239 protein-coding genes, 1 tRNA gene and 4 pseudogenes (2 of these 244 running past the window's edge) are annotated in these 223,433 nt (G+C 58.8%); 156 read left to right on the forward strand and 88 right to left on the reverse strand.

The annotated features are described in order from the left end of the window. The 3 genes from HWY45_RS04045 to HWY45_RS04055 all read left to right on the forward strand — a co-directional run. On the forward strand, positions 1–436 hold the 3' portion of the coding sequence (locus HWY45_RS04045; RefSeq protein WP_059801982.1) for an LOG family protein. Its footprint begins 146 nt before the window's first position; 436 of the gene's 582 nt are visible here — the last part of the coding sequence; its start codon lies beyond the left edge, outside the window; it ends in the stop codon at positions 434–436. Between the two features lie 40 nt (positions 437–476). Then, on the forward strand, positions 477–1,238 hold the full coding sequence (locus HWY45_RS04050) for an SDR family oxidoreductase (RefSeq protein ID WP_059801980.1): 762 nt from the start codon (positions 477–479) through the stop codon (positions 1,236–1,238). A 222-nt stretch (positions 1,239–1,460) separates the two neighbouring features. After that, positions 1,461–3,353 (forward strand): ArnT family glycosyltransferase, encoded by a 1,893-nt coding sequence (locus HWY45_RS04055; protein WP_059883908.1) that lies wholly within the window; start codon positions 1,461–1,463, stop codon positions 3,351–3,353. Between the two features lie 94 nt (positions 3,354–3,447). Here HWY45_RS04055 and HWY45_RS04060 read toward each other — a convergent pair whose 3' ends face one another. The 16 genes from HWY45_RS04060 to HWY45_RS04135 all read right to left on the reverse strand — a co-directional run bounded on the left by HWY45_RS04060 (position 3,448) and on the right by HWY45_RS04135 (position 20,537). Further along, a complete protein-coding gene (locus tag HWY45_RS04060; protein ID WP_059801975.1) occupies positions 3,448–4,065 on the reverse strand; it encodes a DUF924 family protein in 618 nt (205 codons plus the stop codon). Next, a complete protein-coding gene (locus HWY45_RS04065) occupies positions 4,062–4,793 on the reverse strand; it encodes an alanyl-tRNA editing protein (RefSeq protein ID WP_059883909.1) in 732 nt (243 codons plus the stop codon). Before HWY45_RS04065 ends, HWY45_RS04060 begins: the two co-directional genes overlap by 4 nt. A gap of 101 nt (positions 4,794–4,894) precedes the next feature. Then, on the reverse strand, positions 4,895–5,305 hold the full coding sequence (locus HWY45_RS04070) for a group II truncated hemoglobin (RefSeq protein ID WP_017331548.1): 411 nt from the start codon (positions 5,303–5,305) through the stop codon (positions 4,895–4,897). Positions 5,306–5,346: 41 nt separating this feature from the next. Then, on the reverse strand, positions 5,347–7,944 hold the full coding sequence (locus HWY45_RS04075; RefSeq protein ID WP_059883910.1) for an ABC transporter permease: 2,598 nt from the start codon (positions 7,942–7,944) through the stop codon (positions 5,347–5,349). Continuing rightward, entirely contained in the window at positions 7,941–8,555 is a 615-nt protein-coding gene (locus HWY45_RS04080; RefSeq protein ID WP_059802021.1) for a DUF4126 domain-containing protein, read from the reverse strand. The genes HWY45_RS04075 and HWY45_RS04080 overlap by 4 nt, the downstream gene beginning before the upstream one ends. Before the next feature lie 194 nt (positions 8,556–8,749). Then, positions 8,750–9,070, reverse strand: coding sequence for a quaternary ammonium compound efflux SMR transporter SugE (gene sugE / locus HWY45_RS04085; RefSeq protein WP_059884020.1), 321 nt, complete (start codon positions 9,068–9,070; stop codon positions 8,750–8,752). Positions 9,071–9,178: 108 nt separating this feature from the next. Next, entirely contained in the window at positions 9,179–9,460 is a 282-nt protein-coding gene (locus HWY45_RS04090) for a putative hemolysin (protein ID WP_059566282.1), read from the reverse strand. A 104-nt stretch (positions 9,461–9,564) separates the two neighbouring features. Continuing rightward, positions 9,565–10,263, reverse strand: coding sequence for a two-component system response regulator KdpE (kdpE, locus tag HWY45_RS04095; RefSeq protein ID WP_059566283.1), 699 nt, complete (start codon positions 10,261–10,263; stop codon positions 9,565–9,567). Next, entirely contained in the window at positions 10,256–13,096 is a 2,841-nt protein-coding gene (locus HWY45_RS04100) for a DUF4118 domain-containing protein (RefSeq protein WP_059883911.1), read from the reverse strand. Before HWY45_RS04100 ends, kdpE begins: the two co-directional genes overlap by 8 nt. A gap of 166 nt (positions 13,097–13,262) precedes the next feature. Continuing rightward, entirely contained in the window at positions 13,263–13,844 is a 582-nt protein-coding gene (kdpC, locus tag HWY45_RS04105; protein ID WP_059883912.1) for a potassium-transporting ATPase subunit KdpC, read from the reverse strand. 18 nt (positions 13,845–13,862) lie between these two features. Continuing rightward, entirely contained in the window at positions 13,863–15,947 is a 2,085-nt protein-coding gene (gene kdpB, locus HWY45_RS04110) for a potassium-transporting ATPase subunit KdpB (RefSeq protein ID WP_059883913.1), read from the reverse strand. A gap of 39 nt (positions 15,948–15,986) precedes the next feature. After that, positions 15,987–17,792, reverse strand: coding sequence for a potassium-transporting ATPase subunit KdpA (kdpA, locus tag HWY45_RS04115; RefSeq protein ID WP_059801964.1), 1,806 nt, complete (start codon positions 17,790–17,792; stop codon positions 15,987–15,989). Continuing rightward, a complete protein-coding gene (gene kdpF, locus HWY45_RS04120; RefSeq protein ID WP_017331558.1) occupies positions 17,789–17,881 on the reverse strand; it encodes a K(+)-transporting ATPase subunit F in 93 nt (30 codons plus the stop codon). Before kdpF ends, kdpA begins: the two co-directional genes overlap by 4 nt. A gap of 271 nt (positions 17,882–18,152) precedes the next feature. Continuing rightward, positions 18,153–19,127, reverse strand: coding sequence for a quinone oxidoreductase family protein (locus tag HWY45_RS04125; protein ID WP_059566289.1), 975 nt, complete (start codon positions 19,125–19,127; stop codon positions 18,153–18,155). 184 nt (positions 19,128–19,311) lie between these two features. Next, on the reverse strand, positions 19,312–19,698 hold the full coding sequence (locus HWY45_RS04130; protein ID WP_059883914.1) for a methylglyoxal synthase: 387 nt from the start codon (positions 19,696–19,698) through the stop codon (positions 19,312–19,314). A 59-nt stretch (positions 19,699–19,757) separates the two neighbouring features. Next, a complete protein-coding gene (locus HWY45_RS04135; protein WP_059883915.1) occupies positions 19,758–20,537 on the reverse strand; it encodes an SDR family oxidoreductase in 780 nt (259 codons plus the stop codon). A gap of 172 nt (positions 20,538–20,709) precedes the next feature. On the opposite strand from HWY45_RS04135, the gene upp reads away from it, so the two are divergent. The 14 genes from upp (at position 20,710) to HWY45_RS04205 (ending at position 32,557) form a co-directional block, all read left to right on the forward strand. Further along, positions 20,710–21,360 (forward strand): uracil phosphoribosyltransferase, encoded by a 651-nt coding sequence (gene upp, locus HWY45_RS04140; protein WP_010091140.1) that lies wholly within the window; start codon positions 20,710–20,712, stop codon positions 21,358–21,360. Between the two features lie 239 nt (positions 21,361–21,599). Further along, complete coding sequence (locus HWY45_RS04145; RefSeq protein WP_059883916.1) at positions 21,600–22,328, forward strand: YebC/PmpR family DNA-binding transcriptional regulator; 729 nt, start codon at positions 21,600–21,602, stop codon at positions 22,326–22,328. Positions 22,329–22,432: 104 nt separating this feature from the next. Continuing rightward, positions 22,433–23,710, forward strand: coding sequence for a phosphoribosylamine--glycine ligase (gene purD / locus HWY45_RS04150; protein ID WP_059883917.1), 1,278 nt, complete (start codon positions 22,433–22,435; stop codon positions 23,708–23,710). A 116-nt stretch (positions 23,711–23,826) separates the two neighbouring features. Then, positions 23,827–24,750: an oxygen-dependent coproporphyrinogen oxidase gene (gene hemF / locus HWY45_RS04155; protein WP_059883918.1), complete on the forward strand. Its 924-nt coding sequence runs from the start codon at positions 23,827–23,829 to the stop codon at positions 24,748–24,750. Beyond that, positions 24,716–25,483 (forward strand): nicotinate-nucleotide adenylyltransferase, encoded by a 768-nt coding sequence (locus tag HWY45_RS04160; protein WP_124490112.1) that lies wholly within the window; start codon positions 24,716–24,718, stop codon positions 25,481–25,483. Before hemF ends, HWY45_RS04160 begins: the two co-directional genes overlap by 35 nt. Before the next feature lie 4 nt (positions 25,484–25,487). Then, entirely contained in the window at positions 25,488–25,937 is a 450-nt protein-coding gene (gene rsfS, locus HWY45_RS04165; RefSeq protein WP_059566295.1) for a ribosome silencing factor, read from the forward strand. Positions 25,938–25,956: 19 nt separating this feature from the next. After that, positions 25,957–26,427 (forward strand): 23S rRNA (pseudouridine(1915)-N(3))-methyltransferase RlmH, encoded by a 471-nt coding sequence (gene rlmH, locus HWY45_RS04170; protein ID WP_059566296.1) that lies wholly within the window; start codon positions 25,957–25,959, stop codon positions 26,425–26,427. A 51-nt stretch (positions 26,428–26,478) separates the two neighbouring features. After that, the gene (locus tag HWY45_RS04175; protein WP_059883920.1) at positions 26,479–27,111 is read left to right on the forward strand and encodes a Maf family protein; all 633 of its coding nucleotides are present in this window, start codon (positions 26,479–26,481) and stop codon (positions 27,109–27,111) included. An 8-nt stretch (positions 27,112–27,119) separates the two neighbouring features. Beyond that, positions 27,120–28,589 (forward strand): ribonuclease G, encoded by a 1,470-nt coding sequence (gene rng, locus HWY45_RS04180; protein WP_059566298.1) that lies wholly within the window; start codon positions 27,120–27,122, stop codon positions 28,587–28,589. Between the two features lie 85 nt (positions 28,590–28,674). Next, entirely contained in the window at positions 28,675–29,070 is a 396-nt protein-coding gene (locus tag HWY45_RS04185; protein WP_059883921.1) for a hypothetical protein, read from the forward strand. A gap of 55 nt (positions 29,071–29,125) precedes the next feature. Continuing rightward, positions 29,126–29,461: a YggL 50S ribosome-binding family protein gene (locus HWY45_RS04190; RefSeq protein ID WP_059566300.1), complete on the forward strand. Its 336-nt coding sequence runs from the start codon at positions 29,126–29,128 to the stop codon at positions 29,459–29,461. Between the two features lie 280 nt (positions 29,462–29,741). Further along, a complete protein-coding gene (locus HWY45_RS04195) occupies positions 29,742–30,701 on the forward strand; it encodes a PRC-barrel domain-containing protein (RefSeq protein WP_059883922.1) in 960 nt (319 codons plus the stop codon). Further along, a complete protein-coding gene (locus tag HWY45_RS04200) occupies positions 30,698–31,957 on the forward strand; it encodes an MFS transporter (RefSeq protein WP_059566302.1) in 1,260 nt (419 codons plus the stop codon). The genes HWY45_RS04195 and HWY45_RS04200 overlap by 4 nt, the downstream gene beginning before the upstream one ends. A 42-nt stretch (positions 31,958–31,999) precedes the next feature. After that, the gene (locus tag HWY45_RS04205) at positions 32,000–32,557 is read left to right on the forward strand and encodes an FUSC family protein (RefSeq protein WP_059566303.1); all 558 of its coding nucleotides are present in this window, start codon (positions 32,000–32,002) and stop codon (positions 32,555–32,557) included. Between the two features lie 86 nt (positions 32,558–32,643). On the opposite strand, the gene HWY45_RS04210 is transcribed toward HWY45_RS04205, so the two are convergent. Beyond that, positions 32,644–33,021, reverse strand: a complete 378-nt coding sequence (locus tag HWY45_RS04210) for an RcnB family protein (RefSeq protein ID WP_059883923.1) — start codon at positions 33,019–33,021, stop codon at positions 32,644–32,646. Between the two features lie 145 nt (positions 33,022–33,166). On the opposite strand from HWY45_RS04210, the gene HWY45_RS04215 reads away from it, so the two are divergent. Further along, complete coding sequence (locus tag HWY45_RS04215; RefSeq protein WP_059883924.1) at positions 33,167–33,925, forward strand: glycosyltransferase family 2 protein; 759 nt, start codon at positions 33,167–33,169, stop codon at positions 33,923–33,925. A 39-nt stretch (positions 33,926–33,964) separates the two neighbouring features. Here HWY45_RS04215 and HWY45_RS04220 read toward each other — a convergent pair whose 3' ends face one another. The 7 genes from HWY45_RS04220 to dnaE form a co-directional block, all read right to left on the reverse strand. Continuing rightward, positions 33,965–35,179 (reverse strand): glycosyltransferase family 9 protein, encoded by a 1,215-nt coding sequence (locus HWY45_RS04220; protein ID WP_059883925.1) that lies wholly within the window; start codon positions 35,177–35,179, stop codon positions 33,965–33,967. Between the two features lie 37 nt (positions 35,180–35,216). Further along, a complete protein-coding gene (locus HWY45_RS04225) occupies positions 35,217–36,458 on the reverse strand; it encodes a glycosyltransferase (RefSeq protein WP_059883926.1) in 1,242 nt (413 codons plus the stop codon). 1 nt (position 36,459) lies between these two features. Next, positions 36,460–37,743, reverse strand: a complete 1,284-nt coding sequence (locus tag HWY45_RS04230) for an O-antigen ligase family protein (RefSeq protein WP_059883927.1) — start codon at positions 37,741–37,743, stop codon at positions 36,460–36,462. Continuing rightward, positions 37,740–38,870: a glycosyltransferase family 9 protein gene (locus tag HWY45_RS04235; RefSeq protein WP_059801937.1), complete on the reverse strand. Its 1,131-nt coding sequence runs from the start codon at positions 38,868–38,870 to the stop codon at positions 37,740–37,742. The genes HWY45_RS04230 and HWY45_RS04235 overlap by 4 nt, the downstream gene beginning before the upstream one ends. Before the next feature lie 288 nt (positions 38,871–39,158). Then, positions 39,159–40,241, reverse strand: a complete 1,083-nt coding sequence (locus HWY45_RS04240; RefSeq protein WP_059884021.1) for a glycosyltransferase family 4 protein — start codon at positions 40,239–40,241, stop codon at positions 39,159–39,161. 40 nt (positions 40,242–40,281) lie between these two features. Beyond that, positions 40,282–42,069 (reverse strand): lipid A export permease/ATP-binding protein MsbA, encoded by a 1,788-nt coding sequence (gene msbA, locus HWY45_RS04245; RefSeq protein WP_059883928.1) that lies wholly within the window; start codon positions 42,067–42,069, stop codon positions 40,282–40,284. A gap of 30 nt (positions 42,070–42,099) precedes the next feature. Then, complete coding sequence (gene dnaE / locus HWY45_RS04250; RefSeq protein WP_059883929.1) at positions 42,100–45,633, reverse strand: DNA polymerase III subunit alpha; 3,534 nt, start codon at positions 45,631–45,633, stop codon at positions 42,100–42,102. A gap of 234 nt (positions 45,634–45,867) precedes the next feature. Here dnaE and HWY45_RS04255 point away from each other — a divergent pair, with 234 nt between their 5' ends. Both HWY45_RS04255 and gluQRS read left to right on the forward strand, forming a co-directional pair. Continuing rightward, a complete protein-coding gene (locus HWY45_RS04255) occupies positions 45,868–46,722 on the forward strand; it encodes a sulfurtransferase (protein ID WP_059566312.1) in 855 nt (284 codons plus the stop codon). A 19-nt stretch (positions 46,723–46,741) separates the two neighbouring features. Continuing rightward, entirely contained in the window at positions 46,742–47,638 is an 897-nt protein-coding gene (gene gluQRS, locus HWY45_RS04260; protein ID WP_059883930.1) for a tRNA glutamyl-Q(34) synthetase GluQRS, read from the forward strand. A gap of 83 nt (positions 47,639–47,721) precedes the next feature. On the opposite strand, the gene HWY45_RS04265 is transcribed toward gluQRS, so the two are convergent. From HWY45_RS04265 to purT, 3 genes are all read right to left on the reverse strand, one after another. Next, positions 47,722–49,197 (reverse strand): DEAD/DEAH box helicase, encoded by a 1,476-nt coding sequence (locus tag HWY45_RS04265; RefSeq protein WP_059883931.1) that lies wholly within the window; start codon positions 49,195–49,197, stop codon positions 47,722–47,724. A gap of 354 nt (positions 49,198–49,551) precedes the next feature. Further along, entirely contained in the window at positions 49,552–49,935 is a 384-nt protein-coding gene (locus tag HWY45_RS04270) for an MliC family protein (RefSeq protein WP_059566315.1), read from the reverse strand. Positions 49,936–50,076: 141 nt separating this feature from the next. Beyond that, positions 50,077–51,291, reverse strand: a complete 1,215-nt coding sequence (purT, locus tag HWY45_RS04275) for a formate-dependent phosphoribosylglycinamide formyltransferase (RefSeq protein WP_059883932.1) — start codon at positions 51,289–51,291, stop codon at positions 50,077–50,079. A 181-nt stretch (positions 51,292–51,472) separates the two neighbouring features. On the opposite strand from purT, the gene HWY45_RS04280 reads away from it, so the two are divergent. From HWY45_RS04280 to HWY45_RS37555, 3 genes and pseudogenes are all read left to right on the forward strand, one after another. Continuing rightward, positions 51,473–52,018: an META domain-containing protein gene (locus HWY45_RS04280; protein ID WP_059883933.1), complete on the forward strand. Its 546-nt coding sequence runs from the start codon at positions 51,473–51,475 to the stop codon at positions 52,016–52,018. A gap of 158 nt (positions 52,019–52,176) precedes the next feature. Then, positions 52,177–56,680 (forward strand): annotated as a pseudogene (locus tag HWY45_RS04285) (FtsK/SpoIIIE family DNA translocase); the annotation flags it as partial. 71 nt (positions 56,681–56,751) lie between these two features. Continuing rightward, positions 56,752–56,940 carry a DNA translocase FtsK gene (locus HWY45_RS37555; RefSeq protein WP_414143466.1) on the forward strand — a complete coding sequence of 63 codons (189 nt, stop codon included), beginning with the start codon at positions 56,752–56,754 and terminating at the stop codon, positions 56,938–56,940. Between the two features lie 89 nt (positions 56,941–57,029). On the opposite strand, the gene HWY45_RS04290 is transcribed toward HWY45_RS37555, so the two are convergent. Beyond that, positions 57,030–58,205, reverse strand: a complete 1,176-nt coding sequence (locus tag HWY45_RS04290; RefSeq protein WP_059906420.1) for a lactonase family protein — start codon at positions 58,203–58,205, stop codon at positions 57,030–57,032. A gap of 232 nt (positions 58,206–58,437) precedes the next feature. On the opposite strand from HWY45_RS04290, the gene HWY45_RS04295 reads away from it, so the two are divergent. Continuing rightward, positions 58,438–60,267, forward strand: coding sequence for a glycoside hydrolase family 15 protein (locus tag HWY45_RS04295; protein WP_059883936.1), 1,830 nt, complete (start codon positions 58,438–58,440; stop codon positions 60,265–60,267). 227 nt (positions 60,268–60,494) lie between these two features. Continuing rightward, positions 60,495–61,964 carry a polyhydroxyalkanoate depolymerase gene (locus HWY45_RS04300; protein ID WP_059883937.1) on the forward strand — a complete coding sequence of 490 codons (1,470 nt, stop codon included), beginning with the start codon at positions 60,495–60,497 and terminating at the stop codon, positions 61,962–61,964. A gap of 81 nt (positions 61,965–62,045) precedes the next feature. Here HWY45_RS04300 and HWY45_RS04305 read toward each other — a convergent pair whose 3' ends face one another. Next, complete coding sequence (locus HWY45_RS04305) at positions 62,046–62,678, reverse strand: TetR/AcrR family transcriptional regulator (protein ID WP_059566322.1); 633 nt, start codon at positions 62,676–62,678, stop codon at positions 62,046–62,048. A 157-nt stretch (positions 62,679–62,835) separates the two neighbouring features. Between HWY45_RS04305 and rsxB the strand changes: the two genes are divergently transcribed. Both rsxB and nth read left to right on the forward strand, forming a co-directional pair. After that, the gene (gene rsxB, locus HWY45_RS04310) at positions 62,836–63,789 is read left to right on the forward strand and encodes an electron transport complex subunit RsxB (protein ID WP_059883938.1); all 954 of its coding nucleotides are present in this window, start codon (positions 62,836–62,838) and stop codon (positions 63,787–63,789) included. Next, a complete protein-coding gene (gene nth / locus HWY45_RS04315) occupies positions 63,786–64,430 on the forward strand; it encodes an endonuclease III (RefSeq protein ID WP_059566324.1) in 645 nt (214 codons plus the stop codon). The genes rsxB and nth overlap by 4 nt, the downstream gene beginning before the upstream one ends. Positions 64,431–64,464: 34 nt before the next feature. Here the strand turns inward: nth and HWY45_RS04320 are convergent, their stop codons facing one another. Beyond that, positions 64,465–65,394, reverse strand: a complete 930-nt coding sequence (locus tag HWY45_RS04320; protein WP_059801913.1) for a DMT family transporter — start codon at positions 65,392–65,394, stop codon at positions 64,465–64,467. 188 nt (positions 65,395–65,582) lie between these two features. On the opposite strand from HWY45_RS04320, the gene HWY45_RS04325 reads away from it, so the two are divergent. After that, positions 65,583–66,017, forward strand: a complete 435-nt coding sequence (locus tag HWY45_RS04325) for a DUF1841 family protein (RefSeq protein ID WP_059566326.1) — start codon at positions 65,583–65,585, stop codon at positions 66,015–66,017. A gap of 87 nt (positions 66,018–66,104) precedes the next feature. Here HWY45_RS04325 and HWY45_RS04330 read toward each other — a convergent pair whose 3' ends face one another. Together HWY45_RS04330 and HWY45_RS04335 are read right to left on the reverse strand one after the other, a co-directional pair. Next, positions 66,105–66,464, reverse strand: a complete 360-nt coding sequence (locus HWY45_RS04330; RefSeq protein ID WP_059566327.1) for a c-type cytochrome — start codon at positions 66,462–66,464, stop codon at positions 66,105–66,107. Between the two features lie 39 nt (positions 66,465–66,503). Beyond that, positions 66,504–66,863: a c-type cytochrome gene (locus HWY45_RS04335; protein ID WP_059566328.1), complete on the reverse strand. Its 360-nt coding sequence runs from the start codon at positions 66,861–66,863 to the stop codon at positions 66,504–66,506. Between the two features lie 244 nt (positions 66,864–67,107). Between HWY45_RS04335 and HWY45_RS04340 the strand changes: the two genes are divergently transcribed. The 5 genes from HWY45_RS04340 to HWY45_RS04360 all read left to right on the forward strand — a co-directional run bounded on the left by HWY45_RS04340 (position 67,108) and on the right by HWY45_RS04360 (position 72,193). Further along, entirely contained in the window at positions 67,108–67,950 is an 843-nt protein-coding gene (locus HWY45_RS04340) for an AAA family ATPase (RefSeq protein WP_059883939.1), read from the forward strand. A gap of 25 nt (positions 67,951–67,975) precedes the next feature. Beyond that, positions 67,976–69,151: a vWA domain-containing protein gene (locus HWY45_RS04345; protein WP_059883940.1), complete on the forward strand. Its 1,176-nt coding sequence runs from the start codon at positions 67,976–67,978 to the stop codon at positions 69,149–69,151. Positions 69,152–69,200: 49 nt separating this feature from the next. Continuing rightward, on the forward strand, positions 69,201–70,409 hold the full coding sequence (locus tag HWY45_RS04350) for a benzoate/H(+) symporter BenE family transporter (protein ID WP_059883941.1): 1,209 nt from the start codon (positions 69,201–69,203) through the stop codon (positions 70,407–70,409). A 193-nt stretch (positions 70,410–70,602) separates the two neighbouring features. After that, a complete protein-coding gene (tal, locus tag HWY45_RS04355) occupies positions 70,603–71,556 on the forward strand; it encodes a transaldolase (protein ID WP_059801907.1) in 954 nt (317 codons plus the stop codon). Positions 71,557–71,740: 184 nt separating this feature from the next. Further along, the gene (locus HWY45_RS04360) at positions 71,741–72,193 is read left to right on the forward strand and encodes a VOC family protein (RefSeq protein WP_059566333.1); all 453 of its coding nucleotides are present in this window, start codon (positions 71,741–71,743) and stop codon (positions 72,191–72,193) included. 63 nt (positions 72,194–72,256) lie between these two features. On the opposite strand, the gene mctP is transcribed toward HWY45_RS04360, so the two are convergent. The 3 genes from mctP to HWY45_RS04375 all read right to left on the reverse strand — a co-directional run bounded on the left by mctP (position 72,257) and on the right by HWY45_RS04375 (position 75,162). Further along, positions 72,257–73,807 (reverse strand): monocarboxylate uptake permease MctP, encoded by a 1,551-nt coding sequence (gene mctP, locus HWY45_RS04365; RefSeq protein WP_059883942.1) that lies wholly within the window; start codon positions 73,805–73,807, stop codon positions 72,257–72,259. Beyond that, complete coding sequence (locus tag HWY45_RS04370; RefSeq protein ID WP_059566335.1) at positions 73,804–74,046, reverse strand: DUF3311 domain-containing protein; 243 nt, start codon at positions 74,044–74,046, stop codon at positions 73,804–73,806. Before HWY45_RS04370 ends, mctP begins: the two co-directional genes overlap by 4 nt. Positions 74,047–74,244: 198 nt before the next feature. Beyond that, complete coding sequence (locus HWY45_RS04375; protein ID WP_059883943.1) at positions 74,245–75,162, reverse strand: class I SAM-dependent methyltransferase; 918 nt, start codon at positions 75,160–75,162, stop codon at positions 74,245–74,247. Between HWY45_RS04375 and HWY45_RS36715 the strand changes: the two genes are divergently transcribed. From HWY45_RS36715 to HWY45_RS04395, 4 genes are all read left to right on the forward strand, one after another. Beyond that, positions 75,161–75,427 (forward strand): hypothetical protein, encoded by a 267-nt coding sequence (locus HWY45_RS36715; RefSeq protein WP_081063217.1) that lies wholly within the window; start codon positions 75,161–75,163, stop codon positions 75,425–75,427. The genes HWY45_RS04375 and HWY45_RS36715 overlap by 2 nt on opposite strands. A 15-nt stretch (positions 75,428–75,442) precedes the next feature. Next, positions 75,443–75,703 (forward strand): hypothetical protein, encoded by a 261-nt coding sequence (locus tag HWY45_RS04385; protein WP_059883944.1) that lies wholly within the window; start codon positions 75,443–75,445, stop codon positions 75,701–75,703. Between the two features lie 183 nt (positions 75,704–75,886). Then, the gene (locus HWY45_RS04390) at positions 75,887–76,447 is read left to right on the forward strand and encodes a hypothetical protein (RefSeq protein ID WP_059883945.1); all 561 of its coding nucleotides are present in this window, start codon (positions 75,887–75,889) and stop codon (positions 76,445–76,447) included. Positions 76,448–76,480: 33 nt separating this feature from the next. Next, positions 76,481–77,068: a hypothetical protein gene (locus HWY45_RS04395; RefSeq protein ID WP_059883946.1), complete on the forward strand. Its 588-nt coding sequence runs from the start codon at positions 76,481–76,483 to the stop codon at positions 77,066–77,068. A 51-nt stretch (positions 77,069–77,119) separates the two neighbouring features. On the opposite strand, the gene HWY45_RS04400 is transcribed toward HWY45_RS04395, so the two are convergent. From HWY45_RS04400 to HWY45_RS04415, 4 genes are all read right to left on the reverse strand, one after another. Then, positions 77,120–77,596, reverse strand: coding sequence for a DNA-deoxyinosine glycosylase (locus HWY45_RS04400; protein WP_059883947.1), 477 nt, complete (start codon positions 77,594–77,596; stop codon positions 77,120–77,122). Further along, positions 77,596–78,192, reverse strand: coding sequence for a chorismate--pyruvate lyase family protein (locus HWY45_RS04405; protein WP_059883948.1), 597 nt, complete (start codon positions 78,190–78,192; stop codon positions 77,596–77,598). The genes HWY45_RS04400 and HWY45_RS04405 overlap by 1 nt, the downstream gene beginning before the upstream one ends. A gap of 8 nt (positions 78,193–78,200) precedes the next feature. After that, on the reverse strand, positions 78,201–80,099 hold the full coding sequence (htpG, locus tag HWY45_RS04410; protein ID WP_059566340.1) for a molecular chaperone HtpG: 1,899 nt from the start codon (positions 80,097–80,099) through the stop codon (positions 78,201–78,203). Between the two features lie 132 nt (positions 80,100–80,231). Beyond that, a complete protein-coding gene (locus HWY45_RS04415; RefSeq protein ID WP_059566341.1) occupies positions 80,232–81,689 on the reverse strand; it encodes an aminotransferase-like domain-containing protein in 1,458 nt (485 codons plus the stop codon). 300 nt (positions 81,690–81,989) lie between these two features. Between HWY45_RS04415 and HWY45_RS04420 the strand changes: the two genes are divergently transcribed. From HWY45_RS04420 to HWY45_RS04445, 6 genes are all read left to right on the forward strand, one after another. After that, complete coding sequence (locus HWY45_RS04420; protein WP_059883949.1) at positions 81,990–82,898, forward strand: DMT family transporter; 909 nt, start codon at positions 81,990–81,992, stop codon at positions 82,896–82,898. Positions 82,899–83,035: 137 nt separating this feature from the next. Then, complete coding sequence (locus HWY45_RS04425; protein WP_059801900.1) at positions 83,036–84,217, forward strand: aminotransferase-like domain-containing protein; 1,182 nt, start codon at positions 83,036–83,038, stop codon at positions 84,215–84,217. Between the two features lie 34 nt (positions 84,218–84,251). Then, entirely contained in the window at positions 84,252–84,719 is a 468-nt protein-coding gene (locus HWY45_RS04430; RefSeq protein ID WP_375782225.1) for a RidA family protein, read from the forward strand. Between the two features lie 13 nt (positions 84,720–84,732). Then, positions 84,733–85,632 carry a PhzF family phenazine biosynthesis protein gene (locus HWY45_RS04435; protein ID WP_059566344.1) on the forward strand — a complete coding sequence of 300 codons (900 nt, stop codon included), beginning with the start codon at positions 84,733–84,735 and terminating at the stop codon, positions 85,630–85,632. 211 nt (positions 85,633–85,843) lie between these two features. Beyond that, positions 85,844–88,183: a bifunctional diguanylate cyclase/phosphodiesterase gene (locus HWY45_RS04440; RefSeq protein WP_059883950.1), complete on the forward strand. Its 2,340-nt coding sequence runs from the start codon at positions 85,844–85,846 to the stop codon at positions 88,181–88,183. Positions 88,184–88,359: 176 nt separating this feature from the next. Then, the gene (locus HWY45_RS04445) at positions 88,360–89,559 is read left to right on the forward strand and encodes a chromate transporter (RefSeq protein ID WP_059883951.1); all 1,200 of its coding nucleotides are present in this window, start codon (positions 88,360–88,362) and stop codon (positions 89,557–89,559) included. 9 nt (positions 89,560–89,568) lie between these two features. Here HWY45_RS04445 and HWY45_RS04450 read toward each other — a convergent pair whose 3' ends face one another. Beyond that, positions 89,569–90,006 (reverse strand): multidrug/biocide efflux PACE transporter, encoded by a 438-nt coding sequence (locus HWY45_RS04450; protein WP_059566347.1) that lies wholly within the window; start codon positions 90,004–90,006, stop codon positions 89,569–89,571. A gap of 111 nt (positions 90,007–90,117) precedes the next feature. On the opposite strand from HWY45_RS04450, the gene HWY45_RS04455 reads away from it, so the two are divergent. Further along, a complete protein-coding gene (locus tag HWY45_RS04455) occupies positions 90,118–91,011 on the forward strand; it encodes a LysR family transcriptional regulator (RefSeq protein WP_059883952.1) in 894 nt (297 codons plus the stop codon). Positions 91,012–91,060: 49 nt separating this feature from the next. On the opposite strand, the gene HWY45_RS04460 is transcribed toward HWY45_RS04455, so the two are convergent. The 5 genes from HWY45_RS04460 to HWY45_RS04480 form a co-directional block, all read right to left on the reverse strand. Further along, complete coding sequence (locus HWY45_RS04460; RefSeq protein WP_017331527.1) at positions 91,061–91,519, reverse strand: CopD family protein; 459 nt, start codon at positions 91,517–91,519, stop codon at positions 91,061–91,063. A 228-nt stretch (positions 91,520–91,747) separates the two neighbouring features. Continuing rightward, the gene (gene parC / locus HWY45_RS04465; protein ID WP_059883953.1) at positions 91,748–94,069 is read right to left on the reverse strand and encodes a DNA topoisomerase IV subunit A; all 2,322 of its coding nucleotides are present in this window, start codon (positions 94,067–94,069) and stop codon (positions 91,748–91,750) included. A 58-nt stretch (positions 94,070–94,127) separates the two neighbouring features. After that, positions 94,128–96,110, reverse strand: coding sequence for a DNA topoisomerase IV subunit B (parE, locus tag HWY45_RS04470; protein ID WP_059883954.1), 1,983 nt, complete (start codon positions 96,108–96,110; stop codon positions 94,128–94,130). A 259-nt stretch (positions 96,111–96,369) separates the two neighbouring features. Then, positions 96,370–98,313, reverse strand: coding sequence for an ATP-binding cassette domain-containing protein (locus HWY45_RS04475; RefSeq protein ID WP_059883955.1), 1,944 nt, complete (start codon positions 98,311–98,313; stop codon positions 96,370–96,372). Positions 98,314–98,522: 209 nt separating this feature from the next. Then, positions 98,523–98,927, reverse strand: coding sequence for a DUF4399 domain-containing protein (locus HWY45_RS04480; protein ID WP_059883956.1), 405 nt, complete (start codon positions 98,925–98,927; stop codon positions 98,523–98,525). A gap of 199 nt (positions 98,928–99,126) precedes the next feature. Here HWY45_RS04480 and HWY45_RS04485 point away from each other — a divergent pair, with 199 nt between their 5' ends. From HWY45_RS04485 to HWY45_RS04510, 6 genes are all read left to right on the forward strand, one after another. Then, a complete protein-coding gene (locus tag HWY45_RS04485; protein ID WP_017331532.1) occupies positions 99,127–99,309 on the forward strand; it encodes a rubredoxin in 183 nt (60 codons plus the stop codon). A 756-nt stretch (positions 99,310–100,065) separates the two neighbouring features. Next, the gene (locus HWY45_RS04490; RefSeq protein WP_150998560.1) at positions 100,066–100,557 is read left to right on the forward strand and encodes a hypothetical protein; all 492 of its coding nucleotides are present in this window, start codon (positions 100,066–100,068) and stop codon (positions 100,555–100,557) included. Between the two features lie 17 nt (positions 100,558–100,574). Beyond that, positions 100,575–101,375 carry a hypothetical protein gene (locus HWY45_RS04495; RefSeq protein ID WP_150998557.1) on the forward strand — a complete coding sequence of 267 codons (801 nt, stop codon included), beginning with the start codon at positions 100,575–100,577 and terminating at the stop codon, positions 101,373–101,375. A 373-nt stretch (positions 101,376–101,748) separates the two neighbouring features. Continuing rightward, positions 101,749–102,315, forward strand: coding sequence for an H-NS histone family protein (locus tag HWY45_RS04500; RefSeq protein WP_150998554.1), 567 nt, complete (start codon positions 101,749–101,751; stop codon positions 102,313–102,315). A 70-nt stretch (positions 102,316–102,385) separates the two neighbouring features. Continuing rightward, a complete protein-coding gene (locus HWY45_RS04505) occupies positions 102,386–102,919 on the forward strand; it encodes a hypothetical protein (protein ID WP_150998551.1) in 534 nt (177 codons plus the stop codon). A gap of 133 nt (positions 102,920–103,052) precedes the next feature. Further along, positions 103,053–103,589, forward strand: a complete 537-nt coding sequence (locus tag HWY45_RS04510; protein WP_150998548.1) for a hypothetical protein — start codon at positions 103,053–103,055, stop codon at positions 103,587–103,589. A gap of 89 nt (positions 103,590–103,678) precedes the next feature. On the opposite strand, the gene HWY45_RS04515 is transcribed toward HWY45_RS04510, so the two are convergent. The 3 genes from HWY45_RS04515 to HWY45_RS04525 form a co-directional block, all read right to left on the reverse strand. After that, positions 103,679–104,149, reverse strand: coding sequence for a hypothetical protein (locus HWY45_RS04515; RefSeq protein WP_150998545.1), 471 nt, complete (start codon positions 104,147–104,149; stop codon positions 103,679–103,681). A 103-nt stretch (positions 104,150–104,252) separates the two neighbouring features. Continuing rightward, positions 104,253–107,018, reverse strand: coding sequence for a DotA/TraY family protein (locus HWY45_RS04520; protein WP_150998542.1), 2,766 nt, complete (start codon positions 107,016–107,018; stop codon positions 104,253–104,255). 458 nt (positions 107,019–107,476) lie between these two features. Continuing rightward, positions 107,477–108,394: a hypothetical protein gene (locus tag HWY45_RS04525; protein ID WP_150998539.1), complete on the reverse strand. Its 918-nt coding sequence runs from the start codon at positions 108,392–108,394 to the stop codon at positions 107,477–107,479. A 115-nt stretch (positions 108,395–108,509) separates the two neighbouring features. On the opposite strand from HWY45_RS04525, the gene HWY45_RS04530 reads away from it, so the two are divergent. The 13 genes from HWY45_RS04530 (at position 108,510) to HWY45_RS04590 (ending at position 116,431) form a co-directional block, all read left to right on the forward strand. Beyond that, positions 108,510–109,784 carry a DNA-methyltransferase gene (locus HWY45_RS04530; RefSeq protein ID WP_150998536.1) on the forward strand — a complete coding sequence of 425 codons (1,275 nt, stop codon included), beginning with the start codon at positions 108,510–108,512 and terminating at the stop codon, positions 109,782–109,784. A 27-nt stretch (positions 109,785–109,811) separates the two neighbouring features. Further along, a complete protein-coding gene (locus HWY45_RS04535) occupies positions 109,812–110,180 on the forward strand; it encodes a hypothetical protein (RefSeq protein ID WP_150998533.1) in 369 nt (122 codons plus the stop codon). 17 nt (positions 110,181–110,197) lie between these two features. After that, positions 110,198–110,416: a hypothetical protein gene (locus tag HWY45_RS04540; protein WP_150998531.1), complete on the forward strand. Its 219-nt coding sequence runs from the start codon at positions 110,198–110,200 to the stop codon at positions 110,414–110,416. Beyond that, positions 110,413–110,649 carry a hypothetical protein gene (locus tag HWY45_RS04545; protein WP_150998528.1) on the forward strand — a complete coding sequence of 79 codons (237 nt, stop codon included), beginning with the start codon at positions 110,413–110,415 and terminating at the stop codon, positions 110,647–110,649. The genes HWY45_RS04540 and HWY45_RS04545 overlap by 4 nt, the downstream gene beginning before the upstream one ends. Next, positions 110,646–110,852, forward strand: coding sequence for a hypothetical protein (locus HWY45_RS04550; RefSeq protein ID WP_150998525.1), 207 nt, complete (start codon positions 110,646–110,648; stop codon positions 110,850–110,852). The genes HWY45_RS04545 and HWY45_RS04550 overlap by 4 nt, the downstream gene beginning before the upstream one ends. Then, positions 110,833–111,477: a F0F1 ATP synthase subunit delta gene (locus tag HWY45_RS04555; protein ID WP_150998522.1), complete on the forward strand. Its 645-nt coding sequence runs from the start codon at positions 110,833–110,835 to the stop codon at positions 111,475–111,477. The genes HWY45_RS04550 and HWY45_RS04555 overlap by 20 nt, the downstream gene beginning before the upstream one ends. 123 nt (positions 111,478–111,600) lie before the next feature. Next, positions 111,601–111,786 (forward strand): hypothetical protein, encoded by a 186-nt coding sequence (locus HWY45_RS04560; protein WP_150998519.1) that lies wholly within the window; start codon positions 111,601–111,603, stop codon positions 111,784–111,786. 110 nt (positions 111,787–111,896) lie between these two features. Continuing rightward, positions 111,897–113,483 carry a DNA primase family protein gene (locus HWY45_RS04565; RefSeq protein WP_150998516.1) on the forward strand — a complete coding sequence of 529 codons (1,587 nt, stop codon included), beginning with the start codon at positions 111,897–111,899 and terminating at the stop codon, positions 113,481–113,483. A gap of 13 nt (positions 113,484–113,496) precedes the next feature. Beyond that, a complete protein-coding gene (locus tag HWY45_RS04570; protein WP_150998513.1) occupies positions 113,497–114,168 on the forward strand; it encodes an ankyrin repeat domain-containing protein in 672 nt (223 codons plus the stop codon). An 824-nt stretch (positions 114,169–114,992) separates the two neighbouring features. Then, a complete protein-coding gene (locus tag HWY45_RS04575; RefSeq protein WP_150998510.1) occupies positions 114,993–115,268 on the forward strand; it encodes an HAD family hydrolase in 276 nt (91 codons plus the stop codon). Positions 115,269–115,328: 60 nt separating this feature from the next. Beyond that, on the forward strand, positions 115,329–115,529 hold the full coding sequence (locus tag HWY45_RS04580) for a hypothetical protein (RefSeq protein ID WP_150998507.1): 201 nt from the start codon (positions 115,329–115,331) through the stop codon (positions 115,527–115,529). Then, positions 115,526–115,882, forward strand: coding sequence for a hypothetical protein (locus tag HWY45_RS04585; protein WP_150998504.1), 357 nt, complete (start codon positions 115,526–115,528; stop codon positions 115,880–115,882). Before HWY45_RS04580 ends, HWY45_RS04585 begins: the two co-directional genes overlap by 4 nt. A gap of 21 nt (positions 115,883–115,903) precedes the next feature. Further along, positions 115,904–116,431 (forward strand): SGNH/GDSL hydrolase family protein, encoded by a 528-nt coding sequence (locus HWY45_RS04590; protein WP_150998501.1) that lies wholly within the window; start codon positions 115,904–115,906, stop codon positions 116,429–116,431. Positions 116,432–116,473: 42 nt separating this feature from the next. Here the strand turns inward: HWY45_RS04590 and HWY45_RS37125 are convergent, their stop codons facing one another. Then, the gene (locus HWY45_RS37125) at positions 116,474–116,944 is read right to left on the reverse strand and encodes a pilin (RefSeq protein ID WP_150998498.1); all 471 of its coding nucleotides are present in this window, start codon (positions 116,942–116,944) and stop codon (positions 116,474–116,476) included. Positions 116,945–116,964: 20 nt separating this feature from the next. After that, positions 116,965–117,429, reverse strand: a complete 465-nt coding sequence (locus tag HWY45_RS04600; RefSeq protein ID WP_150998495.1) for a pilin — start codon at positions 117,427–117,429, stop codon at positions 116,965–116,967. A gap of 152 nt (positions 117,430–117,581) precedes the next feature. On the opposite strand from HWY45_RS04600, the gene HWY45_RS04605 reads away from it, so the two are divergent. The 7 genes from HWY45_RS04605 to HWY45_RS04635 all read left to right on the forward strand — a co-directional run bounded on the left by HWY45_RS04605 (position 117,582) and on the right by HWY45_RS04635 (position 121,100). Continuing rightward, positions 117,582–117,989, forward strand: a complete 408-nt coding sequence (locus HWY45_RS04605) for a hypothetical protein (RefSeq protein WP_150998492.1) — start codon at positions 117,582–117,584, stop codon at positions 117,987–117,989. A gap of 9 nt (positions 117,990–117,998) precedes the next feature. Continuing rightward, positions 117,999–118,190 carry a hypothetical protein gene (locus HWY45_RS04610; RefSeq protein WP_150998489.1) on the forward strand — a complete coding sequence of 64 codons (192 nt, stop codon included), beginning with the start codon at positions 117,999–118,001 and terminating at the stop codon, positions 118,188–118,190. 217 nt (positions 118,191–118,407) lie between these two features. Then, positions 118,408–119,016, forward strand: a complete 609-nt coding sequence (locus HWY45_RS04615) for a hypothetical protein (protein ID WP_150998486.1) — start codon at positions 118,408–118,410, stop codon at positions 119,014–119,016. After that, positions 119,013–119,228 carry a hypothetical protein gene (locus HWY45_RS04620; RefSeq protein WP_150998483.1) on the forward strand — a complete coding sequence of 72 codons (216 nt, stop codon included), beginning with the start codon at positions 119,013–119,015 and terminating at the stop codon, positions 119,226–119,228. Before HWY45_RS04615 ends, HWY45_RS04620 begins: the two co-directional genes overlap by 4 nt. Before the next feature lie 58 nt (positions 119,229–119,286). Beyond that, positions 119,287–119,781: an ankyrin repeat domain-containing protein gene (locus HWY45_RS04625; protein ID WP_150998480.1), complete on the forward strand. Its 495-nt coding sequence runs from the start codon at positions 119,287–119,289 to the stop codon at positions 119,779–119,781. A 32-nt stretch (positions 119,782–119,813) separates the two neighbouring features. Next, positions 119,814–120,323, forward strand: coding sequence for a hypothetical protein (locus HWY45_RS04630; protein WP_150998477.1), 510 nt, complete (start codon positions 119,814–119,816; stop codon positions 120,321–120,323). A gap of 33 nt (positions 120,324–120,356) precedes the next feature. Beyond that, entirely contained in the window at positions 120,357–121,100 is a 744-nt protein-coding gene (locus tag HWY45_RS04635) for a hypothetical protein (RefSeq protein WP_150998474.1), read from the forward strand. A gap of 141 nt (positions 121,101–121,241) precedes the next feature. On the opposite strand, the gene HWY45_RS04640 is transcribed toward HWY45_RS04635, so the two are convergent. Beyond that, the gene (locus HWY45_RS04640) at positions 121,242–121,400 is read right to left on the reverse strand and encodes a hypothetical protein (RefSeq protein ID WP_170304020.1); all 159 of its coding nucleotides are present in this window, start codon (positions 121,398–121,400) and stop codon (positions 121,242–121,244) included. Positions 121,401–121,765: 365 nt separating this feature from the next. On the opposite strand from HWY45_RS04640, the gene HWY45_RS04645 reads away from it, so the two are divergent. The 4 genes from HWY45_RS04645 (at position 121,766) to HWY45_RS04660 (ending at position 124,721) form a co-directional block, all read left to right on the forward strand. Then, positions 121,766–122,185, forward strand: a complete 420-nt coding sequence (locus tag HWY45_RS04645; protein WP_150998470.1) for a hypothetical protein — start codon at positions 121,766–121,768, stop codon at positions 122,183–122,185. A gap of 14 nt (positions 122,186–122,199) precedes the next feature. After that, complete coding sequence (locus tag HWY45_RS04650) at positions 122,200–122,394, forward strand: hypothetical protein (protein WP_150998468.1); 195 nt, start codon at positions 122,200–122,202, stop codon at positions 122,392–122,394. A gap of 133 nt (positions 122,395–122,527) precedes the next feature. Next, entirely contained in the window at positions 122,528–124,426 is a 1,899-nt protein-coding gene (locus HWY45_RS04655; protein ID WP_150998465.1) for an AAA family ATPase, read from the forward strand. A 22-nt stretch (positions 124,427–124,448) separates the two neighbouring features. Beyond that, a complete protein-coding gene (locus HWY45_RS04660; protein ID WP_150998462.1) occupies positions 124,449–124,721 on the forward strand; it encodes an ankyrin repeat domain-containing protein in 273 nt (90 codons plus the stop codon). A 118-nt stretch (positions 124,722–124,839) separates the two neighbouring features. Here the strand turns inward: HWY45_RS04660 and HWY45_RS04665 are convergent, their stop codons facing one another. After that, positions 124,840–125,082: a helix-turn-helix domain-containing protein gene (locus HWY45_RS04665; protein ID WP_150998459.1), complete on the reverse strand. Its 243-nt coding sequence runs from the start codon at positions 125,080–125,082 to the stop codon at positions 124,840–124,842. 152 nt (positions 125,083–125,234) lie between these two features. On the opposite strand from HWY45_RS04665, the gene HWY45_RS04670 reads away from it, so the two are divergent. From HWY45_RS04670 to HWY45_RS04720, 12 genes are all read left to right on the forward strand, one after another. Next, the gene (locus tag HWY45_RS04670; RefSeq protein WP_150998456.1) at positions 125,235–126,119 is read left to right on the forward strand and encodes a hypothetical protein; all 885 of its coding nucleotides are present in this window, start codon (positions 125,235–125,237) and stop codon (positions 126,117–126,119) included. 25 nt (positions 126,120–126,144) lie between these two features. Beyond that, complete coding sequence (locus HWY45_RS04675; protein WP_150998453.1) at positions 126,145–127,290, forward strand: hypothetical protein; 1,146 nt, start codon at positions 126,145–126,147, stop codon at positions 127,288–127,290. 253 nt (positions 127,291–127,543) lie between these two features. Beyond that, complete coding sequence (locus tag HWY45_RS37130) at positions 127,544–127,666, forward strand: hypothetical protein (RefSeq protein ID WP_279607659.1); 123 nt, start codon at positions 127,544–127,546, stop codon at positions 127,664–127,666. A gap of 171 nt (positions 127,667–127,837) precedes the next feature. Beyond that, complete coding sequence (locus tag HWY45_RS04680; protein ID WP_150998450.1) at positions 127,838–128,089, forward strand: hypothetical protein; 252 nt, start codon at positions 127,838–127,840, stop codon at positions 128,087–128,089. A 27-nt stretch (positions 128,090–128,116) separates the two neighbouring features. Further along, entirely contained in the window at positions 128,117–128,407 is a 291-nt protein-coding gene (locus HWY45_RS04685; protein WP_150998447.1) for a hypothetical protein, read from the forward strand. 60 nt (positions 128,408–128,467) lie between these two features. Next, positions 128,468–128,887, forward strand: a complete 420-nt coding sequence (locus tag HWY45_RS04690) for a hypothetical protein (RefSeq protein ID WP_150998444.1) — start codon at positions 128,468–128,470, stop codon at positions 128,885–128,887. Then, positions 128,880–129,269 (forward strand): hypothetical protein, encoded by a 390-nt coding sequence (locus tag HWY45_RS04695; protein ID WP_150998442.1) that lies wholly within the window; start codon positions 128,880–128,882, stop codon positions 129,267–129,269. The genes HWY45_RS04690 and HWY45_RS04695 overlap by 8 nt, the downstream gene beginning before the upstream one ends. A gap of 8 nt (positions 129,270–129,277) precedes the next feature. After that, on the forward strand, positions 129,278–130,576 hold the full coding sequence (locus tag HWY45_RS04700) for a hypothetical protein (RefSeq protein ID WP_150998439.1): 1,299 nt from the start codon (positions 129,278–129,280) through the stop codon (positions 130,574–130,576). A 33-nt stretch (positions 130,577–130,609) separates the two neighbouring features. Beyond that, on the forward strand, positions 130,610–131,779 hold the full coding sequence (locus HWY45_RS04705) for a hypothetical protein (protein WP_150998436.1): 1,170 nt from the start codon (positions 130,610–130,612) through the stop codon (positions 131,777–131,779). A 165-nt stretch (positions 131,780–131,944) separates the two neighbouring features. Further along, positions 131,945–132,091 (forward strand): hypothetical protein, encoded by a 147-nt coding sequence (locus HWY45_RS04710; RefSeq protein WP_170304015.1) that lies wholly within the window; start codon positions 131,945–131,947, stop codon positions 132,089–132,091. 15 nt (positions 132,092–132,106) lie between these two features. Beyond that, positions 132,107–132,379, forward strand: coding sequence for a type II toxin-antitoxin system Phd/YefM family antitoxin (locus tag HWY45_RS04715; RefSeq protein ID WP_064804253.1), 273 nt, complete (start codon positions 132,107–132,109; stop codon positions 132,377–132,379). Continuing rightward, positions 132,376–132,705 carry a type II toxin-antitoxin system RelE/ParE family toxin gene (locus HWY45_RS04720; RefSeq protein WP_150998433.1) on the forward strand — a complete coding sequence of 110 codons (330 nt, stop codon included), beginning with the start codon at positions 132,376–132,378 and terminating at the stop codon, positions 132,703–132,705. The genes HWY45_RS04715 and HWY45_RS04720 overlap by 4 nt, the downstream gene beginning before the upstream one ends. A gap of 114 nt (positions 132,706–132,819) precedes the next feature. Here HWY45_RS04720 and HWY45_RS04725 read toward each other — a convergent pair whose 3' ends face one another. The 5 genes from HWY45_RS04725 to HWY45_RS04745 form a co-directional block, all read right to left on the reverse strand. After that, positions 132,820–133,470, reverse strand: a complete 651-nt coding sequence (locus tag HWY45_RS04725; RefSeq protein WP_150998431.1) for a hypothetical protein — start codon at positions 133,468–133,470, stop codon at positions 132,820–132,822. Further along, entirely contained in the window at positions 133,463–134,152 is a 690-nt protein-coding gene (locus HWY45_RS04730; RefSeq protein ID WP_150998428.1) for a hypothetical protein, read from the reverse strand. Before HWY45_RS04730 ends, HWY45_RS04725 begins: the two co-directional genes overlap by 8 nt. A 7-nt stretch (positions 134,153–134,159) precedes the next feature. Beyond that, complete coding sequence (locus tag HWY45_RS04735; protein WP_150998425.1) at positions 134,160–135,062, reverse strand: glycine zipper family protein; 903 nt, start codon at positions 135,060–135,062, stop codon at positions 134,160–134,162. Further along, entirely contained in the window at positions 135,059–135,610 is a 552-nt protein-coding gene (locus HWY45_RS04740; RefSeq protein WP_150998422.1) for a PAAR domain-containing protein, read from the reverse strand. Before HWY45_RS04740 ends, HWY45_RS04735 begins: the two co-directional genes overlap by 4 nt. A gap of 156 nt (positions 135,611–135,766) precedes the next feature. Continuing rightward, positions 135,767–135,970 (reverse strand): hypothetical protein, encoded by a 204-nt coding sequence (locus HWY45_RS04745; RefSeq protein WP_150998419.1) that lies wholly within the window; start codon positions 135,968–135,970, stop codon positions 135,767–135,769. Between the two features lie 105 nt (positions 135,971–136,075). Between HWY45_RS04745 and HWY45_RS04750 the strand changes: the two genes are divergently transcribed. Continuing rightward, complete coding sequence (locus HWY45_RS04750; RefSeq protein WP_150998417.1) at positions 136,076–136,453, forward strand: hypothetical protein; 378 nt, start codon at positions 136,076–136,078, stop codon at positions 136,451–136,453. 41 nt (positions 136,454–136,494) lie between these two features. Here the strand turns inward: HWY45_RS04750 and HWY45_RS04755 are convergent, their stop codons facing one another. Next, entirely contained in the window at positions 136,495–136,983 is a 489-nt protein-coding gene (locus HWY45_RS04755; protein ID WP_150998414.1) for a hypothetical protein, read from the reverse strand. Positions 136,984–137,138: 155 nt separating this feature from the next. On the opposite strand from HWY45_RS04755, the gene HWY45_RS04760 reads away from it, so the two are divergent. The 22 genes from HWY45_RS04760 to HWY45_RS04870 all read left to right on the forward strand — a co-directional run bounded on the left by HWY45_RS04760 (position 137,139) and on the right by HWY45_RS04870 (position 149,844). Continuing rightward, positions 137,139–137,471, forward strand: coding sequence for a hypothetical protein (locus HWY45_RS04760; RefSeq protein WP_150998411.1), 333 nt, complete (start codon positions 137,139–137,141; stop codon positions 137,469–137,471). Positions 137,472–137,737: 266 nt separating this feature from the next. After that, on the forward strand, positions 137,738–137,971 hold the full coding sequence (locus tag HWY45_RS04765; RefSeq protein ID WP_150998408.1) for a hypothetical protein: 234 nt from the start codon (positions 137,738–137,740) through the stop codon (positions 137,969–137,971). Between the two features lie 149 nt (positions 137,972–138,120). After that, on the forward strand, positions 138,121–138,408 hold the full coding sequence (locus HWY45_RS04770) for a hypothetical protein (RefSeq protein WP_150998405.1): 288 nt from the start codon (positions 138,121–138,123) through the stop codon (positions 138,406–138,408). A gap of 63 nt (positions 138,409–138,471) precedes the next feature. Then, on the forward strand, positions 138,472–138,903 hold the full coding sequence (locus HWY45_RS04775) for a hypothetical protein (RefSeq protein ID WP_150998403.1): 432 nt from the start codon (positions 138,472–138,474) through the stop codon (positions 138,901–138,903). A gap of 67 nt (positions 138,904–138,970) precedes the next feature. Further along, positions 138,971–139,504, forward strand: a complete 534-nt coding sequence (locus tag HWY45_RS04780) for a 3'-5' exonuclease (protein WP_150998400.1) — start codon at positions 138,971–138,973, stop codon at positions 139,502–139,504. A gap of 139 nt (positions 139,505–139,643) precedes the next feature. Next, complete coding sequence (locus HWY45_RS04785) at positions 139,644–140,063, forward strand: hypothetical protein (RefSeq protein WP_150998397.1); 420 nt, start codon at positions 139,644–139,646, stop codon at positions 140,061–140,063. A gap of 70 nt (positions 140,064–140,133) precedes the next feature. Further along, positions 140,134–140,322: a hypothetical protein gene (locus HWY45_RS04790; protein ID WP_150998394.1), complete on the forward strand. Its 189-nt coding sequence runs from the start codon at positions 140,134–140,136 to the stop codon at positions 140,320–140,322. A 305-nt stretch (positions 140,323–140,627) separates the two neighbouring features. Beyond that, positions 140,628–141,329: a hypothetical protein gene (locus tag HWY45_RS04795; protein WP_150998391.1), complete on the forward strand. Its 702-nt coding sequence runs from the start codon at positions 140,628–140,630 to the stop codon at positions 141,327–141,329. Positions 141,330–141,388: 59 nt separating this feature from the next. After that, positions 141,389–141,619 carry a hypothetical protein gene (locus HWY45_RS04800; protein ID WP_150998388.1) on the forward strand — a complete coding sequence of 77 codons (231 nt, stop codon included), beginning with the start codon at positions 141,389–141,391 and terminating at the stop codon, positions 141,617–141,619. A 51-nt stretch (positions 141,620–141,670) separates the two neighbouring features. Continuing rightward, positions 141,671–142,165, forward strand: a complete 495-nt coding sequence (locus HWY45_RS04805; protein ID WP_150998386.1) for a type II secretion system protein — start codon at positions 141,671–141,673, stop codon at positions 142,163–142,165. Positions 142,166–142,271: 106 nt separating this feature from the next. After that, positions 142,272–142,724: a pilin gene (locus HWY45_RS04810; RefSeq protein WP_279607660.1), complete on the forward strand. Its 453-nt coding sequence runs from the start codon at positions 142,272–142,274 to the stop codon at positions 142,722–142,724. A gap of 108 nt (positions 142,725–142,832) precedes the next feature. Then, positions 142,833–143,261 (forward strand): pilin, encoded by a 429-nt coding sequence (locus HWY45_RS04815; RefSeq protein WP_150998383.1) that lies wholly within the window; start codon positions 142,833–142,835, stop codon positions 143,259–143,261. 714 nt (positions 143,262–143,975) lie between these two features. Further along, positions 143,976–144,119: a hypothetical protein gene (locus HWY45_RS04820; protein WP_170304019.1), complete on the forward strand. Its 144-nt coding sequence runs from the start codon at positions 143,976–143,978 to the stop codon at positions 144,117–144,119. 136 nt (positions 144,120–144,255) lie between these two features. Beyond that, entirely contained in the window at positions 144,256–144,516 is a 261-nt protein-coding gene (locus HWY45_RS04825; protein WP_150998380.1) for a hypothetical protein, read from the forward strand. 64 nt (positions 144,517–144,580) lie between these two features. Beyond that, on the forward strand, positions 144,581–144,973 hold the full coding sequence (locus tag HWY45_RS04830; protein WP_150998376.1) for a hypothetical protein: 393 nt from the start codon (positions 144,581–144,583) through the stop codon (positions 144,971–144,973). Next, positions 144,970–145,893, forward strand: a complete 924-nt coding sequence (locus tag HWY45_RS04835; protein ID WP_150998371.1) for a hypothetical protein — start codon at positions 144,970–144,972, stop codon at positions 145,891–145,893. The genes HWY45_RS04830 and HWY45_RS04835 overlap by 4 nt, the downstream gene beginning before the upstream one ends. An 814-nt stretch (positions 145,894–146,707) precedes the next feature. Further along, positions 146,708–147,007, forward strand: a complete 300-nt coding sequence (locus HWY45_RS04840) for a hypothetical protein (protein WP_150998368.1) — start codon at positions 146,708–146,710, stop codon at positions 147,005–147,007. Positions 147,008–147,489: 482 nt separating this feature from the next. Further along, positions 147,490–147,948, forward strand: a complete 459-nt coding sequence (locus tag HWY45_RS04850) for a hypothetical protein (protein ID WP_150998364.1) — start codon at positions 147,490–147,492, stop codon at positions 147,946–147,948. A gap of 200 nt (positions 147,949–148,148) precedes the next feature. Further along, entirely contained in the window at positions 148,149–148,298 is a 150-nt protein-coding gene (locus HWY45_RS04855) for a hypothetical protein (RefSeq protein WP_170304018.1), read from the forward strand. A 25-nt stretch (positions 148,299–148,323) separates the two neighbouring features. Beyond that, positions 148,324–148,575, forward strand: coding sequence for a hypothetical protein (locus HWY45_RS04860; protein WP_150998360.1), 252 nt, complete (start codon positions 148,324–148,326; stop codon positions 148,573–148,575). 188 nt (positions 148,576–148,763) lie between these two features. Continuing rightward, positions 148,764–148,988, forward strand: a complete 225-nt coding sequence (locus tag HWY45_RS04865; protein ID WP_150998357.1) for a hypothetical protein — start codon at positions 148,764–148,766, stop codon at positions 148,986–148,988. Beyond that, complete coding sequence (locus tag HWY45_RS04870; RefSeq protein WP_150998354.1) at positions 148,981–149,844, forward strand: hypothetical protein; 864 nt, start codon at positions 148,981–148,983, stop codon at positions 149,842–149,844. Before HWY45_RS04865 ends, HWY45_RS04870 begins: the two co-directional genes overlap by 8 nt. A gap of 37 nt (positions 149,845–149,881) precedes the next feature. Here HWY45_RS04870 and HWY45_RS04875 read toward each other — a convergent pair whose 3' ends face one another. Both HWY45_RS04875 and HWY45_RS04880 read right to left on the reverse strand, forming a co-directional pair. Continuing rightward, entirely contained in the window at positions 149,882–150,526 is a 645-nt protein-coding gene (locus tag HWY45_RS04875; RefSeq protein WP_150998351.1) for a hypothetical protein, read from the reverse strand. Further along, the gene (locus tag HWY45_RS04880) at positions 150,519–150,857 is read right to left on the reverse strand and encodes a hypothetical protein (RefSeq protein ID WP_150998348.1); all 339 of its coding nucleotides are present in this window, start codon (positions 150,855–150,857) and stop codon (positions 150,519–150,521) included. Before HWY45_RS04880 ends, HWY45_RS04875 begins: the two co-directional genes overlap by 8 nt. Positions 150,858–151,219: 362 nt before the next feature. Here HWY45_RS04880 and HWY45_RS04885 point away from each other — a divergent pair, with 362 nt between their 5' ends. The 8 genes from HWY45_RS04885 to HWY45_RS04920 all read left to right on the forward strand — a co-directional run bounded on the left by HWY45_RS04885 (position 151,220) and on the right by HWY45_RS04920 (position 162,976). Further along, entirely contained in the window at positions 151,220–151,459 is a 240-nt protein-coding gene (locus HWY45_RS04885) for a hypothetical protein (protein ID WP_150998346.1), read from the forward strand. A gap of 291 nt (positions 151,460–151,750) precedes the next feature. After that, a complete protein-coding gene (locus HWY45_RS04890) occupies positions 151,751–152,029 on the forward strand; it encodes a hypothetical protein (protein WP_150998343.1) in 279 nt (92 codons plus the stop codon). Then, positions 152,026–152,541 carry a hypothetical protein gene (locus tag HWY45_RS04895; RefSeq protein WP_150998340.1) on the forward strand — a complete coding sequence of 172 codons (516 nt, stop codon included), beginning with the start codon at positions 152,026–152,028 and terminating at the stop codon, positions 152,539–152,541. Before HWY45_RS04890 ends, HWY45_RS04895 begins: the two co-directional genes overlap by 4 nt. Continuing rightward, the gene (locus HWY45_RS04900; RefSeq protein WP_150998337.1) at positions 152,538–156,032 is read left to right on the forward strand and encodes an AAA family ATPase; all 3,495 of its coding nucleotides are present in this window, start codon (positions 152,538–152,540) and stop codon (positions 156,030–156,032) included. The genes HWY45_RS04895 and HWY45_RS04900 overlap by 4 nt, the downstream gene beginning before the upstream one ends. Before the next feature lie 54 nt (positions 156,033–156,086). After that, positions 156,087–156,299 carry a hypothetical protein gene (locus tag HWY45_RS04905; RefSeq protein ID WP_150998332.1) on the forward strand — a complete coding sequence of 71 codons (213 nt, stop codon included), beginning with the start codon at positions 156,087–156,089 and terminating at the stop codon, positions 156,297–156,299. A gap of 70 nt (positions 156,300–156,369) precedes the next feature. Continuing rightward, the gene (locus HWY45_RS04910) at positions 156,370–159,507 is read left to right on the forward strand and encodes a type IV secretion system DNA-binding domain-containing protein (protein ID WP_150998329.1); all 3,138 of its coding nucleotides are present in this window, start codon (positions 156,370–156,372) and stop codon (positions 159,505–159,507) included. 75 nt (positions 159,508–159,582) lie between these two features. Further along, a complete protein-coding gene (locus HWY45_RS04915) occupies positions 159,583–159,924 on the forward strand; it encodes a hypothetical protein (protein ID WP_150998326.1) in 342 nt (113 codons plus the stop codon). Positions 159,925–160,702: 778 nt separating this feature from the next. Continuing rightward, on the forward strand, positions 160,703–162,976 hold the full coding sequence (locus HWY45_RS04920) for a hypothetical protein (protein ID WP_150998322.1): 2,274 nt from the start codon (positions 160,703–160,705) through the stop codon (positions 162,974–162,976). A 45-nt stretch (positions 162,977–163,021) separates the two neighbouring features. Here the strand turns inward: HWY45_RS04920 and HWY45_RS04925 are convergent, their stop codons facing one another. After that, the gene (locus HWY45_RS04925) at positions 163,022–163,786 is read right to left on the reverse strand and encodes a hypothetical protein (protein ID WP_150998319.1); all 765 of its coding nucleotides are present in this window, start codon (positions 163,784–163,786) and stop codon (positions 163,022–163,024) included. Between the two features lie 105 nt (positions 163,787–163,891). Here HWY45_RS04925 and HWY45_RS04930 point away from each other — a divergent pair, with 105 nt between their 5' ends. The 9 genes from HWY45_RS04930 to HWY45_RS04970 all read left to right on the forward strand — a co-directional run bounded on the left by HWY45_RS04930 (position 163,892) and on the right by HWY45_RS04970 (position 171,686). Further along, on the forward strand, positions 163,892–164,368 hold the full coding sequence (locus HWY45_RS04930; protein ID WP_150998316.1) for a hypothetical protein: 477 nt from the start codon (positions 163,892–163,894) through the stop codon (positions 164,366–164,368). Between the two features lie 34 nt (positions 164,369–164,402). Then, the gene (locus HWY45_RS04935) at positions 164,403–164,945 is read left to right on the forward strand and encodes a hypothetical protein (protein WP_150998314.1); all 543 of its coding nucleotides are present in this window, start codon (positions 164,403–164,405) and stop codon (positions 164,943–164,945) included. An 11-nt stretch (positions 164,946–164,956) separates the two neighbouring features. Further along, the gene (locus HWY45_RS04940; RefSeq protein ID WP_150998311.1) at positions 164,957–166,045 is read left to right on the forward strand and encodes a hypothetical protein; all 1,089 of its coding nucleotides are present in this window, start codon (positions 164,957–164,959) and stop codon (positions 166,043–166,045) included. 22 nt (positions 166,046–166,067) lie between these two features. Then, on the forward strand, positions 166,068–167,678 hold the full coding sequence (locus HWY45_RS04945) for a TraM recognition domain-containing protein (protein WP_170304017.1): 1,611 nt from the start codon (positions 166,068–166,070) through the stop codon (positions 167,676–167,678). Between the two features lie 161 nt (positions 167,679–167,839). Beyond that, positions 167,840–168,481 (forward strand): hypothetical protein, encoded by a 642-nt coding sequence (locus HWY45_RS04950; RefSeq protein WP_150998306.1) that lies wholly within the window; start codon positions 167,840–167,842, stop codon positions 168,479–168,481. Between the two features lie 10 nt (positions 168,482–168,491). Continuing rightward, entirely contained in the window at positions 168,492–169,631 is a 1,140-nt protein-coding gene (locus HWY45_RS04955) for a hypothetical protein (protein WP_150998303.1), read from the forward strand. Between the two features lie 91 nt (positions 169,632–169,722). Beyond that, entirely contained in the window at positions 169,723–169,992 is a 270-nt protein-coding gene (locus HWY45_RS04960; RefSeq protein ID WP_150998299.1) for a hypothetical protein, read from the forward strand. Between the two features lie 124 nt (positions 169,993–170,116). Beyond that, positions 170,117–171,076, forward strand: a complete 960-nt coding sequence (locus HWY45_RS04965; protein ID WP_150998296.1) for a hypothetical protein — start codon at positions 170,117–170,119, stop codon at positions 171,074–171,076. Positions 171,077–171,218: 142 nt separating this feature from the next. Then, entirely contained in the window at positions 171,219–171,686 is a 468-nt protein-coding gene (locus HWY45_RS04970; RefSeq protein ID WP_150998293.1) for an outer membrane lipoprotein, read from the forward strand. Positions 171,687–171,773: 87 nt separating this feature from the next. Here the strand turns inward: HWY45_RS04970 and HWY45_RS04975 are convergent, their stop codons facing one another. Then, positions 171,774–172,838 (reverse strand): ArdC family protein, encoded by a 1,065-nt coding sequence (locus HWY45_RS04975; protein WP_150998290.1) that lies wholly within the window; start codon positions 172,836–172,838, stop codon positions 171,774–171,776. A gap of 500 nt (positions 172,839–173,338) precedes the next feature. Here HWY45_RS04975 and HWY45_RS04980 point away from each other — a divergent pair, with 500 nt between their 5' ends. From HWY45_RS04980 to HWY45_RS05035, 12 genes are all read left to right on the forward strand, one after another. Continuing rightward, positions 173,339–173,578: a hypothetical protein gene (locus HWY45_RS04980; RefSeq protein WP_150998287.1), complete on the forward strand. Its 240-nt coding sequence runs from the start codon at positions 173,339–173,341 to the stop codon at positions 173,576–173,578. Next, positions 173,575–173,973, forward strand: coding sequence for a hypothetical protein (locus HWY45_RS04985; protein WP_150998284.1), 399 nt, complete (start codon positions 173,575–173,577; stop codon positions 173,971–173,973). Before HWY45_RS04980 ends, HWY45_RS04985 begins: the two co-directional genes overlap by 4 nt. 143 nt (positions 173,974–174,116) lie before the next feature. Beyond that, positions 174,117–174,374 carry a hypothetical protein gene (locus tag HWY45_RS04990; protein WP_150998281.1) on the forward strand — a complete coding sequence of 86 codons (258 nt, stop codon included), beginning with the start codon at positions 174,117–174,119 and terminating at the stop codon, positions 174,372–174,374. Between the two features lie 28 nt (positions 174,375–174,402). Next, on the forward strand, positions 174,403–175,245 hold the full coding sequence (locus HWY45_RS04995; RefSeq protein WP_150998278.1) for a transporter substrate-binding domain-containing protein: 843 nt from the start codon (positions 174,403–174,405) through the stop codon (positions 175,243–175,245). Positions 175,246–175,406: 161 nt separating this feature from the next. Further along, on the forward strand, positions 175,407–176,135 hold the full coding sequence (locus tag HWY45_RS05000) for an amino acid ABC transporter permease (RefSeq protein ID WP_170304016.1): 729 nt from the start codon (positions 175,407–175,409) through the stop codon (positions 176,133–176,135). Continuing rightward, complete coding sequence (locus tag HWY45_RS05005; RefSeq protein ID WP_150998273.1) at positions 176,132–176,785, forward strand: amino acid ABC transporter permease; 654 nt, start codon at positions 176,132–176,134, stop codon at positions 176,783–176,785. Before HWY45_RS05000 ends, HWY45_RS05005 begins: the two co-directional genes overlap by 4 nt. Then, positions 176,782–177,501, forward strand: coding sequence for an amino acid ABC transporter ATP-binding protein (locus HWY45_RS05010; protein WP_150998271.1), 720 nt, complete (start codon positions 176,782–176,784; stop codon positions 177,499–177,501). The genes HWY45_RS05005 and HWY45_RS05010 overlap by 4 nt, the downstream gene beginning before the upstream one ends. 156 nt (positions 177,502–177,657) lie before the next feature. Next, a complete protein-coding gene (locus tag HWY45_RS05015; RefSeq protein WP_150998268.1) occupies positions 177,658–177,990 on the forward strand; it encodes a hypothetical protein in 333 nt (110 codons plus the stop codon). Positions 177,991–178,017: 27 nt separating this feature from the next. Continuing rightward, complete coding sequence (locus tag HWY45_RS05020; RefSeq protein WP_150998264.1) at positions 178,018–178,911, forward strand: amino acid ABC transporter substrate-binding protein; 894 nt, start codon at positions 178,018–178,020, stop codon at positions 178,909–178,911. A gap of 132 nt (positions 178,912–179,043) precedes the next feature. Next, the gene (locus tag HWY45_RS05025) at positions 179,044–180,033 is read left to right on the forward strand and encodes a YadA family autotransporter adhesin (RefSeq protein ID WP_150998262.1); all 990 of its coding nucleotides are present in this window, start codon (positions 179,044–179,046) and stop codon (positions 180,031–180,033) included. A 233-nt stretch (positions 180,034–180,266) separates the two neighbouring features. Further along, the gene (locus tag HWY45_RS05030) at positions 180,267–180,674 is read left to right on the forward strand and encodes a hypothetical protein (protein WP_150998259.1); all 408 of its coding nucleotides are present in this window, start codon (positions 180,267–180,269) and stop codon (positions 180,672–180,674) included. A gap of 104 nt (positions 180,675–180,778) precedes the next feature. Further along, entirely contained in the window at positions 180,779–182,350 is a 1,572-nt protein-coding gene (locus HWY45_RS05035) for a DUF5906 domain-containing protein (RefSeq protein ID WP_150998257.1), read from the forward strand. A 187-nt stretch (positions 182,351–182,537) separates the two neighbouring features. On the opposite strand, the gene HWY45_RS05040 is transcribed toward HWY45_RS05035, so the two are convergent. After that, positions 182,538–183,776: a site-specific integrase gene (locus HWY45_RS05040; RefSeq protein ID WP_150998254.1), complete on the reverse strand. Its 1,239-nt coding sequence runs from the start codon at positions 183,774–183,776 to the stop codon at positions 182,538–182,540. Between the two features lie 117 nt (positions 183,777–183,893). Between HWY45_RS05040 and HWY45_RS05045 the strand changes: the two genes are divergently transcribed. Then, positions 183,894–183,963, forward strand: a tRNA-Arg gene (locus HWY45_RS05045). Positions 183,964–184,101: 138 nt separating this feature from the next. Here the strand turns inward: HWY45_RS05045 and eco are convergent. Then, on the reverse strand, positions 184,102–184,602 hold the full coding sequence (gene eco, locus HWY45_RS05050; RefSeq protein ID WP_059883957.1) for a serine protease inhibitor ecotin: 501 nt from the start codon (positions 184,600–184,602) through the stop codon (positions 184,102–184,104). A 139-nt stretch (positions 184,603–184,741) separates the two neighbouring features. On the opposite strand from eco, the pseudogene HWY45_RS05055 reads away from it, so the two are divergent. Beyond that, positions 184,742–185,116, forward strand: a pseudogene (locus HWY45_RS05055) (hypothetical protein); the annotation flags it as partial. A gap of 275 nt (positions 185,117–185,391) precedes the next feature. On the opposite strand, the gene HWY45_RS05060 reads toward HWY45_RS05055, so the two are convergent. After that, positions 185,392–185,817, reverse strand: coding sequence for a hypothetical protein (locus HWY45_RS05060; protein WP_063894170.1), 426 nt, complete (start codon positions 185,815–185,817; stop codon positions 185,392–185,394). 124 nt (positions 185,818–185,941) lie between these two features. Between HWY45_RS05060 and HWY45_RS05065 the strand changes: the two genes are divergently transcribed. Beyond that, positions 185,942–186,322, forward strand: a complete 381-nt coding sequence (locus HWY45_RS05065) for a DUF5594 family protein (protein ID WP_059564496.1) — start codon at positions 185,942–185,944, stop codon at positions 186,320–186,322. A 166-nt stretch (positions 186,323–186,488) separates the two neighbouring features. After that, the gene (locus HWY45_RS05070) at positions 186,489–187,856 is read left to right on the forward strand and encodes an MFS transporter (RefSeq protein ID WP_059883959.1); all 1,368 of its coding nucleotides are present in this window, start codon (positions 186,489–186,491) and stop codon (positions 187,854–187,856) included. A 27-nt stretch (positions 187,857–187,883) separates the two neighbouring features. On the opposite strand, the gene HWY45_RS05075 is transcribed toward HWY45_RS05070, so the two are convergent. The 3 genes from HWY45_RS05075 to HWY45_RS05085 all read right to left on the reverse strand — a co-directional run bounded on the left by HWY45_RS05075 (position 187,884) and on the right by HWY45_RS05085 (position 190,231). Continuing rightward, the gene (locus tag HWY45_RS05075) at positions 187,884–188,480 is read right to left on the reverse strand and encodes an AAA family ATPase (RefSeq protein WP_059810754.1); all 597 of its coding nucleotides are present in this window, start codon (positions 188,478–188,480) and stop codon (positions 187,884–187,886) included. Beyond that, the gene (otsA, locus tag HWY45_RS05080) at positions 188,473–189,891 is read right to left on the reverse strand and encodes an alpha,alpha-trehalose-phosphate synthase (UDP-forming) (protein ID WP_059883960.1); all 1,419 of its coding nucleotides are present in this window, start codon (positions 189,889–189,891) and stop codon (positions 188,473–188,475) included. The genes HWY45_RS05075 and otsA overlap by 8 nt, the downstream gene beginning before the upstream one ends. A gap of 142 nt (positions 189,892–190,033) precedes the next feature. Beyond that, on the reverse strand, positions 190,034–190,231 hold the full coding sequence (locus HWY45_RS05085) for a hypothetical protein (RefSeq protein ID WP_059883961.1): 198 nt from the start codon (positions 190,229–190,231) through the stop codon (positions 190,034–190,036). A gap of 286 nt (positions 190,232–190,517) precedes the next feature. Here HWY45_RS05085 and HWY45_RS05090 point away from each other — a divergent pair, with 286 nt between their 5' ends. Then, a complete protein-coding gene (locus HWY45_RS05090) occupies positions 190,518–191,069 on the forward strand; it encodes a hypothetical protein (RefSeq protein WP_059883962.1) in 552 nt (183 codons plus the stop codon). After that, complete coding sequence (locus HWY45_RS05095; RefSeq protein WP_059564490.1) at positions 191,066–191,560, forward strand: hypothetical protein; 495 nt, start codon at positions 191,066–191,068, stop codon at positions 191,558–191,560. The genes HWY45_RS05090 and HWY45_RS05095 overlap by 4 nt, the downstream gene beginning before the upstream one ends. A 279-nt stretch (positions 191,561–191,839) precedes the next feature. On the opposite strand, the gene HWY45_RS05100 is transcribed toward HWY45_RS05095, so the two are convergent. The 10 genes from HWY45_RS05100 to HWY45_RS05145 form a co-directional block, all read right to left on the reverse strand. Continuing rightward, positions 191,840–192,025, reverse strand: coding sequence for a rubredoxin (locus tag HWY45_RS05100; RefSeq protein ID WP_059564489.1), 186 nt, complete (start codon positions 192,023–192,025; stop codon positions 191,840–191,842). After that, positions 192,022–192,942, reverse strand: coding sequence for an alpha/beta fold hydrolase (locus HWY45_RS05105; RefSeq protein WP_059564488.1), 921 nt, complete (start codon positions 192,940–192,942; stop codon positions 192,022–192,024). Before HWY45_RS05105 ends, HWY45_RS05100 begins: the two co-directional genes overlap by 4 nt. Continuing rightward, complete coding sequence (locus tag HWY45_RS05110) at positions 192,942–194,048, reverse strand: fatty acid desaturase (RefSeq protein ID WP_059810749.1); 1,107 nt, start codon at positions 194,046–194,048, stop codon at positions 192,942–192,944. Before HWY45_RS05110 ends, HWY45_RS05105 begins: the two co-directional genes overlap by 1 nt. 13 nt (positions 194,049–194,061) lie before the next feature. After that, positions 194,062–194,382: an acyl carrier protein gene (locus HWY45_RS05115; RefSeq protein WP_059564486.1), complete on the reverse strand. Its 321-nt coding sequence runs from the start codon at positions 194,380–194,382 to the stop codon at positions 194,062–194,064. A gap of 51 nt (positions 194,383–194,433) precedes the next feature. Further along, complete coding sequence (locus HWY45_RS05120) at positions 194,434–195,417, reverse strand: acyl-CoA desaturase (RefSeq protein WP_059883963.1); 984 nt, start codon at positions 195,415–195,417, stop codon at positions 194,434–194,436. Positions 195,418–195,444: 27 nt separating this feature from the next. Then, positions 195,445–196,404 carry an acyl-CoA desaturase gene (locus tag HWY45_RS05125; RefSeq protein ID WP_059883964.1) on the reverse strand — a complete coding sequence of 320 codons (960 nt, stop codon included), beginning with the start codon at positions 196,402–196,404 and terminating at the stop codon, positions 195,445–195,447. 57 nt (positions 196,405–196,461) lie between these two features. Beyond that, a complete protein-coding gene (locus tag HWY45_RS05130; protein WP_059883965.1) occupies positions 196,462–198,249 on the reverse strand; it encodes a fatty acyl-AMP ligase in 1,788 nt (595 codons plus the stop codon). A 459-nt stretch (positions 198,250–198,708) separates the two neighbouring features. Then, on the reverse strand, positions 198,709–199,755 hold the full coding sequence (locus HWY45_RS05135; RefSeq protein ID WP_081059778.1) for an aromatic ring-hydroxylating dioxygenase subunit alpha: 1,047 nt from the start codon (positions 199,753–199,755) through the stop codon (positions 198,709–198,711). A gap of 242 nt (positions 199,756–199,997) precedes the next feature. Then, positions 199,998–201,233, reverse strand: coding sequence for an acetyl-CoA C-acetyltransferase (locus HWY45_RS05140; RefSeq protein WP_059884022.1), 1,236 nt, complete (start codon positions 201,231–201,233; stop codon positions 199,998–200,000). 15 nt (positions 201,234–201,248) lie between these two features. After that, positions 201,249–202,061 (reverse strand): acyl-CoA thioesterase domain-containing protein, encoded by an 813-nt coding sequence (locus HWY45_RS05145; RefSeq protein ID WP_081069855.1) that lies wholly within the window; start codon positions 202,059–202,061, stop codon positions 201,249–201,251. 269 nt (positions 202,062–202,330) lie between these two features. Here HWY45_RS05145 and HWY45_RS36740 point away from each other — a divergent pair. Beyond that, positions 202,331–202,702: pseudogene (locus tag HWY45_RS36740) on the forward strand (helix-turn-helix domain-containing protein); the annotation flags it as partial. A gap of 744 nt (positions 202,703–203,446) precedes the next feature. Further along, positions 203,447–203,974 carry a PAS and helix-turn-helix domain-containing protein gene (locus HWY45_RS36745; protein WP_059810763.1) on the forward strand — a complete coding sequence of 176 codons (528 nt, stop codon included), beginning with the start codon at positions 203,447–203,449 and terminating at the stop codon, positions 203,972–203,974. Between the two features lie 66 nt (positions 203,975–204,040). Here the strand turns inward: HWY45_RS36745 and HWY45_RS05155 are convergent. The 3 genes and pseudogenes from HWY45_RS05155 to HWY45_RS05165 form a co-directional block, all read right to left on the reverse strand. After that, positions 204,041–204,235 (reverse strand): annotated as a pseudogene (locus tag HWY45_RS05155) (transposase); the annotation flags it as partial. 203 nt (positions 204,236–204,438) lie between these two features. Further along, positions 204,439–205,779 (reverse strand): ABC transporter ATP-binding protein, encoded by a 1,341-nt coding sequence (locus HWY45_RS05160; RefSeq protein ID WP_059564481.1) that lies wholly within the window; start codon positions 205,777–205,779, stop codon positions 204,439–204,441. A gap of 22 nt (positions 205,780–205,801) precedes the next feature. Continuing rightward, a complete protein-coding gene (locus tag HWY45_RS05165; protein WP_059564480.1) occupies positions 205,802–207,559 on the reverse strand; it encodes an ABC transporter permease in 1,758 nt (585 codons plus the stop codon). Between the two features lie 487 nt (positions 207,560–208,046). On the opposite strand from HWY45_RS05165, the gene HWY45_RS05170 reads away from it, so the two are divergent. Next, a complete protein-coding gene (locus HWY45_RS05170; protein WP_014896379.1) occupies positions 208,047–208,313 on the forward strand; it encodes a double-stranded DNA-specific endonuclease in 267 nt (88 codons plus the stop codon). 43 nt (positions 208,314–208,356) lie between these two features. On the opposite strand, the gene HWY45_RS05175 is transcribed toward HWY45_RS05170, so the two are convergent. Next, positions 208,357–209,670 (reverse strand): ATP-binding protein, encoded by a 1,314-nt coding sequence (locus HWY45_RS05175; RefSeq protein WP_059564479.1) that lies wholly within the window; start codon positions 209,668–209,670, stop codon positions 208,357–208,359. Further along, the gene (locus tag HWY45_RS05180) at positions 209,654–210,379 is read right to left on the reverse strand and encodes a response regulator (protein ID WP_059564478.1); all 726 of its coding nucleotides are present in this window, start codon (positions 210,377–210,379) and stop codon (positions 209,654–209,656) included. Before HWY45_RS05180 ends, HWY45_RS05175 begins: the two co-directional genes overlap by 17 nt. Before the next feature lie 224 nt (positions 210,380–210,603). Here HWY45_RS05180 and HWY45_RS05185 point away from each other — a divergent pair, with 224 nt between their 5' ends. Then, the gene (locus HWY45_RS05185; protein ID WP_059564477.1) at positions 210,604–211,155 is read left to right on the forward strand and encodes a Spy/CpxP family protein refolding chaperone; all 552 of its coding nucleotides are present in this window, start codon (positions 210,604–210,606) and stop codon (positions 211,153–211,155) included. Between the two features lie 141 nt (positions 211,156–211,296). Here the strand turns inward: HWY45_RS05185 and HWY45_RS05190 are convergent, their stop codons facing one another. Next, the gene (locus HWY45_RS05190) at positions 211,297–211,995 is read right to left on the reverse strand and encodes a pirin family protein (protein ID WP_059883968.1); all 699 of its coding nucleotides are present in this window, start codon (positions 211,993–211,995) and stop codon (positions 211,297–211,299) included. A 381-nt stretch (positions 211,996–212,376) separates the two neighbouring features. Here HWY45_RS05190 and HWY45_RS05195 point away from each other — a divergent pair, with 381 nt between their 5' ends. From HWY45_RS05195 to HWY45_RS05210, 4 genes are all read left to right on the forward strand, one after another. Continuing rightward, positions 212,377–213,153, forward strand: a complete 777-nt coding sequence (locus HWY45_RS05195; RefSeq protein WP_059884023.1) for an ABC transporter substrate-binding protein — start codon at positions 212,377–212,379, stop codon at positions 213,151–213,153. A gap of 180 nt (positions 213,154–213,333) precedes the next feature. Next, the gene (locus HWY45_RS05200) at positions 213,334–214,023 is read left to right on the forward strand and encodes an ABC transporter permease (protein WP_017333842.1); all 690 of its coding nucleotides are present in this window, start codon (positions 213,334–213,336) and stop codon (positions 214,021–214,023) included. Then, complete coding sequence (locus tag HWY45_RS05205; RefSeq protein WP_059564475.1) at positions 214,020–214,733, forward strand: ABC transporter permease; 714 nt, start codon at positions 214,020–214,022, stop codon at positions 214,731–214,733. Before HWY45_RS05200 ends, HWY45_RS05205 begins: the two co-directional genes overlap by 4 nt. Before the next feature lie 18 nt (positions 214,734–214,751). Further along, positions 214,752–215,531 (forward strand): ABC transporter ATP-binding protein, encoded by a 780-nt coding sequence (locus tag HWY45_RS05210; protein WP_017333844.1) that lies wholly within the window; start codon positions 214,752–214,754, stop codon positions 215,529–215,531. A gap of 60 nt (positions 215,532–215,591) precedes the next feature. On the opposite strand, the gene HWY45_RS05215 is transcribed toward HWY45_RS05210, so the two are convergent. Next, complete coding sequence (locus HWY45_RS05215; RefSeq protein ID WP_059883969.1) at positions 215,592–216,104, reverse strand: GNAT family N-acetyltransferase; 513 nt, start codon at positions 216,102–216,104, stop codon at positions 215,592–215,594. Positions 216,105–216,255: 151 nt separating this feature from the next. Between HWY45_RS05215 and HWY45_RS05220 the strand changes: the two genes are divergently transcribed. Next, on the forward strand, positions 216,256–217,182 hold the full coding sequence (locus HWY45_RS05220) for a LysR family transcriptional regulator (RefSeq protein WP_059884024.1): 927 nt from the start codon (positions 216,256–216,258) through the stop codon (positions 217,180–217,182). A 521-nt stretch (positions 217,183–217,703) separates the two neighbouring features. Further along, positions 217,704–218,786, forward strand: coding sequence for a porin (locus HWY45_RS05225; RefSeq protein ID WP_059564503.1), 1,083 nt, complete (start codon positions 217,704–217,706; stop codon positions 218,784–218,786). Positions 218,787–218,911: 125 nt separating this feature from the next. Here the strand turns inward: HWY45_RS05225 and HWY45_RS05230 are convergent, their stop codons facing one another. Both HWY45_RS05230 and HWY45_RS05235 read right to left on the reverse strand, forming a co-directional pair. After that, positions 218,912–219,250 (reverse strand): P-II family nitrogen regulator, encoded by a 339-nt coding sequence (locus HWY45_RS05230; protein WP_017333848.1) that lies wholly within the window; start codon positions 219,248–219,250, stop codon positions 218,912–218,914. Positions 219,251–219,315: 65 nt separating this feature from the next. After that, positions 219,316–221,016 carry an NAD+ synthase gene (locus HWY45_RS05235; RefSeq protein ID WP_059564473.1) on the reverse strand — a complete coding sequence of 567 codons (1,701 nt, stop codon included), beginning with the start codon at positions 221,014–221,016 and terminating at the stop codon, positions 219,316–219,318. Positions 221,017–221,131: 115 nt separating this feature from the next. On the opposite strand from HWY45_RS05235, the gene HWY45_RS05240 reads away from it, so the two are divergent. Both HWY45_RS05240 and HWY45_RS05245 read left to right on the forward strand, forming a co-directional pair. Then, the gene (locus tag HWY45_RS05240; RefSeq protein WP_059564472.1) at positions 221,132–222,310 is read left to right on the forward strand and encodes a GNAT family N-acetyltransferase; all 1,179 of its coding nucleotides are present in this window, start codon (positions 221,132–221,134) and stop codon (positions 222,308–222,310) included. Positions 222,311–222,369: 59 nt separating this feature from the next. Further along, entirely contained in the window at positions 222,370–223,140 is a 771-nt protein-coding gene (locus HWY45_RS05245) for a GIY-YIG nuclease family protein (protein ID WP_059883970.1), read from the forward strand. Positions 223,141–223,195: 55 nt separating this feature from the next. On the opposite strand, the gene ppa is transcribed toward HWY45_RS05245, so the two are convergent. After that, positions 223,196–223,433 carry the final stretch of an inorganic diphosphatase gene (gene ppa, locus HWY45_RS05250; RefSeq protein ID WP_010091037.1) on the reverse strand. The gene runs 290 nt beyond the window's last position, so 238 of the gene's 528 nt are visible here — the last part of the coding sequence; its start codon lies beyond the right edge, outside the window; its stop codon occupies positions 223,196–223,198.

The raw sequence follows: 223,433 nt of genomic DNA on the forward strand, positions 1-223,433 counted from the left end.
CGCCGATGAAGTGATGGCGGCCGGCGGCCGCGCGGTCGGCGTGATTCCCGAGCTGCTCGTCGACAAGGAAGTCGGCCACACGGGCCTGTCGGAGCTGCATGTCGTGCCCGACATGCACCACCGCAAGAAGATGATGGCCGACCTCGCCGACGCGTTCGTCGCGATGCCCGGCGGCGCCGGCACGCTCGAGGAATTCTTCGAGGTCTACACGTGGGCGCAGCTCGGCTACCACCGCAAGCCCGTCGCGCTCTACAACATCGATTCGTTCTACGATCCGCTGATCACGCTGCTCCAGCATACGGTCGACGAGGGCTTCATGCGCCCCGCGTACTTCGACGCGCTGTGCATCGATGCCGACCCGGCCGCGCTGATCGAGCGGCTGCGCCGCTACCAGCCGCCCGCGCGCGACAAGTGGGCACCCGACGAAACGGAATGACCCGCGGCACGGCCCGCGGAACGACCGGAAACCCCGCACGATGACCGCACCGTCCGAACGCAAAGTCGTCCTCATCACCGGCGCGAGCCGCGGCATCGGCCGCGCGAGCGCCGTGCTCGCGGCCGCACGCGGCTGGGATGTCGGCATCAACTACGCGCGCGACGCGGCCGCGGCCGAGGTGACCGCCGCCGCCGTGCGCGATGCCGGCGGCCGCGCGTGCGTCGTGGCGGGCGACGTGTCGAGCGAAGCGGACGTCGTCGCGATGTTCGACACGGTCGCCGCCGCGTTCGGCCGGCTCGACGCGCTCGTCAACAACGCGGGTATCGTCGCGCCATCCCTACCGCTCGCCGACATGCCGGTCGACCGGCTGCGGCGGGTGTTCGACATCAACGTGCTCGGCGCGTACCTGTGCGCGCGCGAGGCCGCGCGCCGGCTGTCGACCGATCGCGGCGGCCGCGGCGGCGCGATCGTCAACGTGTCGTCGATCGCGTCGCGGCTCGGCTCGCCGAACGAATACGTCGACTATGCGGGCTCGAAGGGCGCGGTCGATTCGCTGACGATCGGCCTCGCGAAGGAACTGGGCCCGCACGGCGTGCGGGTGAACGCCGTGCGGCCGGGCCTGATCGAGACCGACATCCACGCAAGCGGCGGCCAGCCGGGACGGGCCGCCCGGCTCGGCGCGCAGACCCCGATCGGCCGGGCGGGCGACGCGCAGGAAGTCGCCGAGGCGATCGTCTGGCTGCTCGGCGATGCCGCGTCGTACACGACGGGCGCCCTGCTCGACGTCGGCGGCGGCCGGTAACCCGCCCGCGCGGCGCGCGGCTGTTGCATTTTCGCGACACCACCCAAACGCGCCACAAATCTCCACACTGCGTCCACATTTTTCGTAAACGACCGTAACAAATTCGTGATCTACTAGCGGCCGTGCAGACAGTCGGCGCCGCCGGCTGTCCGTTGCCGCCCGCGTGCGGCGCCTATCGGCCGGGCCCATGTCGCCCGGCCGGCCCGAACAGAGATCTTTTCCATGCAGGGAACCGCAGCGCCCCGCCGGCGACGCACGTCCGCGTCCGCCCCGGCCCAGCACGTCCATCCGTCCGGCGACACCGAGCGCTCCCCCGCCCTTCAGGCCAGCGGCGCACCCGCCGCGACCGGCGCCGGCACCCGCGCGCCCGCACGGGGCAGGGTTGCCCGGACCGGCTGGCGCGCGTGGCTGCTGGTCGCCGCCGTGTTCTGCGCGTACCTGCTGCCCGGCGTGCTCGGCCACGATCCGTGGAAACAGGACGAAACCTATACGTTCGGCATCATCCAGCACATGCTCGAAACCGGCGACTGGGTCGTACCGACCAACGCCGGCGCGCCGTTCATGGAAAAGCCGCCGCTCTATGCGTGGGTCGCGACGAGCCTCGCGTGGCTGCTGCAGCGGGTGATGCCGCTGCACGACGCGGCCCGGCTCGCGAGCGCGCTGTTCGCGGCGCTCGGTTTCGCGTTCACCGCGCGCGCGGCACGCGTCGCGAGCGGCGCGGCCAGCTGGTTCGATGCGCGCGTCATCGGGCCCGTCGCGCTGTGCGCGAGCACCCTCGTGGTGGTCAAGCACGTGCACGACATGATGACCGACGTCGCGCTGTTCGCCGGCGCGGCGATCGCGTTCTGCGGCCTGCTCGAACTCGTCATCCAGCACCTCGAGCGCGCTCGGCGTGCGCAGCTCGGCCTGCCGGACCAGCCGCAGCACCGCCTCGCCGCGCCGATGTTCGGCGCCGGCGTCGGCATCGCGCTGATGACGAAGGGTCTGTTCGTGCCGCTCGTGTTCGCGGCCACGCTCGTCGCCGTGCTGGTGCTCTACCCCGCGTGCCGCACCCGTGCGTTCGCGCGCTCGCTCGGCATCGCCGCGCTCGTGTTCGCGCCGTTCGCGATCATCTGGCCGACCGCGCTGTTCCTGCGCTCGGAGACGCTGTTCCTCGCGTGGTTCTGGGACAACAACGTCGGCCGCTTCTTCGGCTTCTCGGTGCCGCAGCTCGGCGCCGAAAACGACAAGCCGCTGTTCATCCTGCGCGCGTTCCTGACGGTCGGATTCCCGGTCGTGCCGCTCGCGATCGTCGCGCTCGCGCGCGGCGCATGGCGCGACTGGCGCACGCCGCGCGTCGCGCTGCCGGTCGTGTTCGCCACGGTCGGGCTGACGGTGCTGCAGGTATCCGCGACGTCGCGCCAGCTCTACATCCTGCCGTTCATCGCGCCGCTCGCGCTGGTCGCCGCGCAGGCGATCTGCCGCCTGCCGCGCGCGCTGCACGTCGGCTGGGATTACCTGGCCCGCGCGCTGTTCGGCAGCGTCGCGGTGCTCGCGTGGGCGATCTGGTCGGTGATGGCCGATCCGGCCGCGTCGCGCGCGCGCCTCGCGCCGCTCGGCCGCTGGCTGCCGCTCGACTGGACGATGCCGCTCGAGCCGGGCCTCGTGCTCGGCGCGCTCGCGCTGACGATCGGCTGGCTGTGGCTGCTGCCGACGCTGCGCACGACGGGCCGCTGGCGCGGCGCGCTGTCGTGGGCCGCGGGCGCGATCGTCGCGTGGGGCCTCGTCTACACGCTGCTGCTGCCGTGGCTCGACGTCGCGAAGAGCTACCGCTCGGTGTACGAGGACCTGAACGCGCATCTCGCGGCGGAGTGGAACGCGGGCGACTGCATGGCGAGCCTGCCCGGCTTCGGCGAATCGGAAGCGCCGATGCTGTACTACTTCTCGCGCATCCTGCATGAACCCGTCGAAGAGCCGCAGCAGACGCGCTGCACGTGGATGATCGTCCAGGGCGTGCGCTCCGTCGAGCAGTCGCCGGGCGCCGAATGGAAGCTGTTCTGGTCGGGCGCCCGCCCGGGCGACGACGGCGAGATGCTGCGCGTCTACGTGCGTACGCCCGAGCAGCACTTGCAGTAACCGACAGCGGCATGGCGCGCCGTCGGCCGACGCGCGCGCCCCGCCCGCCCCTGCCTTGCGCCGGCCGGAACGGCCGACACACGCTTCCCGACGCTCAGAACGACGAACCCGGCTCGCGCAGGAACGCGGCCTCGTCGTCGGTCGACACGCGCCCGAGAATCGCGTTCCGGTGCGGGAACCGGCCGAAGCGCTCGATCACGGCCGCGTGCCGCAGCGCGAAATCGTGATACCCGGCGCACCCCGCCTCCGCCCGGATGCCTTCGCAAAGACGCACGGCCTCGCGCTGGCTGTCCGGCGACTCGTCGTGCTCGAACGGCAAATATGCAAAGACGCGGTGATGGCCGCTCGGCAGCAGCGCATCCCCGCCCGACGCGACGAGGTCACGGGCGACCGCGAGCGCCTTCGGATCGGCGGCGAACGCGCGCGGCGTGCCGCGATGGATGTTGCGCGAGAACTGGTCGAGCACGACGATCAGCGCGAGCGCGCCCTGCGCGGAGCTCGCCCAGTGGTCGCAGCCGCCGTCGCACGCCGCATCGAGCAGCGCGCTGTAGCGCTCGCGCAGCTGCGCATCGAGCGCCGCGCCGCCGTTGAACCACATCTTGCGCGCGTGGCCGAACTCGGCCGAGCCGGGCGCACCGAACCAGAATTCCAGCACGTCGCGGGCGCGCGGATCGAGCGCCGTACGATCGTTGTCGGGGGGATTCACCGTCATGCAAGCTCCAGGACGACGCGCCGCGTGCGCGCGCTTTTCTTCTCAAGTTTCGCGACCCGCAGGCCGCCGATTTCCGACGTGTTGCGCACGTGCGTGCCGCCGCACGGCTGCAGGTCGACGCCGTCGATCCGCAGCAGCCGCACGCGGCCGAGGCCCATCGGCGGCTTCACGCTCATCGTGCGCACGAGCTCGGGCCGCTCGGCCATCTCGTCGTCGGTGATCCATTCGGTCGTGACGGGGTGCGCGCCGGCGATCAGCGCCGCGAGCCGCCGCTCGACGTCGTCGCGGTCGATCGGCTCGGCCGTCGCGAAATCCAGCCGCACGTAATCGGCCGTCACGCTGCAGCCGTCGACCGGATACGGCAGCACCGCGCACATCAGGTGCGCCGCCGTATGCAGGCGCATGTGCCGGTAGCGGCGCGTCCAGTCGATCTCGGCAAGCACGCGCGCGCCGGGCGCGAGCGCCGCGAGCCCGGCCTCCTGCCCCGGCGCCGGCAGGTGCGCCGCGTCGTCGGGCGTCGCGCCGTCGAACTTCGCCTTGCGGGTATCGGCGATCGCGATCGCCGTGCCGTCCGGCAGCGTCAGCGCGCCGCAGTCGCCGGCCTGGCCGCCGCCGAGCGGATAGAACACCGTGCGGTCGAGCCGGATGCCGTCGTCGCCGACCGCAGTGACGACCGCTTCACAACGGATCAGGTAGGCGTCGTCCCGAAACAGCGCATGGGTTGTCATGAGCAGGCCTCGTCGTGATGGGGATCGATCAGTGTCGCGCGATGCGCCGCACCGGCCCAGACGCACTTCGGCGCGCATCCGGGCGGCGGCGTACCGGCCGATCAACCGGGCCGGTTGCGCATCCAGTCGGCGGTGTCGTAGAACGAGTGCATCAGCCGCTCGCGCAGCGGCTCCGGCAGGCCGACGTCCTCCATCGCCCACGCCATGCAGCGCAGCCACTGGTCGCGCTCGACCGACGCGATCGGGAACGGCAGGTGCCGCGCGCGCAGGCGCGGATGGCCGAAGCGGTCGATATAGTGATCGGGCCCGCCGAGCCAGCCGCACAGAAACCAGAACAGCTTGTCGCGCGAACCGTCGAGCGAGGCCGGGTGCAGCGCGCGGATCTGCGCGAATTCCGGCTCGAGGTCCATCAGGTCGTAGAAGCGGTCCACCATCTCGCGCACGCGGGCTTCGCCGCCCACGAGCTCGAACGCCGTCGGCTGGGACGGCGCGTCGTCATTCACATCGGTCATACGGATAATCGGGAATCAGGATATTCAGGGCCGGGCGACGCTCACGCGTCGCGCAGCGACTGCAGCGCGGGGCGCCGCAGCACATTATGCAGGCTGAGCCAGCCGGCCGCACCCGCGCATGCGACGCCGGCCGCGATGCCGGCCGGCACGAGCCACGGGTCGACCGCCAGCTTGAAATCGAACACGCGCGCCGCGAGCACCCAGCCGACCGCGATCGCGCCCGCCGCCGCGAGCCCGCCGGCCAGCACGCCCACCACGAGGAATTCGGCGCGCTGCACCGCGCCCACCTGTGCGCGCGACGCGCCGAGCGCGCGCAGCAGCGCGGCCTCCCGCACGCGCTCGTCGCGCGACCCGGCGAGCGCCGTGTACAGCACCAGCACGCCGGCCGCGAGCGTGAACGCGAACAGGAACTGCACCGCGCCGATCACCTGCACCATCATCCGCTGCAGTTGCGCGAGGATCGGCGCGACGTCGATCGCGGTCAGGTTCGGATAGCGCGCGATCAGCGGATCGAGCAGCGCCGCGCGCTCGGCCGGCAGGTGGAAGCTCGTCAGGTAGATCGCGGGGAAATCCTTCAGCGCCGCGGGCGGCATCAGCACGAAGAAGTTGACGCGGAACGTGCCCCAGTCGAGCTTGCGCACGCTCGTGACCGGCGCCTCCACCGACAGGCCCGTCACGTCGAAACGCAGCACGTCGCCGGGCTTCACGTTCAGCAACTGCGCCAGGCCCGATTCGATCGAGATCTGCGGCGCGCTCGCCGTGCCGAACCAGTCGCCGGCCGTGATCCGGTTGTCGGGCGGCAGCTCGGTCGTATAGGACAGGTTGAACTCGCGATCGACCAGCCGTCGCGCGTCGTCGTTCTGGTACGCGTCCGGATTCACCGGCTTGCCGTTGATCGCGACGAGGCGGCCGCGCACCATCGGCGCGGGCACCGCGTCGCGCACGCCGTGCGCGGCGAGATACGCGGCGACGTCCGCGCGCTGGTCCGGCTGGATGTCGATCAGGAACTGGTTCGGCGCGTCGGGCGGCGTCGACTGCCGCCAGCCGGCAACGAGATCGTTGCGGGTGATCGCGATCAGCAGCAGGCACATCAGGCCGAGCGCGAGCGCGGTGATCTGCAGCGCGCTCGCGGTGCCGCGCCGGTGCAGCGACGCGAGCGCGTAGCGCCAGCCGAGGCCCGCCGCGACCCGCCCGTTGCGCACCGCGCGCGCCGCCGCGAACAGCGCGAGCCGGGCGATCAGCGCGAAACCGAGCAGCGCGCCCGCGAAGCCGCCCGCAACGATCAGCCCGAGTCTCAGGTTGCCCGCGGCCGCGACCAGCAGCCCCGCGAACAGCACGATGCCGCCCGCGTACGCGGCCCACGCGATGCGCGCCGCGTCGCCCCACTCGCGCCGCAGCACGCGCACCGGCGGCACGCGCGTGAGCGGCGCGAGCGGCGGCAGCGCGAAGCCGAGCAGCAGCACCAGCGCCGCGCCGACGCCGATGGCGGCCGGCCACAGCGTCGGCGGCGGCAGCGCGACCTCGATCAGGCTGCCGAGCGCCGCGAGCAGCACCCAGTGGCCGGCGTAGCCGAGCGCCGCGCCCGCCACGCCGCCCGCCATGCCGATCCCGATGAATTCGAGCGCGAACAGCGCGCCGAGCGTGCGGCGGCTGACACCGAGGCAGCGCATCGTCGCGCAGCCGTCGAGATGGCGCCGCATGTAGCGCTGCGCGGCCATCGCGATCGCGACCGCCGCGAGCAGCGCAGTCAGCAGCGCGACCAGCGTGAGGAAATGACGCGCGCGGTCGAGCGTCTGCCGCACCTGCGGCTGGCCCTCCTGCAGCGATTCGAGGCCGACGCCGCGCAGCTTGCCGCCGTCGACGCGCGCGTGCGCATACGCCTCGAACCGCGCGACCGCCGGCTCGCTGCCGGCCACCAGCAGCCGGTACGTGACGCGGCTGCCGTAGCCGGTCAGCCCGGTCGCCGCCAGCTCGTCGGCGCGCATCATCAGCCGCGGCGAGAAATTGACGAACGAGAAGCCGCGATCGAGCTCGCGCACGATCGACGCCGCGACCGTGAACGTGCGCAGCCCGACGCGCACGGTGTCACCGGCCTTCAGGTGCAATGCATCGAGCAGCGCCGGATCGGCCCAGACCGTGCCGGGCGCCGGAATCGCCGTCGCCTTGACGGCGTGCGCCCCGCCCGCCGGCGCGATCTCGACCGCGCCGCGCAGCGGATAGCCCGGCGACACGGCCTTCACGGCCGCGAGCCGCGCGGGCGGCGCATCGCCGGTCGCCTCGCCGGCGGTCGAGCCGATCATGCTGGGAAAGATGGCCGTGGTCGCGGTGCGCAGCCCGAGCGCGCGGGCCTCGCGGTCGAAGGACGCATCGACGGGGCGATCGCCGCGCACGACGAAATCGGCGCCGAGCATCTGGCGCGCGTCGCGCTCGAGCCCCTGGCGCAGCCGGTCGGCGAGAAAGCCGACGCTCGTCAGCGCCGCGACGGCCAGCACCAGCGCGAGCACGAGCAGCGTCAGCTCGCCCGCGCGCCAGTCGCGCCCGGTCATGCGCACGGCCTGCCGGACGAGGTCACGCCAGCCGAAGCGCCCGGCGTGCGCCGGGCCGCCGGCGCCGGGCCGCGCCACGGTCGGCGCCGTCAATCCCGCTTCCCGGCCGAGTTGAGCCGCGACACCATGTGGTTCGCCATCCCGCGGAAGCCGCCCGACACGCCGCGCCACAAGCGCGGCAGCGCCCACGCCGAGCATGCGATGAAGGCCGCCAGCAGCAGCAGGAACAGCACCGGCACGAAGAACGCGAGCGCGAGCCCGCCGAACACGAGGCCGTCCTCGGTCGACGATGCGATCCAGTTCGAGATCGGCTCGGGAGACAGGTTGATGAGCGCGCGCGTGCCGGCCTTCGTCACGTGCGCGGCGCCCGCGAGCGAGCCGCCCGCGAGGCCGGCGACCGCGAGCACGGTCGGATCGGCATGGCCGAGCGCGCCGGCGGCGAGCACGGCGCCGGCGGGAATGCGGATGAAGGTCTGCACGGCATCCCACAGCGAATCGAAGGCGGGAATCTTGTCGGCAAGGAACTCGGCGATCGCCAGCACGGCCGCGGCGCCGATCACCCACGGCGACGTGAGGATGGCGAGCGTGTCGGGCAGATGGAGCCAGCCGGCGCGCGCCAGCACGCCGGCGATCAGCACCGTCAGGTACAGTCGCAGGCCGCTCGCCCACGCCAGCCCCGCGCCGAGCGAAATGGCTTCGATCATGGCCCTCTCCTTGCACTTTCCGTGCGCTTGCCGATCGATCAGGATGGCCTGCCGCGCGGCGCGTGGCGGCCGGCGGCGCATGCCGTGTCGCGCGCGGCGCGACGGCATTCAGGCTCGAATGCGTTCCATTATAGACAGGCTCGCCGCGCGTCCGGCGCAAATCCGTCTGCGGAGAACCCCGATGCGGAGAACCCTCAGGCGGCCGACGACAGCTTGAGCCCGACCAGCCCCGCGACGATCAGCGACGCGCTGGCGATGCGGGCGACGGTCAGCGCCTCGCCCATCATCACGATGCCGAACACGAACGCGCCCACCGCGCCGATGCCGGTCCAGACCGCGTACGCGGTGCCGAGCGGCAGCTGGCGCATCGCGATCGCCAGCAGCCCGAAGCTGGCCAGCGCCGTCACGATCGTGAACACCGACGGCCAGAGCCGGGTGAACCCGTCCGACGATTTGAGGCCGGCCGCCCAGGCCACTTCCAGCAAACCGGCAATCAGCAACCATACCCACGCCATCCCGAACGACTCCATGGATCAGATGGGGCCGTCCCCGTTGAATCGAATGACCCGGGGCCGTCCCCGGGCCGGGCGAGTATAGCAAGGGGCCGCGGGCCCGCCGCGCGCTCACTTCGACACGCGTTTGGGCGCGGCCGTGCCGACGCAGCGATCGTCGCGGTACAGCGCCCATTCCTCGCACACGCGGCCGTCCTTGAACACGCACATGCCGACGTCGCCGCCCGGCGTGTTGCGCAGCACGTGGCGTCCGCCGAGCTTCGCGCAGTTCACCGACGCGGGGTTGGCCATCGCCGTCTTCGGCGACGGCTGCTGCCCGGGCGGCAGCGGTTGGGCGCACACGCCGGACGCGGCGAGCGCCAGTACACCGGAGAGAGCCAGACGGACAAGCATCGCATCCTCCTCGTTCGGTTCGCGGAACGGCCAGCATAGCGGGGAATTCGCGACAGGTGTCGACGATCGGGGGACGGTTCGCGCTCCCCCGCCCGGCGCGGCGCTCAGGCCGCGCCGACCAGCCGGTAGCCGACGCCCGTCTCGGTGACGATGTACTCGGGCTGCGCCGGATCGCGCTCGAGCTTCTGGCGCAGGTGCGCCATGTAGATGCGCAGGTAGTGATGGCTCTCGACGTGCGACGGCCCCCACACGTCGCGCAGCAGCTGGCGGTGCGTCAGCACGCGGCCCGCGTGGCGCACGAGCGTCGCGAGCAGCCGGTATTCGAGCGGCGTCAGGTGCACGATCTCGCCGTCGCGCCACACCTGGCGCATCGCGAGATCGACGGTCACGGTGCCGAAGCTCACCTTCGGCGACTCGCTCGCGCCGCCCAGGTTGCGCCGTCGCAGTTGCGCGCGGATCCGCGCGCGCAGCTCGGACACGCCGAACGGCTTGGTCAGGTAGTCGTCCGCGCCGGCATCGAGCGCGGCGACCTTCTCGTCCTCCTGCGTGCGCGCGGACAGCACGATCACGGGCACCTCGGACCAGCCGCGCAGCTCGCGGATCACGTCGAGGCCGTCGGTGTCCGGCAGGCCGAGATCGACGATCACGAGATCGGGCTTGCGGGTCGCCGCGTCGATCAGCCCCTGCTTGCCGGTCTCGGCCTCGAACACGGCGATGTCCTCGTCCTCGAGCGCGGCGCGCACGAAACGGCGGATCTGTTTTTCGTCCTCGATCAGGACGACGGTCAGGCTCGGTTCACTCATGGTCTTGCGGTGGCTCGGATGATGACGGCGCGTGCAGCGCCTCGGCTTCGTCGTCGGATGCGGCGGGCGCCGCGGGCGGCGTCTCGACCGGCAGCGTGAACCAGAAACGCGCGCCCGTCACGCGGCCGTCGGGCGCGGTGCGGTTGAGCGCGCCGATTCTACCGCCGTGCGCCTCGACGATCGCGCGGCAGATCGCGAGCCCGAGGCCGATGCCGGGCGTCGCCGATTCCTTCTCGCCGCGCGTGAACTTGTCGAAGATGCGGGTCTGCATGCCGGGCGGCAGGCCGGGGCCGTGATCGTCGACGTGCACGCGCACGAACGGTTGCCCGTCCTCGGTCACGCGTTCCGCGCCGATCTCGATCGGCGTATCGGGCGGCGTGTATTTCGCGGCGTTCTCGAACAGGTTGGTGAACAGGCGCTCCATCAGCACCGCGTCCATCTGCAGCAGCGGCAGGTCGAGCGGCAGCGCGACGCGCGCCGGATGGCGCGCGAGCACGCGCTTGCACGCGGCGAGCGCCGCGCCGACGGTTTCCTCGAGCAGCGACCACTGGCGCTTCAGCTGCAGGCTGCCGGCCTGCAGCCGCGCCATGTCGAGCAGGTTGGTGACGATGCCCGTCATCCGCAGCGCCTCGTCGTGGATCGCCTCGACGAGCTCGTCCTCGCGCGGCCCGTGCCGCGGGGCCGCCGCGTCGCCGTGCAGCGCGGCCGCGCGCGCGTTCGCGAGCATCGACGAGAAGCCGACGATCGTCGTGAGCGGCGTGCGCAGGTCGTGCGAGATCGCCGACAGCAGCGAGTTGCGCAGCCGCTCCGACTCCATGCTGACCAGCGCGTCGCGCGCGATCTCGACGTAATGCACGCGCTCGAGCGCCAGCGCGATCTGCGCGGCGAACGCGTCGAGCATCCGCTGCTGCTCGGGCACTTCGAGCTCGCGCGGCTCCCGCGACGCGACCGCCAGCACGCCGCGCGTGCGCATCGGCGCCTTCAGCGGCAGGTACAGCGCGGCCGTCGCCGGCAGCGTGTCGGTGCCGTGGCCGGCCGGCTTCTGCTGGTCGTACACCCACTGGCCGACGTCGCTGTCGAGATCGGTGCCCGTCAGCGTGACGGCCGCGTCGGGCTCCTCGATCTTCTGCTGCACCTTGTCCGCGCTGTCCGGCAGCAGGATCGCGACGCGCGCGCGGAACACCTCGCTCACGTGCCGGCTGCCGATCTCGACGATCTGCTCGGTGGTCAGCGCCGCGCCGAGCTCGCGCGCCATCGCGTAGATCGCGCCCGTGCGGCGCTCGCGCCGCTGCGCGACGTCCGCCGCGCGGGTCAGGCTCGACGTCAGGTGGCTGATCACGAGCGACGTCAGCAGCATCCCGAAGAACGTCAGCAGGTACTGCGTATCGCTGACCGAGAACGACATGCGCGGCGGCACGAAGAAGAAGTCGAACGCGGCCACCGACAGGAACGACTGCACGACGCCCGGCCCGCGCCCGAGGCGCACCGCCGAGAACACGACGCCGAGCAGGTACAGCATCACCAGGTTGGTCAGGTCGAGCCGGTCGTGCACCGCGCTCGCGATCACCGTGATCGCCGCGCAGATCGCGGCCGCATACAGGTAATGCCGCGGCGGCGACCGGTGGCCGCCGAGATGCGCGAACGCGTCGCGCCAGTCGCGCGCACGCGCGTCGAGCGGCGCGGCGCGCACCTCGTCGCTCGCGGACGCGCGAATCAGCATCAGGTCGACGTCGCCCGCGCGTTCGGCCAGCTTCTCGCCGAACGGCCGCGCGAACCAGCGCGCGAGCCCGGCCTTCTGCGAACCGCCCGCGACGACCTTCGACACGTTGCGCACCTTCGCATAGCCGATCAGCGCGGCCACCGCATCGCTGCCGGCGAGCGTGGCCGTCTCGGCGCCGAGCTCGGCGGCGAGCTTCAGCGCGTCGAGCGTGCGCACGCGCTGCGCGTCGGGCAGGCGCTGCAGCCGCGGCGTCTCGACGTACACGGCGATCCAGTCGGCCTTCAGGCTCGCGGCGAGCCGCGCGGCCGCGCGCACCAGCGTGGGCGCCTCCGGCCCCGGCCCGACGCATACCAGCAGCCGCTCGCGCGCCTGCCAGATGCGCTGGATCGAGCGGTCGGCGCGGTATTCGCGCATCTGCGCGTCGACGCGGTCGGCGGTGCGCCGCAGCGCCAGCTCGCGCAGCGCGATCAGGTTGCCCTTGCGGAAGAAGTTGCGCACCGCGCGCTCGGCCTGCTGCGCGAGGTAGACCTTGCCGTCGCGCATCCGCTCGAGCAGTTCCTCGGCCGGCAGGTCGACGAGCGTCACCTCGTCGGCCGCGTCGAACACGCGGTCGGGCACCGTCTCCCACACGCGGATGCCGGTGATCGCGCCGACCACGTCGTTCAGGCTGTCGAGGTGCTGCACGTTGACGGTCGTATAGACGTCGATGCCCGCATCGAGCAGTTCGTAGACGTCCTGCCAGCGCTTCAGGTGGCGCGCGCCCTGCACGTTCGAGTGCGCGAGCTCGTCGACGAGGATCAGCCCCGGCGCGCGCGCGAGCGCGGCGTCGAGATCGAACTCGGCGAGCGTGCGGCCGCGGTAGTCGATCCGCGCGAGCGGCAGCACCTCGAGGCCGTCGAGCAGCGCGGCGGTCTCGCCGCGGCCGTGGGTCTCGACGATGCCGACGACGACGTCGACGCCGTCCTGCCTGCGCTGGCGCGCGGCCTGCAGCATCGCGTAGGTCTTGCCGACGCCGGCGGAGGCGCCGAAGAAGATCTTGAGCTGGCCGCGCCGCTGCTTTTCTTCGTCACGCTGCAGCTTGTCGAGGAGTTGGTCGGGATCGGGACGGTTCATGCGTCAAAAGGAAGGCAAAACGCGTGGTACGGCGCGTGTACGAGCATTGTTGATCCAAATCGCCACAAAAGGCAAAGACGGCGCAAGCGCCGTCGGGCAAACGCGCGTACGGCGCGAAGCGCGCCGCGCCGCGCCGTACGCGGGAACGGCATCCGCACGCGGTGCGTCAGTGCGCCGCCTGCGCCGCATCGAGCGCGAGATTGAGCTTCAGCACGTTCACGCGCGGCTCGCCGAGCACGCCGAACTGGCGAGCGCTCGTGTTCGCGGCAACCAGCTGCGCGACCGCGTCGGGCGACAGCTTGCGCGCCTTCGCGACCCGCTCGACCTGGTAGGCCGCCGCGGCCGGCGTGATCTCCGGATCGAGTCCGCTCGCGGACGCGGTCACGAGATCGACCGGCACCGGCTTCGACAGGTCGGTGCCCGCGTCGCGCAGCGCGGCGATGCGCGCCTTCACCTGGTCGGCGAGCGACGGGTTCAGCGGGCCGAGGTTCGAGCCGCCGGAGCCGCTCGCGTTGTACGGCATCGGCGACGTGGCCGACAGCCGGCCCCAGAAATACTTCGGCGCATCGAACGGCTGGCCGATCAGCGCGGAGCCGACGACCTTGCCGTCCTTTTCGATCAGGCTGCCGTTCGCCTGCGACGGGAATACGACCTGGCCGAACACGGTCATCACGGCCGGATACGCGAGCCCGGTGACGGCGGTCAGCACGACGAAGAGCACGACGAGCGGACGAATCAACGTTTTCATGATGGTTCCTTCGAGACCTCAGGCCCAGCCGAGCGCGGCGAGCGTCATGTCGATCAGCTTGATGAACGGGAACGGCAGCAGCACGCCGCCGAGGCCGTACACCAGCAGGTTGCGGCGCAGCAGCGACGCGGCGCCGAGCGGCCGGTACGTGACGCCCTTCAGCGCGAGCGGGATCAGCGCGACGATGATCAATGCGTTGAAGATCACCGCCGACAGGATCGCCGACGCCGGCGAGCTCAGGTGCATGATGTCGAGCACCTTCAGCTGCGGATAGGTCGTCACGAACGCGGCCGGAATGATCGCGAAATACTTCGCGATGTCGTTCGCGATCGAGAAGGTCGTCAGCGAGCCGCGCGTCATCAGCATCTGCTTGCCGATCTCGACGATCTCGATCAGCTTGGTCGGGTTCGAATCGAGGTCGACCATGTTGCCGGCTTCCTTCGCCGCCTGCGTGCCGCTGTTCATCGCGACCGCGACGTCCGCCTGCGCGAGCGCCGGCGCGTCGTTGGTGCCGTCGCCCGTCATCGCGACGAGCCGGCCGGCCGCCTGGTGCTCGCGGATCGTCGCGAGCTTGGCCTCCGGCGTCGCTTCCGCGAGGAAATCGTCGACCCCGGCTTCCGCCGCGATCGCCGCGGCGGTCAGCCGGTTGTCGCCCGTCACCATCACGGTCTTGATGCCCATCTTGCGCAGTTCCGCGAAGCGCTCCTTGATGCCGCCCTTCACGATGTCCTTCAGCTCGATCACGCCGAGCGCGCGCGCGACGCCGTCGCGCCGTTCGGCCACCGCGAGCGGCGTGCTGCCGCGGCGCGCGACGTCGTCGACCGCGCGGCGCATTTCGTCCGGGAAGCGGCCGCCGTGAGCCTCGACATAGTGCTTGATCGCGTCGGCCGCGCCCTTGCGGATCTCGCGGCCCGGCAGGTCGACGCCGCTCATCCGCGTCTGCGCGGAGAAGCTCAGGAACGTCGCATGCAGGTGCCCCATGTCGCGCTGGCGGATGTTGAAGCGTTCCTTCGCGAGCACCACGATGCTGCGGCCTTCCGGCGTCTCGTCGGCCAGCGACGACAGCTGCGCCGCATCGGCGAGCGCCTCCTCCGTCACGCCCGGCGCGGGCACGAACGTCGACGCCTGGCGGTTGCCGAGCGTGATCGTGCCGGTCTTGTCGAGCAGCAGCACGTCGACGTCGCCGGCCGCTTCCACCGCGCGGCCCGAGGTCGCGATCACGTTCGCCTGCATCATCCGGCTCATCCCCGCCACGCCGATCGCGGACAGCAGCCCGCCGATCGTCGTCGGGATCAGGCACACGAGCAGCGCGACGAGCGCGGTGATCGTCACCACGTGGCCCGCCTTCATCGCCTCCACCGAGAACTGCGAGAACGGCAGCAGCGTCGCGGTCGCGAGCAGCATCACGATGGTCAGCGCGACGAGCAGGATCGTCAGCGCGATCTCGTTCGGCGTCTTCTTGCGCTTCGCGCCTTCGACCATCGCGATCATCCGGTCGAGGAACGCCTCGCCGGGGTTCGCGGTGACCTTCACGACGATCCAGTCGGACAGCACGCGCGTGCCGCCCGTCACCGACGAGAAGTCGCCGCCCGACTCGCGGATCACCGGCGCGGATTCGCCGGTGATCGCCGATTCGTCGACCGACGCGACGCCGTCCACCACCTCGCCGTCGGCCGGGATCACGTCGCCGGCCTCGACCAGCACGACGTCGCCGCGGCGAAGATCGGTCGCGGTGGTAATGCGGATCGGCGATTTCGGATGCGGCTCGTTCAGCTTCTTGGCCATCACGTCCTTCTTCGCGCTGCGCAGCGACGCGGCCTGCGCCTTCGAGCGGCCCTCGGCGAGCGCCTCCGCGAAGTTCGCGAACAGCACCGTGAACCACAGCCACAGCGCGACCGCGAGGATGAAGCCCGCGGGCGCCTCGGCCTGGCCGGAGAGCGCGGCGATCCACAGGATCGTGGTCAGGATGCTGCCGACGTACACGCAGAACATCACCGGGTTGCGGAACTGCGTGCGCGGCGTGAGTTTCTTGAACGCATCCACGATCGCCGGGCGCAGGAGCGCCGGGTCGAACATGGAGCGTGTTGCGGAATGTTGAGTCATGGCGATCTCTTCAATGCCTTTTGTTTGCCGGCGCGCCGCTCAGGCGCCCAACCACATCATCAGATGCTCGACGCCGGGCCCGAGCGCGAGCGCGGGCACGTAGGTCAGCGCGCCCACCAGCAGCACCGTGCCGAGCAGCAGCACGACGAACAGCGGCCCGTGCGTCGGCAGCGTGCCGCTCGTCGCGGCGATGCGCTTCTTCGCGGCGAGCGAACCCGCGATCGCGAGCACCGGCACGATCGTGCCGAAGCGGCCGAACCACATCGCGATCGCCGTCATCCAGTTGTAGAACGGCGTGCCGACCGTCAGCCCGGCGAACGCGCTGCCGTTGTTGTTCGCGGCGGAGCTGAACGCGTACAGGATTTCCGAGAAGCCGTGCGGGCCCGGGTTCAGGATGCCGGCCCTGCCCGCCTCCGCGAGCACCGCGATCGACGCGCCGACCAGCACCAGCAGCGGCGTGAGCAGCACGACGATCGACACCATCTTCATCTCGTACGCCTCGATCTTCTTGCCGACGTACTCGGGCGTGCGGCCGATCATCAGGCCGGCGACGAACACCGCGAGCAGCGCGAACACGAGCATCCCGTAGAGGCCCGAGCCGACCCCGCCGTAGATCACCTCGCCGAGCTGCATCAGCAGCATCGGCACGAGGCCGCCGAGCGGCGTCAGCGAATCGTGCATCGTGTCGACCGCGCCGCACGACGCCGCCGTGGTCGCGACCGTGAAGATGCCCGTCTGCGCGATGCCGAAGCGGGTTTCCTTGCCTTCCATGTTGCCGCCCGACTGCAGCGCGTTCGCCGACTGGTCGACGTGCAGCGCGGCGAGCGTCGGGTTGCCGGCCTGCTCGGCGCTCACCTCGACGCCGGTCGCGAGCGTGAACGCGACCGTCATCGCCGCGAGCACCGCGATGCCCTGCCGGCGGTCGCCGATCATGCGGCCGAACACGAGGCACAGCGCGGCCGGGATGATCAGGATCGCGAAGATCTGCACGAAGTTCGCGAACGGCGTCGGGTTCTCGTACGGGTGCGCGGAGTTCGCGTTGAAGAAGCCGCCGCCGTTGGTGCCGAGCATCTTGATCGCTTCCTGCGACGCGACCGGGCCCATCGCGAGCGTCTGCTTCGTGAGCGGCGTGGGCACCGTCACCGGGTTGCCCTTGTCGTCCTTCACGGGGCTGCCCTGCGCGTCGAGCTTCGGCGCGGCGTAGGTGCTCGCCTGCAGCACCGGCACGTCCTGGTACGCCCGCATGTTCTGGATCACGCCCTGGCTCATCAGCAGCGCGGCGACGAGCGCCGCCATCGGCACGAGCACGTACAGCGTGACGCGCGTGAGGTCGACCCAGAAGTTGCCGATGGTCTGCGCGGTGTGCCGCGCGAAGCCGCGGATCAGCGCGATCACGACGACGATGCCGGTCGCCGCCGACAGGAAGTTCTGCACGGTCAGGCCGAGCATCTGCGTCAGGTAGCTGACCGTCTGCTCGGGCGTGTAGTCCTGCCAGTTCGTGTTGGTGACGAAGCTGACAGCCGTGTTGAACGCGCCGTCGACGGTCATCGCGCCGAACTGCTGCGGGTTGCCGGGCAGGAAACCCTGCAGGCGCAGCAGGCCGTAGAGGAACAGCGCGCCGAGCGCGTTGAACGCGATCGTCGCGACCGCGTATTGCTTCCAGCTCATCTCGCGCCCGGCGTCGACGCCGGCGACGCGGTAAAGCGCGCGCTCGAGCGGCCCGAACACGCGCACGACGCGCGCGCTGCCGTCCATCACCGCCGCGAGGTAGCGCGCGACCGGCACGGCCGCCGCCAGCAGGACGACGATGAACAGCGCCGTCTGAAACAGGTTGTTCGCGTTCATTCGATGTCCTCCGCGCGCAGCAGCGCATAGACGAGATACGCGAACAGCAAGGCGGTCGATGCACCCGCCAACCACAGCATCCAGGTCATGCCCGCCCCCCGCGGCCGTATTGCGCCAGCTTCTCGCAACCGGCGATCATGCCGGCGATCAGGGCCGTGAACAGCACCAGCGCGCCGATGAAAACCGCATCCATTGTTGTGTTCTCCGTCGTCGAAATCAGACGACTAGAACCTTATTGGAACGCGCGTAAAGGACGGGTCAAAGGTCCGCGGGCGGGTGTAAAAAACGCGTAAACGAAAAAAGGGCGGCACCGCGCCGCCCTTCGGTGTCGCCCGCCGGCGGCAGGCCGGCGGAGCGCGTTCAGGGCACGAGGATCGTCGAGCCGGTGGTCTTGCGCGCCTCGAGATCGGCGTGCGCGCGCGCGACTTCCGCGAGCGGATAGCGCTGGTTGATGCTGGTCTTCACCTTGCCCGACTGGATCACGTCGAACAGCTCGGCGGCGGCCGCTTCGAGGTCGGCACGCTTCGCGATGTAGGAGAACAGCGTCGGCCGCGTGAAGAACAGCGAGCCGCGCGACGAGAATTCCTTCGAGTCGATCGGCGGCAGCGGGCCGGACGCATTGCCGAAGCTGACGAACAGCCCGAGCGGCGCGAGGCTGTCGAGCGAGCCGATGTACGTATCCTTGCCGATCGAGTCGTAGACCACCGGCAGCAGCGCGTCGTTCGTGATCGCCCGCACGCGTTCCGTGAAGTTCTCGCGCGTATAGACGATCGGGTGATCGCAGCCGTGCGCCTTCGCGATCTCGGCCTTCTCGTCGGAGCTGACCGTGCCGATCACGGTCGCGCCGAGCGCTTTCGCCCACTGGCACACGAGCAGGCCGACGCCGCCGGCCGCCGCATGGATCAGGATCGTGTCGCCGGCCTTGACCGGGTACGTGCGGCGCAGCAGGTAGTGCGCGGTCAGGCCCTGCAGCATCACCGACGCCGCTTCGTCGTAGCCGATGCCGTCCGGCAGCTTGACGAGGCGCTCGGCGGGCAGCACGCGCTCCTGCGCGTACGCGCCGGGCGACGACCACACGTAGGCGACGCGGTCGCCCGGCTTGAACGCGGTCACGTCGTCGCCCACCGCCGTCACCTCGCCGGCCGCCTCCATCCCGAGCCCGCCGGGCAGCGGCTGCGGATAGAGCCCGGTGCGGAAATACACGTCGATGTAGTTGAGCCCGACCGCATGCTGCTTGACGCGGACCTGGCCCGCCTGCGGCTCGGCGACTTCGACGTCGACCCACTTCATGACTTCCGGGCCGCCCGCCTGGTCGTATCGGATTGCTTTCGGCATCGTTTCGCTCCTCGTTTCGTGTTCGTTCAGTCAGGAAAAAACCGGGATTCGACGATGCACGGCGCCTCGGACCGGCGGGAAACCGGGCGCGCCGCGTGCATCGCGCCGCCCGATTCTCGCGCGTCGCGGCGATCCGCGCATTGCCCTGCCGCCAGCAGGGACAATCGGGCCGCCCGCGCGCCGCTCAGTCCGCCAGCTTCCGCGCGAGGTCGTCGAGCAGCATCCGCGCGGTCGCGACGTTGGTCGCGCACGGCACGTTGTGCACGTCGCATGCGCGCACCAGCGCGGTGATGTCCGGGTCGTGCGGCTGCGCGGTCATCGGGTCGCGCATGAACACGACGATGTCGACCCGGCCCTCGGCCAGCTCCGCGCCGATCTGCAGGTCGCCGCCGAGCGGCCCGGACAGCTTGCGCTCGACCTCCAGGCCATGCGCGGCGGCGATGCGGCCGCCCGTCGTGCCGGTCGCGACCAGCCGGCAGTGCGCGAGCGTCGCGCGGTATTCGCCCGCCAGCGCGACGATCTCGTCCTTCTTCGCGTCGTGCGCAATCAGTGCGATACGGGGTGTGCTCATCTCCAGTCCTTTGTCGTTCGGTTTGTTGTCGTGGGGTCATTGCGCGGGCGCCGCGCCCGTCAGAACGTGCCCGGGTATGCGCCGCCGTCGAGCAGCCAGTTCTGCCCGGTGATGTAGCCGGCGTGCACGCTGCACAGGAACGCGCAGGCGGCGCCGAACTCCTCGCGCGTGCCGAGCCGCGCCGCCGGGATCGCCTTCACGCGCCGCGCGCGCACTTCGTCGAGCGTCGCGCCCTGCTCCTTCGCGCTGGCGGCAAGCGTCGTCGCGATGCGGTCGGTGTCGAACAGCCCGGGCAGCAGGTTGTTGACGGTCACGTTGTGCGCGGCGATCCGGCGCGCGAGCCCCGCGACGAAGCCGGTCAGCCCGGAACGCGCGCCGTTCGACAGCGCGAGCACGTCGATCGGCGCCTTCACCGCCGAGCTCGTGATGTTGACGATGCGGCCGAAGCGGCGCGCGATCATCCCGTCGACGGTCGCGCGGATCAGCTCGATCGGGGTCAGCATGTTCGACTCGAGCGCGCGGATCCAGTCGTCGTGCGAGAAATCGCGGAAGTCGCCCGGCGGCGGGCCGCCCGCATTCGTCACGAGAATGTCCGGCTGCGGGCACGCGGCGAGCGCGGCCGCGCGCCCGTCCGGCGTCGTGATGTCGCAGGCCACGGCGGTGACGGACACGCCCGACGCCCGGCGGATCGCGTCGGCCGTCGCCTCCAGCGTGTCGCGCGTGCGCGCGGCGATCACGAGATTCACGCCCTCGGCGGCCAGCGCTTCCGCACAGCCGCGCCCGAGGCCCTTGCTTGCCGCGCACACGAGCGCGGTCTTCCCTGCGATGCCGAGATCCATTTTTCGATATCCGTGGTGGCGTCGCGCCGCCCGGCGGCGCGCGGGTTGTCGACGAGACGTCGATAATATCCGGATCGCGCGAGCCGTCTTGGTAAACTTGCGTCCGTGCGCGCAGCCGGGCCCGCCGCCCGCCTGCCACCTTCGATCCCCTTTTGCCCCTGGGCGCCCCGTCATGAAACAGGACAGCCGTTTCCCGAATCTTTTCATCCTCGATCACCCGCTGATCCAGCACAAGCTGACCCACATGCGCGACAAGGACACGTCGACGCGCACGTTCCGCGAGCTGCTGCGCGAGATCACGCTGCTGATGGGTTACGAGATCACCCGCAACCTGCCGATCACGACCAAGCGGGTCGAAACCCCGCTCGTCGAGATCGACGCGCCGGTGATCGCCGGCAAGAAGCTCGCGATCGTGCCGGTGCTGCGCGCGGGCGTCGGGATGTCGGACGGCCTGCTCGACCTGGTGCCATCGGCGCGCGTCGGCCATATCGGCGTGTACCGCGCGGACGACCACCGCCCGGTCGAGTACCTCGTGCGCCTGCCGGACCTCGAGGACCGGATCTTCATCCTGTGCGACCCGATGGTCGCGACCGGCTACTCGGCCGTGCATGCGGTCGACGTGCTGAAGCGCCGCAACGTGCCGGCCGCGAACATCATGTTCGTCGCGCTGGTCGCCGCGCCGGAAGGCGTGCAGGTGTTCCAGGACGCGCATCCGGACGTGAAGCTGTACGTCGCGTCGCTCGATTCGCATCTCAACGAGCACGCGTACATCGTGCCGGGCCTCGGCGACGCGGGCGACCGCCTGTTCGGCACCAAGAACTGACGGGCCGGCCTTCCGGGGGCCGGCGATCGGGGGCCAGCCATCCGGGTACGGGCGTTCCGGCGCCTGATCCCGGCCATTCGGCCATGCGCGACGGGCCCGAGCGGACGCCCGCCGCGTGATAAAATCTCGATCCACTCGACACGCGCGGCCCCGCGGCTTCATGCCCGCCCCAGCGGCCGCCGATTCAACGACACATTGGCTTAAACGCCCGCGCACGCGCCCGGGCGACGGAGAAACGTATGGCTGGTCACTCGAAATGGGCCAACATCAAGCATAAGAAGGCTGCGGCCGACGCGAAGCGCGGCAAGATCTGGACGCGCCTGATCAAGGAAATCCAGGTGGCGGCGCGCCTCGGCGGCGGCGACATCGGCTCGAACCCGCGCCTGCGTCTCGCGGTCGACAAGGCGGCCGACGCGAACATGCCGAAGGATAACGTCAAGCGCGCGATCGATCGCGGCGTCGGCGGCGCGGACGGCGCGAACTACGAGGAAATCCGCTACGAAGGCTACGGCATCGGCGGCGCGGCGATCATCGTCGACACGCTGACCGACAACCGCACCCGCACGGTCGCGGAAGTGCGCCACGCGTTCTCGAAGTTCGGCGGCAACATGGGCACCGACGGTTCGGTCGCGTTCATGTTCGATCACGTCGGCCAGTTCCTGTTCGCGCCGGGCACGTCGGAAGACGCGCTGATGGAAGCCGCGCTCGAGGCGGGCGCGAACGACGTCAACACGAACGAAGACGGCTCGATCGAAGTGCTGTGCGACTGGCAGGAATTCACCAAGGTGAAGGACACGCTCGAGGCCGGCGGCTTCAAGGCGGAGCTCGCCGAAGTGACGATGAAGCCGCAGAGCGAAGTCGAATTCACCGGCGACGACGCGGCGAAGATGCAGAAGCTCCTGGACGCGCTCGAGAACCTCGACGACGTGCAGGACGTGTACACGAACGCCGTCGTCATCGAGGAATGAGATGCCTGCCGCCGTGCTCCGTTCGCGGCGGCGGCCCGACCGATATCGCGGCCGGCGCGCCTGAGCGTGCCGGCCGCCCTGTTTTCTAGTCTGCGGGGAATCCCATGAAACTACTCGTCGTCGGTTCCGGCGGTCGCGAACATGCGCTCGCGTGGAAGCTCGCGCAGTCGCCGCGCGTCCAGATGGTCTACGTCGCGCCCGGCAATGGCGGCACGGCGCAGGACGAGCGCCTGAAGAATGTCGACATCACGTCGCTCGACGCGCTCGCCGACTTCGCGGAAAGCGAAGGCGTCGCGTTCACGCTCGTCGGCCCGGAAGCGCCGCTCGCGGCCGGCATCGTCAACCTGTTCCGCGCGCGCGGCCTGAAGGTGTTCGGCCCGACCCGCGAAGCGGCGCAGCTCGAAAGCTCGAAAGATTTCGCGAAGGCGTTCATGAAGCGCCACGGGATCCCGACCGCCGACTATGAAACCTTCTCCGACGCGGCCGCCGCGCATGCGTACATCGACGCGAAAGGCGCGCCGATCGTCGTGAAGGCCGACGGCCTCGCGGCCGGCAAGGGCGTCGTGGTCGCGATGTCGCTGGAAGAAGCGCATGCGGCCGTCGACATGATGCTGTCGGGCAACAAGCTCGGCGATGCCGGCGCGCGCGTCGTGATCGAGGAATTCCTCGACGGCGAGGAGGCGAGCTTCATCGTGATGGTCGACGGCAAGCACGCGCTCGCGCTGGCTTCCAGCCAGGACCACAAGCGCCTGCTCGACGAGGACCGCGGCCCGAACACGGGCGGCATGGGCGCGTATTCGCCCGCGCCGATCGTCACGCCGCAGATGCACGCGCGCGTGATGCGCGAGATCATCATGCCGACCGTGCGCGGCATGGAGAAGGACGGCATCCGCTTCACGGGCTTCCTGTACGCGGGCCTGATGATCGACAAGGACGGCAACCCGCGCACGCTCGAGTTCAACTGCCGGATGGGCGACCCCGAGACGCAGCCGATCATGGCGCGCCTGAAGAGCGATTTCTCGAAGGTCGTCGAGCAGGCGATCGCGGGCACGCTCGACACGGTCGAGCTCGACTGGGACCGCCGCACCGCGCTCGGCGTCGTGCTGGCCGCGCATGGCTATCCGGACGCGCCGCGCAAGGGCGACCGCATCAACGGCATCCCGGCCGAGACCGAGCAGGCCGTCACGTTCCACGCGGGCACGACGCTCGACGGCGACAAGCTGACGACGTCGGGCGGCCGCGTGCTGTGCGTGGTCGGCCTCGCCGATTCGGTGCGCGAAGCGCAGCAGCATGCGTACGAAGCGATCAACCAGATCAATTTCGAAGGCATGCAGTACCGCCGCGACATCGGCTACCGCGCGCTCAACCGCAAGAGCGCGTGACGTTGGCACCGGGCGCGCCGCAAGGCTGCGCGCCCTCTCCTCTGCCGGGGTTCGTTAGAATGCCCGGCAGATGCCTTTTTAATGCGCCCCGTTCCGACGGGGCACCCAGTCCAGACATGACCGATTCGACCTACGACGTGACGCGGGTGCGCGCGTACCTCCAAGGCCTGCAGACGCGCATCGCCGACGCGCTCGGCGCGCTCGACGGCACGCCGCTCGCGACCGACGCGTGGCAGCGCGGGCCGGCCGAGCGCCTGCGCGGCGGCGGCTGCACGCGCATCCTCGAGGACGGCAACGTGTTCGAGCGCGCGGGCATCGGCTTTTCCGACGTCGCGGGCGACGCGCTGCCGCCGTCGGCGAGCGCGGCGCGCCCGCAGCTCGCGGGCCGCGGTTTCGAGGCGCTCGGCGTGTCGCTCGTGCTGCACCCGCGCAACCCGTACTGCCCGACCGTGCACATGAACGTGCGGATGCTGATCGCCACCAAGCCCGGCGAGGAGCCGGTGTTCTGGTTCGGCGGCGGCATGGATCTGACACCGATTTACGGCTTCGAGGACGACGCGCGGCACTTCCATCAGACCTGCAAGGACGCGCTCGACCCGTTCGGCGCGTCGCTGTATCCGCGTTTCAAGACGTGGTGCGACGAGTATTTCTTCCTCAAGCACCGCAACGAGGCGCGCGGCATCGGCGGGATCTTCTTCGACGACTTCTCGGAGCCCGGCTTCGAGCGTTCGTTCGAGATGATGCAAAGCGTCGGCGACGCGTTCCTCGCGGCCTACCTGCCGATCGTCGAGCGCCGCCGCGATACGCCGTACGGCGAGCGCGAGCGCGCGTTCCAGGGCTACCGCCGTGGCCGCTACGTCGAGTTCAACCTGGTGTTCGACCGCGGCACGCTGTTCGGGCTGCAGAGCGGCGGCCGGACCGAATCGATCCTGATGTCGATGCCGCCCGCCGCGAACTGGCGCTACGACTGGCAGCCCGAGCCGGGCACGCCCGAAGCGCGCCTGTATAGCGACTTCATCGTGCCGCGCGACTGGGTCTGAACCCCGCGCCACCGCAACGAAAGGACCTGTTCTGGACCACACCACCCGCCCCGCCCCGCTGCCGCGCCGTATTGGCCTGCTGGGCGGCACGTTCGACCCGATCCACGACGGCCATCTCGCGCTCGCGAGCCGCTTCGCCGACGTGCTCGGCCTGACCGAGCTCGTGCTGCTGCCCGCCGGGCAGCCGTACCAGAAGCGCGACGTGTCGGCCGCCGAGCATCGCCTCGCGATGACGCGCGCGGCCGCGCAGTCGCTCGCGCTGCCCGGCGTGACGGTCGGCGTCGCGACCGACGAGATCGAGCACGCGGGGCCGACCTACACGGTCGACACGCTGGCGCGCTGGCGCGAACGGGTCGGCCCGGGCGCGTCGCTGTCGCTGCTGATCGGCGCGGACCAGCTGGTGCGCCTCGACACCTGGCGCGACTGGCGGCGGCTGTTCGACTACGCGCACATCTGCGTATCGACCCGCCCCGGGTTCGATCTTGCCGCGGCGCCGCAGGCGGTCGCGCAGGAAGTCGCCGCGCGGCAGGCATCCGCCGACGTGCTGATGGCGACGCCGGCCGGCCGCCTGCTGATCGACACGACGCTTGCGTTCGACATCGCCGCGACCGACATCCGCGCGCACCTGCGCGAGTGCATCGCGCGCCGCGCGCAGGTGCCCGACGCATCGGCCGAGCACGTGCCGGCCGCCGTCTGGGCCTATATTCTTCAACATCGTCTTTACCATTCCTGATTCCATGGATATCCGCAAACTGCAGCGCGTGATCGTCGACGCCCTCGAAGACATCAAGGCGCAAGACATCAAAGTCTTCAACACGAGCCACCTCACCGAGCTGTTCGACCGCGTGATCGTCGCGTCCGGCACGTCGAACCGCCAGACCAAGGCGCTCGCATCGAGCGTGCGCGAGAAGGTCAAGGAAGCCGGCGGCGACGTCGTCAGCTCCGAAGGCGAGGACACCGGCGAATGGGTGCTCGTCGATTGCGGCGACGCGGTCGTGCACATCCTGCAGCCCGCGCTGCGCCAGTACTACAACCTCGAGGAAATCTGGGGCGACAAGCCGGTGCGGATGAAGCTCGGCGGCGGCAAGGGCCCGAACGGCGCGGCCACCGCCAGCGACGACGACGAGGACGAGGAAGACGCGCCGGCCGCGCGCCCGGCGCGCAAGACGCCCGCCCGCCGCCGCTGATTCGTCACGCATCGTTCCGATGAAGCTGTTCATCCTCGCGGTCGGCCACAAGATGCCCGGCTGGATCGCATCGGGCTTCGACGAATACGCGAAGCGGATGCCGCCCGAGCTGCGCATCGAGCTGCGCGAGATCAAGCCCGAGCTGCGCTCCGGCGGGCGCAGCGCCGAAAGCGTGATGGCCGCCGAGCGGCAGAAGATCGAGGCCGCGCTGCCGAAGGGCGCGCGGATCGTCGCGCTCGACGAGCGCGGCCGCGACTGGACCACGATGCAGCTCGCGCAGGCGCTGCCCGGCTGGCAGCAGGACGGCCGCGACGTGGCGTTCGTGATCGGCGGCGCCGACGGGCTCGATCCGGAACTCAAGGCGCGCGCCGACCTGCTGCTGCGCATCTCCAGCATGACGCTGCCGCACGGGATGGTGCGGGTGCTGCTCGCCGAACAGCTTTACCGGGCGTGGAGCATCACGCAGAATCACCCCTATCACCGCGCATGACGCGTCGTCCTCGCGACGCGCGCGCCGCGCGCCCCACGAGATAACGACACCATGCCGTCCAGCATCGCCCCCGAACTTTTCCCGATCCTCTATCTCGCTTCGCAAAGCCCGCGCCGCCAGGAGCTGCTGCTGCAGATCGGCGTGCGCTTCGAACTGCTGCTGCCCCGCCCCGACGAGGACGCCGAAGCGCTCGAAGCCGAGCGCCCGGGCGAAACCGCCGACGACTACGTGCTGCGCGTGACCGTCGCAAAGGCCGAGGCCGCGCGTGCGCGTCTCGCCGCGAGCGGCAAGCCGGCCGCGCCGCTGCTCGTCGCCGACACCACCGTGACGATCGACGGCGCGATCCTCGGCAAGCCCGCCGATCCGGCCGATGCGCTCGCGATGCTCACCCGCCTCGCGGGGCGCGAGCACGAAGTGCTGACCGCGGTCGCGGTGATCGATGCGGGCGGCGCGCTGCTGCCGCCTGCGCTGTCGCGCTCGTCGGTACGCTTCTCGGCCGCGCCGCGCGACGCGTTCGCGCGCTACGTCGAGACCGGCGAGCCGTTCGGCAAGGCCGGCGCGTACGCGATCCAGGGGCGCGCGGCCGAGTTCGTCGAGCAAATCGCCGGTTCCCATTCAGGTATCATGGGTCTGCCCCTTTTTGAGACTGCCGCGCTGCTGCGCGCCGCGCGCGTCGACTTCTGAATCCCGCCATGAACGAAGAAATCCTGATCAACCTCACGCCGCAGGAAACACGCGTCGCACTCGTCCAGCAAGGCGCGGTGCAGGAGCTTCACGTCGAACGCACGCTGTCGCGCGGGCGGGTCGGCAACATCTATCTCGGCAAGGTCGTGCGCGTGCTGCCCGGCATGCAGTCGGCGTTCATCGACATCGGCCTCGAGCGCGCGGCATTCCTGCACGTCGCCGACATCTGGCAGCCGCGCCTCGCCGGCGATCCGCAGGCGAGCGCGCCGCACCAGCCGATCGAGAAGACGGTGTTCGAAGGCCAGACGCTGATGGTGCAAGTGATCAAGGACCCGATCGGCACCAAGGGCGCGCGGCTGTCGACGCAGGTGAGCATCGCGGGCCGCACGCTCGTCTACCTGCCGCAGGAGCCGCACATCGGCATCTCGCAGAAGATCGAGAGCGAGGCCGAGCGCGAAGCCGTGCGCGCGCGCCTGACCGCGGTGATCCCGCCCGACGAGAAAGGCGGCTACATCGTGCGCACGATCGCCGAGGACGCGACTTCCGACGAGCTGGCCGGCGACGTCACTTACCTGCGCAAGACCTGGGCGACGATCGTCGCGCAGGCGCAGCGGCTGCCGGCGACGAGCCTGCTGTACCAGGATCTCGACCTCGCGCAGCGCGTGCTGCGCGATTTCGCGAACGACGACACCACGCGCATCCAGGTCGATTCGCGCGAGACCTACCAGCGCCTGTCGGAATTCGCGGCCGAGTTCACGCCGGCGGTGAGCCCGAAGCTGCACCACTACACCGGCGAGCGGCCGCTGTTCGACCTGTACAGCATCGAGACGGAAATCCAGCGCGCGCTGTCGCGGCGGGTCGACCTGAAGTCGGGCGGCTACCTGATGATCGACCAGACCGAGGCGATGACGACCATCGACGTGAATACGGGCGGCTACGTCGGCGCGCGCAATTTCGACGACACGATCTTCAAGACCAACCTCGAGGCCGCGCACACGATCGCGCGGCAGCTGCGGCTGCGCAACCTCGGCGGGATCATCATCATCGACTTCATCGACATGGAGAACGCCGAGCATCGCGACGCGGTGCTGTCCGAGCTGAAGAAGGCGCTCGCGCGCGACCGCACGCGCGTGACCGTCAACGGCTTCTCGCAGCTCGGGCTCGTCGAGATGACCCGCAAGCGCACCCGCGAATCGCTCGCCCATGTGCTGTGCGAGCCGTGCCCGACGTGCCAGGGCAAGGGCCAGGTGAAGACGTCGCGCACCGTCTGCTACGACATCCTGCGCGAGATCCTGCGCGAGTCGCGCCAGTTCAACCCGCGCGAGTTCCGCGTGATCGCCGCGCAGCAGGTGATCGACCTGTTCCTCGACGAGGAATCGCAGCATCTCGCGATGCTGATCGACTTCATCGGCAAGCCGGTGTCGCTGCAGGTCGAGTCGAACCTGAGCCAGGAGCAGTACGACATCGTGCTGATGTGACGCACGCGCACGATGCCCTGTCGACACCTCGCCCGCGAGGGTTGGTTACAATGCCGCGCTGAGTCCGAACACGGGTAACTGCGCCATGAAGTCCATCATCGCCTCAACCTTCGTCGCCGCGCTCGCGTTTGCGAGCGCGCCGGCAACGGCCGAAACGTCGACCGCCGGCGACGCATCGCAGCCATCGTGCGCGATCGCGACCGTCACCGGCGTCGGCGGATCCGTGCAAAGCCTGCGCGAATACCTCGCGACCCCGGAAAAGTACCGCTACCTCGCCGACCATCCGCTCGACTGCAAGGTCTCCGAAGACAGCCGCACGTCCGGCTGCACCGGCCTCACGTATCTTCGGCACGAGCGGGTCAGCGTGTACGACGACGGCGACGACCAGACGATGGTCGTGGTCGCGCGCGTGGAGCTCGACCGGGGTACGTACCCCGCGATCATCTCCGTGCCCAGAAAGGATGTGCAGTGCGTGAAGTGAACGCACGCGATCCAGCCGCACGAAACCCCTTTTCCCACCCCATTTGTCAGGCACCATGAGCAAACAACACAACCGCCGCCAGCGCAAGAAACTCCACATCGGCGAATTCCAGGAACTCGCCTTCAACGCCACCGCGCACTATCGCACCGAGCTGAGCGACCTCGAGCGCGGCGAGCTGATCGATGCGTTCATCGACTTCGTCGAGGCGCACGGGCTGCTGACCGTCGCATCCGCGGACGAAGGCATCGGCGCGTACGTGATCTCCGGCGCGCCGCGCGGCACGACCACCGACGCCGACCGCGAAGCAGTGCGCGGATGGCTCACGGCCCGGCCGGAACTCACCAACGTCGAAATCGGCGACTTCACGGACGCCTGGTACCCGGAAGCCTGAGTCGCCGCACCCGCGCGTCGCGGCTCGACGCGCGGCTGGCCCGCCGCGGTTCGGGCGTCGCGGCGTCCGTGCCCAAGTGGCGCAGCGCCCCGGCCGCCCGCCCTCGCGACCCTTTGTCACACGCCATTTCCCGCTGCCGGCGCGCGCCGCCCGCCCATGCTCGTCGGCCTTCCCCTCGAGACACGTTAAACTCTCCCCTCGCGTGGTGCGCCGCCCGCACCCGCCATCCATCGCCAGCCGCGTGCCCCGTGGCCCGCCCCGACCCATGGAGTGAGTTTCAATGAGCGGCGGTATTCCGCTTCCCGTGTCCCGCAAATCCTTCCCGTCCACGACGGTCCTGCCGATCCTCGCCGCCACGCTGCTGTCCGGCTGCGGGCTGCTGCCGGTGCAGAATCCGCCCGCGCCGATCAGCGAAGCGCTCGTCGAGCCGGTCGAGGAAACCGCCGGCGAACCGCTGACGATGCCGCCCGTGCCCGCGCCGCTCCAGCCGGAGACGGAGGCGCCGAAGAAGCCGCATCGCGAAGCCGTGCGGCCGAAGCCCGCCCCGCGTCCGGAAACGCCGCCGCCCGCGGCGCCCGCGCCGGCGCCGCTGGTCGCGACGCGCCCGCTCGACCGCACCCGGATCCACGCGCTGCTCGACAGCGAAGTGGCGCGGCGCAACGGCAAGGTGATCGGCCATGCGATCGACATGGTGACCGACGCGAGCGGCAGGCCGCGGGAGATGATCGTCAACCTGCAGGGCTTCATGGGCGTCGGCGACCGCAAGGTCAGCTTCCCGTGGAACGTGTTCCGCTTCACGCCGGGCGGCAAGAACGAGCCGATCGTGCTCGACGTGCCGTCGGGCGAACTGCCGCCCGCCGCACGCCCGAAGACGGTGCCGCTGTCCGGCTCGCCAGCCGCGTCGCCGGCGACGCGCCTGCCCGTGCTCGACAGCGACGTCGAGCGGCCGAACGGCACGAAGATCGGCCGCGTCGTCGACGTGCTGATCGATCGCGACGCGCAGCCGCAGGCGGTCGTGCTCGACCTCGGCGGGCTCGTCAACACGGATCGCCGCTCGATCGCCGCGAACTGGGCCGCACTGCGCTTCGTCACGCGCGACAAGGCGCTGCGCCCGCAGCTCGACCTGAACGACGCGCAGATCAAGGCAGCGCCGCCCTATGCGGCCGACAAGCCGGTCGTCGCAGTCTCGCCGCCGGCCGCCGCCGCGCCGGCGGCCTCGTCAGCGAGTGCCACGCGATGACGATCCACCAAACCGTCAGTGCGCGCAGCCTGCGTGCCCTCGACTGGCTCAACTTCTTCGTGGCAAACGTTCAAACCGGCTTCGGCCCGTTCATCGCGTCGTACCTCGCGTCGCACAAGTGGACGCAGGGCGAGATCGGCCTGGTGCTGTCGATCGGCACGATCAGCGCGATGGTGAGCCAGGTGCCCGGCGGCGCGGCCGTCGACGCGCTGAGGAACAAGAAAGGCGCGGCCGCGTGGGCGATCGCGGCGATCATCCTGTCGGCGGTGCTGCTCGCGTCGAGCCCGACGATCGTGCCGGTGATCGCGGCCGAGGTGTTCCACGGCTTCGCGAGCTGCATGCTGGTGCCGGCGATGGCGGCGATCTCGTTCTCGCTGGTCGGCCGCGCGGACCTCGGCGACCGGCTCGGCCGCAATGCGCGCTGGGCGTCGATCGGCAGCGCGGTCGCGGCGGGCCTGATGGGCCTCACCGGCGAATACTTCTCCGCGCGCGCGGTGTTCTGGCTGACGGCCGCGCTCGCGCTGCCGGCGCTGTTCGCGCTCGCGATGATCCAGCCGACCCACACGGTGATCCCGCATGTCGGCGCCAAACGCGACGACAGCGAAGGCGAGGAGCGCGAAACGCTGCTCGAGCTGCTGCGCGACCGGCGCATGCTGATCTTCGCCGCGTGCGTGGTGCTGTTCCACCTGTCGAATGCGGCGATGCTCAACCTGGCCGCCGGCGAAGTGACGGCCGGCATGGGCGAGAACGTGCAGCTCGTGATTGCCGCGTGCATCATCGTGCCGCAGGCGATCGTCGCGATGCTGTCGCCGTGGGTCGGCCGCTCCGCCCAGCGCTGGGGGCGCCGGCCGATCCTGCTGCTCGGCTTCTCCGCGCTGCCGGTGCGCGCGCTGCTGTTCGCGGGCGTGAGCAGCCCGTACCTGCTCGTGCCGGTGCAGATGCTCGACGGCATCAGCGCCGCCGTGTTCGGCGTGATGCTGCCGCTGATCGCCGCGGACGTCGCGGGCGGCAAGGGCCGCTACAACCTGTGCATCGGGCTGTTCGGCCTGGCGGCCGGGATCGGCGCGACGTTCAGCACGGCCGTGGCCGGCTACATCGCCGACCATTTCGGCAATGCGGTCAGCTTCTTCGGGCTTGCCGCCGCCGGCGCGCTCGCGGTGCTGCTCGTGTGGCTCGCGATGCCGGAAACGCGCGTCGACAACGGCGACGACCCGGCCGAAGCGCCTGCCGCCGCCGCGCCCGGACAGGCGCGCTGACCGGGCCTCGCGCCCCCTCACCCGCTTCATGGCAGCAACACGATGAATACGCTCAGGACCCTCGACGAAACCCGGCAGCAGATCCAGCAATCGATCTTCGATCTGTTCAAGGGGCTGTCGCTGCGCGAGCGGCTCGCGCAAGGCGGGCTGATGGCGCTGCAGGCCGTCTGCGGCGCTTGCCTCGCGTACGGCATCGGCCGCGCGCTGCATACCGAGCAGGCCGTCTGGGCCGCGATCACCGCGATCGCGGTCACCCAGCACAACTACTCCGACACGATGTCGCTGTCGCGCGACCAGTTCGTCGGCGCGATGGTCGGCGGCGTGCTCGGCTTTGCGGGCGCCGCGCTCGGCGGCGGCCATCTGGTCGCCTATGCGCTCGCCGTCGCGATCGTGATCGTGTGCTGCTGGTGCCTGAACGTCGGCAGCGCGGCGCGGCTCGGCGGCGTCACCGCGACGATCGTGATGCTGTTTCCGGGCAGCGGCCCGCTATGGGACATTCCGCTCGTGCGGCTCGGTGAAGTGACGCTTGGCACGGTGTGCGCGCTGGCGGTGTGCTGGGGGATGTCGCGGATCGAGCGGCGCTGGTTCCGGCGCCGGTAACGGCACGCGGGCGCCGTGCGCGGGCCCGGCGCGGTGGGGCCGCGCCGGATGGATCACGGTTCTGCGACGGTTCGCCGCGATTCCGCTTACGGCCCGATCCGCAGGACGATGCCGGTCGGGATCGCGACGAGCAGGTAGTCGCTGCCGATGCCGACCCAGTGATAGCCGCGCGGCGGCGGCGTCAGGCGATACGCGCGCCAGTCGTCGACCACGTACTGGCGATCGCGGAATTCGTCGGGCAGCCGGTCGCCCTTGTGCCACTCGCGGCGCGGCTGGTCCGCCCAGCGCGGCGGCACGTCCTCGGCGCGGCCGGGGCCTTTGTGCATGCCGTGCTTGTCGTGGCCGTACGCATGGCCGCGGCCATGGCCGTGCCCCTCGTCGTCCGGTTGCGCGCTCGCGAGCGCCGGCGCCGCCAATACGGCCGCCATGAGCAGAGAAGCGAGAATCGGGTGCTGTCTTGCCATCGTCCACCTCCCGTCGAGCCGCCGGCGCCGGGATGACGCCGCGGCCGCACAAGGCTAACACACGTCGCGGCGCGCGCCGGCCGGGCGGCTTTGCGCGCGGGGCAGCGGGTATACTCTCGCTCACCTTCGATCCGTACGATTTTTCATGGCTGAACCTACGCTCGGCGTCGCCATCATCGCCCACAACGCGGCCCGCCGGCTCGCGCAATGCCTGGACGCGCTCGCCTTCGCGAACGACATCGTCGTCGTCGACGGCGGCAGCACCGACGACACCGTCGAGATCGCCCGAGCGCATGGCGCCCGCGTGATCGTCGCCGCCGACTGGCCGGGCTTCGGGCCGCAGAAGAATCGCGCGCTCGCGGCGCTGTCGACCGACTGGGTGCTGTCGATCGATACCGACGAAGTCGTGTCGGACGAACTCGCCGCGGCGATCCGCGCGGCGATCCGCGCACCGGAGGCCGACGTCTATGCGATCGATCGCCTGTCGGCGTTCTGCGGCCGCTGGGTGCATCACAGCGGCTGGTATCCGGACTGGATCCCGCGGCTGTTCCGGCGCGGCGCCGCCCGCTTCTCGGACGACCTCGTCCACGAACGGCTGGTGTTCGACAGCCGCGCCGCGCGGCTCGACGGCAAGCTGTTTCATTATTCGTACGACGACATCGAAGCGGTGCTGCGCAAGCTCGACGCGTATTCGAGCGCCGGCGCGCGGCAGCGCCGTGCGGCCGGCGAGCGCGCGACGGTCGGCAAGGCCATCCGGCGGGGATTGTGGGCGTTCGTGCGGACCTACGTGCTGCGGCGCGGGTTTCTCGACGGGCGGGCGGGACTGATGATCGCGGTATTCAACGCGGAGACGGTGTACTACCGCTTCCTGAAGCTCGCGCACGACGACACACCCGCGTCCTAGGCCGACACTGCGGCCACCGCAGCCAGTGGCGCGCCGGGATTACGCGCCGCCGCGCGGCAACGCAGACACGTCGATGATCGATTCGCGCGGCGCCTCGACGGCCGGGCGGCCTTCGACGAGCGCCGCTGCGACGGCAATCACGCGTTGCGCGGAAAGCTCCGTCAGGCAGCGGCTCCAGCTTTCGAGATGACGGTCGCAGCCTTCGAGCTTGCACGGCACGCAATCGCCTTCGCCCTGCATCAGGTAGACGTTGCCGCGCTGCGCCGAGCCGCGCAGCGGCCACGGCTCGTCGTGCGCGGGCCAGTTGGCGGGCCACGGCCCCCAGCGAACCGGGTTGGACGGCCCGAACAGCGCGAGCGTCGGCGTGCCGCACGCAGCGGCGACATGGGTCGCGCCGGTGTCCGGCCCCACGAACAGCCGCGCGCGGCGAATCAGCTCGGCCGTCTCCCCGAACGTCAGGCGTCCGACGAAATTCGCGACCGGCTCGCCCGCCGCCGCCACGATCCGCTGCGCATACTCGACTTCCGCGGCGCCCGGCCCGCCGCTCAGCGCGACGTCGAAACCGCTCGCGCGCGCCCAACGGATCAGGTCGGCCCAGCCGTCTTCACGCCACTGCTTGTAGCGGAACATCGGCGACGGATGCAGCACGACGTGCGGCCGCGTGCGCGACAGCGCGGACGGCCCGTACAGCAGCGCGTCGAATCGCGCGATGCGCGCCGGATCGGTGCCGATGCCCGGTGCGACCACTTCCGCGCAAGGCGTCACGCCCAGCGCTTCGGCAATCGCGAGACTGCTCGTCACCGTGTGGACGTCGCCGTGCCGGTTCAGCGCGATGCCGTCCAGCATGAAGCGCGTCAGCCGCGTGACCCGCTCCGGATCGACGAGCCCGACGCGCCGGCGCCCGGCGAACCACGTGTAGAAACGGGCCCGATCCGAGCTGATCGCCGCGCACGCGAGGTCGTAGCGGCGCCAGAGGCGGGCCGCGTCGGCGAACCGCTCGCGCGGCTTCGCGCGCTGCGCGACGACGATCACGCGGCGGATGTCGGGATTGTGCTCGAGCACGCCCTCGGTGCCGCGAAACACGACCATGTCGATCTGCGCGTCGGGCCACTGCCGCTTCAGCGAGCGGACCAGCGGCGTCGTCAGCAGCACGTCGCCGATTCTGCGGGTGCAGGCGACCAGGATGCTGCGCGGCGGCGTAGCGAGCGTAAGGGAAGCGGTCACGGCGGGTATCGGCGAGGAAGAGCGGGCCATTTTAGCGAAATCGCGTTGCGCGAACCATGCGAGCGGCTCAGCGCGCAGCCGCGAGCAGGCCGTCGGCGAGCGCGGCGAACCGCCGGTTCGCGGCCGGCACGTCGAAGGTCGCGATCCGCGCCGCCGCATTGGGCGCGAGCGCCGCGCGCACGGCCCCGTCGGTTACGAGGCGTTCCAGCGCGGCCGACATGGCGTCGACGTCGCCGACCGGCACGAGCATGCCCGCGCGGCCGCCGTCGAGCATGTCGCGCGGGCCGGTCGGGCAGTCGGCCGCGAGGACCGGCGTGCCGAGCGCCATTGCTTCGCCGAGCACCATCGGTGCGCCTTCGTAGCGGCTGCTCAGCACCAGCGCTTCGGCGACGCGAACGTACGGGAACGGATTCGCGCAGTAGCCGACGAAGTGCACGGCATCTCTAATCCGCAATTGGTCCGCGAGCTGCTCGAGCGCCGTGCGATCCGGCCCGTCGCCGAGCAGCACGAGATCCGCGGCGTCCGGCCGGCGCGCACGCCATTGCGCATACGCGCGCAGCAGCGTGCGGTGATCCTTCTGCCCTTCGTCGAGCCGCGCCACCGACACGACGAAGCGTTCGGCCGGGCGCTCGAACGGCGCCGTCGCGCGCCGCCGGATCGCGTCGATGTCGATCACGTTCGGCAGCTCGACGATCCGCACGCCGGAGCCGGCGAACATCTTCTCGGCCTCCTGCCGCATCGCGGCCGTCAGCACCGCGATCGCGGCGTAGCGCGCGTACTGGCGCGTGCGGCGCGCCATGTACGCATCGCCCTTGTGGCCGAAGCGCGCGACGAAGCTGTAATGGCTGACGCCGAGCCACGGCGCCGTGCCGCGGCCGGCGATTCGCCGCAGCGAGAAATCGAAGTCGCAGACGAGGTCGTAGCCGGCGGCGAGCTGCAGGAAGCGGCGCGCGACGAGCGGGCGGATCGCCGCATGCGTCGTCAGCTTGTGCAGCAGCTTCTCGCCGAACCGCAGGCGGCGGCTGCGCTCGAGCTGGTGCAGCGCGTGCGACCAGCGTGAGGTTGCGAGCACGTGAACCGGCACGTCGGCCGGAATCGCGCCGCTGCGCCGCAGCGCGTCCAGATCGGCGGTCGGAAACGCGACCGACAGCGCAGGCGCGATCACCCGCCGGTCGAGCGCGTTCAGCCACGCGACCAGCGCGGTTTCGGTGCCGCCGCGGCCGAAGTCGTCGATATGGAACAGCACGCGCACCGGCTTGCCGTTGGCAGTGTGCGCGGCTGCGGCGGCACGCGTCAGGACGTCGTTCATGTCAGTTCGCTTTCCATTGCGCGCGGGGCATCCCGGCGTGGCGTTCACCGTAGCCCAACACCAGCCCCGCGAACGACCAGAACGCGAGCATCGTCGTCCGCCACATGAAATCGTCCACCACGTTCTTGGTGATCATACCGGCGACGAGCGCGACGCCGCCGGCGGCAATCCACGGGTTGCTGTGCCGCAGGCGCCAGAAGGCGATCACAAGCGCCAGCAGCAGCCACGCATGCAGGAACAAGCCGATCCAGCCGGTCTGCAGCCAGGTGTTGAGAAAGAGATTGTGCGCGTGCGTCAACGCCTGCGGCTCGAGTTCGAGCAAATCACGCGGCATCACGCTGCGGTACGCCATCCCCGGCAGCGGCTTGCCGAAGCCGATGCCCGTCCATGCATGCTGGCGTCCCTGGTCGCCGTAGAACTTCCACAGCTTCGGCCGCGTGTCCGACGACAGCGTATCGCCGAGCGCAGTCATGCCGGACGGCACGTAAATAGGGAGGCCCGCCACCGAGATGTCGCGCGAGCTGGCGAGGGGCGGCGGCGCGTCGTGATAGCGCAGTCGCGCGCTCAGCTCGAGCGTGCCGACCGCGCCGGCGCCGAGCACGGCCACCGCCAGCGCCGCCAGCAGCAAATGGCGGCGGTACAGCGGATACAGACCGGCCAGCAGCGTGATCGCGGCGGCCGGCCAAAAAAAACGATTGAGGGTCGCCAGGCCGACCAGCACGCACAGCACGAGACCTGCGCCGCCGACCCAGCGCCAGTTGCGCTTCGGCACCAGGAATGCACAGAACAGCGCCATCGCGAACACCATCAGCGAACTGGTATGGCCGACCCGCGCATAGAAGCGAACCGGAAACGTCTCCGGCGTCGGCGGCTGCAGGCGGCCCCAGTAGAGCACGCTGATCACAGCCAGCAGCGCGCACGCGAGCCACACGGCCAGCGTGACGCGCTCCGGGCGCTCGACGCGCGTGCCGAACAGCCAGAAGCCCCAGAACGTCAGCAGCGGATACAGGACCTCGTCGAGCCAGGCATGCATGCTGACGCCCGGGAACGCCGACCAGCGCACCGACGCGAGGGTCCAGGCCGCCCACCCGGCGATCGGGACGAACAGCGGCCAGCGGAACGGCGCCGGGCGCGTGGACGAGAAGACAGCCGCCACGAGTGCGATGGCGACGAGCGCCAGACCGTTGTTCACGAACGCCGCCATGTGCCCGAACATGACCGCGAACATCACGACCGGGCAGCCGATCCACAGGAGACGCTCGATACGCGCCGAGGTAACAGTCATCGAACTTGCACCAGTACTTGTTGAAGTGCGTCGCGCACCGCGTCCACCGTCAACGCGCTCATGCATGCCGCCGTGCCTTCATGCCAGGCAACGCACGTCGTCGCGTTCCGATCGCAGCGCCGGATCCATCGGACGTGGCGCTGGAAAATATAGGGCTGGTCGCGGCACGGCATGTCGGCGATCGTGAGCGCGACGAACGGGACGTCGCGCCAGTAGCGGCCGGCGCCGTGCACGACCGCGCTGCCGGGCCCGAACAGCGCGACGGTCGGCACGCCGATGAGCCGCGCGAGATGCGCGACGCCCGTATCGGGGCAGACGATCGCCTGCGCACCTGCATACAGATGCCACAGATCCGCGAGACCGAGCTGGCCCGCGAAGTTCGGCTGTCCGTCGCGCGGGCCGATCGCGTCGATCAGGTCGACCTCGCTCTTGCCGCCGCTCCAGACCGGCAGGTAGCCGGCTGCCTCCACGTCGGCCGCGAGCGCGCGCCAGCGTTCGAGCGGCCAGCGCTTGACCGCCGTGCTCGCGCCGGGATGCAGCACCACATACGGCCGCTCGCGCAGCGACGCGGGCAGCGCGGCCGCGGCGGGCGGCGCCGGCCAGTCGTCCGGCCGATACGCGCGCGGTGGCGAGCCGTCGACGAGATCCGCAATCAGGTCGCCCCACGCGGTCGGCACATCGGGATAAGGGTGCGCCTCGTCGACGGGCCAGTTCTTCCACGCGGGGGCGTCGCCGGCATGCGCGACGATCCAGCGGCAGCCGGCGCCAAGCGCGAGCCAGCTGTGACGATTGTCCGCCGCCACGATGCCGAGGTCGTACGGCCCCGACGCCAGCAGCCGCCGCACCGATGCGGGGTCGCGGGGATCGAACGCGAACGCGTGCACGCCAAACGGCTCGCGCGCGAACAGCGGCGCGATCGCCTTCGGACAGGCGAGCACGATCCGCGCGGCCGGATACTGCTCGCGCAATTTCGCGAGCAGCGGCGTGAGCAGCAGCGTATCGCCGAGCAGCAGATGATGTGCGACGAGAATGCTCGCGGGCCGTTGCGGCTTGCGTCGCAACGGCTTGAACAGCAATCTCGGCAGAGCCCGCGCGAAGATGTGGATACGTCCGGGAAAACGGCTCATCGGTTCAACGGCAGGCAGTCTCGACGCGGGGATTCGCTGTGCGCATTGGCCCAACGAACGGCCACGTCGTCATGCGAACTCTCCATATGATCGTATTAATTGAGCTGGGATGAGCGTGCGTGGAGCGCCATGCGCCCCGGTCCGCGCGCCCGGACACGCGTCGCGCAACCGTCCTTCGGCTGACGCAGGCCGCCGGGTCGCGGGCCGCAAGAGTATACCATCGCGCCCCTTCCACTCCGGGGGCCGAAAGCGCGCCGTCAGGCCGGAGCCGGCGCCGCCCGTCGGCCGCTAGGCCGGCGTGCGTTCATGGATCTCGCGGGCGAGCGCCAGCAACTGTTCGACATGGTGGCCGACGCCCGGATCGTAGCCCACCGCGCCCTGCGCGACGGCCGCGCGGTCGCCGCCTCCGCTCGCACGCGAGCGGGCTACCGCGGCCGCGATGGCTGCGCGCAACGACGCGACGTCGTTCGGGGTGAACGCGAGCTTCGCATGATCCGCGATCGCGTCGTGACAGCCGAGCGTCGTCGGCAGGATGACCGGCGTGCCGCACATCACGGATTCGATGCCGACCAGCCCGAACGGCTCGTACTTCGATGCGAGGATCGTGTAGTCGGCTGCACGGTAGCCATCCTCGATGTCCTTCACATAGCCGATGTAGCGCAGTTGCGACGACGTCCGCTCCGGCGGCCGGCCGGCGACCGCCACCACCACCGATGCGTCGACGCCTTCGCGCAGCGCCGCCTCGATCAGCGGCAGGCCCTTGCGCGCGTGGCTGCTCGACGGAAACAGCAGCACGATGTCACGCTCGCCGAAGCCGAAGCGGCGCCGCAGCGCCGCGCGGGCCGCGTCATCGACCGGCGAGAAGCGCTGCGCGTCGACCGGCGGGTACAGCATGCGGATCTTCGCGTCGTCGACCGCGTACAGCGTACGCAGCTCGTCGCGCATCATCGGCGAATGCGCGACGACGTAGCGCGCCGCCGCGTACTGCCTGCTCTCCAGCGCGATCTGCCGCCGGTCGAAGAACGTCGGCGTGCGGCCGATCGCGCGCAGGAAGCCGCGGTGCGTGCCGCCGCAGATCGCGATGTCGGAACAGTCGACGCGGTTGCAGCCGATCAGCACGTCGACGCCCGCCGCGCGGCGGGCGGCGCGCAGCCGCCACGCGAACCAGCCATCGCGCAATTTGCCGGGGAGGAACGACACGTCGATGCGGTGCGGCTCGACGAGCCGCGCCTCCGGAATCGTCGTATCGATCTTGCGTGCGAAAAACGCGGGCGTGATGCCCGCGTCCGCGATGCCGCGCGCGAGATCGATCGCATAGCGCTCGAGGCCGCCGCCATGCTTCAGCGCGTTGCCGGAAAGGCCGATCTTCATCATCGCGCGCGGGCCATCGAATCAACGGGACGCCGCATGTTCAACCGGCCTCCTGCTGGAACTGGATCCGGTGCAGGTGCGCATACAGGCCGTCGCGGTCGAGCAGCTCCGCGTGGCTGCCGCTCTCGACGATGCGGCCGCCGTCCATCACGAGGATCCGGTCCGCGCGCTCGATCGTCGACAGGCGGTGCGCGATCACGAGCGTCGTGCGCCCCTTCATCAATGTCTCGAGCGCGGCCTGGACGTGGCGCTCGGATTCCGAATCGAGCGCCGACGTGGCCTCGTCGAGAATCAGGATCGGCGCATCCTTGTAGATCGCCCGCGCGATCGCGAGGCGTTGCCGCTGGCCGCCCGACAGGCGCATGCCGTTGTCGCCGACCAGCGTGTCGAGGCCTTCCGGCATCGCCTCGACCGTGCTCAGCAGGTTGGCCGCGCGCAACGCGGCGATCACGCGCTCGCGGTCCGGCGTCTCGCCGTACGCGACGTTGCTCGCGATCGTGTCGTTGAACAACACCACGTCCTGGCTCACCATCGCGATCTGGCTGCGCAGGTCGTGCAGCCGGTATTCCGGCAGCGCGACGCCGTCGACCAGGATCTTGCCGCTCGTCGGGTCGAAAAAGCGCGGCAGCAGGTTGACGAGCGTGGTCTTGCCGCTGCCCGACGGCCCGGCCAGCGCGACCATCTCGCCGGGCGCGACGTCGAACGTCACGCGATCGAGCGTCGGCTTGCCGGACGACGTGCCGTACGCGAACGACACGTCGCGAAACTCGACCCGGCCGGTCGCGCGGGCGAGCGGCTTGCCGCCGCCTTCCGGCTCGCGCGGCTCGTCGATCAGGCCGAAGATCAGCTCGGCGGCCGTCATGCCGCGCTGCAGCGGCTGGTTGACGTCCATCAGGTGCTTGAGCGGCGAGATGATCAGCAGCATCGCGGTGACGAACGCGACGAAACCGCCCACCGTCGTCTGGTCGTTCGCGGACTGCACGACGGCGATCGTCAGCACGACCGCGAGCGCGATCGACGCGAGGAACTGCGTGATCGGCTGCGCGAGGCCGCCGGATACGATCATCCGCATCGAATAGCCGCGCAGGCGCCGGCTCAGCGTGTTGAAGCGGTCGATCTCGTACTGCTCGCCGTTGTGGATCTTCACGACCTTGTAGCCGCCGACCGTCTCCTCGACGATGTACGCGAGCTGGTTCGTGAGCGTCTGGTGTTCGCGGTTCAGGCGGCGCAGCCGGCGGTTGATCTTGCCGACGACCCAGCCGATGCACGGCAGCAGCACCGCGACGATCAGCGTCAGGCGCCAGTTCAGGTAGAACAGGTAGCCGAGCAGGAACAGGACCGTCAGCGAATCGCGCACGAGCGTGATCATCACGCCCATCAGCACGTTGAGCACCTGGTTGACTTCGAACACGATCGCGTTGATCACCGTGCTCGCGGTCTCGCGCTGGAAGAACGACACGCCGGTGTGGATCATCCGCTCGAACATCTCGATGCGCAGCTGGAGCAGGATCCGGTTCGACACGTATTGCAGCAGATAGCCGGACGCATACTGCGCAATCGCCCGCACGAGCGCGAGGCCGACGACCGCGAGCGGCACGTACAGCTTCGCGCTCACGTCGCCCTTCGCGCCGAAGCCGCGATCGAGCAGCGGCTTCAGCAGCGCCGGGATCCCCGCCTCGGTGCCGGCGACGGCGGCCATCGCCAGCACGCCCGCGAGCAGCACCCACAGGAGCGGCTTCACGTAGGGCCACAGACGGCGCGCGACGACCACGGGCGACGACGCGTCCTGTCCGCCTATGGGTTTGCTAAGAGTAGGCTTGACGCTCAAGATGTCCTCAAACGGATACGGATCCGGATTTCAGTAAACGATTTCGACCGCACTGCTGGCGAACGCGGCGCGCAGTTCGGCAAGCAGGGTATCGCTCGGCTTCACGCGCCACGCATCGCCGAGGCGCATTTCGCCTTGCGCGCGCGCATTGCTGTAGTGGATCTGGACCGCGAGGCCGTTCGGCAGCGGCGGCGCGGGCCGGCGGCCGCCGTCGCGCCCGCCGCCGCGCGGCGCGGGGGCATCGGCCGCGCTCGCCGCGGCCGGATCATCCTTCGACACGTGCGGCTCGAGCACCCGCCGCAACACGGCAGCATCGGCATTGCCGTTCATCGTCAGCCGCACGGCCTGCGCATAGCGGCTGCGCGCGCGCTCGAGGTCCATCACGGTATCGGCCGTGAAGCGGATCCCGCCCGTGAACGCATCGTTGCGCGCCTGCCCCTGCACGATCAGCAGCTCGTCTTCCTTGAACAACGCCTTGTTGGCCTCGAACTGCTCGTTGAAGATCGTGATTTCGCACTGGCCCGTGCCATCGTCGAGCAGCGCGATCAGCATCTTGCCGCGCTGGGTCATCTGCGTGCGCAGCGACGCGATCACGCCCGCGACGAGCTTGTCGCGCCCTTCCTTCAGTTCGCCGACCTTCTGCCGCGCGAAGCGGCGCACCTCGTCGCGATACGCGTCGAACAGGTGGCCCGACAGGTAGAAGCCGAGCGCGCCCTTCTCTTCCTGCAGACGGCGCTTGTCATCCCACGCCGGCTCGTCGACGAGCGCATGCGCATGCGGCGACTCGGCGCCCATGTCGAACAGGCCGGCCTGCATCGCGTTCGCCTCGGCCTGGTCGGCCGCTTCCATCGCGAGCGGCACCGACGCGAGCAGCTGCGCGCGGTTCGCGGTCAGCGAATCGAACGCGCCGGCGCGGATCAGCGCCTCGATCGTGCGGCGGTTCACCATCCGCCGGTCGATCCGCTCGCAGAAGTCGAACAGGTCGGTGAACGGCTTCTCCTCGCGCGCGCGCAGGATTTCCTCGATCGCGTTCTGGCCGCTGCCCTTCACCGCGCCGAGCCCGTAGCGGATCGTGCGCGAACGCTTGCCGTCCGCTTCGGCGACCGGCTCGAAGCGATAGTGCGACTGGTTGATGTCCGGCGGCAGCACGACGAGGTTGTTCACGACGCAGTCGTCGAACAGGATCTTCACCTTGTCGGTGTCGTCCATCGCGAGCGTCATGTTGGCCGCCATGAATTCGGCGGGATGGTGCGCCTTCAGCCACGCGGTGTAGTACGCGAGCAGCGCATAGGCGGCCGCGTGCGACTTGTTGAAGCCGTAGCCCGCGAACTTCTCCATCAGGTCGAAGATCTCGTCGGACTTCTCGCGCGACAGGCCGTTCTTCGCCGCGCCCTCGGCGAAGATCTCGCGGTGCTTGGCCATCTCCTCGGGCTTCTTCTTGCCCATCGCGCGGCGCAGCAAGTCCGCGCCGCCGAGCGAGTAGCCGCCGATGATCTGCGCCATCTGCATCACCTGCTCCTGATAGACCATGATGCCGTAGGTCTCTTTCAGGACGGGTTCGACGCGCGGATCGGGGTACTCGACCTTCTCGCGGCCGTGCTTGCGCGCGCAGAAGCTCGGGATCAGGTCCATCGGGCCCGGACGATACAACGACACGAGCGCGATGATGTCCTCGAAGCGGTCGGGCTGCGCATCCTTCAGCATGCCCTGCATGCCGCGGCTTTCCAGCTGGAACACGGCGACCGTGTTGGCCTTCTTGAGGATCTGGAACGACGTGGGATCGTCGAGCGGCACCTGCGCGAGCGACCAATCGGCCTTCGACGGATCGAGGCGGCGGATGTAGCGCTCGGCCCAGTCGAGGATCGTCAGCGTGGTCAGGCCCAGAAAGTCGAACTTCACGAGGCCGACCGCTTCGACGTCGTCCTTGTCGTACTGGCTGACCACGCCGCCGTCGTCGCCCTGCGTGTAGAGCGGGCAGAAATCGGTCAGCTTGCCGGGCGCGATCAGCACGCCGCCCGCGTGCATCCCGACGTTGCGCGTGAGGCCTTCGACGCGCTGCGCGAGGTCGAGCAGCTGATGAACCTCGTCCTCGTGGTCGTAGCGCTCCTGGAGCTGCGGCTCCTCCTTCATCGCGTCGGCGATCGTCACGTGCTTGCCCGGCTTGAACGGGATCAGCTTCGCGACGCCGTCGGTGAACATGTAGCCGAGGTCGAGCACGCGGCCGATGTCGCGCACGGCCGCCTTCGCGGCCATCGTGCCGAAGGTGGCGATCTGCGACACGGCATCCGCGCCGTACTTCTCCTTCACGTACTGGATCACGCGATCGCGGCCGTGCTGGCAGAAGTCGATGTCGAAGTCGGGCATCGACACCCGCTCCGGGTTCAGGAAGCGCTCGAACAGCAGGTTGTAGCGCAGCGGGTCGAGATCGGTGATGCCGAGCGCGTACGCGACGAGCGACCCGGCGCCCGAACCCCGCCCGGGGCCGACCGGCACGCCGTTGTTCTTCGCCCAGTTGATGAAGTCCGCGACGATCAGGAAGTAGCCCGGAAAGCCCATCTTCGTGATGGTCCCGCACTCGAATTCGAGCCGCTGGTAGTACGTGCCGCGCTGTGCATCGCGCTCGGCGGCGTCCGGATAGAGCTGCTCGAGGCGCTTTTCGAGGCCTTCCTTCGACAGCTGGATCAGGTAGTCGTCGAGCGACATGCCGTCCGGCGTCGGGAACAGCGGCAGCTTCGGCTTGCCGAGCTCGAGGGTCAGGTTGCAGCGCTTCGCGATCTCGACCGTGTTCGCGACCGCCGACGGCAGATCCGCGAACAGCGCGACCATGTCGTCCTGCGTGCGGAAATACTGGTCGGTCGTGAAGCGCTTCTGGCGCCGCGGGTTCGCGAGGATGTCGCCCTCCGAGATGCACACGCGCGCCTCGTGCGCGGTGAAATCGTCGTCGGTCATGAACTGCGTCGGATGCGTCGCGACGACCGGCAGCTTCAGCGCCGCGGCAAGCGTCGCCGCCTGCTGGATATACGCCTCGGCGCCCGGCTGGCCGTAGCGCTGCAGTTCGATGTAGAAGCCGCCCGGGAACACCTTCGCCCAGCGCGCCGCGTGCCGGCGCGCCGCTTCCTCGTTGCCGGCCGCGAGCGCGAGGCCGATGTCGCCCTGCTGCGCGCCCGACAGCGCGAGCAGGCCCTGCGAAAGCTCGCCGTCGAGCCAGCTCGCGTCGAGCTCCGCGCGGCCGCGATACTGGTTCGTGAGCCACGCCTTCGACAGCAGCTCGCAGAGATTCAGGTAGCCGCGCTTGTCCTTGACGAGCAGCAGCAGCCGCGACGGCTTGTCGCGATCGTCCGGATTGGCGATCCAGACGTCGCAGCCGGCGATCGGCTTGATGCCCTTGCCGCGGGCTTCCTGGTAGAAACGGACGAGACCGAATGCGTTGCCGAGATCGGTCAGGGCGAGCGCGCCCTGACCGTCCGCGGCCGCGGCCTTGACGACGTCGTCGAGGCGCACGATGCCGTCGGCAATCGAGAATTCGGAGTGAACGCGAAGATGGACGAAGCGGGGATCTGACATGGGCGCTATTGTAGCCGCCCCGCCGCGCCGGCTGCCCAAAAAAACCCCGCATTGGCCGTTCGGCCGGGGTGCGCGACCCTGGGCCGCGCCGTTGGCCGTTCGGCCGGCTGCCTTCCCGCGCGCGGTTTGCGGGATAATACGGGTTTTCGAATCTTCCGCCCGGCTTCGCACCCTTTTTTGCGGGCCGCCGTGCGCGCCGTCGCACGGCCGCGGCCGTTCTCTCGTCGGATCACCATGAGTATCGTCAATCTCGCCGCCTACCACTTCGTGTCGCTCGACGCGACCGAACAATGGCGCCCGCTCGTCACCGCCCGCTGCAACGAACTCGGCCTGCGCGGCACGATCCTGCTCGCGCCGGAAGGCATCAACCTGTTCATCGCCGGCCCGCGCGACGCGGCCGACGCGTTCATCGCATACATCCGCCACGATCCGCTGTTCGAGGGCAAGTTCGCGACGCTGCAGTTCAAGGAAAGCCTGTCGGATTCGCAGCCGTTCCGCCGCATGCTCGTGCGCCTGAAGCGCGAGATCATCACGATGAAGAAGCCCGCGATCAAGCCCGAGCTCGGCCGCGCGCCGTCCGTCGACGCGCACACGCTGAAGGCCTGGCTCGACCGTGGCCACGACGACGCGGGCCGCCCGGTCGTGATGCTCGACACGCGCAACGCGTTCGAGGTCGACGTCGGCACGTTCGACAATGCGCTCGACTACCGGATCGACAAGTTCAGCGAGTTCCCGGCCGTCATCGAAGCGAACCGCGCGGACCTCGAAGGCAAGACGATCGTGTCGTTCTGCACGGGCGGCATTCGTTGCGAGAAGGCGGCGATTCACATGAAGGACGTCGGCATCGACAACGTGTACCAGCTCGAAGGCGGCATCCTCAAGTATTTCGAGGAAGTCGGCGGCGCGCACTACCACGGCGACTGCTTCGTGTTCGACTACCGCACCGCGCTGAACCCGCAGCTCGAACCGACCGAGAACGTCACCTGCTTCGCGTGCCGCGCGGTCGTGACGCCCGAGCAGCAGCAATCGCCGAGCTACGTGGCAGGCCAGTCCTGCCCGGCCTGCGCGAACGCCGCCAGCGCGGCGTAAGCACGCCGGGCGCGCGCCGATGACCGGCTATCGCGGCCGCTTCGCGCCGTCGCCGACCGGGCCGCTGCATTTCGGCTCGCTGGTCGGCGCGCTCGCGAGCTGGCTCGACGCGCGCGCCCAGCGTGGCGCGTGGCTCGTGCGCATTGAGGACATCGACGGGCCGCGCACGGTGCCCGGCGCGGCCGAGGCCATCCTCGCGACGCTCGCGCATTTCGGCATGACGCCGGACGAGCCGCCCGTCTGGCAGAGCGCGCGCGAGGCCGACTACGCGGCCGCGCTCGAGCGGCTGAAGGCGACCGGGCTCGTCTATCCGTGCGGCTGCACGCGCAAGGAGATCGCCGATTCGCTGCGCGCCGCGCACGAGCGCCACACGACGCTCGCCTACCCGGGCACCTGCCGCACGGGCCTGCACGGCAAGCCCGCGCGCGCGTGGCGGCTGCGCGTGCCGGACGGCGACGCCGCGATCGTCACGTTCGACGATCGCTGGCAGCACATCCAATCGCAGAATCTCGCGACCGAAGTCGGCGACTTCGTGCTGAAACGCGCCGACGGCCTGTGGGCGTACCAGCTCGCGGTGGTGGTCGACGATGCCGACGCCGGCATCACGCATGTCGTGCGCGGCGCCGACCTGCTCGACTCGACCGCGCGCCAGATCTACCTGCAGCGCTGCCTCGGCGTGCCGACGCCGTCGTATCTGCACGTGCCGGTGGTCGTCGATGCGCATGGCGAGAAACTCAGCAAGCAGACCGGCGCGACCGCGCTCGAACGCGACGATCCGCTCCCCGCGCTGAAGGCCGCGGCGGCACACCTGGGCCTCGCGCCGGAAGGCGGCGAGCTGCCGGGCACGACGCTCGATGCGTTCTACGCGGCAGCGACGGCCGCGTGGGCGCGGCGCTTCGGGCCGCAGGCCGGCTAAGCGCCCGATCGGTCCTCCACCAAACAAAAACGGGTGCATGCGTATCGCATGCACCCGTTTTGCGTCGCGGCAGCCGGAACTGCTTACGCCGACGGCTTGCGCGGCATTCCGAACCCGCCGAGCAGCGCGGCCACCTGCCGCTTCGGTCCCTTCTTCTCCGGCTGCGCGTGCGCCGACTCTTCAGGCCGCTTCGTCGACGCCGACGGCTCGTACGGCTTCAGGAAGAACTCGTCGATCGGCGCCTCGTGGCGGCGGTGATGCCCGCGCTCGGCGCCCGCCGGGCGGCGGCCCGCCGCACCGCGATGCTCGTCGCGCTCGCGACGGCCGCCGCGTTCGCCGCCGCGCTCACCACCACGGTCGCCGCCACGCTCGTCATGGCGATGCCGCGCCGGCTTGTCGATCGACAGCGTCTGCATCTCGAGCGGCCGCTTGATCAGCTTCTCGATGTCGGCGAGCTGCTTGCGCTCGTTCGGGCTGCACAGCGACAGCGCATCGCCGGTCGCACCCGCGCGGCCGGTACGGCCGATCCGGTGCACGTAGTCTTCCGCGCTGAACGGCAGGTCGAAGTTGATCACGGCCGGCAGTTCGGCGATGTCGAGGCCGCGCGCGGCCACGTCGGTCGCGACCAGCGCCTCGATCTCGCCGCGCTTGAATGCGTCGAGCGCCTGCATCCGCTCGATCTGCGTCTTGTCGCCGTGAATCGCCGACGCGACCACGCCGTCGCGCTCGAGATTGCGCGCGAGCCGGCTCGCGCCGATCTTGCTGTTGCAGAACACGATCACCTGCTTGAGGCCGCGATCGCGCAGCAGCTGCACGACGGCCGCCTGCTTGTCGCCCTCGGCGACGTCGTAGACGATCTGCGTGACGTTCGCGTTCGTCGAGTTGCTGCGCGCGACCTCGATCGTCTGCGGGTTGCGCAGGTAGGTCGACGCGAGCTTCTTGATTTCCGGCGAGAAGGTGGCCGAGAACAGCAGCGTCTGGCGCTCCTTCGGCAGCAGGTTCAGGATGCGCTGCAGATCGGGCAGGAAGCCCATGTCGAGCATCCGGTCGGCCTCGTCGAGCACGAGGATCTGCACCTGGCCGAGGTTCGCCGTCTTCTGCTGCACGTGGTCGAGCAGGCGGCCCGGCGTCGCGATCAGGATCTCGACGCCGCGGCGCAGCTCGGCCATCTGCGGGTTCATGTCGACGCCGCCGAACACCACCGCGCTGCGCAGCGGCGTGTGCTTCGCGTACGCGTGCACGTTCGCGGCGACCTGGTCGGCAAGTTCGCGGGTCGGCGTGAGGATCAGCGCGCGCACCGGGTGGCGCGCGGGCGATGCGCTCGTGTTGGCCTGCGGCAGCAGGCGCTGGATGATCGGCAGCGAGAAACTCGCGGTCTTGCCGGTGCCCGTTTGCGCGGCGCCCATGACGTCGCGGCCGGCGAGCACGACCGGAATGGCCTGCGCCTGGATCGGCGTCGGCGTCGTGTAGCCCTGCTCCGCAATGGCTTTCAGGATATCGGCGGCAAGGCCGAATTGATCGAAGGTTGCGTCGACAGGCTTGGCGACAGAATCGGACATGGTGGCGTTTCGCTCAAAAGGCGCGGCGGGGACATCACGCGTCAGCTCGGCCCGGCGGGCCGCTGCGCAAATCTCTCATTTCGGAAGTAGACGGAGCCGCGGCGCGCCGCGCGGCGCCGCTCTGGCGCGATGGGCAATCAGGGCCCCGGGCCGTGCGGACTCCGGCCGGCGCGAATGCCGGCGGAAAGGGCCGTATTGTAGCACCGTGCGGCGTCACGTCCGTGACAGCCCTTGCGCGGCGGCCGCACACGGGTTGCAAGCGGGTCGCGACCATGCGGCCGCGCGGCGCGCCGCCGCCCCGGGGCCAGGCGCGTGCGACGCCCGAACGCCGAGGCCGGCAGCCGCTCACGCGACTCAACCCTTCTTCTTTTTCTTCGTCTCGACCTGCACGCAGTCGGACAGCAGCGGCGGCGCCTTCTCGTCGGCGATCTCGTCGCGCAGCGTCCCTTCCCTGCCCTTCGTCCACCACGTATAGCGGCCGGCCTGATAGCGGACACCGGACGCCGACACGGTGTCGACGAACAGCAGCCGCTGGCCGTTGACCGGCACGAGCGCGAAGCTCTGGCCGTTGCCGGCGAGCCAGTACGACACGCGCACCGGCTGCTTCTGGTTGGCGCACTGGTAGACGGCCGTCTGGCGCGCGTCGGCGTCGATTTCCTCGACGGTCAACTGCGCGGCGTGCGCGACGGAAACGGTCAGGCCGGCCAGCGCGAGCGTGGCGAGAGTTTGGCGAATCATGCAGGTCCTCTTCCGAGACGGGGGGTGGAAGCGCGCCCGGCCCGGGCGCGCGGGTCGTCATGGCCCGGGGATCGACGGCGCCCGCGCGCGAGACGAATCGCGGAGCGGGCATCGGCATCACGCGCGCCTGCCGGTTGCCGGTCAGCGCGCCGAAACGGGCTTCACGGCCGCGGCGGCCCGCTTCGCGCGGGCGCGGGCTTCGTCGACGTCGGCGCCGGTCGCGAGCGCGACGCCCATGCGCCGCTTCGCGAAACTTTCCGGCTTGCCGAACAGCCGCAGGTCGGCGCCCGGCACCGCCAGCGCGTCGCGCACGCCCTCGAACGCGATGCCGCGTTCGTCGAGCCCGCCGTAGATCACCGCCGACGCCGCCGGCGAGCCGAGCGTCGGATCGACCGGCAGGCCGAGGATCGCGCGCGCATGCAGCTCGAACTCCGACTGGCGCTGCGACGCGAGCGTGACGAGCCCCGTGTCGTGCGGCCGCGGGCTCACTTCGGAGAACCAGACCTCGTCGCCGCGCACGAACAGCTCGACGCCGAACAGCCCGCGCCCGCCGAGCGCCTCGGTCACCTTGTGCGCGATCTCGCGCGAGCGCGCGAGAGCCGCCGCGGACATCGGCTGCGGCTGCCACGACTCGACGTAGTCGCCCGCGACCTGCACGTGGCCGACCGGCTCGCAGAAATAGGTGCGCGTGTCGCCGCTGGCCGGATCGATCGCGCGGACCGTGAGCTGCGTGATCTCGTAGTCGAAATCCACGAACCCCTCGACGATCACGCGGCCGTGATTCACGCGCCCGCCCGCCATCGCGTACTGCCACGCGGGCTCGACGTCCGCCTCGCTGCGCACCACCGACTGCCCCTTGCCCGACGACGACATCACCGGCTTCACGACGCACGGCATGCCGATCTTCGCGACGGCCGCCGCGAATTCGTCGAACGACTGCGCGAACGCATACGGCGAAGTCGGCAGGCCCAGTTCCTCGGCGGCAAGCCGGCGGATGCCTTCGCGGTTCATCGTGAGCTGCGTCGCGCGCGCGGTCGGGATCACCTCGGCGACGCCCGCCGCCTCGATCGCCGCGAGCGCGTCGGTCGCGATCGCCTCGATCTCGGGGACGATCAGGTGCGGCCGCTCGGCCTCGACGAGCGCGCGCAGCGCGGCGGCGTCCGTCATGTCGATCACGTGCGCGCGATGCGCGACCTGGTGGCCGGGCGCGTCCGGATAGCGGTCGACCGCGATCACCTCGACGCCGAGCCGCTGCAACGCGATGATGACTTCCTTGCCGAGTTCGCCGGCGCCGAGCAGCATGACGCGCGTGGCCGAAGGCGAAAGCGGCGTACCGAGCCGCTGACCGATCTGCATGTGATTTCCCGCTTCTGGTTGGAGGTCGAAAACGACTGCGATGTTAACACGCGCATCGGCGCCGATTCGACCGGCCGCGACGCGCCGCGAACGATTTCGCGCATGCATGGTCGCCTCGCCTGACGCGCGGCGAGTGCGTTACTCTTACGCCTTGTTCAGAATCTGATGAGGATCGAGGCACATGTCCCACCCGACCGCAGCCGCACGCACGCGCATCCGCCTGTTTCACCCGCTGCGCGCGCCGCTCTGCGCATTGACGCTTGCCACGCTTCTCGCCGCCTGCTCGATGCCGATCCATTCCGACGCCGACGCGCGTTCGCCCGATCCGTTCAACCCCGCCGCCGTGCAGCTGCTCGACGACACGAGCTGGGAGCTCACCGGCTGGCAGAACGCCGACGGCACGCCGCGCGCGATCCCGCACGGCGACAACGGCGAGCCGCTCAAGCTCGTGCTGTCCACCGAATCCGGCCAGCGCCGCGCGTCCGGCTTTTCCGGCTGCAACCGCTACATGGGCACCTACGACATCAAGAACGGCGTGCTCGGCTTCGGCCCGCTCGCCGGCACGCGGATGGCCTGCACCGGCACGCTCGGCGGCCAGCTCGAGCGCGCGTACCTCGACGCGCTCGCGCACGTCGCGAAGGCCGGCGTGCAGATGCGCTCGCCGCAGCAGCTGCTGATCGTCACCGACAACGGCGCGACGCTGACCTTCACGCGCCGCGGCCCGTAATGTGCCCGTGCGGGACACGGCCGGCTGACCGCGTCCCGCCGCGCACGCGCAGCGCGCGGCGTCGCGCTTGATCGTCTTTTAAAGTCTGCTACCCCGTCAGCCGTTAAACTCGGCGGGTCGCGCGCTTCGCGCTCCCCGCCCCATTCCCGTTTCAAAGCATGCACACGGTTGTCCTCGGCTGGTTCGGCGTCTCCGCCGTCTGGTTCATCCCCCTCATCTGGCGTCTCGCGAAAGCGATGCTGCCCGGCGGCGACGGCGTCGCCGGCCGCGGCTCGATCCGGCTCTGGCTCGGCTTCGCTTGCGTGTTCGTCGCGAGCTGCACGCTGACGAGCGTGTTCGCCGGCGCCGACACCAATGCGCTCGGCCACGCGCTGTCGGCCGGCTTCGAGCGCGTGCTCGGCCGGATCGGCACGCCGCTCGCGATGGTCGTGCTGTTTTTCGCGGGCCTGCCGTGGCTGACCGGCATCGGCTGGCAGCGCGTCGCCGCGTGGCTCGATACGTCGTTCGGGCTCAAGCTGGCGCGCGACGCCGACGACGATGCCCGCGGCGTCGCCGACCTGCCGCGCAGCGCGCTGCATCGCGACGACGAGCGCCGCGTGCGCCGCGCCGGCGACGTCCAGCCGACCAGCGCGCATACCGTCAATTCGATGGCGCCCCGGCAGAACGGCCGGTTTTCGCGCCCGACGCTGTGGAAGCCCGACCCGCAGGCGCGGCCGAAGCCGCGCGGCCAGGGGGTGGCCCGGCCGCACGCGGAACCGGTCGCGCCGTCGGGCTGGCTGAAGCCCACGACGCCGTTCCGGCCGGCCGCGACGTCCGCGACATCTGCGGCGGGCGCCGCAACGGCCGCCGGTGCGGCTGGCGCCGCCGTTTCGGCACGCCCCGCGGCAGGCGCGCCGTCGCCGCGCCCCGCTCCAGCCCCAATTTCACCGATTGCACTCGAACCGGCCCGCACGCGGCCGGCGCCGGCCGCGCCCGCGCGGTCAACCGATGCGCTCAGGCAGCCGGTCGCGCCGCGCGCAACCGTGCCGCCCCGGCCGACCGGTGCGGCGCCGGCGCGGCCGCTGTCGCGCCCGGCCGCCGGAACGGCGTCGACGCCGGTTCCGCCCGCCCTGCCCCGCCAGCGCCCCGCCGCGCCTGCGCGCGCGCCGCTTTATGCGTGGAACGAGAAGCCCGCGGCACCGATCACGCCCGCGCCGAGCGTCCACGAGACCTTGCGTTCGATCGAGGCCAGCACCGCCCAGTGGGCGTCGCTGGCCGGCACGTCGCCGGTCGACGCCGCGCGCGCGGCAGCCCCGCTGGCTGGCGCAGCCGCGGTGGCGGCAGGCGCCGCAGCCGCCACTTGGCCTGCGGCATCGGGCAGGCCGGCTTCCGAGTCGCGTGGCACCGAGGTTGAGGAAGTCGGCAGCGTGGCCGACGCTCACGCCGCGACGATGCGCGACGACAACGCAATCGTGCTGCCCGCGTTCATGCCGGTCGATGACGGTGCATGGATGCCGGATGCGCACTCGGGCGCGAATGGTGCGAATGTCCCGGCAGTACCGGAACCCGAGACGCCGGCGGGCGCTCCGCAGGACGCGATTGCGGCCGCCATGCCGGCTTCGCCGACGCTCGCCGACGAAACCGACGAAACCGACGTAGCCGACGCAGCCGACGCAGCCGACGCAGCCGACGCAGCCGACGCAGCCGACGCAGCCGACGCAGCAATCACGCTCGAGTCGAAAGACAGCGGTCAAGACGTCGCCGATCCGGTCGAAGTCCACCCCGCGTCGCCCGCCGACACGGCGATCGACCTCGCCCCGTGGGAAGACATCGCCGAGTCGCAAACGGCCGCCGACATTGCTGTCGATGCGCCCGTGACCGAAACGACGCCGGCCGCGCCCCATGCGTTGGCCGTCGAGTGGCCGGCCGCCGGTGACGACACGGCCGCGCCGGCCAGTGTTTCCGTCCCCGAAAACGCCACGGTCGCACGCGACGCAGACACGCTGCGTCCGCCGGTTTCCGGAACAGATGCCGCCGCCCCGTCCGACTTGACGACCAATGCATCCCCGGTCGAACAGGATGCAATCGACGCACAGCCTGCCGCGACGCTGGCCACGGCCGCCCCCGCTGCGGACGCATTCGCAGGCACGCCCCGGTTCGCTGCGCCGTCGCCCGGCGACGTGACGTCGATTGCGAAGCCGGCAACGGCAATCGTCGACACGAACTTCGTCGCGCCGGTGGCGACACCGCCGGTTGCGCCGGCAAACGTTACCGGCGAGATTGCGTCGAGTACATCGAGCGCAACCGCATCTGTCGTCGCGTCGCACGCTGTGTCGACGGCTACGGCAGAGACGACGGCAGCGCCCGCACGCACCTCCGCCATCGCGCCCGCGCCAACAGGCGCATGGTGGTCCATCAACACCGGCACTGACAGCGCGACCGTTGGAGAATCCGTTGCATCCGAGTCCGCCGTGCCCGCGAGCCTGGATCAGGTGACCGATACGGCCAATACCAGTACGGGCGCCCCGACTTCCGCAACCATCGAACCACCGGCGATTGCAGCGGATTCGACCGCTGCCCCGACCACGCCCGTGCCGTCGACGCCTGCCGCAGCAGCGGATGCCGTGCACGACACCACGACACGGGACGTTCCATCGCCGGATGCAGAGGATGCGTCGCCCGCAGTGGAACCCGCGATAGCGCCGGCAACCGGCGCGACGGCCCTCGGCTCGGTACTTGCCTCGCTCCCTGCCGCTTCGGCCACGACGCTGCCCGCATCGACGTTCGTTGCACCGCAGGCCGCTGCAGCGGTAGCGCCTGCGCCGACCACCGTTCAGGCGCCCGCGTCGACCTTCGCGCCCTCCTGGTCGATTGCAACGCCAGCGCCTGCCGCCCGCGCGACCGCAATGCCCGGCGCAGCGGCGCAGCCGCACGCGCCGGCGACGACCGCCGCGAACGCGCCGACGTCCATTGCCTCCTTTACGCAGACGTCCACCATACCGGTTGACGTCGTCGCACCCGCGACGACCACTGCCGTGGCGAGCCCGGTTGCGCCGGCCGTCGCAAGCACCGACGCTGCCGTTTGCGCGCCGACCGTGGCCCAGACGCCGCCCGTGGCGCCCGTCACGCCGGCCGCTACCTTGGCCGCCCCGCTGCCCTCCGTCATGATCTCCGGGACGGCAGAACGCACTACCGAGACTACGGCGAACCCCGCTCAAGCCGCGGCGGTAACCTCCGCCATTGCCGACAACGCAACGCCGCCCGCGACACCGATCGCCCCGCGGCCCTCCGTCATGATCCCCGGCACGGTTGCGCCCGTTACCGCGCAACCGGCGCCAGACGCGCCTGCCGTACCGGCCATCGACGCCGGCGCCGCCCCCGCGACACCGGCTGCGCCCGCCGACGCCCCGCCCCCCCGCCCGCCGCGGCCGAACGCGTTCGAATTCCACGCGCCCGCGTCCTTCAACGTCGAGCTGCCGACGCTCGACCTGCTCGAGCCGGCGTCCGACGACATCGAGACGATCAGCGAGGAACACCTCGCGCAGACCGGCCTGGTGATCGAACAGCGCCTGCAGGAATTCAAGGTGCCGGTGACGGTCGTCGGCGCCTCCGCCGGCCCGGTGATCACGCGATTCGAGATCGAGCCCGCGCTCGGCGTGCGCGGCAGCCAGATCGTCGGGCTGATGAAGGACCTGTCGCGCGGCCTCGGCCTTACGTCGATCCGCGTCGTCGAGACGATTCCGGGCAAGACCTGCATGGGCCTCGAGCTGCCGAACGCGAAGCGCCAGATGATCCGCCTGTCCGAGATCCTCGCGTCGCGCCAGTACCAGCATTCGGCGTCGCAGCTGACGATCGCGATGGGCAAGGACATCATCGGCAACCCGGTCGTCACCGATCTCGCGAAGGCGCCGCACATGCTGGTCGCCGGCACCACCGGTTCGGGCAAGTCGGTCGCGATCAACGCGATGATCCTGTCGCTGCTGTACAAGGCGACGCCCGACGAAGTGCGGCTCATCATGATCGACCCGAAGATGCTCGAGCTGTCGGTCTACGAAGGCATTCCGCACCTGCTCGCGCCGGTCGTCACCGACATGAAGCTCGCGGCGAACGCACTCAACTGGTGCGTCGGCGAGATGGAGAAGCGCTACCGGCTGATGTCGGCCGTCGGCGTGCGCAACCTCGCGGGCTTCAACCAGAAGATCCGCGACGCCGAGGCGAAGGAAAGGAAGATCGGCAACCCGTTCTCGCTGACGCCGGAAGACCCCGAGCCGCTGTCGACGCTGCCGCTGATCGTCGTCGTGATCGACGAGCTCGCCGACCTGATGATGGTCGCCGGCAAGAAGATCGAGGAGCTGATCGCCCGCCTCGCGCAGAAGGCGCGCGCGGCCGGCATTCACCTGATCCTCGCGACGCAGCGGCCGTCGGTCGACGTGATCACCGGCCTCATCAAGGCGAACATCCCGACGCGCGTGGCGTTCCAGGTGTCGTCGAAGATCGACTCGCGCACGATCCTCGACCAGATGGGCGCCGAATCGCTGCTCGGCCAGGGCGACATGCTGTTCCTGCCGCCCGGCACCGGCTATCCGCAGCGCGTGCACGGCGCGTTCGTCGCCGACGAGGAAGTGCACCGCATCGTCGAATACCTGAAGCAGTTCGGCGAGCCGCAGTACGAGGAAGGGATTCTCGACGGCCCGACGTCCGAGGGCGCGGCGCAGGATCTGTTCGGCGACGCGCCGGACGCCGAGGCGGACCCGCTGTACGACGAGGCGGTCGCGTTCGTCGCGCGCACGCGGCGCGCGTCGATCTCGTCGGTGCAGCGGCAGTTGCGGATCGGCTACAACCGCGCCGCGCGGCTCGTCGAGCAGATGGAAGCGGCCGGGCTCGTGTCGCCGATGGGCATCAACGGCAGCCGCGAGGTGCTGGTGCCGGCCGCCGCGGATTGAGCGGCGGGCCAGCCGGCCTCATCCTCCACAAACGCGAAGGGCGCTGCATCGGCAGCGCCCTTCGCACATCCGCGGCGTCGATCCCCGCTTTACAGCGCCGGCACCAGCTTGAAGTCGACCGGCTTGCCGACCGCGACCTTCTGCGGATTCGCGTCGAGCCTGCCGGTTTCGACATCGCGCTTGAACACGTAGAACGTGTCGCTGTCCTGGTTGCCGACGATCAGCCACTTGCCGGTCGGATCGATCAGGAACTCGCGCGGCGTCCTGCCGAGGCTCGACTGCCGGCCGACCGTCTTCAGCCGGCCGTCCGCCGGGTTCACCGCGTAGATCACGATCTCGTTCGCGTCGCCGCGGTTGCTCGCATAGAGGAACCGGCCGTCCGGCGACAGGTGGATCGCCGCGCCGCCGACCTTGCCCTTGAAGCCCGGCGCGGCCATCGGCACGGTCTGCACCGGCGTCAGCTTGCCGTCCTGGTAGCCGAACACCTCGACCGCCGCGTTCAGCTCGCTCGTCACGTACGCATGGCGGCCGTTCGCGCCGAACACCATGTGGCGCGGGCCCGAACCGGTCTTCACCGGCGTGTAGCGCGTGTCGGTCGGGCTGATCAGCCCGCGGCTGCCGTCCACCGTGTAGCGGTAGCCGAAGATCTTGTCCGCGCCGAGATCCTGCACGAACAGGTAGCGCCCGTCCGGCGAGAACGCCGTCGAGTGCACGTGCGCGCCGTCCTGGCGGCCCTTCACGGGCCCGCTGCCTTCGTGGTGCACGGCCAGCGCGGCCGGGCTCACCGCGCCGTCGTCGCGCAGCGGGAACACCGCGAAGCTGCCGCCCGGGTTCGCCGCGACCGAATAGTTCGCGCTCACGAGGTACTTGCCGTCCGGCGACAGGCTCAGGTGGCACGGGTCGTTCCCTTCCGACGACACGCGGTCGATGAACGTGAGCGCGCCCGTCTTCGCGTCGAAGCGGAACGCGCTGATGCCGCCGCGCTGGTCGGCCGGCCCGTTGTCGCCGGGCAGCTCGTTGACCGCGTACACGGTGCGGCCGTCGCGGCTCGGCAACAGGTACGACGGATTGACCGTCTTCGCCGACGACAGCGGCGCGACGCTGCCCGTCTTCGTGTCGAAGCGGTACACGTAGATGCCGTCGCTGCCGCCATCGGTGTAGGTGCCGACGAGCAGGTTGTAGACGCCGTCGGCCGGAGCCTGCGCGGGCTGTTGCGCAAACGCATGCGTCGCGGATAAGGAGAGCACGATCGCGAAACCTTTCATCCAGTGAGCGAACCTACGCGGAAACCCTCGAGTCGAAGCGCGCGCGTCGCCGGCGCGAAAACGGTTGGGCATTGAATCCTCCTTGCATCGAGCCGCTTCAAGTGTTGATATGTGACGAAACGCCGGCCGTACGCGTTTCGCCGCCCGGCCGAGTATACGGGCCGCCGCGTCCGGGCGTGAAGCCCGCGGCGGCGCCGTCCGCCATGTGAACTCGCAACCAGGATTGCCGCCCATGCCTGCCCTGATCGAAGACTACGCCCTCGTCGGCGACGGCCACACGGCCGCGCTGATCGCGAAAGACGGCTCCGTCGACTGGCTGTGCTGGCCCCGCTTCGATTCGGGCGCCTGTTTCGCGGCCCTCGTCGGCACCCCCGAGCATGGCCGCTGGCTGCTCGCGCCGGCCGCCGACGCCGCGATCACGCACGCGACGCGCCGCTATCGCGGCGACACGCTGATACTCGAAACCGATTACGAGAGCGCCGACGGCGCCGTCACCGTGATCGACTTCATGCCGCCCGGCAACGGCTGGTCGGAGCTCGTGCGGATCGTCGTCGGCCGGCACGGCACGATGAAGATGCGCATGGAGCTGGTGTTGCGCTTCGACTACGGTTTCTCGATTCCGTGGGTCACGCAGCTGTCGCGCGAGGACGGCGTGAAGGCGATCGCGGGGCCCGACACCGTCGTGCTGCGCACGAGCGTGCCGCTCACCGGCAAGAACCTGCACACGCTCGCCGAATTCACGGTGAGCGCCGACGAACGCGTGCCGTTCTCGCTCGGCTATGCGCCGTCGCACCTGCGCCTGCCGCCCGCGCGCGACCCGCTGTCGATGCTCGCGCGCACCGAGAACTACTGGCTCGAATGGTCGGGACGCTGCCAGGTGCAGGGCCGCTACGCGGCCGCGGTGCGCCGCTCGCTGATCACGCTGAAGGCGCTCGCGTACGAGCCGACGGGCGGGATCGTCGCGGCGCCGACCACGTCGCTGCCCGAGAAGATCGGCGGCAACCGCAACTGGGACTACCGCTACTGCTGGCTGCGCGACGCGACGATCACGCTGCTCGCGCTGATGCGCGGCGGCCACTACGACGAGGCGCGCGCGTGGCGCACCTGGCTCGGCCGCGTGATGGCCGGCTCGCCCGAGCAGATCCAGATCATGTACGGCATCGCCGGCGAGCGCCGGCTGCCCGAAATGGAGCTCGACTGGCTGCCCGGGTATCAGGATTCGAAGCCGGTGCGGATCGGCAACGGCGCCGCGAACCAGCTGCAGCTCGACGTGTTCGGCGAAGTGATGGCGGCGCTGCACCTCGCGCGGGTGGGCGGCCTGCAGGCCGACGACACGGTATGGTCGGTGCAGTGCACGCTGCTCGACCATCTCGAGAAGATCTGGCAGGAGCCCGACGAAGGGATCTGGGAAACGCGCGGCGGCCGCCGCCATTTCACGTTTTCGAAGGTAATGGCGTGGGTCGCGTTCGACCGCGCGATCAAGTCTGCGGAAATGTTCCGCCTGCCGGGCGCGCTCGAGCGCTGGCGCGCGCTGCGCGACCGCATCCACGCGGACGTCTGCGCAAACGCGTGGCATGAGGGCAAGCAGGCGTTCGCGCAGAGCTACGGCAGCGACGAGCTCGACGCGAGCGTGCTGCTGATGCCGCTGCTCGGCTTCCTGCCGCCCGACGATCCGCGCATCGCCGGCACGGTCGACGCGATCGAGCGCGAATTGCTGCACGACGGCCTCGTGCTGCGCTACCGCACGTCCGAGTACGACGACGGCCTGCCGCCCGGCGAAGGCACGTTTCTCGCGTGCAGCTTCTGGCTCGTCGACAACTACGCGCTGCTCGGCCGGATCGACGAGGCGCATCGGCTGTTCAGCCGGCTGCTGTCGCTGTCGAACGACCTCGGGCTGCTCGCCGAGGAATACGACCCGGTCGACGGGCGCCTCGTCGGCAACTTCCCGCAGGCGTTCTCGCATGTCGCGCTCGTGCACACCGCGATGAACCTGATGCACCACGAGGAAGCGATGGCGCGCGCGGCCGGCCAGCCCACGGCGGCCATGGCCACCGGGCGCTGAACCCGGGCGGCCGCGCCTTCGTCATGGAACGTCAAATCGCAAAAAATTCATGAAAAATCAGGGAAATGTTGCATTGCACCACCCTACTTTGTCCGATATGATCGACGGCGATTGAGCGGCCGCGTCGAGCGGCCGCCGCGCAGCATGGCCGATCCCTGACCCACACGGCGCGCCGCGACGCCCGACGCCGCCCTCGCGCACCGTCCCCCCACGCGGGAGTTGTTTGCATGCTTTACCAACTGCATGAATTCCAGCGGGCGATGCTGAGCCCGCTCACGGCCTGGGCCCAGGCCGCGTCGAAATCGTTCGCGAACCCGTCCAGCCCGTTCTCGCTGATGCCCGGCGCGACGCGCATGGCCGCCGCGTACGAATTGCTGTACCGGCTCGGCAAGGATTACGAGAAGCCCGAGTTCAACCTGCACCAGATCGTCAAGGACGGCCACAACATCCCGATCGTCGAGCAGACGATCGTCGAGAAGCCGTTCTGCCGGCTGCTGCGCTTCAAGCGCTACTCGGACGACGCCGACGCCGTCACGCAGCTCAAGGACGAGCCGGTCGTGCTGGTCTGCGCGCCGCTGTCGGGCCACCACTCGACGCTGCTGCGCGACACGGTGCGCACGCTGCTGCAGGATCACAAGGTCTACATCACCGACTGGATCGACGCGCGGATGGTGCCGATCGAGGTCGGCCCGTTCCACCTGCACGACTACATCGCGTACATCCAGGAGTTCATCCGCCACATCGGCGCGCGCAACCTGCACGTGATCTCGGTGTGCCAGCCGACGGTGCCGGTGCTCGCGGCGATCTCGCTGATGGCAAGCCGCGGCGAGGACACGCCGCTCACGATGACGATGATGGGCGGCCCGATCGATGCGCGCCGCAGCCCGACGTCGGTGAACTCGCTCGCGACCCAGCACTCCACCGCGTGGTTCGAGAACAACGTGATCCACACGGTGCCCGCGAACTACCCGGGCGAAGGCCGCCAGGTCTATCCGGGCTTCCTGCAGCACGCGGGCTTCGTCGCGATGAACCCGGAACGCCACGCGCAATCGCACTGGGATTTCTACCAAAGCCTGCTGCGCGGCGACGAGGACGACGCCGAGGCGCACCGCTCGTTCTACGACGAATACAACGCGGTGCTCGACATGGCCGCCGAGTACTACCTGGAGACGATCCGCATCGTGTTCCAGGAATTCCGCCTCGCCGAAGGCACGTGGGAAGTCGCCGGCGAGCTCGTGCGCCCGCAGGACATCAAGCACACCGCGCTGATGACGATCGAGGGCGAACTCGACGATATTTCCGGCAGCGGCCAGACCCACGTCGCACACGAGCTGTGCACGGGCATCCCGCAGGACCATCGCCGCAACCTGACCGCGGAGAAATGCGGCCACTACGGGATCTTCTCGGGCCGCCGCTGGCGCACGATCATCTACCCGCAGTTGCGCGACTTCATCCGCGAGCACGCGCCGGAGCCGAAAAACGGCGCCGCGAAGGATCGCCCGGATGCGCCGGCGGCCGCGAAGCTCGCCGCCGTGCCGACCACACCGGCCGCGCCGGCCAAGACGGCTACCGCGAAACGCGCGCGCACGAAGGCGCCCGCCGCCGCGCCGGCGGCACCGGCCGCACCGGCGAAAGCCGCCGCAGTGAAGCGCAGCGCCGCGCGCGCGAAACCGGCCCGCGCCCGCAAGGCCGCCTGACGCGCCGCGCGCCCAACGAAAAACGCCGCCATGCGTGAAGCACGGCGGCGTTTTTTTCATCCGGCGGCCCGCGGCCGGCGCTCAGCGCCGCAGCAGGTACGCGAGCAGCACCTCGGTGTTCATCCTGACCATCTCCGCGCGCTCGTCGGGCTGGGTGAAGTCGCGGCCGAGCGTCGCCGCGAGCGTGAAGCGGTTGGATACGATGTAGTAGCCGAGCCCCGACAGGGTCACGTAGAAGCGCAGCGGATCGACGTCGGTGCGGAACAGCCCGGCCTTCTGGCCGCGCGTGAGCACGTTGCCGAGCATCGCGACGATCGGCGAGATCATTTCGCGAATCCGCGACGACTTGTGCAGGTAGCGGGCCTCGTGCAGGTTTTCGTTGTTGATGAGCCGCAGCAGCTCGGGATGGTCGCGATAATAGTCCCACACGAAATGCGCGAGCCGCGTGATCGCCTCGACCGGCGCGACACCGTCCAGGTCGAGCACGCGTTCGGCGTCGGTCAACGCGGAAAACGCATGTTCGAGCACCGCGGTGAACAGTTGCTCCTTGCTGCCGAAGTAGTAATAGAGCATGCGCTCGTTGGTTTCCGCCCGGCGCGCGATCTGGTCGACGCGCGCGCCAAACAAGCCCCCACTCGCGAATTCCTCGGCCGCTGCCATCAGGATGCGGCGACGGGTGCCTTCAGGATCTCTTTTGATTTTTGGCTGATTCATGGTGGCGTGTTTTGCTATGTGAGCCGCGTCATCCGGATCGGTCGCCACGCCGCGTCTGCGTTGGCGACCCTCGAACGGGCACGCCGCGCACGGCGTCCCTCCTGCTGCGCCCCTGCAAAAAGCGCTTCGATTATGCGCACAGACGCCGTCAAGCGCAATGCGGGAAATCGGCGATAATCGTGATTTGGCAAACCTTTCCGGCCGCGCCCGCCGCGGCCGAGAGACATTCGGCGCATCGGCGCCCGCTGTCACCGTGACCGATTCCAAGACACTCGCAGATCGCATCGAAGATCTGCTTCCCCAGACTCAATGCACGAAGTGCGGCTATGAAGGCTGCCGCCCGTATGCCGACGCGATCGCCGCCGGCGACGCGAACTACAACCAGTGCCCGCCGGGCGGCGCCGAAGGCGTCGCGCGCCTCGCGCGCCTGCTCGGCAAGCCGGTGATCCCGCTGAACCCGGTCAACGGCGAAGAACGCCCGCGCCCCGTCGCGGTGATCGACGAAAGCCTCTGCATCGGCTGCACGCTGTGCATGCAGGCTTGCCCGGTCGACGCGATCGTCGGCGCACCGAAGCAGATGCACACGGTGATCGCCTCGCTCTGCACCGGCTGCGATCTTTGCGTGCCGCCCTGCCCGGTCGACTGCATCGCGATGGTGCCCGTCACGGGCGAGCACACCGGCTGGGACGCATGGACCCAGGCGCAGGCCGACGCCGCCCGCGAACGCCACGACCGCCGCCTCGCGCGCGAGCGCCGCGAACGCGAAGCGGCCGAGGCGCGCGCGGCCGCGCGCCGCTCGGCGAGCGCCACGGCCCAGCCGGCCGCCGCGCAGCCCGATGCCGCAAGCGATGCCGCAAGCGATGCCGACGCGAAGAAACGCGCGATCATCGCCGCCGCGCTCGAACGCGCGCGCAAGAAGAAGGAAGAACTCGCCGCGCAGGGCGACGCGCCGAAGAATACCGACGGCGTGAGCGCCGCCGTCCAGGCGCAGATCGATGCGGCCGAGGCGCGCCGCAAGCGGCTTGCCGAACAGCAGGCGCAGGACACCGGCGCAGCGGCGCCCGAACCCGATGACGGCCCGCCGGCGCCGTCCGACAAGACACCACGATGAACGCCAGCAAACGACGCGCGATCTTCGAAACGCTGCAGAGCCTCAATCCGAATCCGACCACCGAGCTCGAATACTCGACGCCGTTCGAACTGCTGATCGCGGTGCTGCTGTCCGCGCAGGCCACCGACGTGTCGGTCAACAAGGCAATGCGCAAGATGTTCCCGGTCGCGAACACGCCGCGACAAATTGTCGCGCTCGGCGAGGAAGGCGTCGCCGAGTACATCAAGACGATCGGGCTCTACCGCACCAAGGCGAAGAACGTGGTCGCCACGTGCCGAATCCTGCTCGAGCAGTATGGCGGCGAGGTGCCGGCCGATCGCGAGGCGCTCGAGAGCCTGCCGGGCGTCGGCCGCAAGACCGCGAACGTCGTGCTCAACACTGCGTTCGGGCATCCGACGATCGCGGTCGACACGCACATCTTCCGCGTCGCGAACCGCACCGGCCTCGCGCCCGGCAAGGACGTGCGGGCCGTCGAAGCCGCGCTCGAGAAGTTCACGCCGAAGGAATACCTGCAGGACGCGCATCACTGGCTGATCCTGCACGGCCGCTACGTGTGCAAGGCGCGCAAGCCCGAATGCTGGCACTGCGCGATCGAGCCGCTGTGCGAGTTCAGGCCGAAGACGCCGCCGCCGGCCGATTGATTCGCCGCGCCGGGCATCGTGCCGGCCGGGTGGATTACGCGTTGGACGTCGCCGTCGCGTCGTCGGCCGCGGCGCCGCCTGCCCGCACGAGCGCCAGCACCGCCGCGAGGATCGCCGCGCCGCCGGCCCACTGCAGCGGCGACAGCGCTTCGCCGAACAGCAGCGCCGCGAGCGCGACGGTCACGACCGGCTCGAGCGTCGACAGCATCGACGTGCGCGCCGCGCCGAGCCGTTCGAGCCCCGCGAAGAACGCGATCATCGCGGCCACCGTCGACACCAGCGCGATCGCCAGCATCGCCGCCCAGCCGCCCGCCGTCGCGGGCCAGTGCGGCGGCGCGCCGAGCACCGTGCTGCGCGCCACGGCGATCAGCACGAGCATCCCCGTTGCCGACACGCAGATGATCGCAGTCGTCGCGAGCGGGTCGATCCCGCGCGTCGCCCGGGTGCCGGCGACGATGTACAGCGAATAGATCACCGCGGCCGCGAGCGCCAGCGCGATGCCGAGCGGCTCGCCGTGCCCGCCGCCGACCATCAGCGCCGAACCCGCGACGCACAGCACGAGCGCGACGACCTTGGCGCGCGTGAGCCGCTCGCCGAGCCACCACGCGGCGAGCAGCGTGACGAACGCCGGATACAGGTACAGCAGCAGCGCGACGAGGCTCGCCTGCGCGTGCTGCAGCGCGCTGAAGTAGCAGAACGACTGGCCGACGTAGCCGAGCGCGCCCATCGCGACGAGCGGCGCGAGCGCCCGGCCGCGCGGCCATGCGACGCCCCGGTGCCGGGCGATCGCGGCCAGCACCGCGCCGCCGATCGCGAAGCGCACGATCAGCAGGCCGAGCACGTCGACGCCGCCCGCATACGCGTAGCGGCCGAAGATCGCCATCGCGCCGAACGCAGCGGCGGACAACGCGACGTAAAGCGCGCCCTGCAGGGCGCCGGACGGTGAGCGGGCGGTGACGGTCATGGCAACACGAAATGCGGTGGAATGGGGTGGAGCGACGGATGTCGCAGGAGTGTATCGGCGGCGCGGCACGCGGCCCAGCCCGCGCTTACCCGCAAGCGCCGCCGCACCCCGCCGCCAGCACCGTCCGCCGACCCGGCGTACAATGCGCGACGCGGCATGACGCCGCGAGAATCCCGACGTTCCCCACCATGTTCAATCCGAGCCGCGACGACGTGCGTCGCTTTTTCATCGACACCTGGCGCAAGCAGCGCGCCGGCGAAATCCTGACCCCGCTGGAAGCGATCGCGGCCGACTGGATCGTCGAACACCCCGAATACCACGCCGAACTCGAGGACGCCGACGGCGCCGCCACGCGCAACTATGCGCCCGAGGAAGGCCGCACCAACCCGTTCCTGCACCTGTCGATGCACCTCGCGATCAGCGAGCAGCTGTCGATCGACCAGCCCCCGGGGATCCGCGCCGCGCACGACAAGCTGGCGGCCAGGCTCGACTCGACGCACGACGCTCAGCACGCGATCATGGAATGCCTCGGCGAGACGATCTGGGAAGCCCAGCGCACCAACACGCCGCCGGACACCGACGCGTACCTGCAGCGCATCCTGCGCCGCGCGTCGCGCGACTGAGCCGGGCGCCGGCCGCGCGCGGACAAAAAAATACCCCGCCTCGGCGGGGTATCTTGCGCAGCCCGGGCCCGCACGGGCCCGCGACGCTTACTTCTTGAACACCAGGTCGCCCTTCAGCGACTCGATATAGGCCGCGATGTCCTTCATGTCGCTGACCGACAGGTTCTGCACCTGCGCCTGCATGATCGCGTTGTTGCGGCCGAGCAGCGGGTTCGCCACGCCCATCTGGTACTGGCGCATCGCCCAGACGAGGTAGTCGGCGTGCTGGCCGGCGAGGCGCGGATACTCGGCGTTGATCGGCTGGTTCATCTTTGCGCCGTGGCAGGCCGCGCAGTTGTGCGACTCGACCAGCTCCTTGCCCTTCGACAGGTCGGCCGCGTGCGCGCTGCCGATCGCGAGGCCGGCCGCGAACGCGATCGCCGCCGCCGTCTTGAATGCGTTGTTCATGAATGCTCCTATCCCGCGTGTGAGATCAGCAAGCGGCGCTTACTTGTAGGGATTGTCTTTCGTGTCGGCCTTCTGCACGGCATAGTAGGCCGCCAGATCGGCGATGTCCTGATCCGTCAGCGAGCCGGCGATCGCGTTCATCGACGGGAAGTGACGATCCTTCTTGCGGTAGGCTTGCAGCGCATTCGCGAGGTATTGCTCGTTCTGGCCGCCGAGGACCGGCACCCGGTAGACCTCCGGATAGGCCGTGCGGTAGCCGTCGATGCCGTGGCAGCCGATGCACATGGCGGCCTTGCTCGCCCCGTCCTTCGGGTTGCCGACCACACCGGCCGCCTGCGCGCTGCCCGCGAGCGCCACGAGCGCTGCGACAACAACGTGTTTGCCGACGAATTTGTTCATAGCTCTTGTAACCTAGCTTGAGGGGAAACTGGCGCCAAAGCGGCAACGGCCCGCGCCGTTTTGCTTATCGGGTCGCCACGCAGGCCAAAAAAACGGCCAGATTGTACCGCGACGGCGGGGAATGCGTCCATACAGCTTCCCGGCCCGCCCCGCCGCGGCCCAGCAACGATACGCGGCCGCCGGCGAAGCCGACAGCCCTTCTGACTTATACTGGGATTTTTTCGCGAACGGGAAGAGCGCCGCCATGCGTTTCGAAGGGTCCTCGCACTACGTCGCCACCGACGATCTGAAGCTCGCGGTCAACGCCGCGCTGACGCTGCAACGCCCGCTCCTGATCAAGGGCGAACCCGGCACCGGCAAGACCATGCTCGCCGAGGAAGTGGCCGCCGCGCTCGGCATGCCGCTGCTGCAGTGGCACATCAAGTCGACCACGAAGGCGCAGCAGGGCCTGTACGAATACGACGCCGTGTCGCGGCTGCGCGACTCGCAGCTCGGCGACGAACGCGTGAAGGACATCGCGAACTACATCGTGAAGGGCGTGCTGTGGCAGGCGTTCGACGCCGAGCAGCCGACCGTCCTGCTGATCGACGAGATCGACAAGGCCGACATCGAATTCCCGAACGACCTGCTGCGCGAGCTCGACCGGATGGAATTCCATGTGTACGAGACCCGCCAGACGGTGCGCGCGAAGCACCGCCCGCTCGTGATCATCACGTCGAACAACGAGAAGGAACTGCCCGACGCGTTCCTGCGCCGCTGCTTCTTCCACTACATCCAGTTCCCCGACGCATCGACGATGCAGAAGATCGTCGCGGTGCACTACCCGAACATCGGCGAGGAGCTGCTGCACGCGGCGCTCGAGAGCTTCTTCGAGCTGCGCGGCGTGTCGGGCCTGAAGAAGAAGCCGTCGACGTCCGAGCTGCTCGACTGGCTGAAGCTGCTGCTCGCCGAGAACATTCCGCCGGAATCGCTGCGCGGCACCGATCGCAAGCAGATCGTGCCGCCGCTCGTGGGCGCGCTGCTGAAGAACGAACAGGACCTGAGCCTGTTCGAGCGGCTCGTCTACATGAACCAGCGCAACCGGTAAGCGCACAACCCGCAAAGGCCCGGCCATGCTGCTCAATTTCTTCTACGCGCTGCGCGCAGCGAAGCTGCCCGTCTCGGTGAAGGAATACCTGACGCTGCTCGAATCGCTGAAGGCCGGGCTGATCGCGCCGTCGATCGACGCGTTCTACTACCTCGCGCGCATGACGCTCGTGAAGGACGAGCAATACTTCGACAAGTTCGACCAGGCGTTCGGCGCGTACTTCCACGGCGTGTCCGCGCTGCCGGCCGACGCGTTCGACGTCCCGCTCGACTGGCTCGAGAAACGGCTCGAGCGCGAGCTGTCGCCGGAGGAAAAGGCGCAGATCGAAGCGATGGGCGGGCTCGACAAGCTGATGGCGCGCCTGAAGGAACTGCTCGACGAGCAGAAGGAGCGGCACGAAGGCGGCAACAAGTGGATCGGCACCGGCGGCACGTCGCCGTTCGGGCACGGCGGCTACAACCCGGAAGGCATCCGCATCGGCGGGCCGTCGAACGGCAACCGCACCGCGGTCAAGGTGTGGGAAGCGCGCGCGTTCCGCGACTACGACGATTCGGTCGAGATCGGCACGCGCAATATCAAGGTCGCGCTGCGGCGGCTGCGCCGCTTCGCGCGCGAAGGCGCGGCCGAGGAGCTCGACCTGCCCGGCACGATCCGCAGCACCGCCGCGAACGCGGGCTGGCTCGACCTGCGGATGGTGCCCGAGCGCCACAACAACGTGAAGGTGCTGATGCTGCTCGACGTCGGCGGCTCGATGGACGATCACATCAAGCGCACCGAAGAGCTGTTCTCCGCCGCGAAGGCCGAATTCAAGCACCTCGAGTTCTTCTACTTCCACAATTGCGTGTACGACCACCTGTGGAAGAACAACCGCCGCCGCCACGCGGAGCGCACCGCGACCTGGGACGTGCTGCACAAGTTCACGCCCGACTACAAGCTGATCTTCGTCGGCGATGCGACGATGAGCCCGTACGAAGTGCTGCAGCCGGGCGGCTCGGTCGAATACAACAACCCCGAGGCCGGCGCGGTATGGCTGCGGCGGCTCGCCGACCAGTTCCCCCATCACGCGTGGCTGAACCCCGAGCCCGAGCGACTATGGGAATACCGCCAGTCGGTCGCGGTGATCCGCGACCTGCTCGGCCAGCGCATGTATCCGCTCACGCTCGCGGGCCTCGAAACCGCGATGCGCACACTCAGCAAATAACACCTGACGGCGGCCCCGCCCTCGCGGGCCGCGTTCCCCCGGAGTCACCATGAACCCGCCATCCGTCGCGGACACGGGCCGCGCGAGCGGCCGTTTTTTCTCGGATACCTCGGTATCCGCGCTCGTCGCCGGTTTCGTCGCGATGATGACCGGCTATACGAGCTCGCTCGTGCTGATGTTCCAGGCCGGCCGCGCCGCGCACCTGAGCGACGCGCAGATCTCGTCGTGGATCTGGGCGCTGTCGATCGGCATGGCGGTGACGACGATCGGCCTGTCGCTGCGCTTTCGCGCGCCCGTCGTCGTCGCGTGGTCGACGCCCGGCGCCGCGCTGCTGGTCGCGTCGCTGCCCGGCGTGCCGTATGCCGAGGCGATCGGCGCGTTCATCGTCTGCGCGCTGCTGCTGACCGCGGTCGGCGTGAGCGGCCTGTTCGACACGCTGATGCGCCGGATTCCCGCCGGCATCGCCGCCGCGCTGCTCGCCGGCATCCTGTTCGAGATCGGCATCGAGATCTTCCGCGCCGCGCAGCACCAGACCGCGCTCGTGCTCGCGATGTTCTTCACGTACCTGATCGTCAAGCGCGCGGCGCCGCGCTATGCGATCGTCACGACGCTCGCCGTCGGCACCGTGGCCGCGGGCATGCTCGGCCTGCTCGACTTCAGCCGGTTCCACGTCGCGTTCGCGAAGCCGGTGTTCACGGTCCCGGCGTTCTCGATCGCGTCGATCGTCAGCATCGGCATTCCACTGTTCGTGGTCGCGATGGCGTCGCAGAACGTGCCGGGCATCGCGGTGCTGCGCGCGGACGGCTACCCGACGCCGTCGTCGCCGCTGATCGCGACGACCGGCCTCGCGTCGCTCGTGCTCGCGCCGTTCGGCTCGCACGGCGTGAACCTCGCGGCGATCACCGCCGCGATCTGCACCGGCCCCGAGGCGCACGAGGATCGCGCGAAGCGCTATACGGCCGCGGTGTGGTGCGGCACGTTCTACCTGGTCGCCGGGATTTTCGGCGCGACGATCGCGGCGCTGTTCGCCGCGCTGCCGAAGGCGCTCGTCGTGTCGGTCGCCGCGCTCGCGCTGTTCGGCTCGATCATGAGCGGCCTCGCGAACGCGATGCAGGACGCGAAGCAGCGCGAGGCCGCGCTCGTCACGTTCATGGTCACCGCGTCGGGCCTCACGCTGCTGTCGATCGGCTCGGCGTTCTGGGGGCTCGTCGCGGGGGTCGCCACCCAGGTGATCCTCAACGCGCGCCGCCCGGCATGACGCCCGGGCGCGCGCGTCGCGGCGGGCGCAAACAGCATTCCCGCACGATCGTCCGCCGTGCGAAACATGCGCGACGCGAATCGGGCCTAGAATAACGGATCGGAAGCGGCGCCCCGCGCGCCGCTTCGCTTCGCCGCCGCGCACGCGCGGCCCGTGGGAACCCCGGCGCATCGCGCCCTCTTCTCGAATCGCCATGACTACCGCACTCGACCAGCTCAAGCAGTACACCACCGTCGTCGCCGACACGGGCGATTTCCAGCAGCTCGCGCAATACAAGCCGCAGGACGCGACCACGAACCCGTCGCTGATCCTGAAGGCCGTGCAGAAGGATGCGTACAAGCCGATCCTCGAAAAAACCGTCCGCGATCACCGCAACGAAAGCACCGACTTCATCATCGACCGCCTGCTGATCGCATTCGGCACCGAGATCCTGAAGCTGATCCCGGGCCGCGTGTCGACCGAGGTCGACGCGCGCCTGTCGTTCGACGCACAGCGCTCCGTCGATAAGGCGCACGAACTGATCAAGCTCTACGAAGCCGCCGGCATCGGCCGCGAGCGCATCCTGATCAAGCTCGCATCGACGTGGGAAGGCATCCGCGCGGCCGAGGTGCTGCAAAAGGAAGGGATCAAGTGCAACATGACCCTGCTTTTCTCGTTGGTGCAGGCCGCCGCGTGCGCGGAAGCCGGCGCGCAGCTGATCTCGCCGTTCGTCGGCCGCATCTACGACTGGTACAAGAAGCAGGCCGGCGCCGAGTGGGATGAAGCGACGAACGGCGGCGCGAACGATCCGGGCGTGCAGTCGGTGCGCCGCATCTACACGTACTACAAGACCTTCGGCTATGGCACCGAGGTGATGGGCGCGAGCTTCCGCACGACGAGCCAGATCGTCGAGCTCGCCGGCTGCGACCTGCTGACCATCAGCCCCGATTTGCTGCAGAAGCTGCAAGACAGCAACGAGACGGTCGCGCGCAAGCTGTCGCCGGAAACCCTCACGGACGCGCCGGCCGCGCGTGTAGCAATCGATGAGCCCGCCTTCCGCTTCCAGCTGAACGACGACGCGATGGCGACCGAGAAGCTCGCCGAAGGCATCCGCACGTTCGCCGCCGATGCGGTGAAGCTCGAGAAGCTGATCGACGCGCTGCGCTGACGCGTCAGCGGCTGGCAGCAGCGCTGTCAGCAGCCGACAGCAGCCACGCCGGAAACGGCCGCGAACCGCGTGTTCGCGGCCGTTTTATTTTTCATGCCTCGGTCAACCTCGCGCACTACAATCCACGTCACGGGCGCGTCGGCCGCTTCCCGATGCGCCCTTCCCGTTCAACAGGAGACAGACGATGCGAGTCGAACCGTATTTGACTTTCTACGGACAGGCCGAAGCAGCACTTCAGTTCTACGAAAAAGCGCTCGGCGCGAAGACGATGTTCAAGATGCATTTCAAGGACGCGCCGCCGAACCCCGAGCACCCTGTCACGCCCGAGATGGCGGACAAGATCATGCATGCGAGCTTCACGATCGGCGAGTCGACGATCATGTGCTCGGACGGCGATTGCCGCAATACGGGCGGTACGCACACCGGCTATTCGCTGTCGCTGAACCCGGCGACCGTCGACGAAGGCAAGAAGCTGTTCGACGCGCTTGCCGACGGCGGCGAGGTGACGATGCCGTTCGGGAAGACCTTCTGGGCGCTCGGCTTCGGAATGCTGAAGGACCGCTTCGGCATCCAGTGGATGGTCAACGTCGAGGATCTGTCGCAGCGCGACGAGCTCGCGCAGCGCGCAAAGGGCTGACGAGAAAAACCGCCCGCCACCTTCCGGTGGCGGGCGGTTTTGTTTTTGCGCGCACGCAGCGCGTCAGCCTTCGACGACGTCCAGATAATCCTCCGGCCGCGTGCGGTCTTCCGCATGCGACATGCCCATCGCGCGCACCAGCACGCTGACGACGATCGCGACGACGAGGTTCACGGCCAGCGACCACACCGCCGCATACCCGGGAATCGCATAGCCGAACAGGTGGATCGTGAAGATCGAGCTCGCGAGCTTCAGCGAGGCCGCCATCCACGTGCCGCACACGATGCCCGCGGCCCAGCCGGCCAGCAGGCCGCGATAGTCGAGCATGCGCGTGTAGAGGCCGAGCACGATCGCGGGCAGCGTCTGGATGATCCAGATGCCGCCGAGCAGCTGCAGCTGGATCGCATAGGTCAGCGGCAGCCCGAGGATGAATGCGACCGCCCCCACCTTCACGATCAGCGACACGAGCTTCGCGACGTGCGTCTCCTGCTCGTGCGTCATGTTGCGATTGACGAACTCGCGGTGGATGTTGCGCGTGTACAGGTTCGCGGCCGCGATCGACATGATCGCCGCCGGCACCAGCGCGCCGATGCCGATCGCCGCGAACGCGATGCCGACGAACCACGATGGAAAATACTCGAGGAACAGCGCGGGCACCGCGAAGTTCGGGCCGAACGCCTTGAAGTACGGCGCGTACTGCGGCATGTCCTTCACGCCCGACGCGAGCGCCATGTAGCCGAGCAGCGCGAGCAGGCCGAGCACGAACGAGTACGCGGGCAGCATCGCCATGTTGCGGCGGATCGAGTTGCCCGACGACGACGACAGGATCGCCGTGACCGAATGCGGATACAGGAACAGCGCGAGCGCCGAGCCGATCGCGAGCGTCGCGTATGCGCTGAAGCCGTTCAGACTTGCGGCGTCCGGCGCCTTCAGCAGCAGCTTCGCGGGCGGCACGTGGCCGAAGATCTGGCCGAAGCCGCCGAGCTTCGCCGGAATCACGATGACTGCCGCGGCGATCGTGATGTAGATCAGGATGTCCTTCACGATCGCGATCATCGCGGGCGCGCGCAGGCCCGACGTGTACGTGTATGCGGCGAGGATCGCGAACGCGATGATCAGCGGCAGGTCGCCGACGAAGCCGGTCGTGTCGAAGCCGAGCGCGCCGATCACGACCTCGATGCCGACGAGCTGCAGCGCGATGTACGGCATCGTCGCGAGGATGCCCGTCACCGCGATCGCGAGCGCGAGCATCCGGCTGCCGTAGCGTGCGTTGACGAAGTCGGCGGACGTCACGTAGCCGTGCCGCTTCGCAATGCTCCACAGCTTCGGGAACACCACGAACGCGAACGGATAGATCAGGATGGTGTACGGCAGTGCGAAGAAACCCATCGCGCCCGCGCCGAACACCAGCGCCGGCACCGCGACGAACGTGTACGCGGTGTACAGGTCGCCGCCGAGCAGGAACCACGTGACGATGGTGCCGAAGCGGCGGCCGCCGAGGCCCCATTCGTCGAGATGCGCGAGATCGCCGCGCCGCCAGTTCGCGGCGAGAAAGCCGATGATCGTGACGCCGATGAACAGCAGGACGAAGACGAAGGTAGCGGCAAGATTCATCGACCGTCTCCTTGCGTGCCGCCTGCCTTCCACGCGTTCTTGGTCTTGAAGTAGACGAGCGCGGTGATCACCGCGCTAATGAAAACCCACAGCAGCTGATACCAGTAGAAGAACGGAAAGCCGAACCATTGCGGATCGACCTTGTTGTACGACGGCACCCAGACCATCGCGATCAGCGGCAGCACCAGCAGCCAGAGCCAGCGCTTGGCGGCCCGGTTGGCGTCGGCATCGTGAGCCATGACGTCTCCTCATCATTCCCGGTTGTCGGTTTTCTTGAACGGGTACGGCGGCGAGAGGAGCGTCGAAACGGGTAAGCTGCGGCTCCCCTGGCTTCGCGCCAGTATAGGAGCCGCAAGCGGCCGGTCAAGCAGGGACGAACCCGAGGTGATCCGTCCCCGCCGAGCGGTTGCGCCGGCATGCTGCCGGCGCATGAAGCGTCAGATGGTGAACGCGGCCGCGCGCGGCGCAACCGACGCTTTCAAAGCTTTCACCCACTTGCGCGCGGGCAGCTTCAGCGTGTCCTCGATCAGCGCCGCACGCGCGTCGAGCTGCGCGAACGGCACGTCGAGCGCGGGGCCCGAGAATGCGAGCGCGATCCGGTTGCCGTCGTGCACTTCGGGCAGCGCGATCACGCGGTTGTCGAACGCCGTGTTCAGGTGCTTCATGTTGCGCACGAAGCTCGGATGGTCGCCGAACAGGTTGATCGTCGCGATGCCCGCGTCGGCGAGGCAGCCGCGCACCGCGCGGTAGAACGCGACGCTGTCGAGCACCGGGCCGCGCGCGGTGGCGTCGTACAGGTCGATCTGCAGCGCGCCGATGGTGCCGCGGTTGGCCGGTTCGTTGACGAAATCCCACGCGTCCGCTTCGTGCACGGCGAGGCGCGCGTCGTCGGGCGGCAGCGCGAACATCGTGTGCGCGGCGACGATCACGGCCGGGTTCAGCTCGACGGCCTCGACCTTCGCCTGCGGCAGGAAGCGGTGCGCGAACTTGGTCAAGGCGCCCGTGCCGAGCCCGAGCTGCACGACGCGCTCGGGGGTTTCGAGGAACAGCAGCCACGCCATCATCTGCTGCGCGTATTCGAGCTCGATGTGCAGCGGCGTGGAAATCCGCATCGCACCCTGCACCCATTCGGTGCCGAAGTGCAGGAAGCGCACGCCGCCCTCTTCGGAGAACGTAACGGGCGCGAAGCGCGGCTTGCGCGGCGCTTCGAGCACGGGCACGTCGTCGTTTTCGTCGATGTCGGTGCGGCGCTTCACGCGCGGCGGCCGGAGTTTCGCGGAGCCGTTGTACGCGGACGGTTCGTCGCGCTTGAATGCGCGCGCCTCGGCGGACGCGCGCTTGATCAGTCGGGTCATGAATGAATCTCGCAGGGGTGAGGCGGGTTTTGCGGACGAGAGGATAGCATTGGTGCGGGGCAGCGAGCTGCCGAACGCTTCCGGAATCGCAACACTCGAATCGTCGCCGTTCACCTGCCGCAAAGTCCATCCATCGATGCCATTTCTGCGGAAACTGATCATTCCGTTCGGTGCAGCCGGCTATGTTGCGTTGTTCGAGATCGACGACAGCCGATCGGTAACGATCCTCGCAGTACGTCGACAGAGAGAAAGCAACTACCACTGACGACGGGAGGATCGCATGGACCCGAACTCGAAGACGATCTGGTTCCCGGCCAAGCGCTACGGGTGGGGATGGGGTTTGCCGGTCACCTGGCAAAGCTGGGGGGCGCTGCTTCTGTACATGCTCGGACTCGTCGCGAGCGTGTGGCTTCTGCCGCCGAACCGGGTGCCATATGCGTTCGGCGCGTGCGTTGCGGAGTTGTCCGCCGCGCTGATTGCCATTTGCTCGGTGAAAGGCGAGAAACCGGGATGGAAATGGGGCGACGGCGATCGAAACTGAGTGGCGTCGCTCACCCGCCGCGCGATTCAAGATTTGCGATTCCGTGCCGATATTTCCGAACGGAGGCCAAATCGAATTCCACCAGACAAAACCTCACGCTTATATCCGCCGATCGCGCGCCGGGCGACATTGCTTTACACGTCCCCGTGTAAGCCGACTTTAGCAATCAAAGGTAATTCAAATATGCCCAACGTTGTCCGTACAGTCGGCCTGATCGTGCCGATCGTGTTATTGAGCGCGTGTTCGATGATCGCTCCGCCGTATTCCCCCGCTGTCGACAATATTCAGTCGCTCAAGAATGCCACGACCGCGCACGCGAAAATCGGCGCGTTCGAATCCCGCCCGGATACCACCAATCGGTACCCGGTCCCCCTGCGCGCAAACCTGATGAAGTCCCCGGTCGGGGATTCGTTCGGCGCCTATCTTGCCGACGCGATGACGAAGGAATTGCAGATGGCCGGCAAGCTCTCCGCGCAAAGCGATGTCGAGATCAAGGCGACGCTACTGGAAAACGACATCGACGTCGGCATGGCCACCGGCGCGGCGAGACTGTCGGCGCGCTTCATCGTGATGCGCTCCGGCGCAGTGCGCTACGACCAGGTCAAATCCGCGCACACACAATGGGATTCGGCGTTCGCGGCAATGATTGCCGTACCGAAAGCACGCGAAGAATATCCGCTCGCCGTGCAAAAGCTGCTCGGCGAGCTATATGCCGATCCCGCCTTCCTCGAGGCAATTCAATAACGTTATCAACCACACCACGAGAGACCAAGCACAATGGCATTGATTCGAATGATTGCAGCAGCAGCCGTGGTCGCGGCATTATCCGGCTGTGCGCACGAGATTTCGCTGACCGGCGACGCGAGCAAGATTCCTGCCCTGTCGACCTCGCCACTCGACAAGACAGTGGGTCTTGTCATCACGGATGATCAGTTGTCGCGGGAAGTGATTACGCCGGGCGGCGGCGGCGACAAGGTGAGCTATCGCCCGTACCACGACCTCGAATTGCCGATTTACGTCGGTCTCGGCCACGTATTCAAGAATGTGACCAAGCTCAAGAGTGCGCCGGACGCGGCAACGATTCAGGCCAAGCATCTCGATTACGTGATCACGCCGACGATCAAGACGACGTCGTCGTCCCCCAGCCCCTTCACGTGGCCGCCCACGGACTTCTCGGTCACGCTCGCCTGCACCGTGGCGGACCCGAGCGGCCAGACCGTTGTCACCGCGGACGTGACGGGTACCGGCCACGCGGAGTTCAGTGAATTCAAGCGCAACTTCGGCCTGGCCGGGCAGCTTGCAACGGCCGATGCGGTGTCCAAGCTGCAATCCGCGCTGGCAAAGGCGCCCGAATTGCAAAAGTAGAGTTGCAGGAACGGCGCGGCTGAAACGACCGACGGTTCGGTCGCGCCGCGGTCAGCCGCGGATTCCCTGCCAGAAGACGAGCTTCTGCTCGAACGAAAGCATCGCATTCGCCGGGCTCGACGAAGGCAGCACCAGCGTCTCATATCCCGCCGCGCCGATCACTTCCGCAAACCGCCCCGCCGTCTTGCCGTTGAAACACACCCTCTTCAGCAGCGGCGCATGCTCCCGCAACGAATCGAAGTCATTCGGCTTCGCATGGCGAATCGCCGAATCGAGACTGCCTTCGCGATGGCACGCGGCGAGCACGTCCCAGATGCCGATGCCATGTGTGAGCACGCGTTCGAGCCGCGCGTCATACGCGAGTTCGTGCAGCGCCGGCTCGCCCAGCACCGTACCCAGCAACCGCCAGAACTGATTGCGCGGATGCGCGTAATACTGCGCCGCATCGAGCGACGCCTCGCCGGGAAAGCTGCCGAGGATCATCGTATGCGTGTCCGGCCCCACGACCGGCGGAAAGCCTTGCAGCATCACGCGCCCTCGACCGATCCGCCCGGGCGCGGCCCGTCGCCATACGCATCGATATGCCGCCACAGCGCGGGCAGCATGCATTCGGTCACCATCAGCGGCGCACCGTGCCGCTGGAACACCGAGCGCCGCGCGGCGAACGCATGCGGCGCCCGGGCGCCGGCGAGCGCGTGCGTCGCGAGCGCATACAGCGGATGGCCGGCGATCACGCGCCGGCTGACGAGCGTCGAGCGCTCGACCTGCGGATCGCTGTACAGCAGCTCGGCGAGCGGCCGCGTGCGCAGCCGCCGTATCGCCTGCCAGATCCCCTTGCTCGCGGCGAGCGGCGCGATGCTGTGCGCGGCGACGTACGGCGTGCCGTCGACCGACAGGATCACCTCGCGCACCCACATCGGCGCGCGCGGCGCGCTGGCGAGCGCCGCATGCTCGTCGAACCACGGGCAGTCGACCGCCTCGCGGGTCACGCGCACCGTCACGCGGCCGAGCCGCGCGAGGTGCGCGGTCAGCGAGCCGCCGCGCGTCAGCCAGTCGCGCTGATCGAGCGTGCAGCCGGGCCGGGGCGTCTCGCGCCAGCCCGCCCGGGCGCCGTCGAATCGCATCCGCGCGGTCACGCGGTGCGCGACAGCAGCAGCGCGTTGGTCCGCTTCACGAAGCTGGCCGGATCGTCGAGCGTGCCGCCTTCAGCCAGCAGCGCCTGGTCGAACAGCAGGTGGCACCAGTCGCCGAAGTCGGCGCTGTCTGCGCTCAGCTGCTTCACGAGCGCGTGCTCGGGGTTGATCTCGAGGATCGGCTGCATCGCCGGCGCGTTCTGGCCGGCCGCCTTCAGCATCCGCTGCAGGTAGCCGCTCATGTCGTTGTCGTCCGCGACAAGGCACGACGGCGAATCGGTCAGGCGGAACGTGACGCGCACGTCCTTCACCTTGTCGCCAAGCGCTTCCTTCATCTTGTCGACCACCGGCTTGATCGCCTCGCCCGCCTCGTCCTGCGCCTTCTTCTCGTCGTCGTTCAGCGCGCCGAGATCGAGGTCGCCGCGCGCGACGCTCGCGAGCGGCTTGCCGTCGAAGTCATGCAGGAACGACAGCATCCACTCGTCGACGCGGTCGGTCAGCAGCAGCACCTCGACGCCCTTCTTGCGGAACACCTCGAGGTGCGGGCTGTTCTTCGCGGCCTGCCATGCATCGCCGGTCACGTAGTAGATCTTGCTCTGCTCGGGCTTCATGCGCGCGACGTAGTCGGCGAGCGACACGTCCTGCGCGTCGCTGTCGCCGTGCGTCGACGCGAAGCGCAGCAGCTTCGCGATGCGTTCGCGGTTCGCGTGATCCTCGCCGAGGCCTTCCTTCAGCACCTGGCCGAACGCGCGCCAGAACGTCGCGAACTTCTCCTTGCCGGCATCGTCCTCGGCGTTCGCGAGCTCTTCGAGCATCGACAGCACGCGCTTGGTCACGCCTTCGCGGATCGCCTTCACGTCGCGGCTTTCCTGCAGGATCTCGCGCGACACGTTGAGCGGCAGGTCCGCCGAATCGACGACGCCCTTCACGAAGCGCAGGTACTGCGGCAGCAGCTGCTCGGCGTCGTCCATGATGAACACGCGCTTCACGTACAGCTTCAGGCCGCCGCGGTAGTCGCGGTTCCACAGGTCGAACGGCGCGTGCGACGGCACGAACAGCAGCTGCGTGTATTCGCTGCGGCCCTCGACGCGGTTGTGCGTCCACGCGAGCGGATCCTGGTGGTCGTGCGCGATGTGCTGGTAGAACTGCTGGTACTGCTCGTCGGTGATGTCGCTCTTCGAGCGGGTCCACAGCGCGCTCGCCTGGTTGACGGTCTCGTCCTCGTCCTTCAGGACCATCTCGCCCTTTTCCTGATCCCACTCTTCCTTCTGCATCAGGATCGGCAGCGCGATGTGATCCGAGTACTTCTGGACGATCGACTTCAGACGGTGCGACGACAGCAGCTCGTCCTCGCCCTCGCGCAGGTGCAGCGTGATCGTCGTGCCGCGCTGCGCGCGCTCGATCGCGTCGACCGTGAAGTCGCCCTCGCCCGCGCTTTCCCAGCGCACGCCTTCGCTTGCCGGCAGGCCCGCGCGGCGGGTCTCGACGCTGATCTTGTCCGCGACGATGAAGCCCGAGTAGAAGCCGACGCCGAACTGGCCGATCAGCGCCGCGTCCTTCTGCTGGTCGCCGGACAGCTTCGAGAAGAATTCCTTGGTGCCCGAGCGCGCGATCGTGCCGAGGTTCGCGATCGCCTCGTCGCGGCTCATGCCGATGCCGTTGTCTTCGATGGTGATCGTGCGCGCGGCCTTGTCGTAGCCGATGCGGATGCGCAGGTTCGGATCGTTCTCGTAGAGCGCGTTGTTCGCGAGCGCCTCGAAGCGCAGCTTGTCAGCCGCGTCGGACGCGTTCGACACCAGTTCGCGCAGGAAGATTTCCTTGTTGCTGTAAAGCGAATGAATCATCAGGTGGAGGAGCTGCTTGACCTCTGCCTGAAAGCTCATCGTTTCGTGTGCCATGGATGCGGTTTCCTCTTACTTGAACTTGAATGGTGTGAGCCCGGTGCCCGGCGCGCGGCACCGGGCGGGCAATGCGCGCCTATCTGGGGACGGCCGACGCGATTTCAAGGGCCGCGGGTGGGCGGCGCGGCGTCACGACGCCCGCCGCGCGACCGATTCCAGATACCGCGACAAAAACGCCGGCAGCGCCGGATCGCCGCAGTTCGCGATATTGAACCGCGTCCACGTCGACGGCGACTGCTGCGGCGAGAACAGGCTGCCCGGCGTCAGCAGGAAGCCTTCCTCGTGCGCGGCCGCCGCGAGTGCGTCCGAATCGACGCCCGTGTCGGCCCACAGGAACATCCCCGCGGCAGGCGCCGTGAACAGGCGCAGGCCCGTGCGCTCGAGCATCCGCGCGGTCTTGTCGCGCACGCCGTCGAGCCGCGCGCGCAGCCGCTCGACGTGGCGCCGGTAATGCCCTTCGGTCAGGATCTTGTACAGCACCCGCTCGTTGAGCTCGGGCGTCGTCATGCCCACCAGCATCTTCTGGTCGGTGATCGCCTTCGCGATCTCCGGCGCGCACGCGACGTAGCCGACCCGCAGGTTCGCCGCGAGCGTCTTCGAATAGCTGCCGAGGTAGATCACGCGCTTGAGCTGGTCGAGGCTCGCGAGCCGCGTCGCCGGATAGCTCGGCGGGCACAGGTCGCCGTACACGTCGTCCTCGACGACGAGGAAATCGTACGCCTCCGCGAGCTTCAGGATCCGGAACGCCTGCGCGGCCGACAGCGACGTGCCGGTCGGGTTCTGCAGCACCGAGTTGATCACGAGCATCTTCGGGCGCCACATCTGCACGAGCGTCTCGAGCGCGTCGAGATCTGGGCCGTCCGGCGTGTACGGCATGCCGACGAGCTGCGCGCCCTGCGCGGCGAAGCGGCCGAACATCTGGAACCACGCCGGATCGCCGACGATCACCGCGTCGCCCGGGCGCACGTAGATCCGCGAAATCAGGTCGATCGCCTGCGTGATGCCCGACACGAGCACGAGCTGGTCGGGCGTCACGCCGATCTCGACTTCGGCGAGCCGCGTCTGCAATTGCTGGCGCAGCGGCAGGAAGCCCTGCGCGGTGCCGAAGCCGAGCATCTGCGCGCCGGCCTGCCGCCCGAGCGCGCGCAGCGCGCCGGTGATCAGCTCGCCGTCGAGCCAGCGGCCCGGCAGGTAGCCGAGCCCCGGCCCCTTTTCCGGGCTGACGGTGTGCAGCATGTTGCGCAGCAGCCAGACGACGTCGATCGTGTTGTGCACGGGCGCCGCCTCCGCGCCGCGCGCGCCCGGCTCGACCGGCTGCGGGCCGGCCACGCGCTCGCGCACGTAGAAGCCCGAGCCGCGCCGCGAATCCAGGTAGCCCTGCGCGACGAGGCGCTCGTAGGCCTCGACGACGGTGAAACGCGACACGCTCTTGTCGAGCGCGAGCTTGCGGATCGACGGCATCCGCATGCCGGGCCGGAACACGCGCTCGTCGATGCGACGCCGCGCCCACTGGACCAGCTGGTCGACCAGCGTGAGCGTGGCGGAATCGTGCGGGGCGGGAATCTGCGCGAGTGGGACGATGGACATGAAGGTCGCTCCAACTGTACCGAAGGGTATCGCGGCGATTGTACCGTTACTGTGCCGGTCCGCACGATTACAGTGGATCGCATCGGGCGCTGCGTGCCAGCCGCGTACCAGCCGTTTCCCCCGCCAGGCAACGCGCAGCGGCCGGCGCCCGCACGGGATCGCCGGCCGCTCGCCCACCATTACACTTGCGTTTGTTTCGACGTTCATGGCAGCCCGTCCCGTGACACTCGACCATCCGGTCATCGCCGCGCGACCGCCGAACATCGATACACGGATCCACGTTACGGAGACACCCTCGTCATGAATTCGCGCGAAACCCGGGGCATGCTGCTCGGCCTCATCGGCGTGATGATCTTCAGCCTGACGCTGCCGATGACGCGCATCGTCGTCACCGAGCTGCATCCGCTGCTCAACGGGCTCGGCCGCGCGCTCGCGGCCGCGGTGCCCGCCGGCCTGCTGCTGTGGTGGCGCCGCGAGCCGCTGCCGACCCGCGCGCAGCTGAAGGGCCTCGCCGTCGTGTCGGCCGGCGTGATCGTCGCGTACCCGGTGTTCTCGGCGTGGTCGATGAAGACCGTGCCCGCGTCGCACGGCGCGGTCGTCAACGGGCTGCAGCCGCTGTTCGTCGCGCTGTACGCGGCCTGGCTGTCGCACGAACGGCCGTCGAAGGCGTTCTGGGTCAGCGCGGTGGCAGGCAGCGCGCTCGTGATCGCGTACGCGCTGCGCGACGGCGGCGGCACGCTCCAGGCAGGCGACGCGCTGATGCTGATCGCGGTCGGCGTCGGGGCGCTCGGCTACGCGGAAGGCGCGCGCCTCGCGCGCCAGATGGGCGGCTGGCAGGTCATCTGCTGGGCGCTGGTCGTCTCCGCGCCGTTCCTCGTGCTGCCGGTCGGCTGGCTCGCCTGGGCGCACCACGCCGCGCACCCGGGCCCGCTCGCGCTGCGCACCGTGCTCGCGTTCGGCTACGTGACCCTGTTTTCGCAGTTCATCGGCTTCTTCGCGTGGTACGCGGGCCTCGCGCTGGGCGGCACCGCGCGCGTCGGCCAGGTGCAGCTGCTGCAGATCTTCTTCACGATCGCATTTTCGGCGCTGCTGTTCGGCGAGACGGTCGCGCCGTCGACGTGGCTGTTCGCCGCCGCCGTGATCGCGACCGTGATGCTGGGCCGGCGCGCCGCGGTCGCCGTGGCGCCCCGACCCGCTCGCGCTGGCTGAAATGGTGAGCCATAATGTTCATTTTGCCGACCCGGCCGCACTCGACCGTTCGCGTTTACCCGGCCTATCCGGCCGCATCCGACCGACCGTGTTCGACCGACTTTCCTGACTGACCCGACTATCCGAACGAGGAGACTATGAATCCGAGCGACCTGCATCCGCCGCACTGGCAACTTTCCGAACGCGCCCGCAAGCTCACGAGCTCTGCGATCCGCGAGATCCTGAAGGTCACGGAGCGTCCCGAGGTCATCTCGTTCGCCGGCGGCCTGCCCGCGCCCGCCACGTTCCCGGCCGAGCGCATGCGCGCCGCCGCCGACCGCGTGCTGCGCGATGCGCCCGCTGCCGCACTGCAGTACAGCGCGACCGAAGGCTACCTGCCGCTGCGCGAGTGGATCGCCGAGCGCTACAACGTGCGCGTGTCGCAGGTGCTGATCACGACCGGCTCGCAGCAGGCGCTCGACCTGCTCGGCAAGGCGCTCGTCGATCCGGGCAGCCCCGTCCTCGTCGAAACCCCGACCTACCTCGGCGCGCTGCAGTCGTTCTCGCTGTACGAGCCGCACTACGTGCAGGTGCCGACCGACGAGCAGGGCCTGCTGCCGGAAAGCCTCACGCCCGAACTGACCCAAGGCGCGCGCCTGCTGTACGCGCAGCCGAACTTCCAGAACCCGACCGGCCGCCGCATGCCCGTCGAGCGCCGCCGCGCGCTCGCCGCGTTCGCGCAGTCGAGCCCGTTCCCGGTGCTGGAGGACGATCCGTACGGCGCGCTCAACTACCAGGGCGAGCCGCTGCCGACCATGCTGTCGATGGCGCCCGACCACATCGTGCACCTCGGCACGTTCTCGAAGGTGCTCGCGCCGGGCCTGCGGATCGGCTACATCATTGCCCCCGAGGAACTGCACTTCAAGCTCGTGCAGGCGAAGCAGGCAACCGACCTGCACACGCCGACGCTCACGCAGCGCATCGCGCACGAAGTGATCAAGGACGGCTTCCTCGACGAGCACATCCCGACCATCCGCCAGCTGTACGGCGCGCAATGCGACGCGATGCACGCCGCGCTCGAGCGCCACATGCCGGAAGGCGTGACGTGGAGCCGCCCGGAAGGCGGCATGTTCATCTGGGTGAAGCTGCCGCAGCAGATCGACAGCATGAAGCTGCTCGCGGACGCGGTCGACAACCACGTCGCCTTCGTGCCCGGCGCGCCGTTCTTCGCGAACGATCCGCAGCAGAACACGCTGCGCCTGTCGTTCGTGACGGTGCCGCCCGAGAAGATCGAGGAAGGCGTCGCGCGCCTCGGCAAGCTGCTGCGCGAGCGTCTCTGATCGTCCCCTTTCCTTTAATGACTTGTTGCGAGGAATCGAACGCATGGCCAACGTCTACGACAAACTGAAATCGCTCGGCATCGAGCTGCCGACCGCCGGCGCCCCCGCCGCCGCCTACGTGATGAGCGCGCAAAGCGGCAACACGGTCTACCTGTCCGGCCACATCGCGAAGAAGGACGGCAAGGTCTGGGCCGGCAAGCTCGGCGCCGACCTCACCACCGAGGACGGCAAGGCGGCCGCGCGCGCGATCGCGATCGACCTGCTCGCGACGCTGCACGCGCATACGGGCGACCTGAACAAGGTCACCCGCATCGTCAAGCTGATGAGCCTCGTCAACTCGACGCTCGAGTTCACCGAGCAGCACCTGGTGACGAACGGCGCATCCGAGCTGATCGCAGAGGTGTTCGGCGATGCGGGCAAGCATGCGCGCTCGGCGTTCGGCGTCGCGCAGATCCCGCTCGGCGCGTGCGTCGAGATCGAGCTGATCGCCGAAGTCGCGTAACGCGAGCCGCCCGATGCCCGTTCGCTTCAAGCAGGTCGACGTCTTCACGTCAGTGCCGTTCAAGGGCAATCCGCTCGCGGTCGTGTTCGACGCCGATGCACTCGGCGACGACGACATGATCGCGATCGCCCGCTGGACCAATCTGTCGGAAACGGCGTTCCTGTGCGCGCCGACCGATCCCGCCGCCGACTACCGGGTGCGGATCTTCACGCCGGGCGGCGAACTGCCGTTCGCCGGCCACCCGACGCTCGGGGCCGCGCACGCGTTTCTCGACGGCGGCGGCGTGCCGCGCGCGCCGGGCCGGCTGGTCCAGCAGTGCGGCGTCGGGCTGGTCGAGTTGCGCAAGCAGGCCGACGGCTGGGCGTTCGCGGCACCGCCCGCGCGGGTCACGCCGGTCGCCCGCGCGGACTATGCAGAACTCGAGGCGACGCTGCGCAGCCCGGCGCTCGACCTGAGCGCCGAACCGTGCGCAGTCGACAACGGCGCGCCGTGGCTCGTCGTGCGGATGCAGTCGGCCGACGCGTGTCTCGGCCTCGCGCCCGACCTGGCGGCGCTCGGCGCGCTGACGCACCGCTACGGCGCGCACGGCCTCGCGGTCTACGCGCCGCATCCGCCGGGCGGCCCGGCAACGTTCGAAATCCGCTGCCTGATGACGGGCGACGGCTTCGGCGTCGGCGAAGATCCAGTCACCGGCAGCGCGAACGCCGCGGTGGCCGGGCTGCTGACCCGCCAGCAACGGCGCCCCGGCCTGTCGTACACGGCCCGCCAGGGCACGGCCATCGGCCGCGACGGGCGCATCTCCGTCAACTACGACGGCGACACCATCTGGATCGGCGGCCCCGCCGTCACGGTCGTCGACGGCACCTTCCATGGGACGGCCGTCCGCGGGGCGTCCGAGCACCCTACCGTCTGATATTTCGCGGCGCGCCATGCGCGCCGCGCATCCCGGCGCTATGCTTACCCAGCTATCGCAAAAACGATCCAGCCAGTAATATCGGGCCTAATCCGTCGCCTGGGGGTCTGTGCACACATGCGCATTCCGCAAATGAACAGCCTCTGACGCGACCCCAATATTCAGCCATCCTGCTGGATGGCGCACGCGAGCCAGGACGCCGCACCCTTCGATGAGCTCCGCCCGGTCATCCCATTCGCCGTCGACGCGACCGCTGCGCACGCCGCGCAAATCGCGCCGCCGGGCGCTGTTCGCCATCCCGCTGCTCGGGATGCTGGCGCTCGCCCTGCTGTGGGCCGTGATCGTCGCGCGGATGTCGGTCGAGAAGGACAGCGCGTTCAAGGAAGCGGCGGCCTCCGCGGCGATCCTGTCGTCGGCGCTCGAACAGCACACCGTCAAGGCGATCCACCAGGTCGACCAGATCACGCGCTTCGTCAAGTTCGAATTCGAGAAGTCGCCGGCGAACTTCAACCTCGCGAGCGCCGTCGAGAAAGGCGTCGTGCCGAGCGACACGCTGATCCAGGTGTCGCTCGTCAACGCGAAGGGCATCCTGTTCGCGAACACCGCCGATCGACATCCGCAGCCGATCGACCTGTCCGACCGCGAGCACTTCAAGGTTCACGTGAAGCGCAACGAGGACCAGCTCTATATCAGCAAGCCCGTGCTCGGCCGCGTGTCCGGCCACTGGACGCTGCAGATGACGCGCCGCCTGAACAATCCGGACGGCAGTTTCGCGGGCGTCGTGGTCGTGTCCGAGGATCCGAGCTACTTCACGAACGACTTCTACAACAACGCGGCGATCGGCAAGGAAGGCGTGATCGCGGTCGTCTCCGACGCGGGCGCGGTGCTCGCGCGGCGCACCGGCTCGGTCAACAACGCGCCGGGCGCGTTCTCGGCGTCCGGCGTCTACCCGCTCGCCGAGCGGGTGTCGGGCACGATCGTCGATCCGATCGATGGCGTGACGCGCATCGTGTCGTACCGCCATCTCGACGGCTACCCGCTCGCGGTGATGGTCGGCCTGTCGCAGGCCGAGGAATTCGCCGACTACAACCACACGCGCAACGTCTACCTGCTGATGACGAGCTTCATCACGCTCGCGATGCTCGCGTTCTTCGGCGTCGCGACGGGGCTCATCGGCAAGCTGCTCGGCCGCGAGCGCGAGATGACCCAGCTCGCCGAATACGACCTGCTCACCGGCCTCGCGAACCGCTACGCGACGCTGCGCGGGCTGCGCAACGACGTGTCGATGCCGTCGAGCCTGTCGCGGCTCGGCCTGCTGTTCATCGACCTCGACAATTTCAAGACCGTGAACGATACGCTCGGCCACAACGCCGGCGACATCGTGCTGCAGATGACGGCGTCGCGCCTGTCCGACGCGGTCGGCGACGAAGGCGCGCTCGCGCGCATCGGCGGCGACGAGTTCGTCGTCGTGATGAAGGGCGACGACGTCGAGCGGCGCGCGGTGCGGCTCGCCGAGGTGATCATCCGGATGTTCGGCGAGCCGTTCGACGTGCGCGGCAGCTCGTTCGTGCTGCACGCGAGCATCGGCATCGCGCTGCACACGGTCGCGAACGAAAGCGAGATCGACCTGCTGAAGAAGGCCGACCTCGCGATGTACAGCGCCAAGGACGCCGGCAAGAACTGCTACCAGTTCTACGCGCCGCACCTGTCGCACCGCGCCGATCACCTGATGCGCTGGGAGCAGCAGCTGCGCGTCGCGCTGGCCGAAGGGCAGCTGTTCCTCGCGTACCAGCCGAAGATCGACCTCACGCACCGCCACATCACCGGCTTCGAGGCGCTCGCGCGCTGGGATCACCCGGAGCACGGGATCATCTCCGCGAACGAATTCATTTCGATCGCCGAATCGACGGGCCTCATCGTGCCGATCGGCGATTTCGTGATCCGCACCGCATGCGAGCAGATCGCGCGCTGGCGCGACGACGGGCACGATACGCTCACGCTCGCCGTCAACATCTCGCCCGTGCAGTTCTGGCGCGGCGACCTGATCGAGACGATCTCGCGCACGCTGCAGGAAACCGGCATCGAGGCCGGCCGCCTCGAGCTCGAGATCACCGAGACCGCGATGATGGAATACCCGGAGCTCGTCTCCGAGAAGATCGTCGCGCTCAAGAAGCTCGGCATCCGCATCGCGCTCGACGATTTCGGCACCGGCTACTCGTCGCTGTCTTACCTGCACCGCTTCTCCGTCGACACGCTGAAGGTCGACCGCTCGTTCGTGCAGGCGATTCCGAACGACCGCAGCGTCTGCGTGATGGTGTCGTCGATCGTGCATCTCGCGCGCTCGCTCGGGCTGACCGTCGTCGTCGAGGGCACCGAGACCGAGGAGCAGGTCGCGTGGCTGTCGGCGCTCGGCGAGATCGAGGCGCAGGGCTTCCTGTTCTCGCGCCCCGTGCCCGCCGACGCGATACCCGCGCTGCTCGCCCGCTTCGGCGTGCGCGGCGACCATGCGCACGTCGTCCCGCACCGCGCGACGGGCAGCACCGGCGCCTGAACGGCGGCGCCGACCGGTTTGTTTCGTTCACCGATCGGCTGTTTATATAGTGTTTTCGCGCATGGCAGCGCCGCGCGTTGCGTCGGACAATGCGCAAGGCAGCTATGACCATGGCCCGCACCTCCCATATAACAGGGGCCGTTTGCGCGAGCGGGGGCCCGCGCCCGAAACAAGCCATGATGAGCGTCGAAGTCGAAGCCGCACCGCGCGTGGAGCAGGAATCCCTGTGGACCTTGTTCAAGGTCGTCACGGGCATCTCCGCTGTGTCCTGGGGCGGGCTCGCCATGATGGCGCAGCTCGAGCGCCACTATGTCGAGCGCATGCAGCGCATCGAGCCGCGTGCGTTCGGCGATCTCGTCGCGCTGGCCTGGCTCGTGCCAGGCCCCGTCGGCTGCAACGTGGCGGTGCAGATCGGCCAGACGCTGCACGGCCGCGCCGGCGCCTGGATCGCCGGCTTCGCGAGCGTGCTGCCGTTCTTCGTGATGATGACGCTGTTCGCGATCTTCTATCGCACGCCGTTCGTCCGCTCCCTCGCCGCGCCCGTGATGCTCCACCACTTCAGCATGGTGCTGGCCGCGCTGATCGGCGTCACCTGGGTCAAGCAGCTGCGCACGCTCGTGCGCGCGCGGCTCGAGCAGGCGATCGCTGCGCTGTCGACGATTCTGCTCGCTTTCGCGCATAGTCCCGCGTCGTTCGTCGTGATTCTGTTCGCCGCGTTTGCAGCGGGCTGGCTGACCGGGCCGTCGCAGGACGACACGGTCAACTTCACGCTGTCGCGGCGCGACCGCAAGCTGCTCGTCGTGCTCGCGGTGTTCGTCGTGCTGTTCGCATTGCCGCTTCCGGGCGGGTATCAGGCGCTGCTGTGGCCGCGGCTCGCGGGCGCCGGCATGACGCTGTTCGGCGGCGGCTTTTCCGCGCTGCCGGTGCTGAAGGCGCTGTTCGTGTCGCCCGAGACCGGCATCTCCGATCACGACTTCACGCTCGCGTTCGCGCTGTCGCCGGTGTCGCCGGGGCCGCTCCTGAACGTCGTGCCGTTCCTCGGCTACCTGACGGACGGCTGGCGCGGCGCCCTGCTCGCCACGGCCGCGCTGTTCATTCCGTCCGGCTGCCTGGTCGTGTTCGCGCAGCGCCACCTGTTCAGGCTCAAGCGCCATTCGCGCTTCGAGCACGGGATGCGGCTGCTGCGCGCGGCGACCACCGGGTTCCTCGTCGTCGCCGTCGTGAAGATCCTGCACCGCGAGCCGGCCGACCCCGTCTACTGGTTCACCGGCGTGTTCGCAACGCTCTGTTTCGCGTGCTTCAAGGTGCCCGTGTTCGCGGTGTACGGCGCGGTCGCGATCGCATGCGGCGCATGGCTCTGGGCCGCCGCGCACTGAGCGCGGCGCTCAGGCCGCGACGCGCCGCGCCAGCCGGCGCGCCCGCAGGTGGTCGTACGCGAGGTTGAAGCAGAACGTGTAGGGCAGGAAGAACAGCACGATGCCGAGGTCGAGCAGCAGCGCCTCGAGCAGGCCGACGCCGAGCCACCATGCGGCGAGCGGCACCACCATCGCGACGAGCCCCAGCTCGAACGCGACCGCATGCACGATCCGCATGCCGAGGTTGCGCACCCAGCCGAAACGCCGTTCGAGCCGGTCGAACAGCGTGTTGAACGTCATGTTCCACGCCATCGCGATCAGCGACACCATCACCGTCAGCGCGCCGACGTGCGACACCGGCATGTCGAGCAGCCACGCGCCGACCGGCGCGCACAGCGCGATCGCGACCAGTTCGAACGTCAGCGCGTGCACGAGCCGTTCCGTCACCGTTTTATTGGGATGTTTCATCTCAAACCTCCGATCCTGTGTCATCCATGGCCGCCATTCTGATCGGTTGAACCGCGCCAATCCAATTGGTTATCATCGGTTTTTCCGATTGAACGACACCCGGAGCCCTGGATGCGCCACGCCCCCGAAGCCTTGCTCGCGTTCGCCGAAGCCGCGCTGCTCGGCTCCTTCACCGCCGCCGCGCGCAAGCTCGGCAAGCGCCAGTCGACGATCTCCGAGGCGATCGCAAACCTCGAGATCGATCTCGGCGTGCAGCTGTTCGACCGCTCGACGCGCACGCCGACGCTGACCGACGCCGGGCGTGCGCTGCTGCCGCAGGTGCAGCGCGCGCTGGACGCCGGCGCGGCGATCGACCGCGCGGCCGCGCGGTTCGCGCGCGGCGAGGAGGCGCGGCTGACCTTCGTCGTGTCCGATACCTACCAGTCGCAACGCTACGAACAGACGCTGACCGCGCTCGCGCAGCGCTTCCCGGCGCTGGAACTCGAATGCCAGATCGCCGAGCACGAGGACGTGCTCGACCTGATCCGGCAAGGCCGCGCGCAAATCGGGCTGATGGCCGCGCGCGCGGCCTACCCGGCCGACATCGGCGCGGCGACAATCGCGGAGGAATCGGAGATCGGCCTGTTCGTCGGGCGCACGCACCCGCTCGCGGCCTGCGGCGACGCCGAGGTGCCGTACGCGGCGCTGCGCGACGCGCGCGAGCTGCGGCTCAACACGTACGCGACGCCGGAAGGCCAGGGCCCGGGCGGCGAAAACAGCCCGCTCGTCGCCGGCACGCAACGCTGGTCGGCGCCGAGCTACCTGATGCTGCTGGAGATGGCGGTGCTGGGGTTCGGATGGACGGAGCTGCCCCGCTGGATGGTCGAGCACTTCGCGCGCGACCGGCTCTGCGAGCTGCGCGCACGCGGCTGGCCGCGCCGGGTGCGGGTCGATGCGGTGTGGTCGCGCAACCGGCCGCTCGGCCCGGCCGGCGCGTGGCTGCTCGATGCGATGCTGGCCGACTGAGCGGCCGGCCCAGTGGCCAACCGAGCCGCGCGCGGCGCGCGGCCGATGATCAGAAGCCGCGCGACAGCACGGCCGCGCCGACCGTGACGACGCCGAGCACGATGTTGACGACGACGAGCAGGCGCACCGCGTTCACCGCGCGTGCGCCGTCCGGCCAGTTCTGCGCCTGCACCGCGCGGCGGATGCGCGGGAACAGCGCGAAGCGCACGTGGCCGAAGATCAGCATCATCACGACGCCGAGGCCCGCCATCGCGTGCAGCGCCCAGGTCGCATGCGCGCCGCCGAACTGCATCAGCAGGAAGCCGCCGGTGAGCAGGATCACGATCACCGAGCCGGCGACCCAGTTGAAAAAGCGGCCGAACACGCCTTCGATCAGCGGCAGCCGCAGTTGCGGCGACAGGTCGGACAGCGCGGGCCGCAGGCAGAAGTTCGCGAACACCATGCCGCCCACCCACACGGCGACGGCCAGCAGATGAAGAAACAGCGCGACGGCGATGGCGTGGGACATGTCGGGAATCCTGTTCTGTTATGAGTTGAATGCGGCAAACCAGCCGGGCGCCCGGCGCGCCCGGCATCAAGCGACGTTCGACAGGCATGCCCCCGCGCGGTTCAGGCCGGTGGCGGAATTTCACAATATTTTGCAAATGCCGGATGACGATCCGACGCGCCCCGATGAAAAAAGGCCGCACGTCCGCCGAAGCGGCCGTGCGGCCCGGGGTGCCGCGACGATGCGTGCTCAGCCGAGCAGCGGACGCAGCTCGGTGACGACCTTGAGCTTCGTGTCCGGCGTGCGGCCCTTGCGCGCGCGCTTGCCGACGTGCGGCGCGAGCGCCGCGTACGACATCGTCTCGTCCATCGCCTTGCCGCCGCGGCCGGTGCCGATCAGCACCACGCCGGCCGGATCGATCGCGAGCGCCTGCACGAGCGTTTCCTTGCCCTCGAGGGCCATCAGGATCACGCCGCGGCCGCCGCCCGACAGCGTCTTCATCTCGTCCATGCCGAACACCAGCAGCCGCCCGTCGCTCGACAGGCACGCGACCTGTTTCGCGTTCGGCAGCACCGGCATCGGCGCAAGCGGCGCCGCGCCGTCGTCGATCGTCATGAACGCCTTGCCGGCCTTCACACGGCTCACCATGTCGCCGACCTTCGCGAGGAAGCCGAAGCCGTTGCTCGACGCAAGCAGCAGCTGCTGATCGGCCGACGCCGCGTAGTAGTGCATCAGGTGCGTGCCGGATTCGAGCTCGACCAGCGACGTGACGGGCACGCCGTCGCCGCGGCCGCCCGGCAGCACCGACACGTCCACCGAGTACACGCGGCCGCGGCTGCCCCACGCGATCAGCCGGTCCGGCGTGCGGCACTGGAACGCCGCATACAGGCTGTCGCCCGCCTTGAACGAGAAGCCGGCCGGGTCGAGCCCGTGGCCCTTCAGCGCGCGCACCCAGCCCTTCTGCGACACGACGACCGTCACCGGCTCGTCGACCACCTTCGCCTCGAACGTCGCGCGCTTCTCCTGCTGGATCAGCGTGCGGCGCTCGTCGCCGTACTGCTTCGCGTCGGCCTCGATCTCCTTGATCATCAGCCGCTTCATCGCGCTTTCGTTCGCGAGCAGTTCCTCGAGCTTCGCCTTTTCGTCGCGCAGTGCCTCGAGTTCCTTCTCGATCTTGATCTTCTCGAGCCGCGCGAGCTGACGCAGACGGATTTCGAGGATGTCCTCGGCCTGGCGCTCGGAGAGGCCGAACGCGCTCATCAGCGCGGCCTTCGGCTCGTCCGACTCGCGGATGATGCGGATCACCTCGTCGATGTTCAGGAAGACGATCATCCGGCCTTCGAGGATGTGGATCCGGTCGTCGACCTTGCCGAGACGGTGGCGGCAGCGGCGCGTCATCGTCAGCTGGCGGAACTTCACCCACTCGTCGAGGATCGTCAGCAGCCCCTTCTGGCCCGGCCGGCCGTCGGCGCCGATCATCACGAGGTTCAGCGTCGCGTTCGATTCGAGGCTCGTGTGCGCGAGCAGCGAATTGACGAACTCCGTCTGGTCGATCGTGCGCGACTTCGGCTCGAACACGAGCCGCACCGGCGCTTCCTTGCCCGACTCGTCGCGCACCGCGTCGAGCAGGTCGAGCATCGTCTTCTTCGTGTTGAGCTGCTCGGGCGTCAGCGTCTTCTTGCCGAGCTTCAGCTTCGGGTTGGTCAGCTCCTCGATTTCCTCGAGCACCTTCTGGCCCGACGTGCTCGGCGGCAGCTCGGTGACGACGAGCTGCCACTGGCCGCGCGCGAGATCCTCGATCTTCCAGCGCGCGCGCACCTTCAGGCTGCCGCGGCCCGATTCGTAGGCCGCCGAGATTTCCGCGTCGCTCGAGATGATCTGGCCGCCGCCCGGGAAGTCCGGGCCTGGAATCAGCCCCATCAGCTCCGCGTGCGTGAGCTTCGGGTGGCGGATCATCGCGACCGCGGCCGCCGCGACTTCGCGCAGGTTGTGCGACGGGATTTCCGTCGCGAGGCCAACCGCGATGCCCGACGCGCCGTTCAGCAGCACGAACGGCAGGCGGCCCGGCAGCAGCTTCGGCTCCTCGAACGAGCCGTCGTAGTTCGGCATGAAGTCGACCGTGCCCTGGTCGATCTCGTCGAGCAGCAGCTTCGCGATCGGCGTGAGCCGCGCTTCCGTGTAACGCATCGCCGCCGCGCCGTCGCCGTCGCGCGAGCCGAAGTTGCCCTGCCCGTCGATCAGCGGATAGCGCAGCGAGAAGTCCTGCGCGAGACGCACGAGCGCGTCGTAGGCGGACTGGTCGCCGTGCGGATGGTATTTGCCGAGCACGTCGCCGACGACACGCGCGGACTTCACCGGCTTCGCGTCGGGGCCGAGGCCCATTTCGTTCATCGCGAACAGGATGCGGCGCTGCACCGGCTTCTGGCCGTCGCAGACGTCCGGCAGCGCACGGCCCTTCACGACGCTGACCGCGTAGCTGAGGTAGGCCTGCTCCGCGTAGTTGCCGAGCGTCAGCGTGTCGCCCGCGGGCGCGTCCGGCTCGGGAAAGAGATCGGGAGTGTTGTCGTCCATCTGAATTCCGTATTCTTGGGTGGCGCAAGTCAGGACCGGGCGTCATGCCCGGCCGCGCTCAAATATCCGCTTCGACTTCGTTGCCCTTTTCCTCGAGCCAGCCGCGCCGTGCGGCCGCCTCGCCCTTGCCCATCAGCATCGTCATGCGCGCGACCGTCGTCTCGTAGTCGAGATCGCCGAGCAGCACCGGCATCAGGCGGCGGGTATCGGGGTTCATCGTCGTGTCCCACAGCTGCTCGGCGCTCATTTCGCCGAGACCCTTGAAGCGGCTGATGCTCCACTGGGTCTCGCGCACGCCGTCCTTGCGCAGCTTGTCGAGGATCGCCTCCAGCTCGCCTTCGTCGAGCGCGTACAGCTTCTGCGCGGCCTTCTTGCCGCGTGCCGGCGCGTCGACGCGGAACAGCGGCGGCCGCGCGACGCACACATGACCGCGCTCGATCAGCTGCGGGAAATGCTTGAAGAACAGCGTGAGCAGCAGCACCTGGATGTGCGAGCCGTCGACGTCCGCGTCCGACAGGATGCAGATCTTGCCGTAGCGCAGGTTCGACAGGTCGACGCTGTCGTCGGGGCTGTGCGGATCGACGCCGATCGCCACCGAGATGTCGTGCACCTCGTTGTTCGCGAACAGGCGGTCGCGCTCGGTTTCCCACGTGTTCAGCACCTTGCCGCGCAGCGGCAGGATCGCCTGGTATTCCTTGTCGCGGCCCATCTTCGCGGAGCCGCCCGCCGAGTCGCCCTCGACGAGGAACAGCTCGTTGCGCGCGATGTCCTCGGTCTCGCAGTCGGTCAGCTTGCCGGGCAGCACCGCGACGCCCGAGCTCTTGCGCTTCTCGACCTTCTGGCCGGCGCGGGTGCGCGCCTGCGCCTGCTTGATCACCAGCTCGGCGAGCTTCTTGCCGTGCTCGACGTGCTGGTTCAGCCACAGTTCGAGCGCCGGGCGCGAGAACGACGACACGAGCTTCACCGCGTCGCGGCTGTTCAGGCGTTCCTTGATCTGGCCTTGGAACTGCGGATCGAGCACCTTCGCGGACAGCACGAACGACACGCGCGCGAACACGTCTTCCGCGAGCAGCTTGACGCCCTTCGGCTGCAGGTTGTGCAGCTCGACGAAGCTCTTCACCGCCTGGTAAAGGCCGTCGCGCAACCCCGATTCGTGGGTGCCGCCCGCCGGCGTCGGGATCAGGTTCACGTACGACTCGCGCACGAGCGAACCTTCCTCGCTCCAGGCGACGACCCACGACGCGCCTTCGCCCTCGGCGAACGTGTCGTCGCCCGAGCGCGAATCGGCGAAGCGCTCGCCTTCGAACAGCGGGATCAGCAGCTCGCTGCCGTTCATCTCGTCGAGCAGGTAGCCGCGCAGGCCATCCTCGTATTTCCAGGCCTGGCGCTCGCCGCTCTTCTCGTTGACGAGCACGACCTCGACGCCCGGCAGCAGCACGGCCTTCGAGCGCAGCAGGCGCTGCAGCTCGCCGAGCGGCAGGTTCGGCGAATCGAAGTATTTCGGATTCGGCCACACCTGCACGCGCGTGCCGGACTTCTTCTCGCCGCGGCCCGCGCCCTGGGTCGCGAGCGGCTTCACGACGTCGCCTTCGGCGAAGCCGAGCTCGGCGATCTTGCCGTCGCGCCAGACCGTCACGTCGAGACGCGTCGCGAGCGCGTTCGTCACCGACACGCCGACGCCGTGCAGGCCGCCCGAGAACGTATAGGCGCCGCCCGCGGCCTTGTCGAACTTGCCGCCCGCATGCAGGCGCGTGAACACGATCTCGACGACCGGCACGCCTTCTTCCGGGTGCATGCCGAACGGAATGCCGCGGCCGTCGTCCTCGACGGACACGGAATGATCCGCATGCAGCGTGACGGTAATCTGCTTGCCGTAGCCGCCGAGCGCCTCGTCGGACGCGTTGTCGATGACTTCCTGGATGATGTGCAGCGGATTCTCGGTACGGGTGTACATGCCGGGCCGCTGCTTGACCGGCTCGAGACCCTTGAGCACCTTGATCGATGCTTCGCTGTAGGCCGCGCTGGGCTTCTTCGTTGACATAGACGCTGACTGAGTTCGTCGTTCATCGGGACGTTGTCCACACCGCGTGTGGATAACGTCGTGGACAAAACGTTGAGTTCCGTAAAAAAGCGAATCGAAACAATGGTGTGCTTGGACTGCTCCGAAAGCGGGCGCGCGGCGCACGCCGCGACAACCCGAAACGGGCCGTATTCTACTGGTTCCGCGCGACGGGCCATCGCACGAAAAGCGTGCGGGGCCCGGCGCCGCGGCGCGCCGCCCGACGGGCGGCCGCCCCGCGTCACGGCTTGCGCTTCGCCTCGAGCGTTTCCCAGCGTTCGAGCGCGGCGAGCAATTCGTCGTCGATCGCCGCGAACCGCTCGGTCAGGCGCGTGCCTTCCTGCGGATCCTTCGCGAAGATCGAGCCGTCGTCGAGCTGCGCGCCGATCGTCTTCTGCTCTTCCTCGAGCGCGGCGATCCGCTCGGGCAGCCCGTCGAGCTCGCGCTGCTCGTTGAACGACAGCTTCACGGTGCGCTGCGCGTTGCGGCCCGCGGCGCTCTTCGCCGGCTCGTCCTTGACGGGCGCCGCGTCCTTCGCGGCCCGCTTTGCGGCTTCCTGTTGCGCGAGCTGCTGCGAGCGCTCGCTCTGGATCTGCCAGTCGGTGAAGCCGCCGACGTATTCGCGCCACCGGCCTTCGCCTTCCGAGGCGATCACCGACGTCGCGACGTTGTCGAGGAACGCGCGGTCGTGGCTGACGAGCAGCACGGTGCCGTCGTAGTCGGCCAGCAGTTCCTCGAGCAGCTCGAGCGTCGGGATGTCGAGGTCGTTGGTCGGTTCGTCGAGCACCAGCACGTTCGCGGGGCGCGCGAACAGCCGCGCGAGCAGCAGCCGGTTGCGCTCGCCGCCCGACAGCGACTTCACCGGCGAACGCGCGCGTTCCGGCGCGAACAGGAAGTCGCCGAGATAGCTCATCACGTGCTTGCGCACACCGCCGATCTCGACCCATTCGCTGCCGGGGCTGATCGTGTCCGCCAGGCTCTTCTCCTGATCGAGCTGCGCGCGCATCTGGTCGAAATAAGCGACCTGCAGGTTGGTGCCGGTGCGCACCGTGCCTTCATCGGGCTTCAGCTCGCCGAGGATCAGCTTGAGCAGCGTGGTCTTGCCCGCGCCGTTCGGGCCGACGAAGCCGATCTTGTCGCCGCGCATCACGGTGGTGGAGAAGCAGTCGACCACCGCGCGGCCGTCGTAGCGCTTCGTCACGTCGGTCAGCTCGGCGACGATCTTGCCGGACTTCTCGCCCTGTGCGACGTCGAGCTTCACGTTGCCCTGCGCATTGCGGCGCTCCGCGCGTTCGTTGCGCATCTGCACGAGCCGTGCGATACGGCCGACGCTGCGCGTGCGGCGCGCCTCGACGCCCTTGCGGATCCACACTTCCTCCTGCGCGAGCAGCTTGTCGAACTTCTCGTTCTCGACGCGCTCGACTTCGAGCTGCTGCGCCTTGCGGGTCTGGTACGCGGAGAAATTGCCCGGATACGACAGCAGGCGGCCGCGATCGAGTTCGACGATACGGGTGGCGACGCGATCGAGGAACGCGCGGTCGTGCGTGATGAACAGCAGGCCCGCGCGCTGCGCGACGAGCAGCTCTTCCAGCCAGCGGATGCCGTCGAAATCGAGGTGGTTGGTCGGCTCGTCGAGCAGCAGCACGTCGGGTTGCAGCACGAGCGCGCGGGCCAGCGCGACGCGCTTCTGCATCCCGCCGGACAGCGCGTCGACCTGGGCGTCGCCGTCGAGGCCGATCTGCGCGAGCGTCATCGACACGCGCGTGCGCCAGTTCCACGCGTCGTGCGCATCGAGCGACGACTGCAGCGCGTTCATCCGTGCCAGCAGCGCATCGTGCTCGGCGCCTTCCGGCGTTTCCGCGAGGCGATGGGCGATCGTGTCGTATTCGCCGAGCAGCTCGCGCGTGTGGGTCAGGCCGGACGCCACCGCGTCGAACACGGTCGCGCCGGCTTCGAATTCGGGCTCCTGCGGCACGTAGACGGTGACGAGCTCCTGCTGGCGCGTGACGAGGCCGTCATCCGGCCGGGCAAGGCCCGCGACGATCTTCAGCAGCGACGACTTGCCCGCGCCGTTGCGGCCGATCAGGCCGACGCGCTCGCCGGCCTCGAGCGAGAAATCCGCGTGATCGAGCAACGCGACGTGACCGAACGCGAGTTGCGCGCCGGTAATGGAATAAAGCGACATGGGGAAGACGGCGAAGTGAAGTCGGAAGCGCTCATTGTACCGGTGGCGGACGCCGCCACCGGCATGGCCGAATGGATGATGTCGCGAGAGCGGCCGTGCGGCCCGGTTGCGGCCCGCCACGCGCGGGCGGCGGCCACCGGAACGGGCGCGCACCCCGCGCACGGACGGCCTGGCCGCCCGCGCGGGTGCGCCTGCCCGGGTGCGCCCGCTTACTTCGCGTTGACGATGATGGTCTGGCTCACTTCGGGGCCGTACGAGCGGTGCGCGCCGTCGCCGAACTGCAGCGTCAGCGTATGCCGGCCCGGCGGCAGCATGATCTCGGTTTCGGTCTGGGCCTTGCCGAAGTGCAGCGAATGTTCGCCCGCGGGAATCACCTCGCCCTTCGGGATCGGCCGGCCGTCGATCAGCAGGTGGTGATGGCCGGTGTTCGGCGTCATGTCGCCGGCCGGCCGAAGCTGCAGGCCTTCCAGACCGAACTTCACGTGTACCGGGTTCGACACCGTCGCGCCGTCCGTCGGCTCGACGAAATACACACGGCCCTCGGCCCGCGCGATCGTCGACACGGCCATCGCCGCCACGCACACCGCACCCGCGATCCACTTTCTGTTCAGCATCGGTTTCTCCTTATGATTGGACAGCCCGGGAAGCATACACCGCACGCATGGCGCACGGGTTCCGGTTGCATTGTTCGCGATGCGCACGTTTAAAACGACGTTGCGGCCGAGTTCGGCGAAATTCCGGTACCATTGCGCCTTTCGTCCGCCGGCCGGGCCGCGGACGGCATTACCCTGATTCCATTTTCCTGAGCGCGACATGAGCGAAGTGACCGAATACCAGAGCTGGGTCTGCCTGATTTGCGGGTGGGTCTATAACGAGGCGGAAGGCCTGCCGGACGAGGGCATCGCGCCCGGCACGCGGTTCGCGGACATTCCCGCCGACTGGCGCTGCCCGCTGTGCGACGTCGCCAAGGAAGACTTCGTCGTCGTCGATTTCTGATCGGCTGATCGCGCGCCGCGCAACGCGGCGCGCCAGCATCGGTGCGCATTCCGTCCGCCGATGCCAATGCGCGTTTGCTATACTCTGCGCGCTGTCCACACCGCTGCCCGGCTTGCGTTGCACGCGAGATGCCGGGTCGGCAGGCTCCCCGTAGTTCAATGGATAGAACAAGCGCCTCCTAAGGGCATTGAGGGGGTCGCCAATCCACCCGAAACCCTTATAAATCAAGGGTTTGGCTCCAGCCTAGTCCCGTCAAATCCCGTCCCATTTCTCCCTCTCGCGTCCCAAAATTGTCCCAAAACGCCGTTGTCCCACGGCTACAAAGAGCACTTTTAGAGAGCTTGGAGAGGAAGTTTTGAAGGCTCTGGGGAGGGTTCCTTGCTGAACCCGAAGAAGCAAATCTTGGCACCGCGAGCGGGAATCGAACCCACATCTAACCCTTCTTACCACTATGCCTTTCGGCACCCTACCAGGTAGGTTTGTGGTCTGGACTTTGCCTTCAGCTCAATGAGCTGGGAGCCGTCAAGTCTCTACACCTTCCAAGAAGCATGAGCCTCTAGGCTTGGCTCGGCGTTGCCACGACCAAAGGTCAGAGGGTTCACCGAATTTGACTCCATTCAATCCCGCCATCGCTGGCGAGTTGCCCAACACATGCAGGAGGGGTTTGTTCTATCCGTTGAACTATCGCGGTATGGATGAAAGAGGCAGAACCGCACTATCATACACGACAACACACACTCGGGGGAAGGGTTAGACATGGAGCTTCATGCACAGCTTGTTGATTACTTGAAGAAAAAGACAGACGGAAAATTCTTGATGACCCCAGAACAGCTTGAGGCTGAAATCGGGATATCGGAAAAACAACAATCAAAGCTCAGAAAAGAGAACAATTTCCCTATTCCGTGGAAGTCAGTTGGGCGTAATGTCTTCTACTCCATTTACCATGTCGCAGACTTCTTGCTTAGTGGCGAAGTAAAGCAAGAAGAAGCCCCCGTTGTAGAACCAGCAATAGAAAAACCAATCAAGCCAAAGGTTTTGCAACCAGTAAAGTCGAAAACCCCCGTACAAGATTTGTCATTCCTTGCTAAGATGAAGTTTCTTGCCGCTCATGTCCAAGAGCAAGCAACCGAATTGCAATCTCTGGCAGATAACCTCAATCGCTATCATGACTCGCTTGAGTTAAAGATGAAGCTTGAGGATTCTCTTCCAATAAGCGATAAAGAACACAAAATAGTCAAAGAATTCTAAGCAAGGAAGATCGATCAATGAAAACGCCAACAGCGAAGCAAAAAGGCATTTACATGGCTCATGAGCTTTATGGGCTAATTATCAGTGGGAAATTCCTCAATATACAGAAGGGACGCAAGGGGCAAAGTCTCAAGCAAAGCATGGATGAGGTTGCCGAGGATTTTCATCAGCCCCTTATCCCTGACATTGAAAGCTTTGAGGATGCACTTGAACTCCTAAACCCAATCATTTTGGAAATTTTTGGGAGCAAAAAGCTATCTTTGGCTTACTCCAAATCGCTTTACTACACCCTGCTTCTCATGTCTCGGGAAAAACAATACGGAGCATGGGTTGCTCTAATTGCATTCACACAATATCTCTGTTTTGATGACATAAAGAAGGCTCAATCCTTCATTCCTTTTCTCAATCATGAATCAGACAAGGATCGAGCCATTTCCTTTGGTCTCAAACTTGGCATGAATGATGGATACGAAGACATTGCCCCACTTTTTTCCGCTAAGCTCAATCTCTTGAGGCTGGCTGGGGTCAATCTCAATGCAGAATACAAGGAGAATGGCTACAACGACGACAAGACCACCATTGCGCGAGATCTCGCCAAAAATCCAGCCGATGGTGAGATTAGTGGGGAAATGGAAGGCTACCTCAAAATTCTGGAAGCAGCTCACTATCATGGGGTTGATCTGGTAAAGGCCATTCCCGTTGCAGAAGAGGAAGAGAACCAAGAATTCGTTTCTTTTGCAATGAAGCTCAAGCTTGAGCAGAACACCGAGGACAAGCCCGTTGTGACCCGAGTCAGCAAGAATGGTGGAAAGCTCTAACACATACCCACACAGAAACGAATTAAAGCCCCTATTCGGGGCTTTTTTGTTGTCTTCAAGGGGATGGTTATCGGATTAAGAAATAATCAACGGCAAAACCCTCATTTACACGCGCGAATGAGCTTGATTATCCCATAATGCGAAACATAATCAGCAAGTTCTAATCCTTTTTGCTGTAATGCGTTTCTTCAATAGGGTTTACTTTGGCAATCAAAATCTTTTTACAAGAATCTTGATAGATCTTGTTGACCTACTACATAGATGGCCCTAAGATGGAGACATCAACAAGCACAACACCAGGCAGCAGCAAGCTTGTTGAGACTTCTAACCTCTTACGCAAGCTGTTGCTACCCATACCTACTGGAGAAAGAACATGGCTGAAACGATCACCGCAAAGAACACCAAGGAAGCCGCACCGAAGAAGCTGACGATTGCTGAGATCCTTGCTCAGCGCAAGGCATTTGAAGAACAGATCGCCGCTCAACTGGCCGAAGAACGTCCCGCAGCTCTGGAAGCGGTCAAGGAGCAGATCGCTACCTTCACCTTCACTGCCGAAGAGCTGGGCTTCGCTACTCTGGAAGTCGTGAAGGAAATCATCAAGCACGAAGGCTGGACGGCTGCTGAGCTGGGTATCCATGTTCCGACCGCTGGTCGGGGTGCAGGCACTGGCGACAAGCAGACCCGTGTCATGAGCAAGCCGCTCAAGAACAAGGACGGCAGCGACACGGGTGTGTGGCTGGCTCACCCGCCGAAGTTCCTCGATACCGAGGGTTGCTTCACGGAATACAAGGCAGGCAAGAGCATCGATGCATGGCTGGTCAATCCCGCCGACAAGAAGGCGAAGATCAACTTCCTCAAGAAGCTGGCAAGCCGTGAAAGCAAGGCGCCGACCAAGGAACAACTTGGCGATATCACCGAAGCCGAGTTCAAGGCTGAATAAGCTTCACAGCTTCCGACAAAAGCCCTCTACGGAGGGCTTTTTTGTACCTGTTAGGTTTTGAGGTAGTCCCATGCAGAACAACCGAATGCAGAATTTTGGGGGAGGCACAGCAATAGCCATCACCCCGATTCACAGAGATATCATGAACGGTCTTATTCTCAAAGGTGAGTTTGACCTTTTGAAGAACACCACCCACCTTGATGAAGTGTTCAAGCTTGCTCAACACCCCGAGCAAACGAAGCTCGCCATTGACACCTACCTCAACTTCACCCAGCAGATCGAGAGCTTGAATTGCTCACTCACCTTCTTTGGGTTTCGGCAAGGTGGATGGATCGAGAATGGTCAAATGCAAGTGGGCGACTGGAAGAGCATTCTTTCAGACGACAAAAAGAGCTTCAAGAAGCCTCCCGTTTTGCTCTTCATGTTCTCGCTACAAAGCAAGACCCACAACAACCCCGCCTTTGAAGTTAAATATTACATCCCGCTTGAGTTCATGCTTCTGGCACTCGCAAGCATGGTCTCCCATATCTGGCTCCAAATCTTCTTTGACGAGAACCAGCCGATCCCGTGGTCTGAAATCGAGCAAGTAGGCCGAGGGAAGTGAGACACCTTGCCCAGACCCCACAGAAGCTACCAGAAGCCCCCTAGCGGGGCTTTTCTCATGTTTGGAGCTAGGTTGCCGTTACAACCTACAGGTAGACTACCAGGCACACCACAACCACCGCGAAGGGACCAGCATGTTCAGCAAGAAGAAGCCAGAAGGCACGGAAGACCAAGCATACGATCTCATGAACCTTGGAGGCTTTGGAGGTCTCAAGCGCAAGAGCTCACCAGGAACAGAAGCGTCTCAGCCACCCCAAGCCCAGCAAAAGCCATCCATACCTCAACAAGTCTTAGAGCAGTTACTTGCGTGGGGTATGGAAAATGTACGGAACAACCCCAATAACGATAAATCAAAACAAATTCTTCAGCTCGTTAGCCAGCACAAGACTGATAAGGATGTCTTACACATAGCCGAAATCATCTTTGATTCATTTGATAAAGTTCTTGAAGATCAAGATAGCGATGCCTTTGTCAATGAGCGAGACAAGGTTGAGAGCTTCATTGCCACAACCAATCGACAACAAGAGTTGAGTATGCTCGCTTCGTGCATTGCCAATTTGTATGCCGCCAACATAGCAGCGAGAATGAGACAGAAAAGCGGATCGGCAGATAGCAAGCAAATTGTTACTATTATGGGTATCCTTGCTCAGAACTACTCCAATTTAATGTGAGCAAGCATTCCTTATTCAAGAAAGTAAAAAGCCCCGATCTTCGGGGCTTTTTTCATGCTTCATTTTGTATTGCATCATTAGACTCACCCTTATTGCCTTGCCTTCTCTTTCTGAAGCTTGACAAGCAAGCGATCTTTATAGGGCTTTGCACGAGAGCAAGTATCAACATTATTACTGGCACTCATTTTAGCCTCATTCTTCAATACTGCTTCCTCAGCCGCCGAGCTTTCATTGTCGATCTCTTTAGGGGTCTTGCCAGCCAAGGCACCATACTTCATTGCCAGCTCGCGGAATGCACGTTGCGAAACAATCCAATCCGCTAATGTCACTCGCAGATCTTCGTTGACCTCTTGCAGCAATTGGACCTTTTCAGTGAGTTCCTTGTTGACTCGCTTGTAATAAGCAATTGAGCCACTGGCAGCAGCCAAATCACGACGAGCATGATCAAGTTGTTGATGGTTGCCGTCTAGCTCTAGATTAAGCGAATCAATCTCACGCCCCTGGTTGCCTAACTTCTCCAAGGCGTACAACCCGCCCAAAGTTTCAAGAACACCACTCATAGTCAAACTCCTTTTGTCAAGTCATAGACAAGACTAGCGTACTATTTTTAGAAAATCAATATTTCGATGAAAAAAGCATCCACTTGGATGCTTTTTCGGATATTTATTCGGGTACTTTTCCACCATCGTCATCAGGCTTTTTCTTGATATCTTCTCGCCTTTGCTTCTCTTCCTGATACAACGCTTCGGCACGATTATGTAACTCTTTGCCAGTATCACCAGAAGACAAGGCTTTATCAAGAATTTGCTTGGTAGCGTCAGAACCAATATTGCTTTCCATGTTGCCAATGGTCTTCATGATATTGCGAAGATTCTTGGTATTATTTCCAGCATAGGCTTTAATGAACCCGCCGTTTGGATTGCCTTCAAGGCTCTTGTCCATGATCTGTTGTCCAATGGAGTGAGCCGCATTGACAGCACTACCCCCAAAGTCTTTGTGACCGTTTTCCTCTGATCTTGAGAATTCCATATCAAAATCAGCTTTACCGTTGATTGGGTCGGATACAGTAGCCATATCCAAGCCTCTATCATAGGCTTGGCTGTTCGCAATGGCTTTCTTGACACTACTGAATGAATCACCAGGTAACATACTGGCATGGCTATTTTTCATATCAGCAGTTCCATCGCCATATCGCTCATTCATTTGTCTATCTATGTTAGCCAATTTGTGTTTCTCTTCATTCGCATTTCTTTGAGACTTACGAGCCAAAGCTTGTAAGCCTGTTTTTGCGGCTACATTTGCTGCACCAGTGCCGAAGCCAATTGCCCCGGAAGCAGCACCGCCAGCTTTATCAGCCGCCTTTGAGAAGTCACCGGCAAATTGACCAAGTTGCGCACCTGTTGGACCGCCGATCCATTGCAACATTTGATCTGGCAGTTGATGGACGATACTGAAGCACTTTCTAATGAAAATGAACATTACGGCCAAGTAGACTATCGAGCCAATAGCCAAAGAGAACAATGCTGAGATTCCAGTAGTGCTGTTGGTACTTTGAGCGAATACCTCAAAAAATGCCTTGTTTATAAGTTCGCCTACGACTGAAGAAATAATAATCGCAGCTTCCATGCCGAAGATCATAAGAACAGGTCTAAGTAGCAATGAAAGAACAAGTGAGTACCCATTCCCGGCACGGCCCGTCATGTCATCACCATTTGGATGAAGGTGCATGATTGCCCATAGAGGAGCAGCAATGATTGCTTCAATGACTAATAATACCCAGCCTACAATACAGCCTATCCAAATTATGAAGGGCATATTTGGTAGGAAGAAGGCAGCTCCAGCTCCAGCCCCCGTTAATACCTTGATTGGCACGTCAAGGAACCAACCAATGATGGCAATAACGCCATTTTGTGCCCCTCCAGTAATGAAACCTGTCAAAGCTCCCGTTCCGACTGCAACAAGAGCGATTGATCCGACAACGAGCTCAGCTAGGGTTAGTAATCTGTTTCCAAGCTCATTGATGACGATTAGAGGATGTCTAGTGTCATTCTTTAAATCGTACAGATTCACACCAGTCAAGACTGACGTGATACCAGCCTGAAAAGTCTTCAATGGGTTGCCAGTGATATGTACACCACTGCCCGCTACATTCTCAGCATCGGGACTATTCTTGATTCCCAAGAAGCTACCAGGCTGACTTCTCTTGTCGGCAGCTAGAACTAGCTTTGCCCCGTCATAGTATTTGACAGCATCAGAGAAAAGTAGCTTGTCCATAGCAGGACCCACGGCAGAAGACTCATCTGTTGGAGAAGAAGCTACGGCTTTATTGATGATGTCGTTCATTTGAACGATACGAGTAAACCATGCACCAGCTAATATCCAACCTTGATTGTTCGCCGCCTGTTGAATCTTTGTATAAGCATCACCAGTGGATAGACCGTCAGCAACACCTTTAACACCTTTCAGATAGTCATCTGCCGCTTGCTCTATTTGTGCGTAGTAAGCCTTGGCTTGGTCAGGAGTTATGCTCACACCATAAACACCGTCATCACCAGGCTTAGGAGCTGTAGCAATAACAGAAGCAGCCAAAGAATCCATCTTATGAACTAAAGCATCTGTTTGCGCATTGTGAGCTTGACGAATGGCACTGACATCCATTGGAGCAAAGATAGTCCCGATATCACCTAGATAGCCGCCATTTGTTGTTGGAGCTGTATTGACGACAGTTGAATCTACTTGGGTGACATTCTTGTCTTGTGGGTAATCTATCTCCCCACATCCATTTGTTCTCACGCTGGAAGTGCTATCACCATAAAGCCAACCTTGTGAAGTGTTGGTCATGGTGTAATTGTATTGCCCGAATTTCAGTAGCGAGCTTGATTCAGAAATGGCTCTCGCATAAGAGCGATAGCACATTGAGGCATTAAATGCTGCTTTGGCGGTTCCGACGATTTCGTCTCTGTATGTCTGAACATTCGTATTGGCTACACTTGTGGGATTGCTCATGAAGGCAGACCAAACACCATCAGCCAAACCAATCCCTTGAACAACCAGCCACATGACGATGGCTTGCATAACACAATAACCACCACCAACAACAGGAAGAACAAGAGCCGTACCAACTGAATATCTGACTGGAACCCACACTGAAGAGAACTTCTTACCCAACATCTCTCCATCATGTGCGGTGTTCAAAGTGCCGGCCAATATTGTGTACCCAGCTAAAATCCCGCCAATTATTAGACAAGCACCATTGAACATCTTAATTCCGCTAATGAGCGGATCATTGCCACCAGAATCTAGCAAGCCCCCAAAGATTGCTCCAAGCATTTTGATTGATATATCGCCTGAAGATGGCTCAAAGACATTTGCCGCAAAAGAGCTGGCACTTGCTAATGTGAATAATAGAAATAGAAACAGTTTTTTCATTGATAACCCCTTATTGATTTTATTTTCGGTTATCAATACCTTATCAAATTAAAACTCCATGTCAACGACCAAAACAAAAAGCCCCAAGGTTTTATCCAAGGGGCAATTGTTTATGGAGGACACCATGAGTAAAATACAGCAACCTAGAAATAGAAGCAAATCCAGCAATCACGAAAGCTCAAGGCAAGCAGTGATTTTTGGTCAAAAAAGCATCTCAGGTCGCAACTGAGGTGTTTTGTTTCATTTTTACTTTTCGCACTACGATCAACTTATACGAAAGCGATCCGAGTTTGTCAATAGGAAAATGAAAATAATCCTACAAAAACAAAAAGCCTCAAAAGAGGCCAATTGTTTATCATGAACCAAAAACAATCAAAGGAGCATTTGATGTATGCCAAACCCACATGATTAAGCTCGGCAATCTTCTTTTTACATCTTAATTGAAGTTTGTCAATATCCTAAATCAATTTTCTTGCCACAAAATCTTTGAGGTCAGCTCCAACCTCTTCAAATTCAAGCTCAATCACTTCGTTATTCATGGCTTGAATTATGAGTCGAGCAATGTTCTTGACTCTATTGTTGTTGTTCTCTTGTGCTATCCACCACAAGCTAAAAGCGGGAAGGATAAATTCAGCCGTAAAACCGAAGCTGTAATCCCTCTCGTTGAGGTTGTAGGCATACTCAACAATCTCGCTTCCCAGATCCGCCAAGGTGTTTTCGAGGGTGTAGAGCTTCCTTGTGTCGTCGCACAAGGCAAGGAGCTCAGACAGCTTCAGCTCCAGCACTTCTCCCGATTGAGCTCGTATTAGTTCCTTTTCTTCATCCAAGACGATGCTACCCCGCTCAATGAGGCGTTGGATGTCCGACCAAGGCAAATGTTCGCCTTCTCTGATAACCGGTCTCTCTTTGCCGTCAACGATGATCATCTTCTTGTTCATTTGAGCCACGAACGGACCTACCTTAAAGGACAGCATGGGCAAGATGAACCAGAAGGCTTTCTCAGCCAAATCCCAGCCGTTGACTGCCTTGCTCCCATAGGAAGCGACCAAGGCAGCGTTGAAGGTCCTCTCTGCTAGTTTAGGACCGGCCAAGACCTCCCATAGCTCCAAGCCTCTCGGTCCCGTGGTGAAGCTCTCCGCCGTGCCTGGTAGGAGCTTTTCTACGATATTGAGCCGTTTGCTTTGTGGGACTTGATCACCGCTCAAGTAATCCCACCACTCCCAATCAGCCACATCCGCATAGAGCGGGTTAGTTTCAAGCTCTCGGATAAAGGCTTTGTCTTCCTTTCCCTCTTGCTTGGCTATTTGCTTGATCACCTTGACCCAATAACGGGTCCTCATGGCTTGAAGATCTCTATCTCTATCGCCGTGACTCATAACTTTTATCCTTTGTCAAGCATTCTAGCCTTTTCTCTAGATTCTAGAGTTCAAGGGTGAAAAAACAGCCTTAAATTTAAACTTCTTTCATGCTTAAACAACAAAGGAGAAAAGCATGAAACAAGAAATCAAGAACTTCAACTTAAAGATCAAGGGTCAAGGCCAACTTATCAATAATGATTGCCTTGCAGGTATGAAGAACCTTCCAGACAACTGTATTGACCTTGTTTTGACCGATCCCCCTTATGGTATCGCAAACAAGAATCTCCGTACATGGGTCGGGGCTTCCAAGAACGGCGGGAAATCAGTCACAACACAAGAAGCTTGGGGCAATGACTTCCAAGACAGCTTTGGTGATGCCAACGGCTTCTGGGAATGGTTCAAGCCTTTCATGGCAGAGATGTCACGAGTAACCAAGGACGGCGGCTCAATCATTCTCTTTCTTGATGTGAAGTATATCGGTCATTACCTAAAACTTATTGAAGAAGAGTTCGGCCTTAAATTCCGCAACGGTATCTATTTCGTTAAGAAGAACCCTGGCCCTGGTCTTAATAAAAAAGGCTATCGCCATGCTTGTGAGCAAGCGATTTGGTTCACCAAGGGCACGACACCTTTTAACTTCAACTTCTTAGAGCAGAAGGACATGCTTAATGTCTTCAGCGGAGCCGTAGGAAGCAACAAGGAAACAAAGCACCCTTGCGAGAAGTACAAATGGATGATTGAGCCACTTATCGAACGGCACAGCCATGAGGGGCAATTACTTTTAGACCCATTCGGCGGATCAGCAAGCACTCTTGTTTATGGCATCCAAAAAGGCCGCAAAGTGATTGCCTTTGAGAAGAGCGAGAAGTTCTTCCAGATGGCAAAAGAGCGAGTGGAGAAACATGGTCTTGATGTGCTTTTCTATGAGCCAAACAAGAAGGTTGAAGCTAAGAAGGTAGAGGTCAAGCAAGAGGATATAACTGACCAAATGAAGAGCCAAATTGAACAGCTTGACGTAACAGCGAAGAAGCAAGTTCAAGAGTTCATTGACTCTTTATTAAAGTCAAATGCTCCAACCACCATCAAGAAGGTTGCAGCAAAAAAGATGGAAGTGAAGGAAGCGAAGGCTGAGAAAAATGACCGTGTTTCTGGAATCATCTCAGAGTTAGCAAGCATTAAAACCAACCTTAACAATGACTACATGGGAGTAAGCATGAAGAAGAAGATTAACCAGTTAAAACGCCAGCTTTCACGGAATTTAACAAACAAGGAACACATGAAGGAAGAGCTCTCAACCCTTGCGGCACTTAAATTCGATGAAAGCAACCAATATTGCCACGAAGGAATTAAGGCTGAGTTTGTTGAAGTTGTAAGCCGCATTGAAGAGAAGTTTATGGAATTAGCTTAACCAACCACTTTTACAAGGAGAATTAAAATGAGCAAAGCTAAATATATGTACGCTTGGAAAGACGACGACGATGTTTATGTCAACAAGGCAGAAAGCATTGAAGAGATTATTGAAGGAATTATTGAGTATTACGACGAGGATGCCCAAGAGGTCATCATTGCGCAACACGACGGAAAATTCACTGTCCGCTTTGTGGTTGATTACGATGGTTATGACCGTGATTGGCATGAAATGGAATTCGGCGAAATTGAAGAGATTGAGCGAGAACGAGAAGAAGGCAGTTTCCAAGTTCATTGTGAATTTGAAGCTACCCCTTGGACTGCCTCTCAATTCCTAGATGCTCTTGCCCGAGTTTATGGGCGACAAGACCAGTTTGATATTTCAGAGAACAACTAATCACAAGGAGAACCACTATGAACCATCGAAAACGATATAACAGCAAGCTTGAAGTGACATTAACCGTTTTGGGCATAACAAGCACCACAAATTACATTGGACGAATCTGGGCCAATAGCCAAGAAGAGGCAGATGCCACCTTCAAAGATATGATTACCGATGAAAACGGCAAGCTTGACTGGAAGAAACTTGAAGTCATGCTTGAGTACAGAATGGCCCACAAGGAGACCGTATGAACAAGACAGACGAACAGATCAACATGGAGGTAAGCGAGGCGATTCTTAATGTAATGAATAAGGTGCAGGAAGAAAAGCAAATCGACTTCGCAGATTACAACAATAAGAACAGCCAGGAGCTATTTGCTCTTCAGCTTGATGTGTTCCTTAGACTTGGAGGCAAGGAGGCAACCTACCTCATGCTTCAAAGGATGCTCGCCCAGGCACAAAACAAGCAAGCGGAGGCAGCATGAACAAGGCACGCATTGATTACTACTTGTCCGAAATCCAGAGCTGGGAGGTATGCCCTCCCTCTATTGGAGAGGCACAGAACACAACCAAGGGGCTAATGGCTGAGTTGTTTCCTAATTTAAGAAGGGACCATCTCAACTGGCTTGCTGGGAATTTTATGGGAACACACTACAAGGAGAACGAAGATGACAACAACCAACAATGAACCAAGCATTAAAGAGTTAGCCCGTATGCATCTTGTTTTCGGTTTCAGCCAAGTTCAATACTTTGTTGGAAAAAATCTAGTTAAGCACCAATCCATTACTTGGACTGATATTGGGAAAAGCAAGGAATTCTTTCTTGAGAGAGCTAGATTTATTGATAGTGGAGACAATCTAGATGAAATTTACGACGATAAGAACCAGTTTGTAAGCCTTCAATCATTAAGGGAGAAAATGGACCACTACGGCTACCAGATGGCCGAGGAATTGACAAATGATATCGACTTCGCAAAAGAGCTCATACCTATCGATGAGAGGTATGCGAAATTCTTTTCAAGTAAAGTCAGGAATGATAAAGAGGTCATTAAACTCATCCTTGAACATTGCGACGCTAACCGATGGAAACCAGGCGGCAGTAACGTCAAAGTCTTATGTAAGGAAAATCGCCTTGGAGTTGCTTACGAAATCATCAAGGAGTTTCCAGAGTACGAGGTTCTTCTTGGAGCAACCATCAAGAAAAAGATTGGTTCAATGAGTCTTGTTGAGTATGTGGAGAAAAAAGCTCTTCAAAAATCATTGAGGAAGAACTTGAAGAAAGAAGTCAAACCAGCCGTGAGAACGAAGATTTGATGAAAACCAACCAAAAAGAAAAGGCTCCCGAGTGGAGCCTTTTTACTTTATTTTGATTTATGACTTGACAAATGAAATTCATTCGTTAAATTAAATATACGGATAGCAATACGGAGATATTAAATGAATACAAATGCACCAACCTCAGATAAAACCAAATTTGAGATACTTGCTGAAAGAAAGACGGCTCGCATCGAGGTCTTAACGCCACCAAAACTTAAACAGCTTGCAAAAGAAAAAGCAGAGAGAGAAAACACTGACTTGAGCAAGGTCATAAACTTCGCCTTGCTTCAATTCTTGGAAAGCTAAAAACGAAGTATCAATAAAAAATCCCCCAAGCTGGATACTTGAAGGATTTGATTTTCAACCCTACTCAGAAGGAGCAAAACGACTGAGCAGTTAATAAGGATAAATATGCTATGAATAATGTAATCGAAGAAAATAAGAATGTCAACAACGAATTGACACCAGAAGACCAAAAAGCAAAGGAATATCTTGACAGTGTTGTTGATGACCTTGAAGAAGAACTAAGAAAAGACGAGGCAAACAAACAAGCTTCTCAAGCCGTGAAGCCAGCCAAAACAGCATCCAAGGCTTCCTCATCTAAAAAGGCTACAAGCAAGAAGATTCCCGCTAAGGCTGATATTGAATCCAAACAAGATGGCGAGGAAGGTTCAACCAAGAAGAAGCCCCCCACCATTGAGCATATATTTGTCAGTCGCAAGGATACAGACGGAAGATTCATCATTAACAACTATCGCCGTCAAGGCTCTATCATTTTCAAGTGGACTGGCGATCATTGGAAGCAGCAAGAGGAAGAAGACATCAAGGGCATGATCACTTTCTGGTTAAAAACCAATTACAGAGGGGAGTTATCAGCTCGCAACCTCAACTCTATCTATACCGTTTTCACCCATTCAGTTCTAAAATTTGAAAAAGAAAAGATTGATGGCATCATTATTCCTACTCGCCATCACTGGTTAAAGATTGACGAAAAGAAAGGCACCATCAAGGCAATCGTTCCAGATAGAAGCCAACCAGTCAAATACATTATCGATGTGTTAATCCCAGCGGAAGGTGAATTCACCATTCCAAAGAGAATATCAGCCCCACTAAAGAGCAAATTCCACAAATTTCTAAGGACTTCTCTTGCTGATGAGGCAGTTCGCCAAGTTGTTCAAGAGTTTTGTGGGTACACCCTTACCAACTCAACCAGAAAGCAAAAGATGCAATGGTGGGTAGGTAAAGGTGCGAACGGCAAGAGTGTTTTGATTGAGATTTTATCTAGCCTTCATGGCAATCCAGTATCAGTCAAGATCAGCGAGGTAGGTCAATACAATGCTCATCTTGTAGGAGCAAGCCTTGTCTTTGCTACCGAGACCGACAAGAAAGGATTTGACCAGGAATTTGTGAAGCAAGCTGTATCTGGTGACAAAGTTGAGGTCAGAGCAATTTATGGCAAGAAGCAGAATGCCCAGCTAACAGCCAAGTGGATCATGCTTATGAACGACATACCCCATATCACAGACTTTACAGATGCGATATTTAGACGTGTTCAACTTATCAATTGGAATAAGCAATTTACCGAAGAAACCGCAGACGAAAACCTTGCTTACGACATCATCAGAGACGAAAAAGAAGAGGTTCTTTTTTGGTGTCTTGAAGGTCTTCAACGCATGATCAAAGCCGATTGGAAATTTACCAAGGCCGACAGCATTGAAAACTCTGTCACTGAATGGAGAAATTCTGCTGACAAGGTGCGCTTGTTCTTTGTTGAGCGTGACTATCACTACGATGATGAGAAGAAGAAGAAGAATGACAAGCAAGCCATATTTGAGGCATTCAACAAGTGGGCAGATGCCAACAACTTTGAGCGTATGTCTACTATTGGCTTTTGGACTAGAGCGAACAATATCTTTCCAAGGCTAAAAGAAGATCCAGACATGAAAGACAAGAACACAGGAAGACGAGCAGTCCACCTATACATTAAGGCCCAAACAATTTAAACGGAGAAAAACTATGAGAATTTTTGATCTATTTAAGAAGAAAGAGAGCGAATTTGTTACAACACCCGATGAAGTGAAAGCCCTTCTTTTGGCTGATCAGGTACAGGTTCCCAATGAGTATAGTGATTATACTGACAAAAAAACCATGACAAGATTGGAATTTAGGATGATGGAAGACAACATTGATAGATTAAAGAGGCTTGCCGAATCGGAGACACGAGAAGATCTTCATTCCAACTGGAACAATCTCAGCTTACAAGAAAAGATGGCATTCATTAGTGCAGAAGAGTTCAGCTTCCAAAAGATTTGGATTTTTGACGATGTGTCAAGACTAGGGCAAGCACTAAAAATCAGGCCATACAAGGATGAGTATTTTTATCAAGCATGTTTAAGTCAAGGAACGAAATGCCTGAGATTCCTACTTGAAAATAACTATGCAAGTCTTGAGGCTGATGAGAGAAGCAGAGTGCTACATGTAGCAATAGAGAAAGATGATGTTGAGCTTCTTGAATGGTTTTTCCAAAGAGGTGATGATGTGGAAAAATTCAGAAGCATGGAGCTTAAAAGTAAATGCAGAGAGTTTGCTGACAGATACTTTGCAGCGAAAGACTTTGCTCAAAATCTGGATGCCACCCTTACCAAGAAGGCAGAGACAACAACCAGAAGCGGCAAGCAGAAGATATGAGCCATCAAACACCATAAGCCCAGGAATCGCCTTGGGCTTTTTTATTGGCTCCCAGCCTTCTTAAATGAGGAATCTAGCTCGCCATCAAAGTCATCTCCAAGGAAGCATTCGCTTCTTGCGGTCAAGCCGCTCAGCCAGGTCTCCCATGCCTACGGCACCCACCCCACCAGGAACAGAGCAAACGGGTTCTTTACTGACGAAGTGAACCCTTGCCATATCCCGAAAAATCTCACCTTTTGCCCAAGAAATAGGCACAGGCTCAGGAAGCCCGTTTTTAGCCCCTTGGAGCCGTTCTCCCTCTTGGATATACCGAAGCACCAACCAGCTCAAAACAGCCCCGCCACGGCCCGCCTATGAGGTCAATTTTCACACCCTCAAGCTCCTAACGAACCGATCTTAACCACTTCATAGCCTTTAATCTTGAAGCTAACCGTTTATCTAAAAATCAATATTAAATCATTCATTATGTTGACATATTCCTTTTATTTGTTAAATTAAATATATGACAAACAAGGAGAGCATTATGAGACTCAAATCGACCACAGCATACAAACAACTCAAAGCTACTTACCAAAATAAAGAAACTATAGTTGGAGAGTTTGTTATCAAGAAGCTCGGTAACACTTATTGCATTTATCAAGGAACTTATAATTTCAGTGTTCTCAGACTGGTTCTCACAGTGAGCAGCACCTACATCAGCTCTCATGCACAAAGATCGTCAGAGTTAATCCAGAAAGCAATAGATGCTTTCTCAATACAGTCAAACTAAGAAACAAGGACTAGCCCACCATACGGGTTACATAACAATGATAAGGGAGAACAATATGAACATAGCATTAGATTTTGATGGAACCTTTACAGAAGACCCCGAAGCATGGCATGTCTTTATTGATCTATTCAAAAGCAAAGGTCATTCAATCTTCTTGATAACAATGAGACATCCTCATGAAGCAAACAGAGCGATGAAGGATCTTGCCAAGAAGATTCCAGTGGTCTTCACAGGACGACAAGCAAAACAAGCATTCGCAGCAACACAAGGAATCAATATTGATGTCTGGATTGATGACAATCCTTTATGGATTCTCACGGACGGCAATTAACAAATAAACAAGGACTAGCTCACCTTAACGGGCTACATAACTACTACAAGGAGACACATCATGATGGCAACGATAAACAACAACTATTTCATTGCGGAGGACGAGGGAACCGCCTTCTTCTTTGTCAGAGTCTTAACCAACAGCATATTGAGTGAAATCAAAGCGATTTGCACAAGGTTTGGTTTCGTCAATTTCGTGATTCAAGGCTTCATCTCAACCGTTGAAGACATTCACTTTGTCAAGGTGGAGGTCAAGCAATGAACAAGACACAAATTACCATTGAAGACATGGATCGCTATTTTCAGCAAGGTCGATCCAAGATGAGCGTTCCAGTCAAGGCTTTAAGTGAAGACCTTCATCAAAAACTTATGGCTTTTGGAGCCAAGCCACCACTCTTTCAAAAGCTTGGATTAGGTTTGCGCCAATATGGGGATGAAGAATCTGTACTTGTTCCAAATGGCTTACTGGAAGAATACAAAGCCAACAGAAGCATGGAGTTGATTGATATAGAAAAAGTCGGGTTCTATGCCATGATGGAGCGGTTATATCTTCAAGAAAAGCTTGAGAGCGATCTTGGCGATAGATCAACCACTTCAAAGAAGACCAAAATATAACAATAACAAAGGAGACCAACCATGAAAACCAATCAAAAGAGATTTTTCTATGTAACGATAACAGTAGCTTTCATCATGCTTTGCTTGATTGCTGGCTTGCCCAAAGCCCTTGCTCAAGAGGTTGTGAACAAGAAGAAAGATGCACCTTGCTTTGTAATGGGTGATTCGATAGCCCAAGGTGTAGCAGCTCAACTCCCCCATTGTGCGAGCGACACCAAGGTCGGACTGAACACCGTCCAAGCTCTCACCAGGTTCAAGCAGATACCGCCTGCGCAGACAGTGATTGTGAGCCTTGGGATCAATGACAGAGACTACCCAGGCACCCGAGCCAACCTAGAGGCTATACGAGCTCGCATACATGCCCAGAATGTCATCTGGATTCTTCCACCCGCTATCTTGTCGTTCGGTATCCAGAAGAAGAAGGATGCTCTTTATGTAGCTATGCGAAATCGTGACTACATGAAGAACATCGATCAGACCATATCAGAAGACCACATCCACCCCACCAACAACGGCTACAAGGCCATTGCTCGCCAGCTTGGTATCTAACCGCCCCACAATGAAAGAAAGCCCGCTAGGGGCTTTTCTCGTTTATGGACCTACATATCCACCTAGATCAATCTTATCTTGGCACGAGCTTGGCAACCACTTAGATGGAATGTTGTAGGCGCCACATTTCCAGTGAATAACTCCGCTTGCATCAGGAACAGCTTCAAGTCCAACGGAAGATATTTTCAGATTAGAGTTCGCTGCTGACGTGAATGAAATCACTATCAAGCCATTTTGAACATTGTTGACTTTCGTATATTTGCCAACAGGCATTGAAGTGGGAAGCACAGTGTTATTAGCTGGTAGAACACCTTGCTCTGCATAGTATTCTTGAATGTCTGACTGAAGACCTCCAGCCAAACTAAGTGATTCAGATACTTGTGCTCTGATGGTGTAGTCCTGATAAGCTGGTAATGCAATTGCAGCTAGTATGCCCACAATTGCTACAGTAATCATAAGTTCGATTAAAGTGAAGCCTTGTTGAACATTTTTCTTTATTCTTGTTATTTTCATTTTGATCTCCTTTGTAGTTATTATTGGCAAGAGATAGGCAAGTATTTATTGGGAACGGGAGCATTGGATATTCCACTATTCCCCTTACAAGTCCACTGCAAGTTATCGACACCAGGGACAACCTGAGCCATCAGGGTCAACTGTTTGCCTTGAATTAACTGATTGGCTTGATTGCCGTATGTGGTAAGCACATAAACGGTAGAAGAGTTGCTTCCGCCGATCATTGTTGTAGTGCTGTATTTACCAGCGGGCATTCCTGCGTTCACATCTGCTTGCGACATGGGAAGCTTCCCATTGTTTGCATAGTAATCAGAAATCGCTATCTTCAATTGCTCTGATAACAATATGCCTTCAGATACCTGCGCTCTTATGGTGTAGTTTTGATAGGCCGGCAAAGCTATTGCGGCCAAGATACCAATAATAGCCACAGTTATCATCAGCTCTATCAATGTGAATCCATTTTTCACTCCCCTTGTAATTTTCATGATTTATCCTTTATTGTAATTGTTGTACTTGAAATATAACTTTCAAATTCCATTTGTCAAGATAACTTGCCTTTTATCGTAAAAAATAAAGGCCACCTCGTTGACAAGTTCCTTTTGTTTGTTAAATTAAAATTACACAAAGGAGACAAAACATGAACTTACAACAGGTGATTGATGAAATTGAAAGGGCTTATAGCTATATAAACGATGTACTTACCTACGATTCCAAGTACACCTTCGCTAAATACGACAACGAGCTTATTGTTATTGAGACCGAGGGGCAGGCTACAAAATCGTTCTTCTACGTTTCAAAGAACAACAAAGATATCGCTGTCCGAGAAAGTTCAGATGGAGATGTGAAGCGCTTCATTGACTACTATGAGTACAACGAAACCATGAAGAAGGAGCAAGCCAAGGAAAAGGCTCAGAGAGAACAAGCCATTGCACGCTTCTTGAGTGAGCATCGAAAGAAGGAACAGCTCAAAGGACAGATGCAGGAAAACCTTGATACTTGGAGCAAACAATGGGGAAAGAACTTGAAAATCGTTGGCAACGAATAAGGAGCCACCATGAACGAACAAGAACACGAATTTGATTTTTGGAAGACCAAGCCCCGAGAAGAACAGCCCCAGCGCTTCTCTCAATTCTCTTTAACAAAGAAGCTATTGATTGTCTTGCTTATGATGTTTGTATGGTTTCTTTGCTACAAGTACATTAGCCCACCAGGACATTTGATTCATGCAGGAAGTTTTCACGCATGAAATCGGCAAGAGTTCGTGTCTATTACCGAGATAAGAATTGCTCTACGAGAACCGTAGAGCAGATTATCATAGCGAAGAGCAAGCAGCTTCTTCAAGTAGAAATCAAGCGATATCTCGCAAGTCTCGATCAAGACTATTATTCTTACATGATCGATCAACACACTTGATGAAGTGTATTTTTTTGTTATGTTGTTAACACGACCACAAGAACAACAACATGACATTCATAGCAATCATTTCAATACTTGGTCTTATCCTAATCGCCTACGGCTTATTTTCGAGACCAAATCAACTATTCCCAGAAGGCAAGATTTTGCCCGACATGATTCCTTGGGAAATGTGCGGCATCAATGTTCGCTCACGTCTGCCAGATGACGAGTGGAAAGGGATGGCTCTATATGCCAAGAGACGCCAAGGCTTCAAGTGTGAAGTTTGCGGGGGGAACGGAAAAGAACAGGGCTTCAGCCATGCCGTCGAAGCTCACGAGATCTGGCAACACGACCATGCAACGAGAACCCAGAAGCTACTTGGAATCGTTGTCTTATGCCCTCTCTGTCACAAGTTCAAGCACATAGCCTTTGCTGACTCCAAGGGTTACGGCCGCCAGGTGCGAGCTCACATACAGAAGGTCAATGGATGGACCGCTGACCAGGTGGAGCTGGCCATCAATCGAGCCACCCACGAGGTCAAGCAGCTTCGCGGTAAGTGGAGGCTGGATCTCACCTACCTCAATGACTACCCCTATAAGGTCAAAGATCAGAACAACCGCCCCATCGTCTTCACAAACCAAGAGAACCGCTATTGCCGTAAAGGGGTGTACGAATGAACCCCTTGCTTATCCTCACCGTTGGCTTGCTCATAGGCTTTCCCTCAGCTTGGAAGTTCATCCCGCTTGTTGTTTTCTTTGAATGGGCTTTGTTCCATTTCTATCCAACCGAAATCTATTTCAAGTTGCTCAACTTAATTCAAAAACTAGAAGCTGAGCTTGATGAAATTGAAGAAGAAAAACGATCAAAGAAACGAGAGAAAACCCAGTAGTTGACTTGATTTTATCAATTCTTTTGATATATATAAGTAATAACAACACGGAGCATTTATGGACTATTACACAGTCAACTCAAACTTTATCAGCGACATACACCAAGGCTATACAGAAGATGCAAAAAAACTCATGGAGCATGAGTTATTTGATGCGAACTTCGTGGGTGAAAGCGGAAGCAGCCATCTTGTAGCCGTGGCAGCAGCCAGAGATAACCCAAAAATGATTAAGGCTCTTATTGATAAAGGAGCTGAACCAAAGAACGAACCCGATGCTTTATTTATGGCAGCTCATTGGGGAAATCTTGGCAACATGGCAATGTTGATAGATAACGGAGCAGATGTACATCTCAAGGCAGTTGCATTGAAGACCAACAACGAGAAAGCCAAGGACTGGGCTGAGAAATACATCAACTCAATAGAAATGAACAACAAGCTAAACACTGAACTTAAAGAGAAGGACAGCTACGAAGAGATGATGAAAAAGCTTGGAGTTGAACACAAGGCTAAGCAAGAGCAGACAATCACCCGAGCTGGCAGAACCAAGATGTAAATAACTAAAAAAACAACAACAAGGAGAATGAAATGAGCAATACAAATTATGAGTATTTAGTAAGTCGTAATGCTGATATGGCAAATGATGGCAGTCATGATGACTACGAATATATAAATACAGAGAAGTATTACTTGGATGCCGCTGGAACTGGTGATTTAAAAATGGTAGAGCGATTACATGACGAGGTAAGCCCTCATATACCAGAGCCATACATCAATGGAAAAGGTGAATGGGCAAAAGATAACCCAAAATATCAATCCAAAGAAGAAATACAAGATGCTGCTTTATTGGAAGCCGCAAACAACGGTCATTTAAAAGTTGCTCAATTTCTTGTTGATAAGGGCATTAAACCTGAAATCGCATTGAATAGCACCAACGATGAAGTAAAGCAATGGGCTAATAGCCATGTCATGAACAATAAGCTAACCAATGAACTCAAAGAGAAGGATAGCTATGAAGAGATGATGAGAAAGCTTGGAGTTGAGCACAAGGCTAAGCAAGAGCAGACAATCACACGAGCTGGCAGAACCAAGATGTAAATAACTACAAAAACAAAAAATCTAAGAGGCAACATGAACACAGAACTTGAAGAACGAATCAACCAAAACTTGAGATCTATAGTTCCAGAAGAACATAGAGAGCTATACATGACAGATCTTGCTTGGGGTTCTCTCACTCCCTATCAAAGAGAGGTTGATTCCCATGTTCACTTTAACGGCAAGAAATGGGTTTATGATGGATTGAATCCACCCCCATACGATCTCAAAAACGGTTTTGTATACAACAAGATAACTGAACAACCATTTGCCCAAATAAGAGATAGCCTTTACTGGACTTGCTTGTTGGACGAAAAAGCACCAGAGCTTATTGAGCATGTAAAAGCCAAATATGGCTCACCAACTCCAGATCAGCATTACGACATACTAGCAACTCATACAAGTGCAAGATTTGCACATATGAAAGTTGCCCATTCACATGAACAAATACCAGCTCATTTGCGTTCTTCAGAAGTGGCTTATATTGAAGGCATTCCTCATGGACACCTCACACAAAAAGAAGTGAATCAAAAGCACGAGGCACTTATCAAACAGGCTATTGAGACATTCAAGATTACCGAAGAGACCTATCTTGCAAGCAAGGGGGATAGAGACGAGCTCAACCTATCAGATGAGAACAGAGGGCTTTTGAGACGAAACAACCTAGAGACCAAACTTAAAGAGAAGGACAGCTACGAAGAGATGATGAGAAAGCTTGGAGTTGAACACAAGGCCAAGCAAGAGCAGTCAATCACAAGAGCTGGAAAGCAGAAGATATGACCTCACAAACACCATAAGCCCCACTTGGGGCTTTTTCTTTGTCGTCCACACATCTCGAGAAGGCATTCGCCTCATTGCGAGTCAGGCTCGCTCAGCCAGGTCTCCCATGCCTAACGGCACCTACTCCACCAGGCACAGCAATCAGCTCAGCTTTTCTTCCTCAAGTCGAGCTTGCATTTCACGCACATTCTCATCAACTTCACTGACATCCACATCACTATAAAAAAAGTGGTGGACCTTCCCGTCTTTTACAACCCAGAAATGTAGTTCTTTTTCTCTTGCAAGATATTGGTATTTCATATTGACTCCTTTTGTCTCGTTCACAAATACCATAAAACAAGGACAAGTCAAATATTTAATACATCGTCAATCTATTTTCATTATCCTTGTTGACAAATTCTTTTTATTTGTTAAATTAAATACATAACAACCGGAGTTTAATTATGTTTCCAAAGAACGATAGATTACTTGATAAACAAATAGAGAAGAGAGAACCACAACAAGAGCGAGTCAAGAAGCACTACACCAAAGAGCAGTTCGCAGAGTTTGCCAAAAAATTCTGGGAGGATTTGAAGAAGCCACAGAATTTCCAAGGATAAGTTTTTCCATACCCCAAACAATCAAGCTCGCTCAATGCGGGCTTTGGGGGTACAAGGAGAACTTACATGAACTTAAACGATAGATTGAGAGGCAACCAAAAACACTACTTCATACTTGAGCTTTGTACAGAGCAAGAATTGAACAAGCTCGCCACTCATTATGATCCCAGCCTTGTCATGCTACCAACTGACAACTTGCCTCAATCTCACAAAGAGGCAATGTCCGATATCAAGCGAATACGAGAAGAAGAAAGTCTTGATATGTACTTTAATGTCGGCAATCACACAGCCAAGCACGAGCAGATCAAGATTGAATTCTTGAAGAACGGCAAGCCCGTTTTCTCTGGTGTCTTTGATGATCCCCTACAGATGATCGATTCAGCTCACAAGGGCATTCAATCCGCTCAATCCTCATTGCGATACGAGAAGATGATGGTCTCCCTTGCTAAACAACCAAAGCCAGTATCAAAAGGCATGAAGATTTAACAAGGGGAATAATCATGGAGACAGACAGAGAGCTTGATTACAACGAATATCTTGAATATGTGAAGAAGTACAAGAACCCACAAACAGCAGCATTCAAGTATTTTGCTACCGTCCACTGCAAGAAGCTCAACAGCATTTTGCTTGCTAGGAAGCTATCTACCGATCTTCGTGAGAAGGACGATTCAAAAGAAGGTAAAACAAAAATCTAAGAGCCGAAAGGCTCTTTTTTATTGCCCATCCACTTATCTTCATTAAAGCGCTTTATCAATCATTTGCCTCATTCATATTGACAAATTCCTTTTATTTGTTAAATTGAAGATATAACAAAAACAAGGAGACATCATGATTGAAGACACAACCAATGAAATAGAACAACAATTAGTTGACTTATCCACTTATCTACGGCTTGCTATCAGAAAAGGATCGGCAAGCATCATCAGATCCCACCTTGAACCAGATCACAACAAGCACGCCGTTCTATGTAAGGCAGCAGAATACGGTCATTTGAATATCGTAAAGCTTCTTGTTGAAGAGTTTGACGCCAATATCCGTGCTTATGGCGATTATGTTCTTGAAATCAGCATGATGAACGACCATGCAGATATTTATGGGTATTTCAATGAAATAGTTGGCAAGGAAGAGCAAGGGAACCAAGTCAATCCAGGTGACGAGCGTACTTTTGACTTTGACGAGGAAGATGAAGTACAAGAACTTCTTGAGCTTCTTGATGAGGAAGAGGAAGAAGAGGAAATCCAGCCTGAAGAGAAACAACAAGTTGATATTGACTGGAAGCGAGCACTATTGGATGCAATCCAAATCAACAGACATCCATTAGATGATTTAGCGGACGATTCCAATGAGCTTGAGAAATCGTTTGCAACACTTGAAAAGATTGTTGAGATTTATCCAGAGGATGATGGCCTTTTCTATGTACAGTCCTACATGAAGATTTTTGAGCCATTGACTCCCGACATGACAACAGAAGATGCCGAGGGAATTTGCGGTTTCTTCAAGACAAGACGAGATGCCCCACAGTTTGTCAGATCCCGCCTTAAACGATATTTGCAATCCATTGAACACAAAGATAACTATCCAATTATGGAGGAAAAGAGCAAGACTCTTCACTCCATCAATCTATCAAGACTTCAACAGTTCAAATCTGACCATCCAGAATATTACAAATTAGCTGAGGAAATCATCTACTCTCACTATGAAAGAGAGCTTAATGGTGAAACCGTTCTTTATTTAGCAAGAGATGGGAAGCAACCAGACAACCCAAACAATGACATGGTGACTTGGTATGATGAAGCTTCATTAAGAAGACATCATAGAAATCTAGAAAGAGGACCACATGTTCCATATATCGCCAAAATCTTACGAGCACCTTCTCAAAAGCCAAAAATCACCATCAAAGACGAGGCAATATTTGATGAGCTTCAAGAGAGCTTTCCCAATTTCAAAGAAGTCATTCGTTTCTACAAAGCTCAGTTTAGATTGCTTGAAGAGACGAACAAGTACCGTGTCGGACCCATTCTATTGCTTGGCTTACCAGGTATCGGCAAATCTCTATTTGTCAAAAGACTTGCTGAGGCACTTAAGACCAACATGACCTATGTTGACATCTCATCTGCCACGACTGGACGGTTATTAAGTGGGGCAAGTTCCACATGGAGCGATGCTAAGCAAGGCAAGATCGTTGAGGCTATGCTTGATAGCTCCACCGTCAATCCTATCGTTGTATTAGATGAACTTGAAAAACCTGTCAGAGAAGATATTGATCCCAAAGCCCCTCTCTACCAGCTACTTGAAGAGAACACAGCTAAGGTTTTTTCTGACGAGTTCATAGACCACCCAATCGATTGCTCAGGTGTTATCTACATTGCTTGCGCCAACGACCTTGAAGGCATTCCAGGACCATTATTAACCCGCTTTAAGATCTTTGATATTCCTAGCCCAACTAGAGAAGAAAGATCCTCGATTTGCAATAAGATCTACCAGGAAGCAACTGGAAACTCAACCTTATTCAATCCACACTTGAGCGACGATTTGACTGATAGGCTTATCGGCAAGTCTTTGAGAGAGGCAAAACACTACATCAATGATGCCGTTGCCAATGCGCTTCTTGAATACACAAAGGACGAGCTCAAGGAGATGAAACTTAACGGGGATGTGATCAAGGTTGAACCAAGACACATGAACCTACCAGTTTCACAAGAGAACAAGAAGAAATTTGGATTCTAAATAACTATAAAGGAGAAATGATATGGACTGGAACCGATTTTTATTGATTGCCGCAAACAATGGAAACTTAGCAATGGTGGATGAAGCTATTTTGCGGGGAGCTGATATTCACACTCATGATGATGGTCCATTAGGGGTTGCTTGCCACAAAGGACACTTTGAAGTTGTCGTATATCTAGTCGAGAATGGAGCCAACGTACATGCTGATAATTATGATGCTTTAATGGCAGCTTATTATGCTGGACATTTCAGAATAGTGAACTATCTTATTAAGCAAGGAATAACGATTCATTGATTCATTGATGCATAAACAAAAAAAGACCCGCTAGGGGTCTTTCTTCATGCCGTAAGAATGTTAATCACACAGATTGACTCAGCACGGAGCTAAATGCTCTATGTTGTTGACGATAACCCTAGCTGTTGTCGTCAAGATGCTTGAAAAACTCTGACGGCTTCATTTGAAGCGCAACAATAATTTTGAGGATGTTGATGAGGGCTAGATTGTGTTCCCCTCTTTCAATACCCCCCATGTAGCTGCGATCAATACCACAGAGATCTCCGAAGGTTTCTTGCGAGTAGCCACGTTCTTTTCGAAGACGGCGAACAGTGGCACCGAACGACACGAGAGCTGGGTTTTTTCCATTGCCTTGAACCATGCACCCATACTGGCCCGTTGATGCACATAGCACCACGGGATATGATTAGCATTGCGGGATATGGTTCCCATTTTGGGTCCACCCAATCCCACATTAGCGCGACCTGGCACGAACTCAAGCCAGGTTGACCATCCCTTGCATTTGGAGACCCAATGGCACCCTCAAAGCTCTTCGCAACCGTGGCCGCTGCACTGTCGCTCACGGTTTGCACCTCAGCCCTTGCCGACAGCACCGGCATTGCCCGCCGTTCCTCAGAAGGCCGAGTCTACGAGACCACCTTCGATATGACTTCCCAATTTAAAGATGGGGACGCCACCTACAACACATGGCGAGACTTTTACTGGTCTAAAGCCAAGAAGGATTACCAAGGACTAGCAGAAGATTTTTCTGTTGAATACAACAAAGATTCAAACGCTTTCGGCAAGCAAGACCTTCTCAAAACACTCACACCGAAACTTGATGCCTCATACAACGCCGCACAACGCATCAAGAATGTATCAATCAAGACGCCTTTTATTGCCAGTGTAAAAGGCTATCAACCGGGTAAAGGTTTTGCCGTCTATGCCTCAGTGAACAAAACAAACTTCATCGACAAATACCGCAATCTTGGATACGGCAGCGGTCGATATTATCTTGTCTTGCTCAATCCAAGCTTCAAGACAAGCGGCTTCAATCAAGCCACCGATTACTTCTTCAATCCAGACGAGCAAACAGCACGCAAGCTTGAAGGCTATCTATCGGCTCATCGAAAAAATGCCAATGATCTTGTTCTTATGAATATCCAAGTCAACGGCTATGTTCTCTACACGGAATCGCAAGGCAATGATCGATACACCGTGATAGCTCCCGACTCCATTACCTTGCTTGGCAAGAACCGAGAACCCATTGTCACCATTGAAAGCAAGTACATGGATAAGACCGTTCTCATTCAGAACGACATGGATGGTGATCCGACGATTCGGGAACTTTTCAAGAAAATCAAGAAAGCTTTCGGAGTCAAAGATGCTCCTAAAACCGGCGGCGTTTACTTGAGTTAAACAATCAATCAACAAGGGGAAATAAATGAAAAAAACAGCACTGACCACGGCTACCATTCTGACTATGGTTCTTGCGGGTTGTGGTGGAGGTGGAGGCAGCGATAACAACTCGCAGACCGGCACCCAACCCTCACAACCTCAAATCAGCACCACCCAAGCGAATTCTCAAGCCACTGCCTCAGCTCTTGGGGCGACCACTATCAGTACAGACGACAGCAAGGAGGTCTTCGATCTGGCGGCCGATATCGGAGATACATGGCGACTGACGGTAGACACCAAGAACGGCAACTATCAAGTAGTGCCCAACAACTCTCAATATGGAGTTGCCACCGAATCGGGAACACTGACCCGCACGGTTTTGGGCAATTTCGTCAACTACACCCTTGCTGGGAAAATCAGCCTCTATCAAGACCTTCAAACAAAAACGATATCGGGGACTATGACCGTTGGAAGCAAATCAGCTTCCGTTGCTGGGTCTCCCTATCAAGTCAGCACAATGACCGCTCTCGCTGGCACCTATGACTTCCTTGGCACCACACGAGACCCGCAAGGAGGCACCCCAGCAACATTCCTTGGTGGACAGCTCCAAATCAACAGCGATGGAGCAACGGGAACCTACTGCCTTGCTGGCACGGTTTCCAGCTCGGGATGCAATCAGATTGACCCAGCCAAGCCCACCGAGAAGCACAGCCTCACACTGAGCAAGGACACGAGCAGCGGCATCATTACCATGAAGCTTGACGGCGCCGTTTTCGGCAATGTCTTCGTGCAAGCTGGTGATCGAGGTCCCGTGCTGGTTGTCGACCACTATGCAACCGTTGCCCCTCTGACAGTTGGCAACCTCTATGCCGTGAAAGCTCAACCACTTCAAGGCAACGAGTTTGACGGCTCTTGGCTTTGCTCTTATTTCGGCAACCTTGTAGGCACCCTCAAGAACAGCGGAACCACCATCAACGTCACCCAAGGCACTTCTTCTTGGCAAGAAACACTCACCCTGAATCAAGTCAATGGTGCAAGTGCAATGTATGGCTTTACGGGCATGGCAACCTCAACCAAGAACGGCGAAAACCAAATCACTAGCGGAGTTCTTGTGTTGCCTCTTTCGGCAAGTTTGGCAGTGATCGAGAACGACGGACAACATGCCATTTCGGTTTGCACCCGCATGAACTGATTCACTACAACGCCCATAAAAGCCCCTTAAAGGGGCTTTTTTATTGTCTGGACGAGTCGCCCTTCATCTTCAAGAAGCATACGCTTCATTGCGGTCAAGCCGCTGTCAAAGTCTTCCACCCTACGGGCTTTCTCATTTAAGAAGCTCAACCCACTTGAGCCATCATCCTACCGTTTATCTTAAAGTTAGCCATCTAAGTTGACATATTCCTTTTGTTTGTTAAATTAGGTATATAACAACAAGGATATATATTATGAACACAAACAAAGAAATTATCGCAGAAGGAATGTCATTAAAAGAGAAAGTTATATTGGCTTTATATTTCAGCCCAGCCGTATATGGCATCGTCGGTTTGGCATTAGGCTGGTTTAACTAAAAACAGACCAAACAACAAGGCTCCCGAGTGGAGCTTTTTTGTTGCCCGACAGCCCCAGCCTTCTATCTTGAAGTTTACCGCTTATCTTAAAGTTACCTCAAAATCATCCATAAAGTTGACAAGTTCTTTTTATTTGTTAAATTAAAAATATAACCAACAAGGATATTTAACATGACTACAAAAACAGAAATAAAAGAAGCCTTAATCACATTAGCCAAAGTATGGGGAATAAAAAACCACTCCATCGAATCAGCGGACAACACTTTCACCTTGATCGACAAGGCAAGTGGAACAGTGGCTAAAAAATATATTGGCAACAAAGATGAAGTCTACGAAGCAATCAATGATGACATCCATGAGATTGTTTGGACCGACCAATTTGAAGACTATAACCCAGCTCTTGATGCAGTAAAAGAATACTAAGCAACCGACAACACAAGGAGACTAAAAATGACAACTATCACGATCATCAACAACTTAGATAAGCATGTTTTCAACTCACATAAACGCACAACCGTTCACTTCAATGTTTGGAAAGAAGATGGAAGTGTCTTATATAAAAATGCCAGCTTCTTCGGGCATCTATCAAAAGCAACATGCCACAAAATCATCTCAACTCACTATCTTTCAGACGAAGAGTATTTTGAAGAGTACAAGGAAACTCGCAAATCTGGGATCTCTTGGGCTTATGAGAAGTTTGGAGATGAATACGGCTATTTTGTTGGGGACTTTGAAGAATAAGAACAACCAAGACTAGCCCCAATCAAGGGGCTCTACAACAACACACAACAAGGAGGAAACATGAAAAACAAACAAAATCAAATAAACACGGGCGCTGAGAAGTATCGATTCTCGGAAGAAGAGCTTGCCGCGTTTATCAGTCAATTGAAAAACATGGACACAAGAGCCAAGACCATCAATCAGTTGAAGGAGCTTATTTCTTACCCAAAAACAAAAAGCTCTCTTAATAAGCTACTTCGCAAGCACAAAATTCCTTTCGCTGATAGTCGTTGTGTTGATACCCGTGGTCACATAGCAAGACCAGGCAGCACACATCACAAGCTTCTCAATTTGAAAGTGGACATAAGCAATATGACCCTTGAAGAGCTACACAAGCATATTAACTGTAAAGCAAGTGTTCGCTCGCTGAGAGTCATTTGTCATCGCCACAAGATTCAATACAAGAAACTTAGCAACAACAAAGGACACAATCATGTTTGATTTATTTGAGACAAGCCTAACCCCAGCTCAGAAGAGACGAGCAGCAGCCCAAATTCAGGCTCAACGCGAAGACCAGGCACAAGCTGAGCAGAAACGCCAGAAAGACCTTGAGGAAGTGACATCCACATTTGAGATGCCATTGCTACTCAAGGCGGCCGAGCTCGCTGGATGGAAGCCAACCAACCAGGAGGACGGGATGAGAAAACAAGCTGAGGCAGCAACCCTTTTCTTGATGTCACTTGCTACCGAGAGCAAGCAAAAATCTTGCTTTGAATTTATCACTCAACTCATAGCAATGGATGCCATGAATAGCAGCTACAACCCAGAACCAGAAGAAAAGAAAAGACCTAGTCCTTTCTTCACAAGAAAACTAACAATATAGGAGACACTATGACAAAAGAAGAAAAAAAATCGTTACTAGAAAAAATATTGAGCTTGAACACCTCAGACATGACAGCAAAAGAAATCAAAGAGGCTGTTGGCTATCAAGCAGCACACAATGCCTTAATGATTCTTCTCAACAAAGAAGGTGTTCCATTTAAGCGGGCAAGTTCATCACATAAAATTGCAGCTTCAACCATAAACAAGATACATCAAGCAATCGCTGAGCTTAAGGCACTTGGAACAAAAACGAATACGGCAAACGTTGGCAAGCATTTAGGAATCAGCCGCCAACGCGTTGACCAGGTCTTAAAAGCACATGGTAATTTTTCCATCTTGGACAGCTATCAACAGAGAGAGCAAAGACCGCTTATAGCAGAAGCTTTAAAATCCTTTGATACTGCCAATTTGACGCTTGACGAAGTTTACAATCTGCCAATCGCTGAGCTAAAAAAATTAAATCGCACGGGTTTTGGTCAATTTCTTATAGACAATAAAATTCCTCATTCCTCTACTATAGAAGAGCGACTATCCAGAATCGACACAAGCAAATATACGGCTCAAGAGCTATGCAAAATGATAGACAGAGATTTTAGAGCAACAAGGGACATTCTCTACAGAAACAAGATACCCTTTAAGAGTGGAGTGAGAAATCGAGAGAAAATGGCAGCTCTTCTTGAAAGATTGAGGGAAATTGATAGTACCCAATACACATCACGAGAACTTTACGAGATATTTGGTGGAAAGGAAACATTGACAAATTTTCGCAGAATTCTCTCAGATCATAAAGTTCCATACAAGAAGATTCAAGGGAAGTATGATGGAAAAAGAACGCGCCAAATCTTGCTACAAAAGCTAAGCGAGCTTGAAACTCAAAATTATTCCATTTCGCAATTAGCCACAATGATTGGCACAACCCGTCAAACACTAGCCCCTCTTGTCGCTGAGCATAACATTCCAACCTATAAAGACCGTCGCTCAAAAGATGAGATGGCTCCAATATGGGAAAAGCTTCGTTCAGTTGACACTTCTCAATACACCGCAGAAGAGTTGCTTGCTTTGCTTGATAACAATGTTCGCCTCAGTGTTATGTTGAAACACCTTGCCAAAAACGGGATGAAATACAAGAAGAAACAGCGAATAAGCAAGTTCGACAAGCTATTGAAGGTCGATACAAGTCAATACACAGTTCAAGAGTTACAGAGCATGGCTGGCGAAGACTCAAATCAATTGCGCAAATATTTAGCAAAGCACAAACTTTCATATAAGAAGGTTAAAACAGGATCAGGATCTAAGCCAAAAAACTAACAAGCAATCAAACAACAACTACAAGGAGACAGAATGAAGGTACAGCCAACAACAATTTTAAAAGTGAGACAAGCAATCGGAGAACTAAAAGCCAACGGAAGAAAAGCAAGCACAAGCTCAGTTGCCGCGCACCTTGGGCTTTCCGGTCCACGTGTCTACCAAGTATTACATAAAAGAGGTGAACTATCCTCTCTCGACAGCTTTACTAGCAAAAGAGATTTTGAGCGAATAGCGCAAGAATTAAAAACACATCACACTAAGAATTTGATTTTACAGGAAATTAAATGCCTACCCATTGATGGGCTATCCAGATTAAGCAACGTGCAACTGAGCACAATGCTAACCAATTACAAGATACCTCATTCAAGAAATTTGTTAGGAAGAGTCCGTCTGATAGAAAACACTGAACTATACACTCCAAGCGAGTTATTCGGCATGGTTGAGGCGAATATCAAATTTGATTCGTTTAAGCAGCTTTTATATGCAAACAAGATCCCATTCAAAAAGGTCAGAAAAACATACGCAAGAAGGGTAAATAAAACACAAGCCACCCTTAACCACCTTAGGTCCATTGATACAAGGAAAATGAGCATTAAGGACATATGGAGATTGGATGTGATGAAAAACTATCAATCTTACGAGACAGTCCGACAGCTTCTTAGGAGCAACAATATACCTTATGGAAGAAAGCTGGCCTTCGCTGATGAGGTAAAGAATAAATTGAATGATCTCGATACTGCATCAATGACATTCAAAGAAATACATGAGCTTGTTGGCGGCCCTGAAGCGAGACTGAGGATTGTTATTCAATCCAACAAAATACCCTACAGGAAGCTCAAGCGAAAGGAAATTAAATTCAAGTCAAAATACTCTCGCTTATACTCTAAACTCGACAATATTGATACCTCACAATACACCGTTGAAGAGCTGAGACATATGCTTGGATTTTCTGTTCCGGTTTCATCCCTATATGCAAGACTTAAGAGTCGAGGTCAGGCATACAAGAAGAACATGTCTATTGCTGAAAAATTGTCTTCATTAGATACATCGAAACACACAATAAAAGAACTTGGGGAGATAGTGGGCATACATTGTTATCAAACAATGTATTATGCGGTCAGAACAGCGGGCTTTCCATACAAGAGATCGACAAAGTATAGAGACAGAAAGAATGCTATTTTTGAGGGCAGCATTAAATTCTAAAACCCAACCCCGTTGTCTTCATGGGAATGTTTATCGGATTAAATAAAAGCAACCCATTGAGGTTGTTTTTTTGTTGTCTATCTTGTTATTCGCCGTCGATAGATCTGGGCACACGACTAAATTTGGACTATAATTAGTCCTGTAGTCACCAACCAGGACGGCACCATGAACGACACCCCGAAGCTGATTCCCTCTGACACCTGGCAGACCCAAGCCCGAGGCGACAACGACAGCGAGTACCAGATCTACAAGACGAATGCCGAAAGCCTTGGCTGGACGGTCAAGACTTACGAAGAATGGCTCAACAGCTAACGAGGAACGGACGACATGAAACTCTCTGAACAGATCAAGCCCATCTCTTACTTGAAGTCGCACACGGCCGAAATCGTGAAGGACTTCGCAGAGAACCGTAACCCGCTGATCATTACCCAGAACGGGGAAGCCAAGATGGTAGTGATGGACATTGCTACCTACGAAGAGACACAAGAGACTATGGCTCTCTTGAAGCTCTTGGCACTCGGCAACAAGCAGATCGAGGAAGGAAAGTTCGTGACCGCCGAAGCCTTCTTTGCTGAGATGGACAAGGAAGGTGAGGAATGACCCGCCCCGTCTTTGTCCTGAGTGCCGCCAAGGAGGACTATCGGGAGATCCGAGCTTATGTGAGGAAGAACTTCGGCAACTTGGTTTGGCAAGAGGTTGATGCGGAATACAAGAAGGTTCTCAGCCAGCTTGGAGACATGCCCGAGGCTGGCTCTATCCCGCAAGAAATCATGACTCTTGGACTCACCGATTGCCGTCAAAGGCTCGTGCGACAGACCCGAGTGGTGTATCAGATCAAGGACGAAGGCGTCTATGTTCACATGTTCCTAGACACCAACCGAGATTTTCAGACCATGCTTTACAAGCGACTCATGAAGCTGGTTTAACAAAAAGCCCCGCGAGGGGCTTTTTTCATGGGTTCTAGCCTCTCCGGCAGTAAAGTAGACCACCATACCACCGACAACAAAAAAGCCCCATAGAGAGGCTTTTCGTGCGTTTTATCAGTGAAGACTCTTATCATGGTACAGGGTTTCACTACCAACAATCCACGACTCTTTAACTGAATCGTAGGCGCCCCACAAATCTTTGCCCGTTTCTGTCCTACCTACATTAATTTTGGCGATTGCTTCTTTTGCCACTCGTGATGCTTCGGCTTCGCTCATGTCGTCCACAAGAGCAAGGCTTTTATCAAACTCACTTGACCCGATAGAAGCCCATTCCTCATTCATGAAGTCAAATGCCCATTGATTGAATGAGAAGGTGATTTTCTTTTCCTTTTTTGGAATATCAAAAGGCAACGGAACATAGCGAACACGAGGCGCACCCGTGGCAACGAGCATGGAATTCTCGTCAGCCATAGAGAAACCAAAAGCTAACTGACAATAAAGCTTGCCATCAATGCCGTGAGCATGTTCCAGCAAGTCAAAATCGGATAATGAAATGATTTTCCAATTGGCAGAATCATCCTTGCTATGATACTTGTTTCTCATGTGAGCATAGACTTCAGCATGAACACGAGACACAAACAAGACTGGTCCCTGTATCTTAGGTTCATGTGAACCAGTCCAAGCAGGCTCAACAAACACTCCCGATTTGTAGAACCGTTTTCTCACAACAAGCCAAAGCGACAGTGGGGAAATATATTCAGTCATCTTCCATTCCAGATTGCTTCAAATACAAAAACTTTGACTTCGGATCTGCGAACCGTATTTTGAATACCCAGCTATCCCAATCCTCATCTGAAATGTAAGACTTCGTTTTTTCCCGCCAATCCTCAATGAACTTGTCTTGCTCTTCCAGACTTAGGCTCACCCAATATGGCGACCACACATAGACAGACCAATGCTCTTCATTTCCTTGATTGTATGGATAAGGCCCAAGGTCATACCAAACAACCCAAGGTGGAGGCGGACCATACTTTGCTTTAGCCAGCGACTTGATAAGCTCAATGTCATTGGTGAGAAGACGGATATTCCTTCCACCAAACTCATCATCATGAGCAACAAGGGTATGCCTACCGCCTTGCTCGTAATGATTACGGGAAATTTCCTTTTTCCCCGCCTTGATTAAATTCAAGCACAGCGGGAAGGAGTTAATCTCCACATTTACAGTAACGAGGAAAGCTTCAATCCCAAGGCTTCCCAAGTTCTCAGTTCTTGGATAGTCAGAATTGAAATCTTCCATTGGATTTGAAAACATGCCCTTCAGCATTTCCAGAGGAACACCAAAAACATGCTGAAGAGCATTGAGGCGACCAGTCTCAACTTTCTTCGACAAGACCTTTTCTTGCCTTTTTATCGAGAATTCTTCAATAGCACGAGACAGGGAGAACATAGCTTCCTCAATTATTCGGAATCTGGTCAGCAACGGCACTGCCGCCCATGTAACCAATGGCACCGAACACTATGCCACCAATCAGACCCGTAATGATCGTGCCTGGTCCCGTTTCGATACCCACGAGAGCGCCGGCCGCAGCTCCCATCTTCGCACCAGCCACGGCACCACCCCAGCCGCCGATCTGCCTCACAACCTCTTTCTCAATGGGGCGAACGCTCTTAGTCTTGAATGACTGGTCAGTGGCAACACCAAGATCGTAAGCCGTGAAGCCTATGCCAATCACTTGCACCACCCGAGCATATTTCACAATGCCAAGAGACACCTTCAAGCCTGTTTGACTGAAGACACCAGAAGGAGGTACACGAGGACGAGGCTGAACAAGAATCTCCTTGTCAATATTCAGAACCTTTTGCTTGATATGCTCAGCCTCCCGCCTTCCCTTGGAATTCAAGTTGACCTTGTATTCATCAATAGCACGAGCAATTTCTTCAGTGGTAACGAGCTTCGCACCAGCTCTCTTTGCCTTGGCGATATCAACATAAACCGTCTTGCCATTCATGCGAAGTGTGCCATCAGGATAAGTGCCGCTTGTGGATGCATAAGAGGTTATCTTCTCAAACTCCAATACATGCTCAGCAACGCTTACTTTTGACTCAGGACCACCCCTAGACCACAAGCCATACTCTTCAGGATAGACCTCACGAAGATTGCCTATTGGCGACAGGTTCAGCTTGAGCAGATAGGGATCTTCAATAGAGCTATAAACACGGCGAACAAGAAAGCCGTCTTTTCCAGGTTCATCAACAACGACAAAAATGAACATGCGAGCGGGCATGAGATGCCCAAGCACATCATATTGAGAACCCTTCTTGTCGTTCGTCGGAGTGTTGTAGGTAAAAGTGCTCATGCGTTCCACCGCTCCACAGCTTTGTAGCCGATAGCAATATCCAAGTTCTCAACATTGGCCGTATAGACCCGAGGGCAATAACCTTCGGAATCCGTAACACCCTTGTGAACGGCACCGCTCTTCGTCTTGATATGGAATGGAACACCAGACAGAGGGCGACCAGCACCGTCGAGAACTCTCACCCTTTCGTCAAAGTCGCCAACCGGCTCCTTCCTCAACGGAGTGCCATTGGAGGCAAAGCCCATGTCCGCCAGGTGATGAGATTCAAAGCTCTGAAACATGGTGTTTTGCGAGGCGATCATGACGGGAGGCGGATAGCACTTACAAACACACAGATCGCCCTCTAGAGCCGATTCCTTGCCCATCATGCTGTCAGGCCACCGTGGGCCCTTTGGGACGATTCGGCCCGTGCTTCCGCAAGCTGGACACACCACCTGAGCTCCAATGAAGGTCAGCTCAGTTCCATGATGGGTGCAAGACGGTATCCCCTCTATCACCGTCCCACCAGCCGAAGACTTGTCGCCAACCTTGAGATAGTTCCGGTGCATATCACCCTACAGTCAGAATGGAGAATTCCAACACTTACCACAGGGATGGCACCGGAGCAAGAATTGTTATGACAAATGAGAGACTTCTTAACAATCTGGGCTGACCCAATAAAAAAGCCCTCACGTGGAGGGCTATTTCGCGCATTTCTTGGATTCTTATTCTTTCGGGTAGCTTGGATGGTTGCTCTTCACCCAAACCGCTACCGCTTCCTCACAATCCTTGTTGAACTGAAAGATGGCTTGAATCGGCATGTCCCCCGTTTTGATGTCAGGGAAGTTCCTTGCGACCTCAGCCCAGAATGCTTCTTGTGCTTTTTCAGCAGCTTCCTCAACTTGCTTCTTGATGTCTTGAAGATTCATTTTTACTCTCCACGGTTTTAATCAATAACTTCATCTTAGCGTACATCTTGACGACTTGATCAATTTATTTTTTGCGCTAATCTAAATTTATTTAAGGGAAGCAACATGAAAAACGGAAGACATGAGAGCAATGGGACAGTTGAATATTACAAAGACGACAAACTACATCGCGATGATGGACCTGCGATTATCGACAATGACGGCTACAAGATATGGTATAAGCACGGAGTTATCCATAGATTAAACGGTCCTGCCGTTGAGGGACCAGAGGGAGATAAAGCCTACTATGTTAATGGCAAGCTTCACAACGAAAATGGACCAGCTTTGATTAACAAGTTTGGCAAGGAAGAATGGCACATTGAAGGGATCAGATACACCGAGCAAGAATTCAATGCAAAAACCAAACTTGCCTCTATCAAATGCTTTGGATCGGACACGACTAAGCAGAGAGCTAACCAACAAACAAAAAGCATTGACAGATAAAAAAGCCCCAATTAAGGGGCTTTGTTCATTCTTGGAGGGTTTCACTTTCGAGGCTTCTTGATGTCTTCCCAGCTCGCCAATTCATCATTCAGAAAGACCGTGTTCGGATATTTGGCGAGGATGCTGGCACGAAGCTCGGGGCTATCGGGAGCCGACCACGAACTGTACGACTTGGCGACACCATTCTCATCAAGCTCGCCTTCTTCAGCCTTCATGAGCTTTTTTTGGGCTTGTTTCTTGAGCTTCGCAATCGCCAGCTCATAGTTGACCAGATCACCGAGGAAGCAATCAGCCGTCGCATATTGGAACTGAGGATAGGTTGCCTTGGCATGGGCATACAAAGCTTGCTCATCTTCCCGATTGGCGAAGCGAACATGGACGGCAGCACCATCGCCGTAATCAGCAGCTTCACCGAGAACGCGACCATCTTTGAGAATCGTAGCAAGCCAGCCAGAGCCTTCGATTCCGGTTGTCTTCTTGATTCCTACGGCACGATAACCCGCCGCAAATTTCTTGATAGCTTCAATCATCTTATTCACCCCTTCAAGTAGATAGTGAATAGACTTTAGCGTACATCCAGCAAAAAGAGTCAACAAGAAACAATAAAAAGAAGGACCAGGCGAATGCCAGGATAAACCTTAAAAAGAACCTGGACGCACGACGATCTTGTTTATATCATCAAGCCATGTTCAATCACTTGGGGCTTGTTATGTTTGCCATGTTGTTTAGCATTGATGGCGGGAAAGAATACAACGGCTTTTCTAACGGTCAAACGTGGAACGGGTGGGCAATGCCTTACTTCACTCTTGAAGTAGCCAAGCAGATTGCGGATGACATGAATGCAGTTACGACAGAAGAAAAGCTTGTTTATGACGAAGCAAGCGACACCTTCATCTATCAAACCGACTACTATCCAGAGAGCGATTGGGAGCGATTTGAAGCCACGGAGCACGACGGAAAGAAGCTCTATGGAATCGGAGCCGGCTCTTGGGTATGGGACAGCGAACGGATCGAGTAAAGGAACAGATCAGCACGACGAGAAAGCCCCCTAGAGGGGCTTTTTTATTGTCTGGACAAGTCGTCCCTTCATCTTCAAGAAGCATTCGCTTCATTGCGGTCAAGCCGCTGTCAAAGTCTTCCACCCTACGGGCTTCCTTATTTAAGAATTTCAATCCATTTACCCCACCAGTCAACCGTCTATCTTAAAGTCAGACATGCAAGTTGACTCATTCCTTTTATTTGTTAAATTAAACATACAACAAAAACAAATACAGGAGACCAACTATGAAGCATGAATTAGTTATAGCAGACAAAATTTGCCACATCGGAACAACAAAAGAAAGCGACATGATTTTAGTAAGCGGAATCAGTGACAATTTCATAAAAGTGACCATTCTTGTCCACGCCTCCGACAATGGAGACAAACAACTTTACAGAAACACAGGAAAAGTTGTCCTATACGGAATCAACCAAATTACTCGCCTTGTGATTGAGGAAGACATAGAAATCCAACAATAAGCACAAGGACTAGCCCACCTCAACGGGCTTTCATCCCTCCTTTTATCATTTAATTTGCCGACTGTCTAATATCGATACCCAATATCATTCCATACTTGACTTATTCCTTTTATTTGTTAAATTAAGAATATAACAAAGGAGAATATGCCATGAATCAGTTAGAGCAAATAAAAAGTCAGTTGGAAAAGTTCAACCCAATTCAGTTAAGAACGAATTTATTGCGCTCTTTTGAGGTTTACAAAGAAATCATCGAGACAGACCTAGAACCACGTCACTTCTGGGATATGTTTCATGATGCCCATGCCTACAAACTAGGTTATTACGGCTACATGGAGCACGAAGCGATACAAAACAAGGTTCACGAAGTTTTGATCGATAAAGCAGACTTACCCAAAGACAAATTGATTGACTACATTCTTGATGTTGTCAGCGAATAAAAATAAAAAGGTCTAGCCCACCACACGGGCTATCCAAAAACAACAATAACAGGAGAAATCAGCATGAAACACGTTTATGAAGTTTTACTAACCCAAGTAATACACGAAACCGCCATCGCTCACATAGAAGCTTCATCAGAAAAAGAAGCGAAAGAAATTGCCTATCAAATCGCAGATCAAAATCTTGTCGAGATAGATTGGACAGGCGAACAAATCAGCAATCTTGAAGCACCAGAAGCAAGAGCCTTGGATGAGGACGAAGTTGAGGACTGGCAAATCGTCAACAAGGTTCATGTTTCCGTGAATTTCCGTCAACGCGGTAAAAACTGCTATGTAGTGAAACAGCTTGGAAGATGGGTCAAAGGCTATACCTACGAACATCAAAAAGACAACAAGGGCTTGTATTTATACTTGTCCGAATGCTCAAACGTAGAAGAAGCAAGAGCAAAGATGGAAGAGCTAGGATTCTTTGATATCGCAGACTGGAATGATTGATTCTAGCCAAGAGGTCTAGCCCACCTTTGACGGGCTACCCATAAAACAATAAAAACAAGGGTGAAACATGAACAACTACATCATTTTAGACACTGAGACAACGGGGCTGGACGAGACAGCCGAGATAGTTGAAATCTCAGTCATCAACGACCAAGGCGAAGTCTTGCTTGATACCCTCATCAAGCCCAGCAAGCTCATTCCTAGAGACGCAATCGCTATCCACGGCATTACCAATGAGATGGTGGCCGAGGCTCCAACCTACGACCAGGTTCACGGCGAACTCATCGCCCTCCTAGAGCAACACACCTGCTACATCTACAACAGCAGCTACGACACCAGGCTCATTCGTCAGACTGCCGACATCTACGGTCTCCCTTTTGACAGATCCAAGTATTCCTTCTCTTGTGTCATGGAAGACTATGCCTATCAGTTCAATGAAGGGTTTTGGGAACGGCTTATTTTTGCCTACCACCATGCAATCAGTGTCACCAAGAGCGAGCGCATGACCCTCAAGGCACATAGAGCCTTGGCAGATTGCTATATGACCCTTGAAGTCATCAAGTTCATGGACCAAGAAGAAAAATCATCACAGCAAACATAAATGGAGATTTGGGGATCTCTTGCTTGACGGGCAAATCACTTGACCCACCAGTTTACCGTTTATCTTAAAGTTAGCCATCTAAGTTGACATATTCCTTTTGTTTGTTAAATTAAATATATAACAACTACAAGGAGACCTCATGAACCCCATGAATCACTTTCATTTTCAATTACCGCTGGGTCATATACTTGCAACTCAAGATATCAACCACCGAGAAAAGCCAGTAGAAACAATTCTCATCCATGTTTCAAAGAGAGAATGGAACATTGATGCAATCAATGACCTCTATGGATTTGGTGAAGAAGATCCCGCAACTATGAGTGACTTGGAAATTGCCAACTTACTTCACTTACAAGCACACTTTGAATTCGCAAAAAACGAATATTGGCTTGATACCAACAAGGTCTTTGTTCTCGTTAAGCCAATGCACTTAGAAGGTAAAGCTGGAAGAGAAGGATATTTTGACGACAGCAAACCATCCACTCATGAGCCTTATGGTCGCTCTCTAGCACACCACTACGAGGCAGAAGACTCAGAGGATGACGGATACCCCGACTAAGCAATGACCTCCCACCCTATAACCAGCTCGCTAAATGCGGGCTTTAGGGGTGAACAGACAAGGAGGCACCATGCTATTTGAAGATATGGAGGAAAAACTATCTCTAACCATTCTCGACAGAAACAACCCTGATCATAAGAAGACGTACTACTTTGACAGTGAGATTGACAGGGAAATGTTCGTTAAAGCCTTAGAAATTTCGCTAAAAGAGAAAATTGATACATCAAAGTATCATAAGCACGTCAAAGCTCAGGAATGAAACAAAAAAGCTCCCTAGTGGAGCTTTACTTATTTATGGAGCATCTCCCTCTAAGTCATCTTCAAGGAAGCATTCGCTTCTTGCGGTCAAGCCGCTCAACCAGGTCTTCCATGCCTACGGCAAACAATCATCAACTCAAAAAGCCAATAACAATAACCTTCTATCCACAGGTTTACCGCCTATCTTAAATCGTCCTTATTATATTGACTTATTCCTTTTATTTGTTAAATTAAAAGTATAACCAAAACAAATCAAGGAGAATGCTATGAGTTATATCATCTTACAAAGCACAAAAAATTTTCGAGTTGATCGATAAAGAAGGCAACAAAGTCATCGTCAATGGAACCGTTTCAGAAGACAACAATGTTTCACCAAAACGCTACGACACCATCTGCTTCAGTACCGCAGCAAAATCAAAAGGTCAGCTTAGCGTTGAAACAGCTCGCTTTGCGCGCTCAATTTTAACTGGCTGCCTTCAATTGAAAAATGGAGACGGCAAGACATTGGAAGATGATGTTAATACTATGACACGCCGCCTTTTAAGAAACCTTGAAAAAGCAAAAACCGTCAATGTGGAAAAGATTACTTTGTCAGACAAGAAAGTGAATGTAATTTTCGGAGAGGATGGTACCAAACAGCTTAAATCTTATGAACCAAAATTCCGCTTCTATGATGATCAAATGAATGGGACTTGGGGAATGAGATTGATTAAAGACGACGAAGATGAACTCAAAGCATCCAGTTTCTTAGTGAGTGATAGAAGTATTGAGGAAGCAATCGAGTTATCAAAGACAGACAGCTATCTTCCAGTTTTATTCAAGCCAGGAACTATCACACAAGACCAACTTGCAACCCTTATCAAAAACCTTGATGACTGGGTCTACAGCAATCTTTTAGATAGAACAGACACACGCTTGAGTCAAGAAAACTACAACAAGGTTATGGCAGAGATGGAAGGAAGCGAAAAATTTAGATGGTTTGATTCCAAACAATTCTTAGCCCAATAAGAAACAAGGACTGGTCCACCTCACGGACCTTCCATAACCATAATAACAAGGAGACCGTTATGAATCACATTGATACAGAAAGAGCACAAGAAACCATATCGGATTTGAAGGAAAAAATATGCAGCCTTAAAGGTTCTCTTGAACGAGGCTTCTATCAAGGCCGTAAAGTAGGCGAAATTGACCGATTTCAACTCATTAACACCATTAAATACCTTGAAGGCTTGCTTGAACACTACATCATGATTCTGGAACAAGCTTCGGAGCCCTATGACGACGAGGAAGCCCAATGAACAAGCACCAATACTATAACGATATTTTACACCAATAACAAAGGAGACAATATGAAAGCAAGAAGGATCAAACACAGTAAACAGGGAGGATTCTTTCTTATTGAGATTATGGTGGCCGTCACTCTCATCGCCATCATGGCAACCGCCACAATGTCTTTGACAGCCCTAGAAATTACCCGTCACCAGGTGCAGAACGCATTTGCTTACGGCAATGGTCTCACTATCTCGGGCATCACCTACTTCAAATACAAAGGAACAGCACCAGTATCTACAAGCGATCTAGGAGTCAGTGCTATTCCTGGCACAACATACGCATCAGCCAAGCTTGTGAACGGGCATTACATAGTCACGATAGGCGATGTTATGAATGGTTCTCAAAATCCAGCAATGAGCAAGATTCAATTGGCAACGATTGACTATGCTCCCCACTTTGATGAAAACGGGCTCTTATTTTATACATGCTCGTTCTCAAACTCATATTTGAAATCAGGAGCATATATTAGTCAATGCACATTGATGAAGCCAGGAACTGCCCCACAGCAATAGTTGACAATTTAATTTTATCGTTTATACATCAAAAGACCAGTGGCGTATTTAATAGATAAACGGCTACCGGTCGATAACCAATAATAACTATAAAAGGAGATGTGAAATGAAGGTTATGAAATTAAATACAATCAAGGCGGGGGCTCAGAAGGGTTTCACTTTAATCGAGTTGATGATTACTGTGGCAATCGTTGGTATCTTGGCAGCAGTAGCATTGCCAGCTTATCAAGACTACACAATCAGAGCACAAGTATCTGAAGGCTTTACTTTAGCCGAAGGTGCAAAAACAGCAGTATCAGAATACTTTGCTAATGCCGGTTCTTTACCCGCAGACAACACCGCAGCAAATTATGCTGGTGCAACAGGTAAATATACAACTGGCGTTGCAGTCGCAAACGGTGCAATTACAGCAACTTACGGCGGAGCAGTAAACACAAAGATTGCTGGTGGAACAATCACCTTAACTCCAACAGCAGATGCATCAGGAACTTTAATCTGGGCTTGCTCTTATGATGGCTCAAAAGTAGTTCAGAAGTATGTTCCTTCTAGCTGCAAATAATCTGATTGCTTACCAATCGCAAAGCCTCCTACATGGAGGTTTTTTTTGCTCTTGCTTTTTCAAATTTGCCCCGTATAAATAAATCAATCAAACAACAACGGAGCTAACATGAATCTAATAAAGAAAACCGGCTTTACCTTGATTGAAATGATGATCGCACTTGCGATAGTGGGAATCTTCGCTTCTATGGCCGTGACCTCATACATGACCCACAACATAAGGCACCAAGTTGCAGAGGGTTTCAAACTCGCTGGGGGAATTCAGACGGCTATCAGCCAATACTATGTCCGAGGCTGGTCCATGCCGGCCGATATGGATGCCTTGAGATTGCCTCCCGCAACGGGTGAATACGTCGCCAACATTGACCAGGCACACGGAACCATCACGATTACCTACGGCAACAACGCGATGAGCAGGATTGCCAATGGCAAGGTCACTTTGAAGGCAACCGACAACAACAACGGGAATGTGATTTGGAGCTGCACACCAGACGGAACCATCATCGTCAAAGAGTATTTGCCCAGCTCTTGTAATTGATTTTCGACCGTTCTAGGGGCTTGTGAGCCTCACGGCTACCCAACCCCCTTACCTAGAACCTAAAAGCCCGCTATGGACCGTTTTCGAGGTTCCAGCTCGTAGGGTCTTCATCCGACTGCTAGGTCATCTTCAAGGAAGCATTCGCTTCTTGCGTGTCAAGCACGCTTGTCTAAGTCTTCCATGCCTATCGGCAATCCCACCACCAGGCACAGAGACCAGATCCGCTAGGCAGAAGCCCAAAACCTTCCTAAACAGCCAGCACGGCGATTGAGTGCATCAGCAACCTATACAAACAACCATTTTATCAACAAGTCAACCGTTTATCTAAAAATCAAGATTAAACCGTTCATTATGTTGACATATTCTTTTTATTTGTTAAATTAAAGATATAACTACAAACAAGGAGAATATCATGGCAAGCTTAGACAAAAATAAAGAAGCAAAAAAGAACAAGCTGAACAGAACAAATTTGTATTAGTTGTTAGGGTTAAAGGCGATACTGAAACAAGAACATTTGGATTTCAAACAGCAAAAGATCGACAAGCATGTATTGATGCACTTAAACTAAAGGGAGATGGCATTTATGAATGGATTGTTGGTGATCCAATTGGTTATGAGTCAGACCATACAGAAGACGATGGATATCACGACTAAGCAAAACAAGGTCTAGCCCACCATACGGGCTACATAAAAACAACCAAGGAGACAGAACCTATGAAACAGAAGAAGATAAGCAAGCCACGCAATCATGTTGTCTTAGCCTTCATGCAGAGAAGTGGAGGATCTGGAACCCACCAGAAATCAAACAAGGCTAAGCGACAGCAAGCCAAGCAGCAGCTTAGAAGAGAGACCAATTAGGTCTCTTTTTTATTGCCCATCCATTTATCCACAAGTTTACCGTTTATCTCAAAGCATCATTTAATCATGACTTAAACTTGACTTATTCCTTTTATTTGTTAAATTAAATATATAACAACAAACCAAGGAGACAACTATGAGCCTATCTTTAAAAACAGAAATTATCAAGGTGGTTATTAAATACTTGCCTGATGTTCCAAAAGTGAACTACAGCAAAGCTAAAGATAAAGATTACCTACAAAGTGTCTATGTTGAAGCCGCTTGCGACAAACTAGGCATCGATTACATCAACATGAACAGATGGGACAAGATAGAACTACATGACTTTTGCCACTATGCAATTCTTAATCAATACAAGAACATTGCTAAGGCACAGAAGCAAGCAGTGGAGGCTTAAACAGAACAAGGACTAGCCCGCCTCAACAAATGGGCTACATAAGAACAAGAATAGGAGACCTCAAATGACCTATACCGACAAAGCCAACGAACAAAGAACAGTCCCAGACAACGCAAAGGCTCTGATTGCTTTTATCATCTTCGCCTTTTTTGCCCTAGTGATAACCACCGCTTTGAAATTACTTGTTATGGCTGGTGGATGGGTGAGGCACGAGCTGACAACCTTTCCAATCACAGACAAGAATCGGATTGTTAGTGAAGCCAGATATTGCGATGGCATCAATATAGAAATGTTGGTTGACGGGAAAGATAAACATATTGTAGTTATTACTCCACATTTTCAAAGAACGATAGAAGACAGCGTTAGCACCTTGATCGGTCATTTTGACAAAGCCACTCTCAAAAACGTCGATTCAATCTGCACATTAACAATAACCAACAAAAAGGGGCAATTATGAACTTAAAACAAAAATTACTTGGCATCTTCAACGACGAAGACATCATAGACAACGGCAAACGCAAATGGATTTCTTTTCAATACACAGTCAAAGAGATTGAAGACTACTATTCAAAGTATTTTCCCGCGACTCTTCATGTTGCAGGCATTGACGGATTTGTGTCTACATATGACAAAAGACCATTGCGTAGCCACTTAAAAGACTACTCAAATGAAGATGCCTTTAGCATTTTACAAAACATTGGAATCTTCATGAAGAAGAAGGAGCTATTGAAGGCAAAGAAATATCCATACTACACAGACGAGCCAACCAACCTCCCAATGGATTATGTTTTAGAGGATAAGTCTTTAATTGATGAAGAGGGAAACTTTCTTGGGGACTTGGATACAACAATCAGAATCAATATCTTGCAAAATAGTTGCATGAAGTATGGTGCAAGAAGATTTTGTGAGAACAGTGAAGTTTTATTAGCTATCTTATGCCAAGGAGAGTTAAGAAACACTTTTGAATGGCATTTTAGAAAATATGACTTTATGGACGATGAGTGGTTTGTTGAAAAATATAGGGATGGCAGCTACTACACTTGCGACAAAGAAGAAATCATTGACTTCATGATCAAGAACCTAATCCCAATCGTTGAGTTTGAAAAACCAATTGTTGCCCTTTACGAGCAAGCAAGAGAAGCGATCATAGAAAACAACCTTGATGCATATCTTCCTCATAGCGTTGCTATAGAAGAAGTTCTACAAGACCCCGAGAAGGAAAAAGTATTTCTTCAATGTGTTGACGCTGATAAAGAGTATCAAGGTGTAGAGACAGCGAAGGGCTTGGAAGAGTTTAGAAAAAAAGCTCATGCCAACAAATTAGACAACGAGCTTCCAACAAAAGCCGATAACAACAAAACAAGAGGCAAGATATGAGTACAAGCACAGCCCCACAAAACGGGGCTAGTTTGTTCTGACAAGTCGTCCACACATCTTCAAGAAGCATTCGCTTCATTGCGGTCAAGCCGCTTGCTACGCACAGGCACAGCCAAACCAACCAGCCACCCAGTCAGCTCGGCAACCAGATCGACGTCCACGAGCTTAACCTACCTGTTAGTTCTACCAGGTCAGACCTATCCCAGCTCGGGATCTACCCACACACCCCAAACGTGCTCAAAACGCCACATTTTGACCGTTGCCGAATCTCACCATACGGGAAATGCCCAGCAATGCCGTTTTTAGCCCCGTAGAGCGATTTTTCCACTCTGACATACCGAAGCACCAACCACCATGAGATAGGGGCTTCCAGCCCCCTTCTCGCAAGCCGATTTTTCCAGGTTCTCGCTTAAAAAGTGGGTCAAGAGTCTTCCTGGCGGGGCCTCCACCTCCCGCTGCGCTCGGCCCCAATTTACTGAGAGCTTGTCATCTCTCTTTTCAAGCATCTATCAAAAAGCGTCCATTTATCTAGAAGTTTACCGCTTATCTTAAAGTTATATTTTATCTCTATCTAATGTTGACTTATTCCTTTTATTTGTTAAATTAGATATATAAAGAATAAACAAGGAGACCAACATGATTTATATTTTAGCCATCGGCGCAATAATGATTAACTTACTTGTAATAGACTTACTATCCAATCTTGAAAGAATTTACCAATTAAACCAAATGCTAAAGCAAAAGAAAGATTCTCGATAACAACATGGACTAGCCCACCTCACGGGCTATATAACCAAAAACATAAGAGGAAGCTATGAACAACTTTATCAATGAATTAAAAGAGTTTTTAGACAAGCCAAAGAATGTCTACTACGCCTTATATCTCATTTTCTTTCTTGGATTAGGAACATTGAAAGTTAATGAATACTTGGGGGATGTCATTATTCGCATTGACTTCACACTTCTCGCCATCTATTACATTTTCACCCTTATCATTGACGATATAAAAAGCAAACAGACAAAGGCAAAAGAACTAGAGCTTGAGCAAGAAATTAACAGCAACCAAGAATTTCAATTCTTCAAAAACAAAACAGTTTCAAGCGACAATAAATAAAAACAGCACAAAATAAAAAAGCCCCCATCTTGGAGGCTTTCATTTACTTGCTCGCACGAGTTCTCTTCTTCTTTCCTACCTTATCAAGCTCCTGAGTTGTTATCTCAAACTCAGCCATCTTTCCCAGGATTAGAGCTATCGCTTCATCTCTCTCTTTTTGAAGCACTTCATCAATCTGAGCTTGAAGCTTATCCGTTGAGCAATTAGTTCCTTGTAGCTTGTTGCCATAGTAGTGTCTATTAACCCCATTAAGGAAGACACAGCATAGCACAGGTCGCCCCTTCATCTTCAAGGAAGCATTCGCTTCTGTTGCGTGTCAAGCACGCTTGCCTATCGGCACCGTCCTTATTTAAAAAGCTCCAATCAACCATTCATCTATGAGTCTACCGTTTATCTTAAAGTCAAGATAAATATTGATTTAATGTTGACTTGTTCCTTTTATTTGTTATATTAGATATATAACAACAACAAAGGAGCATGTTATGAGTACATATTTCAATATCGTTAATTTAGATAAAAAAGAACAAGCAAGTTTAGTGATCCGCAAAACAAAGAAAGAAGTTGATGAAACCATCGCTCTTTGGGAAGAACAGAACTCTGAAAAATGGTATAGCGAGGAAAGACAAGCACGCTTCGCTCAATTAGACATGGAGTTTGACCCAGCAGGATATAAAAGACAAGAAGATGGCTCTTGGGAAACAGAAATTAAAGCGTTCTATCAGCATCACCAAAAGTTAGTTTTCGGATTTATTTTCTGGGAGGCTTGTGCTGATCAATGGGGACATGTCTCTTCTTGGTTTGGAGACAGAGTTATCATTACTTCCGATGGTTATGGATCAAAAGACTTATACGATCAACTAGGCTTTAGCGAGATCAATGAGACATTTAAGCCAGTTAAATTCTATGTGAGCTACGAAGAATGGATGGATGCTCAAAAATAACAACAAGGACTAGCCCACCTTATGGGCTACTCAACAAACAACATCAGAGAAGACCCAAGCGGGTCTTTTTTATTTTCTGCCATTTATCCACAAGTTTACCGTTCGTCCGAAAGATAACTTTAAAAGCCTTTTTATGTTGACAACGGCTATATAACAGTTAAATTGAATAGTGAGAGAACCAAAATAACAAGGAGACTAAAATGGAACTTTTATTATTCACAATAGGTGTAATCGCAACAGCGATCATCTTGGTTTTAGGTGGAAAGACATTCAAAGAGATGATGTACGAAGCACTTGGCTTTACATTACGAGCAACAGAGGAATTCTTCAATTGGATTCTTGGAAGATAACAACAGATACACAAGGGGAAACAACATGGATACTTTAGAATTACAAAATTGGGAAATCGGCATTATGCCCGAGGTAGAGTTTAAGAAATGGAATGAGAAGATTCATCAAGACTGGCTTGAGTTGACCGGCGAGAAAGTCAGCCTCGATAAATACATCTCGCAATATGACTTGGACGAAATGAAGAAAGCCATAGAGGTTGTTCATAACTTTGTTGAGGACATGGCTATCAAACAACCGGTCTTCAGAAAAGTAAAAACTTGGACAGCGCGATTTTAATAGCACCAGTTCTCCCGAGTCTGACAAGGTTTTTCTCCCTTAACCAATCTCCTTCTCAGACTATACAAGCTCCGCAATGGAGCTTTTTTATTGATCAAATCTATTTCTTGTTATTTATTTAAGGAATGGTATTGACAAATCGACTTTCTTCTTTATAACAATTGAAAGATAACTTTGAGAGGAAACAAATGAATGAAAAACCAAAACAGCTCATAGTTCGTGTGCCCGATTCTTTCTTTAAGCATTTGCATCAAGTTAGTGCCAAGAGAAATACAAGCATACGAAAACTAACCATCAATGCCCTACTTAAAGAGCTGAGAGCATTGAACCACGAATACGCAACGCCAGAAGACTTTAAATTCCGTCAATTCTGGAACATTAAAGATAAAACCAAAGGAGACAATAATGAGTAAAAAAGCAGAACAACAAGTACAGCAAGAGCCACAAGTAAAAAAAACCGCATTAGATATTTTGTTCGCAAAACAAGAGAAGCAAGCACCTATCTATGATGCCGTCTTGTTTATCAGTGATGAAGGTTCCAGCGGCAAGTCAACCGCAGCAATCGCCTTAACCTTGATCAAGAGAGCAATGGGAGAAACCATTGATCTTTATGTTTGTGATAACAATCACAAGGAAGCTATGGAAGCTCTTGGTCAGAGAGATGAGACTGGCGAGCTTTTAGGAGACGATCAGCAAACGCCAGATCATTGTGCATTTTTCAACATAAGAACCGACAGTGACAAGATGATTGACCGCTTGTCATCACCAAGCAAGAGAAAATTCTTTGATTTGCCATCAGATTCTATCGATGAGCTTTTGAAGATATTCGGAGACGCCGCTAAGTTCCTAAAAGCTTTTGAGAAAACAAGAACTAGACTGACCTTTGCCGTACCATGCAACACCATGACAAAGAGCCTCCCAGCAGTCATTAAGTTATTCAAGATGTTTGTTGGCGTCAATCCAAATGTCGAGGTTAGATTCGCACTTATCTACAACCACTCAATCATCAAGATTAAATCCAAAAATGAAGGTGGAAAATTCTTGCAGGCTTTCAACAATGATCCCGAGATCATTAAATTGAAAAACACCGTTCCCGTTATCGAGCAACACATAACAGCTCATATCGAATCAAGATTTATCAACATTTTGGATGATAGCGTTAAAAATGGGGAAAGCTGGTTTGAGATCTACCACGACCTTGAATTATTTGATCAAATGACTATGCAGTCGTTCTTGGAAGAATATATCGAACTAGCAAACAAACTATAAACTTAGGAACATAAAGAAGCCCCGCAAGGGGTTTTTCTTATTCATAGCCGTGATGGATCATTTTGCTATGGAGTCTGAGAACAGCATCTTTCGTGTTTGAACCGTTGAAATTTTGTTCAAGGGAATAGTAGTCAGTCTTGATATTTAGAGGGGGAAATTTGCTATCACATATTTGCTTCAAGTAAGCCCAAATCTTCAAATCTTGTTCAGTTGGAAGTGAGTCGATGGGTTCATTCTTTAATCGCTCAGATACTTCCCTCCACTTCCAATCTGGAGTGATCTTCTCTACTACAGGGGATGCTCCACCAGGCGCATGATTAGGTCGAGGCTGAGCTACCGAGGTAGCCACAGAAACCTTGGGAGAGGTCGCACCTATGCCCGTAGTCATATCCACGGTTCTAGTTATGGGTATCTGAGGCACTTCAGAGGGGCTAGGAGCCTTCCTACGACAGATACGCCCATAAGTGGCACGGATGCTTTCAATAGAGTGTCCTGTATGCCCCGCCTCTTCAAGAATGCTTTGAACTTCCTTGTAGAAGCTCACCTTGACACCTTCGGTCAATGGTCTCAGCTCGTGTTCTAGAAGTTCAAACTCACTCTCAAGTAAAAACCTCAAGTTTGAAATAGGCAATTGAGATAAACGAGAAATCGTACCTCTTAACTTGTCACCAAAATCACTCATGCTTTTTCCTCCCTCGCTTAAATTGCTTCTTGTCACGATCAAATCCAATCTCTTTACATGCCTTAGATAAATTGAAAGCGACATCAGAGCGCGAGAGTGAATAACCCGCACAAGCGAGAATAGAAATCACCTCATCATAGTAGTTGTCTTCGCCAACATAGTAACGAAGCCTTGTCTCAAAATCATAAGCATAACGACGAAAGATCTCAGCACGAGACAAGCCCACCATCCCAGAAGCGATATCTTGTCTATGCGATTGAATCCGATCTTCAATCAATTCACCGACGACACTTAACTTCCTCTCCTTTTCAAACATCACTAAATCACTCATCAAAGCTCCAAAGTTATCATTCAATTTATAAACGAAATATTTCCCTTGTCAATGATCGATGCTGCATCTTATTGATACCAAATTGACTCTTCTTGTTATCAATCAGCATCTTTAAGCATCTTTATAGTTCGATGTGTTCCACATTGTTTCGACGATATAAAGATGGTTGTTTTTTCGGCGGTAAATCTTTCAGAGGACCTGTTACATTAAAATGTGGTCTTCGCTAAATTCTCTATAAAACTCAATACCAATAAGTCTCTACAAGGTTTTTTCTAAAAAACCAATACCCGATATATTTGACAAGCCCAAAAAAGCCAGTATAAGAAGAAAAACAAGGTCAAAAATATATCAAAGGAGACTAAATGGACACGATCACAATCATACTAATAATCGCAATCGCTTTCTTGTTTCTTGAGTTGCTTTATACGCAGCTCAAGTTGAACAAGCTTCAGATTGTCGTTGCCAGATTTGGCACTATCACTCTCGCAAATCTTCAAGCCGTCATGAGATTGATGGAAGAGAAAGAAGGCATGAGCGAGGAACACAAGGCAGAACTTCAAGCCGTGTTCGATAAATTACAAGCGGCAAAGGAGCAATCATGATCTACATAATTGCTGGCTTCTGCACTGTTTGGCTTATGAGTCATTAAGGGGATATATGTTAGAGAAACCATTTAACGAATACACCCACCAAGAGCAAGTTCTTATCATTGGACGAGAACTTAAACGAGCATTTGAATGCAACCAGAACCTAAAAGACGAAATGAAGATAACCAATATTGCTCTTTGTTCTTTGACCACCAAGATTGATGAATACTCCAACTGGAACTATCGCCTATGGGCTTTGGCTTTCGTTATGTTCTTTGTCGGCTTTTTAATTGGGAGAGTGTGATCATGAGAAAAACAACAATAATGGAAAACAACCAAGAAGAAGCCTATATCGACAACTGGATGAAATCTCAGCCCAAGGTTGTCAAAGGCAAGGTTCAGGATGTGAAGAGAAGTTCTTTCTATCACGAAGCCATTGCTCTTCATGCCAAATACAGCCTACAAGAAAACTTCGCCCAGGTTGTTGAAGCCGAGTTCAAGAGACTACACGAAATTATTGCCAAGAAAGACGAAGAGATCGACCGTTTGAACTTCAAGCTTATGGCAACAGGAGACAAGTCATGAAAACAATACGAGACTTTATAGAAGGAAGCCTTGAGCAGCTTCGAGAGCAAGAGAGTATGGATGGGTTATGTGCTCACGGCACAGCAATGATGATTCACGAAAAAGAATATGCAGATGAGGCCCAATTCAATAACTTGGTCAAGCTCAGAGCCGAGCAAATTGATTTGGTGATGAAGATTAAGAACGATTGCAACAAGGCTCTTAATGAATATATGGCCTACTTCAATGAAACAATGAAAGGTAGTGAGTGGAGACTGAATCTAACCTTCCACAAAGAGCGAGGACGCCGCCGAGGCATGTTGACTCTTCATTTTCCAAAGGGGCTACTAGCAAGAGACTTCTTAACATATACCTTGGATGACGGTGGAATCACTGACCTTGCAACACCACAAGAATTACTAGATCTGTACTGGACCCTTGAAGAATTCCAAGAGCGAATTTTCCACGACAAGCTAGTTGTAGATATGAATAAGAAAGAAGCTCCAACAGGAACAAGGAGACAGAAGATATGATGAACATTGGCTATATGACCATGACAAGCGGGGACTATCATGAAGATCAAATAAAATACAACATGACCCACTTGTTAAGACAGATACAAAATGAGTTCCCAGAAGATAAGGAACCCGATTTTGACGATCCCAAATATGCTCATATCGTCAAGAACAGTCCCTATGCTCCAAAGCTCATAGGAGGCTTGTGGAAGGATCTAGGTATTGAGGGCAAGGTTCTCACACTGGACCTATACCGAGACATTTCAAACGGCTATTGCCCCGCTCAGTACCTTCCAGAAGGTTCCCCATTCAAGAAGCACATCAAGGACACTCCCAGAGGTCCTATGGTTGTTTTCAACCGCAATGCTTCACCCATTGACGAACTTGGAAGCTATCGACCCGATTTAGCAAAAAAGAAGCGAGCTATCGGAGGTGAATTCGTTTTCAGTATGGGCAGCAATTTCAGCAAAACACTCGCTCGCCTTGCTTCCGAAGACCCCAAATATATAAAGCAATTCAACGAGATTGCGAATCGTGTCTTTGAGCAGAAGATCATGCCTATCGTTCTACAAAACGCTATGGTCAGAACGGGCAAGGATGGGCATGAGTTGAACTATGCCAGGTCTATCGGCGCAATCAATTTCATGCACATCGAGAACAGAGGATCAGAAGAGCACGGCATTGAGCCATCCGTTCATTTTCACTTTGACATATTGAATGTCGCCAGAACCTTTGACGACAAGTTAGTCGCTCTTTATATGGGTGAGGTTGTCAAAAACAAGGACAGCTTGACCGCAGAGTTCCAAGCCGAAATGAAAGAAGAGCTTGAGAACAAAATGGGCTTTGTGTTCAAGCCAGTCTATCTTGATGAAGAGAAAAACGACGATTTCATTAAGGACAGCGAGAAAAATATTTGCTCCTATGACTTGCCCGACGAATGGATACCAAAAAACATTCAAGACTATTATTCAAAACGTAGCGAGGAAATGAGGCAAGCACAGAAAGGCATGGCTGGTTATATGGCAAAAGAGATCGCTCGTGTTTCAAGCAGACAAGACAAATCAGAACTTGCCCCTTCCGAAATGCTCAGTAAGTGGAAAACAGAGATGGATGGTATGGGCTGGACCACTGAGTCGATCAAACAAAAACTTGACTTCGAGCAAGTACGCCTTGGCTACTCCACCAGAACAGATGAAGAGTTAGCCCGTGGTTTTGTTCGCAAGCACCAGAGGCAAAACATCGCTGAGCATGGTCCTGTTGAATACTGTCAGCCAGCTCAAGATACCAAGGACCGAGACAACGACCTAGTGAGAGGCTTTCTTCGCAAGCATAAGGAGCTTCACTTCACAGAAGACCAATTCAAAGCTCACATGGTCAAGCAGCTCATCAACGATATGGACAAAGACCAAGCGAAACGTGAGGCAGCTCGTATTTTTGAAGAGCAATGTGTTCATATAGTTGAGAAAAGCAAGGTTGACTACTACAAAGACTACTTGGCTGGAAACATCACCGACCCTCACGAGTATCGCCAAAAACAGATTCGCTATGCTCGTGAAATGAGCTTCACTACCAAAGAGGTTCTAGCCCAAGAGCAATACATGTACGACACCGCCAAGGCCCGAGCTGGTGAGATGCAATTCACTATTACCGAGCAGAAGGCAGCTCAAAAGCTTCTTGCTTTTGAAGCACAGATGAGCCGTGAGTTGAACAAACCGGTCACATGCTCCAAGGGACAGCGAGATAGCTTCATGTCAATCATGACAAAGCCAGGCTCAGCTCATTTCATTATCGGAGATCCAGGCACAGGAAAATCATTCGTTGCTCGTGCTATCAAGGAGACCTACGAACAAGAAGGTAAGCAAGTCATAGCCGTTGCTCCAACAAACAAAGCAGTGAATGGTCTAGCAAAGGATGCTCGATTCAAAGAGGGACAATATGGCAGCTTAGCGAAGATATTGATTGATTTAGACCAAGGCAAAATGAAACTCACAAAGGATCATGTTGTGATCGGAGACGAGATGGGGATGTCTTGCTTAGACGACTACTACCGCTTAATGAAGCACGCTAATGAAGCGGGAGCAAAGGTAATCAGTATTGGAGATGCCAAGCAAATTCAATCCGTAGCACACGGCGGAACATTTAGAGTCATGTCCCAAGATTTTGTATGCGAACAGCTAACAGAAATCAGTCGCCAAAACTCTCTTCGTCATCGTGAGATTGTTCAGGATATGGGCTATGGACGAGCTCAAAAAGGATTCAGAAAATTAGACGATGAAGGCTGTATTGTTATTACAAAAACTGAAGATGAGAAGTTCCAAAGAATAGCCCACGACTATATGAGCGATCCAAATTCGTTCATGAAGAAAGCCGCTTATGCTGGCACCAATGCCGATTGCGACAGAATCAATAACATCGTCAGAGATACATTGAAACAGCAAGGTATTCTTTCAAATGATCCAAAGCAAGAAATTACACTTCAAACCAAAGATGACGGTCCCAAGAATTTTTGTATTGGAGATCGCATTGTATTCACCAAGGGGCAACTTAGCGATGATATGGAGCCCGTGAAGCTTCTAAACTCAGAAATGGGAACCGTCACCGAATTCAAGACCGTATTTAATAGATTGACCAAAAAAGAGCAAGTTAATGCAATACGAGTGAAAATGGATGGAGGCAAGGAAGTTTGGCTTAATACCAACAAAGAGCACAGCGTTAGTAATGCTTATGCCACTACGATTCACAAGAACCAAGGCTCAACTTACGAGAACACTCAATATGCACCTACCAATATTGACAACATGCACTTAGCTTATGTTGGAGTTTCTCGACACAAGGAAGGATTCAAGATGTATCTATCTGAGGAACAAGCCGACCAATGGGCTGAAGAGTTGAGAGACAAGGAACCCACAAAGAAAATGTTGAATTGGGCTGAGGATGTCGCAGCTAAAAAAGGCATTGAGTTGAGCGAAGAGAGTAAGTCTTCATTCGTTGATATCCGAAATTTCTTGAATCAGCATGTACCAAGAATCGACGGCAAGGAGACTGAGCCACGACACAGGATGGATGACTGGTCCAATATCGTTGAAGCGTTCTCTAAAACCGCATACAAAGCCAGCACATACGACTTTGAGATCATGGATGGTAAAGCAGTGGATAAATACCATGAAGCTCAACAAGCAGCCAAACAAGCTCACATTGATCCCGTTAAACATGCCCACGAGATCTCACAAGGTCGCCCAGAGCAGAAGGAATACACTGGAAACGAACCTGTACTTATTAAGAAGGAAGAGCCTAAACAGGATGGGAAGAAAGTTTCCGATCCAGCCAAGAAAGATGGAAAGGACAAGGACGCCAAGAAGCCAACAAAGCAGAAGAAGCAAGCTACAAAACAGAAATCAGAACACACTCAGCTTGATAATAAGAAAAACGATTTTGAACAGATCATGAAAAACGAAGCCAAGAAGAAAAAAACAAAAGGCAAGAATAAAGATATGGAAATAAATCGTTGACAAATTTCATTTCTTGCCTATAAGAGTCGAAAGATAACTTTAAGAGGAAGAAAAATGAAATTTTACAGCAAGGAAGAGATAGCGGACCGCGAGCAAGAGTTTCAAGACGAACTTGCAAAATGCACACTTCGCTTTGAAGACGAAGAAATTGATGGAGCTGGACTTGAAGGGTTCAGATGGAAGACATTCAAGCAAGGCTTAACCATCAAGAACATATTTTTCAGAGCGAAGCAAGCACTAGGACTTGATAAGCCCTTCAAAGTTTAATGCGCCCCTCTTGAAAGAATAAAAATATCTGCTATGTGTACCTTCATAACCATAACAATAAAGGACGCACATGAAACAGAAGCCAGTATTACAAATACCAGGAACATCATATCTTATTGACGGGCCATATATAAACGTCGGCGCAGTAATCGCAGTAACTATTCTCAGTTTCTTTTTTTCCATGTCGGTAGCTCTATTATTGAGCTGGCATGACTTCCCATTTTTACCACTCCCTACCAATAATAGAGTGCCGCTCTACCACCTTGTTGCTTTCTACAAGATGTGGTTTGGCAAGCTCATCCCTTGGTTTCAAGGCGAGACCTACCAGCAGTACACCGCATGGATCTACTGGCTTGACGGCAGAGGCGAGCTGGGGCGCTTGGGATGGAGATGGTTGTTCTCATTCCTTTTTGGCACCGTTGTAGCAATCAAGATTGCCTTCGCATCATGGAAAGCCACCGAAGTCGAGATTCAGATTCGCGGCCGCGAGCTCGTTGAGGGTGAGGATGCTTACCCCACCTTCAAGCGAGACCTGGCCAACCAGCTAAGACGTGAGGCAGAGGACGGCATCGAGCCAGCATTCATTCTCGAGACGGACTACGGCTACAACCCCAACGACCCAGACCTAGACCAGCTCAAGCCCAACGAGAAGGTTTGTATGCCTGATGGTCAGCGAAGACCTCACATGCTCTTTGCAGCAGGCTCACGTCGAGGAAAGACACAGCTTATCAAGAAGAGAACAGCCGAATTCCAGAGAAGAATTCTTGCTGGCGAACTCATCAAGCTCTTCATTGTTGATACACCCAAGGCGGATTACAGCCGAGACATTCCCGAATCCATGATGCATGTCGTTGCCCCACACAACAAATTCGGAGTTGCTTGGTGGGTAGGCAAGGACATTGAAACAAAACAACATGCAGAAGTCTTTTGGAAGGGCAAAATTCCCGATTCAGCAAAAGATCCGTTTTGGAATTTATCAGCTCGTTCAATCAGTGTTGCCTCAACAGTTGCCCTTATAAACACATGCGGAACTGATTGGAGCATCAACAATATTGCCTACTACTTACAACTGAGACCGGAAGAGCTTGAACCCATTGTCAGAGAACACTACCCCGAGGCTCTTCAAATTATCCAAATGGGGGAAACAACGCTATCTAGTGTTCTAGGCACAATGGCAAGCTTCACAAAAGACTTGATCCAGTTAGCTGAAATTTGGGATGGATACCAGTACAAGAGAGACATCAATCAAATGTCCGTTCGCTTGCTGCAAGAAAAATACGAAGACAACCAAATCCGTCTTGCTGAGCACCTAATTCCCATTTTCAGAGAGAAGGTAGAAGAAGGTCAAACTCCATTCATCATAGAGAATATCATTCCCCATCTAATTTTGAGGGGCATCTTCCGCTCCTTAAACAAGGATTTTGGGAACGACGAAGATCTCAGATGGAGATGGGAGAATATGGTTGAAGTTTTGAAGAAACCATACCGTGAAATCTTCAAGTTCGCAATCCAATCATTAACCGAGGAAGAGAAGAGCCTATTTATCAACGGATCAATCAAGCAACCCATCATGGAAGCCTCATTGAGATTGCTTCAAAGAGGTTTCGCCTTCAACAATGATGATCAAATGATTGAGTATGTTGGCAAGCAATTCTCAAAGCCAGAGGAAATACAAACCAACATGGTCTATCGTGCTTTGATCAGAAAGCACTGGCACGACGACATCCCTTTTGTGAGCATGGTCGATAGCTTGGAGAAATGGGATAAAGAAATTCTCAATATCGTTGCAGACAATCTCAGCAGTCACGAGCTTGCTAGTTTCGCCAACAAAAACGACCATCAAACATTGATAACCAAGCTTGCTCCAATCTTCACTTGGTACAACACTTGGGACAAATTTGAAACACAGACTAGATTCTCATTCCGTGACTGGATCTACAACGAGAATCCAGACAAGAAGATTTTAGTATTGAAGACATCTGGGCAATATTCAGAGCTAACCAATCCCCTTGTCCGAGGCATGTTGCTATACGCCAAAAGCTTGATTGATGACGACGCTTTCTTAGACGACAAAGATGCTGGATTTATTCGCAAGTTCTATATATTGATGGACGAGTTTCAAGCCTTGGGCAATATCAAAGAATTCATTGAGCCAGCTCTTGAACGGTTTGCTTCAAAAGGTGTCACGGTCATGCTTGCAGTACAAGACCTAGCTCAACTTATCAAGATAGAGGGATATGGGCAAGAGTTCGTTGACTTCCTATTGGGTAATACGGGCAGCATTTTCTTCATTGGCTCCAATATCGGCAAGACGGCCGAATTGATCAGCAACGCAGTTGGTAAGAAGTGGTTCAAGAAACTTCACACATCAATCACATATCAAGAAAACGGCAAAAGTGTCTCTCAGAACTGGCAAGAGCATGAGGGTATTGTTATCACACCGGATGAGGTCAACAGCAAACTTGGTATCGACCTAAATGGTTATCCAGAAATGAGCTTCGATCAAAAGATAATGAGCTTGATTGCCCTACTACTTCCCAAAGAGAAGAAGAAGCGCTTGCTTGCCAAAATAGACCGTGAGCGTGCAAAGCTCCCTATCCGCTATCTTTACCTTGGAGCAAACATGAAGAAGGCATACATCCTTGAAACTCCTGTTTGTAGCTACAAGGCTGTAACCAAAGCAGAACCCGCAGACTGGCAAGACAAGAGAAAAGATCCCAAGCCAAACGACTTCAAGAAGGAGGCACATGACATCTTGGCAAACGGAGCTCTACACGATATCCAGAAGGAAAAGAAACCAATCAACGGATGGGTATTGAACGAGCTACCCACTTCTCAGCAACCAGAGATCGACCAGGCTGTCGACATCGGATCATGGGAGTCGGAGACCCCAGAGGAAGCCTACCAGGTTCAGCACGAGCTCACGGACGAAGAGAGCCAGCAGATGCTTGAGAACTTGAAATTGAGGGAGGAACGAGCACCCATCTATATCTTGGGCAAGGAGGAAGAAGGCGCCGCTTCCGAGGTAGCAAAGGACATGGCATTTGAGGCAGTGGTAGACAGTCATGCTCTATCAGCTATTAAGCACACCGCCGATGCACTTCTAGGCAGCAATGTTCCAAAAACCAACGATAGAGACAAATTCAAGCAGTCTCTTGAAGAGAAGCGAAGAGAACGCCAGAGAACCAAAGAAACAGAAGGCTCCTAGCCTTTTTAAACAAGGAAGGCTTGCCAAAGATGAAAAAATGAATATAACAAGAATATAACCATAAGGAGACGCAAAATGAGCGAAGAGAAATATATGGATGAGTTCGCTAGAAATGAGCAAGAAAACATGGCTGCAAGCCGCTCCCATTGGGATGTTGCATTAGCTAACGAATTGGGCATTCCAACAACGATAAAATCATGGAAAAGTAACGATAGAGTTATTGTAAGTAGTCCCCAAAAACAAAAAACCAAGATGGATATCGTTCCTTGGCGCGATAGTTTCTTGCCACAATGGAAGGTAGATCTCATTGAGAAAGAAGCTTCTATGTATGACAACATGATGAAGAAATTAGCTCAGGAACATAGGGAAAAACAAGCAAAAGCGATAGAAAATAATCTCAAAGGTAGCACCCTATAAAAAAGGCTCCAGATTGGAGCTTTTTTGTTGCCTTAGCCGCCCACATCTTCAAGAAAGCATTCGCTTTGTTGCGTGTCAAGCACGCTTTCCAAATCTTCCAGCCTAACGGCTTCAATTCCCTATCAATAAAGACTCTTGCTCAATAAAAGGTCTCAAAATAGCCAAATTTTCACCCGACCTTTTTCCGACCTTTTACAGCAAGGTCGGAACTACGAAGAGCACCGTCAATTGCCAATCTTCACGAGCTAGATCGGATTTTTCCGACCTTTGCTAAAAAAAGTCGTTCAAACATATGTACATGATGGTTTACGGACATCCTTTTTATGGTCTTGTGATTCATATTTTTTCTCATCGTACTTTACTTTTTTCAAGGAAGGTCGGAAATCTTAAAAAGAACTCACGAAGAACCGCGACAAATAAAGGTTTCCAGCAACCCGACCTTATCAAAAAAGGTCGGAAAAAGGTCGGGTAAGGTCGGGTGAAAAAATTCCCGTTTGTAGCTTTTTAAATGATGAAGAACCAAACACCAAGCCTTTCTTAATGAATTGATGGCTCTATCTTTCATTTCCGACCCTTTACTTGAATTCTTGCTAATTTCAATACAGAGAACAGATCCGACAGGCAGAAACCCAAACCTTTTCAATGAGCCGCACGGCGATTGAGTGCATTAAATACAAGAATAAACACCCAATCATAATAAAAAGAATGGCTTGTCGACTTGATTTATTTTTGTCTTGTGATATATAAAATGTATATAAACCATAATAAGGGGACTACTATGTTAGACATGGACGATGCGCATTATCAGTGGCACAAATCTACAATCAGTCAATTTGATTGGACACCGGAAGTTAAAGTGAAAGTTGAGCCAATTCAGGAATACTCACTTGAAGCTTTAAAGCATGAGTTGAATGATAATATGGTTCTTGATAGCGACAAGCCAAGAGACTTCTACAACTTCGCCGTTATCAAGTCCGTCTACGATGCAGACAATGGACCAGATTTCGCTATCAACGATTTGACCAAGTTGTATGGGGATTATGCGACTAACAAGGATGTGGAAGTCAAAGACATCTTGAAGCAGTCTCACAATCAGATGATCAACACTCACACAGAAGAGTTGTTGAATACCACACCAGAGGCATATCCAGAGTTAAAACGTAAGCATGACCTTGAGCGCGAAGTTTATGAAATGAATCTTGCCAAGCATGAAAACAGAGAGCCAAATCTAGACAAGCTTCAAGATAGCTACTTCTCATACAAAACCAACTTTGACTTTGAGACCAAAGTTAACGATACAATCAATCAAATAGCCCAAGGAATTCAAGACAAGCTTGATGGCTTGAATCGCTGGACACCTTCTAATGGTTATGAGGTTCCAGTGATTCCCGATATCAATGTCAAGTCACAGGTGATTGACGAACCAGCACAAACACAGCCCACCCAGGACAACCAGGTCAAAGCCGAAATTCCAGAAAGCAAAATTTCCGCTCAAATGCAGGCGTGGTTAGATCGTGATGGTTACTCACAAGGTCAGAAAGATATTATTGCTCGTGTTGAAGGACAGAACCAACAAGACAGAGCGGCTGCTAAGGAAGCAAGAGAAGCAGAGGAACAAAAACAACTGCTACTTGAAGAATATCGTCAATCCAAGTATCCAACTGTTGCCGAAGCAAAAGAACAGATTCACGACAATATTGATGATGCCAAGGGTCCACGCAACTTCTTGGATAATACACAAGGCATGTTTGTAAATGTCGCTCCTGAGTCTCGCTATCGTGATGTTGAGACTGGCGAAGTTCACCAGCTTAAAACTACTGGCGAAATCATTCAAAAGAACCAAGAGCACGATATCTACGGTAAGAAGAAGGATTTGATTGCTGGGCAAAATATTGATGCAGCAGTTTCTATTGCCGCTGGGGAGCTTCGCCTAACTCAGCAGAAAGAGATCAGCAACTTCAATGGCGACTTTGAAGCATTGAAAACTCAAGAGGCTAAGCACAAGGTTGAGCAAACATACTTCAACGCTCGCCACACCGAGCTTGTCGAACAGAAGATCCCATTCAAGGAAGAGAAGCAATTCCATGCTGCCTACACAAAATACAGCCAGCTAGAAAATGCCGAGTACATCAGCAAGATTGAAAAGATGTATCCCGAAGAGACTAAGGCGATCACAAAACAGCACGAACAGAGCCAAGCACTTGAAGCCGTTGCTCCTACCGTTCCTCTTAATATGAGACCAAACCGTGAGGGCTACAGCTCCGTTGAGGATGTAAAGTCTCGCTTGCAAGCATACGAAGCACGTCGTCAAGAGAAGCTTGCAGCTATCGACCAGGCACCAGCCCAAGAGTCTATCCAGAGCATTTTAAATAAGGAAGCTCCACAAGCCTCTCAAATTGCTCACCAGGTATCTCAACCTACCCAGGCAGTAGAAACCCCTCAAAATGAACCAAAAGCTGACCCTAACCACTTGAGAGGCATTGTGGTGGATTACGGTAGAGCTCCCTATCTTCACAACGAAAAGAACAACGAGAGCTACTTTGTGGTTGTCAATGAGGATGGCATAGAGAGAACCAAATGGGGAGTAGACATCGGACCAGCCTTAGACAAGGCAGAGGTTCAGGTAGGTGACTTCATTGATCTTCAAAAGACAGAAACAGTACCAGCTCAAGCGAAAACCAAGCAAGGCGAAACAGTGTCTACTCACAGAAATTCTTGGGAAGCACAAGTTATCGAGCCAGTGCAGAAGCAAGAAAATCAATTATCACAACAGCAAGCTCAAAAAGAACCAGAAGCAACACAAGACAGTTATGCACAGATGATGAACTCACTTGGGCAAAAAGCCAGAGATAAACAAGCTCAAAAAGTAGATCAATCAGTTAAGGTCGAACCCCAGGCAAAAACCGAAACTGAAGAACAACGCAGAGCGAGAATGTTGGCTGAGATTGAAGCAAGCAAACCTATTGCCTCTTATGTTGATGACTTTGAAAGAATGAAGAAAGCGGCACAATCAAAACCTCAAAGCCAAGCACAAGTAGCCAGTGCCTTCTAAATAAAATAGCCCCAGAAATGGGGCTTTTTCTTTTGATTGAGCATGTCAGTGGAAGATCTTCAATGCCATGTAATGAATGAAGTCATAAAAAAATATGGATGTTGTCACGACTCCAACACCCCACAAAAAGCCTTTCCAACCAAAAGCTCTTGCTATTGATGAGGCGATAGCTCTGCGAAATTCCTTCACAGCCCTCTCAGTCAATATCAATTCAATATCTTTTGACTTGCTGTTTATTCTCACAATTTCCGAGTCGGCATGAGCAGTGATTCTCTTGACTTGATCGTTCCCGCGAGCCTCAATAAGTTTCGCCCTTTCACTGTATGCCTTTTCTACAATGCCAACCGCTGTTTCTACGAGACTTTTGAAATCATCTAGTTGTTTACCAAGATGGTCACTCGCACCTTTACACTCAATAAGCATATTTTCCGTTTCAGCGACCACATGAGCCTGGATGTCTATTATCTTGTCTTTAAAATCATCCAACTGGCTCTGAACTACGCCAGGAACTACCTTCAACATCATGTTTTCGGCCACTCGGGCAGCTTCAACTTGATCAGCTATCGCTTTATAGCTGGCGAGCAATCCATAGACGACCATCAAAGGAGCCTTATTGCTGATTATCTCTTCTCGCTGACAATATTCAACATAGCGCTTTCTTTCTTCTTTCGGCAATAAGCTTAATGTGTGAATAAACATATCAGCATTCTTCTCGGGAAGCAAAGCGATTACATGCGACAAACTTTTCCTTAACGCCTCTTCGACATCTTCACTTTCCCTTCTATCTAAAAATTCTTTCACGGTCTCCATTAAATATCTCCTTGATTTTATTTCTATGATGGTTCTTGACAAATTCTTTTCATTCCTTATATATATGAGAAGAAATGAAAAAGTCAAACTAAAACGGAGATTATTATGGACTTTGAAGAACTATATTGCGAATTAAGGAACGCTGGAATAGATCCAGTCTTAAAGAACGGCAAGGTTTATTTTAACGGCGAATACAACGGCAAGAATTTTGTCCGCTATATCTACCAGAACAAGGACACCTTAGAGCTTTGCGTTTTTGTATGCATCAACAAGAAATTTGGTGAAGAGCAAACGCAACAAGACAGAAGCGACTCAGCAAGAGAACGCAATCGTTGGATAAGAGATGAGTTTAATAAGTGGGGATTGAGCTTCAAGTTCCCCGAGTGGAGACCAGAGGGCAAGCCTCAATCATCTATCCCCGCTACAGCTCCCAAAGGTGGATCTCTTCCACAAATCAAAAGCACCCAGCCAACCACCACCAAACAAGTAAATAAAGACGGTATAGATGGCTTCGATTGGGACTTCGTAGATAAGCCAGCGAAGGACGACGACAATTTTGATCCGTTCGCAGATCCCAAATAAGCAGCATTAAAAACCACTACAACAAGGAGAATATATGCAGATAAATAGAAAAACAAAAATCACATTGACAAGCAAGATCATGATTTTACTCGCCAAGTTCGGTTTGCCAGATGCAAGCAAGCTACTTCTTCCAAGGGGTCACTATGTCAGCAATGAGGAGATGTACTCTCTTCAACAAGACAGAATTGATGCTAATCCAGCAGCCTTCCACCCCAAGAATGTTGGCAATCGAGAAGTCTCAAAAAGAAACATCCTTGTGTCATGGATACGTCGCAGAACATGGAAACGAGCTTGCAGAATCGGAATTATTGAGTGTGCCCTTGGTATAGCCTTCTGGGGTGCAATCAATTATGGGACACAGCAAATAATCAAAGGTGTCAATCACGTTGAACAGTCTATCTCTGATTCCAACCGCTCAGAAGATATTAAGGCAGCGAGCAAACAGATGACAATCGACACGATCAAGAGACAAGTTGCTCAATTAAAGGCAGATTGTGAATCTGGAAAGAAAGAAGTCGCAGCTTGCCAAGCAGAAATGAATGTCTTGAAACAGCAATATGAAGAAGCTAACAAATAAAAGGAGATAATATGAATAAAGAAGAAATAAAAGATGAAATACAAGATAGACTAGACAGAACCAGCAAGTACATGAAGAGTCTATTCCCTATGCAGCAATATATTGAGGAAGCCGAGGCAATTATAGAAGATTGCTTTGAGCGTCATGACGTTCCCAAATTAGATCACCCAAGAGTCAGAGACTTAAATGATAGATATGGTGATGGTTTGGTTAATGCTAATGGCTTTCCTGTATCTGGAATCATTGCCCAGGAAGATTTTCATGTTGGTGGAGATAGCCCAGCAGTTCCAATTGTTATTGGCATGATCGGATTTGTGTGGGGGCTATGTAAATTTTTAGCTTTAATACACTTACCAACAATCGCACTTTTGGCTGGGTTCGTTTATGCACTTTTCTTGTTTAATGTAACATCTCCAGATTTTAGAAAATTTGGCAAGGGGGCTTTTCTTACCGCCTTGATTTTCGTTCCAGTAGTTGGCGGCATTTATTACGCATTTACCCATTTGGGAACATTTGGGGTTGCTGGCATGACTGGAGAAATACACGATCCATTTGGTTCACTAGCGACTCTTTTAGGAAGTAGTGCTTTCTCACTCGTGCTTGCATTTGCTCCTATCCTTGTTCCTTACTGGTATTCCAGAAAGAAATATAGAGACTATGTGCTTTCCCTAGCAGACGTAGGCATGACTAAAAATGGCCCCGTTTGCTCAAATCTTCGCCCACACAAAGAGGCAAGAATAATGCAAATGGCTAACGGACTCAAAGATGAAACCTATTTCAACCAAGTCGGCACTGCTACCAGCGAGCTTGCAAGTCGTGGCGATTCTTTTGCTCCAGATGAAGGCTTGGCAGTAGGTCAGACTCTTCAAGACCAGAGAAAGCATGGGTTTTTCTTTGGAGACCCTGGCACCGGCAAGACCACTGCTTTAAAGAACATCATGGCTGGTGTTATCAAGGGTGAGATCTATGACGAACTCATTGAAGCACGGAAAAAGGCAAATCCAGGTTTAAGCTATCTAGAGATCACTGCCAAGCATGAAGATCAAATCAGACAAAACGTTGACAAGATTTTTGCTGAACGAATTGCCAACAAAAAATAACATAATCAAAAAGGAGACTATCATGAAAATGGAAGACGCATTAGAGGCAACAAAAGAAATTGATGGGGTTGTAGATGATGAACACAGCTTCACGGAGACAACGGCGGACAACTTATTAAAGGTGGAAGCGAGGTTCGTAAGCGAAGAAGAAGAGAGAGCCGCTTTCGAACGAGATAGAGCAGCAACAGGCACAAAAAACCACAAAAATGGTATGTTAGTTTTGGATGGAAAGGGGCAATTGGCCGAACAAGTTGGAAAGATTCTTGACCTTGTTGTGTGCCCACAGAATGTCAAAAACTACAACTACATGGAGAACGTAAAACCAGAGGTTTTTGCTAAGGTCATCTTGAACATATTTGGCGCAGCCAGAGCAAAAGATCCTACATGGACCAATGCCGGTTATTCATTACTTTATTACTCAATCGTTTTTCACCAAGCTTTAATCAAGTTCAAAGGTGCGAATAAGTCTCCCGCAGCTCACATTGAGACTTTGCGCCACATGTCAACACCAGTGAATGAGGACAATAGCCATCCAATTCTTGATCAGTTTTCTAGTGGAGAAGCAAAAACAGAGCTAATGAAGGAAGGCACAATATTAAATGATGCTCTTAAAGAGTACATTGAATTCAACCAACTTGCCGACGCGACCAAATCATCAGTTGTTTTTACGGTAAGCAACTGGATGAAAAAATTTATTCAGTCAGAAGACCTTCGTCCTTGGGCTAACAGCGAGACCTCGGACTTTGCGATTCGAGACATCTCAAGACAAGGCAAGAAGTATGGAATACTTTTACCTGAAGGCAAGTATGGCGAGACTGGAATAGCCATTCAAGCTTTGGCAAAAGCTGAGCTTTACAACGAAGTTAAGAACAGAGGGGACAACTCTCTTAAAAAGGGTTATAGCCGTGTTTTCTTGTTTGTTGACGAGTGCCAACGTTTCTTGGACGACATGGATTTAGCAATCTTGCCGGAAGCACGTTCATTAGATCTTGTCTGTTGGTTCGCAAGCCAAAACATAGATTCTATCTATGACAAGTTTGGCAAGGACGGGGGAGGAAAATTCATGGGAGCGTTTGCGGCTGCTTTTTCATACAAGTCAACACCCGCAACTTACAACTTCATTCAAGAGCGCATAGGTAAAGCCAGAGTTATTGAGAGAGAAGGCGGAGCAGAAACCGTTGACTTTGAAAGAAATGCTCAATTGCAGATGGGGACTCCATTCTTTGATATAACTAACCCACATAGAAAGATGATGAAGCTATTCACCTTTGGCTACATGAAGAGTTTCTTCATAAATAACCCAACAAACAGGGTGATTAGACCAGAAGAGAGGAACGTAAAGGTTTGGAAGGACAATATGAAAGTGAGTCATTTGGAAAGACATGGTGGTCTAATGCCAACAGGAGCAAAAATCACAATATCAAAAGATCCTCAATATATTTTCAATGAGAGGTGCATTCAAGCTCTCGAAACACCATTCAGAGCTATTGGAACATATCCACGAGGGGATGTGACCAGACGAGCAATTTTCGCCACTATTCCATACACAGATGACTTCACAGTAATTGATACTTCAATCCAGTCTGCAAATGATGTAATCAATGCGGCAAGAAAGGCAAAAGATGCAGCATAACGATAGCGACGAAAACATAAGAGCCGAAAGGCTCTTTTTTATTGCCAAAAACAATCTCTTTTCATTTATTTAAGGAATGATATTGACAAATTGACCGCTTCGTTTATAAGTAAATTTGATGATGACTTTAACCTAGAAATAATTTAGCCAAAGGAGACATTATGAGATTAAACAAGAAAAAGGCAGCTATTATTGGCGGGAGTGTCTTGCTCGCGTCAGCTATTGGAGCTGGCTCTTACTTCGCATTGCATGCCAACAAGAAGAAAGACGATGACATGTTCGCCATGAGCATTCCAAAACCAGCAGTTCAAGCACCAATGAAGCAAGAGAAACCAACAGAACCCTCACAACAAGCATCAGTTCCAGCTTCTACTCCTACACCTATTCAACCCGTGATAGAAGCACCAAAAGCCACGCCAAAGAGATGGCAGGACATGACCTTTAAGGAGTGCATGGAATATAACGATGCATACAATCTTCAACACCTTAAAAACTTAGATAGAACAAAAGACGGCATTCAAGCTTTACATGAGATGGAAGCTTATAAGCCACCAAAATGCAACTTGTTGCCAGATGCACCAAATAAACCTCAAGGGGTTAAGTCAATAACCTCAAAACAAGAGGAAGTCAAAACTACCCCCGAGCCTCAACCAGTGAAGGAAGTTCCAAAGGCAGAACCCGAGCAACCTAAACCTCACAAGGTCAAGAAGCCTCATGTTGAAGTAGTGAGAGAGACATCACCAGCTCGCACCGCACCAGTTCAACCAACCCCACAACCAGCAGCGAAAGCTTGGTATCAGTAAAGGGGCAAGCATGGATAAAAAGAACAACAACAAAATCCGTGGCTTCGCACTTAGTCTCTTCCTAGCAGTGGCAATGCTCACTGGTTGCAACGACCAGAGCGACAAGAAGAAGACTGATGAAGGGGATCTATTCTCAATGAACCTTCCCGCACAGCAAAAGGCTCAAAATCAGCCCGTAGAGGCTCCAAAGACTCAGGCTGACACCAACACACCAGCCACGGCTCAGCAAACGGTTGTGGACGGTTCTATGAGCAAGATTGCCTACCAGAAGAGCAGCAAATCAACTTCTGGACAGTTAGCTATTGCTGAATACAACAAGGGGCATTATTACGAGTCTGTTGTTTCTATCGTGGAGGGTTATCGTAGCTCAATTTATCGAGACAACATTGGAGTGGCTACGGGCCTTGGTTGGAATATTTCGTTCCAGAGCCGAGCAACGAATGCAGCGATCACCAAAGCTATCGGCATGTCTCCATCAGACCAGGCGGCAATTATTGCGATAAGTGGTAACAAGAACCCAAGCCCTTCCTTGATACCTCATACGTCTATCAGCCCAGAGCAAGCCACCAAGGCCGCCCAGGTCATGCGAGATATGAACTTCAATCCCGTGGCCGTCCGAGCTCTTGGGCAAGCGACTTGGGACAAGCTCAAGCCTTACCAGCAAGCAGTGGTGAACTACCACGTCTACAAGACTGGCAATCTCAACTGGCCTCACTTGAAGGCTGATATCAAAGCTTGTGCGAGTACCCAATCTAAAGCCGACTGCAAACGAGCGGCCGAGGGCTTCACCTACTCCTACATGCTCAATGGGGTTCGCAAATACGACACTCGTTCTCAGCTTTACATGGGGGCATTGTTTCAAGACCCACAAGCCTATGCCTACCTATTAGGAACCACAGCAGCACCAGCGGACTTCAATGCTGTCACTGCCTCAAGCGGATTCAAGATTGATACAACTAAGGCAGCAGATCCACAGGTTGAGGCACAGGACACCTTCACCCCTCTGAAAGAGCAGCTTCTTGAAGAAGGTAAGAGTTTTGATTTGAATGTGATTACACCTGATCGAGAAGAGTCAGGGACCAAAAAAAAAGATACCCCAACGATACATAGGGGTAAACATGATGTAGGTCAAGCCGTCTATCTATCTTAAAACCGCTTATCTAGAAGTTGTCAACTCAGGTTGACAACTTCTTTTTTATTGTTAAATTGAAAATATACAAAGAACAAAACAGAGAACCACCATGAACAAAATTGCATCGCTATTTATCTTCTTATCAAGCCAAGTCTTTGCTGGCTCAATTTCTCAAAATATTCAAGTGACAGCTACAGTTTTGCCCTACTGCCATGTTGTAGTGGATCAAGCACAAGCTCGCAATGAGTGTTTTACCAACAAATCAGCAGCACCTATCGTCACAACAACAACAAGCTCGCAACCCATCAACTCGCCAGCTCCTGTTGTTGTTTCAAAAGAAACCATAGGGGACACTCAAAGAGTCACCTTCTATTACTAATATCGAAACTCCAAGTTCGCAAGACCTTTGTTGTCTCTTCTCATTTATTTAAGGAGTGAGAATTTGACAACCCATTCTTTCGAGATACAAGTTAACCATTAAATTATTTAATGGGAGGTCCATCATGGGCGCAATGAAAGAAATGGCTGGTCAGACAGCACAAGCAAAAATCTATTCTGGTTTTCAAGATGGAATCTCTGTTATTCCAGATCCAGAAAACGCAAGATATGTTATTGAAGCACCCAACGACTACGATGTGAATTTCGTATTCAGAGGAAAAAACAAAGACGGCTCAAAATTTGCAGAAGAGCTGCAAACAAACGACAAGAAAAAAACCATGTTCGCCGTAGGTCTAGATTCTTTGTCAAGCGAAGAAAACATTAAGAACTTTAATTTCAAAGTTCGTGATGCTCGCACAGCGTTCGCAAGAAAACAGAGAGAAATTCAATCAATCGCAGATCACAAAGAACTTCTGTTGAGCCAAATGTCGATTGACAAGGGGGTTACTAATCCAACCGTGGTACTTAAATGGGGAGTTCCTACCACAACTCTTAAAGACGAGAACGAGCAGCCTATTCTACAGGACGGCAAGACAATAAAGGTTCCAGATAGAATTGGCGGGGAAGTCTTAGGTTATATCAAGGGTCAAGACGGCAAACTTACCAACGAACAAGGAACCTATTTTGTATTGTTTGGCGACATCAAGGGTCAAGACAATATTCGATATTTGAGAGCAATTCCGACAAATAACTTGCTTCAAGCTGGCGAATTCGCAAAACGCGATGAAGTGATAACCGAGAAATTCCCCGTAGGCTCCAGAAGATATGTCGAGTTTGACGAGAAATGGAAAGCCAAGAAAATCAAAGAATACAAGCCTCAGAGCAAAGAGAACAAAGAATTGGCACAAGAGGAATTTGCCAAGGCAGAAGAGAGATTGAAACAGCTTTCAGATCAGGCCAAGGTCCCAGAGAATAAAACAGAGCAAGCCATAGAGAAGATATCTACCAAGGCACCAAAGACAGCGACCAAATCTAAAAGCAAGACAGCATCAAAAGACAAAGAATTTGACGACATACCATTCTGATTGATTCTTCGTCATTCTTTTAAGCCGCTTCGAGAAGTGGCTTTTTTATTGCCTAAAGTTATTTCTTGTTATTTATTTAGGGAATGATATTGACAAGGGGGCAAATTTTCTTATAACAAGAAAATAACTCAAAGGAGATCCTATGAAAAAGACAATTTTAGCAAGCCTAATCTCTACAAGTATTTTATTGACTGGTTGCGCTGGCTTAGTCCCAACAAACAATCAATACACAGCCCCACAAACAAATTCTATTGTTCATGTGAGCTACGGCACAATCATCGCTATTCGTGAAGTTCAAATCAAAGAGAACACAAGCGGAGTTGGAGTATTAGGCGGGGGTGTAGCTGGTGCAGCAGTAGGAAGCAAGATCGGAAACGGCAGAGGCAATATTGTTGGAGCCGTTCTAGGTGCGATTGGTGGAGCTATCGGAGGTCAAGCAATTGAGAGAGTTTTATCAAACAACAAGGCAATTGAAATCGTCTTGAAGATGGAAGATACAGGAGCAACAGTTGCTATCACTGAGAAGACCGATGAAAAATTCCAAGTTGGTCAGCGAGTTCAACTTATCGGCACAGACAAGAACAATGCTCGTGTCGCAGCAATTCAGTAATCAATCAAGCGCAGCACTCCCAAAAAAGTATGCCCCGTTTTAAACATGGGGCTTTTTATTTGGTATGAGGAAGGATATCAGAGCAAACTAACGGCTCAATGCGATGCCTCTTTCTTGCTCGCGCTCGCCTATGGTTCTTCCGAGTTTCGCCATCATGTTATCCAAGACTTTGTGAGTTGTTTTTTGTTGCTCTAGGTCTCTTACATACTCATCCCGCTTGGCAAGCTGGTAATCAGCAGATTTCGCCGCAGCTTGTGAAGCCTTGAAGATGAATCTCTTGTCGTTTTTAAGGGCTTGTAGCCAATTTTGCACATAGGCTGCATGACCTTCATGAGTAGCACTGTCATAAGGTAGCCCAATCTCAGCCCCCATGAAGTAGGAAGACAGCTCGGCAACGAGCTCTTCCTTGGCATAGCTTGGAGTTCCAAATTTCCCCGTTTGGTCTCTATCTAGGCGTGACTTGTGACCAGTGGCGTGACCGAGTTCATGCAAGGCAACTGTATAGAACGCAGCATCGCTCTTGAATAGCTCACGGTTAGGCAACACGACACGATCCGCACTAGGACGATAGTAAGCCTTGCCTTCGTTGTGGAACTCAATCTCAACACCACCTTTTACCCTCATGGCGTCAATCACTTGCTCAGCAGCCTCATAAACTTGGAATGGAGGTCTATCACGGACCTGGTAAGGCTCCAACCCCTCAATCTGAGACCCATTGAAGACGGTTCCCGCATAAGCCATCACCCAGATTTTAGCCGTGCCATCGCCATCATTCTCCATCTCTACGGCTTCGTCTTCTGGCTTGCCTATCTCATTCTTGCCATTGGGGTTGAAGGTGACTTGAACAGCCTTGTAGACGGGAGATCCTTTGGAGCCTTTCTTGACGAATAGGTTTTGTTCGGTTTCTTCAGCGAGAGCCTTCACATTATTGAAAGTGTAGAAGCGAGGATCGTCAAAGCCCCTTGCAGCCAACGATACAGAATTAACGCCTCTGTATCTTGTCCCCGTCACGGGATTGAATGGAGCTTCATTGCAAGTGAACCAAGGAGTTTGAAATTCAAGATGATCTTCCATTTTCTTGATAAGTGCATCGGTCAGCTCTTGATAGTGATCAATTTTCTCCTTTGTCGCATATTCTTTTTTGTATGCCATGATAACCTCACATTAAATAATTTAATGTACTTGTTATCCAGCATTTCTACCGCCTGTCAAATTCCCACTCATTTAAGGAGTGAGAAGCAATTAAAAATCATAACCTCTTCTTGCTTGAATAACATTGATCCTCTTGATCTTTTTATTTTTTCTTATATACATCAGGAATGAAAAGGGGAATTGACATGACAAAGAATAAGAATTTGATTGCCTTATGTTGCCTACCACCATTCGAGACCATCTTTGTTGTCTGGTGGATTTGGGGAACATTGAGGGGGAAAGACAAGGCTCTCTACCAAGGGTTGTCTTACTTCGCCACATTCGCCATTGCTGAAATGGTTCTTCTTCGTCTTTTATGGCTAGTCTATCCACATAGCGAGCTTGTTCAGTTTTTGAATATATGGACTTGGTTTCTTGGAGCGATACCAAAGGCTATGTGGACTGTCTTGAATTCCCCTTTCCACTTTCATACCAATATATTTTAACAACCAGGAGACGACATGAAGTACACAGTAACAATGAGAAGAACAAAGATCGTTTTGGAAGAGATCACCGTAGGGATTGAAGCCGAGACAGCAGAAGACGCTATCCAAGAAGCCCTTGGATCATCCTATCAAGAAGAGGCTTGGGAAGAGATCTCAAACGAGCAAGTCTTAATCAATCTAGGCAACGACGAAAGCTTGAAATATGGGAACTACATCAAGGAAACAGCGAAGGCAGTTATTGAGGGGGTCTTATGACAAAAAAAGAAGGACACACTAGAACATTGAAATTGACTCGTTACCCCAAGACTTCCCAACACCTCACTGAAATTGCACATTATTTTGAAATTTCTCGCTCATTAGCTCTTCAAGTTGTCCTTGCTTGCGAGCATGGAGTTTTTTCACGAAAGGGTCGCCTAAGAAGATTTGAACCCACAACCAATGAAGAGGCAGCAGTTCACTTCTGGCACCACTATGAGAAAGAAGAGGAAGAGAAGCTTGTTGAAATTTTGAAACAACAAGAGATCTACTACACCGGACTCGTTAAGAATGCTATCGCCAGCTTTCATACCAAGATGACAAAAGGACAAATCAACACTTACAAAAAAGAATTTGTTCACTATGTACCCATTGGATTTGTGAGAAGGAAATGACGATACCGAAATCTCAACACTTGCCCCGAAGAGGGGCTTTTTTATTGCGGCAGTCAATTTCTTGTCATTTATTCGAGGAATGATATTGACAAATTTAATATCTTTCTTATAAATAAAAAAGATTTTAAATAAAAGGACAAATCATGAACAAACAGCAAGTGTTAGAATTATCTTTACCAGAGAATCAAGCAGTTGAATTCGCAAAGCATGTATCTGCAATTCGCGGACAAATCATGAAAGGCAATGCAAATCAAGAGGCAGCGGTCTTCTCAAATGCCGTTCTCTCAGCTCATACAGCCTATCAAACAAACAAGATATCTCTTGAGCAGTACATCAATGAGATTTTCAAGATATCCGCCTTGTATCACGCAGCAATCAATGGCACCACCTTAAACAAATAACCCATCATAAACAACTAAAGGAGACGTTATGAAAATAAAAGCAATCGTTTTATCAACAATCTTATCAATCACAGCTTCCACATCTTTTGCTGGCGAAGTGGTAGATAGAATTGTACAAAGCAAGACATTCAATGTTGGCTCAAGAGAGTCCTCAGTTCCCTACTCCGAAAAGACAGCCAACGGCTACAAGGGTTATAGTCAAGAGATTTGCTCAATCATTCATGCTGAGTTTGACAAGCAGCACCATATAACAACAACCATCAACTATGTTCCCGTGGACGGCACAACAAGATGGCCCGCAGTTCAATCTGGCAATGTTGATGCCGAATGTGGATCTACAACAGCAAAGGAAGAAAAGAAAAACAATTTTGATTTCGCAGTAGTTGATTCTGACTCAGTGGTTGTAGCTACCTTATCTAACAACACCAAGATCAAAACATTAGAAGACTTGAAAGATGCTCGCATTGTTGTAGTAGCAGGAACTACAGGCGAAATCGCAATCAATCAGTTGAAGAACAAAAACGGCTGGAACCCTCAAATTCACTCAACAAAAGAATACACCTTGGGATTGAGAGAAGTTGAGAACGGAACAGCAGACGTATTTATTACTGACAAAGATCTGCTTGTCGGCACCATAAAGAAATCTGGCAATGACAAATTGAAGGTGAGAGACGACTTAGTGTTAGTTCCTCACGAACCAATCGCTATCGTTACCAGCAAGAAAGATCCCGAGTTCTCAGCATTCGTAAAAGGCAAAGTTCTTTCCATGATCAAGGACGGCTCTTTATGGAAGCTCCACGATAAATATTTCGGACCATTGGGGTTGAGTTTAACCGAGACACAGAAGAAAGCCATCGCAGAACAGCGCTAAGACAATCCTATTTCCCATTAAAAAGCTCCGAGAGGGGCTTTTTTATTGTCAAAAAACCTTTCTTCTCATTTATTTAAGGAATGATATTGACAAATTAGTTGCTTTGCTTATAAGTAAGTTGAATGATAACTTTCGCAATACAAGAATACAAAGGAGACCACATGAATCTTGATTTTTCGTTTTTAACCCAGCAAGTACCAAATGGAGAGAAAGCAACTTACCTTGATTGGATTCTTTCTGGCATGGGATGGAGTGTCGCAACGGGTTTCACAGCCTTTGCTATCGCATTGGTGATAGGTATCGGTATAGGGGTAGCCAGAAGCCGACCAGGAGCGACAGGAAAGCTCGCAAACGGCATTTTTGAGATTGTTCGTTCCATACCTCTCATGTCCATGCTTTTCATTGCCTACTATGTCGTTCCAGCCGTTTTCTTCCCCGAGGCAGTCAAGCACGTTCAGTTCATGACTCTCATAGTCATAGCGGGAGTTTTAGGGCTTGCCTTGTTCACTTCTTTCCGAGTCAGTAGCCACATCTACAGCTCACTCACAGCATTGGCAGTGGGACAGCAAAGGGCAGCTCAAGCTTTGGGTTTCTCTACCTGGCAGAGCTACAGATTGGTCTTGCTTCCCCAGGCTATCAAGCAAGCCTTGCCATCTTTGACCAACGAGTTTTTGAGTGCCGTGAAAAATACCTCAGCCATTTCAACTATCGGCTTAATAGAGCTATCTAGACAGACCCAGAACATCATAGACAACACATCTGCTATCTATGAGCCGTTCATTGTTATCTGCACTTGCTACCTCATCATTAGCGGCGTTGCTCTCATGCTTACCAGAGCCATTGAGAAAAATGGCTTCACACAACCAAAATTACAGAAGGAGACTATATGAATTTTTCACAGATATTTGCAGCGTACCCAGAACTCATTGAGGGAATAAAAACAACCACTCTTATTTTTGCGATAGCCGTTGCTTTTGGCATTGCCTTTGGTTCGTTACTTGCCTTGGCGAGAAACAGCAAAAACTTGCTCATTCGCCTTCCAGCAACGGTCTACATCACCATCTTCAGAGGCATACCTTTAATCATGGTTTTGCTTGCCTTCTACTTGGCAATTCCAACCTTCTTGAAGAGTCTTGGCTTCACAAACATAGCATTGCCAGCAGCGATCATTTCATACTGCCTTTTTGAGTCAGCTTACTTCGCTGAAATTATCAGAGCTGGGATCAATGCAGTACCTACCAATCAACCAGCCGCAGCAAAATCATTAGGCTTGAGCAAATGGCAAACAAGCAGCTTGATTGTGTTGCCTCAAGCTATCAAGAACAGCAGAAAGAGCATAGTAGATCAATGTGTTTCATTGATACAAGACACACCTCTTGTTTTCGTGATAGGTCTTCCAGACTTCTTCACTACCGCTGTACATATTGGCGACAGAATCGGACACATAGAGAGTGGTGTTATCGTCGCAACAGTCGGATTTATGGTTATTTGCTACACCATATTAAAACTCAACAAAAACAACAAAGGAGAAACAGCATGATTGAATTTTTAAAGGTAGAGAAGTATTTTGGCAACCATAGAGTCTTGAATATCCCTCGCTATGTCATTGCACAAGGGGATGTGATAGTCGCTTGCGGTCCCTCTGGCTCAGGCAAGTCCACCTTCATCAAGACAATCAACAAGCTTGAACCCATACAGAGAGGGCAAATTCTGATCGACGGCAAGAACAACGAGGACTATGAGAGCCGTGAGCTTGCAACGAAAGCTGGCATTGTCTTCCAAGAATTTGAGCTATTCCCAAACTACACCGCCTTGGAGAACGTCACACTCGCCCAGGTGAAGGTATTGAAGAGAAGCCACGAGGAAGCCATGCACAACGCCATAGAGCTTCTAAAACGAGTCGGCATGACCGCACACATGGACAAGCTCCCAGGTCAGCTCAGCGGAGGTCAGAAGCAGCGTATAGCCATTGCTCGCTCCCTTGCCATGAACCCAGAGATCTTGCTTCTAGACGAGCCAACCGCTTCCTTAGACCCAGAGAACATCAAAGCTTGCCTACAGCTCTTGGGGGAACTTGCCAAAGCTGGAACCACCATGATCGTAGTGACCCATGAGCTCAACTTCGCTCGCAAGGTTTCAAACCGAATCGCCTTCTTTGACAAGGGAGAGATTCTTGAAGACAGACCCACCGAGGAATTTTTCGAGGCACCCGCAACAGAGAGAGCAAGAGCTTTCTTGGACAACTTGAACTACTAATAGACCTAACCACTTATCAAGAAAAGAGCCCATCGAGGGCTTTTTTTATTGGCAATGAAACTTTCTTCTCATTTATTTAAGGAATGATATTGACAAAATCCATTTCTTATTTATAACAGTTGAAAGATAACTTTAAACCAAAATAAAGGAGCCCCCATGAAAAGAATCGCCTTATCCCTTTTACTTGCTGGATTATCAGTAAGCACTTTCGCAGCAACAAAGGACGACATCATCAAGTCCATTGATTCATGCAACCAGATCACCACCCAATACTTACCAAATGGCAAATATGATCCTACCGCAATAGATCAGTTATATACCGTTTTCAATCTTGACGAGCAGAAGGAAGATGCAAAAGACACCATAAAAAGAGCCAATGAAGACAAAGATCCTGTTGAGCTTTACAAAGCACCAAACGGAAGCTGCACATTAAAGATAACTACCCATGAGGGTTCTCTAGTTAAGCCAATCGTAGAACAGAAGCAATAATTCAAATAACAAGAACAAGGAGACATTATGAAATTAAACAAAATTGCTGCATCAACAATTTTAGCAATCGTAGCTTCTAGCTCTTTTGCTGATTCAGTAACCGACAGAATCTATCAAAGCCATGTTGTGAATGTCGGCGTTAGACCAAGCTCCACCCCCGTATCTTATAAATTGCCCAATGGTCAGTATGTAGGCGAAGCTATTGATATCTGCAATCACATATTTGACAAGCTCAAAGAGAAAGATCCAAGCTTGAAGCTTAACTACATCGAGGTTTCAGCAAAGACCCGTATTCCAATGCTTAAAGAAGGCAAGATCGATATGGAATGTGGATCAACAACCAACTCAGCATCCCGAAGAAAAGATGTGGGTTTCTCTATCCCTTATGAGATTGCTGGGATCGGCATGGTTGTAGCAAACAACTCAAAAATACACGGCTTTAATGACAACACAATCAGCACAGTAGCTTATGTTGATGGAACTACAGCAACAGCATCAGTTTTCAGTGCAAACAGAGGCATTCAAGCGAGCTGGGAAGGACGCAAAATTAAGTATGTGAAGGGTAAAGACTATCTTGATACTTTGGCATTGATTGAAAGCGGAAAGGCAGATGCTTTCATTGGTGACGATATCTTGTTAGCTGGGGCAATCGCTCAAAGCAAAGATCCTTCAAAGTTCAAATTGCTTCCTGACAAGATAACAACTGAGCCTTATGGAGTGATGACAACACTAGAATCCAAGGATCTCCAAGCTGTTATCGACCAAACTATTATTGGGTTAATGAATAATGGAGAATTCAATAAGATTTACAATAAATGGTTCATGCAACCCATTCCACCATTCAACAAATCCTTGAATGTACAAATGAGTAATCCATTGAAAGATGTCGTTAGATATCCAACAAACGTAGTTGGAAACTAAAAATGAAGAGCCGAAAGGCTCTTTTTTATTGAATAAATAACTTTCTTTTCATTTATATAAGGAATGATATTGACAAGGCAAGAATTTTATTTATAACTTGAATGCCAAACTAAAACTATAAAGGAGACTATAATGATAATCAAAAAGACAATCTTATCTTTGGCCGTGGCAGCCATAACAAGTACAGCTCTTGCAGCAGGACCCGGAAGTACAGAATACGGCACAGGAGCATTTGCACCAGGCTCAAATTCAACAGCTATCGGTAACAATGTGAATTGCGCATCTTCTGGCGACACTAATGCAACATGTGTCGGTGCAAATACAGGAGCATCTAACAATGGCACTGTTGTAGGAGCAAATTCAACCGCCGGCCACAATGCAGCAACCTTTGGGGCGAACGCAGTAGCAGACGACAACTCAGCAGCTTTCGGAACTGGCTCTATGGGTTCTTCTGGCGGGTTAGCAGTAGGTATCAATGCTTCTACAGGAACCGCAAACAACGCCGTGGCATTGGGCAACAACACCACAGCAACCCGAGACAACGAGGTCGCAGTTGGCGGAAGAACAATCGGACAAGTGGGTACTGCAACCCAAGCTGACCAGGCAACCAACCTTGGACAAGTACAAGCAATCGCATCCCAAACGTTGAGCAGTGCCAATGCTTACACTGATACTGAAATTTCAAAAATCAAGATCACTGGCGCAGCACCAGTAGCAGCAGTTGATTACACAAATACTACTTCTGACAATCTTGTTCTTAATAGCAATAACGGAAACGGAACAAGAATCAGCAATGTAGCGAATGGTGTAGCAAACAGCGACGCAGCTAACATGGGGCAACTTCGTTCAGTCCAATCACAATTGAGTGGTCGCATTGATAATTTACAAAAAAGAGTGGATAGCGTTGGGGCAATGTCAGCAGCTCAATCAAGTATCGTCTACAACAGCTATGGTTCAAATGTTCAGTTAGGTGTTGGAGTAGGATTTTCTGGTGGATCACAAGCTTTGGCAGTCAAAGCAATGATTGCTTCACCAAGTCGCCGTTTTATCTACTCATTAGGTGTGTCTAGCTCTACATCTGGACAAACCGCAGTAGGAGCCGGAATGAGCTTTAATTTCTAAAAGGTATTGTCGCCTACTCAGATTTCACACCACTTCTCTCTTTGTTTCGTAAATGGATAGGCAACAAGAAAGCCTCACACAAAAGTGAGGTTTTTATTTTTGTCTTCAATGGAATGTTTATCGGGTTAAATTAAAGAAAAATACTTCGCCATGTTATGGGCTCTCTCAATTTATTGTGCTATGATGAATTTATCAATAACACAAAGCGAGGCAAGACCGTGGATAAACTAACAATGGCTCAATCTTTCAGCAAGAAACTTGTTGAAAGCCACCGAGCGGAGCAAATGGTGGACATTATTATCAGCAACCGTCATGAAGAGAACAAAGGCATTTGTCACTCCCATGATTACTGCGATGCAAACATGCTCATGCTGGAAGTGTTTGAAGAAAACAATCTGAGCATTGAAGACGAGAGCAATCACCAGCTTTGGAATGAAGTCTGGGATCTCGCCAAAAAGAACGAGTTCTTCTACAAGATGAGTGAGGAAAAAGCGAGGGAATATCTTTCTCAGTTCAAAGACCGCAAGATTGCAGATATCTACGACGACTACCCAACATTGCGGGAAGCCCTATCTGTTCTTATCCCCGATTTTGAATATCCAGATTATTCACATAAAAAGATTAGCCAAGTTCTCAAATGACCCCCCTCTTAAATAAGAAAGCCCCTAAATGGGGCTTTTTCATGTGTATCGAAAATTGAACTTTTCTGATACACTCACTAGGTCATTTTCCTCTAGGAATAAGCATGGAAAACCAAGCCAAAGAGGCAGTAGACACCATTCAACTGATTGGTGAGTTTGAAGACGCTTTTTCGGCTTGGGACAATCCACCAGGCAATGAAGAGCTTGACGAGCAAGATAGGCTCTATCTTCTCATTGACAATGACAGCGAGCATTTAACACATGAGCAAGCTCAGGCAAGTATTTCTGACCTGATGGTCAATGCTCATAGTGACCTGACGCCAGAACAAGCTCTTGAAAGAGACTTGGCAACATTGAGAGCCAAGTATTCAATCTTGATTTACGGCGGAAGACCGCTTGTTTGTTTCCGCCATCCCTTGCTTGGTCTTCAATTCCAGAAATTTGAAGCCTTCAACAAATACCATGCTCACATGTTCCACATGATTGAGGTGATTGGTAAAGATGGCAAGAGAAAGGAACCCAAAAAGGTCTATTCCACACATGCCTTTGTTGAAGACAAGCGAACCACAAGATACGAAAATATTGTCTTTGATCCAACTGAAAAAGCAGCTCCTACTTCTTGGAATCTTTGGACAGGCTTCAAAGTTACACCCAAGCAAGGGAATGTTGAGCTATTTATGAAGCTCATTGAAGCCTTGTGCGACGACGATCAAGAATGTATCGAATACTTCTTGAACTATCTCGCCCACATGGTTCAAAAGCCTTGGGAATTGCCTCAAAAGGCAATTGTTATGCGTGGAGCACAAGGCATCGGTAAAGGCACCATTATGGCGACCCTTGGGAAGTTGACAGATAACTTCAAGCATCTTTCTACCGCTGATGCTTTGACGGGCAACTTCAATGGACACATGATTGATGCCTTTATCGTCTTCTCTGACGAAGCCGTTCACAATGGCGACAAAGCAGCAGAAGGAAGGATGAAAGCAATGATTACTGAAAGCACCTTGACCGTGAATGCCAAGGGCAAGGATGTTATTTCAGTGAGGAACTACATTCGCCTCTTTGTTGCTTCTAACGAAGATTGGGCTGTACCCGTTGGAGAAGGTGATCGACGGTATTTTGTTCTTGATTGCTCACCGCGATACAAGGGGCAAGTCAAACCAGGTGAGTTCTTTTATGAATACAACCAATGGCTTGAAAATGGAGGTCTTGAGGCTATCTATTACATGCTCAAGAATCGTGATATTTCCGAATTCAACTCAAGGCTTTCACCCAAGACGGCGGGACGAGTTCAGTTGCTTATCAAGGGCTTGAACCCGTCCCTGAAGTTCATTTATGAGTGCTTGAACGGCACCATTGAGCTTGACGAAAGCACCCAGCGGTTCACGGAGGACGGCAAGATCCGCTGGTTTAGGAAGAGCATTTACAAGGCAATGCTGGAATGGTTGCCAACCCAAGGAATCAAAGAAAAGCCCACTGCTGATGATTTCGGCAAGCACATCAACAAGGCTCTTCAGTTTGACCTAGACAATCCGAAGTGGAAAACGAACTGGAAGACACGAGAGGACTACTTCTACGAAATGCCTTCTAGAAAGGTTGCTATGGAGCGGTTTGCTCAGGTTGTGGCAGACGCAGCCCCCGAAGTGGTCTTCTTTTCCTACTCTGAGCAAACATAGCCGAAAAAAATCGCTCAGCGAGGGTAGAACGCCAAAAATCGCCGTAAGTCATTGATTTTCATAGAGAAAACCGTTCTACCCGACCATAGAGCACCGCGTAGAACGGCACGAGCTCGCCGCTAGGGTTCACTTCGTCAGAGAGAGTCCGTTGACGGCAAGAAGAAAGCCCCGAAAGGGGCTTTTTTTTTCATTGCTGGACGATAGAGTTCCACAACTTCGCACCAGTCTTATGAGGTCTCAACTTCGCATACTTCTGCAAGGTTGATAGTTCAATGTGACCCGTAATCTTGGCAATCTCAATATCTGACAAGGTCGTATTTTCAAAGAACCAGCTCACACCTTCATGACGGAGATCATGAATGGTCAAATCCTTGGAACCAGCATTAAAGCAGATATTCTTAAACCGAGTGTAGAAGTAACCGGGGCTGGACCAAAAACTAAAAACATAATCGTCGTCCTTCTTTCCTTCCTTATAGGGAAGAAGCTCATCCACAATCAAATTGTAGAGTTCAGGACGAAGAGAGGCATAACGATCTTCCGCACCTTTCTTGTGAGCAATCTTCTGGTTTTCCTTCGGAATGAAAATGTAGCTCTCATACGGGTTATCCTTGTTCAGCTTGATATCTTTCCACTTGATGAGAAATGTTTCACCCACACGGAATGCTGAATAAGCGAGAAAGCGTATCAGAATCTTTGATTGCTCAACATTAACATAGAGCTTATTACAAGCGTCAATCAATTTATCAAGCTCGCCTTCTTCAAGCCTTCTATCACGAGGATCACCCCAAGCAGCAGGAGGCGGAACTTCGTCAAAAGGTTTTGAGTTGAACAGATAATCATGCATCATCGCGTGATGCTCAAGGGCATTCTTGATATCGTAATAATACTTTCGGATCGTAGAAGGCTTGTAGGTTTTCATAACCTCATTACCTTCTTCGTCAATTGCACGGTTCCCATTGAAAAGCTTGTGAGACTTCTTCTTTCTCGCTTGATCAGGAATTTCCTGAGAAAGCTTGAATTCCAACCATTTGAACAAGAACCGCGTCTTGAATTCTTCAAGGGAAACTTTGCCAATTTCAAGGATAAGGCGTTCAATTCGCCCCTTCTTGTTATCGGATATTTTCTTGTTGTCTTTCAGGTATTCTTGGAAGACTTCAGCAAGAGTTGTTTTCTTGACCTTGTTTGGCGCAATACTTTCGCCATTGAGAAGCTTGGCCTCAGTTTTTGTAATCCATTCTTTTGCTTCTTTTAGTGAGGCACATGTTTGTGATAGATTGACGCCGTTCTTGCGAACCTTGGCTTGATAGGACTTGGAGCCGTCTTTCTTTGTACGGCTTACTACCGTGCCAGAACCGACCTTGATGGTCTCTTCCTTGGGGGTAAATTTCGTGCCTTGCTCTTGGGTAGCTACGAGTTCGGTTTCCATGTGGTTGTTGTCCTTTCCTTTGTGGTCCCGTGGAGTCGCCGGAATGGCATTTGTCCCATTCGTGTCCCATTCTAGCGTACAGACCTTGGAAAACAACCGGAATGCCTTGTAAAATAAGGCTCTGCGGGAAATGTGTAGTGTGCCTCCTAAGCGCTAGATACAGGTTCGATTCCTGTCGGGGGGACCAGCCATCGCCACGCGCCAGTCATCAGCGCTGCCCGCTTCACTCGATACACATCCACTGCGCTGCATCCATACGCATGACAGCACGCGTCCCGCGCCGGCATCGCACGTCCGCGACACCGGCGCAACACACCCCACCGCGTTACTGCCTCACCGCCTGCTTCACATCCGCCGACGCACGCCACACGCGATACCGCACCTCGAACCCCTCCGGCACGTACACGACCACCGGCAGCCGGCTGTTATAGCGCAGCAGCCGATCGTCACCACGCACCTGCACGAACCGTTCGCGCGGCGCCTGGCCCGGGCAGGCCATCAGCGTCGAGGCCGGCCCCTTCACGTCCGACAGCCGGTAATACGTATACCCCCAGCCCTGCACCGTCTCCGCGCTCAGCTCGCCACCGAACCACTGCTGGTTGCAGTCGGTCTGCAGCGTCTTGCCGATCATCAGCTCGACGCGCGCGTCGGCTTCGTCGGCGAGCGCGGGCAGCGCGATCACCGCGCGCTGCTGGCCGGCAGCGGCCTTCGGGAACATCTTGATCGACTCGGCCGACACCGCCGTCTCCGACGTCGGCCCGGCCGCGCAAGCGGCGGCGGTCGTCACACACACGGCGGCCAGTGCGGCCCGGATCGCGAATTTCATCGATGTGCTCCTGGAAAACAAATGGCCCCGGATGCTAACACTTTCATCATCCGACCTTTCGTCGCTGTAATTTAGCGTCACAATTGCTGCCAGATGCGCGGCGTTCCGCCACATATGATGCGATCCAACGGAGAACGCCATGATCAAGCTCATCACCCTCGCCACCACCACCGCCGTCGCCACGCTGCTGACGGGCTGCGTCGTCGGCCCGGACGCCGGGTACGGCTACGGGCAGCAGACCTACTATTCGGACCCCGGCTATGCGTACGGCCCGTCGTATGCCCCGCTGTACGGCACGGTCAACGTCTGGGGCGGCGGCGGCCGCGACCACGACTGGGATCGCCGCGACTACCGCCGCGGCGATCGCGACTGGCGACACGACCGCAATTGGGGCGACCGCAATTGGGGCGACCGCAATTGGGGCGACCGTAACTGGGGCGGCGACCGCAACGGCGGCGATCGTCACTGGGGCGATCGCGGCAATGGCAATGGCAATGGCAACGGCTGGGGTCACGGCAACAACGGCAACCGTTCGAACGAAGGCAACCGCGGCAATCGCGGGGATCGCGACTGGCGCAGCGGCCAGGTCGACAATTATCGCGGAAACGGCCACTCGCACTGACGCAATTGCAACCGTTTGTATCCGGCGCGATCGGCCATCCCCTGCGCGCATGACGCTGCGGCGACCCGCAAACGAAGAAGGCCCTCGCTTGATGCGAGGGCCTTCTGCTTTCTGCTTCCGCTTCTCCGGCGCGGGCAGCTCGGCCGCTCACGCGCACATGACCGCGCTTACCACCCGCCCGGCTGCGCATACCCGTAGCCGCCCGGCGCCGGCGCGCCGCACACATACGCGCGCTGATAGCGGTCGTAGCAATAACGGGGCTGCGCGGCATAACCATCGTCGTCCTGGTACTGCGCCTGCTGGTAGCCCGGCGCATATCCGGGCGGCTGGTACGCCGGCGCCTGGTAGTACGTCGGCGGCTGATAGGCCGGCGCCTGATACACGGGCGCCTGGTACGCAACCGGCGGATTCAGCGCGGACGTCACGATCGCGCCCAGCACGGCGCCGCCGATCAGCGCGCCGATCACGGCACCGCCGTCGCGGCCATGCGCGGACGCCGGCCCCGCGACGGCCAGCGAACCTGCGAGTACACATACTGCTGCGATCTTCTTCATGATGGACTCCCACGCGAAGTGGTACGGGATGCGATGCATTGTGGCGGCAAGCCGCCGTAATAGATGCAGCAAGTGGTAACGCGCAATTACGGCCGCCCGGCTAACCGGCCGAACCGCGCGCCCGGCCGCCGTGCTAGGATTTTCCGACCAAGGAGACGCCTGCATGCAGCCGGAAACCGCCCGCCGCTTCGATACCGAATTCGCACCGCGCATCGCGCGTGCGATCGCTGCCTTCTTCGCCGACCACGTCCAGACCGAAGTCGTCCCGTACGCCGGGCATGGTCACCCGACGCAAGTCCGCATTCACAGCGCGCCGCACGAACACGTGAGCGGCTTCGCGCATCCGCTGAATCTCGAGCTGACCTGGGATACCGACGAAATCGAACAGCTGATGGCGCCGCACGGGATGCAACGCTTCGAGCACTACCTCGAAGCGCTGCCGCGCAAGCTGGCCGCGTGGCAAGGCGCGCGCGACATCGATCTCGCGTCGCGCACGCAAGCCGATCCGCTCGTGCGGCTCGGCGGCCTCGACTTCGAAGGTTGATCACGCGCGCCGCGTCGGCGACGCGTTTTCCGGCCCGGTGATACACTCGCCCGGCTTGTGCCCGCGGGCCCACGCGAGCGCGCCGCCGGCGCGCGCAACCTGTCGAATAATCCCCACCAGCAGGCCCGACGGCCGAGTTCCGACCGCGGGCCGACACGTCCCCGCCATGAATCCCGATACCGGCCTGCCGCTTCCGCAACGCTACTGGGCGATCGTCTGCGTCGCCCTGGGCATCACGCTCGCCGTGCTCGACGGCGCGATCGCGAACGTCGCGCTGCCGACCATCGCACGCGACCTGCACGCGTCCGACGCGGCCTCGATCTGGATCGTCAACGCGTACCAGCTCGCCGTCACGATCACGCTGCTGCCGCTCGCGTCGCTCGGCGAGCGCATCGGCTACCGGCGCATCTACATCGCGGGCCTTGCGCTGTTCACGGCCGCCTCGCTCGGCTGCGCGCTCGCCACGTCGCTGCCGACGCTCGCGGTGATGCGCGTGATCCAGGGCTTCGGCGCGTCGGGCATCATGAGCGTCAACGCGGCGCTCGTGCGGATGATCTATCCGTCGTCGATGCTCGGGCGCGGGCTGTCGATCAACGCGATGGTGGTCGCGCTGTCGTCGGCGGTCGGGCCGACGGTCGCGTCCGCGGTGCTGGCGGTCGCGCCGTGGCCGTGGCTGTTCGCGATCAACGTGCCGATCGGCATCGCCGCAGTGCTCGGCAGCCTGCGCGCGCTGCCCGCCAACCCGCTGCACGACGCGCCGTACGACATCCCGAGCGCGCTGATGAACGCCTGCGTGTTCGGGCTGCTGATCATGTCCGTCGACGGGCTCGGCCACGGCGAGCGCGGCGCGCTCGTCGCCGCGGAGCTGGCGGTGGCGTTCGTCGTCGGCTATTTCTTCGTGAAGCGCCAGCTGTCGCAGCCCGCGCCGCTGCTGCCGGTCGACCTGATGCGCATCCCGGTGTTCGCGCTGTCGATCTGCACGTCGATCGCGTCGTTCACGTCACAGATGCTCGCGTTCGTCGCGCTGCCGTTCTGGCTGCAGCACTCGCTCGGCTTCTCGCAAGTGCAGACCGGCCTCTACATGACACCGTGGCCGCTCGTGATCGTCGTGGCCGCGCCGCTCGCCGGCGTGCTGTCCGACCGCTACTCGGCCGGCGTGCTCGGCGGCATCGGGCTCGCGCTGTTCGCGGCGGGCCTGCTGTCGCTCGCGACGATCGGCGCGCATCCGGGCACCGGCGACATCGTGTGGCGGATGGCGCTGTGCGGCGCGGGCTTCGGGCTGTTCCAGTCGCCGAACAATCGCGCGATGCTGTCGTCGGCGCCGCGCGAGCGCGCCGGCGGCGCGGGCGGCATGCTCAGCACCGCGCGGCTGACCGGGCAGACGCTCGGCGCGGCGCTCGTCGCGCTGATCTTCGGGATCGCGCCCGAACACGGCCCGACGATCGCGCTTTACGTCGCCGCCGCATTCGCGGCCGCCGCCGCCGTCGTCAGCACGCTGCGCATCGCGGCACCGCAGCCGAACGCGTCGGCCTGAGCGCCCCGCCGGCATGCGTCCCGCGCTTCAGGCCGCATCGAGCGCGTCCAGCACGAAGCGCATGCGCGCCTTCACGCTCGCACGCGGCAGCTCGACCAGCCGATAGCCGTACGACGCATAGCAGTCGACCATCGCTTCGTAGGTGCGCACCGCTTCGTCGAAGTCCTGCCGTCGCTCGGTGTCCTGCGTATAGATCTCCGGCCAGGGCGGCGCGATGAACACGCGCCGGTGATAGCGGAAGCGCCGCGCGGCGGCCTCCGCGTGCGCGGGCACCGCGAGCCCCGACAGGCGCAGGTAGCCGATCACGTCCGGCACGCCGCGGTCGAAGAACACCGGCCCGCGCGCGTGCCGCGCGAGGTGGTGCGAGCGCATCTCCCAGCTCAGCATCAGCTCGGCGAACGCGGCCGGGTCGCGCCACGGCAGCGCGCGGCCGTCGACCGCCATCTGATCCTGGATCACCCCGCGCCCCGCTTCCTGCGAACGCGCGAAACCGGCGCGCTCGAGCGCGTCGATCAGCGTGCTCTTGCCCGAGCCGGGCCCGCCGGTCACGACGAAGAAGCGCCGCGCGGCGTCGTCGGCCCGGTCGTTCGCGCCGGGCTCGCGCAGCGGCACGGGCTCAGACATGCGCAGCCCGCCGGCCTGCGCGCCGCGTCACCGAGGCGGCCGTCGCGACGCTGCGCAGATCGGCGAGGAACGTATCGCGCCAGACCGACAGGTCGTTCGCGCGCAGCCGCGCGAGGTTCTCGTCGTGGCGCGCCTGCCGCTCGGCGAGCGGCATCGACAGCGCGCGCTCGAGCGCCTCGGCCATCTGCGACAGGTCGTACGGATTGACGAGCAGCGCGCCCGGCAGCTCGGCCGCCGCGCCCGCGAACTCGGACAGCACGAGCACGCCCGGGTCGGCCGGATCCTGCGATGCGATGTACTCCTTCGCAACGAGGTTCATCCCGTCGCGCAGCGGCGTCACATAGCCGACCTGCGACATCCGGAAGAACGCCATCAGCAGGTTGCGCTCGTACTTGCGGTTCAGGTACTGGATCGGCGTCCAGTCGAGCTGCGAGAAGCGTCCGTTGATGCGGCCCGCCTCGCCTTCGAGCGTCTCGCGGATCTGCTGATAGGTCTGCACGTCGGAGCGCGTCGGCGGCGCGATCTGCACGAGCGACACGCGGCCCTGCCAGCCGGGCGCGTTCGCGAGCATCCGCTCGAACGCCTGGAAGCGCTCGACGAGCCCCTTCGAGTAATCGAGCCGGTCGACGCTCATCACCAGCTTGCGCTCGCCGAGCGACTCGCGCAGCATCTTCACGGGCTTGCGCGCGCCGTACTGCACCGCGGCCTGCGCGATTGCGTCCGGATACACGCCGATCGGATACGCGGCCACCTTCACGACCCGCCCGTGCGCATGCAGCATCCCGTCGTCGCTCGACGCGCCGATGCCGCGCCGCTCGATGTAGTCGACGAACGCCTGCTTGTCGGCTTCTGTCTGGAAGCCGGCGACGTCGTACGCGCACATGAACTTCACGAGCTCGTCGTGCGGCGGCACGATGCGCAGCATGTCGGGCGAAGGAAACGGGATGTGCAGGAAGAAGCCGATCGGGTTCTTCACGCCGAGCTCGCGCAGGCAGTGCGCGAACGGCAGCAGGTGATAGTCGTGCACCCAGATGATGTCGTCGGGCTGCAGCAGCGCGGCGAGCTGCTTCGCGAGCGCGCCGTTTACGCGCAGGTAGCCCGCGTATTCCTGGCGGTCGAAGCGCGCGAGATCGCCGCGATAGTGGAACACGGGCCACAGCGTCGCATTCGAAAAGCCGCGGTAGTACTGATCGTAGTCGCGCCGGGTCAGGCCGACCGTCGCGTAGGTGACGTTGCCGTCGCGCCGGATCTCGGGCGCGTCCGGCGCGCCGGCGATCTCGCCGTTCCAGCCGAACCAGATGCCGCCGGTTTCCTTGAGTGCATCCATCACCCCGACCGCGAGGCCGCCCGCGCTCGGGCGCGAGTCCTCGCCGATGGCGACACGGTTCGATACCACGATCAATCTGCTCATGCGGCTCCCCCTTCTTGATTCGAATGGCCGGCGCGCGCGACGCGCGCCGGGACAGGCGCGGCAGCTCGGGCGCTGCCGCGTGGCGGTTCAGACGTGGAAATGCGACGGCGTGCGAGTGCGGCGGAATGCGGCGAGGACGACGTCACGCGTCCTGTTCCTGGCCGAGGTCGCGTTGATAGTCGAGCCCTTCCGGGCGGGTTCCGCCCTGGTTGTGATCGCCATCTTGCGGCGCCGTGGCGGGCGCGCCGGCGGGCGGCGCGGAGGGTGCGTCGGGGCGCGGCCGCGAGCGGCCGGCGCCCGCATCGGGCGATGACTGCGCAGGCCGCCGCGAACGGCGCATGGCTGGGTGTCTCATGGGCAAAACGGCGCGCGGCCGTCGTCGAAACATTCCATATCAAAACAGTCTAGGCACGAACCTCGCACCCCAAGGTAACAATTGCCTTCAATTTGTAACGTTTCGACCCTTCGTCGATCTTCTGCCGGACAATGGCGCCGCGCGCGCACGCGAGGCCGCCGCCGCCGATTTGTCAAAGCTTTGCAGTTTTCCTATGACAATTGAGAAACAATGGCACGGCATGAGCGCACGCATGCATCGACGCTCACCCAGACAGGACTCGCACTCAGGGATGAACCTCCGTTTCGAACTGCCACGCCGGGCCATGCCGGCGCGCATCGTGCTGGCCGCGGCCGCCGCGGCCGCCCTGCTGTCCGGCTGCAATTCGCTGTACAGCGAAGGCGCGACGGCCGGCGCCGGCATCGCGGGCGCCGCGATCGCCTCCAAGGTCACCAACAACGCCGCCGTCGCGACGGGCATCGGCCTCGGCGCGGTTGCCGGCGCGCGCGCGGGCGTCCAGTACACGCAGCGCGTCGCGCACCGCTACACGCAGGCGCAGATCGCGACGGCGGCCGGGCCGCTCGACGTCGGCGGCGTCGCGCCGTGGACCACCAACCATTCGTTCCCGATCGAGGACAACGAGCACGGCCGCGTAACGGTCAGCCGGATGATCAGCATCGGCCCGCTCGACTGCAAGGAAATCGTGTTCTCGGTCGATACGCCGGCGAAACCCGATGCCGCCGCGCAATCGGCGTTCTACGTCGCGACCATCTGCCGCGACGGCCCGCAGTGGAAATGGGCGTCGGCCGAGCCGGCGACCGAACGCTGGGGCGCGCTGCAATGAGCGTCGCGCTCCGCCTCGCGTGGCTCGGCGCGCTGTGCGCGGCCGGCGCCGCCCTGTCCGGCTGCGGCTCGGTCGGTGCGGCGAGCGGCGCGCTCGCGGGCGCGGCGACCGGCCTCGTCACCGCGAACCCGGCCGTCGGCGTCGGGGTCGGCATCGCCGTGCAGGCGGCCACCGACGAGGCCGTGAAGCGCACGATGAAACAGCTCCATCAGAACCAGCAGGACGCGATCGCGCAGACGGCCGGCGGCCTCGCGGTCGGTGAAGTAAAAGCGTGGAAGGTGAAGAACACGATTCCGCTCGAGAACGGTGAAGGCGAAGTGCGGGTCACGCGCGCGTATTCGACGGCGCTCGCGCTTTGCAAGGAATTCGCATTTTCGATGAAGGACGGCAACAAGGCCGACTGGTATTTCGCGAGCGCGTGCCAGCAGGGCCCGCGCTGGAAGTGGGCGTCGGCCGAGGCGGCCGTCGCCCGCTGGGGCAACCTGCAGTAACGGCAACGCGGCGGGCCGCGCCTCGCGCGCGGCGCCCGCCGCTGCCGGGCCAGGCGGCCCGCTCCGTCGCTCAGGACTCGACGTCATGGTCCGAGAATCAAACCAGAGGCGCCGCGATCACTCTTCCGTTCTCGGCACGCGACAACGCAAAAACGAGCTTTACCGCCTGCGCCCTGCCGCTTGACGCGCGGCTGACGGGACACGTGTCGCACCACCGCTCGCAAGCTGGCCGATTCCCCGGTTTGCCGCGCCCCCAAACGGCTGCATGCCTCCATGGCCTCAGATCGACACCATTTCGAAATCCTCCTTGCCGACACCGCATTCCGGACACTTCCAGGCGGCCGGAATGTCTTCCCAGCGCGTTCCCGGCGCAATGCCGTCGTCCGGCGCACCGTCTTCTTCCGAATAAATCCAGCCGCACACCAGACACATCAGCGTGCGCATCTTTACTGCAGTCGTGCTCATTCCGCCAGCTCCCCAGAATTCGACGTATGTCGCGTCACAAATTCGCGCACCTGCTCGCGCACCTTCGCATCCGACAGAATCCGCCCATGCCCCGTGCCTGGCGCCGGCGACAGCGTCGCTTCCGGCAGGCTCGCCACCACCCGCTGCGCTTCGCAGTACGGCACGACCGGATCGGCCGGGTCGTGCACCACCAGCACCGGCACATTGATCGACGCGCCTCGCGCCGGAATGTCCCAGTGGCTCACCGGCACGCCATTGCGCGCCAGCAGTTCCGTATAGACGCGCTCGACCACCGGACGCGGCAATGCCACGTCGCTCGACCAGCGCTCCAGCACCTCGGTCAGGGCGCTGGTCGGCGCGATCAGGACGATGCAGCGCAACGGCGCGCGACGCGCGTGTTCCGCCAATGCCGAGATCGCGGCGATCGAGCCGAGCGAATGCGCGATCACCACTTGCGCGCCTTCGATCGCATCCAGCACCGCGCCCGTCGCCCGGGTGAATTGCGTCATCGTCGTGTGCTTGCCCGGCGAGATCCCGTGCGCGGGCGCGTCAAACGCCGCCACCGAGAAACCCAGCGTCTGCATCGGCTTCACGAAGCTCAGCATGCTGCTGCTGTCGGTGCCCCAGCCGTGCACAAGCAGCGCCCGCGACGCGCCACCCGCCCAGTAATACGCCCGGTCGATATCCGGATTGCCCTTGATCGACGTCACCTTCGCGCCGAGCGGTACACGATCGCTGACAGGCAGCCCGTAGCCGCGCGTGAAGCCGAACGCGTCAGCCGCGCGCCGTCCCGCGGCGCGTGGCGCGAAGGCATTCAGCACCTGGTACGCGCGATGGCTGAGCCGCATGCCCAGCGATGGCGCGCGCGCCGTCTGCCGCGCGATCGGCGAGACGTCGGAAAGATCCGCCGCCGCCATCACCGGCCCTCCGTCGCGGCCGCCGCCGCATGCGCGCCGACCGGCACCTGCTCCCGGGACAGGCTCCGGTAGTAGCCCGACTCGGTATCGTAGAAGTGGCAGTGACGGATCACGTACCACAGCTCGCCGAACGTGAAGTCCTTCTCCCGGATCATCCCCGGAAACGCTTCCTTGAGCGCCGCCTGCGCCTTCGGCAGGTTGTAGAACGGCACGATCGGCGCGACGTGGTGCGCGGTGTGCACCGAGATGTTGTGCGTCAGGAAGTGCAGCCACTTCGGATACCGGTAGTCGGTCGTCACCAGCAGGCGGCTCGCGTTCGGCGTCCAGTGCTGCGACGGCAGGAACGGGATGTCATCCGACGTATGGTGCATCAGCGTCGTCGCGCTGAACCATGCGTGAATCGCGAGCCACGGCGCGACGAAATACAGGAACAGGCCCGTCACGCCGGTGAAATGGATCAGCGCCGCGAAGTAGACCACCGATACGATCAGCACGAACCCGATCGAGCGCCTCACGTCGCGCCGCATCTCGCGCTTCGGGTAGAAGCCGGGACGAAAGCCCGATTCCTTCCAGTAGCTCACCGTGCCGGCCCAGAACAGCCATTTGCGCGTGCCCGCGTATTCGAGGCGCTTGAGCAGCGGCATGCGGTCGTACAACTGCGCGGGAATCGGGCGCCAGTCCGTGTCCATCTCCAGGTTGTTCGTGTTCGCGTGGTGCAGGTTGTGCGTATGCTTCCAGGCGTAGAACGGATACAGCAACGGCAGCAGCGAGAGATGCCCGATCACCAGGTTGAAGGGCCGCGAGCGCGAGAACGAGTTGTGCCCGCAGTCGTGCGCGATGCAGTGCAGCCCCCAGCCACCCAGGCCGGCGATCAGCCACAGCGGGAGATAGAAGAGCCAGTGCGGCGCGTACGCGATGCCGACGAGCGCGCCGATATACACCGCATAGCTGACCACGAAACCGAGCACGCCGCGCCACGCGCGCGGCTCGTACAGCGATTTAGGGATCGCGTCGGCAAGCCGCACACCCTCGATTGCCTTCGATTTCTGCAGAAATTCCTCGAAACGCGCGGGCGGCGCGCTCGGAACGGTGTAAGTGTTCGCCATGTCGATCTCCCGATCACGTAGCCTGCAGGCCAAGCTCGGTCGCGAGGTGTCGCGCGAGTTCGTCGATGCTGCCGTGTTCGAACAGCAGCGCCGGAGACAGCCGATTCTCGACGACCTTCTCCAGATCGCCCGACACCTGCACCGCGACGATCGAATCGAGGCCGTATTCGTCGAAACGCTTGGCAGGATCGATGGCGGCGCGATCCACCTTCAACTGCCTGGCGAGCCGGTCGACAAGCCAGTTGCGGATCGACGCTTCCGTCAGCGGGCCAACGTCGGCGGCCGCGGCTTTCTTGCGGCCGAACAGGCCGCCCAGGATTCCAGCTTGAGACATTGTGCATACCCCTTTATACGAGAGAGACGAAAGAAACCACGACGAAAGTTTTCAATGCGGTTGCTTGGCGAGCTTGCGGATCGCCGCGGGCTCCGGCGAGCGCAGATCCCACACGACGCCCCCCTTGCCGAGTGTCCAGAGCACCCACGCGCTGAGATCCGGCTCGTACCACTTCACCGAATGGCGGTACGACGCGGGGAACGCGTGGTGGTTGTTCTGCAGGCCTTCGCCGAACGTGAGCACGGCGACCGGCCAGTTGTTCGCGCTGTTGTCGTCGGTCTTGAATGGCCGTCCGCCGAACATGTGGCAGACCGAGCCAACGCACCAGGCCGCCTGATTCGCCAGGAAAATCCGTGCGAAGCCGCCGAACAGCAGGCCGTTCCACGCGCCGTGCCAGGAGCCGCTCGCGACGCCGCCGATCGCTGCGGGCAGCACGAGGCCCAGCACGATCCACCATGCGTAGGTGCGGTGATAGAAGAACAGACGGCGATCGCGCAGCACGTCAGGGGCGAAGAAAGTCCAGCCCGACGTGTCCGGGGCCAGCATCCACGGCATGTGCGCATACCAGAGGCCCCGCAGCTTCGCGAACAGGCCCGTGCCGGCCAGGTTCGGCGAATGCGGATCGCCCTTCTGGTCGCTGTACAGATGATGGCGGCGGTGCGTCGTCACCCAGAACATGATCGGCCCTTGCGCCGCCATCGAACCGCAGATCAGCAACAGCCCCTCGAACCATTTCGAAGTGCGAAACGTCTTGTGCGCGAGATACCGGTGGAAACCCATCGTGATCCCGCCCATGTGCAGAAAATAGAACACCGCGAACAACACCAGGTCGGTGACGGCGAACTCACCCAGCACGAGTTGGCGCACCGCCAGCGCAAACCCGGCGAGTGGCACCAGCATCACGGCCAGTGCGGTGTAGCGTTTGACGCGCGCGCCGCTGTCTTGCAACGGCGAAACACCAGGGATCTGCCCGTCGGCGGCCGACAGCCCGCCGGCGGCAGTCACGCCGGGTGCAACCTGAGTCGACGAAGTCATGGAGGTCTCCAAGCGCTGATAAAAGAGTTAAGACGAAGTTGAGGGGTCGTGCGCACGACGCTTTGGGGCATAGCGCACCTCCGTGACAAGACCCAGCGCATCGAGCAGGCGGATGAACCAGGCGGACGGATCAAGCTGCCAGAACGCGTGATCGTTGTTGGCGTAGGCCGGCTGAGCGTGATGGTTGTTGTGCCACGCGCCGCCCACCGACACGATCGCCAGCAATCCGAAGTTTCTGCTGTGGTCGCGCGTCACGTGCGGCCGGGTACCGATCGTATGGCAAAGCGAGTTGACCGCCCAGGTCGACTGGTCGAGCAGGAAAATCCGCGCGAGGCCGCCCCACAGGAAGCCGCCCGTGGCCCCGACCAGGGCCTGCCCGGCGGGCGCAAGCAGTGCGCCTGCGAGTGCCGGAATTGCCAGGCCGAGCATGACCCACCAGCCGTACCGCAGGTTGAGATTGACGATCAGGCGGTCGCGCAGCAGATCGGCCACATAGGCGCTCCAGTTCTCGCGGCGCACCGTGAACAGCCAGCCCACGTGGCCGTGCCAGAAGCCCGCGAACCGGCTCAGCTTGCCGTGCCGGTTCGCGCGCGGGCGCGGCGAATGCGGATCGCCGTCCTGATCGGTGAACGCGTGGTGCATCCGGTGCGTGGCGGCCCAGAACAGAATCGGGCCCTGGGCGGCCATGCTGCCGAGCACGCCAAGCAGCACGGTGACGACCGGGCGGCCCTTGAATGCACGGTGAGAGAAATATCGGTGCATGCCGGTTTCGACACCAATCGCGGTCGAGAAATACATCACCACCAGCAGCACGAAGTCGGTTGCGCGCACTCCATACATCCACGTATAGGCAATCGCCAGAGCGAAGCCAAGCGCGGGAAGCCCCACGGTCAGATAGGCAAGCCGGCGGGCTCGCACGTCGGTGTCGGCCTTCGCCGCGGGAGAGGCTTCCGGGGTGTATGAAGACAAAGAATCCGCTTTCGCCATGACTGGCTCCGAAGAAAGACAACGAGAGTGAAAACGACAATGCACGTTGTGTATTGCTTACGGGCTCGCCTTCAGCTCGCTCAGACTGCCTTGCAGGAACGCCTGCTTGCACGCTTGCCGGCGTACCTTGCCGCTCGTGGTGAGTGGAATCGCGCCGATCGGACACAGATGCACCACCGCGGGCGAAACGCCGTGGTCGCACGTGACGGCTCGCGTGATCGCTGCGCGCACCTCGCGCATTTGTTCGTGATTCAGACGGCGCGTGCGCTTGAGTTCCGCAACGATGATGAGCGACTCCTGCTGATCGTCGTTGATCGAAAACGCCACCACGCCGTTTGTGCGGATCGTCTCATGCGCCAGTTGCGCCGATCCCTCGATGTCGTTCGGATACAGGTTGCGCCCCGCGAAGATCACGACATCCTTGATCCGCCCCGTCACGAACAGTTCGCCGCGGTGCAGGAAACCGAGGTCGCCCGTGCGCAGGTAGCGCGACGGATCGCCCTTGCCATCGCCGATCGTCGCCGCGAAGACATCGTCACTGTCAGACCGGTTCAGATAGCCGGCCGCGACGTTCGGGCCGGAGAACCAGATTTCGCCGATGACCCGCTCTGGCAGCACGCGCTTCGTCGCGGGATCGACGATCAGTAGTTGATGGCCGGCCGCCACCGGCCCGCAGCCGACCAGCGTGGCGTGTCCGTGCACGTCCGATTCCGAGTTGCGCGGCTTGCACAGGCCGCGCGCGAGCGCATCCCTGTCGACGTCGATCAGCGTGATCGGCAAACGGCCCACCTTGCCGGATACATACAGCGTTGCCTCCGCCATGCCGTAGCATGGCACCACGGCGCGGCGCTCGAAGCCATGTCGGCCGAAGCGCTCGAAGAAACGTTCGAGCGTGGCGAAACTCACCGGCTCCGCTCCGCAGAACACGTGCTGCAAGGAGCTCAGATCGAGCGTGGCCGCTTCTTCTTCGCTGACGTTGTCGACGCACAGATCGAACGCGAAATTCGGCGCGACGCTTGTTGTCACCCGATAGTCGGTGATCGCCTTGAGCCAGCGATACGGACGCTGGACGAAATGCTGCGGCGACAGGATCACGAGCGGAAAGCCGCTGAACACCGAGAGCAGCAGTGCGCCCATCAGCCCCATATCGTGATACGGCGGCAACCAGGTGCAGCCGACACGATCCGGATCATCGCCGAGCCGTTCGGCGATCACCGCGCAGTTGCTGACGAGATTCGCGTGCGTAACGACGACCCCCTTGGGCTCGCCCGTCGATCCCGACGTGTACTGGAGCAACGCGGGCCGCTCCAGATTGACATCCTTCGCAATCATGCTCCGGATGTCATGCGTACATGCACCGATATCGCTAAAGGAACTCTCGTCCACCGTCAGCAAGACAGGCGTCGCGCGCTGGCCAGAATAGAGATTATCGAGATGCTGTTGCAGCGAGCCGTGCAGTTTGCCGGCGATCACCACGTCGGGATGCGCGTCGCGGCAAATCGACCCGAAGCGCGCGACCGCGCGGGAACCTGCGGGCGGAAACGACGGCACGGCGGTGGCGCCCGCCAGCAGGATGCCGAACAGCGCGGCGACATAGTTCAGGCCGGGTTCGAGCAGCAGCAGTACGCGCCGTTCGTGCAGCGGGTACTGCAGCACCAGGTTGCGCACGTGGACGGCGGCGGCGGCGAACTGGCGATAGGACCAGCTCACGACATCGTCCTCGCCGTCGCGCAGGAAGTGGAATGCGATCTGCTCCGGCGTACGGTCGGCGCGCTCGCAAAGAATATCGAGCAGGGACAAAGCACTGCATTCCGCCTGCAGCGTCGGGATGTGGGGGCCGTTCATATCTCTATATCTCTCTATCCAATCAGGAGCGGAATCGCCCCATCGCCCGACTCGAAGTACGACGCATCGGGAAATGAGATCGTTCGTGCTTGCATACGCGCTTGAAACAGTGAGACGACGGACCAAAGGCACATCGCCATTGCCATGACCTTCACTTGCTGCGAATCCTCTCGGTGGTCGAGAGACTTGCCATTCCCAGCCGCGCCTGGCGACCAACCCAAAGGCTCGGTGTTGTGGGGCTCGTCGTCGGCGCGGCTTTTTCGCGCGCCTCCGTAGAGGATCATCGAGTCGCCGCAGACGATGGAGCGGGATGTCGATCGTCGGCGCCGCGCAGCTCAAGCCGCCTGAACGCTCCTGGAGTCGCGACACTCATTGCCAGAACACTCAACGAATTGCAGCGAGCCTGCTCACTATCCGCCGGAAGGCATCGTTAAAGATCACGGTACAAAGCCCATTCAATTAACTGCTTTGCAGTTCGCCTTGCTCCAGCTGATTGAAATTCATCGCCGCCGCAGGATTGGCTTCCATTCCACCCAATTTCCTTAAAATCGCACGCGCAGCGAGGCCTCCCTTATCGGTTACCAGATGAACGACGGATGTGCGATCACTCCAGTTCCGCTGCACTTCTTCACATATCGCTATATCCTCATCGACCGTCCGCACGATTTGCTGGGCAATTATTTCACTCAATTTATCGTTGCCGATATCAAAATCGCGGTACAGTCCGGTCCACATGTGGCAGGTTGCTTCGGTTTCCGGAGTAAACAGGCCGAAGGTACGCGTTTTGATTACCAGGTCACTCTTCACGTTCGGCAGCGTCACCGTGGTCTCGATCCATGTATGGCCCACTGGACGAAAGACAGAATCCTGGACGCGATCCATGGTGTCCGACTTGAGGATTGCCTTAAACAAGGGCGAACAGGCTTCACCCGGCATCACGCGCCGAATTCGCACCTCATCCCCCTTCACGAGCATCTCCGTGCTGGCCGCCGTAACAGCCTCCGACGCAACGGTGTTGGGATGGACGAATAACACATGCGACGCATCCAGAAAATTATCCACACCGAGTCGATAATCCGTTTTCGCGTGCATATAAAACATGGTGCCGGCATGCGAATCGGATTCAATATCGGACAACTCTGGAATATCCGGGAGTTTCCCAGCTGGCTCCTTTCCAATCCAGATCCACACAAATCCATAATTTTCCGCAACCGTATAGGATTGCAGATGAGCGCGCTGGGGAACGACTGCCTGACTCGGAATATGGACGCACGTACCTTGTGCCGAAAACTCCATGCCGTGATAGGGGCACTGAATGTTGCCTTCAATGACCCGACCTTTGGACAATGGCGCCTGACGATGGGGACATCGATCCGGCAATGCCGCGATTTGACCACCGTGGGTTCGGTAGAACACTATCTGCTCGGCGCAAATGGTACGGCCAAGCGGCTTTTCCCCTATTTCTTTTGAAAGAGCCGCTATGTACCATTGATTTTGCAAGAACATGCTATCCCCTCGATTTTAATCTCGACAACACAAGAATTCCATCTCCACGGGCGCGCCTGCGCAAAACTCCGGAAATCTCGCCCGCCGCATCAACCCATCCCTTATATTTATTTTTCTGATTTGCTGTACCAATTGACCGAACGCAGACCTTGGCCCGCGAAACAGCCAATTAACAATTTACAAAAATCATCGCGAAGCTCGATATTTCGGCGGCGGAGATTGGCGACTATCGAGATATTGTGTTATACGCGCTCGATGAGCGTCGCAATACCTTGGCCTCCGCCAATACACATCGAGATCAATGCGGTCGATTTACCCCTGCGCTCCAGTTCATCAAGCGCCGTTCCAATTAGGATGGCCCCGGTGGCTCCCAGCGGATGACCTAAGGCAATAGATCCACCATTGACGTTTACGCGCGCCGGGTCAATTTCGAGCTGGCGAATCGCTTGCAGCACGACTGCAGCGAAAGCCTCGTTAATCTCCCAAAGATCAATATCATTCGGGTGCATGCCGGCCATCCTCAATGCCTTCCGACTAGCCAATGCAGGCGCCGTGAGCATAATCAATGGCTCGCTCCCGACCGTTGCAACCGCACGGATACGGGCAAGTGGCTTCAATCCGTGAGCCTTTACGTAGTCCTCGGATGCAATCGCCACAGCTGCAGCGCCATCAACGATGCCGCTGGAATTGCCAGCCGTATGAATATGCCGAATCGTCCCCGCCTGGGGATATGCGGCAACGGCAATTTTGTCAAGGGTTTCACCATTCGGACCGGCAGCCTGGCGGCCCAATGCTTCGAAGGACGGCTGCAATGCCGCCAGCCCTTGTGCTGTCGTATCCGGACGGGGAAACTCGTCTCGGGTCAGCAGCAATTCTCCCGTGAACGGGTCACTAACAGGGACGAGCGAACGATTGAACCGACCTTCGTTGATCGCGACCGCGGCATTTTCCTGAGAGCGCAGCGCCCACGCGTCGACATCTTCCCGACTAAAGCCTTCCAGCGTGGCGATCAGATCGGCGCTAATTCCCTGAGGGACTTGAAAAACGCGCTCGCGCAGCTTGATATTGCCGGCGTCTTGGCCACCACCATCCGCTCCGAGACCAAACTGCGACATGCTTTCCACGCCGCCCGCAACGACGAGCTGCTGTGCACCGGATGCAACCCCCATCGCCGCAAAGTTGACAGCCTGAAGCCCTGATCCGCAGAATCGATTAAGCGATACGCCCCCGATCTCTTGTGGCCACCCCGCAGCCAACACGGAATTCCGCGCAATATTCGCGCCTTGCGCGCCGATCTGGGACACTGCGCCGACCACTGCGTCATCGACATCGCGCACATCGAAATCAGATCTCTTGGGCAACTCCCTGAGAACGCTCGCCAGTAGCTCTTGCGGATGCACGCCCGTCAATGCGCCTTTGCCAATTTTGCCTTTTCCGCGTGGCGTGCGCGCCGCACCGACAATGTAGCTGTTCGCAATCAATTCATCGCTCCGTTAATTGAATTTCAGAACTCTCAATTGCTCACCCGAGCCGAGATGCGCGCCATCCGGCGCCCAAGCGTCAAGGCGTTCCAGCAGCCAGCCGTCATGTCGGCAGATGTCGGTGCGGGCGCGCAGTAACACCCACGGTGAGGAAGCCGCACTCAAACCGTTGCCTGGTGTTACCGTGAGCGCGACAGTAGGGATCGCGACCGGACTATTGAATACCACTGAATAAGAAGGTGCGAGTGCATCCATGAGCACGATCAGCCGCTTGTCATCCGGCGGAAGATCATCATCGACCAGGCGAATCCACGCGACCAGTTCAGGCTCGGCGCCTCCCATGTATGGCCGGGCGCTGCCCACTGGCCGGATTTCGGTATGTCGTGCAAACGGCACGAATTCAGGCGGAACGGTGAATATCGGGCACTCGAATGCCGGCGGTACGGCTGGCATCTCAGGTGACATGGATTTCACGCCTTTCATTACATCCTGCGTATTTGAAACGGAAAATATTGCACTAGCCGAAACAGCTACATTTTCGCCGTCAAGCGCCTGCGCGCCCAGCCACGACACATTTTTCCCCGCGCCCTGTTCTGACACATTCAGTTTGAATGGCTCTCGCAGCGAACGGCGAAATTGACCCGATACCTGCTGCAGAATGCGTCCTTCCGACCTGCGTTGCATAGCGGCTGTCATGAGACTCAATGCCAAACCGCCATGAATGCCGCCCCACCCCCACCAGGATTGGTCCAGCCCGATTAGCGCTTCAGGCTGTGATGCGTCCCAAAGCTGCGCGACGGTTGCTCTTAGGTCAAAAGATTCCAAACTTCGACTCCCTAGTTGAACTCAATCCAGGATGGCGTCGGCCCGCTTCGCTAGACCTGGTTTGCGGCCGATTTGAAAGGCCTAAACCTCTCAAGCTAATGCCGACGTATTCGACGGAAAAGCGCCGTTAAGAGCGTTGCGTTTAGAACATTCTATTGTTGCGCCGGAATCGGAACAGTCGTTAGACTACCCTAGACCTGTTCAGAAATTCGCTCCGAAATACTCGTAACCATTCGCGGTAGCTACACATCGGTAGCCAAAGAGGGCATATGAAAGGACGACCGAGGGCCCGGATCACATTGACGGATCAGGAGCTAATTCAATTAAAAGCACTCGCGGAAAGCGACGAGGTGACGCCGTCTGTCGCGTTGAGGTCGAAAATTGTTTTGGCTTGCGCCGATACGGCGGATAACAAGGTCGTCGCGGACAAGCACGGCGTCAACGAACGAACAGTGAGAAAATGGCAGGCGCGCTTCAACAGCGAACGCATCGCTGGTTTGTACGATGCGCCGAGGCCAGGAGCCCCCCGCACGATTGACGACGAGCGTATTGTTCAGGTGAAGGCCTTGGCCTCGAGATCCGGCACCGTGCGGCCGAGCATGGCGCAGATCGCGCGTGCTTCTGGAATCTCCAGATCGACGGTCGCACGCATAAGAAATTCGATCGACAGTAAAGTTGCATCCCCCGCGGTAACGCCGAGTATCGAAATATTGAAGATCAGGCGTTTGGCCAAGATTGTTGGCGTATACGCCGATCACCATGTCAAGATCGTTGTTATTGCAATCGACGAATCGCTGAACTCGGACTTCCGTATCGACATAGCCGGCGATTTGGATATCGAGGTATCCGGCAATGACCAGCTTCTGGAGCAAACGCTTAATGCTTTGCTCATCGAGATCAAAAGAATCAATTTATCGTTAGCCCCGGCCGAGACGGACAAGTCCGTGGCCGACTTCGTCGATGTCATGTGCCGCAGCGCACATGCATCGGAGCTGCATGTGTTCATCATCGGAGACGCCGTCGATTTGACCGCCTTGGTATCGGCACGTCAACAAGAGAACCCCAAAAGCAAGGTGCATGGACTGCGCGACGACATACAACTCGGTCGCCGCATGGCGGACGCAGTGTACGGGCGATCGCTTGCCGGCCATTCGCTGAGTGCACGGATGATGCCGCGCAGCCTTATGCGGGCCCTCGCGACGTACCTGGAAGGTGAAGCGAGTACAAGCGTGCACGGGTTTTTCTGCTGGATTCAAACCCGCGACGAGCCGACGGAGCACGGCGCCTCCCGGCTGACCGCACCAGCAGCTGGAATCCATGCGCCGATCCTCGAAGACATCGCGGGCAGCGGAGGGCCTGTCGATAAATTGGTGCTGGCGTTCGACATGGCGCCTATTGGCTTGCTAGTGACAAGCCGTCGGATCATCGAGGCTTGCAATCACGCGTTCAGCGCAATGTTTGGCTACGACAGGCATGCGCTCATCGGCAGCTCGCTTGAAGCGCTCTATCCATCGCCGGAAGAATTTCTACGTCATGGCCGCCGCATATTTGTTGCGTTGAGCGACACCGACATCTACTCCGACGAGCGGATCATGCGGCGGATCGATAACACGCTGTTCTGGTGTCGCGTCTCAGGCCGCGCGCTCAAGCGCGGTGACCCACATGCCGCAGCGGTGTGGACATGCGAGGATATTTCGACAAGCCGTCGCATTTCGGTCGATCTAACGACACGAGAACGGGAAATCGCTCACCTTATCGTACGAGGGAAAAGCACCAAGCATATCGCCAAGGAACTCCTTATTAGTCCTCGAACGGTGGAGGCGCATCGCGCCAGGCTAATGCGGAAGTACGGCGTGCGAGGTGCCGGGGAATTGATGTCACATTTGATTGGTGCACTTACGACAAAGACGTAAGCGACTCGCGAGGGCCGTGGATATTTTGACGGGCAGGCGCAGAGGAAGGCCGCAGGCTGAACATGGCACGCCCATGCCGCGCGCGGACATCGCGATGACCTTGGCGTCGAACACGGTGAAGCGCCGCTCGCCTTTGGCAATCAGCACCGGATCGAACGTCCCTTCGCGGTCGCGCGAAATCTCGACGTCGAGCAGGTCGTCGTCGGGCGCGACGCGCTTGCGGCTCGCGCCAGGGCGATGGTTGGCGCTGCCAGCCGGCTTGGCCCCCTCCTTCCGTTAGCCGTGCCGCGGTAAAACCTTGCTTTGCCGTCCTCGCTTGCAGGTAGGCACGATATCGGCAAATTGCGCGAACACAAAGGCATCCAGGCCAACGCAAAAACGTGAATCTCGCGAGCCAATCCTTTGATTCAATTAGATTTCCCCATATCGACGGATGTCGATCCATGCGCATCCGTTCGCGGTCTTCAGGACTCGACGTCCTCGAGACTGAAGATCTCGGTCTGGTCGTTGTACGAGAAGATCTCGCCGTAGCGGCCCCAGTCGATCACCGCGTCGAGCGTCTCCTCGGCGGCGCCGTCCGACAGGGAATCCTCGAGCTCCTGCTCGAAGCGCACGCGCGGCGCGCGATGGCCCGGACGCTCGTTGAGCACCTTCTTGATCCGCGCCGCGAGCGGCACGTGCTTCAGCAGGTGATCCGCGAACATCAGCTTGCGCTCCTGCGTGCCGAATTCCGCGAACACGCGCCCCGGCGGCGTCAGGAACACGTCCCCTTCCCGCACGTCGGCGAAACCGAGGTACTGCAGCACTTCGGCGATCGGGAACAGGTCGTCCACTTCCAGATGCAGCGTGCGCGCGATTTCCGGCATGTCCGCGCGGCCGTGGTACGGCGGCGCGGCGAGCGTCTCGATCAGGCCGGCCATCAGGTTGGTCGACACCTGCGGCAGCCAGCTGCCGAGTTCGAGCCCCTTCTTGGTCGCCTCGCCGATCTGGCGGGCCGTCATCTTCGCGTAGATGTCGTCGACGAGCCGGCGGAACGCCGGGTCGAGACGGTTGCGCGGGTGCTTGAACGGCACCTTGATCTCGGCGATCACGCGGCCCGGGTTCGACGACAGCACGAGGATCCGGTCGCACATGAACACGGCTTCCTCGATGTTGTGCGTGACGATCAGCACCGACTTGATCGGCATGCGGCCTTGCGTCCACAGGTCGAGCAGGTCGGTACGCAGCGTCTCGGCGGTCAGCACGTCGAGCGCCGAGAACGGTTCGTCCATCAGCAGGATCGTCGGATCGACGACGAGCGCGCGCGCGAAGCCCACGCGCTGGCGCATGCCGCCCGACAGCTCGCGCGGATACGCGTTCTCGAAGCCGTCGAGACCGATCAGGTCGATCGCCGCGAGCGCGCGTTCGCGCCGCTCGCGCGCGCCGACGCCGAGCGCCTCGAGGCCCGCTTCCACGTTCTGCAGCACGGTGAGCCACGGGAACAGCGCGAAGGTCTGGAACACCATCGCGACGCCTTCGGCCGGGCCGCGCAGCGGCTTGCCGAGATAGGTGACCTCGCCGCCCGTCGGTTCGATCAGGCCGGCGATGATGCGCAGCAGCGTCGACTTGCCCGAGCCGGAACGGCCGAGCAGCCCGACGATCTCGCCTTCGCGCAGCGACAGGTTCGCGCCGTCGAGCACGAGCAGTTCGCCCTGCGTCTTGTTGAAGCCGCGGCTGACGTCGTCGACGCGCAGGATTTCGTCACCGAGTTTCGGCGGCATCGGCTGCGTCTGAACGGGGGCGTTTACAGCATTCGGATTGTGCATCGCGTTTCGCTCTCAATCAGTTTCAGTCAAGTCGCAGCTTCGATTCGGCATACGCATACAGCGGGCGCCACAGCAGGCGGTTGAACAGGGTCACGAACAGGGACATCACGGTGATGCCCATGATGATCTTCGGAAAATCGCCGGCGGCGGTGGTCTGCGCGATATAGGCGCCGAGGCCGTGCGCCTCGATCTTGGTGCTGCCCCACTGCACTGCTTCCGACACGATGCTCGCGTTCCACGCGCCGCCCGACGCAGTGATCGCGCCCGTCACGTAATACGGGAAGATGCCCGGCAGGATCGCCTGGCGCCACCACTGCCAGCCGCGGATGCGGAAGTTCGTCGCCGCCTCGCGATAATCGTTCGGATAGGAGGTTGCGCCGGCAATCACGTTGAACAGGATATACCACTGGGTGCCGAGCACGATCAGCGGCGACAGCCAGATGTCGGGATTCAGGTGGAAGTGCGCGATCACGATCACGAACACCGGGAACAGCAGGTTCGCCGGGAACGCGGCCAGGAACTGCGCGAGCGGCTGCATCTTCTCGGCGAGCGCCGGGCGCAGCCCGATCCACACGCCGATCGGCACCCAGATCACCGACGCGATCGCGATCAGCACCACCACCCGCAGCAGCGTGATGAGCCCCAGCGTGAACACGTGGCCGACCTCGGCCATCGTCACGCCGGTCGCCACGAAGCTGACCACGCGCCAGACGACGTAGGCCGTGCCGACCAGCACGAGGATCGCCCACGCGATATCGGCGGCGAACGACGCCTTCCTCTCGACGCGCGGCAGCGTGAAGCGCACCGCGCCCGACACCGGCAGGCGCAGCGGAATCCGCGCGGCCTTCGCGAAGAACCAGCCGGCCGGCACCAGCAACTGGTGGATCAGCCGCGTGCGGCGCACGAGGTCGAGCAGCCACGACTCGGGCGCGTTGCCGGAGCTCGTGGTTTCCATCCGGAACTTGTCGGCCCACGCGACGAGCGGGCGGAACAGCAGCTGGTCGTACGCGAGGATCACGACGGTCATCGCGAGAATCACCCAGCCGATCGCGCCGAGGTTCTTGTCGCCGATCGCCTGCGCGAGATACGCGCCGATGCCCGGCAGCGTGATCGTGTGGTTGCCGACCGTGATCGCCTCCGACGCGACCACGAAGAACCAGCCGCCCGACATCGACATCATCATGTTCCAGATCAGGCCCGGCATCGAGAACGGCACCTCGAGCTTCCAGAAGCGCTGCCACGACGTCAGGTGGAAGCCGCGCGACACTTCGTCGAGATCGCGCGGCACCGTGCGCAGCGACTGGTAGAAGCTGAACGTCATGTTCCACGCCTGGCTCGTGAAGATCGCGAAGATCGCGGCCAGCTCGGCGCCGAGCACGCGGCTCGGGAACAGCGCGAGGAAGAACGTCACCGTAAACGAGATGTAGCCGAGCACCGGCACCGACTGCAGGATGTCGAGGATCGGCACGAGCACCATGCCCGCGCGGCGGCTCTTCGCGGCGAGCGTGCCGTATACGAGCGTGAACGCGAGCGACGCGACCATCGCGGCGAGCATCCGCAGCGTCGTGCGCAGCGCGTACTCGGGCAGGTTCGACGGATCGAGCGAGATCTTCTGCGTCTGCAGGGTCGCGATCGGCGCCATCGTTTCGTGAAAACCGACGACCGCCATCGCGATCAGGCAGATGATCAGCGGAAAGGCGATGAAATCCCACCGGTTCGGCAGGACGCGCCACGCGGACGCATTGGCGATCCGGTTCGGATCGAATCCGATGATGGCCATCAGGCGCGCTCCCCGGTTAGGCCGAACGAATTGATGTTTGAGGCCGGCAGACGATGTTGATTCATGGCAAGGCGCGCGGGCGCGGTAATTCGTTCTGACTCGCTTAGTAAGGCGGACGCAAGGCGCCGCAGTGCACGCTGCGCCGCCGTGCACAGGTTCCGGTCGAGCCGGCCTGCGACGGCACGACACTACTACAACCTGCATTTCAGGCACAACCTTCCGGATCGGTACGATGGAACCGTCTGCGGCAGCGGACGAATCGGGCCCGGAGCGGGCTGGCGGCGGACGGATCGGCGCGGACACGCCGTTGCGCCGCGCACCGGCGCTCGACGTGCAGGCCCGAATTATGCCGCGATCCGGCGCGGCCGTGAACCCGCCCGCCGCCCGGCCGGCGAAACCGTGCGCCCGGTCAGGCGCCGAACCAGCCTAAGCGGGTATGATCGGGGCTGGCCCCTATAGGGATTGATCGACGAGCGGGAGGAAGGGAATGGCAGGAAACTTGGTGATCGTCTGCCGCGATCAGGATGCCGACGCGTTTTACGAGCTGATGCAGGAATACGGTTCGTTCCAGACGCGGCTGTCGTCGACGGCCTGGTACCTGAACATGAATATCGTGCCGGAATCGCTGCAGGAGGAAATCCTCGAGCGCCTCGGCCGGTATACGACTGTGTACATCTTCGAGGCCACCAGCGTGACCTACAACACGATCGACAGCAACGCCGCCGAGACGCTCGGCACGCTGTTCGGCGAATGACGCGCCGCGCGGCGGCCGGCCTCGCCGGCGCCGCGCGCCCCGCTCACGCGGCCTGCGCGTGCACTTCGTCCTTCGGCACCGCGTCGAACGGGAATTGCATCTCGACGCGCAGGCCGCCCTCCGGCCGATTGCCGATCTCGCACGTGCCGCCCAGCCGCAATACCAGCCGCTCGACGATCGCCAGGCCGAGGCCGCTGTGCCCGTTGCCGCCGCGCGCCGGGTCGAGGCGCACGAACGGGCGCGCGGCGGCCGCGAGATCGCGCGGCGCGATGCCGCCGCCGTGGTCGCTCACGGCCAGCACGTAGCCGGTCGCGGTGCGCTCGGTTTCCACGATGACGGGCGGCGCGCCGTACGCGTGCGCGTTGTCGAGCAGGTTCGACAGGATCCGGTCGAGCGTCGCGGTCGGCAGCCGGAAGCCCGGATCCGCCGCGAGACGGGTTTCGACCGCCGGCGCGTTCGGCGCGACCGCGCGATAGGTGCGCGCGACCCGCTCGCAGGCCTGGTCGACCGGCACCGGCTCGCTGCGGTCGCTGCCGCCGTGCGCGAACACGAGGAACTGGTCGACGATGTGCGACATCGAGTCGACATCGCGCACGACGCCGTCGCGCAGCCGCGCATCGTCCATCATCTCCGCGCGCAGGCGCATCCGCGCCAGCGGCGTGCGCAGGTCGTGCGCGACGCCGGCCAGCATCACCGCGCGGTCGTTCTCGGTGCGCGACACCTGCTCCACCATCTGGTTGAAGCCGCGCGTGAGCTGGCGCAGCTCGCGCGGGCCGCGCTCGCGCACCGGCGGCACCGGCTGGCCGCGGCCGAAGCGGGCAACCGCGCGCGCGAGCGAGCGCAGCGGCTGCTGCAGCTGCCACGCCGCGAACAGCGCGGCGACCACGCCGGCCGAAAAGATCGTCCCGAGCCAGATCAGCATCCGGTCGAGCGAGCGCGGCGGCCGCAGCGGCTGCACCGGCACGACGATCCAGTTTCTGTCGCTCGGCTCCTTGACCCACAGCACGGGCGGATGGCCGGGCGTGCCGATCTCGACCCGCGTGCCGGCCGGCATCCGGTCGCTCACGTCGTCGCGGAAGCGCTTGAGCGGCGGCGGCAGCTTGTCGTCCGGCGCCGGCACGTCCGGGCTGTCGGGCGGGACGAGCCGCACGCGCGACGGCAGCGGCTGGTCCGGCGTGCGGGCGACGTGCTGGCGCACCGCGTCGACCAGGAACGCAGCCTCCTCGACCGCGTAGCGCGTCTGCATCTGGTTGCGCTCGAGCCGCATCGCGAAATACCACGCGAAGTGCGACAGCAGCAGCACCCCGACGACCAGCAGCGCCAGCCGCCCGAACAGCGAATCAATGGGCTTGCGCATGGGCCTCGCCGTCGGGCACGAACACGTAGCCGCGCCCGCGCACCGTCTGGATGAAGCGCGGCGTCGACGGATCCGACTCGAGGATGCGGCGCAGGCGCCACACCTGAACGTCGATGCCGCGGTCGGTGCCGTCGTATTCGGGGCCGTGCAGCAGCTCGAGCAGCCGCTCGCGCGTGAGCGTGCGCAGCGCGTGGTTCACGAAGATCTTCAGCAGCGCGAATTCGCTGCTCGACAGCGTCGCCGGCTTGCCGTCCACCGACAGCGTGCGCGCCTGGAAATCGAGCACGAAGCGGCCGAACGCGTACGGCTCGCGCTGTTCGGGCGCGGCGGCCGACGGCGTCGCGCGGCGGCGCCGCAGCACCGCCTGGATGCGCGCGAGCAGCTCGCGCGGGTTGAACGGCTTGCCGAGGTAGTCGTCCGCGCCGAGTTCGAGCCCGACGATGCGGTCGACATCGTCGGCGCGCGCGGTCAGCATGATCACGGGGATGTCGTCGCCGGCCGCGCGCAGTTGCCGCAGCGCGGTGAGGCCGTCCACGCCCGGCATCATCAGGTCCAGCACGATCAGGTCGGGGCGCTCGCGCTCGAGACGCTTCTCGAGCGTCGCCGCGTCATGCAGCACGGACACCTCCATGCCCTGGCGAACGAGGTAGTCGCGCAACAGGTCGCGCAGTTCTTGGTCGTCGTCGACGATGAGGATCTGGGTAGTCATGGCTCGAAGTTTACCGCGCAAGCGCAGCCGCAAAGAACGCTACAAAGGGATGAAAGGGTTACTGCGGATTACCGCGCAAGGGAACTGTAATGCGCGGTAAACCCGCCGACGGCCGCCGTAACACCCGCCGCCGGACGCGCCGCTAACCTCCGTCTTACCGGATGCGGCCCCGTGCTCCCGCCCGCTGCCGCATCGCCGGACCCTTTCGAACAGGAGTTTCTGAAATGTATAAGAAGACATCCCGGGTGGCCATGGCCGCCGCTACCGTGCTCGCTCTCGCATTCGGCGCCGCCCATGCGGCCCCGCCGGCCGACGCGCCGCCGCCCGGCGGCCCGGGCATGCACCCGATGCACGAACACGGCGGCGGCCCGTTCGGCGCGATCCTGCGCCTGCACGACCAGCTGAAGCTCACGGCCGCCCAGGAGCAGCAGTGGCAGGCCGCGGTCAACACGATGAAGCAGAACCGCGACGCGATGCACAAGGGGCACGAGCAGATGCGCGAGCAGTTCAAGGCGCAGCAGAACCAGCCGATCCTCGACCTGAACGCGATGCACGCGGCGCGCCAGCAGGCCGAGCAGCAGAACGCGCAGTTGCGCGAGCAGACGTCGGCCGCCTGGCTCGCGTTCTACAACGGCCTGAACGACCAGCAGAAGACGACGGTCAGCACCGCGATCAAGCAGCAGTACGCGCGGATGGAGCAGCGCCGCGAGAAGATGAAGGAGCGCTGGGAACAACACCGCCAGGCCGGCAAGGCCGCATCGGCGCCGGCGCAGTAAGCCGGCGGGCCCGCCGCGCGTCCCGGCGCGGCGGGCATGCGGACGCGCCCCGGCGGCCGTGCGGAGGCGCCCCCGTTATGCTCTTCACGCCCCGATAATCGGGGTTTTGGCCAGCCGGGCCCGGCATGATTTCCGCCCCGTTCAGGCGAGATCGAACAGCAGCACCTCGGCGTCCCGGCCGTGCGCGAGCGCGACCGCTTCCACTCCGGCGATCCGCGCGCCGTCGCCGCTGTCCAACGGCTCGCCGTTGACCGCCACCGCGCCGCGCGCAACATGCACATATACCCGGCGGCCCGCCGGCACGTCGAGCACCGCCCGCTCGTCGCCGTCGATCAGCCCCGCGTGGATCCGCGCGTCCGCGCGCATCGACACCGAACCGTCCTGCCCGTCCGGCGACGCGATCAGGCGCAGCCGGCCGCGCTTCTCGTGCGCCGCGAAGTGCTTTTCCTCGTAGCCCGGCCGGCCGCCCGGCGCGGTCGGCAGCAGCCAGATCTGCAGCAGATGCAGCGGCCGGTCGCGCGACGCGTTGGTTTCGCTGTGCACGACGCCCGTGCCGGCGCTCATCCGCTGCACGTCCCCGGGCCGGATGATCGACCCGTTGCCCATGCTGTCGCGGTGCGCGAGCGCGCCGTCGAGCACATACGTGACGATCTCCATGTCGCGGTGCGGATGCATGCCGAAACCGCGGGTCGGCGCGATCCGGTCGTCGTTCAGCACGCGCAGCGCGCCGAACTGGCGGTGCGCGTCGTCGCGATAGTCGGCGAACGAGAAGCTGTGGCGGGATTCGAGCCAGCCATGATTGGCATAGCCGCGATCGGCGGCGCGGCGGATCTGGAACATGGAGCGCTCCGTGCGATGTTTTCGAGATGCCGCCAATGTAGGAGTTTGCCGGAATCGCAACAATCCACCCGCGCGCACCGCATCGTTGCACGCCTGGAACCAATTCCAGGCCGATTCGTTGCGACTTCAACGACCGCCGCAACGGCGAACGCGTTCCGGGCCCGCGGCGTGGTCCGCCGCCAACGGAATCGCGCGCAAGCGTGCCGCAGCGCTGCCGGGGTAGCGCGTTCGGGTAAAATACCGCGCTTTTGGCGCCCGCCCATGCGGCGGTTGCCGCCGCCAGGCCGCCGAACGCGAATTTTGGCTATCTAGAATACGGCGCGGCGCACGGCCCGACAGGCCCGGCGCACCGCCCCGGAATCTCAGTATCAAAGGATGGAAATGAAGAAGGCCGCCCTGTGCGCCGCCCTCGCCCTCGTGGCGGGCAGCGCCATCGCGAAGGAGTGGAAGACCGTGCGGATCGGCGTCGACGCCAGCTACCCGCCGTTCGAGTCGACCGCGCCGAGCGGCGAGATCGTCGGTTTCGACGTCGATCTCACCAAGGAAATCTGCAAGCGGATCAATGTCAAATGCGTGTGGGTGGCGCAGGATCTCGACGGAATCATCCCGGCGCTCAAGGCGAAGAAGTACGACATCATCGTGTCGTCGCTGACCGTGACGGACAAGCGCCGCGAGCAGATCGACTTCTCCGCCAAGGTGTACGACGCGCCCGCGCGCATGATCGCGAAGACCGGCTCGCCGCTGCTGCCGACCGTCGCGTCGCTGAAAGGCAAGCGCGTCGGCGTCGAGCAGGGTTCGACGCAGGAAACCTACGCAAAGGCGTACTGGGAACCCCAGGGCGTGACGGTCGTTCCGTACCAGAACCAGGACCAGGTCTACGCCGATCTCGGCTCGGGCCGCCTCGACGCGACGCTGCAGGACGAGCTGCAGGCCGACTACGGCTTCCTGCGCACGCCGCGCGGCAAGGGCTTTGCGTTCGCCGGGCCGGAAGTGAAGGATCCGAAGACGATCGGCGACGGCACCGCGATCGGCCTGCGCAAGGAGGACACCGACCTGAAGCTCAAGATCAATCAGGCGCTGGCCGACATGCACAAGGACGGCACGTACGACCGTCTGTCGCACAAGTATTTCGCGTTCAGCGTCTACTCCGCCCGCTGAGCGCCGGAGCAGAATAGGCAGTCAAACCACGCGCCGCCCGCACCCTCGCCCGCCGCCACCCGCGGCCGGCGAGCCCGGCGCCCCCGCCGGGGCGGACGGTCATGATACGCACGGGGCGTTCCGCGCAGGATGCGGGGCGCGTCTTTCGCGGCGCACCGGGTGCGCCGTCAAGGACCACATATGTTTCTTCAAGGTTACGGCCCGCTGATCCTCGCAGGCACCTGGCAAACCGTCAAACTGGCGGTGCTCTCGCTCGCGCTGTCGTTCCTCCTGGGCCTCCTCGGCGCGGGCGCGAAGCTGTCCCGCAACCGCGTCACGAACGGCATCGGCACCGTCTACACGACGCTGATCCGCGGCGTGCCCGACCTCGTGCTGATGCTGCTGCTGTTCTACAGCATCCAGATCTGGCTGAACCAGCTGACCGACCTCGCGGGCTGGGACCAGATCGACATCGACCCGTTCCTCGCCGGCGTGCTCGTGCTCGGCTTCATCTACGGCGCATACTTCACCGAAACCTTCCGCGGCGCGTTCCTGTCGGTGCCGCGCGGCCAGCTCGAGGCCGGCAGCGCGTACGGGATGACCAACTGGCAGGTGTTCTCGCGCATCATGTTTCCGCAGATGATGCGCTTCGCGCTGCCGGGCATCGGCAACAACTGGCAGGTGCTCGTGAAATCCACCGCGCTGGTGTCGATCATCGGCCTCGCCGATGTCGTGAAGGCGTCGCAGGACGCCGGCAAGGGCACGCTGCGGTTCTTCTTCTTCACGCTGATCGCGGGGGCGGTCTACCTGGCCATCACGACGATCTCGAACTTCGTGCTGATGTGGCTTGAAAAGCGCTATTCGACCGGCGTTCGCAAGGCAGACCTATGATCGACCTCATCCAAGAATACTGGCGCAACTATCTCTTCACCGACGGCTATCGCGTCACCGGCGTCGCGATCACGCTGTGGCTGCTCGTCGTGTCGATCGGGATCGGCTTCTGCCTATCGGTGCCGCTCGCGGTCGCGCGCGTGTCGAAGAAGAAATGGCTGTCGGGCGCGGTGTGGCTCTACACGTACGTGTTCCGCGGCACGCCGCTCTACGTGCAATTGCTGCTGTGCTACACGGGCCTCTACAGCCTGCAGGCCGTGCGCGGCACGCCGATGCTCGACGCGTTCTTCCGCGAAGGAATGAACTGCACGCTGCTCGCGTTCACGCTGAACACCTGCGCGTACACGACCGAGATCTTCGCGGGCGCGATCAAGGCGACCACCTACGGCGAGATCGAGGCCGCGCGCGCGTACGGCATGTCGACCTTCACGATGTACCGCCGCGTGATCCTGCCGTCGGCGCTGCGCCGCGCGCTGCCGCTGTACAGCAACGAGGTGATCCTGATGCTGCACGCGACGACGGTGGCATTCACCGCGACCGTGCCGGACATCCTGAAGATCGCGCGCGACGTCAACTCGGCGACCTACATGTCGTTCCATGCGTTCGGCATCGCCGCACTGCTCTACCTCGCGATCTCGTTCACGCTCGTGTGGCTGTTCCGCCAGGCCGAGCGCCGCTGGCTCGCGTATCTGCGCCCGCAAGGCAAGTAAGTTTCCGCAGGACTATTGATGAATTCCCAGACTCAGAAGCTTTTCGTCGACGACCTCCACAAGCGGTACGGCAGCAACGAAGTGCTCAAGGGCGTGTCCCTGAAGGCGAACGCGGGCGACGTGATCAGCGTGATCGGCTCGTCCGGCTCCGGCAAGAGCACGATGCTCCGCTGCATCAACTTCCTCGAGCAGCCGAACGCGGGCCGCATCGTCGTCGACGGCGAGGAAGTGCGCACCGTGCCCGACAAGACCGGCGCGCTGCGCGCCGCCGAGCCGAAGCAGCTGCAGCGCGTGCGCACCAAGCTCGCGATGGTGTTCCAGCACTTCAACCTGTGGTCGCACATGAACGTGCTCGAGAACGTGATGGAAGCGCCCGTCAACGTGCTGAAGCTGAGCAAGCGCGAAGCCGAGGAGCGCGCGCGCGAATATCTCGAGAAGGTCGGCCTCGCGCCGCGCGTCGAGAAGCAGTATCCGTCGCATCTGTCGGGCGGCCAGCAGCAGCGCGTCGCGATCGCGCGGGCGCTGGCGATGCACCCGGACGTGATGCTGTTCGACGAGCCGACCTCCGCGCTCGATCCGGAACTCGTCGGCGAAGTGCTGAAGGTGATGCAGAAGCTCGCCGAGGAAGGCCGCACGATGATCGTCGTCACGCACGAGATGGGTTTCGCGCGCAACGTGTCGAATCATGTGATGTTCCTGCACCAGGGGCGCGTCGAAGAGGAAGGCGTGCCGTCCGACGTGTTCGCGAACCCGAAGAGCGAGCGCCTGCGCCAGTTCCTGTCGGGCAGCCTCAAGTAAGCCGCAGCGGCTCACGCCGTCGTGCAAACGGGCGCCTCGCGGCGCCCGTTTTCGTTTGCCTTATGCGCCAGCCGCAGGTAACGCGTCGGCAGGCGCGGCGTCGGCGAACGCGCGCAATGCGTCGCCCGCGAGCCGGTAGCGCACCCATTCGCTTTGCGGCGCCGCGCCGACGCGCTCGTAGAAGCGGATCGCCGGCTCGTTCCAGTCGAGCACGCTCCACTCGAAGCGCCCGCAGCCCGTGTCGACCGCGATCCGCGCGAGCGCCCTCAGCAAGCGCAGGCCGGCCCCCGCGCCACGAAAGCGCGGCGATACGTACAGATCCTCCAGATACAGCCCCTGCCGGCCGAGCCACGTCGAGTACGACAGGAAATACACCGCGAAGCCCGCCGGCTCGCCGTCGACCTCGCAGATCAGCGCGCGCGCCGGCGACGCGTCGCCGAACAGGCTGCGCTCGATCGATTCGACGGTCGCGACCACCTGATCCTCGGCTTTCTCGTAGATCGCCAGCTCGGTAATGAAGCGCAGGATCTGCGGCGCGTCGGCGACGCTGGCGGAACGGATGTCGGTATGCATGTAAAGGGCCCTCCCCGGCCGGATGATGCAGGCTGCGGCGCCGCGCTGGTTCGCGCTGGTTCGCGCTGGTTCGCGCTGGCGCCGATGAAGACGTCATGCTACGTTCGTCGTGCCACTGCAGGAAGTGCAGTTTCTTCATCCCGAACTGAACATGATGCATCCCGACCTGCGTCGCCTCGACCTGAACCTGCTGCTCGTCTTCGACGCGCTGTACCGCCACCGCTCGGTCGCCGCGGCCGCGCACGAGCTGGCGATGAGCCCGTCCGCGCTGAGCCACGCGCTTGCGCGGCTGCGCGCGGCGATCGGCGACGCGCTGTTCGTGCGGCTCGGCAACGAGATGCAGCCGACCGTGCGCGCCGACGACATCGCGGCCTGGGCCGGCGACGCGCTCGACGCGATGTCGAAGGGGCTCGCGCGCGCCCGCCGCTTCGACCCCGCACAGAGCGAGCGCACCTTCGTGTTCGCGGCGACCGACTACACCGCGTTCGCGGTGCTGCCCGCGCTGATCGCGCGAATCCAGCATGTCGCGCCGCAGCTGCGGCTGCGCGTCGTCCACTCCGACCGCAAGATCTCGACCGACGAACTCGCGGCCGGCCGCATCGATTTCGCGCTCGGCTATCACGAGGACACCGCGGCCGACACGCCGGGCATCGAGGAATTCGACTGGTTCTCCGACGACTACGTCGTGATCGCGAGCGCCAGCCATCCGTCGATCCACCGGCGCCTCACGCTCGAGCAGTACCTCGCGGCGCGGCACGTGGTCGTCACGCCGTGGAACGAGACGCGCGGCGTGGTCGACTACGTGCTCGACCGCCTCGGGCTCGCGCGGCAGGTCGCTGTGCAGCTGCCGACGGTGCTCGCCGCGCCGTTCATCATCGCGGAATCGGGCCTGCTGATGACCGTGCCGAACCGGGCCGCGCAGGCGCTGCGCCACGCCGCGCCGATCCATATCTTTCCGGCGCCGTTCGAGATCCCGCGCTACACGGTGAAGATCTATTCGCATGCGAAGCACGCGCGCACCGACGCGCATCGCTGGCTCCGCGCGCAACTGCTCGAAGCGCGGCCGGCCGGCGCGTAGCGCCCGCGCGCCGATGCGTTACGCAGGGTGGCGCGGCGCGCGCCATCATGACGAATTCCTGACCAATCAACCGCTTACGCCTCCGCCCCAATTGCGTCAATAGTGGCAATCCTTGACGCATCTTTCCGCAAACCGTGTCTCCCTTGGCGCTCAAGGCTTTGCCGTCGATCCGGCGGGCTCGCGCGCACCGCCGCGGATCGTGTTGCATGGCAATTTGGCGACATGTGTTAGTCAAACAACGATTTCAATCGCCACAAAATTGTATTTTTGCTAAATTAGTAACCAAAGTAGCAAAACGAAGTTCGTGAAATGTAGTTTAGCTTCACGACAACAAGGAGACCCCGCGATGCCGACCCGGCTGCGCGGGCCCGCTCAACGGCAATCCCGTCCGTGTATGCCCGCGTGTCACGCCTGACCGGCCGCGCACGAGGTCTCCCTGGTTATCCCGCTTTTGCCCGACGCTCGCCGCGCCGGGCATCTCGTGCAGTTCTGGGTTGACTTTTTGACAGGGTATGGAGGAGATGATGAAGAAAGCTTTGGTCGCCGCAGCGCTGATGGCTGCAGGAGTGGCAGCGCACGCGCAAAGCAGCGTCACGCTGTACGGCCGTCTCGATGCCGGCATCGAGTACATGAACGGGATGCAGAACGGCTCCCGCTGGCGCGCGGAAAGCGGCGACTGGGGCACGAGCCTGTGGGGCCTGAAGGGCTCCGAGGACATCGGCGGCGGCAACAAGGTGGTCTTCAAGCTCGAAGGCAGCTTCGACACGATGAGCGGCGCGGGCCCGGGCGCCGGCAGCCTCTGGAATCGCTGGGCGACGATCGGTGTCGCGAACGACAAGTACGGCACGCTGCTGTTCGGCCGCGAACTGGCGATCGCGAACGGCGTGTGGGACTTCGACCCGTTCGGCCAGTCGGCCTGGTCGACGGCGTCGCTGGTACGCGGCCGCAACTGGAACAAGACCAGCAACAACATTTCGTATCAGTCGCCGCAGCTCTACGGCTTCGACTTCTACGGCCAGTTCGCGCTGTCGAACTCGACGAGGTTCAACGGCAACACCGACCCGAAGCAGGATGGCCGGGCTGCGGGCGCACAGATCACCTACACGAACGCGCTGTTCCAGCTGCGCGGCATCTACGACGAAGTGCGTGACGCGAACGGCCGGTTCTCCGACGTTTACCGCTACTCGCGCGAATACTTCTTCGGCGCGAACATGTTCCTCGGCCAGTTCAAGCTGCAGGCGGCCTATCAGGCATCGCGCGCCGACGGCGCGGGCACGCCGGCCGGCAATGTCGGCGTAACGGCCACCGACCAGGTCTGGGGCGGCGTGACGTGGCAAGCCACCCCGGCTGCCGCGCTGATCGCGGCCGTGTATCACGTGAACACGAACCACGGCGGCGGCAATGCGAACATCTACACGCTCGGCGGCACGTACAACCTGTCGAAGCGCACGCTGCTCGACTTCCAGGTCGCGACGGCCCGCAACAGCAAGAGCGCGAACTTCGGCCTGAACGCGAACAATGCGGGCACCGACGTCGCGAGCGGCAACCCGCGGCTCGGCGGCAGCCAGACCGGCTTCTACGCCGGCATCCAGCACCTGTTCTGATCGGGGCGACCCTCACTCAACAACGCAATTCGATTACGTTTTCCACGCTGCTGCGAGAGGCGCGTATCGGTGCGGTACCCGGCAGGGTATCGCACCGTTTTTTATGGGTGCGTGCGCAGGCGGCGTCAGACCGCCGCTTCGTTTTCCTCGCCGGTGCGAATGCGGATCACCCGCTCGACGTCCGACACGAAGATCTTGCCGTCGCCGATCTTGCCGGTGCGCGCGGCGCCGATCACCGCGTCGATCACCTGGTCGACCTGCCCTTCCGCGACCACCACCTCGATCTTCATCTTCGGCAGGAAGTCGACGACGTATTCCGCGCCGCGATACAGCTCGGTATGCCCCTTCTGGCGGCCGAAGCCCTTCACCTCGGTCACGGTCAGGCCCGTCAGGCCGACCTCGGCGAGCGCCTCGCGGACTTCGTCCAGCTTGAACGGCTTGATGATGGCGGTGATGCGTTTCATGGTGGTTGTCCCTCAATGCTCGTTTGGATGAAAACCCGTGGGCCCGATTCTACGCCGCGCGCGGCTCAATCGAGGCGCTCGGTGAAGCGTGACGTGATGGGGTAGCGCCAGTCGCGGCCGAACGCGCGATGCGTGACGCGGATGCCGATCGGCGCCTGGCGGCGCTTGTATTCGTTGATCTTGATGAGCCGGGTGACGCGCGCCACGTCGGCCTCGGCATAGCCGGCCGCGACGATCTCGGCGAGCGGGCGGTCCTCCTCCATGTACATCCGCATGATCGCGTCGAGCACGTCGTACGGCGGCAGGCTGTCCTGGTCGGTCTGGTTCTCGCGCAGCTCGGCGGACGGCGCGCGCGTCAGGATCCGCTCGGGGATGATGTCGCGGGTGCCGTAGTCGGCCGCCGCGTTGCGGTAGTGGCAGAGCCGGTAGACGAGCGTCTTCGCGATGTCCTTGATCACCGCGAAGCCGCCGGCCATGTCGCCGTACAGCGTGCAGTAGCCGACCGCCATCTCGCTCTTGTTGCCGGTCGTCAGCACGATCGAGCCGAACTTGTTCGACAGCGCCATCAGCAGCGTGCCGCGGATGCGCGCCTGGATGTTCTCCTCGGTCGCGTCCTCGGCGAGGCCCGCGAAATCGCCCGCGAGCGCCGCGCGGAATGCATCGAACATCGGCGCGATCGCGATCTCGTCGTAGCGCACGCCGACGCGCCGCGCCATCTCGGCCGCGTCGGTCGTCGAGATGTCGGCCGTGAAGCGCGACGGCATCATCACCGCGCGCACCCGCTCGGGGCCGAGCGCGTCGCACGCAATCGCAAGCACCAGCGCGGAATCGACGCCGCCCGACAGGCCGATGATCGCGCCCGGGAAGCCGTTCTTGCCGATGTAGTCGCGCACGCCCATCACGAGCGCGCGATACACCTGCGCCTCCAGCGGCAGTTCCGGCGCGATCGCGCCGGGCAGCGGCCGCGCGCCGTCGAAGGCGACGATCGCGTGCCCTTCCTCGAACTGCGGCATCTTCGCGACCAGCTCGCCCGCGGCGTCGAGCACGAACGAGCCGCCGTCGAACACGAGCTCGTCCTGCGCGCCGACGAGGTTCACGTACACCATCGGCAGCCCCGTCTCGCGGATGCGCGCGCGCAGGATGTCCATGCGCACCGCTTCCTTGTTCATGTGATACGGGGAGCCGTTCGGGATCAGCAGCACCTGCGCGCCGGCCGCCTTCGCGATCTGCGCGGCCGACGCGTGCCATGCGTCCTCGCAGATCACCACGCCGTACTTCACGCCGTTCAGCTCGAACACGAACGGCTCGGCGTCGGTCGCGAAATAGCGCTTCTCGTCGAACACCTCGGCGTTCGGCAGGTCCTGCTTGCGATAGGTGCCGACGATCTCGCCGCCGACGATCAGCGACGCCGCGTTGTAGGTATCGGACGGCGGCACGCCGCGCTCGATCGGGCGGTTTGCATTACCATCGACGCCTGGCCCGCCCGCGTCGCACGCCCGCAACGGATGGCCGACCAGCACCGCGAGCCCGTCGAACGCCTTCAGCTCGGCAGCGAGCTCGGCGAGCGCCGTGGCCGACGCCGCGTAGAACGCGGGACGCAGCAGCAGGTCTTCGGGCGGATAGCCGGACAGCGCGAGTTCGGGTGCGATCATCAACTGCGCACCATCGTTGTGCGCGGCGCGCGCGGCCGCGACGATCCGCGCGACATTGCCGGCGAAATCGCCGACGGTGACGTTGATTTGAGCGAGTGCGATACGGGTCATCATGACGGGATCGGCGCTGCCACGAGGCGCGCCATGAACGGCTGACGAAATCGTCCCGGGCGCCTGCCGCCGCTGGCGGCGCGCATCCGGCGACATCCAACGGTACGGATTCACACGGTTGAAACACGAACGCATCGATTATCGCACGGGCATCCTGTCGTCCCCGGCCGAGGTGCCGGCCGACGAATGGAACGCGCTGCTCGCCCGCGACCCGCACCCGACGCCGTTCCTGCGCCACGAGTTCCTCGACGCGCTGCACGTCGCGCGCTGCGCGGTCGACGACACCGGCTGGTCGCCGCGCTTCGTCACGCTGACCGACGAGCGCACGGGCCGGCTCGCGGCCGCCACGCCCGTCTACCTGAAGAGCCATTCGTACGGCGAATACGTGTTCGACTGGGCATGGGCCGACGCGTACCAGCGCAATGGCGTCCCCTACTACCCGAAACTGCTGTGCGCGGTGCCGTTCACGCCGGTGCAGGGCGCGCGGCTGCTCGCCGTCGACGACGCGGCGCGCCGCCGCCTCGCGGCGACGCTGCTCGCGCTCGCCGAGCAGAGCGACGTGTCGTCGCTGCACGTACTGTTCCCGACCGAGCCCGAGGCGCAGCTGTTCGACTCGATGGGGATGATGCTGCGTCAGGGCGTGCAGTTCCACTGGGTCAACGACGGCTATCGCAGCTTCGACGATTTCCTCGGCACGCTCGAGCAGAAGAAGCGCAAGAACATCCGCGCCGAACGCCGCAAGGTGCGCGACGCGGGCGTGACGTTCCGGCGCCTCACCGGCGACGCGATCGGCGATGCCGACTGGCGCTTCTTCTCGCGCTGCTACCGGCAGACCTATCGCGAGCACTATTCGAGCCCGTACCTGAACCTCGACTTCTTCCGCGCGATCGGCGCGACGATGCCGGAGAACCTGCTGCTCGTGATCGCGGAAGCCGACGGCAAGCCGATCGCGAGCGCGCTCGCGGTCTACCAGCGCGACGCGCAGGGCGGCGGCACGCTGTACGGCCGCTACTGGGGCGCGCTCGAGCACGTGCCGTGCCTGCACTTCGAAACCGCGTACTACCAGCTGCTCGAGTTCTGCATCGACGCGGGGCTCGACACGTTCGAAGGCGGCGCGCAGGGCGAGCACAAGCTCGCGCGCGGCTTCCTGCCGACCGTCACGCATTCCGCGCACTGGCTCGCGCATCCGGCGTTCTCGGACGCGGTGTCGCGCTTCCTCGAACGCGAGACGGATCATATCCACGCGTATGTCGACGAGCTGCGCGACCACGATCCGTTCAAGCGCGGCGCGGATTAGCGCGCGACGCGCGCGTTTTCTGAGACACTGGCGCCTTCGCCGCATTTCGCTGCCCCGTCATGTCCTGGTTCCTGTATCTGATCGAATGCGCCGACGGCAGCGTCTACACCGGCATCACGACCGATGTCGCCGCGCGCTTCGACGAACACGCGGCCGGCAAAGGCGCGCGCTACACGCGCTCGCGCAAGCCGCGCGCGGTGCTCGCGTCGTTCCCGCTCGCCGACCGCTCGAGCGCGTCGCGCGCCGAGTATTGGGTCAAGCAGTTGAGCCCGAAGCAGAAGCGCGAGCTGGCCGCGGGCATGCGGACGCTCGAGTCGGTGCTGCCGGTCGTGGTCGAGGTCGAGGTCGACGCGGGCACGGAGGATGCGGCCGAGACGGCCAGCGGAGCGCGCAAGCGCGCGAACGGCGGCACGCGGGCGGCTGGAGCGCGTCGCAAGCGGGCCGCGGTTGCGGATGCGATGGCGGAGGACGCGCCTGTCGCCGTGACGGCCGGGACGGACGGTTCGAACGATGTGTTGCCGAAACGCGGCCGTACTCCGGCAAAGGCCGCGCCGACACGCGTGAACAAGGCTGCGAAGGCCGCGACGAAAAAGATCGCGGCGCCCGCTGGCGCAGCTGCGGACTCGAACGCCGCCGCGCCGAAACGCAGCCGTGCCGCGGCAATCACCTCATCGCCCGTTGCGAGTCCGGCCATCAAGACCAGGCCGACACGTCGGCCGGCATCGAAGAAGAACGACGCAGCGAGCCCGGTCGCCACGGCACCATCCCCCGCCTCCGCACCGAAGACGAAGAAAACCGCCCGCACAAAACAAAACCGCGCGGCCTCCTGAGGAGACACGCGCGGTTGCGCATCGAACGGACCGGCCGTGTCGGCCGGCGCGCCGCTTACTTCTTGTAGTTCGCGGCGCCGTCGGTGATTTCCTTGTGCGCGGCGTCGATGCCGGCCCAGCCCTCGACCTTCACCCACTTGCCCTTCTCGAGCGCCTTGTACTGCTCGAAGAAGTGCTTGATCTGATCCTTCAGGTACTCGGGCACGTCGTCGATCGACTTCAGGTTCGCCGTCATCGGGCAGACCTTGTCGTGCGGCACCGCGACCAGCTTCGCGTCGACGCCCGACTCGTCG

The sequence above is a fragment of the Burkholderia stagnalis genome, assembly GCF_902830275.1.
In the GTDB taxonomy this organism is placed as follows: domain Bacteria; phylum Pseudomonadota; class Gammaproteobacteria; order Burkholderiales; family Burkholderiaceae; genus Burkholderia; species Burkholderia stagnalis.

Excerpts from the sequence above, each read along its gene's own strand:
- HWY45_RS04050 (WP_059801980.1), top strand. The coding sequence starts at position 477 with ATGACCGCACCGTCCGAACGCAAAGTCGTCCTCATCACCGGCGCGAGC.
- HWY45_RS04055 (WP_059883908.1), top strand. The coding sequence starts at position 1,461 with ATGCAGGGAACCGCAGCGCCCCGCCGGCGACGCACGTCCGCGTCCGCC.
- HWY45_RS04060 (WP_059801975.1), bottom strand. The coding sequence starts at position 4,065 with ATGACGGTGAATCCCCCCGACAACGATCGTACGGCGCTCGATCCGCGC.
- HWY45_RS04065 (WP_059883909.1), bottom strand. The coding sequence starts at position 4,793 with ATGACAACCCATGCGCTGTTTCGGGACGACGCCTACCTGATCCGTTGT.
- HWY45_RS04070 (WP_017331548.1), bottom strand. The coding sequence starts at position 5,305 with ATGACCGATGTGAATGACGACGCGCCGTCCCAGCCGACGGCGTTCGAG.
- HWY45_RS04080 (WP_059802021.1), bottom strand. The coding sequence starts at position 8,555 with ATGATCGAAGCCATTTCGCTCGGCGCGGGGCTGGCGTGGGCGAGCGGC.
- sugE (WP_059884020.1), bottom strand. The coding sequence starts at position 9,070 with ATGGCGTGGGTATGGTTGCTGATTGCCGGTTTGCTGGAAGTGGCCTGG.
- HWY45_RS04090 (WP_059566282.1), bottom strand. The coding sequence starts at position 9,460 with ATGCTTGTCCGTCTGGCTCTCTCCGGTGTACTGGCGCTCGCCGCGTCC.
- kdpE (WP_059566283.1), bottom strand. The coding sequence starts at position 10,263 with ATGAGTGAACCGAGCCTGACCGTCGTCCTGATCGAGGACGAAAAACAG.
- HWY45_RS04100 (WP_059883911.1), bottom strand. The coding sequence starts at position 13,096 with ATGAACCGTCCCGATCCCGACCAACTCCTCGACAAGCTGCAGCGTGAC.
- kdpC (WP_059883912.1), bottom strand. The coding sequence starts at position 13,844 with ATGAAAACGTTGATTCGTCCGCTCGTCGTGCTCTTCGTCGTGCTGACC.
- kdpB (WP_059883913.1), bottom strand. The coding sequence starts at position 15,947 with ATGACTCAACATTCCGCAACACGCTCCATGTTCGACCCGGCGCTCCTG.
- kdpA (WP_059801964.1), bottom strand. The coding sequence starts at position 17,792 with ATGAACGCGAACAACCTGTTTCAGACGGCGCTGTTCATCGTCGTCCTG.
- kdpF (WP_017331558.1), bottom strand. The coding sequence starts at position 17,881 with ATGACCTGGATGCTGTGGTTGGCGGGTGCATCGACCGCCTTGCTGTTC.
- HWY45_RS04125 (WP_059566289.1), bottom strand. The coding sequence starts at position 19,127 with ATGCCGAAAGCAATCCGATACGACCAGGCGGGCGGCCCGGAAGTCATG.
- HWY45_RS04130 (WP_059883914.1), bottom strand. The coding sequence starts at position 19,698 with ATGAGCACACCCCGTATCGCACTGATTGCGCACGACGCGAAGAAGGAC.
- HWY45_RS04135 (WP_059883915.1), bottom strand. The coding sequence starts at position 20,537 with ATGGATCTCGGCATCGCAGGGAAGACCGCGCTCGTGTGCGCGGCAAGC.
- upp (WP_010091140.1), top strand. The coding sequence starts at position 20,710 with ATGAAACAGGACAGCCGTTTCCCGAATCTTTTCATCCTCGATCACCCG.
- HWY45_RS04145 (WP_059883916.1), top strand. The coding sequence starts at position 21,600 with ATGGCTGGTCACTCGAAATGGGCCAACATCAAGCATAAGAAGGCTGCG.
- purD (WP_059883917.1), top strand. The coding sequence starts at position 22,433 with ATGAAACTACTCGTCGTCGGTTCCGGCGGTCGCGAACATGCGCTCGCG.
- hemF (WP_059883918.1), top strand. The coding sequence starts at position 23,827 with ATGACCGATTCGACCTACGACGTGACGCGGGTGCGCGCGTACCTCCAA.
- rsfS (WP_059566295.1), top strand. The coding sequence starts at position 25,488 with ATGGATATCCGCAAACTGCAGCGCGTGATCGTCGACGCCCTCGAAGAC.
- rlmH (WP_059566296.1), top strand. The coding sequence starts at position 25,957 with ATGAAGCTGTTCATCCTCGCGGTCGGCCACAAGATGCCCGGCTGGATC.
- HWY45_RS04175 (WP_059883920.1), top strand. The coding sequence starts at position 26,479 with ATGCCGTCCAGCATCGCCCCCGAACTTTTCCCGATCCTCTATCTCGCT.
- rng (WP_059566298.1), top strand. The coding sequence starts at position 27,120 with ATGAACGAAGAAATCCTGATCAACCTCACGCCGCAGGAAACACGCGTC.
- HWY45_RS04185 (WP_059883921.1), top strand. The coding sequence starts at position 28,675 with ATGAAGTCCATCATCGCCTCAACCTTCGTCGCCGCGCTCGCGTTTGCG.
- HWY45_RS04190 (WP_059566300.1), top strand. The coding sequence starts at position 29,126 with ATGAGCAAACAACACAACCGCCGCCAGCGCAAGAAACTCCACATCGGC.
- HWY45_RS04195 (WP_059883922.1), top strand. The coding sequence starts at position 29,742 with ATGAGCGGCGGTATTCCGCTTCCCGTGTCCCGCAAATCCTTCCCGTCC.
- HWY45_RS04200 (WP_059566302.1), top strand. The coding sequence starts at position 30,698 with ATGACGATCCACCAAACCGTCAGTGCGCGCAGCCTGCGTGCCCTCGAC.
- HWY45_RS04205 (WP_059566303.1), top strand. The coding sequence starts at position 32,000 with ATGAATACGCTCAGGACCCTCGACGAAACCCGGCAGCAGATCCAGCAA.
- HWY45_RS04210 (WP_059883923.1), bottom strand. The coding sequence starts at position 33,021 with ATGGCAAGACAGCACCCGATTCTCGCTTCTCTGCTCATGGCGGCCGTA.
- HWY45_RS04215 (WP_059883924.1), top strand. The coding sequence starts at position 33,167 with ATGGCTGAACCTACGCTCGGCGTCGCCATCATCGCCCACAACGCGGCC.
- HWY45_RS04220 (WP_059883925.1), bottom strand. The coding sequence starts at position 35,179 with ATGGCCCGCTCTTCCTCGCCGATACCCGCCGTGACCGCTTCCCTTACG.
- HWY45_RS04225 (WP_059883926.1), bottom strand. The coding sequence starts at position 36,458 with ATGAACGACGTCCTGACGCGTGCCGCCGCAGCCGCGCACACTGCCAAC.
- HWY45_RS04230 (WP_059883927.1), bottom strand. The coding sequence starts at position 37,743 with ATGACTGTTACCTCGGCGCGTATCGAGCGTCTCCTGTGGATCGGCTGC.
- HWY45_RS04235 (WP_059801937.1), bottom strand. The coding sequence starts at position 38,870 with ATGAGCCGTTTTCCCGGACGTATCCACATCTTCGCGCGGGCTCTGCCG.
- HWY45_RS04240 (WP_059884021.1), bottom strand. The coding sequence starts at position 40,241 with ATGAAGATCGGCCTTTCCGGCAACGCGCTGAAGCATGGCGGCGGCCTC.
- dnaE (WP_059883929.1), bottom strand. The coding sequence starts at position 45,633 with ATGTCAGATCCCCGCTTCGTCCATCTTCGCGTTCACTCCGAATTCTCG.
- HWY45_RS04255 (WP_059566312.1), top strand. The coding sequence starts at position 45,868 with ATGAGTATCGTCAATCTCGCCGCCTACCACTTCGTGTCGCTCGACGCG.
- gluQRS (WP_059883930.1), top strand. The coding sequence starts at position 46,742 with ATGACCGGCTATCGCGGCCGCTTCGCGCCGTCGCCGACCGGGCCGCTG.
- HWY45_RS04265 (WP_059883931.1), bottom strand. The coding sequence starts at position 49,197 with ATGTCCGATTCTGTCGCCAAGCCTGTCGACGCAACCTTCGATCAATTC.
- HWY45_RS04270 (WP_059566315.1), bottom strand. The coding sequence starts at position 49,935 with ATGATTCGCCAAACTCTCGCCACGCTCGCGCTGGCCGGCCTGACCGTT.
- purT (WP_059883932.1), bottom strand. The coding sequence starts at position 51,291 with ATGCAGATCGGTCAGCGGCTCGGTACGCCGCTTTCGCCTTCGGCCACG.
- HWY45_RS04280 (WP_059883933.1), top strand. The coding sequence starts at position 51,473 with ATGTCCCACCCGACCGCAGCCGCACGCACGCGCATCCGCCTGTTTCAC.
- HWY45_RS04290 (WP_059906420.1), bottom strand. The coding sequence starts at position 58,205 with ATGAAAGGTTTCGCGATCGTGCTCTCCTTATCCGCGACGCATGCGTTT.
- HWY45_RS04295 (WP_059883936.1), top strand. The coding sequence starts at position 58,438 with ATGCCTGCCCTGATCGAAGACTACGCCCTCGTCGGCGACGGCCACACG.
- HWY45_RS04300 (WP_059883937.1), top strand. The coding sequence starts at position 60,495 with ATGCTTTACCAACTGCATGAATTCCAGCGGGCGATGCTGAGCCCGCTC.
- HWY45_RS04305 (WP_059566322.1), bottom strand. The coding sequence starts at position 62,678 with ATGAATCAGCCAAAAATCAAAAGAGATCCTGAAGGCACCCGTCGCCGC.
- rsxB (WP_059883938.1), top strand. The coding sequence starts at position 62,836 with ATGCGGGAAATCGGCGATAATCGTGATTTGGCAAACCTTTCCGGCCGC.
- nth (WP_059566324.1), top strand. The coding sequence starts at position 63,786 with ATGAACGCCAGCAAACGACGCGCGATCTTCGAAACGCTGCAGAGCCTC.
- HWY45_RS04320 (WP_059801913.1), bottom strand. The coding sequence starts at position 65,394 with ATGACCGTCACCGCCCGCTCACCGTCCGGCGCCCTGCAGGGCGCGCTT.
- HWY45_RS04325 (WP_059566326.1), top strand. The coding sequence starts at position 65,583 with ATGTTCAATCCGAGCCGCGACGACGTGCGTCGCTTTTTCATCGACACC.
- HWY45_RS04330 (WP_059566327.1), bottom strand. The coding sequence starts at position 66,464 with ATGAACAACGCATTCAAGACGGCGGCGGCGATCGCGTTCGCGGCCGGC.
- HWY45_RS04335 (WP_059566328.1), bottom strand. The coding sequence starts at position 66,863 with ATGAACAAATTCGTCGGCAAACACGTTGTTGTCGCAGCGCTCGTGGCG.
- HWY45_RS04340 (WP_059883939.1), top strand. The coding sequence starts at position 67,108 with ATGCGTTTCGAAGGGTCCTCGCACTACGTCGCCACCGACGATCTGAAG.
- HWY45_RS04345 (WP_059883940.1), top strand. The coding sequence starts at position 67,976 with ATGCTGCTCAATTTCTTCTACGCGCTGCGCGCAGCGAAGCTGCCCGTC.
- HWY45_RS04350 (WP_059883941.1), top strand. The coding sequence starts at position 69,201 with ATGAACCCGCCATCCGTCGCGGACACGGGCCGCGCGAGCGGCCGTTTT.
- tal (WP_059801907.1), top strand. The coding sequence starts at position 70,603 with ATGACTACCGCACTCGACCAGCTCAAGCAGTACACCACCGTCGTCGCC.
- HWY45_RS04360 (WP_059566333.1), top strand. The coding sequence starts at position 71,741 with ATGCGAGTCGAACCGTATTTGACTTTCTACGGACAGGCCGAAGCAGCA.
- mctP (WP_059883942.1), bottom strand. The coding sequence starts at position 73,807 with ATGAATCTTGCCGCTACCTTCGTCTTCGTCCTGCTGTTCATCGGCGTC.
- HWY45_RS04370 (WP_059566335.1), bottom strand. The coding sequence starts at position 74,046 with ATGGCTCACGATGCCGACGCCAACCGGGCCGCCAAGCGCTGGCTCTGG.
- HWY45_RS36715 (WP_081063217.1), top strand. The coding sequence starts at position 75,161 with ATGAATGAATCTCGCAGGGGTGAGGCGGGTTTTGCGGACGAGAGGATA.
- HWY45_RS04375 (WP_059883943.1), bottom strand. The coding sequence starts at position 75,162 with ATGACCCGACTGATCAAGCGCGCGTCCGCCGAGGCGCGCGCATTCAAG.
- HWY45_RS04385 (WP_059883944.1), top strand. The coding sequence starts at position 75,443 with ATGGACCCGAACTCGAAGACGATCTGGTTCCCGGCCAAGCGCTACGGG.
- HWY45_RS04390 (WP_059883945.1), top strand. The coding sequence starts at position 75,887 with ATGCCCAACGTTGTCCGTACAGTCGGCCTGATCGTGCCGATCGTGTTA.
- HWY45_RS04395 (WP_059883946.1), top strand. The coding sequence starts at position 76,481 with ATGGCATTGATTCGAATGATTGCAGCAGCAGCCGTGGTCGCGGCATTA.
- HWY45_RS04400 (WP_059883947.1), bottom strand. The coding sequence starts at position 77,596 with ATGCTGCAAGGCTTTCCGCCGGTCGTGGGGCCGGACACGCATACGATG.
- HWY45_RS04405 (WP_059883948.1), bottom strand. The coding sequence starts at position 78,192 with ATGCGATTCGACGGCGCCCGGGCGGGCTGGCGCGAGACGCCCCGGCCC.
- htpG (WP_059566340.1), bottom strand. The coding sequence starts at position 80,099 with ATGGCACACGAAACGATGAGCTTTCAGGCAGAGGTCAAGCAGCTCCTC.
- HWY45_RS04415 (WP_059566341.1), bottom strand. The coding sequence starts at position 81,689 with ATGTCCATCGTCCCACTCGCGCAGATTCCCGCCCCGCACGATTCCGCC.
- HWY45_RS04420 (WP_059883949.1), top strand. The coding sequence starts at position 81,990 with ATGAATTCGCGCGAAACCCGGGGCATGCTGCTCGGCCTCATCGGCGTG.
- HWY45_RS04425 (WP_059801900.1), top strand. The coding sequence starts at position 83,036 with ATGAATCCGAGCGACCTGCATCCGCCGCACTGGCAACTTTCCGAACGC.
- HWY45_RS04435 (WP_059566344.1), top strand. The coding sequence starts at position 84,733 with ATGCCCGTTCGCTTCAAGCAGGTCGACGTCTTCACGTCAGTGCCGTTC.
- HWY45_RS04440 (WP_059883950.1), top strand. The coding sequence starts at position 85,844 with ATGAGCTCCGCCCGGTCATCCCATTCGCCGTCGACGCGACCGCTGCGC.
- HWY45_RS04445 (WP_059883951.1), top strand. The coding sequence starts at position 88,360 with ATGATGAGCGTCGAAGTCGAAGCCGCACCGCGCGTGGAGCAGGAATCC.
- HWY45_RS04450 (WP_059566347.1), bottom strand. The coding sequence starts at position 90,006 with ATGAAACATCCCAATAAAACGGTGACGGAACGGCTCGTGCACGCGCTG.
- HWY45_RS04455 (WP_059883952.1), top strand. The coding sequence starts at position 90,118 with ATGCGCCACGCCCCCGAAGCCTTGCTCGCGTTCGCCGAAGCCGCGCTG.
- HWY45_RS04460 (WP_017331527.1), bottom strand. The coding sequence starts at position 91,519 with ATGTCCCACGCCATCGCCGTCGCGCTGTTTCTTCATCTGCTGGCCGTC.
- parC (WP_059883953.1), bottom strand. The coding sequence starts at position 94,069 with ATGGACGACAACACTCCCGATCTCTTTCCCGAGCCGGACGCGCCCGCG.
- parE (WP_059883954.1), bottom strand. The coding sequence starts at position 96,110 with ATGTCAACGAAGAAGCCCAGCGCGGCCTACAGCGAAGCATCGATCAAG.
- HWY45_RS04475 (WP_059883955.1), bottom strand. The coding sequence starts at position 98,313 with ATGTCGCTTTATTCCATTACCGGCGCGCAACTCGCGTTCGGTCACGTC.
- HWY45_RS04480 (WP_059883956.1), bottom strand. The coding sequence starts at position 98,927 with ATGCTGAACAGAAAGTGGATCGCGGGTGCGGTGTGCGTGGCGGCGATG.
- HWY45_RS04485 (WP_017331532.1), top strand. The coding sequence starts at position 99,127 with ATGAGCGAAGTGACCGAATACCAGAGCTGGGTCTGCCTGATTTGCGGG.
- HWY45_RS04490 (WP_150998560.1), top strand. The coding sequence starts at position 100,066 with ATGGAGCTTCATGCACAGCTTGTTGATTACTTGAAGAAAAAGACAGAC.
- HWY45_RS04495 (WP_150998557.1), top strand. The coding sequence starts at position 100,575 with ATGAAAACGCCAACAGCGAAGCAAAAAGGCATTTACATGGCTCATGAG.
- HWY45_RS04500 (WP_150998554.1), top strand. The coding sequence starts at position 101,749 with ATGGCTGAAACGATCACCGCAAAGAACACCAAGGAAGCCGCACCGAAG.
- HWY45_RS04505 (WP_150998551.1), top strand. The coding sequence starts at position 102,386 with ATGCAGAACAACCGAATGCAGAATTTTGGGGGAGGCACAGCAATAGCC.
- HWY45_RS04510 (WP_150998548.1), top strand. The coding sequence starts at position 103,053 with ATGTTCAGCAAGAAGAAGCCAGAAGGCACGGAAGACCAAGCATACGAT.
- HWY45_RS04515 (WP_150998545.1), bottom strand. The coding sequence starts at position 104,149 with ATGAGTGGTGTTCTTGAAACTTTGGGCGGGTTGTACGCCTTGGAGAAG.
- HWY45_RS04520 (WP_150998542.1), bottom strand. The coding sequence starts at position 107,018 with ATGAAAAAACTGTTTCTATTTCTATTATTCACATTAGCAAGTGCCAGC.
- HWY45_RS04525 (WP_150998539.1), bottom strand. The coding sequence starts at position 108,394 with ATGAGTCACGGCGATAGAGATAGAGATCTTCAAGCCATGAGGACCCGT.
- HWY45_RS04530 (WP_150998536.1), top strand. The coding sequence starts at position 108,510 with ATGAAACAAGAAATCAAGAACTTCAACTTAAAGATCAAGGGTCAAGGC.
- HWY45_RS04535 (WP_150998533.1), top strand. The coding sequence starts at position 109,812 with ATGAGCAAAGCTAAATATATGTACGCTTGGAAAGACGACGACGATGTT.
- HWY45_RS04540 (WP_150998531.1), top strand. The coding sequence starts at position 110,198 with ATGAACCATCGAAAACGATATAACAGCAAGCTTGAAGTGACATTAACC.
- HWY45_RS04545 (WP_150998528.1), top strand. The coding sequence starts at position 110,413 with ATGAACAAGACAGACGAACAGATCAACATGGAGGTAAGCGAGGCGATT.
- HWY45_RS04550 (WP_150998525.1), top strand. The coding sequence starts at position 110,646 with ATGAACAAGGCACGCATTGATTACTACTTGTCCGAAATCCAGAGCTGG.
- HWY45_RS04555 (WP_150998522.1), top strand. The coding sequence starts at position 110,833 with ATGACAACAACCAACAATGAACCAAGCATTAAAGAGTTAGCCCGTATG.
- HWY45_RS04560 (WP_150998519.1), top strand. The coding sequence starts at position 111,601 with ATGAATACAAATGCACCAACCTCAGATAAAACCAAATTTGAGATACTT.
- HWY45_RS04565 (WP_150998516.1), top strand. The coding sequence starts at position 111,897 with ATGAATAATGTAATCGAAGAAAATAAGAATGTCAACAACGAATTGACA.
- HWY45_RS04570 (WP_150998513.1), top strand. The coding sequence starts at position 113,497 with ATGAGAATTTTTGATCTATTTAAGAAGAAAGAGAGCGAATTTGTTACA.
- HWY45_RS04575 (WP_150998510.1), top strand. The coding sequence starts at position 114,993 with ATGAACATAGCATTAGATTTTGATGGAACCTTTACAGAAGACCCCGAA.
- HWY45_RS04580 (WP_150998507.1), top strand. The coding sequence starts at position 115,329 with ATGATGGCAACGATAAACAACAACTATTTCATTGCGGAGGACGAGGGA.
- HWY45_RS04585 (WP_150998504.1), top strand. The coding sequence starts at position 115,526 with ATGAACAAGACACAAATTACCATTGAAGACATGGATCGCTATTTTCAG.
- HWY45_RS04590 (WP_150998501.1), top strand. The coding sequence starts at position 115,904 with ATGAAAACCAATCAAAAGAGATTTTTCTATGTAACGATAACAGTAGCT.
- HWY45_RS37125 (WP_150998498.1), bottom strand. The coding sequence starts at position 116,944 with ATGAAAATAACAAGAATAAAGAAAAATGTTCAACAAGGCTTCACTTTA.
- HWY45_RS04600 (WP_150998495.1), bottom strand. The coding sequence starts at position 117,429 with ATGAAAATTACAAGGGGAGTGAAAAATGGATTCACATTGATAGAGCTG.
- HWY45_RS04605 (WP_150998492.1), top strand. The coding sequence starts at position 117,582 with ATGAACTTACAACAGGTGATTGATGAAATTGAAAGGGCTTATAGCTAT.
- HWY45_RS04610 (WP_150998489.1), top strand. The coding sequence starts at position 117,999 with ATGAACGAACAAGAACACGAATTTGATTTTTGGAAGACCAAGCCCCGA.
- HWY45_RS04615 (WP_150998486.1), top strand. The coding sequence starts at position 118,408 with ATGACATTCATAGCAATCATTTCAATACTTGGTCTTATCCTAATCGCC.
- HWY45_RS04620 (WP_150998483.1), top strand. The coding sequence starts at position 119,013 with ATGAACCCCTTGCTTATCCTCACCGTTGGCTTGCTCATAGGCTTTCCC.
- HWY45_RS04625 (WP_150998480.1), top strand. The coding sequence starts at position 119,287 with ATGGACTATTACACAGTCAACTCAAACTTTATCAGCGACATACACCAA.
- HWY45_RS04630 (WP_150998477.1), top strand. The coding sequence starts at position 119,814 with ATGAGCAATACAAATTATGAGTATTTAGTAAGTCGTAATGCTGATATG.
- HWY45_RS04635 (WP_150998474.1), top strand. The coding sequence starts at position 120,357 with ATGAACACAGAACTTGAAGAACGAATCAACCAAAACTTGAGATCTATA.
- HWY45_RS04640 (WP_170304020.1), bottom strand. The coding sequence starts at position 121,400 with ATGAAATACCAATATCTTGCAAGAGAAAAAGAACTACATTTCTGGGTT.
- HWY45_RS04645 (WP_150998470.1), top strand. The coding sequence starts at position 121,766 with ATGAACTTAAACGATAGATTGAGAGGCAACCAAAAACACTACTTCATA.
- HWY45_RS04650 (WP_150998468.1), top strand. The coding sequence starts at position 122,200 with ATGGAGACAGACAGAGAGCTTGATTACAACGAATATCTTGAATATGTG.
- HWY45_RS04655 (WP_150998465.1), top strand. The coding sequence starts at position 122,528 with ATGATTGAAGACACAACCAATGAAATAGAACAACAATTAGTTGACTTA.
- HWY45_RS04660 (WP_150998462.1), top strand. The coding sequence starts at position 124,449 with ATGGACTGGAACCGATTTTTATTGATTGCCGCAAACAATGGAAACTTA.
- HWY45_RS04665 (WP_150998459.1), bottom strand. The coding sequence starts at position 125,082 with ATGGTTCAAGGCAATGGAAAAAACCCAGCTCTCGTGTCGTTCGGTGCC.
- HWY45_RS04670 (WP_150998456.1), top strand. The coding sequence starts at position 125,235 with ATGGCACCCTCAAAGCTCTTCGCAACCGTGGCCGCTGCACTGTCGCTC.
- HWY45_RS04675 (WP_150998453.1), top strand. The coding sequence starts at position 126,145 with ATGAAAAAAACAGCACTGACCACGGCTACCATTCTGACTATGGTTCTT.
- HWY45_RS37130 (WP_279607659.1), top strand. The coding sequence starts at position 127,544 with ATGAACACAAACAAAGAAATTATCGCAGAAGGAATGTCATTAAAAGAG.
- HWY45_RS04680 (WP_150998450.1), top strand. The coding sequence starts at position 127,838 with ATGACTACAAAAACAGAAATAAAAGAAGCCTTAATCACATTAGCCAAA.
- HWY45_RS04685 (WP_150998447.1), top strand. The coding sequence starts at position 128,117 with ATGACAACTATCACGATCATCAACAACTTAGATAAGCATGTTTTCAAC.
- HWY45_RS04690 (WP_150998444.1), top strand. The coding sequence starts at position 128,468 with ATGAAAAACAAACAAAATCAAATAAACACGGGCGCTGAGAAGTATCGA.
- HWY45_RS04695 (WP_150998442.1), top strand. The coding sequence starts at position 128,880 with ATGTTTGATTTATTTGAGACAAGCCTAACCCCAGCTCAGAAGAGACGA.
- HWY45_RS04700 (WP_150998439.1), top strand. The coding sequence starts at position 129,278 with ATGACAAAAGAAGAAAAAAAATCGTTACTAGAAAAAATATTGAGCTTG.
- HWY45_RS04705 (WP_150998436.1), top strand. The coding sequence starts at position 130,610 with ATGAAGGTACAGCCAACAACAATTTTAAAAGTGAGACAAGCAATCGGA.
- HWY45_RS04710 (WP_170304015.1), top strand. The coding sequence starts at position 131,945 with ATGAACGACACCCCGAAGCTGATTCCCTCTGACACCTGGCAGACCCAA.
- HWY45_RS04715 (WP_064804253.1), top strand. The coding sequence starts at position 132,107 with ATGAAACTCTCTGAACAGATCAAGCCCATCTCTTACTTGAAGTCGCAC.
- HWY45_RS04720 (WP_150998433.1), top strand. The coding sequence starts at position 132,376 with ATGACCCGCCCCGTCTTTGTCCTGAGTGCCGCCAAGGAGGACTATCGG.
- HWY45_RS04725 (WP_150998431.1), bottom strand. The coding sequence starts at position 133,470 with ATGACTGAATATATTTCCCCACTGTCGCTTTGGCTTGTTGTGAGAAAA.
- HWY45_RS04730 (WP_150998428.1), bottom strand. The coding sequence starts at position 134,152 with ATGTTCTCCCTGTCTCGTGCTATTGAAGAATTCTCGATAAAAAGGCAA.
- HWY45_RS04735 (WP_150998425.1), bottom strand. The coding sequence starts at position 135,062 with ATGAGCACTTTTACCTACAACACTCCGACGAACGACAAGAAGGGTTCT.
- HWY45_RS04740 (WP_150998422.1), bottom strand. The coding sequence starts at position 135,610 with ATGCACCGGAACTATCTCAAGGTTGGCGACAAGTCTTCGGCTGGTGGG.
- HWY45_RS04745 (WP_150998419.1), bottom strand. The coding sequence starts at position 135,970 with ATGAATCTTCAAGACATCAAGAAGCAAGTTGAGGAAGCTGCTGAAAAA.
- HWY45_RS04750 (WP_150998417.1), top strand. The coding sequence starts at position 136,076 with ATGAAAAACGGAAGACATGAGAGCAATGGGACAGTTGAATATTACAAA.
- HWY45_RS04755 (WP_150998414.1), bottom strand. The coding sequence starts at position 136,983 with ATGATTGAAGCTATCAAGAAATTTGCGGCGGGTTATCGTGCCGTAGGA.
- HWY45_RS04760 (WP_150998411.1), top strand. The coding sequence starts at position 137,139 with ATGTTCAATCACTTGGGGCTTGTTATGTTTGCCATGTTGTTTAGCATT.
- HWY45_RS04765 (WP_150998408.1), top strand. The coding sequence starts at position 137,738 with ATGAAGCATGAATTAGTTATAGCAGACAAAATTTGCCACATCGGAACA.
- HWY45_RS04770 (WP_150998405.1), top strand. The coding sequence starts at position 138,121 with ATGAATCAGTTAGAGCAAATAAAAAGTCAGTTGGAAAAGTTCAACCCA.
- HWY45_RS04775 (WP_150998403.1), top strand. The coding sequence starts at position 138,472 with ATGAAACACGTTTATGAAGTTTTACTAACCCAAGTAATACACGAAACC.
- HWY45_RS04780 (WP_150998400.1), top strand. The coding sequence starts at position 138,971 with ATGAACAACTACATCATTTTAGACACTGAGACAACGGGGCTGGACGAG.
- HWY45_RS04785 (WP_150998397.1), top strand. The coding sequence starts at position 139,644 with ATGAACCCCATGAATCACTTTCATTTTCAATTACCGCTGGGTCATATA.
- HWY45_RS04790 (WP_150998394.1), top strand. The coding sequence starts at position 140,134 with ATGCTATTTGAAGATATGGAGGAAAAACTATCTCTAACCATTCTCGAC.
- HWY45_RS04800 (WP_150998388.1), top strand. The coding sequence starts at position 141,389 with ATGAATCACATTGATACAGAAAGAGCACAAGAAACCATATCGGATTTG.
- HWY45_RS04805 (WP_150998386.1), top strand. The coding sequence starts at position 141,671 with ATGAAAGCAAGAAGGATCAAACACAGTAAACAGGGAGGATTCTTTCTT.
- HWY45_RS04810 (WP_279607660.1), top strand. The coding sequence starts at position 142,272 with ATGAAGGTTATGAAATTAAATACAATCAAGGCGGGGGCTCAGAAGGGT.
- HWY45_RS04815 (WP_150998383.1), top strand. The coding sequence starts at position 142,833 with ATGAATCTAATAAAGAAAACCGGCTTTACCTTGATTGAAATGATGATC.
- HWY45_RS04820 (WP_170304019.1), top strand. The coding sequence starts at position 143,976 with ATGAAACAGAAGAAGATAAGCAAGCCACGCAATCATGTTGTCTTAGCC.
- HWY45_RS04825 (WP_150998380.1), top strand. The coding sequence starts at position 144,256 with ATGAGCCTATCTTTAAAAACAGAAATTATCAAGGTGGTTATTAAATAC.
- HWY45_RS04830 (WP_150998376.1), top strand. The coding sequence starts at position 144,581 with ATGACCTATACCGACAAAGCCAACGAACAAAGAACAGTCCCAGACAAC.
- HWY45_RS04835 (WP_150998371.1), top strand. The coding sequence starts at position 144,970 with ATGAACTTAAAACAAAAATTACTTGGCATCTTCAACGACGAAGACATC.
- HWY45_RS04840 (WP_150998368.1), top strand. The coding sequence starts at position 146,708 with ATGAACAACTTTATCAATGAATTAAAAGAGTTTTTAGACAAGCCAAAG.
- HWY45_RS04850 (WP_150998364.1), top strand. The coding sequence starts at position 147,490 with ATGAGTACATATTTCAATATCGTTAATTTAGATAAAAAAGAACAAGCA.
- HWY45_RS04855 (WP_170304018.1), top strand. The coding sequence starts at position 148,149 with ATGGAACTTTTATTATTCACAATAGGTGTAATCGCAACAGCGATCATC.
- HWY45_RS04860 (WP_150998360.1), top strand. The coding sequence starts at position 148,324 with ATGGATACTTTAGAATTACAAAATTGGGAAATCGGCATTATGCCCGAG.
- HWY45_RS04865 (WP_150998357.1), top strand. The coding sequence starts at position 148,764 with ATGAATGAAAAACCAAAACAGCTCATAGTTCGTGTGCCCGATTCTTTC.
- HWY45_RS04870 (WP_150998354.1), top strand. The coding sequence starts at position 148,981 with ATGAGTAAAAAAGCAGAACAACAAGTACAGCAAGAGCCACAAGTAAAA.
- HWY45_RS04875 (WP_150998351.1), bottom strand. The coding sequence starts at position 150,526 with ATGAGTGATTTTGGTGACAAGTTAAGAGGTACGATTTCTCGTTTATCT.
- HWY45_RS04880 (WP_150998348.1), bottom strand. The coding sequence starts at position 150,857 with ATGAGTGATTTAGTGATGTTTGAAAAGGAGAGGAAGTTAAGTGTCGTC.
- HWY45_RS04885 (WP_150998346.1), top strand. The coding sequence starts at position 151,220 with ATGGACACGATCACAATCATACTAATAATCGCAATCGCTTTCTTGTTT.
- HWY45_RS04890 (WP_150998343.1), top strand. The coding sequence starts at position 151,751 with ATGAGAAAAACAACAATAATGGAAAACAACCAAGAAGAAGCCTATATC.
- HWY45_RS04895 (WP_150998340.1), top strand. The coding sequence starts at position 152,026 with ATGAAAACAATACGAGACTTTATAGAAGGAAGCCTTGAGCAGCTTCGA.
- HWY45_RS04900 (WP_150998337.1), top strand. The coding sequence starts at position 152,538 with ATGATGAACATTGGCTATATGACCATGACAAGCGGGGACTATCATGAA.
- HWY45_RS04905 (WP_150998332.1), top strand. The coding sequence starts at position 156,087 with ATGAAATTTTACAGCAAGGAAGAGATAGCGGACCGCGAGCAAGAGTTT.
- HWY45_RS04910 (WP_150998329.1), top strand. The coding sequence starts at position 156,370 with ATGAAACAGAAGCCAGTATTACAAATACCAGGAACATCATATCTTATT.
- HWY45_RS04915 (WP_150998326.1), top strand. The coding sequence starts at position 159,583 with ATGAGCGAAGAGAAATATATGGATGAGTTCGCTAGAAATGAGCAAGAA.
- HWY45_RS04920 (WP_150998322.1), top strand. The coding sequence starts at position 160,703 with ATGTTAGACATGGACGATGCGCATTATCAGTGGCACAAATCTACAATC.
- HWY45_RS04925 (WP_150998319.1), bottom strand. The coding sequence starts at position 163,786 with ATGGAGACCGTGAAAGAATTTTTAGATAGAAGGGAAAGTGAAGATGTC.
- HWY45_RS04930 (WP_150998316.1), top strand. The coding sequence starts at position 163,892 with ATGGACTTTGAAGAACTATATTGCGAATTAAGGAACGCTGGAATAGAT.
- HWY45_RS04935 (WP_150998314.1), top strand. The coding sequence starts at position 164,403 with ATGCAGATAAATAGAAAAACAAAAATCACATTGACAAGCAAGATCATG.
- HWY45_RS04940 (WP_150998311.1), top strand. The coding sequence starts at position 164,957 with ATGAATAAAGAAGAAATAAAAGATGAAATACAAGATAGACTAGACAGA.
- HWY45_RS04945 (WP_170304017.1), top strand. The coding sequence starts at position 166,068 with ATGAAAATGGAAGACGCATTAGAGGCAACAAAAGAAATTGATGGGGTT.
- HWY45_RS04950 (WP_150998306.1), top strand. The coding sequence starts at position 167,840 with ATGAGATTAAACAAGAAAAAGGCAGCTATTATTGGCGGGAGTGTCTTG.
- HWY45_RS04955 (WP_150998303.1), top strand. The coding sequence starts at position 168,492 with ATGGATAAAAAGAACAACAACAAAATCCGTGGCTTCGCACTTAGTCTC.
- HWY45_RS04960 (WP_150998299.1), top strand. The coding sequence starts at position 169,723 with ATGAACAAAATTGCATCGCTATTTATCTTCTTATCAAGCCAAGTCTTT.
- HWY45_RS04965 (WP_150998296.1), top strand. The coding sequence starts at position 170,117 with ATGGGCGCAATGAAAGAAATGGCTGGTCAGACAGCACAAGCAAAAATC.
- HWY45_RS04970 (WP_150998293.1), top strand. The coding sequence starts at position 171,219 with ATGAAAAAGACAATTTTAGCAAGCCTAATCTCTACAAGTATTTTATTG.
- HWY45_RS04975 (WP_150998290.1), bottom strand. The coding sequence starts at position 172,838 with ATGGCATACAAAAAAGAATATGCGACAAAGGAGAAAATTGATCACTAT.
- HWY45_RS04980 (WP_150998287.1), top strand. The coding sequence starts at position 173,339 with ATGAAGTACACAGTAACAATGAGAAGAACAAAGATCGTTTTGGAAGAG.
- HWY45_RS04985 (WP_150998284.1), top strand. The coding sequence starts at position 173,575 with ATGACAAAAAAAGAAGGACACACTAGAACATTGAAATTGACTCGTTAC.
- HWY45_RS04990 (WP_150998281.1), top strand. The coding sequence starts at position 174,117 with ATGAACAAACAGCAAGTGTTAGAATTATCTTTACCAGAGAATCAAGCA.
- HWY45_RS04995 (WP_150998278.1), top strand. The coding sequence starts at position 174,403 with ATGAAAATAAAAGCAATCGTTTTATCAACAATCTTATCAATCACAGCT.
- HWY45_RS05000 (WP_170304016.1), top strand. The coding sequence starts at position 175,407 with ATGAATCTTGATTTTTCGTTTTTAACCCAGCAAGTACCAAATGGAGAG.
- HWY45_RS05005 (WP_150998273.1), top strand. The coding sequence starts at position 176,132 with ATGAATTTTTCACAGATATTTGCAGCGTACCCAGAACTCATTGAGGGA.
- HWY45_RS05010 (WP_150998271.1), top strand. The coding sequence starts at position 176,782 with ATGATTGAATTTTTAAAGGTAGAGAAGTATTTTGGCAACCATAGAGTC.
- HWY45_RS05015 (WP_150998268.1), top strand. The coding sequence starts at position 177,658 with ATGAAAAGAATCGCCTTATCCCTTTTACTTGCTGGATTATCAGTAAGC.
- HWY45_RS05020 (WP_150998264.1), top strand. The coding sequence starts at position 178,018 with ATGAAATTAAACAAAATTGCTGCATCAACAATTTTAGCAATCGTAGCT.
- HWY45_RS05025 (WP_150998262.1), top strand. The coding sequence starts at position 179,044 with ATGATAATCAAAAAGACAATCTTATCTTTGGCCGTGGCAGCCATAACA.
- HWY45_RS05030 (WP_150998259.1), top strand. The coding sequence starts at position 180,267 with ATGGCTCAATCTTTCAGCAAGAAACTTGTTGAAAGCCACCGAGCGGAG.
- HWY45_RS05035 (WP_150998257.1), top strand. The coding sequence starts at position 180,779 with ATGGAAAACCAAGCCAAAGAGGCAGTAGACACCATTCAACTGATTGGT.
- HWY45_RS05040 (WP_150998254.1), bottom strand. The coding sequence starts at position 183,776 with ATGGAAACCGAACTCGTAGCTACCCAAGAGCAAGGCACGAAATTTACC.
- eco (WP_059883957.1), bottom strand. The coding sequence starts at position 184,602 with ATGAAATTCGCGATCCGGGCCGCACTGGCCGCCGTGTGTGTGACGACC.
- HWY45_RS05060 (WP_063894170.1), bottom strand. The coding sequence starts at position 185,817 with ATGCATCGCATCCCGTACCACTTCGCGTGGGAGTCCATCATGAAGAAG.
- HWY45_RS05065 (WP_059564496.1), top strand. The coding sequence starts at position 185,942 with ATGCAGCCGGAAACCGCCCGCCGCTTCGATACCGAATTCGCACCGCGC.
- HWY45_RS05070 (WP_059883959.1), top strand. The coding sequence starts at position 186,489 with ATGAATCCCGATACCGGCCTGCCGCTTCCGCAACGCTACTGGGCGATC.
- HWY45_RS05075 (WP_059810754.1), bottom strand. The coding sequence starts at position 188,480 with ATGTCTGAGCCCGTGCCGCTGCGCGAGCCCGGCGCGAACGACCGGGCC.
- otsA (WP_059883960.1), bottom strand. The coding sequence starts at position 189,891 with ATGAGCAGATTGATCGTGGTATCGAACCGTGTCGCCATCGGCGAGGAC.
- HWY45_RS05085 (WP_059883961.1), bottom strand. The coding sequence starts at position 190,231 with ATGCGCCGTTCGCGGCGGCCTGCGCAGTCATCGCCCGATGCGGGCGCC.
- HWY45_RS05090 (WP_059883962.1), top strand. The coding sequence starts at position 190,518 with ATGAACCTCCGTTTCGAACTGCCACGCCGGGCCATGCCGGCGCGCATC.
- HWY45_RS05095 (WP_059564490.1), top strand. The coding sequence starts at position 191,066 with ATGAGCGTCGCGCTCCGCCTCGCGTGGCTCGGCGCGCTGTGCGCGGCC.
- HWY45_RS05100 (WP_059564489.1), bottom strand. The coding sequence starts at position 192,025 with ATGAGCACGACTGCAGTAAAGATGCGCACGCTGATGTGTCTGGTGTGC.
- HWY45_RS05105 (WP_059564488.1), bottom strand. The coding sequence starts at position 192,942 with ATGGCGGCGGCGGATCTTTCCGACGTCTCGCCGATCGCGCGGCAGACG.
- HWY45_RS05110 (WP_059810749.1), bottom strand. The coding sequence starts at position 194,048 with ATGGCGAACACTTACACCGTTCCGAGCGCGCCGCCCGCGCGTTTCGAG.
- HWY45_RS05115 (WP_059564486.1), bottom strand. The coding sequence starts at position 194,382 with ATGTCTCAAGCTGGAATCCTGGGCGGCCTGTTCGGCCGCAAGAAAGCC.
- HWY45_RS05120 (WP_059883963.1), bottom strand. The coding sequence starts at position 195,417 with ATGACTTCGTCGACTCAGGTTGCACCCGGCGTGACTGCCGCCGGCGGG.
- HWY45_RS05125 (WP_059883964.1), bottom strand. The coding sequence starts at position 196,404 with ATGGCGAAAGCGGATTCTTTGTCTTCATACACCCCGGAAGCCTCTCCC.
- HWY45_RS05130 (WP_059883965.1), bottom strand. The coding sequence starts at position 198,249 with ATGAACGGCCCCCACATCCCGACGCTGCAGGCGGAATGCAGTGCTTTG.
- HWY45_RS05135 (WP_081059778.1), bottom strand. The coding sequence starts at position 199,755 with ATGTTCTTGCAAAATCAATGGTACATAGCGGCTCTTTCAAAAGAAATA.
- HWY45_RS36745 (WP_059810763.1), top strand. The coding sequence starts at position 203,447 with ATGGCGCCTATTGGCTTGCTAGTGACAAGCCGTCGGATCATCGAGGCT.
- HWY45_RS05160 (WP_059564481.1), bottom strand. The coding sequence starts at position 205,779 with ATGCACAATCCGAATGCTGTAAACGCCCCCGTTCAGACGCAGCCGATG.
- HWY45_RS05165 (WP_059564480.1), bottom strand. The coding sequence starts at position 207,559 with ATGGCCATCATCGGATTCGATCCGAACCGGATCGCCAATGCGTCCGCG.
- HWY45_RS05170 (WP_014896379.1), top strand. The coding sequence starts at position 208,047 with ATGGCAGGAAACTTGGTGATCGTCTGCCGCGATCAGGATGCCGACGCG.
- HWY45_RS05175 (WP_059564479.1), bottom strand. The coding sequence starts at position 209,670 with ATGCGCAAGCCCATTGATTCGCTGTTCGGGCGGCTGGCGCTGCTGGTC.
- HWY45_RS05180 (WP_059564478.1), bottom strand. The coding sequence starts at position 210,379 with ATGACTACCCAGATCCTCATCGTCGACGACGACCAAGAACTGCGCGAC.
- HWY45_RS05185 (WP_059564477.1), top strand. The coding sequence starts at position 210,604 with ATGTATAAGAAGACATCCCGGGTGGCCATGGCCGCCGCTACCGTGCTC.
- HWY45_RS05190 (WP_059883968.1), bottom strand. The coding sequence starts at position 211,995 with ATGTTCCAGATCCGCCGCGCCGCCGATCGCGGCTATGCCAATCATGGC.
- HWY45_RS05195 (WP_059884023.1), top strand. The coding sequence starts at position 212,377 with ATGAAGAAGGCCGCCCTGTGCGCCGCCCTCGCCCTCGTGGCGGGCAGC.
- HWY45_RS05200 (WP_017333842.1), top strand. The coding sequence starts at position 213,334 with ATGTTTCTTCAAGGTTACGGCCCGCTGATCCTCGCAGGCACCTGGCAA.
- HWY45_RS05205 (WP_059564475.1), top strand. The coding sequence starts at position 214,020 with ATGATCGACCTCATCCAAGAATACTGGCGCAACTATCTCTTCACCGAC.
- HWY45_RS05210 (WP_017333844.1), top strand. The coding sequence starts at position 214,752 with ATGAATTCCCAGACTCAGAAGCTTTTCGTCGACGACCTCCACAAGCGG.
- HWY45_RS05215 (WP_059883969.1), bottom strand. The coding sequence starts at position 216,104 with ATGCATACCGACATCCGTTCCGCCAGCGTCGCCGACGCGCCGCAGATC.
- HWY45_RS05220 (WP_059884024.1), top strand. The coding sequence starts at position 216,256 with ATGATGCATCCCGACCTGCGTCGCCTCGACCTGAACCTGCTGCTCGTC.
- HWY45_RS05225 (WP_059564503.1), top strand. The coding sequence starts at position 217,704 with ATGATGAAGAAAGCTTTGGTCGCCGCAGCGCTGATGGCTGCAGGAGTG.
- HWY45_RS05230 (WP_017333848.1), bottom strand. The coding sequence starts at position 219,250 with ATGAAACGCATCACCGCCATCATCAAGCCGTTCAAGCTGGACGAAGTC.
- HWY45_RS05235 (WP_059564473.1), bottom strand. The coding sequence starts at position 221,016 with ATGATGACCCGTATCGCACTCGCTCAAATCAACGTCACCGTCGGCGAT.
- HWY45_RS05245 (WP_059883970.1), top strand. The coding sequence starts at position 222,370 with ATGTCCTGGTTCCTGTATCTGATCGAATGCGCCGACGGCAGCGTCTAC.